Here is a 230,686-nt window from a genome sequence, read left to right as displayed (position 1 = left end):
CGAAGGCACGCCCGCGCAGATCCAGCAGGATCCGCATGTCATCGAGGCCTATCTGGGAGCCGACCATGTTGCAGCTTGAACGCGTCTCGCTGTCGTACGGCAGCTTCCGCGCGCTGGACAACATCACCCTGCACGCCGGCGCCGGCGAGCTGGTGGTGCTGCTGGGCGCCAACGGCGCCGGCAAGAGCTCGATCTTCCTGGCGATGAGCGCGATCCACCGCATCAGCGGCGGCAGCATGCGCTTCGACGGGCGCGAGCTGTCCGGCATGAAGCCGTCGCAGATCGTGCAGGCGGGGCTGGTGCATTGCCCGGAGGGACGCAAGCTGTTCCCGGCCATGAGCGTGGAGAAGAACCTGGTGCTGGGCGCGTATGTGCACCGGCGCGACGGCGCGGGCATCCGCAAGACGCTGGACGAGGTCTATGAACTGTTCCCGATCCTGCGGCAGAAAAAGGACGATGCGGCCGGCTCGCTGTCCGGCGGGCAGCAGCAGATGGTGGCGCTGGGACGCGCCCTGATGAGCCGCCCGCGCGCGCTGCTGCTCGACGAACCGTCGCTGGGCCTGGCGCCGCTGGTGGTCAAGCAGATGTTCGAGATCATCCAGCGCATCAACCGCGCGGGCACGACGGTGCTGCTGGCGGAGCAGAACGCCTACGCGGCGCTGGGGATTGCGCATCGCGCCTATGTGATCGAGAGCGGAAGGATCGTGATGGAGGGAGACCGGGATACGTTGCTGAAGGATGAGGGGATTCGCAAGGCGTATATCGGGGGCTGAATCCGAAAGGCCTCCACTACCGATTGCGTACTCGCTCTCCCGCAAGCGGGAGAGGGAGAAAACAAGCGGTCGAACAGAACGACAGCAGGCAAAACAAGCGCAGTACTTTCAGGAGACAACACCATGCAAAACAACCTCATGCGCCGCATCTTCCCGCTGGCCGCCACCGCCGTGGCCGCGATGCTGGCCTCGGGCGCCGCGCTGGCGCAGGAAGTGGTCAAGATCGGCTACACCGGCCCGCTTTCCGGCGGCGCCGCGCTGTATGGCAAGAACGTGCTGTCGGGCGTGCAGATGGCCGTCGACGAGATCAATGCCTCGGGCCTGGAGGTCAAGGGCAAGAAGGTCAAGCTGGAGGTGGTGGCCCTGGACGACAAGTACTCGCCCGCCGAGGCCGCCATCAACGGGCGCCGCCTGGTGCAGCAGCACAAGACCCCGGCGGTGTTCGTGCCGCATTCGGGCGGCATCTTCGCGCTGCAGGCCTTCAACGAGCAGGAGAAATTCCTGGTGATGTCCTACTCCAGCGTGCCGCGCATCACCGATGCCGGCAACAAGCTGACCATCCGCATCCCGCCGGCCTATACCGGTTATATCGAGCCGTTCATCAAGGCGCAGATGAAGCGCTACGGCAAGAACGTGGCGCTGGCGCCGGCCGACCACGACTACGCCAAGGCCTGGGTGCAGGCCTTCCAGCCGGCGTGGGAAGCCGCCGGCGGCAAGGTGGTGGCGAACAACCCGATGTCGTACACCAAGGCCACCGACTTCTACAGCGGCGTGTCGCGCGCCATCAGCGAGAAGCCGGACGTGATGTTCGTCGGCGGCCCGTCGGAGCCGACTGCGCTGGTGGTCAAGCAGGCGCGCGAACTGGGCTTCAAGGGCGGCTTTATCGTGATGGACCAGGCCAAGATGGACGAGATGGCCCGCGTCACCAACGGCCTGGGCATGCTGGAGGGCTCGATCGGCGTGCTGCCGCTGGTCAACGACAGCCGTCCCGCCGCGCAGGCCTTCAACGCCCGCTACAAGAAGCTGCACGACGGGCGCGATGCCACCACCGAGATGTCGCTGAACTACACCATGGTGTATGCGCTGGCCGGGGCGATGAAGCTGGCCGGCACCACCAGCGATGCGGCGGCGATCCGCGCGAAGATGCCGGATGCGGTCAAGGGCCTGGCCAAGGAAGTCAATCCCAACGAAGTCGACGGCATCGACGCCAAGGGCGGATCGATGGCCGACACCGTGGTTGGCTGGGTGCAGAACGGCAAGATCTCGCAGGTCCGCTTGTCGGAACTGGCGAAGTAAGGCGAGACACGCTGCCGGTTCGGCACCGCGCAACACAAACCCCGGCATGCCGCCAGGCATGCCGGGGTTTTTTCATTGCGGCGGCCGGGCGTGACTAGCGGCGATCGCCGTCGCGGCCCTGGCGCGCCTCCATCTGGCCACGCTCCTGCTGCGCGCGTTGCTGCTGTTGCATCTGCCGCTGCTGGTCCATTTGCTGGCGCTGGCGCTCCTGCATCTGCCGTTGCTGCTCGTGCATCTGCCGTTGCTGCTGTTCGGCCTGGCGCTGCATGGCCTGCTGGCGCTGCTGCTCATGCATCGCCCGCTGCTGTTCCTGCATCGCGCGTTGCTGTTCCTGCATATGGCGCTGCTGCTGTTCGGCCTGCCGCTGCATGGCCTGCTGCCGTTGCTGCTCCTGCATGGCCCGTTGCTGCTCCTGCATATGGCGCTGCTGCTCGGCCTGGCGCTGCATGGCCTGCTGCCGTTGCTGCTCCTGCGCCGCGCGCTGCTGGTCCTGCATCTGCCGCTGCTGGTCCGCTTGCCGCTGCATGGCTTGCTGGCGCTGCTGCTCCTGCACCGCGCGCTGCTGTTCCTGCATCTGCCGCTGCTGGTCCGCTTGCCGCTGCATGGCTTGCTGGCGCTGCTGCTCCTGCACCGCGCGCTGCTGATCCTGCATCTGCCGCTGCTGCTGTTCGGCCTGGCGCTGCTGCCCTTCCTCCCTCTGCCGCTGCTGCTCGAAGCGCTGCCGCTGCATTTCCTGCGATTGCCGCGCCGGATCGGGGCGCTCCTGACCATCGGCCCACTGGCGGGGCGGCATGCCGTGCTGGCGCTGCTCGTCCAGTTGCCGTTGCTGCTCGCGCAGGGCACGCTGCTGCTCGAAGCGCTGGCGCTGCATTTCCTGCGATTGCCGCGCCGGGTCAGGGCGCTCCTGACCATCGGCCCACTGGCGGGGCGGCATGCCCTGCTGGCGCTGCTCGTCCAGTTGCCGTTGCTGCTCGCGCAGGGCACGTTGCTGCTCGATCTGCTGGCGCTGCTGCTCACGCTGCATGGCCTGTTGCTGCCGCTGGGCATCCCCTGGCACGCCCGGCTGCCCGGCAAAGCCGCGCGCCTCGTCGGGCCGGGTGCTCTGGCCCCGCCCAGGGCCGCGCCAGGACTCACCCCGGGGCTGGGCATCGTTGCGATCCGCGCGGCCGTCGCCGTCGGCATCGATACGCCCGGGGCGCGGCGGGACTGGAGCGTGGTCGCGCGATGCGATCGCGGCCTGGCTCATGCGCACGTCCGGCACCGGCCGTGCGTCGCGGCCGGGCCGGCGCTCGTTGCCGCCGCGCCAGGCCGGGCCGGCACCGGGCACGACCCCGCCCTCGCGCGCAAAGCGCCGGGCCAGGTCGTCCGTGGCCGGGCGACCGGGCGCGCGCGCGGCGATGGCCTGGCGTTCGAAGCCGTGGCGGGCCTGCGGCGGCAGCGGCCGCGGCGGCGCCGCGCCTACCAGGCTGCCCTTGACCGGCGCCACCGGCGGCGCGCCGTGGGCCTCGCCCGCCGGCACGTTGCGCCATTCGGGGCGGTGCAGGCCGCGCGCGGGGCGTCCTTCGACAAAGTTGCGCGCCGGCATGCCGGTGATGGCGCCGGGCACGGTGCGGTTGACGTAAGGCGGCGGGCGGCGGTCGCCCATCACGAAGTTGTTGACCGTAACCCGGTTGATGCGGGCGACGTAAGTCGGGCTGGCGCGATAGACCGGCCGGTAGGCGTCGCGCGGACCCAGCGGATACCAGGCCACGCCCGGTCCGCTGCCGACGCGCACGCTCCAGTTGGGCCCGGCGGCGCCGACAAAGGCCACCAGCGCCGGGGCATAGCACGGGCGCACGCGCGGCCCGGGAACCCAGCCCCAGCGCGAGCCCACATAGGCCCAGCGGCCATAGTGCGACGGCGCGAAACCCCACGGCGCGTCGTCGATCCAGGTCCAGCCCCACGGCGCGATCCAGGCCCAGTGGCCGGTGCTGTACGGCACCCATCCCGCGCTGACCACGCGCGGGAACCAGATCGCGCCGTAGCCCGGGTCTTCCTGCCAGTCGCCATAGCCGTCCAGCGCGGCGTAGCCCGGCATCTCGCGCGGCACATAGCGCGCCGACTGCGAAGCGTCCTCGCGCGCGTCGCGCGCCGCGGTCCAGCGATCGAACCCGTCTTCCGCCACCGGGCCGCCGCCCGCATCGGCCAGGTCGGTGCCGGCAAAGCGCATGCGGTCGCCGCGCTGCAGCTCGATGGTGCGGCTGTCGCCGTAGACCACCGCGCTGCCATGGCGCAGCGTGACGGTGGTGGTGCTGCCGTCGGGCGCCACGTCCAGGCGGTAGTCGCCGGGCTCGCGCGGCACGAAGGCCAGGTTCGGGGTATCGACCTCGACCGTCTGGCCCGGCGGCAACGCGCGCACGCGCACCTGCAGCGTGCCCTGCGTCAGCTTGACCTGCGTGGTGCTGTCGTCCAGGTTCAGGATGCTGGCGGCGGTGGCGCCGCCCATGCGCAGCGCCACCGTGCCGGCGTGCAGCTCGGCACGTCCGCCCGGCTCCAGCCAGAGCCGGTCGCCGGTGGTGACCGGCCGGTTCAGCCCGGCCGCGGCCCAGGCGTCCGAGCCGGCGGGGGCAAAGCTGAGGTTGCCGTCGACCGCGGTCAGCGTGGCGATGCGCGAGGAAGGGTCGGCCTGCTGCTGCGCCGCGTCGGCCACCGGGGCATCGAGGTAGGGTTCGCCCGGCGCGCCGGGCACTTGCGCCAGTGCAGCAGCCGCCACTGCAAGGCCGGCTGCGGCCGCCAGCGCGGTCAGCACCATGCGGCCGCCAGGGCGGCCCGTATAGCGGCCAGCAGATTGGGAAGAATCAGACATGGAAGGGCAGGAGCGAGACCCGACACGGGTCGGCGGGCAGGCCGGCCCACGCCGGCGGCCACCCTATTGTCACCATACATGGCCCCGGATGCGGCGGCGCGTTCGGCGCGGCACAGTTTGTAAGCTCGTATTTCGCCTGGCGCCGGCGCCGGGCGGCCCGGCCGGTGCGCGCGGCAGGCTGCGGGCGGGCCGGCGAGCGGCGCCCCCGTGGCCACGGCGGACCGGCCGTCAAAGGTGGAAACAACTTCGGTGCGCCCGGACAGGCTGGCCCGGGCCGGATGCCGCTCAGCGGCCGGATTGCTGGCGCAGCATCTCGGTCAGCCGCTCGGCCGGCATCGGGCGCCCGTACAGGTAGCCCTGCGCCTCATGGCAGCCGTTGGCGAGCAGGAAGTCGCGCTGTTCGGGGGTTTCCACGCCTTCGGCCACCACGCCGATGTGCAGGCTGGCGCCCACATTGATCACCGAGCGCACGATGGCCGCGTCGACCGGGTCTGCGGTCACGTTGCGGATAAAGGACTGGTCGATCTTGAGCCGGTCCACCGGGAACGACTTCAGGAAACTGAGCGAGGCGTAGCCCGTGCCGAAGTCATCGCAGGTCAGCGTAATGCCGTCGCGGCGCAGCGCCTGCAGCTGGTCCGAGACTTCGTCGCCCTGCTGCAGGGCGATGGTCTCGGTGATCTCGATCTCAAGGCAGTCAGGCGCCAGCTCCAGCGCCCGCAGCACGTGGCGGACCTCGGTCAGCAGCCGGCTTTCGGACAGCTGGGCCGCGAACAGGTTGATCGCCACCCGCGGCGGCCGCGGAAACGCCAGCGCCCAGGCACGGGCCTGGGCGCACGCAGTCTGCAGCAGCCACATGCCGACATCGCTGGCGATGCTGCTGCCGGCCAGCGCGTCGATGAACGCAGCCGGCGACAGCAGCCCGCGGGTGGGATGGCGCCAGCGCATCAGCGCCTCGGCGCCATGGACCCGGCCGTCGCGCAGGTCGACCTGCGGCTGGTACAGCAGCTCGAACTGGCGCTGTGCATAGGCCTCGTGCAGGGCCTGCACCAGCGACAGCCGCGTGGTCACGTCCGAGCGCATCTGCGGCTTGAAGAAACGGATGGTGCGGCCGCCGTCGTGCTTGGCCCGTGCCAGCGCCAGGCTGGCCGCCGCCAGCATGTCCGAGGCCTGTTCGCCGGCCGCGGGCGCGACGCACGCGCCGATGCTGGCCAGCACGTGATGGCGGCGCCCGGCATGCTCGTGGGGAGAGGACAGCATTGACAGGATCGCGGCGCTGACATGGCGCACCAGCGTGGGATCGGCAATGGACGGCAGCAGCACGCCGAATTCGTCGCTGCCGATGCGGCCGATGATGGCGTCGCGGGGCGAGGCATCGCGCAGGCGCCGGGCCACGCGCTGCAGGATGATGTCGCCTTCGGCATGGCCATGCATGTCGTTGAAGGCGCGGAAGTCGTCAATGCCGATCAGCAGCAATGCGCAGCGTGGCACAGCCTCGCTATGCAGGCGTGCCTCCAGCCGTTCCAGAAAGCCCTGGCGATTGTCAACGCCGGTCAGCGGATCGAGATCCGAGCCTGGCGAGGCGCCAGCCGACTTCGCCCCCGACTTGGCCACCATCCCTGCCCCATCTGTGATTGTCGACATTGTTACCTGCTAGCAATTTAGCAAGTGTGACGAAAACTTGGAAAAAATCAAGCAGTTCCGATACACGCCAAAACCCCTAGGCGCCGGCGCAACGCCGGGCCCGCGCGGACCGTGCTGCGCGTTGAATCGGGCGGCCGCATACAGTACCCTACCGCGCATCGGCGCCCTGCCCCCCTTCAGTCTGGCCCCGGGCCGCGCCCTGAACAAGAACATCACCGGGATCTCACCGTGAATGAATGGACCATCCGCACGCGCATCCTGGCAAGCTTTTCGCTGATCCTGCTGGTCATGGCACTGATGGGCGTGGTCGCCTATACCCGCCTGGTCGCGATCGAGCGCGAAACCGAGCTGATGCGGCGCGACGCGCTGCCCGGCCTGAACTACAGCACCGGCATCCGCGGCATCTGGGGCGAGCGCTATGTGCTGGCCTGGCAGACCATCAACGCCACCGACCAGGCTGACCGCCAGCGCTTCCAGCAGCAAGCCAGCGAGGCGGTCGGCCGCCTCGACAAGCTGGAGCAGCAATACGAAACCACCATCACGCGCGCGGAAGACCGGACTGCGTTCGAGGCCTATCGCGACATGCGCGCCCGCTACGATCAGGCGGCCCAGGTCCTGTCGGGCCAGGCCGAGTGGAACGGCGCCGCCGCCGCGACAGCGCTGCGCGGCGAGGCGCATGACCGCTGGCTCGACGCGCGCAAGGCGACCCAGCGCGTGGTCGACGACAACGCCGCGGTCAGCGCGCGCGCCGCGCAGGGCATCGACGATGCCGTCAATGCCGCGAAGATCGGCATCGAAGCAGCGCTGATCGTGGCGGTGGCGGTGGCGCTGGTCTGCGGCTACCTGCTGCTGCGCGCGATCACGGTGCCGATGCACTCGATCGTCGGCCTGCTGGCCGGCATCCGCGGGGGGGACCTGCGCCTGCGCATGGCGCTGCGCCGCAAGGACGAGTTCCAGGAAGTGGAGGAAGGCTTCAACCAGATGACCGGCGAGCTGACGTCGCTGGTGGGCCAGGCCCAGCGCACCGCGATCCAGGTCACCACCTCGGTCAACGAGATCGCGGCCACGGCGCGCCAGCAGCAGGCCACCGCCACCGAAACCGCCGCCACCACCACGCAGATCGGCGCGACCTCGCGCGAGATCTCGGCCACCGCGCGCGACCTGGTGCGCACCATCCACGAAGTCTCCAGCGCCGCCGAGCAGGCCGCGGCGCTGGCCGGTACCGGTCAGGTCGGGCTGTCGCGCATGGAAGGCACCATGCAGCATGTGATGGATGCCGCCGGCTCGGTCAACGCCAAGCTGACCACGCTCAACGAGAAGGCCGGCAACATCAACCAGGTGGTGACCACCATCGCCAAGGTGGCCGACCAGACCAACCTGTTGTCGCTGAACGCCGCGATCGAAGCCGAGAAGGCCGGCGAATACGGCCGCGGCTTTGCCGTGGTGGCCACCGAGATCCGCCGCCTGGCCGACCAGACCGCGGTGGCCACCTATGACATCGAGCAGATGGTGCGCGAGATCCAGTCGGCGGTGTCGGCCGGCGTGATGGGCATGGACAAGTTCTCGGAGGAAGTACGCCGCGGCATGTCCGAAGTCACCCAGGTGGGCGACCAGCTGTCGCAGATCATCGCCCAGGTGCAGTCGCTCGCGCCGCGCGTGCTGATGGTCAATGAAGGCATGCAGGCCCAGGCCGGCGGTGCCGAGCAGATCAACCAGGCGCTGATGCAACTGTCCGAGGCCGCGCAGCAGACCGTGGAATCGCTGCGCCAGTCGAGCCAGGCGATCGACGAGCTGACGCTGGTCGCCAACGACCTGCGCAGCGGCGTGTCGCGCTTCAAGGTCTAGGCTGCCGGTTCCCGCACCGGGCCGTCGCGCGCCGCCGCCATGAAACTCTTCCTGCTGTTCCGCCTTGGCGCCGACCACTACGCGCTCGATGCCACCGAGATCGCGGAAGTGCTGCCGCTGACGCGGCTGAAGCAGATTCCCGGCGCGCCGGCCTGGGTGGCCGGCCTGATGGAGCGGCGCGGCCGGCCGGTGCCGGTGATCGACCTGCCCGCGCTCGCCACCGGCGTGCCCGCGGCGCCGCGCACCAGCACGCGCACGGTGCTGGTCCATTACCGCCGCGACGAAAGCGAACCGGCGCGGCTGCTCGGCCTGCGCCTGGAAGCGGCCACCCAGACCCTGCGCTGTCCGGCGGAATCTTTCGTCGACGCCGGCGTGGCCGGCGCCAGCCCGCGCTACCTTGGCCCGGTGCGGCATGACGCGCGCGGCCTGGTGCAATGGGTCAGGGTCGGCGCCCTGCTGCCGGACGAGGTCCATGCCATGCTGTTCGCCGACGCTGCCGGGGAGACCGCCGCGTGAGCACCGCCGCGCATATCGAAGCCTTGCTCAAGGCCCGCATCGGCCTGGACGCCGGCGCCATCGGCAGCGGCGCGGTGGCACGCGCCGTGCGCGAGCGCCAGCAGGCGCGGCACGCGCCCGATACCGAGGCCTACTGGCAGCTGCTGCAGGGCACCGCCGACGAATTCCAGGCGCTGATCGAGGCCGTGGTGGTGCCCGAGACCTGGTTCTTCCGGCACCGCGAAGCCTTGCTGGCACTGGGCCGTTTTGCCGCCGAACGCGCCTTTGCCGACGGCAGGCGCACGCTGCGGCTGCTGAGCCTGCCCTGCTCCACCGGCGAAGAGCCGTATTCGATCGCCATGGCGCTGCTCGATGCCGGCGTGCCGCCGGGGCGCTTCTATATCGACGCGGTCGACATCAGCGCGCGCGCGCTCGCCCGCGCGCGCCAGGCGCAATACGGCGCCAATGCCTTCCGCAGCGCGCCGCTCGACTTCCGCGACCGCTATTTCACCGCCACGCCCATGGGCTACGTGCTGGACGCGCGCGTGCGCGCGCAGGTGCGGCTGCTGCAGGGCAACCTGGTCGAGCCCGGCCTGCTGGCGGGCGAGGCGCCCTATGACTTTGTGTTCTGCCGCAACCTGCTGATCTACTTCGACGCCGCCGGACAGCGGCAGGCGGTACAGACGCTGGTGCGCCTGACCATGGCCGACGGCCTGCTCTTCGTCGGGCCGGCCGAGGCGAGCGTGCTGAGCGCGCAGGGACTGGAGCCGGTCGGTGTCCCGCTGACCTTTGCCTTCCGCAAGCCGGCGGCCGCAACGCAGCGTGCGCGGGCCCCGTCCCACCCGCCGGTCCACGCCACCCAGCCACCCCGCATGGCGGCGCCGCCGCGGCTGCCGCGCCCGCCCGCGACCATGCGTCCGCCGGCGCCGCGGGCACCCGCGCCGGCCATACCGCCGCCCGCACCGCCCGCTGCCGATGCGCGCGCCGCAGAGCTGGCCGCCATCGCGGCGATGGCCGACCGCGGCGAGCTGGACGCCGCCACGGCCGCATGCCTGGCGCTGCTCGAGCGCGCCGCGCCGGATGCCGATGGCGCCGCGCTGGCCGATGCCTATGGCATGCTCGGCGTGCTGCACGACGCCGCCGGCCGCGTGGCCCAGGCGCATGCGGCCTACCGCAAGGCGCTCTACCTGGATCCTTCGCACCAGGAAAGCCTGTATCACCTGGCCGCGTTGCTCGACACCGAAGGCGACCACGACGGCGCCACCCGCTTGCGCCAGCGCGCGCAGCGCCACACCCGCAAGCACCATGGCTGAAACCCGCGACCGTACCTTTGCCACCGTGGTGCGCACCGAAGGCGTGGACGACTGCTGGCGCCGCATCGGCGTGCGCGGCGACGGCAGCTGCCCGGCGCTGGCCGAGCACGCCCACTGCCGCAACTGCCCGACCTACGCGCAGGCCGCCGCCATGTTGCTGGACGCCCAGCAGCTGGAGCAGGATCTGCAGGGCTTGCCCGATGCCGCCAGCCTTGCCGGCGGCGGCGCGGGCCACGACGGCGACGATAGTGACGATAGCGACGACGCCGGCACCTCACTGGCCTGCCTGGTGTTCCGCATCGGCGATGAATGGCTGGCGCTGCCGACCGCCGCGCTGGGCGAAGTCACCGCGCCAGCCCCGGTCCATTCGCTGCCGCACCGGCGCGATGCCGCCGTGCTGGGGCTGGCCGCGGTGCGCGGCAACCTGCTGGCCTGCCTGTCGCTGGCGCATGTGTTCGACACGGGCGCAGCCCGCGCCGAGCTCGACGCCGCGGGCAGCCGCTTCCTGATCCTTGGGCAGGGCCGCGCCGCGATTGCACTGCCGGTGGCCGAGGTCGCCGGCATCGTGCGGGTGCGGCAGGCCGCCCTGCTGCCGCTGCCGGCCACGCTGGCGCGCGCCTCGGCCCGCTATACCCAGGCGCTCTTCGTCGACCAGGGTCGCAGCGTCGGCCTGCTCGATGCCGCGCAGGTACGCCAGGCCCTGGCACGGAGCCTGGCATGAATCCCGAACAATTGCGCGACGCCTCGCTGCTGGAACTGTTTGCGCTCGAAGCCGACGCCCAGGCCGAGATCCTCAACGCCGGCCTGCTGGCGCTGGAGCGCAACCCGGGCGCGCTCGAGCAGCTCGAGGCATGCATGCGCGCGGCCCATTCGCTCAAGGGCGCGGCCCGCATCGTCGGGCTCGACGGCGGTGTGCGGCTGGCGCATGCCATGGAAGACTGCCTGGTCGCCGCACAGGGCGGCATGCCGCTGGCAGCCGCGCACATCGATGCGCTGCTGCAGGGCACCGACCTTTTGCTGCGCATCGGCCATCCGCCTGGCGGCGATCCGGACTGGTCCGAGCATGCCGGCCGTGCCGAGATCGACGCGGTGGTGCAGCGGCTGAGTTCGCTCGATGGCGGCGGCGCGCCAGCGCAGCCCGCCGCCGCGCACGCGTCCGCCGCCGCGGCGACGCCGGCCGGTACACCCGCCCCCGCGCCCACGCCCGCCCTCGACCCCGAACCGGCACCGCCGGCACCGGTGGCCGCGCATGCCGCCGACGGCCACGAGCGCATGCTGCGCATCAATGCCGATGCGCTGGACCAGCTGCTGGCACTGTCGGGCGAGGCCATGGTCGAATCGCACTGGCTGCGGCCATTCGGCGAGTCGCTGCAAAAGACGCGGCGCCAGCAGGCGCGCGCGCTGCGCGCGGCCGACGCCCTGCAGCAGGTCTTGCGCGAAACGCAGGAGGGCGCCGGCGCGCATGCGTTATCCGTCGCCCAGGCGGCGCTGGCCGAACTGCGCCAGTTGCTCGACGATGGCCAGCAGCAACTGGCGGCGCGGCTGGACGAGTTCGAACAGTACGACCATCGCGCCACGCGGCTGGCACGCCGGCTCTATGACAGCGCGCTGGCGTCGCGCATGCGCCCGCTGTCCGACGGACTGGCCGGCTACGCGCGCATGGTGCGCGACCTTGGCCGCTCGCTGGGCAAGTCCGTGCACCTGGAACTGGCCGGGGCCGGCACGCAGGTGGACCGCGACATCCTCGAGGCGCTCGACGCGCCGCTGGCGCACCTGCTGCGCAATGCCGTGGACCATGGCATCGAGGCGCCGGCGGTGCGCCAGGCCCAGGGCAAGCCGGCGGAGGGCCGGGTGACGCTGCACGCGCGCCACAACGCCGGCCGGCTGCAGATCGAGATCACTGACGACGGCGCCGGGGTCGACCTGGATGCGCTGCGGCGCGCCATCGTGCGCCGGCGGCTGGCCTCCGAAGACACGGCGGCGCGGCTGTCGCAGGCGGAGCTGCTCGACTTCCTGCTGCTGCCCGGCTTCAGCATGCGCGACACCGTTTCCGAAGTGTCCGGGCGCGGCGTCGGCCTCGACGCGGTGCAGGAGATGGTGCGCCGCGTGCGCGGCAGCCTGCGCCTGACGCAGCAACCCGGCCACGGCCTGCACTTCAGCCTGGAGCTGCCGCTGACACTGTCGGTGGTGCGCACGCTGCTGGTGGACGTGGCCGGCGAAGCCTATGCCTTCCCGCTGGGCCGCGTGCTGCGCGCGACCTCGGTGGCGCGCGGCGAGATCGAACAGACCGAAGGCCACCAGCATTTCCGCCACGAGGGTCGCGCCATCGGGCTGGTCAGCGCGGCGCAGATGCTGCAGAGCGCCGACGCCGATGCCGCCCCGGCGCGCGAGCAGGTCCCGGTGGTGGTCATCGGCGAGGGCGAGCGCACCTATGGCATTGCCGTCGACCGCATGCTGGGCGAGCGCCTGCTGGTGGTGCAGCCGCTGCCCGCGGCACTGGGCAAGGTCCGCGACATTGCCGCCGGCAGCCTGACCGACGACGGCACGCCGGTGCTGATCTTCGATGTCGAGGACATGATCCGCTCGGTCGAGAAGCTGGTCTCCGAAGGCCGCATCGAAGGCGTGCGCCAGGCCGCGGCGGCGAGCCTGCAGGCACGCGCGCGCCGGGTGCTGGTGGTGGACGACTCGCTCACCGTGCGCGAGCTGCAGCGCAAGCTGCTGGCCGGTCGCGGCTACGACGTGACAGTGGCGGTCGACGGCATGGACGGCTGGAACGTGTTGCGCGCCGAGCCGTTCGACCTGGTCATCACCGACATCGACATGCCGCGCATGGACGGCATCGAGCTGGTGCGCCGGATCCGCCAGGACGCCGCGCTGCGCCAGCTGCCGGTAATGGTGGTGTCGTACAAGGACCGCGAACAGGACCGCCAGCGCGGCCTGGAGGCCGGCGCGGATTATTATCTGGCCAAGGGCAGTTTCCACGACGCCGCGTTGCTCGACGCGGTCCAGGACCTGATCGGCGAGGCACGTCCATGAACATCGGCATCGTCAATGATTCCGCGCTCGCCGTGGCCGCGCTGCGCCGCGCGCTGGCGCTGGATCCGTCGTTCGAGATCGCATGGATTGCCGGCGACGGCGCCCAGGCGGTGCAGATGGCCGCGCGCCAGACCCCGGACCTGATCCTGATGGACCTTCTGATGCCCGTCATGGACGGGGTCGAGGCCACGCGCCGGATCATGGCCGCCACGCCCTGCGCCATCGTGGTGGTGACCATGGACCTGGGCCGCAACGCCACGCAGGTGTTCGACGCCATGGGCCATGGCGCCATCGACGCGGTCGACACCCCCACGCTGGCCGAGGCCGACGCGCAGCTTGCCGCCGGGCCACTGCTGCGCAAGCTGCGCAATATCGCGCGCCTGCTGGCGGGCCGGGTTGCGCCGCAGCACGCGCTGGCGGTGGCGCCGCGCGCCGCCAGCGCGCCGCGGCTGGTGGCGATCGGCGCCTCGGCCGGCGGTCCGGCCGCGCTGGCCGCGCTGCTGGGCGCGCTGCCCGCGGACTTCGGCGCCGCGGTGGTCACGGTGCAGCATGTCGACGAGGCCTTTGCCGCCGGCATGGCCGACTGGCTCGACGGGCAGTGCGCGCTGCCGGTGCGCATTGCGCGCGCCGGCGAAACCCCGCAGGCCGGCACCGTGCTGCTGGCCGGCACCAACGACCACCTGCGCCTGGCCGGCCCGAACCGGCTGGCCTACACCGAACAACCCTGCGACTACCTCTATCGCCCCTCCATCGATGTGTTCTTCGAAAGCGTGGTGGAACACTGGCGCGGCGACGTGATCGGCGTGCTGCTGACCGGCATGGGCCGCGACGGCGCGCTGGGACTGAAAGCAATGCGCGACCGCGGTTTCCTGACCATCGCCCAGGACCGTGCCACCAGCGCCGTCTACGGCATGCCCAAGGCCGCCGCCGCGCTCGGCGCCGCCGCCGAGATCCTGCCGCTGCCGCGCATCGCGCCGCGGCTGGTGCAGGCCTGCGGCCCCGCGGCACTGCCATGGCCCGCGCCGCCCGCGTGAACGCATGCAGCGGTTCCCGGCCGCGCCGGGCCCGCGAGAACAGGAATTGAATATGCAACCCGAATCCTCCAACCCCTCCGCCGTCCCCGCGCCGGCGCCCGCCACCGACAAGCAGGAGTACCTGGCCATGGTGCTGCTGGTGGACGACCAGGCCATGGTCGGCGAAGCGGTGCGCCGCGCGCTCGCCAGCGAGCCGGATATCGACTTCCATTACTGCTCGCAGCCGGACGAAGCCGTGGCCGTGGCGCAGCGCACCAAGCCCACCGTGATCCTGCAAGACCTGGTGATGCCGGGCGTGGACGGCCTGACGCTGGTGCAGCGCTATCGCGACAACCCCGCCACGCGCGATATCCCGATCATCGTGCTGTCGACCAAGGAAGAGGCCGCGACCAAGGGCGCGGCGTTTGCCGCCGGCGCCAACGACTACCTGGTCAAGCTGCCGGACAGCATCGAGCTGATCGCGCGGATCCGCTATCACTCGCGCTCCTATGTGAACCAGCTGCAGCGCGACGAAGCCTATCGTGCACTGCGGCAAAGCCAGCAGCAACTGCTGGAGACCAACCTGGAGCTGCAGCGCCTGACCAACTCGGACGGCCTGACCGGCTTGTCCAACCGGCGCTATTTCGACGAATACCTGGGGGCGGAATGGCGCCGCGCGCTGCGCGAGCAGACCGAGCTGGCGCTGCTGATGATCGATGTCGATGCCTTCAAGGCCTACAACGACACCTATGGCCACGTTGCGGGCGACGAGGTGCTGCGCCGCGTCGCCACGGTGATCCGCGATAACTGCGCGCGTGCCACCGACCTGCCCGCGCGCTTCGGCGGCGAAGAGTTCGCCATGGTGCTGCCGGCGACGTCGCCGGGCGGCGCGCGGCTGCTGGCTGAAAAGGTGCGGCGCGCAGTGCAGGGGCTGGCCATCGCCCACAGCGGCTCGCCCACCCTGGATTGCGTCACGGTCAGCATCGGCGGCGCGGTACTGGTGCCACAGCCCGGCACGCAGCCAGGCCAGCTGGTGGAAGCGGCCGACGCGGGCCTCTACCAGGCCAAGCGCAATGGCCGCAACCAGGTCACGATGTCGCCGGGCTGAGCCGCGCTGGCACCCTCACGCGGGTGCCGGCCAACCCTCGCAACATCCGGTGGCAACAACCGGTTACACATCTGTGCAGGCGGCATCGCCGCCTGCGGCCGCGGCCCGTCGCGCCGCCGCGCTTGCGCTGCCAAGGCGCGCCGCCCCGCCCCCGCGCGCCGGCATCACCTCCTGTCGGAATCGTCCGACACTGAATTCGGAGCGTCGCGCCTGTCTGGCCTATCGCTTCAAACCTATCGTTGCATCACGGCAAGCGTGATCCCGCGCCTGCATACCAGATAGCAACTGGCCACGGGGCCGCCGCGACCCGCGCCGGCATGGGCCAGCTCGTCTCTGACTCTAACAGCAAGAGGTGACCCATGCTTCGATCCAAGACCCTTTTCCTCGGCCTCGCGCTGGCCGCGACCGCAGTGCTGACAGCGTGCGGCGGCGGCGATGACGGCATCGACGACCGCATCGGCCTGAGCAAGCCGAGCGTGCGCGTGATCCACGCCGTCACCGGTGGCCCCAACGTCGACGTGCTGCAGAACGGCACGCTCACCAGCATGGTCAACAAGCCCTACAAGTTTGTCTCGACCTACTTCAACGTTGAAACCGGCAACCAGCTGATCTCGTTCAACGCCGCCGGCACGCAGACCGAACTGGCCCGCTCCAGCCTGGTGGCGGCCACCGGCCACAAGTACACCGTGGTGGCGCTGCCGGGGGCGGCAACCGCGGAAACGGTGACGATCGATGATCCGTTCGGCAAGGGCCTGCTGTCGAACAAGGCGCGCGTGCGCGCGCTGAACGCATCGTTCAATGCGCAGAACGTCGACATCTACGTGACCATGCCCGCCATCGACCTGAACTCGGTCGGCCCGACCTTTGCCGCGGTGGGCTACAAGCAGGCCTCGCCGGCCTCGGGCCAGGACTCGATCGACCTGGACGGCAACACCACCTATCGCCTGCGCATCACCACTGCCGGCACCAAGACCGTGATCTTCGACTCGGGCGCGCTGACGCTGGCGAATAACGCCGACTGGCTGATCACCACGATCCCGTCGGATGGCATCGCCGGCCTGACGCCGAACAAGATCAAGGTACTGGTGGCGCGTGGCGACGACGAGTCGCAAGCCGGTCTGGAACTGGTGACGCAATAACCGCTGCCGCGGTTGCCCGTGGCAGGCGGGCAGCGTGCGGGAGGCCGGTCCGGAAGGACCGGCCTCTTTTTTTGGTTCATCGCCGGCACGTGACCACAGAACGCCATCCATTCCGCAGGTGGATCCTCAAGAGCCCCCGGATATCTCACTTTCCAGCCGTCGCATCCGCGCCTGTATCGCCGCCGCAAGGTCCATCAGTGGCTCAGCCAAAGCAGCCTCGACAGCCTCGGCATCTTCCTGGGTCGATACACTCACGTTCAAGGCATGGACTCCATAGCCGCCGATCTGTAATGGCGTCGCCATCGCCATGACCTGAGGCTGCCATGAAGCAACGCAGTAGCCCTTTTCTCGCACCGAAAGGACTGCGGACTCGATTTCCCGACGCAAGCTCCGCCAGCCGCGCCCCTGGTGTTTTTCGGCGAGAGCCAACAGCGTCGCGCTGAACGCCTCGGGTGCAAGCGTCGCAAGGTAGGCACGGCCCAGCGAAGTCAATGCCATCGGGATACGCTGCCCGCTCACCACCGTTCGTAACGACTGCCGCCGGTTGTAGCGAAACGACTCGAGATAGACCATCTCATCCCCGTCGGGCGCCGCCAGGCCGACGTTAATCTTGTGTCGCATCGCGACCTCGACCATCATTGGCGCCGCGACTTTGAGGACCTGCGAGCTGTCTCGCATGGCGTGTGCCATGCTGAGCACCGGCACTGCGAGACGATATGCCCGAAACTGCGGGATGTATTCGAGCATACCTGTCTCGATCAACGACTGCGTCAGCCGGCTGACGGTCGACCGGGACAAACCGGTGCGCTCCGCAATCTCACTGTTGCCCAGCATCGAGGAACCGGCACGGAAGGCGCGCAGCACGGCAATGCCACGTTCGAGCGAGCGATTCGGCGTTGCCTTGCCCTGACCTGGTTTTATCCGTTCAATGCTGAGCGTGCTGTTTGACATGAAAGCTTTCCAAGGCCCGTCAGGCCGTCCGGACGGTAGCTGGCGTGGCTCCAGGGAATGCTACTCGATGCGGATCTCCTTGTCCTTCACCACCTGCTTCCATCGGCCGGCCTCTCCGGTGTAGCCGGGAAGCAAGGCCGGAGCCCCTTCACCCAAAAAGTTCGCGGGTACTTTCGGATTCAACATGCCAAATCCGCGCTGCCAGCCGACGTGCGGCATCAACGCCCACAATCGGGGACGCCAGTTCCATCAGCTTGCCGTCGAGATCCGCGTCCGACAACGGATCCTCGGGATCGCCCTTCCGGTTTGGCTGAAGATAGTCGGCCCTGGCGCCGTCCAGGGTTTCGATCTCCACCCTGGCTGCGCGCTTGCCGGGAAACCACCCATCGATCTCGGCATCGATCTCGATTGTCATGCAATCCATTAGCCGGCGCGTCTCGACGTCCCGCAGCCGCTCCGGCGTGTAGGCCGACAGGCGCACGCTGCCGTGCACCAGTGCGGTAGCAACGATGTACTTGAGGCTGAACTTGGCTTCGTTCTCCGTCCTGGGATCGAGGTAACAGGCGATCTCCAGTGCAGGACGATAGGTAGCAACGTGAATGCGCCGGATCTGCGAGGTATCGATGCCCAGCTTCGCTTTCAGGGCGAGCGCGCCGTCAATGGCCGCAAACGTGTGGCCGCAGCCGATATGGTTCTTGAAGGTCAGTCGGCAGATATGGAAATCCTTGCCCAGGGTCGCGGCCAACTCGCCCCATTCCGGGCCGTCAGACATGGCACGGCCAAGTCCCGTCTCGCCGTCGAGCACATCCAGCGAACCCGTGACACCGGCAACGGCAGCACGGGCAGCCAGCACGCCTCCCTCTGCCGCGCGGCCCACGTGCAGGGGCTTGGACATCGAGTCCATGCGGAATGCCTGCTGCAGGCCGGCGGCGAAGGTTGCCGCGGTTGCCAGCGCGTGCGCAAGCTGCTCCTCGGTCGCGCCATAGATAAACGCGGCCGCTGCCGCCGCGCCGAAGGTGCCAACGGTGGCGGTGCTATGCCAGTAGCGATAATGCGCGCGGCCCAGTACCACGCCGATGCGGGTCGACACTTCATAGCCAACCACGATCCCCTTCAGCAGCAGCTCACCGGTGGCGCCTGCGTCCTGCGCGGCAGCGATAGCGGCGGCAATGGTGGGAGCACCGGGGTGATACATTGCGTCGCGAAAGCTGTCGTCGATTTCGGCAGCATGAGCGGCGGCGCCATTGAGCAACGCCGCAACGCGCGCCGTGACATGTTGCCCGCCAGGCAGCGTGGCGTTGCCGCGGCCGAACTCCTCTTCCAGTGCGCCGCGGAGTCGCTGTATCGCCTCCGTGTCGAGGCCCGGGAACAGTGCTGCATGCCAGTCGATCAGCGCGCGCTTCGCATGGTGAAGTACCTCGGCGGGTAGCGGTCCAGCTTTGACGGTGCTGAAGAATGGCCCGAAAGCCTCTGTTGCGTACATGGATGCTCCTCTCAGCCGGCCCTGGCCGGCTTATGTCATTGTCTGAGCGCGCTGCCGCAGCCACGCGTTCAGCATCGTGTTGACTTGCTGGTGGGCCTCGTATTGCACCCAATGCCCGGCGTGCGGGACTAGTTGGACGCTGACTGGCTGCGCTCCTGCTGGCGCCCCTGCGCGAGCGTTACGGGTGATTTCCACGAGCGATTCAGGTGACATGGTCACGTCCTTCTCGCCCCAGATCATCAGTGTTGGCCCGGCAAAACGGGCAAGGGCGTCCTGCAACCCGCCGGCACGCGAAATCGCCTTGCTGCGGAAGCGCGTCGCACGGCAAGCTTCGGTATGGATAGCCACGGCCTCGCTATCGATTCCGGCCGGATCTGCAATCATGAATGCCGCCAAGTTGTGACGCATCGCATTGGCCAGCGCCGCCGGGCTGTCACAGCGGCGCCAGTCGACCAGCGCCTGTGTCATGCGCCGTGGCCCGCCATGGCCAGCCGGCCCGATCAGCGCCAGACGATCGACGCTCACCTGAACCAGGCCCGCATGGGTTGCCAGGTGTGCAGCCACCAGCGCCCCAAAAGAGAAGCCCACAAGGTCAACGCAATCCAGCGGCAACTGCGCCAGCGAGCGGGCCAGGACATCGACGAAGCCAGGCAAATCCGAGCATGGTGCCGGCCCGGCCTCGCCAAAACCCGGCATGTCGGGCACCAGCAGCCGGCGTGTCCGGGAAAGCGGCTCGATATTGCGCGCCCAATGCTGCCAGTTTCCGTGACCGCCGTGGAGCATGACGGTAGTCGGTCCGGTGCCAAAGCTTCGCCAGGCGACCTCGCAGCCGTCGACAGAAGTCACCAGGTCACTCTCCCGCTCACCGCGCATGCCGTTGCCTCATTAGCGATTGCCGCCGTCGGCCAGTACCGCCACGCCGTCTGCGGCCACCACGCCCTGCCCTTCCGGTAGTACGAACACAGGATTGATCTCGGCCTCGATCAGCCTGTCGCCCAGCGTGGCCACCATCCGCGAGAAGGCGACAATGGCGTCGGCCAGCGCATCCACGTCCGCCCTGGGCCGGCCGCGGTAGCCCTGCAGCAGCGGAGCCGTCTTCAGCCGCTGGATCATTTCCAGTGCGGCCTGGCGCGTCAGGCCGTGGCCGGTAGGCAGCAGCCGCAGCGTGGTATCACTGAACAGTTCGGCGGCAACCCCACCCATGCCAAGGAGGATGGCGGTACCCAGCGCATCCCGATGCATGCCGAGAATCACCTCCACCCCGCCCTTGACCATCTCCTGCACCAGGTAACGCTGAGGCACGATTCCCGTGGCGGACTGTACGTCCGAAGCCATCTTCGCGAGCCGTCCTGCCACTTCGGCAGGCGAAACATTGACGGCCACGCCGCCGACATCGCTCTTGTGCGTGATCTCGGCCGATAGCACCTTCAGCACGACATTGCCGCCGAAGCCCTGCGCGGCCGCCCGCGCCTGGTCGCCGCTGGTAACCACAATCTCTTTCGCAACCGGCACATCAAAGCCGGCGAACAGCGTCTTTGCCGCGGCTTCGTCAAGCGGGCCGGTGCCAAAGGCGTGCAGATCCGGCAGCGGCAGCGAGGCAGTCCCCGCTTCTTCGTCCGCCCCGATTTCGTTCGCGCGGAGCATCGCATCGAATGCTACCGTGCATGCCTCTGGCGCCGAGAATGCCGGCACGCCGCGGCGACTGAGCAGCGATGCGACTTCCGGCGCATGCGGGCTGACATAGGCGATCACCGGCTTGTCGCTGTCGGGCAGGCAGTCACGGATCGCATTGGCCATCAGGTCCGGCATTGCCAGGCTTGACGAACCCACGATCACCGATACCGCGTCATAGCTCGGGCTTTCGAGCAGGATCCGGATTGCGGCACGCAGCAGGTCGGGCTGCAGCCCAGCCAAGGTCACATCGATCGGGTTGCGGTCCAGCGCTGCATGGTCACCCTTCTGCAATGCCCGCAGCTTCGCCGCGGTCTCTTCGTCCGGTGCCGGCGTCTCGAAGCCGGCCACGCCCAGGCTGTCGGAGACCAGCGTACCCGCGCCGCCGGTCGAGGTCAGGATGGCAATGCGCTTGCCGCGCAGCTTGCGGCCCGTTGCCAGTGCCGCAGGCATGTCGAGCAAGTCGGAGAAGGTTTGCGCGCGGATCACGCCGACTTGCTCGAACAGAGCGTCGTACATGCGGTCGGCGCCGGCCAGTGCGCCTGTGTGGGAGACCGCGGCGCGTGCCCCGCTTTCGGAGCGGCCGATCTTGAACGCCACCACCGGCTTGCCGGCGCGCGCCGCCTTCAGCGCGGCGCGGCGGAACGTGTCAGGGTTGCGCACGCTCTCGACATAGAGCGCGATCACGCGAGTGGCCTCGTCGTCGGCGAGGTAGTCGATAAAATCGGCCAGGTCCAGGTCGACTTCATTGCTGGTGGAGATCAGCTTGCTCAGGCCGATACCCCGCGCCGCGGCGCGTGACAGGAGGGCGCCGAGGATACCGCCGCTCTGCGAGACCACACCAATGCTGCCGGCCGGGAACTGGTCCATCTCCAGCGCGCCGCTGGCCGACAACGGAATATTGTCGGTCAGGTTGACCAGCCCGATGGTGTTGGGGCCCAGCAGGCGCATGCTGCCGGCTGCCTCGATCAGCTCGGCCTGGCGCCGGGCGCCCTCCGCGCCGGTCTCGGTATAGCCGCTGGCCAGCACGATGGCAGCTCCCGCACCGCGAGCCGCCAGGTCGCGCACCGCCAGGTGGGCGCGCTCCGCGCCCAGCAGCACGATGCCGACATCCGGCACTTCCGGCAGCGACGCGATGTCGGGATAGCAGCGCAGGCCATCGATCGATTCGACCTTGGGGTTGACCGGGTAGATCGCCCCGCTGAAACCGTGCTTGCGCAAGTAGGACACCGGACGGCCGGCGGTTTTGGCGGGATCGGCGGAAGCCCCGATCACGGCGACACTGCGCGGCGTGACAAGTCGTTGGATGGCGTTCATGGTGTCAGGCCTTGCCGGCGGCTTTATTGAGGAAAGCCAGCACGGACTCGCGATGCTCGGTGCTGGTGTAGCAGATGCCCTGCGCCTGGCTGCCTTGTGCAAATACCTGGTCGGCGGGAAGCTCGAACGACTGATTCATTATGCTCTTGCCCAGCGCGATGGCGGTGGCCGAGCCCTGGCTCAGCTCTGCCGCCCACGCCAGCGCATCGCCGATCAGCGTTTCGGGCTTGCTCAGGCGGTCTGCAATGCCCAACGCCTTGGCTTCCTCCGCCTCGACTTTTCGGCCGGTGAAGACCAGCTCCTTCGCAGTCGACAAGCCTACGCGGCGCGGCAGGAAATACATGCCGCCGCCATCCGGGATCAGCCCGCGGTTGATATACGACCACGAGAACGAGGCCGATTCGGAGGCCACGACGAAATCGCAGCATAGCGCCGTATCGGCTCCCAGGCCCGCCGCGGCGCCATTGACCGCCGCAATCGTGGGCTTGGGCATGGTATGCAGCAACTTGATGGTGTGGTGCACCCGCTGCTGGCGGCTCCACCCGTTAAAGCCAACTTCACCCTGCGGCGCTTCCATGCGGCGCTGCATCCCCGCCACGTCGCCGCCGGCGCAGAAGCCCTTGCCATTGCCGGTGAGCACCAGCGCGCGGATTGCCTTGTCGGCCGCGACGCGCTCCAGCGCATCGATGAATTCCGTACGCATGTCATCACTCATGGCATTGCGCTTGTCGGGGCGGTTGAAGGCGAGCAGCGCGATGCCCGCTTCGATCTTCAGTTCGATCAGGGAATAGTTGTCCATGAATTGATCCGGTCCGGTGTATCTGATGTGTTCTGTCGTTGGCGCCGCGCTCAGTCGGCGGTGATGTTGGCTTCCTTGATGATCTTGCTCCAGCGCTGGCTCTCGGCCTTGACGTAGCGGCCAAATTCGTCCGGCGTGCCGCCACTCACGGCGAGGCCCTCTTGCTCGGCGCGCTTGCGGAATGCCTCGGTATGCACGGCTTTCTTCGCCGCCGCGTTCAGGCGCGTGATCACCGCCGGCGGCGTACCCGCCGGCACAAACAGGCCATACCAGCTGTCGGCCACGTAGCTGGGCACGCCGCTCTCTGCGATCGTCGGCACCTTGCTCAGCGCGGGCGCCTGTGAACGCTGCGCGGTCGTGACCGCCACCGCGCGCAGCTTGCCGCTCTCCAGGTGCGGCGCCACCGCAGCCGCCGTGGCGAACATCACGTCGACCTGTCCGCCGAGCAGATCCGTAATGGCCGGGCCGGCGCCACGGTACGGGATGTGGTTGATCTCGACCTTCGCCAGCTTCTTGAACAGTTCGCCTGCCAGGTGCGCGGAGGTACCCGCGCCCTGCGATGCGTAGTTCAGCTTGCCCGGCTTGGCCCTGGCAGCGACGATCAGGTCCTGCACGGTCTTGATCGGGCTGTCCGGCTTCACTACCAGGACATTGGGTGAGCGCCCCACCAGCATGACGGGCGAAAAGGCCTTGTCGGTATCGAATGGCAGCTTCTTGTGCAGGCTGGGATTCACAGCGTGGGCCATGGTCGCCATGACCAGCGTATAGCCGTCGGGCGCGCTTTTGGCCACCGCGTCGGTCCCGATGATGGTGCTGCCGCCGGGCTTGTTCTCGACGATGACCGGTTGGCCCAGATCCTCGCCCATGGTGATGCCCATTGCCCGCGCCACCAGGTCGGTGCCGCCACCGGGGGCGAACGGCACCACCAGGCGAATCGGCTTGTCGGGGAACGCTGCCAGGGCAGGGAGCGGCACGGCGGCAACCATCATGAAGGGGATGGCAGCCTTGGCAAGCTGGCGGACGAATCCGGTACGGATCGAATGCATGGAGTGTCTCCTGGAAGGATTGGAACGCTGCCGGCTTACTCACCAAACTACGCCGCGTGCGTCTTATTTGTTGGAGACAGCTTAGGCCTTGTCACGTTGACATTCACCCCCGCAATTCCACTGTATGGAATTTGCATGTACCGGCAAAGCGCCGGAACGAAAAAAAGCCCGGCAGAGCGCACAAACTCTGCCGGGCCCACGCCCTCTCCAGACCGGTCCCAGAACGCCAGTCCGAAGCTTGAGGACCTCTAACCAGACGCCGGAGCAAGATCCGGCCAACACCTTACTCGGGCTTGACGTTCCGCTCCGCAATCAATCTGGACCACTTTCCCCCGTCCGCGCGGATGCGATCGGAGAACTCCGCCGCGGTGGACGGTGCCGGCGTCAATCCCATCTTCGCGAGACTGGCCCTGACGTCCTTGTTTTCGAGTGTTCTTCGGACAGCGCCATTCAGCGCCTGCACAATCCTGGGAGGTGTGCCAGCGGGGACCATCAGACCGTACCAGTTTTCGGCATACACGCCCTTGATGCCGCTTTCGTCCAGCGTCGGCACGTCCGGCAGGTACGGTAGCCGCCTGGCCGTGGTCACCCCGACAGGCTTCAGTTTTTTGCCCTCGATGAACGGCACAAGGCCCGACGCATCGCCAAAGAATGCGTCGACCTGCCCGCCAATCGTGTCGGTGATGGCCGGCGCTGCGCCCTTGTACGCCACATGCAAGAATTCAGCCGAGGTCGAGGCCTTGAGCAATTCGATTGCCATGTGCGGCATACTGCCAATCCCTGACGATGCCAGCGACACCGAACCGCCCGCGCGGCTCTGGGCCACGAGGTCCTTGGCGGAGTTCACCCTGGACTGGAGGGGCACCACCAGGACCTGGGGCGTCGTGACCACCATGGATACCGGCACCAGGTCACGCTCCGGACGGTAGGACAGGTTCTTATACAGCGCAGGGTTGATAACGATCGCTCCAGCGCTGGTCAGGAAGAACACCGAGCCATCTGCCGGGCCTTTTGTCACGGCACTGATCGCGATGGCGCCGTTGGCACCCGGCCGATTGTCGATGATCACGGTGCGTTTCAGTTCCGTCTCCAACTGCCTGGAGATGGCACGCGCCAGCGCATCGGCCGGCCCGCCGGCGGGGAACGCCACCACCATCCGCGCCACGTCGCCGGCGCTGGCTGCCTGGCCGAACGACATCGCCACCAGCGCTGCCAGCGACCCCTTCAGGAAAGCCCTGCTCATACTGCAACTCCTCGCTCGTGCGGATATCCGCCTTTAGCCGCCCTTACTCGCCCTCAGCCGCCCTCAGCCGCCCTCAGCCGCCTGGTGCGCCCTGCGTATTGACATACAGCGCATAGATCGATGTACACGACGCCATGAACAACCGGTTGCGGTGTCGCCCGCCGAAGCACAGGTTGGCGCATCGCTCGGGTAAGCTGATATGCCCGATCGGTTCGCCATCCGGCGCGAAGACTCGCACGCCATCCAGCTCGGGCGTACCCATGCCCCAGCCGCACCACAGGTTGCCGTCGACATCGACACGAAAGCCATCCGGGGTCCCTGGGCCGGCATCTGCCAGCACGCGACTTTCGCCCAGCGCCTTGCCACCGTTGCTAACCTGGAAGGCGCGAATCCGCCGCGGGCGGGTGCGTGACTCGATCACATAGAGCACTTCTTCGTCGGGCGAGAAGGCCAGGCCATTGGGACCGCTGACGTCGTCGGCAACCACATCCAGTCGACCCGTGTCGGGATCGATGCGATAGATCCGCTCGGGCAGTTCTGGCTGCGCCTTCTCGCCTTGGTAATAGCCGGCGATGCCGAATGGCGGGTCGGTGAACCAGATCGAGCCGTCTGACTTCACGACCACGTCGTTGGGAGAGTTCAACGGCTTGCCGCCAAAGCTGTCCGCCAACACCGTGATGCCGCCGTAGTACTCCGTGCGCGTGACCCGCCGGCCACCGTGCTCGCAGGAAATCAGCCGCCCTTGCCGGTCACGGGTATTGCCGTTGGCATGATTGGAGGGACTGCGGAACACCGTGGTGTGCCCGCTTTCTTCGTCCCACCGCAGTATCCGGTTGTTCGGGATATCGCTCCACAGCAGGTAGCGGCCGTCGCCGAACCAGACCGGCCCTTCGCTCCAGCGGCTGCCGGTGGCGATGCGGTCGATCGCAGCCAGAGGCAAGTGGTATTTGTCGAAGCGCGGACTCAGTGCCAGGACGCGCGCATCCGGATAACGCACCGGGTCGGCCGGTGCAAGAGTGGATTCCGTGATTCTCATCGTTTTGCCGGGAAGGTTATAGGTAAAGGCGCGACGGGTTCTCGGACAGCACGGCATGCAGCACCGAGTCATCCCCCGCGGCCGACTGCAGCCATCCCATCAGCGCGCGGTCGTCCGGCACCGGATAGGACAGGTTCGGGTGCGGCCAGTCCGTGCCCCAGATCGCGCGATCTGGCGCCACCGCAAGCAGGCGTTCAAGGACGGGCCGGGCTTGTTCGGCGTCCAGATTCCCGGCGGTAATGCGATCTACGCCGGATACCTTGATCCAGACTGACTCATTGCGCAGCAGCGCACAGACACGATCAAGCTGGAACGTCACCCCAGGGTCGTTCACGGCCACCCGCGCCATATGGTCGATGACAAGTATGGCGCCGAGATGGCCAACGGCTTCCACCGCCTGGACGACATCGCCGGCTGTGCCATGTACCAGTGCGTGCCAACCGTACGGCAGAATGCGCTCGATCGCCGCGCGTACCCTGCCCGCATCGAAGGCATTGCCAAGATGGCTCATCAGGCCAATACGTATCCCCCTTACGCCTTTGGCCGCCATGCCTGCCAGCAGTGCCTCGTCGATGTCGGGCTCGATCACGGCTATGCCGCGATAAGTCCCCTGGGCGGACTCGAGCGCATCCAACAACGCGCCATGGTCGCTGCCATAGCAGGCCGCCTGCACGATCACGCCATGCGTGATGCCAAGCGACCGGTGCATCGCGCGCAAGGCGTCGAATGGCGCCGGCTCGGGTGCATACACGGCGCCACGGCGCAACGGGTGCCGGCCGTAGGGTCCGTAAATATGCGTGTGGCAGTCCCACACAGCCTTTGTGGGCGACATGGCGCTCTCGTACCCGTTGCCCATCAGTTCGCGGTCGCGCCGGTGTCTTTGACCACCTTGGTCCAGCGCACATACTCGCCGTGGATCAGGTCACGATACTGAGCTGGTGTGCCACCGGTCGGCTCAGCCCCTTGTGCGTGCAGGGCCTTGATTACCTCGGGCGACTTCAGCGCAGCGTTCAAGTCGCGATTCAACCGCTCGACCACCGGTGCAGGCGTTCCCTTCGGCGCCACGATGCCTTGCCAAGTGCCTGAGTCGAAGCCGGGAAGCCCGGACTCGGCCAGCGTCGGAACATCTGGGAGCACCGACACACGCTTGGCTGTGGTCGCTGCGACCGCACGCAGCTTTCCTTCCTTGATGAAAGGCAGCATTGCGTTCAGGCTGCCCGACATCATAAAGTCGATGCGCCCCGCCAACAGGTCAGGCAACGCGGCAGCATTGCCCTTGTAGGGCACATGATTGAACCTGGTGCTGGTCTTTTCTGCGAACACCACGCTTGTCAGGTGATCGATCGTCCCATTGCCGGAGGAGCCGAAATTGAGCTGGCCCGGCTTTGCCTTCAGCAACTTGATGAAGTCTGCCGGCGTCTTCACCGGCGAATCGGCGTTGACGATCAGAACCAGTGGCACATTTGCCGCAAACGCAACAGGCGCGAAGATCTGATCGGGATTGAGCCTGGTGTTATTGAACAAGGCCGGCGAAATCGCGATCGACGAGCTGTTGTACAACAGTGTGTAGCCGTCCGCCGGGGCTTTTGCCACGAACTCGGCAGCAATATTGCCGCCTGCGCCAGGCCGGTTGTCAACGATGATCTGCTGCCCCAGCCGCGTGCCCATGTCCCTTGCGATCACGCGGGCAATGATGTCGGTCGGACCGCCGGCGGAGAAGGCGACAACCAGCCGGATTGGCTTGTCCGGGAATGCCCCGGCATGCGCGCCAGGCGCAAGCATGCCGAGCATCGCGCCGGCGATCATGGCCAGGGCCTGGCGGCGGCTGCTATGGAAAGACTTCATTTGAAACTCCGGATCTCTACCTGCTAGTGCGTGTGGCGATGTCAATCAATCGCAGCGCACGCTCATGCCGCCATCCACCACGATCTCCGCGCCCGTTACGAAGCGTGCTTCGTCGGACGCGAGAAACAGCGCCGCGTTGGCGGTATCGCGGCCGTCGCCCATGAAGCCAAGAGGAATGCGGGCCTGGCGCTGCGCCAGCAGCGCGTCCACGTCGCCGCCTGAACGTTGGCCGGCGAGGCGCACTTCCACCATTGGTGTGTGCATCTGGCCGGGAATGACCGTGTTGACGCGGATGTTCTTCCTGGCATACTCAACGGCAACCACGCGCGAGAGCTGGATGATCCCCGCCTTGGCCGACGCGTAGCCGACCTGCGCCGAGCCAGTCCAGCGGATGCCGGAGGTCGATGCCGTGTTGACAATGGCCCCTCCGCCTTGCTGCTCCATATAGGGGAGAACATGCTTGCAGGCGAGGAAAACGCTCTTCAGGTTGAAGTTGAGCTGGCGATCCCAGTCCTCTTCACTGAGTTGGACCGGACCGCCCTTGGCCGATCCACCCACGTTGTTGACCAATACATCCACCCGCCCGAAGCGCGCCACGCAGGCGTCGACCATGGCCTTGACCGCAGCCGAGTCCGTCACGTCGCACAGATGGGAGGCATGCTCGGCGCCGGTGGCCTCAAGCCGCTCCAGCGTTTCACGCATCGCGTCGCCGCTCTTGTCGACCGCGAAAATCCTGGCGCCTTCCTGCGCAAAGCGCACGGCAACCGCACGACCATTGCCCCAGCCTGGGCCAACGCATCCAGCGCCAGTGACAATGACGACCTTTCCTTCGAGACGGCGAGACATACGGAATCCTTCCTTGCTGCGGATAATGGGTGGTTTGTGGGGTTCAGGCTTGCGCGAGCTCGGGCGCGCTGCCATCGGGCGGCACAACGCCAAAGACATTGATGGTCATGGAAATCAGCGTGTAGTAGCCGGCCAGGCCGACGAGATCCACCACGCGGTCCTTGCCCAGCACCACCATTGCGCGCTGGTACAGCGCATCCGGCACGTTGCGGGTGGCATGCAATACCGTCAGGAATTCGTAGATCACCTGCTCGTCTTCGTTGCCAGACACCGGCTCCTGTCCCGTCCGGATCGCCTCCACCACCTCTTCGGCTACCCCGGCCTTCAGGGCGATGGGCTTGTGCGCCCACCATTCAAATTCCGACATCCAGGTGCGCGCCATCACCAGAATGGCGAGCTCCGACAGCCGGGGCGGCAACGATGAGTCATAACGGCAGTACTGGCCCAGCGCCTGGGCACGGTTGGCCAGTCCCGGACGGTGCAACCACATCGCAAGCGGACCGCGAACCTGCCCGCGTGGACCGGAAGCGATCGCAGCATGGACTTCCTGCTGCTCGAGTGTCAGTTCTTCGGGTTTCAGTGGCTTGAGACGTTCCATCTGTCGCTTGCGCTCCGTCTTGAGTTCGGAAACGGGGCGCGCGCCATGGCACCGCTCGAGCGCCGTCCGACGAGATCGGCTGCGCTGTCTCCGCTTCATTGTTGGTTTGATGAAGGGTATTCTGGTCGGCGTCCGCGATAGCGTCCAATACAGATTTCGGAAGAGACTGATTCCGTTCTAGAATAAGTCGCAACCTGCCCGAACGACCGCCACTGGCCGCCAATGCTCGAACTCCGCACCCTCCGCCTCTTCCTTGTGCTGTCCGAGGAGCTTCATTTCGGCCGCGCCGCACAGCGCCTGCTCATCTCACAGCCGCCCTTGACCAAACACATTCAGCAGCTTGAGGAGGATCTTGGCGTCCGACTGTTCGACCGCAACCGGCGCACCGTACGGCTGACGCCCGCAGGCGCGGCGCTGGTGCGGGAAGCGCGCCGCATGCTCAATCAGCTCGACGCGACGGTGGACGCCGTGCGCAAGGCGGAGCACGGCGAGATCGGTCACCTGCGCATCGGCTTCGTCGCGGCAGTGCTGTACATGAACGTCGAGCGCATCGTCCAGAAGTTCGAGCAGGACATAGGTGAAATCGACCTCACCTGGGAAGAGACCAGCACCGCTGAACAAGTCGATGCGCTGCAGCGAGACCGCATCGATCTGGGACTCGCGCAGATCGGCACGCCACCAGGCGAATTGCAATCACATGTCATCCACAAGGAGCGACTGGTGGTTGCCTTGCCCGCTTCGCATCCCTATGCCAAGCGCAAGCGCATCGACCTGGTGCGGCTGGCAGAGATGCCGTTCGTCACGATTCCCCGCGACAGCGCGCCGGCCTACTTCGACCTGGTCACGTCCACCTGCATCCAGGCAGGTTTCAGTCCGCATCTCCGCCACTACGCCAAGCACTTGCTGTCAGTGGTCAGCCTGGTGGGCCTGGGCCGCGGCATCGCTTTGGTACCGGCTACGCTGGCCAAGGCATCACTGCCCGGAGTGGCCCTGCGCGACATCAACGGGGAGCCCGCCATTGCTGAATACTCCGCGATCTGGCACCCCGGCAACAAGTCGCCGGTGCTTCAGCGTGCGCTGCGCTCGCTCGGCGTGCCACAGAGGTAAGCCAGGTCAGGCGACGGGTTCGGCGGTGTCCAGGATCCGGCATACGGGTGTTGTCGCCAGGTTGCCAAATGCGTGGATCAGCGCTTGCGCCCGATCGGCGACCAGCACATCCGCAGTCAGCGCACGGAACTTTTGCTGGATCGCGTGCGTGCGGAGCGGGTTCTCGGCCGAACCCGAAGGATTGGTCTGGTCCTCGCGACGTGGCACACCGCTCCTCGACTGCAGTTCCACCCAGCCACAGAAGCTGGCCGGGTAGAGGGCGTCGAGCGCCGGATCGCGGACGATCTCGATCGCGTTGGCGAGTGCGACGACCTCAGGATCCGACAAGCGGCCTGCAGCGAACTGCGCGGGCAGCACCTCCCCGTCCAGCAGGGCCACCGCCAGCGCGTAGCGGGCGCTCATCTGCGCGTTGAGCACGCTGCCCGGCACGTAGCGATAGCCGCATTGCACATCGACCACGGTGGGCATGCCGACGCGGATGGGTCCAGTACCCGCCCAGTCGCCGCGCAGCCGCAGCGCGCAATCGACATGGGCGTGCGCACTGCCGCAGCAGGCATAGGGCTTGAAGTTGGTCCTGGGCATATGCCACTCGCTACCCAACCCGTTCAGCAACTCCTCCGGCCGGGGAGACTCGGAGAAGGCCTTGAGCCAGCCGCCGTCCGCGGTTTCGAATAGTCGGGTCGGGCCGGAAAGGCCCCGCGCTGCGAGTTCCGCAGCCATGACACCTGCCTGCGCACCGCGTCCCGGATGAAAGCGCTTGGAATCGGTGCCATCACAGGCGAAAGCAAAGAGGCCGCCGGACTGGGTGCCGGCGAGGCCCAGGGCCCAGCCGGTACGCTCGGCATCGAGGCCGAGCATCACTGCCGAGGCCGCTGCCGCGCCGAGCGGCGCGCACACGGCCGTCATATGCCACCCCTTCATCCGCGCCCGCGCCGGCTGCAGCGCCAGCGAGCAGCGGATCATCGTTTCGTAGCCGACTGCGATGGCGGTCTCTACCCGCCCGGGCGGCGCGTCCAGCGTCTCCGCCAGCGCGAATACCGCAGGCAATACCACCGCACCCAGATGGACCTTGGCGTTATGGAAGTCGTCCAGTTCGTAGGCGTGTGCCGCGGCGCCGTTCACCAGTGCCGCGTCTGCGGCGCGGTATCGCCTCCCCCGCCTGCCCCATGCCCGGGCCCCGACGCCGCGCGGAGCGGCGTAGCCCTCGCTCGCCCAACCGCTGATTGCCTGCGACCAGGGCTCGTCATGCCCGGTCAGCCCGGCGCCGAACGTATCCAGCGAGAGTTCTCCAACCGCCTGGCGCACCGCGTCTGGCAGATCGGTATTGCGTATCCCTGCGACCCATCCGGCGATATCGTGCGTGATGGCCATCGATTTCGTTTGCTGATGCATGATTGCCCTCGACGCCTGCTCAGTCGATCCGGATATTGGCTGACTTGACGATGCCGGCAACCTTGTCGATCTCGTCCTTGATCACCACCTTGAATTGCTCCGGCGTGGACTGCGCCGTTTCGAACGCCAGGTCGTCGAACCGCGCTTTCATGCTGGTTTCCCGCACGGCCTTGTTGACCTCCTGCGACAGCTTGCGGGTGATCTCAGCCGGCAGGTTGGCGGGACCCCAGAGCCCGTACCAGGAGAGCAGTTCGAACCCTGGCAGGCCGCTTTCGGCGACCGTCGGCACGCCGGGGAGCTGCGGGATTCGCTTGCTGCTGGTGACCGCCAGAACCTTCAGGCGTCCGGCCTTGACGAACGGATAGGCGCCCGGCATCGGCGACACCGCCGCCGATACGTGCCCGCCCATCACGTCGTTCAACTGCGGCACGGCACCCTTGTAGGACACGATATCCATGTCCAGCTTGAATGCATGGCGAATCATCTCTTCCGCGAGATGGCTCGTGGTGCCGAGGCCCGAGGTGGCCCAGGTGTAGGTCCGCGGCTTGGCCTTCGCCAGCTTGACCAGGTCGCGCAGAGAACCAGCAGGAAGGTTGGTGTTGGCTACGACGATCAGCGGCACGTGGCCCACTTGCGCAATCGGCGTGAAGTCCTTGATCGCGTCGTACGGTGCGTTCTTCGCAACCAGCGGCAAGTAGACCTGGCTGGAGGCATTGAAGAGTAGCGTATAGCCATCGGCCGCTGCCTTTGCCACGGCTTCAGATCCGATCATTCCCGATGCGCCGGGCCGATTTTCGATCACAATCGCCTGCCCCATCTGCCGTTGCAGTTGCGCCGCGACCAGGCGACCCACCGTGTCGATCGACCCTCCCGGGGTGTAGGGAATGATCATCTTGATCGGGCGATTGGGATACGCGTCGGCAGCAAAAGCGGCCGGATTCCACCCGGCCATCATCGCCACCGCGCCAATTGCGCCAACTGCGCCAAGCGCCGCGCGGCGCCGCATACCAACCTTCCTTTCCATGCCTGTCTCCTTCGGTGGCTACGCGGTCATCGCGCCGCGCTATGCAGGGCACTGTAGGGACGGGCATGGATGCCGTCCAATACTGTTTCGCACCATGAGTTATAGGGCTCGCGTATGACGCGGCGCGGGACCTGTGCAAGCGCGTTGCGGCTATCCTAGTGGCCTGTCACGCATGAAATATCAACGGCATGGAACTCCGACAACTGCTTTACTTCGTCACCGTCGCGGATGAACTGAACTTCAGCAAGGCCGCCGTGCGCCTGCACATGTCGCAGCCGCCGCTCTCTCAGCAGATCAAGGCGCTGGAGGACGAGATGGGTGTCGAACTGCTCGTCCGGAACCGTCGGGAAGTACGCCTGACCGATGCGGGTCGCGCATTTCAGGCGGATTGCCGGGCCATGCTCGAACAGGTCCGCGTGGCCGTGACGAAAGCGCAGCGCACCGCGGCCGGAGAGATCGGCACGCTGCAGATCGGGATGGTGACATCGGGAATCTTCCATGTGCTGCCGACCATCTTGACGCGCATGGCGGAGCGCTTTCCCGGCTTGCACATTGCCGTGACCGACATGGGCTCGGCAGATCAGGCGCATGCCGTACTACAGGGCAAGCTCGATATCGGCATCGTGCATTCGGTCCCCACGCGAGGTGGACTGGGCAAGGCCCCCATTTTCACCGAGCATTTCACGGTCGTCGTGCCGGAAGGCCATGCGCTGGCAACGAAGACTGATCTGACGCTCAGGGATCTGGAAGGCATACCGTTAGTCGCGTTCTCGCGCGACCATGCGCCTGCACTGTTTGACGGCATGATTGCCTCATGCCTGCATGCGGGTTTCAGTCCCGTCATTGCCCATACGGCACGGAACCCGCTGACCACCTTCCAGATGGTGAAGCTCGGCTTGGGCGTGGCCCTGGTGCCTCGCTCCTACGCACGGGCTGGACTACCGGGTGTGGTGTTCCGCGAGATCGGACAGACCGCCGGCCATATCCAGCTCTATGCAATCTGGCGAGAACAGGCGCCCAGCGACCTGGTCCAGCGAGTCCTGGATGAGGTGATGAGCGAGCCGATCGCGGAATAGCGCGTCATGCGGCCACGCTTTCCCCAGGCGCAAGCGCGGTCAGGTAGCTGAGGATGGCACTCACCACCTCATCGGGCCGCTCCGGTAGCAAGGCATGCGCGGCACCGCGGATCGTGAGGTTGGTGACACGGTCGCCCAGGTACTCCCGGAGCACGCCGGCATAGCGTTGCGGCGCGATGACGTCGAACTCGGCCTGCACGTTCAGGATCGGTACGTTGCCACCCGCAAAGAAGTCATCGACTGGCGTGCGCTTCTGTGCAAGCGTCTGCATGGTCATCAACTCCGTGTTCCAGCCGTGCAGCCATGGCTCAGGGTCGTTACCGGGCGCGAAGAACACCGCTCGCAGGCTTTCCAGACGTACCGGATCCGGCAAGGCTGTATCCCCGCAACGCTCGATCTGGGCGCGCACTTCCGGTGGAATCGGCACGGCATCGACGCCCTTCGGCACCTTCCCTGCCGAGCCCGCCAGCAACACCAGCGCGCGCACCAGGTCCGGTCGATCGCTCGCCACGGTGCGCGCGATCCAGTTGCCATGTGCGTGCCCGACGATCACGACTGGGGCCTGGCCGGCGTGCTCGATCACCGCCGCGATATCTTCGGCCCAATCATGCAAGGTCTTGTCGGCCAGCGGGCCCGTGCTGCGGCCATTGCCGCGCGGCTCCGGGCAGAGAACCCGGTATCCGGCGGACGACAGCGGCTCAGCAAGTTCCAGCATGTCGGTAGCGCCGCGCCCGAGCGATGGCAACAACACAATAGTCGGACCGGTACCCAACTCATAGACCTCGATCGAAATCGATGCTGAGCGCGGCACGTCATATCTCCGTACTACGCTCGACTGGATGTCCGCATGGGATGTCGGGAGGGCTTGCTGTTCCGTATTGCTTGCCATGAGCTGGTCTCCTTAGTGTTCACGCAAGGACAGCGAACTGCTGTTCCTTGGCCAGTCCACTGTACCGAGGCCGTCGCACAAATTCCAATACGGAATCTGACTGACAGTTATAGGGCTGGCGTCGGATGCGCCCACCCCTGCTTGCGATTCGTCAGCCTTGATGCCGAGCCCGGCTACGGTCCCGCTCCGGGTCTTCACTTTCCGGCCGATCAGCGCGGCGAACTGCTGCGGCGTTCCACATGCCGGGGCTGCACCATCGGTTCAGACTTGGGCATCGCCCCGCCCCAGCGCTTCATCGGCAGGTTCCAGCTCCGCCTTCAGCACGGCCAGGTGCGAGAGATAAGACTCCAGTTCCGCCCGCCCCTGCGCGGTGATGCAATACACGCGGCCGCTGCCTTCGACCAGCTCCGCGGTAATGGCGCGGGCCATCATCAGGCTGCGCAGGATCGGCCGCAGCGAGCGGATGTTCTTGTCGATGCCGCGCTCGCGCAGCCGGTCGACCAGGCTGAGCACCGTCGACGGGCTCGACTGGACCAGCTTGAGCACATAAATTCTGGAGAAAAACCGGTCAAGGGTAGGCGGTTTCATGGGCGCTGTCGGCGCACCCGATGGTGCGGAATCCTGATCATCATGCGCAGCCCATGACTGCTGCCGCAGTCGGGCACTCTCTGGGGAATAAGGGCGCGGATGCGCGGCGCGTCCGCGAAAGAAAACGGGGTGCGCGAAGGCACCCCGAATGCTTGCATTGCGTACGCCGGTCGCGGTCAAGGCGCCGGCGCCATTCCGGGGCGCGCGCAGGCGCTAGTCTTCCTGGAACGCTTCCTCGCGCTTGGCCTTGATCGACGGCAGCGCCACCACTGCCACCAGCGCGGCGGCTGCGATCAGCAGGCCCACCGACAGCGGCCGGGTCACGAACACGCTGAAGTCGCCACGCGACAGCAGCAGCGTGCGGCGGAAGTTCTCTTCCATCATCGGCCCGAGCACGAAGCCGAGCAGCAGCGGCGCGGGTTCGCACTTCAGCTTCAGGAACAGGTAGCCGATCACGCCAAAGCCGGCGGCCATGAACACGTCGAAGGTCTGGTTGTTGACCGAGTACACGCCGATGCCGCAGAACACCAGGATCGCCGGGTACAGGAAGCGGTACGGCACGGTCAGCAGCTTCACCCAGATGCCGATCATCGGCAGGTTCAGGATGATCAGCATCAGGTTGCCGATCCACATCGAGGCGATCAGGCCCCAGAACAGCGACGGGTTGCTGGTCATCACCTGCGGGCCGGGCTGGATGTTGTGGATGGTCATCGCCCCCACCATCAGCGCCATCACCGCGTTGGGCGGGATGCCCAGCGTCAGCAGCGGGATGAACGAGGTCTGCGCCGCGGCGTTGTTGGCCGATTCCGGACCGGCCACGCCTTCGATCGCGCCCTTGCCGAATTCGTGCGCGTTCTTGGACGTCTTCTTCTCGAGCGAGTACGCCGCGAACGAAGCCAGCGAGGCGCCGCCGCCCGGCAGGATGCCCAGTGCCGAACCCAGCGCGGTGCCGCGCAGCACGGCCGGGATCATGCGCTTGAAGTCTTCGCGGGTCGGGAACAGGTTGGTGACCTTGTTGGTGAAGGTCTCGCGGGCTTCCTTCTGTTCCAGGTTGGCGATGATCTCGGCAAAGCCGAACATGCCCATCGCCAGCGCCACGAAGTCGATGCCGTCGGTCAGCTCCGGCACGTCGAACGAGAAGCGCGCGGCGCCGGAGTTCACGTCGGTGCCGATCAGGCCCAGCAGCAGGCCCAGCACGATCATCGCGATCGCCTTGGGCAGCGAGCCGGAAGCCAGCACCACGGCACCGATCAGCCCCAGCACCATCAGCGAGAAGTATTCGGCCGGGCCGAACTTGAAGGCGATTTCCGACAGCGGCGTGGCGAAGGCGGCCAGGATCAGCGTGGCCACGCAGCCGGCGAAGAACGAGCCCAGGCCCGCTGTCGCCAGCGCCACCCCCGCTCGTCCCCGGCGCGCCATCTGGTAGCCGTCGATGGTGGTCACCACCGACGACGATTCACCGGGCAGGTTCACCAGGATGGCGGTGGTCGAGCCACCATACTGCGCACCGTAGTAGATGCCGGCCAGCATGATCAGCGCGGCCACCGGCGGCAGCGTGTAGGTGATCGGCAGCAGCATGGCGATGGTGGCCAGCGGCCCCAGGCCCGGCAGTACGCCGATCAGTGTCCCCAGCACGCAGCCCAGGAAGGCATAGGCCAGGTTCTGCAGCGACAGGGCCGTGGAGAAGCCCAGCGCGAGGTGTTCAAACAATTCCATGATGCGGCGCTCCTTAACCGGTGATGAAGGCCGGCCACACCGGCATCTGCAGGTTGATGCCGTACACGAACGCGCCCAGGCTGATCAGCACCAGCACCACCGCGTTGAGCAGCGCGCCCTTCCAGCTGAACTCATGGCTCGCCATCGACGACACCAGCACCAGCACGAACACCGACAGCACCATGCCCAGCGGCTTGAGCAGCAGGCCGAACAGCACCACCGAGCCCAGGATCCACAGCAGCGTCTTCAGGTCCCAGCGCGCCAGATGGTCTTGCTCGCCTTTCGGCGACATCGAGGTCAGCAACACCACCGCGCCCAGCACGGCAAGCACCAGGCCCAGCAGGAATGGAAAATATCCGGGTCCCATCTTGGCGGCCGTCCCCATGGAATAGCCGCGAGCGACCCAGGAAAAGCCCAGCCCGACCAGAATGAACATCAGGCCGGAGGCAAAGTCCTTTTGGCTGCGTATGCGCAAAACGATTCTCCTCAAAGTTCACGAAATGCCGTGCCGGGGGCGCACTGGCTCAGGCGCGCCGCGCATGCAGGACGGCATGCTTCCCGACGGTTGACCCGAACCTTAGAGACGTGATCTTTCAGGTGCCTTTCATTTGTCCGGTTTTAGGGGTATTTACCAATAACCGCTTAAAACAAGGCAAAGCCGGCGATGGCGCACGCGCAAATGCATCACGTCGTGATGTATTTGGACGCAAGGAATCCGAACGGAAAGTCGACAGGAACGCCAGGCGGAACAAGACGGCGCGCACCCTTGCATCGACGCAAGGGTGCGGCCGCAAAGACGCGCGCCGCTGCCGGGTCGGCGGGCACGCGCGCGCTGGGAGGGAGTGCCAGCGATGACACGATGACACATCGATCTTTCGGAAGGCTTTCAATGCGGGCGCCGCAGAGCAATCAGCGCGCGGCTTCGGCAGCTGGCCTGGCACTGCTCGCCGCATCGACAACCTCGCCGGCGTCTTCGCAGGGCGTGCCCATGCTGGTATCGGGCGCCTGCCCCACCGCCTCCGCGGGATGCGCCACGGCGGGCAGGATCTGGCTGCCACGCCAGTTGCCGAAGCGGTAGTAGCCGAGCGCCAGCGCCAGCGACACCACCGAGCCGAGCGGGAAGCTCCACCAGATCGCGTCGGCGCCGATGCGCGGGCCCAGCGCCCAGGCGAACGGCAGCCGGATCACCCACATCGACAGGAACAGGATCACCAGCGGCGCCATCACCGCGCCGGTGGCGCGCACCGTGCCGAAAATGACGATGGTGAAGCCGAACAGGATGAACGACCACAGCACCACCACGTTGATATGCTGGGCGATGCCGATGGCGACGCCGTCGGTGCCGAGGAACAGCCCCAGCGAATGGCGGTTGAACAGGTAGATCAGCGCCACCAGCGCGCCGGTCATGGCCACGTTGAACAGCAGCCCCATGCGCGTGATGCGCGCCACGCGCTGCCACAGCCCGGCGCCGACGTTCTGCGCCACCATCGACGACACGCTCGCGCCCACCGCCAGCGCGGGCATCTGCACATAGGTCCACAGCTGCGACGCCACGCCATAGGCGGCAGTGGTCTGCGAGCCATAGGCGTTGACCAGCGCCATCATCACGATCGCCGACGACGAGATCACCACCATCTGCAGCCCCATCGGCAGGCCCTTGACCACCAGCGCGCGCAGGATCGCCGGGTCCGGCACCAGCAGCGCCAGCTGGCCGCGATGCAGCAGCAGGAAATGCCGGCGCCGGTACAGCAGCGCCATCATCGCCGCCAGGCTCGCCAGCTGGGCGATCAGCGTGGCCAGCGCCGAGCCGGCGATGCCCATGGCGGGGATCGGACCCACGCCGAAGATCAGCACCGGGTTGAGCACCACGTCCAGCACCACCGACAGCAGCATGAACCAGAACGGCGTGCGCGAGTCGCCGGCGCCGCGCAGCGTCATCATCACGAAGTTGTAGAAGTACATGAACGGCAGCGCCAGGAAAATGATGCGCAGATAGGCCACCGCCAGCGGCGCGGCATCGGGCGGGGTCCGCATCGCTGCCAGGATGTCGGGGGTGTAGAAGTAGCCGAACGCCGAGGCCAGCACCGACAGCGCGACGAAGAAGGTGGTGCTGGTGCCGACCACGCGGCGCGCCTCGTCGACGTCGCGCGCGCCGACGGCCTGGCCGATCATGATGGTGTTGGCCATGCTGATGCCAAACACCACGCCGAGCAGGAAGAACAGGATGATGTTGGCGTTGGAGGTGGCGGTCAGCGCGGCCTCGCCCAGGAAGCGCCCGACCCAGACCGAGTTGATCGAGGCGTTCAGCGACTGCAGGATGTTGCTGCCGAGCACCGGCAGCGAGAACAGCAGCAAGGTCCGGCCGATCGGGCCGGTGGTCAGTCTGGCATCGGGCTTCATGGGGCGTCGGCTGGCGGCAATCCGCCCAGTCTATGCCTGCCCACAGGGCGCTTCAAGCACGCCAGGCTGCGTCTCGCGCCGTTTTTTACCTGAATGAGTTATTTTCCGGCGATGGCCGGCGACCCCATACTCCGCAAGGGACCAGCGCGTCCCGGGCCGGCTGCCGGACGGTGATATCCGGGATTATCCGGGCTTATCCGGATGGATCCGACCGGCGCGAGCGCCTTCCGTCGCTGTCAAAACAAGGAGGTGGGGTCATGTTTGTCGGTTTCGAGCCTGTTGCCGGCGCCCTGGTGCCGTTTGCCTATGACTGGCCGATGGTGGGCCTGTCGTTCCTGATCTCGGTATGCGGCGCCTATGTCGGCCTGCGCTGGTCGCGCCGCGTGCGCCAGCCCGACGGGCGCCTGGACGTCGACCGGCTGCTGTGCGCCAGCGTGGCGCTGGGCGGCGGCGCGGTCTGGTCGATGCATTTCATCGGCATGGTGGCCTACCAGACCCCGACCCACCGCGAGTTCGGGCTGTTCACCACGCTGGCCTCGCTGCTGGTGGTGATGGTGCTGGCCGGGGCGGGCCTGGCGATCGCGTCGCGGCCGCGCGGCAGCCGTACCGGCAACGTGGTGCAGGGTGGCGTGCTGACCGGACTGGGCGTGGTGGCGATGCACTACACCGGCATGGCGGCGATCCGCTCCAATACCCGTTTCGACTGGGATCTCGCCATCATCGGGCTGTCGGTGGTGATCGCGGTGGTGGTATCGGTGGTGGCGCTGTGGCTGGCGGTCACGGTGAAGACCGGCGGCAAGCAGCTGGCGGCGGCCGTGGTGATGGGCGTGGCGGTCTGCGGCATGCACTACACCGGCATGTCGGCCGGCACCATGATCTGCACCAGCCCGACCTACGCGCCCAGCCTGTTTGCGATCGAGGGCGACAGCATCGGCTATGCGGTGTTCGGGCTGAGCCTGATCACGCTGCTGGTGATCCTGGTGGTGGAGGCCACGCGCACCGGCACCGTGGCCGGAACCCCCGCCATGGCACGCACCCGCGATCCCGCCTGACCGGACAAACGGGCCGGCGGCCAGCGCGCCCGTTCCCGCACATTCCTGGCGGACCGGCACCCGGCGCGCTGCATGAACGCGGCGGCCGGGTTAAGCTTGCGGTTTCACCGCCCACCAGGAGAACACGCATGTACCAGGATCTCGCCCTCTATATCGACGGGGAATTCATCAAGGGAGGCGACCGGCGCGAGCAGGAGGTCATCAACCCGGCCACGCAGGAAGTGCTGGGCCAGTTGCCGCACGCCACGCGCGCCGACCTGGACCGCGCCCTGGCCGCCGCGCAGCGCGCCTTCGAAACCTGGAAGAAGACCTCGCCGCTGGAGCGCGGCAAGATCCTGCGCCGCGTCGGCGAGCTCGCCCGTGAGCGCGCCCGCGACATCGGCCGCAATATCACGCTGGACCAGGGCAAGCCGCTGGCCGAGGCGGTCGGCGAGATCATGGTCTGCGCCGAGCACGCCGACTGGCACGCCGAGGAATGCCGCCGCATCTACGGCCGCGTGATCCCGCCGCGCCAGCCCAATGTGCGCCAGCTGGTAGTGCGCGAGCCGATCGGCGTCTGCGCCGCGTTCACGCCGTGGAACTTCCCCTTCAACCAGGCCATCCGCAAGATCGTCGCCGCGGTGGGCGCGGGCTGCACGCTGATCCTGAAGGGGCCGGAGGACTCGCCCAGCGCGGTGGTGGCGCTGGCGCAGCTGTTCCACGATGCCGGCCTGCCGCCGGGCGTGCTCAACATCGTCTGGGGCGTGCCGGCCGAGGTCTCGACCTACCTGATCGAATCGCCGATCGTGCGCAAGATCTCGTTCACCGGCTCGGTGCCGGTGGGCAAGCAGCTGGCGGCGCTGGCCGGCGCGCACATGAAGCGCGTGACCATGGAGCTGGGCGGGCATTCGCCGGTGCTGGTGTTCGACGATGCCGACATCGACCCGGCCGCCGAGATGCTGGCGCGCTTCAAGCTGCGCAACGCCGGCCAGGTGTGCGTGTCGCCCACGCGCTTCTACGTCCAGGAGAAGGCCTATGACCGCTTCCTGGCGCGCTTTACCGAGGTGATCGGCTCGATCAAGGTCGGCAACGGCCTGGAAGACGGCACCCAGATGGGCCCGCTGGCGCACGAGCGCCGCGTGCTGTCGATGGAACAGTTCCTCGACGATGCCAGCCAGCGTGGCGGCAAGGTGGTGGCAGGCGGCTCGCGCCTGGGTGACAAGGGATACTTCTTCGCCCCCACCGTGGTCACCGACCTGCCGGACGACTCGCGCCTGATGACCGACGAGCCCTTCGGCCCGGTGGCGCCGGTGACGCGCTTCAAGGACACCGCCGAGGTGCTGCGCCGCGCCAACAGCCTGCCCTACGGCCTGGCGTCGTATGTGTTCACCAACTCGCTGAAGACCGCGACCGAGGTGTCCAACGGCCTCGAAGCCGGCATGGTCAACATCAACCACTTCGGCATGGCGCTGGCCGAGACCCCGTTCGGCGGCATCAAGGATTCGGGCATCGGCAGCGAAGGCGGCCTGGAGACCTTCGACGGCTACCTGGTGACCAAGTTCATCACCCAGGCCTGAGCGCCCGGGCACCGTGCCAGGCGGCGTGCCGCCGGCTCCCTCCCCGGGGCCGGCGGCGCCTCCCCGTCAGCGGAAGAAGATGCCGCGCGTCAGGAACGTATGATTCGCTTCTTCCGCCATCAGCCAGACCAGCACCAGCAGGCACAGCGGCGGGATCAGGATGGCGCAGATCAGCGCCATGCGCTCCCAGGCCATGTGCATGAACACTGCCACGATCAGGCCCGCCTTCAGTCCCATGAACAGCAGGATCAGGGTCCAGCGCAGGTAGCCGCTGACATGGAAGTAATCGACCATGTACGACAGCGCGGACAGCACGAACAGCAGCAGCCAGATCTTCAGGTACAGCCCGATCGGATGCTGCTGGCCGTGGTGCGCGGCGTCCCCGCCAGCAGCATGCGCAGGCGTTGCTGGCGCCGCGGGGGTTGCAGGGTTCGATGCCATGGCCACCCTCACCAGAGATAGAACAGCGCAAAGATGAATACCCACACCAGGTCGACGAAGTGCCAGTACAGGCCGGCAATCTCGACGATCTGGTAGTTTCCGGTTGCTTCGTAGCGCCCGCGCAGCACGCGCGTGGCCACCACCAGCAGGTAGATCACGCCGCATGACACATGCAGGCCGTGGAAGCCCGTGATCATGAAGAAGGTGGAGCCGAACTGCGCCGCGCCCATCGGGTTGCCCCACGGCCGCACGCCCTCGTCGACGATCAGCTTGGTCCATTCGAAGGCCTGCATGCCGACGAACAGCGCGCCGAACGCCGCGGTGATGAACATCAGCGTCGCGCATTCGCGGCGCGCGCGGCGATAGGCAAAGTTGACCGCCATCGCCATGGTGCCGCTGCTGGTGATCAGCACGAAGGTCATGATGGCGATCAGCAGCAGCGGGATGTCGGCGCCGCCCACGTGCAGCGCGAACACCTCGCTCGGGTTGGGCCACGGCACCGTGGTCGACATGCGCACGGTCATGTAGCCGGTCAGGAAGCAGCTGAAGACGAAGGTGTCGGACAGCAGGAAGATCCACATCATCGCCTTGCCCCACGACACCTTGAAGGCCTGCTGGTCCGCCGACCAGTCGGCCAGCATGCCGCGCACGCCGCCGACCGGCGGCGCGGGCGGCGCGGGCGCCACCGCGGGGGCGGCCGATGGTGAAGACAGTTGCGTGGACATGCCGGTCCTCCTTGCCGCCGGCGCTAGGCCGTGCCGCAGATGTAGCGCACCAGTTCGGGCGTGAGCCAGCCCAGCGCCGCCAGCAGCACCGCCCACACCGCCAGCAGGAAATGCCAGTAGCGCGCGCACAGCCGCAGGCGCAGCACCGCGGCCTCGCCGCTGCCGCGCGCCGTCATGGCGAAGCCCCAGCCAGCCAGGCCGCCCAGCACGTGCAGCCCGTGCATCGCGGTCAGCAGGTAGAAGAAGCTGCCGGCCGGATTGCCGGCCGGCATCACCTGCATCGCGCCGAGCGCCTGCCATGCCCACAGCTGCGAGGCGACGAAAGCGGCCGCGCCCAGCCCGCCCAGGCGCAGCGCGCGCCTGGCCGCGGCCATCTCGCCCCGGCCCGCCGCGCGCGAGGCCACCGCCATCGCCACACTGCCCGCGGCCAGCAGCGCGGTCGACAGCCATACCTGCCACGGCAGCGCGATGCGGTGCCAGTCGGGGCTGTCCATGCGCAGCGCGTAGGCCGTCAGGAACAGCGCGAACAGCGACGTGACCACGCCCATGAACACCCACAGGCCGATGCTGGCGGGTGCGCGGCGCTGCGGGTGGCGGTTGGCGGCGTTCTCGCCGGACGGGTTGCCGCCGAAGTCGTCGCGGCTGACCTTGTAGACGGCGTCGGCGTTCATGCTACGGCTCCACGGCTGGCGTGCGGTTCAGGCTCCGGCCCGCCTTCCTCCGGCGGCGCGTTCTGGGCGATAAAGTCGTCGCGCGCGCCCGGCACGCTGTAGGCATAGGCCCAGCGGTACACCACCGGCAGGTGCGGGCCCCAGTTGCCGTGCGCGGGCGGGGTCTGCGGCGTCTGCCATTCCAGCGAGGCCGCGCGCCACGGATTGCCATCGGCCTTGCGCCCGTGCCGCAGGCTCCAGAACAGGTTGAAGACAAAGATCAGCTGCGCCGTGGCGACCACGAACGCGGCCACCGAGATATACATGTTCATCACATGCGCCGATTCCGGGATAAAGGCGTAGTTCTCCCAGGCGTAGTAGCGCCGCGGCATCCCGAGCACGCCCAGGTAGTGCATCGGGAAGAAGATGGCATAGGTGCCGACGAAGGTCACCCAGAAGTGGATGTTGCCCATCCTGTCGTCCAGCATCCGCCCCGTCACCTTGGGATACCAGTGGTAGAGCCCGCCGAACACCACCAGGATCGGAGACACGCCCATCACCATGTGGAAGTGCGCCACCACGAAGTAGGTGTTCGACAGCGGGATGTCGACGCTGACGTTGCCCAGGAACAGCCCGGTCAGCCCGCCGATGATGAAGGTGCTGATGAAGGCGATGGCGAACAGCATCGGCACGGTGAAATGGATATCGCCGCGCCATAGCGTGATGACCCAGTTGTAGACCTTGATCGCGGTCGGGATCGCGATGATCAGCGTGGTGGTGGCGAAGAAGAAGCCGAAATACGGGTTCATGCCGCTGACGAACATATGGTGCGCCCACACCACCACCGACAGCACGCCGATCGCCAGGATCGCCCAGACCATGGTGCGGTAGCCGAAGATGCTCTTGCGCGAATGCACGCTGATCAGGTCCGAGACGATGCCGAAGGCCGGCAGCGCGACGATATAGACCTCGGGGTGGCCGAAGAACCAGAACAGGTGCTGGAACAGCAGCGGGCTGCCGCCCTTGTACTGCAGCTGCTGCCCCATCGACACCATCGCGGGCATGAAGAAGCTGGTGCCCATGGTCTTGTCGAGCAGCATCATCACCGCCGACACGAACAGCGCCGGAAACGCCAGCAGCGCGAGGATGGTCGCCATGAAGATGCCCCACACCGACAGCGGCATGCGCAGCAGCGTCATGCCCTCGGTGCGCGCCTGCAGCACGGTGGTGACGTAGTTGAGCCCGCCCATCGTCGCCGCGACGATGAAGATCGCCAGCGATACCAGCATCAGGATGATGCCCCAGTCGTGCCCCGGCGTGCCGGGCAGGATGGCCTGCGGCGGATACAGCGTCCAGCCCGCGCCGGTGGGCCCGCCCGGCACGAAGAAGCTGGCCAGCAGCACGATCACCGACAGCAGGTAGACCCAGAAGCTGAGCATGTTGAGGAAGGGGAACACCATGTCGCGCGCCCCCACCATCAGCGGGATCAGGTAGTTGCCGAAACCGCCCAGGAACAGCGCGGTCAGCAGGTAGATCACCATGATCATGCCGTGCATGGTGACGAACTGGTAGTAGCGGTTGACGTCGATAAACTCGAAGCGGCCCGGGAAGCCCAGCTGCATGCGCATCAGGTTGGACAGCGCCACGCCCACCAGGCCCACCACGATCGCCACGATGGTGTATTGCACGGCGATGACCTTGTGGTCCTGGCTCCAGACATAGCGCGTCCAGAAGCTCTGCGGCGCGTGATGGGCGGCGTCATCGGCGTAGGCCATGCAGGTCTCCTCACTGGCGCGGCGGCGCGGGCGCGGCCGTGGGCGGCACCGCGACGGCCGTCGAAGTGGTATAGGTGCCGGACGCGGCGCCGGCCGTGGCCGCGGGTGCTGCCGAACCCGCCGCCGCGGTCGTGGCGGCGCTGGTGGCGGCGGCTGGCCCCGGCGGCACGTCCGCGGGAGCGACCGGCGCCACCGTGCCGGCGTCGGCCGCGCCGCTGCTGACCGACTTGATATACGCGGTCAGCGCCGCGACCTCGTCGTCGCTGATCGGCACCTTCGGCATCACCGGACCGTAGCCCTTGACCAGCCGCGCATGCGGGTCCGCAATCTCCTTGTGCAGGAAGGCATCGTCCACCTTGGCGCTGCTGCCGTCGGCAAAGCTTTCGGTCTTGCCGTACAGGCCCTTCCAGGTCGGCCCCACGCCCGGATTGCCATCGATGCTGTGGCAGCCGACGCAGCCCTTGCTCTGCGCCAGCGCGCGGCCCTTCTCGATGGTGCCGGCCGCACCCGCGGCACCTGGCGCTGCCGCGGCCATCGCAGCGGGCGGCGCCGCGGCCTTCGCCAGCGTCATGGCAAAGGTCTGCTGCTTCGCCAGCCACGCCTCGAACGCGGCCGGCTCTTCCACCACCACCGTGCCGCGCATGTTGTAATGCCCCACGCCGCACAGCTGCGCGCACAGGATGTCGAAGCGTCCCGTCTGCGTCGGCGTGAACCAGAATGACGTCACCATGCCGGGCACCATGTTCATGCGCGCGCGGAACGGCGGCACGTAGAAGTCATGCAGCACGTCCTTGGAGCGCAGCAGCACCTTGACCGGCTGGTTCAGCGGCAGGTGCACTTCCGGGCCGACGATAACGATGTTGTCGAGCCCGCGCGGATCGTCCGGATCCAGCCCGAGCGGATTGGCGCCGGTGACGAAGCGCGCGTCGGAAGCGCCCAGCTGCCCGCTCTTGCCGGGAAAGCGGAAGGCCCATGACCACTGCTGCCCGACCACTTCCATCACCATCGCCTCGCGCGGCGGGCGCACGTAGTCGGCGTAGACGAACAAACCCGGCGCCAGCAGCAGGATCACGCCCAGCGTGGTGCCGCCGATCAGCCAGAGTTCCAGCCTGCTGTTTTCAGGATGATAGGACGCTCGGTGGCCGCTGCCGCCGTTGGGGTGCGGCGCATCATGGCGGAAGCGCCAGACGATGTAGCCGACGAACAGGTTGATGCCGATAAAGAAGATGCCGGTGATGACGAGGGTAATGGTCAGCGTGTCGTCCATCTGTTTCCAGTTGGACGCCAGCGGCGTTGCCCACCACGGGCTCAGGAAATGGAAGAGCACCGATGCGGCAACCATGACGACGAGTGCGATGGCCATCGCCATATCCACCCTCCTCCTCGCGCGCGGCGAGGGATGCGCAAGTCACGCAGGTAGAGATAAGACTAGTGCATGCCGTCAGGTCACTGCAAGGCGACACGCCGGCGCATCGGTGTCGCACTGCACAAGCGCGCGCGCAAGGAAAAAGCGGCGGCGGGAACCCGTGATCCCCGCCGCCGCTGCAGCGCTATGTGCCCTGCCGTGTACTGGCCGCGTATCGGCCGCATACCGGCCGGCTTCGGCTCAGTGCGACACGTCCTTGCTTTCCAGCTTCCAGTAGCACGCCGCCGCCGCGATGCCGAAAATCAGGTGTCCGACAAAGGTATGCCAGCCGCGCACCTCGACAAACCACGGGAACGCCCGCGTCATCACATAGAAGTTGAAGACGTAGACCACCACCCCGAACACCGCGCCCGCCAGCATGGCCAGGCCCAGGCTGGAATCGAGCGTGAACGGCGCCAGGATTGCCGCCAGGATCATGCCCAGCACGGCGCCCAGCACGAAGTGGATCACCAGCGCCGCGGCCACGGTGCCGACGCTGAACAGCGAGGTCTGCAGCACCTCAGGCCCCATTACGATCGCCGCGATCATGCGCGTCGCCACCCAGGGGTTCACGCCCGACACCATCGACGACCAGAACAGCTCCAGCACCAGCAGCAACGCGCCCGCCGCCAGGCCCGAAACCGCTGCCGCGGTCCAGTCCGGCAGGCGCCGCACGTAGTGGTGCGATCGCATGTGAAGTTCCATAGCCACCTCCGTCTCTCGTCGGCGGGGCATCGCACGAAAGGGGAAACACGCCCCGCGTCTCTGCTCAGCATAGGACACGGGTTATGCGCTTCGAGAGCGGCAAGCCGAAAAAAGGCTCGGATTGCGTACGTCGCGCAACGGCCCGGCCCGGGCAAGTGCGGCCACCGATACCTGCCGGACAAGGACAAGCGCCGCATCGGGGACAATCCCGATGCGCACACCATCCATACGGCACACACTGCCTATACTGGAATCACAAAAGAGAGAGACAGGAGACCGCCATGCACTTCACCGCGCATGATCTTGTATTCCTGATTCCGATGGCGCTGGTAGGCGTGATCGCCATGGGCTCGATCCCGGTGACCGCCAAGTTCCTGCGCATCAGTTGCCGCACCATGGGCGCGCTGATCGGCGCACTGGTCGCGGTGCTGGTGCTGGAGGCATTACCGCTGCTGATCTGACTCCGCCGGGGTCTGCTCGACACCCAGCGGGAGGAGGGCCGCCATGTCGATCGGCCTGCTTGCCGTCATGATGGCGGCGTTGCTGTGCATTACCGTATTCTGGGCGCTGTGGCGCTGCAGCCATCCGCATACGATGCGGTATCGGCGCTGCCTGGCGCAGCGTCAGCGCGCGGGGTTGAGCCGGCACGCGCCGCGCAGGCACGGCTGAACGACCAGCGCCACCGCAGCGTCCGGGAGTCACGCGTTTTTCTTGCCCGCTTCAACTGTCGGCGCGCGCAGCGCCGCAAACGGCGCTTTCACGGTACCCCAACCTCTCCATCACCGAGTCCTGTCGTTCCGCCAGCTCGGCATCCCGCCGCGTCGCCGATGAGTTATTTCGCTGGGCAAACTAGGTATTCCCTGCGTCACTTATCCGCCTAAACTGCGCCACATTGGCACCCGCTTTGTGGCGCAGTTCAGAAAACTGCGCCACAATCGCGCCATCATCTTAAGCGAACTGCGCCACGGCCGATTATGTCAACCGCCCATGCCTTGCTAGAAAGCATCAGAAACGCCTCCGCCGGATTGATGCTCGCCGAGTTGCTGGCACAGCATCCCGACCTTGCGCGGCGGACTGCCCAACGCTGGATCAGCCAATGGATCGATGGCGGACAGGTCACGGCAATCGGCGAAGGGCGCGCACGTCGTTATTTCGGGGCGAACACGCCGGAGGTTGCCGCATCCTTACCTGAGCGAGACCGCTTCCCGGATTACATCCCGCTATCGGCCGACAGCCGCGACATCGCGGCGTATATCGATCGGCCTCCGGAGGCACGCAAGCCAGTGGGCTACCAACGCGACTTCCTTGACGCCTATCGGCCTAACGTCACACGATATCTTTCGGAATCGCTTCGGCGTCAGTTGCACAAGATGGGCAAGACAGCGCAACCTGACGCGCCCGCCGGAACCTACAGCAGGGCCATCCTCAACCGGCTGCTGATCGACCTGTCATGGGCGTCCAGTCATTTGGAGGGCAACACCTATTCCCGCCTCGACACCCGCGAGTTGATCGAGCACGGGAAGGCGGCGCAAGGCAAGGCGGCCATCGAAACACAGATGATCCTCAACCACAAGACAGCCATCGAACTGCTAGTGGAGAACATCGGTACGGTGGGTTTCGACCGCTATACGTTGATGAACCTGCATAGCGCGTTGTCGGAGAACCTGCTACCCAACCCCGCCGATGAAGGCCGGATTCGACAGCACGTCGTGGACATTGGCCAAAGTGTTTACCGCCCCCTGTCAGCACCACAGCAAATTGAGGAGGCACTGAATATCCTGCTCGGGAAAGTGGACCGGATCTCCGATCCCTTCGAACAGTCATTCTTCATGCTGGTGCACCTGCCATACCTGCAACCATTTGCGGACGTCAACAAACGCACCTCGCGCCTCTTGGCCAATCTGCCGCTGTTCCGTGCAAACCTTTGCCCCCTGACCTTCCTGGATGTACCGGAGCAAGCTTATAGTCGCGCCATCCTTGGCGTGTATGAGATGACCCGCGTCGAATTGCTGCGTGATGTCTTCGTTTGGGCCTACGAGCGTTCAACCCAAGAGTACGTGGCCATCAAGCAGGATCTGGCGGAACCCGATCCGCTCCGCCTTGCCTGGCGTGATGTGGTCAAACACGCAATACGGGACGTCGTGCTTCACCCTGACCAGGATGCGCTAGCTGTTATTCGGCAGGTCGTACTGGCAAAAGTGCCCGAGGTCGAACATGACAACGTGCAGGCGCTGATCATAGAAGAGCTCCGACGGCTGCATGAGGGCGTGCTGGCCCGCTACGGATTGCGCCCTTCGGAACTCGCAGCCTGGAAGGCAACCCAGGTGGCTGCGCCTTCCAACTGATGTCACGGCGCCGGCGGCGATGGCGTCAGCCACAACGAGATCGCGTGACGATGAACCCGCCAGAAAAAACCAACTAAGAAGTGCCTGCCGCGTTACAGCTCGATCATGGCGAATTCGCCCTTGCCGACGTCGCATTCCGGGCAACGCCAGTCATCGGGGATGTCCTCCCAGCGCGTGCCGGGGGCGATGCCGTCTTCCGGCCAGCCCTGCTCTTCGTCGTACACCCAGCCACAGATCACGCACACCCACGTCTTGTAGGCGACGGCGGCTTCCATTGGCTCCTGCTGCAAAATTCACTCCTGATTCGGCGATGGAACGGATTGTCCGGGCCGAATCATACCGGTTTTCGGCGCAGGGCCCGTGGCGGCGCCGCAGGTTGCGGCGCCGCCACCCGGACTAGCCGCGGACGGAAAAGTCCACGCGGTTGGGCGTGCCCTTGTCCTTGAGGCCCTCGGCGCTGAGCTTGGGTGCGGTCAGGAACAGCCGGCTTTCCGGCACCTTGCCTTCGCGTTCGAGCGCCTGCTTGACCACCAGCGCGCGCTGCTCGGCCAGGCGCTTCAGGTCGGCCTCGGTAACGGTGGCGTTGGCCATCAGCAGCTTTTCCATCTCCTCGGGCGGCAGGGTCTTGGCAAAGCCGACGAAGTTGCGCGGCTTCTTCATCGAAGTGCGCTTGTAGACCTGCTCCAGGTATTTGGGGTATTCGGCCTTCGATACCTTGACCTCGGCGCCCTGTTCGCCGGCTTCGTCGTCGCCGGCCTCGGCGCCGGCCTGCGCGTTGTCGCGCAGGTCGCGGCGCTTCTGCTCGGCCACGCGCGCATCCAGCCAGGCGCGGCGCGCGCCGGCCTCATCGGTGGCGGGATCGATGCGGCCGCTGATTTCCAGCCGCAGCGAGGGCCGGTCATTGAGCGCCTGGCCCAGCTTGGCGATCTTGTCCTTCGCCGCCGGGGTCAGGGTGGCGGTGCCGGGCGCGAACTCGACATAGCCCAGCTCCTCGCCGCTGCCGCCGAAGGCCGAGGCGATCAGCGAGAACGGCGACGTGATCGCCTTGGTCAGCAGGTTGACGATCACGCGCACGATCACGCCGCCGATGCTGAACTCCGGATCCGACAGCGAGCCCGACACCGGCAGGTTCACGTCGATCACACCATTCCGGTCCTTGAGCAGCGACACCGCCAGCAGCACCGGCAGCTTGGTCGCATCGGGACTGTCGACGCGCTCGCCGAAGGTCAGCTGATCGAGGAACAGGTGGTTGCGCGCATCGAGCTTGCCGTTCTCGATCTTGTAGGCCAGGTCGACGGTCAGCTTGCCCTTGGTAATGGGGTAGCCTGCGTACTTGGCGGCATAGGGGGTGAGCCGCGTCAGTTCGACGCCCGCGGCCTTGGCGGCAATATCGAGGAACAACTGCTCGCCCAGCGGATTGAGCTTGCCGCTGATATTGACCGGCGCGTCGTCGTCGATGCGGCCGTCCAGCACCAGGTCGGCCGGCGTGGGATCGCCCGACGACACCTTGGACACCGAGCCCTTCATGCCGGTCAGGTTGGCGGTGTAGTTGGGCTTGACGAAGAAGTCCGAGAAATTGATGTTGCCCTTGTCGACCGAGACCCCGCCAATGCGGATCTGCGGCTTGGGCCCGCCCGGCTTCTGCTCGACCTGGGCGGTACGCGTGTCACCGACCTGCACCGGCGGCGCGGCCGGCGCCGAGGCCGGGTTGGCCTGGGTCAGGCTGGTCGACGGTGCGGCCTCGCCCTTCTCCGCGCCACCGGCCAGCACGTCCTGCAGGTTCAGGCGGCCGTTGGCGTTCAGGATCACGCGGGCGTAGAAGTCGGACAGCGCGATATTGCCCAGGCTGACGCGCATCGGTCCCTTGCTTTCGTCCATCGCAAAGTCGATTCCCGACACCGCCAGCGAGCGCCAGCGCAGGAAGTCGTCGCCGCTGACGCGGTCCACCGTGCGCACATTGCCGGTCTGCACATTGCCATTGAAATGCGCGGCAAGCGGCTTGCCGGCGGGCGCATCGACATTGAGCCGGCCCTTGACCGTGAGCGTGCCGCTGCGCAGCGCGGCGTTGAAGCGGTCGGCCAGGTAAGGCTGCAACGGGCTCACGTCCACCTGGCGCAGGTCCAGCTGCAGCCGGCTGGCCGGCAGCGCCGGCAGCACGGTGCCATCGAGGCCGATCACGCCGCGGCGGCCGGATTCGGCATGCAGCTTGACCGGCACCGCCGCCGGCGTCAGCGGCCAGGCCACGGCGCCGGTGCTCAGCCCGATATTGCGGAACTGGTGGATCACCGGGCGGCCGCGGTTGGCCTGCGCCGGCTGGTAGTCCGCCAGGCGGGCGCTGCCGCCTTCCACCACGACCTTGCCGATATTGGCCTTCCAGCCGCCGCCGGCAGCAGCGCCGTTGGCACCATTGGCGCTGGCCGGGGCCGTGCGCCGCGGCGCGGCGCGTGCCTGCTGCGCGGATTCGCTCGCCCACAGCCGCGCCATCTCGAGCAGTTCGCCGCGATGGTCGCGCGTGGCGGCGACCTGCGGCTGCGCCAGCGTGACCTGGCTGGTGGCAAAGGTCTGTTTGGCGAGGTCGAACTGGATATCGTCCAGCACCAGCTTCTGCGCCTGCAGCAGCGGCAGCGCGGCACCATCCCGGCCACTGCTGCGGTCGCCGGCGCGGTCGCGCGTGCGGCGGCCGGCGCCCTGTGGCCTGTCTCCGGCATTCGCGTTGGCTTCGCTGCCGCGCGGCGCGGCGGCCGCCGGCATCACCACCGGGTCGCGCGTGGCGAGGTACAGCGGTGCCAGCTCCAGCCGCGATTTTTCCAGCACGAACTGGAACTGCGGCGTGCCCCACGCCATGCGGTAGTGCAGTTCCGCATTGACCGCGGTGGTGCCGAACTGGCTGCGCAGCTCGCGCGGCCACCAGGCGGCAAACCCCTGCGGGCGCAAGCCGGTGGTTTCCAGCGTGCCGGCCATCGAGCCGTCGCGCAGCAGCAGGTCGCCGGTGTGGTGCAGGGTCTGGCCGTCGGCCACGGTCAGCGTGGCCTCGACGCGCACGGGCTTGTCGCCGTCGGTGCCGGCAAAGCCCTTGACCTCGGCATCGAGCGGCCCGAGCGCGAGCTTGCCCGGGCCCGACGGCGCCAGCGCGTCCTCGAATCCCAGCCGGGCCTGCCTGACGACGATGCGGTCGACGGCGTAGCGCCACGGCACTTCCTTGGATGCGGCCGTCGCGGGGGCGGCCGGTGCGGCCGAAGCGGCAGCCGGGGCCGAGGCCGGCGCGGGTGCCGGCGCCACGCCATCGGTGGACCGGCTCACCGCCTGCGGCAGGAAAGCCGTGGCCAGGTTCAGCGAGCCGTCCGCGCGCCGCGCCGCCTCCACCGCCAGTCCTTCGATCTCGACGCTGCGCAGCTGCGCGCGATGCGCCAGCGGCTCCAGCCTGGCGATATCGACCGCCAGCTTGCCGCTGCGGACCAGCGGCTGGCCAGCGCGCGTGCGCACGTCGGCATCGCGCAGCGCGGCGGTGCCCAGCACCACCATCTCCTGCGTGTCCTTTTGCTGGCGGAACGCCACCGTCAGCCGCGTATCGAGTTTGCCGGACTTGACCTCGGCATCGCGCAAAGCCGGCGCGAACGCCATCATCCGCGCCACCTCGAGCCCGTCCAGGTTGACGTTGAGCCGGGTCTGGCGCGAATCGGCAAACGGCAGCACTTCGCCGTCCAGTGCCAGCGGCGTGCCGTTGACCCGGGCGCTCAGCGTGGGCCGGGTCACGATCTCGACGTCGTGCGGCAGGTTGGAAAGGAACGGCAGCGTCAGCGTCAGGTTGTCGACGCGCAGCGTGGTGTCCAGCAGCTTGTCGTCATAGCGCAGGCTGCTGCCCGTTACCGCGATGTTGTTCACCGAGAAGCGCGCCGGCTCGGCATCGGCCGGCTTGGGCGGCAGCGCCGCGAACTTCTCCTGCACATCGGCAAAGCTCATGCGCCCGTCGGCGCCGCGCACCACGTGCACGGCCAGGCGGTCGACATGCAGGTTGTCCACCACCGGCGCCAGATGCCAGATGGAGGCCAGCGAGGTATTGGCCTGCGCCTCGCCCAGCGTCAGCGCCGGCGTCTTGCCATCGCGCTCATAGATGGTCAGGTCGGTCAGCGTGGCCGCCAGTTCGAACGGCCGCACATGGGCCTGCCCCAGCGTGACCTTGCGCCCGAGCGCCTCGGTCGCGTTCTTTTCGACCAGGTACTTGATCAGCGGCGGGCCGCCGAAATACCCCGCCAGCCCGAACACTGCCAGCGCCGCCGCCACGCCGCCCGCAATGCGCACGGCCAGCCGGCCGCGCGGCGTGGCAGCCACCGTGGCTGCCGCCTGGATGGATTGCTTGAATGCCATGACGTTCCAGAAATTCCGACCCCGCGTACCGGCGCTGCACGCTGCTTTGTGCCCCGGATTTCGAATTTCTCGACATTATGGCAGCATCTGCGACATCTCCACCAAGGCAGGCCTCGACCAGATCGAAGTCAAGGCCGGTGACCGGGCGCGCAACGCCAGGGCGCGGCCACCATCGGCGGATGGCCACACGCATAGACTTCTACTCCACTCATATCGGGAAAGTCGCGCCCGCCCGCTTCCTGCACAACGCCTTCGCGCCCCGTCCATCCCTCTGCCGGCTGGAAAGGGACCGGCACAAAGCGAAACTGCGCCGCCAGCGTCTTCCATTCCCGCACCTCGTCGATCGCATCTGGGTCCTCTTGTCTGCGCCCACCCGAGTGGCTTCATCGCTTGACGTTCGGCGGCCGATTGGCAAGCGCGGCGCCGAACTCGGCTGCCGCCCAATGCAGCAGCCGTTCCCGCTCAGAACCTGCCGCAGTTGTAAGGCGCCGGCAGTCCGTCGAACCGGCTCTTTATATAGGCAAGGGCCAACGGTATCGCGGCGACAGCGGCGGGCACATGGCCGGGCACGTCCAATGCATCGAACTGCACGGTCGCGCCACGGTTGCACCACCTTACCGCGCCATCGTGCCCGGCCCGGTACGACACGATGTCGTCGAGCTGGGAGTGCACCACGTACACCGGCGCAGCCGGGGCGACAAGTCCCAACAACTGCTGGTTCACCGCTGGCGCGAGCGGTTGCTCGCCCAAGTGTGCCGGGACCGGACGACCGTCGTTGGTGAGTGTCGAGGTCTGCAGGAAACCGTGCTGCACGACAGACTGCGGCGCGCATTCCTTGATCACCTGGGACATAGTCTGCTGGCCAGCAGCGTTGAACATGTCAAGGAACCCCTGTTTCGGGTAAGCCGCGTTCAGCCCCTGGACCATATACAGCAGGAAGGCGACACTTTGCTTTCCATCCAGAAACTGCGCCACTTGCTGCAGGTCGGCCGGCGCCGAACCGACATAGGCACCCTTCAACTGCAGTTCCGGTGCATAGCTCGACTGCAACTCAGCGGCTGCACCCGATGCCAGGCCACCCTCCGAATAGCCCCAGAGGGCCACAGGGCCTGCGGCGGGCAGGAAGGCTGAGGTCAGGCGCTGCGCCGCACGGAGCGAATCCAGCACCGCGTGTCCCAGGGCGTTGCGATTGAGGTAGGTCGGCACTCCTGGCGTGCCCATACCCTGATAGTCGGAGACTGCGACACCGTAGCCGGCGTTCAGCAGTGCTGCAATGCCGGCGGTTTCATACTCCGTCGCGGTGGTGAACTGGTATGACGGCGCGCATTGGTCGCCCATGCCCTGCGTACCGACGGCAAAGCCGATGATCGGGCGCGGCCCCGATCCGAGCCATGGCAACGCAGGAGTGATTACGGTACCGGTGACCGCCATGCGCGCACCGCCGGTGTCCCGGCTGCAGTACATGATGCGGCGGGCCGAATACGGCGTCTGGGTCGGGAGCACGAAGCTGGACGGTTCGTCCTTGATAACGTCACCATTGTTGAAACAATAAGATGCCAATGGCGACGGCGGGGCGTAGAAACCTCCCACGTCACCGGCCTGTACCGGGCTGGTGCGCAGGCCGATGGAAAGCACGGCAATAGTCGCTGCAAAAGCCGCAATCCTGTTATGGCGACATGGCATATGCATGATCTCTCTACCCCAAAGTTGAAATAGAACTCCCGCCCCGCCTCTCGCATATCGCGGCAGCAGCACATGACGCAGTGGCATATCCCGCGCATCCTGGTCCGCTCTTATGGCCGGGAAGAACGTTTGCCACTGCCTGTCGACAACATAGGAAATGCGCTGCCGGCGGACTGTCATCCGAATTACAATCCGGCGCTAGGAATTTCCCTAAGGCCATGCCCTTGGCGCAGACGGTCGGCTACTCACGGCGCAGGCGCTACCGCCCTGCCGGCTCGCGGGTCACCAGATCCGCACAGGCAGGGAGATTCCAGTAGTACGCGCCGACCTGCATGTCCTTGTCGAAGACCGCTTTCAGCTGGCACCTCAGCACGTCGGACTTGTGCTTGCCGGTGCGGAAGTTGAACAGGTAATCCCATTCTTGCGTACCATTAACCTCGTTGAAGTGCGGGGGCCCGGCGAGCGCGTAAAGCTGGTCCTTCGTCAGGCCAACGTTGAGCGACCGAAGTTCGCTGACATTGGGGAAGGTCCCCCCAGCCGGCCAGGCGCTGTCGGCACGCGGGAAGTCTGGATTGGTGGCGTGGCCGTCGTCTGTTGCCTGGCTGGAAACCATGGTGCAGCCTTGCATCGCTGTGGCAAGCGCGAGCACGGCAAGCGTGGCCGCCCATTTCCGATTGATAGCCCTAGCAAGAGCGTTGCGTAGGATTCGATGCCCCCGTGGTGCCGGGCCACGGGGAGATGGCTGTCTTGCGGCGATCACCAGTGGAAGCCAGCGCCGACGGCTACGCCGACGTTTCCGCGGGTGTTGGTGGTCGCGTTCGCGCGATAGACCCAGCGGCCGCTGTCCGACATGGCCGAGAGGCCCAGCGCCATCGCTGATTGGCCACCGTAGGTGCCGCCGGCGATTGCTGCCATGCCCTTGCCCGGCAGGGTGGACTGCGGCAGTGCCGCCATGGCCATTGCTGACGCCGTGCCGCCATAGGCGTCCTTGCGGACGTTGCCGATCTGCTGGTCGGTATAGCTGTTGGCCATGCTTTGCGTCTGTTGGAGCTGGCTGACGTTCACGGCATCGGTGTCTGCGGTGCCGGCGGCAACGTTGGTGATCTGGCGCTCATTGCCCACCGCGCCAACCGACACCGAGTTATCGCGCGAGGCGGCGGACCCTGCGCCCAGCGCGACACTGTTGGCGCCGGTTGCCACCGCACCGCTGCCGAGCGCGACTGCGGCGTTGCCCGTAGCCTGCGCGTTGGCGCCCTGGGCTACTGAATTGCCACCCGAAGCCAATGCCCTGTAGCCCGTCGCAACATCGTTCTTGGCCGCGGCCACTGCTTCATAACCGACCGCAGTCGCGCCCTCGCCCTGGGCGTGGGCGTCTGCGGCAGGCAGCCCGGTGTCGTTGGTGCGGACATACTTGACGCCGGTGCCGTTCTCGGTGATGTACGTCGCGCTGGTGTCGCCCGTAATGTTGTACAGCTGCGCGCCGTTGACCGCGTCGGCGCTGGTGGCCGAGATGTCGCCCTGGGCCACGTTTCGGATCCGGGTGCCACCGGTCTTGCCGCCATCCTGCGAGGCCGTGGCGCCCATCGTCACGCTGTTGTAATTGACCGTGCCGTCGGCATTGGTGTCGTACTGCACCGCCTTGCCGGCCAGGCTTTCGATGGCCTGGTCGGTCGCGTAGAGTTGCGAGCCATTCACCGCGTCAGTACTGGTCGCGCTGACCCGCCCTGCCGCGACGTTGGTGATGGTGCGCTCGCTGCCAGCGTCGCCCACGCTGACGGTGCTGGTCGGGCTGGTTCCGGCATAGTTATAGCGCTGTCCGTTGATGGTGGTGCCGGTTGTCGCCACGGCTGCCGCGGTGACGGAATTCGCGCCCAGCGCCACATCGCCCGCGTTGTTGGCTACCGCGCCCGTGCCGACGGCAACCGAGTCGGCACCGCTGGCGACGGAGTCGACGCCGGTGGAGTTGGCGTGGAAGTACTTGGAGCCGGTGTTGTAGATGTTATTGACTTCGTTGGCGATGTTCGTCACGTACTGGTTGGTCTCATACAACTGGGCACCGTTCACCGCGTCCGTGCTCGTCGCGGACAGGTCGCCTTGAGACAGGTTGGTGATACGGGTACCACCGGTCTTGCCGCCATCGGACGACTTGGTGCCGGCAAGCGTGACCGTGCTGTAGTCAACGGTGCCGTCGCTGTTCACGCCGTACTGGACGGCGCGGTCGTTCAGCGTGTTGACGGTAGTGGAGATCGCGTTCACCGCCTGGTTGGTCGCAGCGAGCTGCGAGCCGTTCACCGCATCGGTGCTATTGCCGTCGAGTCGGCCGGCTGCCACGTTGGTGATGGTGCGTTCACTGCCCACGTCGCCAACGCTGACAGTACTGGTGGGGCTCGCGCCGGCAAAATTGTAGGGATTGCCACCGATGGTGGCGCTTGCCGTGCCCACCGCCGCTGCCGTTTTCGAGCCTGCGCCGAGCGCGACGTCACCGGCATTGCCGGCCTGCGCCCCGGCGCCGAGCGCCAGCGCATTGGTGCCGGCGGCATTGGCGTTGGCGCCGGCGGCCAAGGCGTTTGCGCCCAGCGAAATCGCGTTCATGCCGATCGCGATCGCGTTCATCCCCAGCGCTTGCGAGTCGAGGCCCGTCGAGTTGGCGTGGAAGTACCTGGTGCCCTTCTCGTAGATATTGTCGATGTCGTCACCCAGGTTGGTGATGTCGCCTTGCACGGCGTACAGCTGCGCGCCATTGACCGCATCGGCGCTGGTGGCCGAGACCTCGCCCTGGGCCACGTTGCGGATCCGGGTGCCGCCGGTCTTGCCGCCGTCGCTCGACACCGCGCCCGCCAGCGTCACGGCGTTGTAGTTCACCGTGCCATCGGCATTGGTGTCGTACTTCACCGACTGATCGCCCAGCGTCTCGACATGGGTCTGAATCTGGTTGACGGCCTGGTTGGTCGCGTACAGTTGCGAGCCGTTCACGCCGTCGGTACTGGTGGCGCTCAGGCGGCCGGCCGCCATGTTGGTGACGGTGCGTTCGGCACCCACGTCGCCCACGCTGACAGTGCTAGCCGGCGCCGTGCCGGCAAACGTGTAGGCCGTGCCGCCGATGGTGGCGCCGGTCGTTGCCACGGCGGCTGCCGTCTTCGCGTTGGCGCCCAGTGCCACGTCATCCGCGTTTGCCGACACTGCGCCCACGCCAATGGCCACCGAATTTGTACCCGTGGCCTGTGAATCGGCACCCGCTGAGTTGGCGTGGAAATACTTCGTGCCTGTATTAAACAGGCTCGACATGGCATCGCCGACATTGCTATAGGTACCGTTGCTGCCCAGGTTGAAGGTGGGAGCGCTGATGCTGCCGGACGTAGGATCATAGGCAGCGCCGCCCCCCAGTGCGGCCGCCGCCGAGCTTCCGGCATGGTCGATCTTGTCGGAGGCGGACATGAGCTGGCTGACGTTGACCGCATCCGTCGCCAGCTGGCCTGCTGCCACGTTGGTCAGCAAGCGTTCCTGGCCGGCCGTACCGAAGGACGCTTCGCTGAACGGCGCGGTGCCGGAGAGCGCGGTATTGCCTGGGTTGTATCCGCCGGTAGCCGGCAGGCTCGTAGCGGTCCTGCTGCCAGCGCCGATCGCAACCGAGTTGTTCGCGGTAGCGCTTGCTCCGTTGCCGAGTGCCGTGCTGTTGGTGCCAGAAGCCTTCGCGGCGGTTCCGATGGCGGTCGCGCTGGCCTCGGCCGAAGCGGCGTTGCCGACGGCCATGGCGTTTGCCCCATTGGCCCGCGCAGTCGTGCCTATCGCGGTGCCATTGGTTGCCGCGGTGGCCTGCTGGCCGATCGCCGTGGCGTTGGCGCCTAACGCCGTGGCAACCGCCCCCAGTGACGTTGCATTCGCCGCTGCCTGGGAGCCGTTGCCGATGGCCATCCCGTTCGTGCCTGTCACGACCGCGCTGCCGCCGATTGCTACGGAATTGTCCCCCGTGGCATTGCTTCCCTTGCCGAGTGCCACGACACCGCCATTGCCGGTGCCGGTGGCCTGGTAGCCAATGGCGATGTTTGTACTGTGGTTAACATTGGCACCTGCGCCCAGGACAACGGTATTCACTCCGTAACTGCTGGCACCGTCCCCGATCACCAGACTCCCGGCACCCGTGACGAGGGGATTGCCATAGTAGTTCAGGATCGTTGCATTGCGGCCAATGACGATGGCGCCACCGCCCCCGATCTGGTTCAGGTTCTTCGCATTTTCGCCGATCGCGATATTGCCGTCCGCGTTGCCGGCGCTGGACTGGGCGCCAGCGCCAATGGCGACACCACCGGTACTATTGCTGCCGCCCGTATTGGCGCCATTGCCGATGGCAATGGCATTGGTGCCATTGGCGGAACCGCCGTCCCCGACGAAGTTGGCTTGGGCAACGCCGCTGGCCAGGGCGACCGTGACCAGCGTCGCTGCCAGCCCGGCGCGGCACGCAAGGAGACGGATACGCCGCTTCCCGCCCGCACCCTTGCCCCGCCCCATAGCGGTCTCGCTGACTGCCACCCATCCACCAAGTGATTCATTCCAAATCAAGCGAAAAGCCTTGTTCATGATTATATTTTTCCAGACTGATTTGCGATTAATTAACCAGCGGGTCGACCTGGCCACGGCCATCAACCCGAATAAACCGAACCCCGGGAGAATAAAAAAACGCAAAAATGCGCTCGACCCTGAATGGGTAGGGCATTTTGGATACCGGCGTGACGGAGAATGAGAGCTAGACTCGCCTTAGGCGATGTGGGATTGCCAGGCTAAGTGGCGAGGGAGAGATACAACATAGAAATGGTGTTCACTGAAGCACCACTTCTATCGACGTGCAAGGCAGCGCAATGTGGGTTGGTGCCTGCCCTCAAAGCGACGCGTCGTGGTGCAGGACGGACCGCCTGTTGACACCTTCTAACGGTGTTCCGCAACGGCCTGCCGGCTGACATCGACAGAATGGAGGAAATGCACCAGAAATGTAATAGAAGAAATTCGAAAATCTACCGGCGTTTTCTTCCTGGCAGCACTTCGTCGCCCCAACGCGGGAACCTTTTGACGATTTGACTATTCACTCTGCCCATACCGCTGGGATCGCCGTGCGCGACAGCGGCGCACCGATGCCGAATAGGGCGATCACGATTTCAAGCCATGGGCCTGCGCATAGTCGAACAGTTCCGCATCGTTCGTCACGCCAAGCTTGCGCATGGCACTGTGCTTCTGCGTGCTGACGGTATTGGCGCTGCGGTGCAGGTGCCGCGCCACTTCCGTCGTGGTCATCCCGCTGACACAGAGCCGCACCACCTCTAATTCGCGCGGGCTGAGGTTGCGCGCGGTGCTGTCCGGCGAAATCCGGGATGCCCAGTTCTCCATCTCGGCCCGCAGCGATGTGCCCAGGCCCGTCCGGCCCTGGTAGGCGGCGCGGATGACCGCAGGCAATTCCGACAGGTCGTCACGCTTGTTGACAACGCCCAGCACGCCGGCGGCCTGCATGCTGGCGACCAGCCCGGCGTTCTCCAGCATGGTCAGCACGACCACCCGAAGCGCGGGAAACTTGATGCGGATGGCATTGAGCATCGCCAGTCCATCCGGCGCGTTCTCGCACGGCATGGAAAAATCCGTGACCAGGACATCGCAATGCGTGGTCCGAAGGATATCCATCAGCACGCGCGAATTGTCGGCATCCGCGACGACCGCTATGTCGCCGGCATCCGCCAGCTTTTGCCTGACCCCGACGATGATCAGCGGATGGTCGTCCGCCAGTACCACTCTGATTGTCATTCGTTCGTCTCGTTCTTATACCGATTCGTTTTTCCGTTGCGGCGCCTGGTTGCATTCGTCGGGCGCACGCCCACACTCGCGGCAACTTGGCGGCGGGCGGACCGCCTCGCCCACGCCGCCCCTTGCGCTATCCCCCCCGTCAAGCACGCCGAGCAGATAATCCAGCATGTCGAGCACCGCGCCAGCGCTGCCGCGAATGGAACCCATGGCACCCGACTTCACGATGTCGTGGAACGCATCGAGCAGCGCATCCACGTGGGGCTGGCGGAACAGCGCTAGCGCACCGCCGACACGATGGCACCACGCGCGAAGCCCGCTGACGTCGCCCCGGTCGAGCAGCGTGACGAGCGTCTCGCGATCCGGTACGAACGCCTCGCGGCAAGCGCGCAGCATAGCGTCGTTGTCGCCAAGATTGAGCGCGTTGCGCACGGCCTGGGGCTCGACGCAACTCGGGTCGAAGTGCAGGCTACCGGACCGGTTCGCGCCCGGTGCCGGCGATCCAGCCGGTATATGGCCGCGCGCGGTGCTGTCATCGGTGGTTGCTGGGCCCGCGCCGGCCTGGTGCGCTTGCACCGCGCTTGCCAGCCCGGATTGCAGCGACGCCAGCGTGGTTGGCTTCAGCACGCAAGCATCCATACCGACTTCGAAACACTGATCATGTTCTTCCCGGACCGTCGTAGCCGTAATCCCGACCACTGGCAGCGTCCTGACTGTCTTACGTTCGTGCGCACGTATCCGCCGGGTGAGTTCGAAGCCGTCCATGACCGGCATGTGGCAGTCTGTCAGCACCAGGTTGAACACCTCGGCGTTCAACGCCTCAAGCGCATCCCTGCCGTTCTCGACGATCGTCGGCGCATAGCCCAGCAGGATGAGTTGCTGCCGTATCACCTCCTGGTTGATACGGTGGTCCTCGGCGACGAGGATGCGCTGCCGTGCACCGAATTCAGCGGCCTTCTCCGACAACCAGTGCTGCGGCGCGATAGCCTTGTGCCGGACCGCGCTGGTCGCGCCAGCCGCGCCATCCGCCTGCAGTTCCAGCGCGCTTTCCGCTGCGCCGATAAAGGCTTCCCAGCGCAGAGGGTTGACGCTCAGGCGTACCCCAGCCTTGTCGGCCTGGAACCCGCGCTGCTTCCACTTGGTCGTCACGCCGATCACGCACGATGTCGCGGCGGGAGACGGCATTTGCCGGCTATCGGCAAAGACCAGTGCCGCCGCGTTGGTTTCCTGGACGCAGCGCATTCCGGCGGCCCGCGCATGCTCGCGCAGTGCATCGGCCACTTCGGTGTCGCTGACGTGCATCGCGACGCTGCGCCCTTTGAGCAGCGGCAGGTCATACTGCTGGCACAGCACCGAGCACGGCACCAGCAAGGCGGCAGTGGTGCCCACGCCCTCCTCGCTTTCCAGCGTCAGGCGCCCACCCATCATATCCGCCAGCCGTCGCGAGATCGCCAGGCCGAGGCCGGTGCCACCGAAGCGCCTGGTGGAACTGCGCTCGCTTTGCACGAATGGCGCGAACAGCCGCTGTACCTCTTCCCTGGGAATGCCGATGCCGGTGTCCTGCACTTCGACCAGCACCGTGGCGGTATCCGCTTCGCGCGCATGCACCATCGCCCGCAGCGTCACGCTGCCGCGATCGGTGAACTTGATGGCGTTGCCAAGAAGGTTGAACAGGATCTGGCGCATGCGGATGCCGTCGGCCGCCACGGTGGCCGGCACATCGGCGTCCACGCTGACGCGCAGCTGCAGCCCTTTTTGCTGTGCCTGGGCCTGCAGCAGCGCGCACACGCTGTCGAACAGCTCGCGCAAGTCCAGCGGCATGGGCGAGATGGTGAGGCGGCCGGCCTCGATCTTGGCGTAATCGAGAATATCGTCAAGGATTCGCGCCAGCGCCTCGCCCGATTCCCTGGCCAGCGCGAGCATGCGCCGCTGGTCCAGGTCGAGGGGCGTGTTCTGCAGCAGCTCGACCAGGCCGAGGACGCCGTTCATCGGCGTACGGATCTCATGGCTCATCATGGCCAGAAAACCTTCTTTTGCGTGCAATGCCGCTTCCGCGGCATCCTTGGCGTCGCGAAGCGCTTCGGCCTGGCGCATGCGGCCGGTCACATCGGACATCACGCCATTCCACACGGTCACGCCCCCTGCCAGGCGTGGCACCGCGCGCACGTGGACCCAATGCAGCCCCGTACCCACCATGATCCGGGCCTCGAATTCGAACGGTCGCCCCAGGCGCGCGCTTTCGCGGATGGCCGCGTGGATGCGCGGCAAGTCCTCGCGGCAAAAACAGCTGTTCTGCTCGGACCGTATTCCCACCAGCGATGCCGGATCCAGCCCCAACCCGATGCAGTCGCCCGCGGCATAGGTCACTTCCCAGCTGTCCTTCTGACCGTCGATGGGGAAGCGGGTCTGGAATACCGTTACCGGCAAGCTATCGATGACATCGGTCAGTCGGCGCTCCAGCATCTCGGCCCGCTCACGCGCCTCGTCGATATCCGTGACATCGAAGTGCACCGTGACGACGCCGCCGGGCGCCTTCTCCGGGGTGCGGAAAGGCACCACCCAGTACACCAGCCGCCGCACCTGTCCCGCCGCATTCTGGAACTGGAACTGCGTATGTTGCGGCACCATCGAAGCAATGGCGGCATCATGCAGCGCCAACACTTCGTCGGCAATATGGCGAGGCAGGCTGAGCACTTCGGACATCGGCTTGCCGATCGCGTCGGCCTTGCGTATGCCAAAGAAGTGCTCGAACGCCGGGTTCAGATCCATGTAGCAGTAGTCCGCGCTCTTGGCCGAAACGGGTTCCGGCAAGCAGGCCAGCAGCGCTTCCTTCAAGGCGAGTTCATGGGCAAGCCTGGCTTCGGTCTTCAGCCGCAGCGCCACCAGCCGGCGCATGCGCACGTAGCTGATCGCACCCGCAATACCGATGCCGGCGACAAGGAGAATGAAGGGCCAGGCGCGTCGCATCAGGTCCTGCCACGGCGTGCCGAACTGGTAGACCGCTGAAGTCCAGCGGCGCTCGATGCGGAACCGGTCCAGTTCCGGCATGCTCGCCAGCGTGCGTGCCATCACCTCATGCAGCGGCGCCAGCGAAGCGGCGGTTTGCAGCCCAAAATCTTCGTCCAGCCCGGTCGCCCCTGCAACCTTGAGCTTGTTCGAAAATCGATCGCGGACCATCGCATCCATGGTGTTAAGGTTACCGATCGCGGCGTCGGCACGGTTGGCGTCGACCAGCTCAAGGCCAGCTTCTATGCTGGCCACTTGGATGATGTGGGCTGGCGGCATGCGCGCCCGCAACACAGCCGACATCGGATCGTCGCGCACCAGCGCCACGCGCTGCCCCACCAGCCCGCCCAGCGACTTGACATAAGCAGTGTCCTTGCGCGTGACGATCACCAGGGGAACATGGCTGTACACACCAGCATCCAGCGCGCCATGCGGGGCATCCTTGCGCCGCATGGCGCCTGCGATCAGGTCGACGCGGCCGTCGCCCAGGGCTGCGTAGGCGGCCTCCGGGCCGGCTGTCCGCACGTACAAGAAGTCTACGTTCAGGATCCTGCCAACTTGGGTAAGGAAGTCAATGGTCAGGCCTTCAGGCTGCCCCCGCGGACCTTCCATGGAGAACGGGGGCAGCAGGCGCGGCACGGTATAGCGCAGGGTCTTGTGCGCGGACAAGGCCTCGCGCTCGACGGCCGACAGCTGCACCGTCGTGGGCCCGCCACCGTCCTCGCGCAACCATCTGTCGCGCAAGGTTTCCACGACGCTGTCGGGCAAGTCGGCAAGACGCCGGTCCAGTTCATGGATCAGCGCAGCGTGCCCCGCGGCCGCCGCGAAGCGAAAGGCCCCGACCCCGACGTCGATCCGCCGCACCGCCTGCAGCGCCGAGAAACGCGGGTCGCGCAACATCCGATGGGCGGTGAAGTTGAGCCCGACAAAGGCGTCTGCCTTGCCGTCCACCACTGCCTGCAGCGACGCCTGCAAGCCGTCCGCCTCGACGCGCTTCGCGGCAGGAAAGCGCTGCGCCACCTCTGCGCCCCACGCCGACGCGCGCTCTGTGACAATGGTGCCGTCGCCCGGAAACGCAGCCTCGCCGGAACCGGCGCGATCGTGGCGTGCCACCAGCAGCGCGGCGCGCTCCAGGTAAGGCGACGAGTAGACCAGGCAGTGCGTGAACTCGTTGCGCGGCACCGCGTCGAGCAGGATGTCGACCTTGCCTTCGCAGGTTGCGCGCAAGGCATCGTCGCGGCGATCGAAAATGCGGACTTCCAGCGTTGTGCCGCTGGCATCGATCAACCGGTGCAGCAGTTCGCCGCTGAAGCCGCCAAGCCTGCCATCGATTATGCTTTCGAGAGGCTCACGCTCGGAGGTGACACCCACTACCAGGTGCGTGGGCACACCGCGTGCGCCTGGGCGGGGGTGAACGTCCGCCGTGGCTGCCAAAAGGGAAAGCAGCATGAACCCCGCGGGCAGCGCCCGGGACAACCATGGCATCAACCGGTGCTCCTCCTTCTGCATGGCAGTTGTAACGCGGCAAAGCAATGCCGCGCTGCCATTTGCCAAATGCCGGCCGCCTTGCGCAAAGCGGTGGGTCGCTGGCTTCGGACTTCACTGTAGAAGGTCGAAACTGATTCGGCAACCCGGAGCTCATGCTGCAGCGCAGCCGTCAATCGATTGACCATCTCCGGCGGCTTGTTGCCTGGCCTCTCGCCGGCGAAGCTTCCTGCCAGAATTTGGGGCAAGCAACGGCCCGCCCTTATAGCGCCTGGCACCGGCGCGCGCGACCGCAACGCCACGGAAGGTACCGGAGACCTCGGTAAAGAGTCTGTTCCACATGACAGATGCTGCGCAGGAATGCAAGCCATGATTACTGCCGTGCCGATGGCGCAGTGGCTCCGACAACAAAAAGGCGGCTGTGCGCCAAGCGCTACGGAACCATTCGGAGCGTGGCACCGGGCATCGCACCTGGACGCCGATGTCAGCGCGAAGGAGTCTACATTCTAGTGTCCGGGCGACTCTATAGAAAAAGTTCGAATCTTCAGAATCTTCAGAATCGTCGCCGCATTTGATTTGCGACATCAAAGCCTTCTTTTCTCTTGCCTGACAGCCCCCATGACCGCCATGGCTGCTCACCAGGTGTACTTCACCCCCATCCGCAGTGCGTACTGGTGAAAGCTCTGCCTGCCCCAGGCACCCGCCACATTGGCCCAACTCGTCCACCGCTTGCGCATATCGACGTTGATGCCCAGCTTGACCTCGTAGCGATTGGACGGGTACATGCTTCCCAGCGGCAACTGATTGAAAGAGACGCTGCTGTCGGTGCTCGTATGCCACCAGTTCAGCGTGAGGTAGGGCTGCAGCTTGCGGCCGTCGTCGCGCACGCTGGTGCGATGCAGGCGCGCACCCAGGCGCGTGATCAGGCCGCTCGAATCGGCGCCACTGATGCGCGTGCCGTTCGGCTCGGTGAAGTCGTCGTCGCTGTAGTCCACGTAGATCAGCTGGGCCTGCGGCTCGATGACCCAGTTGCCGCGCAACGGCATCGCATACCCCACCTCGCCGGACATCGCCCAACCCTGCGCGTCGTACTTGACGGTGGGAAGCTGGTCGCCCTCGACCTTGTTGTCGAACCAGCCGTACTGGAACCAGGTATCGACGTAGGCACCGAGCTTGTTCTCGTCGTTCTGATACCAGGTGCCGTACGCGCCCAGACTGAATCCCTCTACCTTGCCCGTGGCACGCGCGGCGTTGCCGGCCGCCTCCGCATCGCTGCGGGCTGTGCCGTACGACGCCATCACCCCGCCGTGAAGCCGGTCGGTGTCGCTGGCGATGTTCCAGTCGGCCAACTCCAGGCCACCGTGCAGCAGGAAGGCGTCGGTGTCGACCTTGAAGTTGCCATCCCGGCTGTGGCTGCCTTCCCATTTGCCGACGGCGCGCAGCCAGCCCGAACGCGGTTCCTGTTGTTCCCGGTTGAAGTCCTGCCCTTCCACGTACTGCGGCTCGCCGAGGCGGTCATGCAGGCTGTGCACGAACATCTGGCCGGCGAGGCGCTGGTTGGCAAGGTAGGCCGCCACCTCGGGGCGAAACAGTGGGATCGGCACCGGATCGGGATCGGGCGGCACCGGCGGCGTGGGTATCCGTTCCGAGCGCAGATACCACGCATCTGGGTTACTGGCGTCCGTGCTGCCCCGGAAGAGCCGATACTCATAAGCGCCGGCCACTGCACGGCCGTCCAGCGCGAAGGCGGCTGGCGCGGTCGTGCCGCCATTGACGGCGTCCACGACCAGGATGCCATTGCCTTGCGTGACGGCGCCTGTGCCGCCGGCATTGGTAATACGCAAGCCGGTCTGTCCGGTGGCGGCCCCGCCGTCCACGATCAGCTTGTCCGAAGGGGCACTATCGCCCGCCAGTTCCGTATGCAGTCCGATCAGCGCCCCGTTTGTCCCCTCGTAGCCATTGACCGTCAGCGTCTTGAACGCGCCGCCGACCGGCGCGGAAAACAGGATCCGGCTTGCGTCGTTGGTCAGCAACGACAGGTTCGAACTCCCGGTCAGGTTCCACAGCGAGCCGGACTGCATCGTGACATTCGACACGGCGCCCGACAGCGTGGCAGCAGAGCCGGTCACGGTCGAGCCGGATAGCACGATATTGGCCGCGCCGGGGACGCTGGGATCGAGCATGGGCAGCTTTCGCACCGGCACGGCAGTCGTGGCATCCTGCACGGCGAGCAAGTCCGGTACCGGCTCGGCCGGCTCCACCGGATCGACGGTGCCGGGAGGCTCCGCGCCGGGGTTGGTCAGCGGCAGAAAATCCGTTGCCGCGCCCACCTTCAGCCATTGCCCGCTGCCTTGCACCGTGGTGCCGGTCAGCGCGATGTCGGCCGCGCCAGCCACGCCGATGGTCGGCCCGTCGACATTTGACAGCCTGCTGTTGCCGAAGGACGCTGACGATGGCGACGCCGCCTCGCCGATCGCGAAGAGCGCGGAACCTCCCACGCCGTTCGCGATAACGCTTGTGCCCGCTCCACTGATGCGCCCGCCCGCTTCCGCCACGGCCCCATGAGCGTTCGCGCCGCTAACGGCCACCGAACCGCCGTCGATACTGACGCTGCTGGGGCCGAACCGCGCCAGGGCCCCGTGCGCGGCGGTGCCGAGCGTCTGTACCTGCGTGCGGTTCGAGACGATGGAGCCGCCTGATATCGCCCGCAGGCCAATGGCGTCGGCGGCCTGGGTAGCGACAGAAGAATCGGTGAGCATGACCGTGGCAGCGCCCGGCAGGAAGCCCTGTTGCGCCAGCGCGCCGTAGGCCCGTGCGCCGTCGGTGCGGATGACGACCCCATTCGCCTGCAGCGTCGAAGCCTGCGTCGGCGCGGACGGCTCGACAATGGCATAGAGCCCGATCGCAAACGCTCCACTGGTGTCGATGCTGCCGCCGTTGACCGTTGCGGTGCCGCCATAGTCCGCGACGGCACCATAGGCATAGTCGCCGGTCGTCCGCACGATGGTATTCGTGGTGCTCAGCGCAGCGTTCGCCTTGCGTGCGGCGAGCGCAGCGCCACCGGTCGTGCTCACCGAGCCACCCGTCATGGTCACGGTAGAGTCCGCATCCACGACAATGCCCATCGCATTGCCGCCGCCGGTAGCACTGATGACTGTGCCGTCCACGGTCACAGTCGTGCCGGCCGTGGCCCATAGTGCTATCGACCCCGCCCCCGTGGTGGAGACGGCTCCACGGGTCAGCGTGACGGCGGTATTCACCCCTCTGACGCCATGCCCTCCATCCCTTGCCGTCGACACCGTGCTGTCGACCAGTTCCAGCAAGGACTCCGCGCCGTCGACATAGGCGCCATAGACGTTCCCGAACACCGTTGCGCGAGTCAGCGTCGCCATGCCGCCGGCTGCTACGCTGAGCCCTCTGGACGTGGCATTTTCAGCCGAAAGGGCCGTGTCCGTGATGTCCGCGCGGGAACCGGTGCCGGTCACAACCAGGGCGTGGCTGCCCTGGCCCGTGGTGCGAATGACCGGAATGGGCGACGTCGGGTCGCCGGACGCATTCGTTTTGATAGCGCCGCCCGCCGACGCAAGGAGTCCGTAGGCATTGCGTCCCTCGGTGGTGATGGAGCCTCCCGCTATGGTGACGGTGCTGGCCACGCTGCCGTCCATGCCGGTCGCCTGAACCCCATGATTGCTGCCGCCGGTGCCGCCCGCCATCTGCACCGTTGTATCGGTGAGCGTGATGGCGCCGCCGTTCTCGGCAGACGCGCCCACCATCAGAGACGGCGCTCCCGCGGTGGGGCGCAGATCGATCGTCGATCCGGTTGCCGACACCTCGCTCCCCGCTCCCGTTGCCCGCAACCCCACCTGCCGATTTGTCGCCGCCGCCGTTGCCGAGGTGGAATCTACCACGCTGCCGTCAAACAAGATGGACGCACCGCCCGCAGCGCTGGCCCCGACGGCGCTGGCCCCGCCGAGATTGATCGTAATGCCGTTGCCGACGATACTTCCCCCGGCGCCATTGGCCGACAGGCCGACGGTATTGGCAGCCACGGGGACCGTGGTCCCGGCGGGTACGGTGCAACCGGCGCCATTGACGATCACGGGCGAGGGACAGGTCTGCGCCAGCAACGATTCGACCTGGACCGACAAGGACGCGAACGCGACGATTCGCAATACCGAAGGCTTGTCCACGCTGTCTCCTGAATCGTGCTGATGGGCGATGCTGCCCAGGCCGCGCGGGCGGCTCAGCAGATCATTCTAGGAAGCGGGGCAAGCATGCGTATTGAAAGTTTTTTTTCGCCGCTTTACTAAGGACCCTTCGACACGGACCGCGACCCTGCAAGCCTCGGAGGCATGGCGTCCGAACATCATGTTTCTTAACTGTGAAATAAAAATTTTGCATCAGCCATCCAGGGGTTACGTGAACATCGAGCGGAGGCAGGCACTCCTGACCTTCGCTAGGCAATCCGGCACCGTGGCACGCATGCATTGCGTCCCCCGACGTACCAATACGCGAGCGGCACCGCATAGTGCGTCGTGGCGAAAACTCGACCATGGCCGGCGCAGCGATATCCGCGGCAGCCGCCCGGACCCGATCAGTGTTTGCACAGGCCATGCTTGCGGGCGGCGATGATGGCGTCATATCGACTGGTCACATTGAGCTTGACAAAGATCTTCTTCAGATTCCACTTCACTGTCTGCACACTGATATTTAGGGCCATCGCGATGCGCTTGTTGGACATGGACTGTTCCAGCAATGCCAAGACCTCTTGCTCGCGGTGCGTCAGCGCAAGCGACGCCTCGGCGGGGACGGGCGCTCGCGGCAGCTCGGGATTGGCTGAAGCGACCGGCTCGCCAAACAGCTTTGCGACGTAGGCCGCAAGTGGTACTGCTGCCTGCGCGGCTGCGCTGCGCAGCAGCTCGCGCAGGTCCGCGCCTTCGTCGATCAGAGTGCGATACAGGCCCATCCGGTAGCAGGCGGCCAATGCGGCCTGCGCACAGGCTTGGGCTTGCGTGTGCTGGCCAAGCGCCTGCAACGCACGCGCTTGCAGCAAGTCGCTCGCGACCAGAAGCCGACCGCACCCCAAGACTCCTGCAAACCGGCGCGCCGCCTCGATCGCGTCCATGGCCGCATGCGCATGCCCGTGAACCAGCGCCAGCCGCGCGCGCGAGATGGCGACCATGGCGCCGATCTCCGCAGCGCGCGAGGCTGTGCCCGACTGACGCGCGGCAAGGTCGTCAAGCACGATCTGCAAGGCCTGCGCATGGCGCCAGTCGCCGCAAGCCAGCGCGATACGTTGCTGCTCGGCCACCATGTGAACGACGCCGCGATCCACGCCGAGGGAGCGGAAATGCAATTCCGCGCTGGCGAGATAGGTCAGCGCGTCCTGTGGACCTTCACGCAGCGCCTTGATGCGCCCAAAGGTAAGGGCCGCATGCAGCTTCAGAGCGGGCGACGCAGCGCGCAATGCGGCCCTGCAATACAGCAATGCCTCGTGTGCCTCGTCGATCCGGTCAAGCTCATACCACGCCTGCGCCGTCACGGCGGCACAGACCGCCGCACAAAGCGAGCGGCCACCATGGATGGTTCTTGCCCGACGCAACGCCACCACACCGATACGCTCGGCTTCGACCGCGTTGCCTTCGCGCATCGCCACGCCTGCCGCGACCGCCGCGGCGACCAGCGCCAGTTCTCCGCGGCCGGTGCGCGTGCGCCGGGCCGCCGCCGAGTTGTACAGGCCGCGCGCCTGCGGGTGGTGGCCTTGCGCTGCCAGCCAGTGCATGCGCAGAGCTATCTCGAGGTGTTCATCGGCGCCCGGCACCGGCACCGGCCCAATGGTCTGCAGTGCATCCAGCGCGGCCAGTGCGGTGGCGCCATCGTCGCGCTGGGTGGCGATCAGAGCCTTGAGCAGCCAGACATGGCGTGCGTCCGCCGGCTCCGTACTGGCTGCCTCGAGCCTCGAGAGCCAGCGTTCGGACAGGTCCTGGCGTCCCGTCAACGCATAGGCCCACGCACCGATGCGAAGCAGGCCGGGATAGCTGGCCAGCCGCTCGCATCCAAGTCCCTCCAGCCACCGTGCCAGGACACCGAGCCCGGCAAGGCTGTCCCGTGCCGGAAATGCACGGCCGACCAGTTGCGCCACCATTTCGAGATCATCGCTCAGTGCGGCGCTGCGCATGGCATCGGCGAAGCGCCCGCGCTGCAGGAGCCAGTGCGCCGCCCGCCGGTGGAGAGCCGCGACATCCATGCCGCTTTGCTCGCGCCGCTTGTCGAGGTAGGCGTCAAACATGGGGTGAAAGCGGTACCACGATGGTCCATCGCGCCGCTCGAGCGGCAGCAGGAACATATGCCCGGCAAGGATCTGCGCGATCAGGTCCGCGGCATCGCCACGGCCGGTGATCCAGGCCGCCAGCTCCGCGTCGAAACAGCGCAGCGCCGAGACCTGCAGCATGAAGTCGAGCAACGCCACCGGCACCTCGCCGACCACTTCCTCCGACAGGTAGTCGTCGAGGCTGCCGCTGTCGCAGAGCCTGGTCCGCACAGTCTTGCCATCGGAACAGCTGAGGTCCGATAGCGCCCGGCTGGCCAGACGCACCCCGACTGGCCATCCATCGGTGATATCGTGGATCTGCCGTGCCGTTTCGATGCCGAACCGGCCGTCGGACCGGACCTTGAGGAAGGCAGCCGTTTCACCGAGGTCGAATGGCAACTCGGCGCAACCAATGGCCGTGAGTTCCTCCATTGCCCGCAGCCGGCCCAGCCGCAAGGCCGGCAAGGTCCGTGAGGCAATCACCAGATGCAGGCGCGGCAGTATGGCATCAGCCATCCCCTGCACCAGACGCACGGTAGCGGGATCGTGCACATGGTGGAAGTCATCGAGCAGAAGGTAGAGATTGCCGGGCGTGCGCGCCAAGGCATCCAGCAACACGTCAACGGCTTGCTCGCATCCGGTGCCATCATCGGGCGGGATCAGCGCGTCCGGGTCGACGGGCACGCCCCCTTGGCGCAACGCGCCAGCCAGGATTGCGCAGAACCGCGGGAGGGAGCCGTCCCCGGGGCCCAGGCTCAGCCAGACCACTTTTGCACCGGCGTTTTCCAGGTGCTGATGCCATTGGATCAACAGGGTGGTCTTGCCAAATCCTGCGCCGCCCGTCACGAGGACCAGCTTGCTGTCGCCGGCAGCCAGCAGCGGTGCTATCAGCCGCCGGCGCACGATCACGCCGCTGCCGGGGCGCGGCGGCACGGTCTTCGACAGGAAGGGCGGGGCCGAACGCATCGCTTCAGGGCTCCTTGCGGTCGTTGCGCATCGCTGCCGGACCGAGCCTGCGCGAGGGAGCACACCCCGCAACTCGTCGGCGGCGAAGGGTCAGGCTGGCCCCCAGCATCGGGCCGATGCCGACGCATCACCGCCTGATGTTCCGCTGTAGAGATCAGGGGAGCGGGGGAAAGACCCGTCGGAACTATGCCTTCCGATAACGGCGGCGAAGGTCGTTCTTGAGGACCTTGCCAACGCTGGACATCGGCAGTGCTTCCGCGAACTCGACGCTGCGCGGTATCTTGTAGCCGGCAATCCGTTCGCGGCAGTGGGCCTGGACCGATTCCAGCGTGGTGCTGGCCCCCGGCTTCAGCACGATCACCGCGTGCACCGACTCGCCCCACTTTTCGTGCGGTACGCCGATCACCGCTGACTGCGCCACCGCCGGATGGCTGGCCAGGGCCTTCTCCACCTCGGCGGAATAGACGTTTTCGCCGCCGCTGATGATCATGTCCTTGAGGCGGTCGACCAGGAACAAGAAACCGTCTTCATCCATGTAACCGCCATCACCGGTATGCATCCAGCCGTTGCGGATCGCCTCGGCGGTCGCTTCAGGCTGGTTCCAGTAGCCGAGCATGACGTTGGGGCCGCGCACGATAATCTCCCCCACGGTCCCGCGTGGCACCTCGCGTCCCTCCGGGTCGACCACCTTGACTTCCACGGTATGCGTCGGACGGCCCACAGAATGCATTTTGCCGCTCGCCTGCGCTGCCTCGTTGTGGTATTCCGGGCCCAGCAAGGTCGCCACCGGGGCCAGTTCGGTCATGCCATAGCCTTGCGCGAAGGTCACGCCCGGAAAGGTCTGCCGCGTGCGCGCCAGCAATGCGGGCGTCATCGGCGAAGCGCCGTAGCGCAGGCTCGTCAGCGACGACACATCCAGTTCGGCGGCACGCTGCGGGTTCGCTTCCAGCCAGTCCAGCCCCATCTGGATCATGGTGGGAGCCAGCAGCACGGAAGTCACCTGTTCCTGCGCGATGACCTCCATCATCCGTCCCGGCTCGTACGCGGACATCGGCACATGCGTGCCGCCCACCAGGAAGACACCATTGATGGATGCGAAGCAGGCGAGGTGGAACATCGGCATGACATGCAACATCACCACCGCCTCGTCCATCGTTCCGGACATGGGCTGGTTGCAGGCCGAAGAGATCAGGTTGGTGTGGCTGAGCATCACCCCCTTCGGGAAGCCCGTGGTGCCGCCGGTGTAGAAGATGCCGGCAAGATCGTCGCCATGCCGGTAGGCATCTTCCACGGGTTCGCTGTCGGCGATCAGGCTTTCATAGTTCAGCATGCCAGCGGGCGTTTCGCCATCGCCGGCATAGATCACATGGCGCAGCGTCGGGCAGTCTGCCGCCACCTGCCGTGCAACGGCGGTGAACGGGTCATCGACGATCAGCACGGAGCTGGCTGAATCGTTCAGTGAATACAGGATCTCGGCCGCGCTCCAGCGGAAATTGACCGGATTCAGCACGGCGCCGGCCCACGGCACCGCCATGTAATACTCGATATACCTCACCGAGTTGAGCGAGAGCATCGCCACGCGCTCGCCGTCGGCCACGCCCAGCTTGCGCAGTGCGCCAGCCAGTCTCGCCACGCGCGCCCCAAGTTCGGTGTAGCTCAGGCTGCGCCCGTTGCATCGCACAGCGGCCTTGGCCGGCCGCTGCTGGATCGAGCGGTGCAGTCCCTGTGTCATATACATGTCGATGTCTCCACGTTATCTCCGCAAGTGCGGAGGGACGGCCTCTTTCCGGGCCGCTTCGGTGAGCGAGAATGCCCTCCCCGCCAACGGCGGGCAAGGCACGGGCCGCACGCTACCTCAGAAGTTTGCGCCAGGACCGCCGCCACAGTACAGGACCTGGCCGGACAGGAAGTTGGACTCCGGCGTGCACAGCAGGTACACGGCGCCGGCGGCCTCTTCGGCCTTGCCGGGCCGGCCAAGCGCGATCATGCGGCTGGCACCGTCCAGCATGGCCTGTTGCACGCCCACCTTGATCTCGCGGCCTTCGATATTGACACTCTTGCTCTGGTCACCGGCCAGGGCCTGCGTCAGGCGCGTCTCGATCAGGCCGAACGCCACGGCATTGACGTTGACCTTCAGGCGTCCCCACTCTTTCGCCAGCGTCTTGGTCATGCCCAGGATGCCCGCCTTGGCAGCGGAATAGTTCGACTGACCGGCATTGCCGCCAGCTGCACCGGATGAGATGTTCACGATCTTGCGGAACACTTCGCGTCCTTCGGCTGCCTCTGCCTTCGCGGCGGCGCTGATGACCGGCTGGGCCGCACGCAGGATGCGGAACGGTGCCGTCAGGTGGCAGTCGATGATGGCGTACCACTGCTCGTCGGTCATCTTCTGGATGACATTGTCCCAGGTGTAGCCGGCATTGTTGACGATGATGTCGATGCCCTTGAAATTGTCGACGGTGGTCTTGACCAGGCGGTCGGCAAAGTCCGGTGCGGTCACGCTGCCGGTACAGGCTACGGCCTCGCCGCCCTGCGAGCGGATCAGCTCGACCACTTCCTGTGCCGGTTCGGCATCGAGATCATTGACGACCACACGTGCGCCTTCAGCGGCCAGCTTCAGGGCCACTTCACGGCCGATGCCACGGCCCGAGCCGGTGACGATGGCTGACTTGCCTGCGAGTTTGCTCATTTGTCTGCTCCTGTCTCTGTTCAATGCAGCGGCCGTCCAGGTACCGCCTGCGGATTTCATTCGATATGCGGGATGGCTTAGTCCAGCGCAACAATGGCTTCGCCGACGAGCTTGTCTTCGCCGTACTGATTCGCGCATCGGATCGCCACCTTCACGCGCTGCTCGCCGTTCTCTTCGAACTTCTCGGTCACCTCGCCGGTGCACGTCGGCTGGTTGCCCAGATGGGTGATGCCGGTGAAACGGATCGATACATTGCGCAGCTGCGCCTGTGGCACCCATCCGGTCAACAGGCGGCCCAGGTAGGCTGCCGACAACATGCCGTGCGCAAAAACGTCCGGCATGCGCGCCTTGCGGGCGAAGTCGATGTCGATGTGGATCGGGTTGTGGTCACCGGAAGCGCCGCAGTACAGTGCCAGCGTGGTGCGGTTGATGGCAGGAAGGACCAGCGCCGGCAGCTTGTCGCCGACCTTGATGTCATTGAAGCGGGGGGATTGCATCTCTGTTGTCTCCTTAGCCACGGCGTTCCACGAGCGTGCCGCGCATATCGGCCACATGCTCGCCATGCTGGTTGGTCACGCGCGTGGTGGTGACCACGAAATGCAGCGCGCCGCCCTTCTTGTCATACACGTCCGTCAGCGTTGTTTCGAAATGCAGCGTGTCGCCCTGATATGCCATGCGGTGGTAGTCAAAGGCCTGCTCCGCGTGCAGGATGCGGGCCAGGTCCAGCTTGAGCAGGCCCATGCGGTCCACCCCGGCCGACACATCGCTGTTCAGGCACATCAGGAACGTCGGCGGAACCGGCAGGGCGCGATGCCCGGCATCGCGCGCGGCCGCCTCGTCGAAGTAGATCGCGTTGGTCTCGCCGATCGCCTTGGCGAAGAAACGCAGGCGCCCCTTCTCAACTTCGATCGAGCCCTTACCCAGCCCGAGCCCGATCATGCTCTTGTCTGCCATGTCTGTGTCTCCTCGTTCAAATGGGTGCGGCGATGAGGCGCGCAGGCCCCGCCTCGCCGCTTCGGTGCAGCTTGTCAGCCGCGGCCGTACAGGGTCACCACGCAGGCGCCGCCCAGGCCCAGGTTGTGCTGCAAGGCAAGCTGAACGCCTTCGACCTGGCGCTTCTCGGCAGTGCCGCGCAGTTGATGCGTGAGTTCATAGCATTGCGCCAGACCGGTCGCTCCCAGCGGATGGCCCTTCGACAGCAGGCCGCCAGACGGGTTGATCACGACCTTGCCGCCGTAGGTGTTGTCGCCGTCCTCGACCATCTTCTCGGCTTCGCCCACCCTGGCGAACCCCAGCGATTCGTAGGTCAGCAATTCGTTGTGGGCGAAGCAATCGTGCAGTTCGCAGACCTGGATGTCGGATGGGCTGACGCCCGCCTGCTCATAGACGGCCCTTGCGCCCTTCTCGGCCATGTGGAAGCCAACCAGACGGATCATCGACGGCGGATCGAAGCTTTCCGGCACGTCGGTGGTCATCGACTGCGCCAGGATGCGCACATCGACGCGCAAGTTGTGCTTCTTCGCAAAGGCTTCGGTGCAGACGACCGCGGCAGCGGCACCACAGGTAGGCGGACAAGCCATCGAGCGCGTCATCACCCCGGGCCACATCACCTTTTCGTTCATCACGTCGTCCGGCGTGACCACGTCGCGGAAGACGGCCAGTGGATTGTTGGCGGCATGCCGGCTGGCCTTGGCGCGGATCTTGGCGAAGGTTTCGAGCTTGGTGCCGTACTTCTGCATGTGTTCGCGGCCCGCACCACCGAACAGCGTCAGCGCACGCGGCACGCCGGCTTCGACGGCATCGCTCACCATGGGATTGGCGATGCTGGTGAACTGATCCAGGGCGCCCTCGCGGTCGGTCCACTTGCTACCAAGCGCACCCGGCTGCATGAACTCGAAGCCCAGCGCCAGCGCGCATTCCACCGCGCCGCTTTCCACCGCCTGGCGAGCCAGGAACAGCGCGCTGGAGCCGGTCGAGCAATTGTTGTTGACGTTGACCACGGGAATGCCGGTCACGCCAATCTTGTACAGCGCGGCCTGGCCGCAGGTCGAGTCGCCGTAGACATAGCCGACGTAGGCCTGCTGGATCTGGTCGTACGGCAACCCCGCGTCTTCCAGCGCCAGCCTGGCCGCCGTGGCGCCCATCACTGCGTACGAGTCGCTCTGGCCCGGCTTCTTGAACGGGATCATGCCGACCCCGGCTACCACCACATGCTTGGACATTTGCTGTTGTCTCCTGGCTGAATTCTTCGGCACTACATCTTGCGCGTGATGATGTCGCGCATCACTTCATTGGAGCCCCCGTAGACGCGCGCAATGCGCATGTCGACAAAGGCGCGGGCAATCGGGTACTCCAGCATGTAGCCGTAACCGCCATGCAGCTGGACCATGTCGTCCAGGCATTTCCACAGCACCTCGGTGGCATGCAGCTTGGCAATGGCGGCTTCCTCGCCCGACAGGCCGCGGCTGATGTGTTTGCCCAGGTAGTAGTCCACCATGGTGCGCAGTGCGACCGCGTTGGCCTTGACGTCGGCCAGCTTGAACTTGCTGTTCTGGAAGTCCCATATCGTGCCGCCGAAGGCCTTTCGGTCCTTTACGTACTCGAGGGTCTGTTCCAGCAGGCGCTCAAGCTTGGCGGCTGCCATCACAGCGACGATGAAACGCTCCTGCGCCAGGTCGTGCATTAGGTAGCCAAAGCCTTTGTTGACCTCGCCCAGCAGGTTATCGGCCGGCACGCGCACGTTGTCGAAGAACAGCTCGGCGGTATCTTGCGAGTGCATGCCGACCTTCTGCAGCTTGCGGCCGCGGCGGAAGCCTGCGCGGTCGGTCTCGACCATGATCAGGCTTACGCCCTTGGCACCGGCCGCGGGGTCGGTTTTGCACACCACCATCACCATGTCGGAGATGAAGCCGTTGGAGATGAAGGTCTTGCTGCCATTGATGACCCATTCGTCGCCGTCGCGGACGGCCGTGGTGCGGCAAGCCTTGACGTCGGAGCCGCCGCCGGGTTCGGTGATGGCGACGGCCAGGATGGTCTCGCCGGCGCACACCCCGGGCAGCCAGCGCTGCTTCTGCGCCTCGGTGCCCAGACGGGCGATATAAGGAGCGACGATGTCCGAGTGCAGCCCGAACGAAACGCTGACGCCGGTATAGGCCATTTCCTCGGCGATCACGGCCGCGTGGCCGAAATCGCCGCCACCACCGCCGTACTCGGCCGGCAGTGCCGTGCACAGCAGGCCCTCGCGCCCGGCCTTGAGCCAGGTTTCGCGGTCAACGATGCCATCGGCCAGCCATTGTTCCTGGCGCGGCAAACATTCTCGCTCCAGAAAGCGGCGCACCGTGGCGCGAAACTGCTCGTGATCTTCACGATAGACACTGCGGACGACTTCCACGAAGGCTTCTCCTTGTTCGATGTTGGCCGGGCGAGCCGGGCGGCGCATGGCGGCCGGCCCATGACGAACAGATGATGCGTCGTGGCACCCCCCACCACCCCTCCCCGATATGGGTAGTCGTCGCGATGCGGCGCTCGCTACCCTCTGCGCACGCTGCCCGCCGCCATGGCATGGGGTCGGATGGAAAAAAGCCGGTGCGGTCGCCAGCGATGGCGATACGGCACCGGCCATGTGGTGGTCCAGGAACTCAGTGGTGAGAGCGCCGCACCGGGCACGGAGGCGGTCGTGGTCCGTCAACCGACGCGTGCTCGCGTCAGCCCGGTGTCAGGCAAGGCAAGGCGGGAATTTAAGGGTCTCAGCGGGGGCGGGTTGGCCTGGCCCCTGGCTCGTCCGCGGCCAGATCGCGCAGCAGGGCCACGGCTTCGTCCCGGCCGGTCACGCCCAGCTTGATGTAGATGTTCTTCAGATGCCACTTGACCGTCTCTGGCGAAACCGCCAGTGTGCGCGCCACCATCTTGTTCGACATCGCCTGCGAGATCAGCGTCAACACCTCGGCCTCGCGCTCGCTCAGGGCCTTGATCGGTGCCGTGCGGCGCGCAGTTTCGAGCGGCGCCGCCCGGGTACGCCATCGCTGCGACGCTTCCAGCAAGCGTTTCGCATAGAAGGCGAGCACCAGGTCAAGCGCCTGCTCGTCCAGCATGGCGCGCATCAGCCGCTGTCCACCCGCAGCGGCGTCCAGCAGGCTGCGCACCAGCCCGAGCCGCTGGCCGAGGCGCAGGGCTTCGCACAGGTGCTTGCGCGCGCCCGGCACATTGCCGCGCCCGTGCTCGGCCACGGCACATTGCATGTGCACAACGGCAATGTGCCGCCTTCGTGTAAGCAGCTCTGCGCTGGCCAGCATCGGCTGCAACCGTGTCATGGCGCCGTCATAGTCGTGGCGATGCAGGCATAACCCGATCCTGGAGAGCTGCGCGTACACACCGATTTCCCAGCCGGAACTGCGGACCGCATTGGCTTCGGCCAGCGCCAGCGCACGATCGATGGACGTCTCGGCCAGGTCGGTTTCGCCATCCCGCAACTGCCAGCGCGAGCGAACATGGAGCGCCATGACCAGCAGGCGGTCAAGGCGATGTCGCACGGCGTAGTCTTCGAGACGGTCAAGATAAGCCGCTGCCTCCAGGCGCCGCCCCGCGACCCGGTGCGACATGGCGAGCATCAACAACGCACGCAGCACGGCATCCGGCACCGAGACCGCTTCCAGCTGCACGATCCGCTTCTGCAGCAGCTCGCAGACCGCATCGATCTCGTTCAGCTCGTAGAATGTCTCGCTCAGCAGGACCGCCGCCATGTGCGCGACGCCCGCATACGCGCTGCCCAGTTGCTCGGCATCTTGCAGGACCTGGCGCAGCACCGGCTCGGCCAGCTGGATCTTGCCTTCGATGGACAGGCTGAGTCCGGACAGGCATCTTCCGATCAGGCCGCCCTGCGTGGCACCGCCCTGCAGGCTGCCATCCGCAAACACCCGGCGCGCCCGCTCGTACTCGCCGCGGTGCATATAGACCCAGCCCATCACGTTGCCGCGCCCGGAAATCATGAAATCGTCTGCACCGGCAGGCAGGACTTCCATCTGCGGCAGCAAGGCGGCCGCCGCGCCGATATCGTCCTGCATCAGCGCCAGACCACCCCGCAGCAGCAGCACCGCGTAGCGCTCACGCTCGCCCAGCGCGGCAGCCTTCGCCTCCAGCGGCGCAAGCGCCTGCACCACCGCATCGAGCTTGCGCGAGCGCAGATTGACGTGGGCCTGGATCAACTGCAGAAAGAAACGCGACGCGATCTGCCCGGCCGGGAAAGGGCGCAACAGGCCGGAAAGCAGGCTGTAGTCGCCGCGCGCCAGCAATTCCGGGGCGCAGCAGTCGATTGCATCTGCCGCCGCACTGTCCTCGCCCGCGAGCACCGCATGACGGACCGCCTCTTCGACCTGCCCGCGCTGATCGAACCAACGCCAGGCCGCGGCATGCAGCGCGCGCTGTTGCTCTGCCGGCATGGCCGACACGCGCGCCAGCAGCACTTCACGCAACAGCGGATGCAGGCGATACCAGATCTCACGGTCATTGCCACTGACCTGGATGATAAACAGGTTGCTGCTGTCGAGGCGCACGAGCCGCGTGGTCATGCGCGCCACTGCATGCGGCTCGCCCATCAGCGTTGCGCACAGCGGTGCGCAGAAACGGCTGCAGATCGATACGCTGCTGAGCAGCGCCTGGTCAGCCGCATCGAGCCGACGCAAGACCTCGCGCTCGAAATAGTCGGCAAAGGCGCCCGCTTCACGCAGCACCATGGGGAAAAAGCTGGCGCCGCGCTTGGCTTTGATGTCGAGCGCGAACAGCTGCAGGCCGGCGATCCACCCGTCGGTCAGTTGGTACAGACGCCGGGCATCGCGCGGATTGATTTCGCCGAGCTGCTCGTGCAGATATCGATCCGACTCCTCACGGCTGAAGCGCAAGTCACGCAGGTCGAAGGTGGTAACCAGGCCTTGCGAATGCAGGCGAGCGAGCGACAGCGCCAGCTGGCCACGCGAGCACAGCACCAGGTGCAAGTGAGGCGGGGCATAGTCAATCAGCCATTGCAAGGCTTGCCAGATGACCGCGTCTTGGATGTGGTGGAGGTCGTCGAGCACCAGCACCAGGTCCCGCGGCTGGCTGGCGATGGCCTCGATCAGGGTGACGACCCAATGCTCCACAGCCGAGGCATCGCTGCCATCGCCGATGACATCAGCGGCGTCGCGCACGATGTCGGCGTCGACCATGGCGATGCTGGCCAGCATGCAATCGAAGAAGCGCGCGGGTTCATTGTCCTCTTCGGCCAGCGACAGCCAGGCAACGCCGAAGCCCAGCGCAACCAACTCCTGTCGCCACGACACCAGGGATGACGTCTTGCCACAGCCGGCCGGTCCCTGGACGATCACGCAACGCTGATGCCGTGCCTCGAGCAACCGTGCGGCCAGCGCCTCGCGCGCCAAGGGCCTGCGAGCCGGGCGCGGCGGTACCAGCTTGGTGCCGGCGATGGGCTCGAAGTTTCGCGTCGAAGCATTGGACAACGGCATCGGATGATACGAAGACATGTTTCGGTTGCGACCGGTACGGCACCCTAGGCAACCGCACTGCTCGTTGGGAACAAGACATTATAGGGTCGTGGGTATACAACAGCACCCGCCGCTGCGCCCCCACACTTTTCGGGTGGGCCGGGCCACCGGGCACAACATGCATGATTAGTACATAAATGGCAACCACCGCGTCCTTCCGGCCGCGGGATTGCCGGATGTCTTGAGGCCCACCAAGGGCCATGGCCACACATGAAGCGGGCCGAGACCCGCTCCAACAAGGAGACCACAGTCATGCTTAAGCGATGGACTTGCCTGCTCGCGCTGACCCTGATAACCCAGGTGGCGTCGGCGCAATCGCCATATCCCAGCCGTCCCATCACCTTCATCCTGCCGTTCTCCGCAGGAGGCGCCACAGACATCGTGTCGCGGGCGCTCGCCGAAGACATGAGCAAGCGCCTGGGTCAGCCCATCATCGTCGAGAACCGCCCCGGCGCATCCGGCATGATCGGCACAAATGCAGGCGCCAAGGCCCCGGCCGACGGGTATACCGTGCTACTGACTCCAACACAGGCCATTCTCAATAACCAGTTCCTGTATGCCCGACTGCCCTATGACACCCGCAAGGACCTTGCCTTCGTTACTGAGGTCTGCAGCGCTTCGGTCCTGCTGGTGGTCAATCCGCGCGTGCCGGTGAACAGCGTGAGGGCACTGCTTGACTGGTCGGCGCGCAACAGGACGAACGTGGGCTCGTGGGGCATCGGTTCCTTTGGCCACCTGGCCAGCGCCCATCTTGCGCGAACCCGCAAGGCGGACTTTACCCATGTCGCCTATAAGGGCGAAGCCCCGATGATCCAGGATCTGGTGGGCGGTCAGCTCGACATGGCATTCATTTCAGCCTTCGGAGCCAAGCCCTTTATCGACTCAGGAAAATTGCGCGTGCTGGCGGTGACTTCCGAACACCGTCTGCCTGTCTTGCCCAACGTGCCGACCCTGGCCGAAGCCGGTCTGCCCGATCCGGAAATGCAGCCGACTGGCAAGCTGGTGATGATGGTGCCTGCGGCGACGCCTGCCCCGATCGTCGACCGGCTGGAGCAGGCAGCGCGTGCTGCGATCGGGACCGATGCCATGCGCAGCCGCATGCGCGGCATCGGCCTGGAGCCGATCGGCAACAGCGGCAAGCAGGCACTGGCGAGCTATGAGGCCATGTACCCGGTGCAGCAGCGGCTCGTCCAGCTGACCGGCGCCCGGCTCGACTGAGTCCTCCGTCCAGGCTGGCAGCACACCGCATTGGGGGCAGCACCCGCCATGCGGCGAGGCGCCGGTCCCCCGGCTTGCCCGCGCGGCAGCGCGAAGTGCTGCCGTCCACTGCTGCATCCCCCGAGACGACGCCTGCATCGCCCACCTACCCGATGCGGGTAGGCCGGCAGGCACATGCCCGCAGCTACGCTTGGCTGGTCTGTCGCCTTGCCGTCAAAGCCCGGTACACCAGCGTGCGAGCGGCCCAACCTTGGAGAAGTGAACCCATCATGCTGTCTGGTATCAAGATCGTGGAAATTTGCGGGATCGGGCCCGGTCCGTTTTGCGCCATGCACCTTGCGGACCTCGGTGCAGACGTCATTGCGGTGGAGCGCACTGTCCCGGACGAGGCCGCCGCGGCGCTGGCCGAGGGCAGCGTACTCAATCGCGGCAAGCGTTCGGTGGTTGCCGACCTGAAAACGGCCGAAGGCCGCGAACTGGTGCTGCGCCTGATCGAAGACGCCGACGCGCTGATCGAGGGCATGCGCCCGGGCGTGATGGAACGGCTGGGGCTGGGCCCCGATGTGTGCCACCGGCGCAATCCGCGACTGGTGTATGGGCGCATGACCGGCTGGGGCCAGTCCGGTCCGATGGCGCAAGCCGCCGGCCATGACAACAACTACATTGCGCTGTCTGGCGCACTCTTCTATAACGGCAGCCCGGCTGAACCGCCCTCTTCGGCCATCACGCTGGTTGGCGATATCGGCGGCGGCGCGCTTTACCTGGCGGTGGGCGTGCTGTCCGGCATCCTGAATGCACGCGCAACCGGCAAGGGCACCGTCGTGGATGCCGCCATCGTCGATGGCTCGGCGCATATGCTGCAACTGCTGCTCGCCACCGGCAAGAAGGGCTTCGTGACCGGCGCGCGCGGGCAGAATATCCACGACAGCTCGCACTTCTATGCGACCTACCGCTGCGCCGACGGGCACTTCGTCACGTTGGGATCGATCGAGCCTCAGTTCTATGCGTTGCTGCTACAGAAGCTGGGCGTGGCGGCGGACCCGCGTTTTGCCCGGCAATGGGACCGCAGGCACTGGCCGGAACTGCACCGCCACTTTACCGAGCTGTTTGCCAGCAAGACGCGCGCCGAATGGTGCGCGCTGCTGGAAAACACCGATGTCTGCTTCGGGCCGGTACTGAGTCCGCAGGAAGCGGCACAGCATCCGCACAACGTCGCACGCGGCGTGTACTTCGAGCGCGATGGCCAGTTGCAAGCCACCCCGGCACCGCGATTCGACGGCAAGGCCCGGTCGGCGGGCCGGATTCCGAAACGCGGCCAGCATACCGGCGAGATCACCGCCACCCTTGGCAGTGGCAATGCCAGCCAGGTCTGGCGAGCTGCGCGCGCAGACTGACACGCTACGCTGGCAAGGCATGGAAACGCGATCCGAAGCGGGTCCAGCGCGCGCCGGACGGCTGCAACCGAGGCTATCCGCCTTGATTGCCGAGGTCCGCGCCGTGCGCGCCGAAGTCGAACTCGCGCTGGAGCGCAATGCCATGCCCGGCCTGGGCGACGCAGCGGCACAGCGCGCGCACTTGCTGGATCAATGGATCCGGCAGGCAAGCGGACGCCGGCAACTGGTCTGCCTGGCGTGCGCGGCCGAGCACGGGATGATCCAGCAGCACCATCTCGAGCTGGTCCGCCAGACCGCCCTGAAAACGACGGACCGCGCCCTGCGCGCTCTGTACTGGGCAAGCGTCAAGCGCTGGACCCGCATGCCTGTCTTCGGCCGGGGAAGCGCCACCGGTCCGGTCCCGGCCCGCGGCGCGCCGGGCGCCACCTCGCGCCAACTGTGCGAGCGGTGCGACGAGCTGAGGCATGACGTCAGGCGATTCTCCCCGCATGCGAGATTGCAGGAGGATGGCTTCGATAGCGAGCCGACAAAGCGATCACGGACAGCGTCATGGTATCGGTGCGGCGCGTGCCATACCCGATGGGTGCGGCGGGTGCCGCCGTCCGAGCACTTTGCCGTCTGGTCCGTCGTGTCATGCGTGCCGCTTGATGCCGCACCGCCGACGCACCCGCTGGCGCCGTTGAAACGCTGACAACCAGAACGCCGGCACATCGCCCTTCCTTGGGGCGGGCCATTCCGGCGAGGCTGCGCTGCGCGCGCTCCCTATCTCAGGTCTTGGGCTCGGGCACAGAGTGCCTCGCTGCGCTCGCACCCGTTGTCGCGGCCCAGCCCCAAGGCTTTTCTCTCCCGCTGGTTTGCTCCCCTCTTCCGCTTGCGGGAGAGGGGCGGCGCTAACGCAGACTGACGTTCCCGGCTGCGCCGGAGAACGAGCATCGATCGCTGCCATTTTCGGCAACGTCAATGATCCGCAACGTGCAAGCCAGATCAAGCAAGGGTCAGTACGGATGGGTAGTGTGCAAATGCGACACGCTGGCCATTTGGAGTGGCCCGCTTCTCCACGCATCTGGGGTCTACTGAGCGTGCGCCATGGACTGCTGCCTGCATCCCCTTGCAAGCGCATAGCCGCCAGGACGCGCACCGAGCCCCGGCGGGGCAATGAGACCTCAGACCGGGCTGTCGGATACCTAAAACGATATGGAGACCCTCAAGCATGAAGCGGAAGTTCCTTACCCTGGCCGCATTCGCCCCCGTCGCGATAGCGGCCCATGCACAAACGAGCGTAACGCTGTATGGGGTGATTGACGGATCAGTGGAGTATGTCAATCGGGTGGCTGCGTCGGCCGCGACGCCAACGCAGGGAGGCAGCCGCTTTGGCATGCCCAGCGTAGGAGGCCTGTCCGCATCGCGCTGGGGCCTGCGCGGCGTAGAAGACCTCGGCTCGGGCAACCAGGCCTTGTTCGTGCTGGAAAGCGGCTTCCAGTGGGACACCGGAGCGCTGCAGAGCGTGCCCCTCTTCAACCGCCAGTCGTTCATCGGCGTGCAGAACAAGGACCTCGGCAAATTGACCTTTGGTCGCCAGTACACATCGTTCTTTGACGGCATGGCCAATTTCGCGCCCATGCGCTTCGCGGCCACGTATGAGCCGGGCATCTGGTGGATGGGCCTGAACTACCGTGAAGACAATATGGTCAAGTACACGGGCCAGTTCGGGCCGCTGCAGGCGACGACGCACTTCTCGTTCGGCACCGGGGTGGCCGTGCAGAATGCCAGCATCCTGCTGGCCAATGGAGGTGCCGGCGAGGTGCCCGGGCATTTCAGCGACAACATCGGCTACGGTGGTTCTCTGATGTACCTTGGCAGCAACGGCATTGGCGCGTCGATTGCCGCCGACGTATGGCGCCCCGCCGCCGTGACCGGCCAGCCCGGCACCATGACCAAGCTGGGCGCCGCGGCACTCTATCGCACCGGCCCGTTCAAGTTCACGCTGGGCTACCGCTACAACAAGGGCGAATTCTCCAACCGCAACACGCTGCTGCGCGATGACTACTGGTGGGCGGGCGTGAACTACCAGGCGACGCCCGCGCTGGGGATGTCGCTGGCCTACTACTACGCCGACGTCAAGGCAGCGCGTGCCAACGCCACCGGGCCCGAAGCCAATCCGGCCAATATGCAGCAGGTCAGCTTCATTGCCGATTACAACTTCAGCAAGCGCACCGACGTCTATCTGTCCGTCGGTTATGCGCACAACGGCGGCCTGAGCTTCGACAGCAGCGCCACGGCCTTTGCCTTCAGGTATCCGACGATGGCCGGACAGCAAAACATGGTGGGCGTCACGGTAGGCATCAGGCAGATCTTCTGAGGTCGCGCGGGTACCGGCAGGCCGACCGGCCCGCCGGTATCGGCAGCCACACGATGACATCGATCTGCCGACCCCAGGCACTTGCCACCCATTATCGGGGAATCAAGGCAACCTTCACGGGCTCCCCCGGTTGCCCACATCGGCCAGCCGCCCTGCCACTACCGGAACCACCCGCTTCGGGTAGGGGTCCCCGCCCTGATTCGCGCCAGACTTGTCCCCAGGCATTGGCATTGCCGTCACGCGAGCCGGGGGGATGACAACGTGCGAGAACACACGATTTCCGACAGCATGGTCGACTGGATCCTCAGTGGCGCGCGCGAGCGCGGCCATGAGGTGGCCGGCATCCTGCGCCGCGCGGACATTGCATCGCCCACCGGGCAAAGCAGGCGCGTCCCGCGGGCACGCTACGCCGCGCTGCTGAACACGCTCAAGCGCGTGATGCGCGACGAGCTCTGGGGCCTGTGCAGCCGTCCGGTGCCACCGGGCACCTTTGCCGCCACCTGCTGGGCCGTGATCCACTGCAGCAACCTGCGCGAAGCGCTGACGGTTGGACTGGCCTGCTACCGCCGCCTGGCTCCGGAGCTGCACGCCCGCTTGCATGCCGGCGGCACGCTGGCCACGGTCACGCTGAATCCGGTTGACGACGGCGCAGGGCCGCTGCCCCGCATCGCACAATCGGTATTCCTGTTCCATGTCATTCAGCAGGCGTGGTGGCTGACCGGGCGCCGCTTCCCGTTGCGCGAGCTGGCCTGCAGCCATGCGTCGGTGATCGGCAGCGATGAAACCCCGCGCCTGCTCAATACCTATTGCCGCTATGCGCAGCCGCGGGCCTCGCTCAGCTTCGATGCCCGCTGGCTCGACCTGCCGGTCATGCAGACGCGCGACAGCTTGCGCAGCCTGCTGCGCGACGCGCCTGACAGCCTGCTGATCCGCCACCGCGAAGCGGCGACGACCGCTGCCCAGGTTCGCACCCATCTTTCCCGTCAGCTCCCGCTCGGCGCAATCTCTCTGGCGGCGGTCGCCGATTGCCTGAACCTGACCGAGGCCACGCTGAACCGCAGGCTGCGCAGCGAGGGCACCAGCTTCCAGGACATCAAGGACACCTTGCGGCATGACGAGTCGGTGCGCTATCTCGAATGCACGGATCTTCCAGTGAGTGCCATTGCCCAGGCGCTGGGCTTCTCCGAGCCGGCCACGTTCTGCCGCGCTTTCAAGAAGTGGACCGGGCTCGCGCCAGGCCAGTATCGCCGCGGTGCGAGGCCTTGGCCTTAGGCCAGGCATGGCGGCAAGGCCGCAGGAATCGGCCAACAATTTTGCAGAAGTTGGCCATTCCCGCACTGCCTGCCCCTGCCGATACTGGTCCACATCGCATACGCCTGGCCAACGAAGCCTGGAGGAGAACAGCATGCCGACCAAACACCCAATTCTGCGTGCCTGGTTCATGGTGATCATCGTCGCCTGGGGATTCGCCGCGAGCGGCGTCCAGGCACAGGCATTTCCCTCGCGGCCATTGCGCATCGTCCTGCTGATCGGCCCCGGCAGCAGCGGTGACGCTGTCGCGCGCTTTGTCGCCGACAAGCTTGGCGCGGCGCTGGGACAGCCCGTGGTCATCGAGAACCGGCCGGGCGCCGAAGGCCTGGTGGCCGTGCAAAGTGTGCGCAACGCGCCGGCAGATGGCTACAGCATCCTGCTGGCAAGCCCGTCCATGCTGAGTGGGCCGTTGCTCAACAAGGCCGCTGACTATGACCTGCAGCGCGACTTCCGCATGGTGTCCTTCCTGTACCGCAACTCGGCCTTGCTGGTGACCGGTCGCAGCACGCCGTTCGTTTCCGTGGGCCAGGCCATGGCGCAGGCACGCCAGCAGCCCGGTACGGTCAGCCTGGCCGACTACGGCAACTCCTACCGCATAGGGGGCATGCTGCTGGCGCAGCAGGGCGGGCTGGCTTTCAATGCGGTGAGCTACAAGGGGTTTTCCCAGGCCTCGGCGGACGTGATCGGCGGCACTGCCGACCTGGGCCTGCTCGATGCAGGCGCTTCGATGCCGCTGGTGCGCGCCGGCAAGCTGCGCGCGCTGGCCAGCACGGCCAAGGAACGCCTGGCAGGGCTGCCCGAGGTCCCCACATTGCAGGAAAGCGGCTTCGCCGGCTATGAACTCTATGTCTGGGTGGCATTGGCCGTGCGGCGCCAGACCCCTGACCCGGTGGTACGGCGGCTGGAACAGGAAGTCGCTGCCATCACCCATTCACCGGCATTTCGGCAGTTCCTTTCCACCTTTTCCGGTACCGAGCCGATGCCCGTCAGCGGCGTCCAGGCCGACCAGGAGCTCGCGCGCGAATCCGCCCGCTATCGCGGGGCTGTCGATGCGATCCGGAACGCGCAGCGCTAAGCCCCACCTTTTCACTTTCCGTACAGGAGACATTGCTCATGAACCAGATTTGCAAGGATCGCGTAGTCGTCATCACCGGCGCTGGCCGCGGTATCGGGCGCGAGTATGCGCTGCAGTTCGCCCGCGCAGGTGCGCGCGTGGTGGTCAACGACCTGGGCGCGGCACCGGATGGCGCCGGTGCCCAAACGGGCCCCGCGCAGGCCGTGGTGGAGGAGATCCGCGCCTTTGGCGGACAGGCCGTCGCCAACACGGACGACATCTCCGACTGGGACGGCGCGCAGCGACTCATCCAGACCGCCATCGAGCGCTTCGGCGCGCTCGACGTGCTGGTCAACAACGCCGGCATCCTGCGCGACCGCACGCTTGTCAATATGACCGCAGAGGACTGGGACGCGGTGATCCGGGTCCACCTGCGCGGTACCTTCGCGCCGATGCGCCATGCCGCCGCCTACTGGCGCGATGAAGCCAAGGCGGGCCGCACGCGGGTCGCGCGCGTAATCAACACCAGCTCCTCGTCCGGTCTGTTCGGCATCGTCGGGCAGACCAACTATGGTGCGGCCAAGGCGGGCATCGCCAATATGTCGATCGTCGCCGCGCGCGAGCTGGAACGCTACGGCGCCACCGTCAACGTGATCTACCCGACCGCGATGAGCCGCCTGACCGAGGACCTGTTCCGCCAGAACGGCATGGCCGCACAGGCGGAACAAACCCAGGCCGGTGGCGGCTTCGACCCGCTCGACGCGGGCAACGTGGCGCCGCTGGTGGTATGGCTCGGCAGCACCCGTTCGAGCGGCGTGAGCGGCCGCGTGTTCGGTGTGCGCGGCGGCAGCATCACCGTGGCGCAGGGCTGGCACGCCGGCCCGCGCATCGAGAAGGACGGCCGCTGGCTGCCCGAGGAACTGTCCAGCCACATCCCGGCGCTGGTGGCGCGCGCCGCGCCCAATGCCCTGATCTCGGGCGAGATTCCTGCCCGCAAGGAGGCCGTCGCATGAGCCAGCCCATGGCAAGCGCTGGCGGCGCCGCGCCGCAGCCACTGCCCGGCACGCGCCCGTTCTGGGAAGGCACGCAGGCGGGCGAATTGCGGCTGCAGTTGTGCGACTGCTGCGACACGCACGTGCTGTATCCGCGCCCGCATTGCCCGGCCTGTGGTGCCGAAGCGCTATCGTGGGTGCGAGCCAGCGGACGCGCGCGGCTCTACTCCTATGTGATCAACCACATGCCGATGCCAGGCTGGACCGGTGCCATGCCCTACGTCATCGCAGTGGTCGAACTCGAAGAAGGTCCCCGCATGATGACCAACCTTGTCGGCGTGCCGCCAGACCCGAAGCACCTGGTGCTGGACATGCCGTTGCAGGTCGTGTTCGAGCCGCGCGGCGAGGTCATGCTGCCCCTGTTCAAGCCCGCTGCGGAGGCTGCCCGATGACCCGCCTGGACCAGATCATTGCCATTGCCGGCGCCGCTGAAACCGAGCTTGGCGCGCTGCCCCACATGTCGGAAATGGACCTGCGCGCGGACGCGGCACGGCGAGCACTGGCCGATGCCGGGCTCACCCTGGCCGACGTCGATGGCATCACCAGCGCCGTGGACAACCCCATCGACGTAGCCCACTACCTGGGCATCACCCCCGCCTGGTACGACGGCACTTCGGTTGGCGGTTGCTCGTTCATGGTTCACGTGCGGCATGCCGCCGCGGCCATCCGGGCCGGCCTGTGCCACACCGTGCTGGTGCTGCACGGGCAATCCGGGCGCTCGCGCGTCGGTTGGCCGCCGCGCTCGGTACCGCCGTTCTCGATGTTGGCGCAGTTCGAGCTACCGTACGGCAGCGGCGCGCCGCCGAACACCTTCACGCTGCCTGCGCTGCGCTTCATGCACGAGACCGGCACCACGCATGAGCACCTTGCCGAAGTCGTGGTGGCGCAAAGCCATTGGGCCCAGGGCAACCCGCGCGCCAGCCGCAACAAGCTGCTGACGGCAAGCGATGTCATGGCCTCGCCAGTGATTGCCTATCCGTTCCACAAGCTCGAATGCTGCGTGGTGACGGATGGCGGCGGTGCACTGGTGATCACCACCGCCGAACGTGCGCGCAACCTGCGCCGGGCCGACCGCCCGGTCTACCTGCTGGGCTCCGGCGAGGCCTGCGACAGTCCGCTGATCTCGATGATGGACGACACGACGAGCTCGAAGGCATTCCGCCTCTCGAGCCGGCAGGCGTTTGCCGAGTCAGGTCTCAGCCATGCGGATATCGACCACCTGATGATCTATGATGCCTTTGCCCACCTGCCGCTCTATGGCCTTGCCGATCTCGGCTTCGTCGAGCGTGGCGAAGCCGGGCCGTTCATCGCGGAAGGCCATACCCGGCCTGGCGGCAAGCTGCCGATGAATACCAATGGCGGCGGCATCCTGTACACCCACACCGGCATGTATGGCATGTTCGCCATCCTGGAGGCAGTGCGCCAGCTGCGCGGCGAAGCCTTCCGGCAGGTCGAGGACGTGCAGTGCAGCTTCGTGCAAGGCGTGGGCGGCATGTTCACGGCTGCCGCCGCGCTGGTGCTGGCCAACGCCTTGCCGTAGCCATCCGCAAGCCATGCCAGCGCAGAAGACGGGACGGTGCCAACGGTGCCGCCCCGCCTGGCGCACCCGCTGCCGCTGGCACCGTGCGCGCGCAAAAAAAACAGGAGACATCCGATGCACAGCGAAAACTGGACCCACCTGGGCGATCGCGCCCAACGGCATCCCGGGCGGACCGCCGTCATCCATGGCGGCAACGGGCTCACGCTCTCGTACGGCGACCTGGACCGGCGCGCCAACCAGCTGGCCCGCTACCTGCGTGCCCTGGGGCTGCGCCCCGGCGACCATATCGCCATGGTGCTCGAGAATAATATGCGGTGCTTCGAAATCGGCTGGGCAGCGCTGCGTTCCGGCCTGCTGCTCACGCCGGTGAACCGCTTTCTGACGCCGGCCGAAGCCGCCTACATCGTGACGGACAGCGAATCAAAGGTGGTCATCAGCTCGTACGCCATGCGCGAACTGGCTGAAGGCCTGACCACGCTGATGCCCGAGTGCCATGCGCGCCTGATGGTCGATGGCACCATCGATGGCTGGGACAGCTACGAGCGCGCCATCGACGCCATGCCGGGGGACCCCCTGGAAGCCGAAACGCTGGGCGCGCTGATGCTGTACAGCTCCGGTACCACGGGCCGCCCCAAGGGCATCGTCCGCGCTCAGTGGTCGCACGACATGGCTGACTACCTGGACCCGTTCCGGCGCCGGCAGCTGCAGGAATATGGGTTCTCCGGCGACATGGTGTACCTGTCCACCGCGCCGCTTTACCATTCGGCGCCGCTGGCATGGGCGCTGCAGATCCAGGCGGTCGGCGGCACGGTCGTGTTCATGGAGAAATTCGATGCGCTGGCATCGCTGGCCATGATCGAGCGTTACCAGGTCACGCATAGCCAGTGGGTTCCGACCATGTTCGTGCGGCTCCTGAAGCTGGCGGAACACGAGCGCAACGCCTTTGACCTGTCGAGCCTGCGCATGGCGGTGCATGCCGCCGCGCCGTGCCCGGCAGACGTCAAGCTGCGCATGATCGAATGGTGGGGCCCCATCATCCACGAGTACTACGGCGCGACCGAAGGCTGCGGGCTGACCATGATCGACAGCGCGGACTACCTGGCCCACCCTGGCTCGGTCGGCCGCGCCGCAGTCGGCGCGATCCATATCTGCGACGACGACGGCAACGAACTGCCGCCCGGCAAGCCGGGGCTGATTTACTTCGAACGGGACGCCATGCCGTTCCGCTACCACAACGATCCACAGAAGACCGATGCCACCCGCCACCCGCGGCATCCCAACTGGACCGCGGTGGGTGACATGGGCTACGTCGACGAGGCAGGCTATCTCTACCTGACCGACCGCAAGACCTTCATGATCATCTCGGGCGGGGTCAACATCTACCCGCAGGCGATCGAGGATGCGCTGGTCGCCCATGACAAGGTGGGCGATGCCGCGGTCATCGGCGTACCGGACGCGGAGATGGGCGAGCAGGTGAAGGCCATCATCGAGCCGGCGCCCGGGGTCGAGCCCGGCCCCGCGCTGGGCGAGGAACTCATTGCCTACCTGCGCGGCAAGGTGGCGCGCTACATGATCCCGCGCTCGGTCGATTTCATCGACCGCATGCCGCGCCTGCCGACCGGCAAGCTGTACAAGCAACAGCTGCGTGAGCGCTACGGCGCCGCCAACCCGGCCGCGGCGCAGCCGCGGGCGGATTAGCCGGCAAGGGCGCGCTGCGCCGCCCGCAGCAGGGGAACGCTGGGCGGCGCTTTCAGCCCTGCTGCCACGCGGCGATCTCGTCCGGTGCCAGCCAGCCGGCAAGGGCCTCGCCGAGATCGCCAGGTGCCTGCGGCGGCGTCGGTTCGGCCGCGGGCGTGCGGCTGAAGCGCGGCGCCGGCGCGGGCTGCACCACGCCATCGACCTCCACAAAGGTGCCGCGCGCCTTCAGGTGCGGATGCTCCGGGGCCTCGGCGAAGGAAAGCACCGGCGCGAAGCAGACGTCGGTGCCTTCCAGCAACGCGCACCAGTCCGCGCGCGAGCGGGTACGGAATGCAGCCGCCAGCACCGCCCGCGCGCGCGGCCAGCTGGCTTCGTCCATCTGCCCGCCGATAGCCTCGGCGCGCAGGCCCATGCGCTGCAGCAGTTCGGCGTGGAAACGCGCCTCGATCGGACCGATCGAGATCCATTTGCCGTCGGCGCACTGGTAGACGTCGTAGAACGGCGCGCCCGAATCCAGGATATTGCTGCCACGCTGCGCACGCCATTTGCCGGCGGCGGCCAGGCCGAAGAACGTCATCGCCATCGAGGCGGTGCCATCGACGATCGCGGCATCGACCACTTGCCCCTGCCCGGACGTGCGCGCTTCAAGAAGCGCCGCGAGCATGCCCATGGCCAGATACAGGGCGCCGCCGCTCATGTCCCCCAGCAGCGCGAGCGGGACCGCGGGCGGCTCCCCGTTGCGGCCGATGGCGTCAAGCGCGCCGGTCAGCGCAATGTAGTTGATGTCATGGCCGGCCACATGGGCCAGCGGCCCGTGCTGGCCCCAGCCGGTGATGCGGCCGTAAACCAGGCGGGAATTGCGAGCCAGGCATTGATCCGGCCCCAGTCCCAGCCGTTCGGTCACCCCGGGACGGAAGCCTTCGATCAGCCCGTCGGCCTCGGCGACCAGCCGCAGCACACGCTGCACGGCTTGCGGTTGCTTCAGGTCCAGCGCGATCACCCTGCGGTTGCGCAGCGTCAGGTTGTACCGCAGAGGCTTCGGCACGCCCAGGTCCACCGGGGTCTCGCGCTCGATGCGCAGGACGTCGGCGCCCATGTCGGCAAGCAACATGGCGGCCATGGGCCCGGGGCCGATGCCGGCCAGCTCTACGATCTTCACGCCCGCCAGGGGACCCTGCTTGCGTCGTGGCACGGTGGAGCCGGTCATATGGCCTCCACTGCCATCGACGGCCGCCCTGCCACCAGCCGCGTGCGCACGAAGTCGAACAGCGACGGCGCGGCATCGGCCAGCAACGCGCTGCCCAGGCGCGCGGCGCATCGGTTTTCCGCACCCGGCGCAGCGCGCCATTCGTGCAGGCGACGCGTGAACAGCCCCAGCACGTGCTCTTCCGTCATGCCGATGGCACCGTGCACGGCGTGCGCGATGGCGGCCACACGTGCCGCGGCGCCGGCGCACCGCATCTTCGCCGTGGCGGCGAGCAGCGGGTCGGGCAGATACCCGTTGCTGGCCGCACATCCCAGCCGTGCCGCCAGCGCTGCGGCGACGACCTGTTCGGCCAGCACGCTCAGTTCCTGCTGCACCGCCTGGAACTGGCCGATGGCGCGCCCGAACTGGCGACGGTCAACGGCGTACGCCACGCAGAGCGCCTGGATGCGTGCCATGGCACCGGCCATGCCGGCCGCGTGCAGCGCATTGCAGATCGTCTCGGCATCGGCGCCCGGCGCGGCGATGCGCGCCACTCCCGCGTCCGTGCCGGCCCAATGCAGCGATGCCGACAACTGCGGTCGATAAACCCCGGGCTCGCACCGGGCGCCTTCTCGCGGCATCAGCAGCCAGTGACCGTTGTGGCTGACCAGCACCGAGGTGGCCACCGCCGCGCCCGGCACGTCTCGACAGGTAATGCCGCCCGCTGCATCGGTCTGCGCCGGTGCGATGGCGATGCAACCGCGGCCCGCGTCAACGCCAGCGTCAGCAAGGACCGCGCGCGCCACCGCGGTCTCCGCGAATGGCAGCGGCAGTCCGGCGCGGCCCGCGGCAACGGCGAGCGGGAACAGGTCGGACAGCGCCAGCCCGGCGCCGCCGTGTGGTTCGGGCACCAGTGCATCGGTGTAGCCCAGCGCATCGATGCGCGCCCACAGTTCGGCCGCGCCCTCGCCCGCTTCGGCGCGGCGCAGTTGTTCGTCGTTGCAGAGCGTGAGCAGGGGCCGCTCGAACCCGTCCAGCAGGGAATCGTTCATGAAGAATCTGCCTATCAGCGAAGACCGAGGCTGCGGGCGATGATGCCTCGCAGGATCTGCCGCGTGCCGCCGCGCAGCGAATAGCTCGGGGCAATCTGGTTGACATAGGCCAGCGTGCGCGCCAGCCCCGGTGAAGCGGCGCGTCCGTCGCGCTCCAGTGCGGCCTGGATCCAGCCCGGCAGCGCTTGTTCGAACTCGGTGCCGAGATCCTTCACCAGCGCGGCATCGAACTCGGGGTTCAGGCCCTTGTCGAGCTGGTCCGCCACCGCGAGCGACATCGCGCGCAGCACCGCCAGGTTGCCGGCGATGCGTCCGGCTGCCTCGGTTGCGGCGGCCGAGACCGCGCCGGCTGCGCGCAACTCGCCCAGCCAGGCCTCGGCCAGCACCAGGCTGGAATAGATGCGCTCCGGCCCGCTGCGCTCGAAAGCCAGTTCCGCGGTCACCTGCTTCCAGCCGGAGCCTTCCTCGCCGATCAGCGCGTCAGCGGGCAACTGCACATCCTCGAACAAGACCTCGCAGAAATGCGCGTCGCCAGCCACATCCCGGATCGGGCGGACCGTGATGCCAGGCAGCGACAGGTCGACGATCACCTGCGACAGGCCCTGGTGGCGGTCCTCGGGCGTGCCGGAAGTCCGCACCAGCGCGCACATATAGTGCGAGCGGTGCGCGTTGGTGGTCCAGATCTTGCGCCCGTTGAGCAGCCAGCCGCCGGCGTTGCGCGTGGCGCGCGTGCGCACGCTGGCCAGGTCCGAGCCGGTGTCGGGTTCGCTCATACCGATGCAGAAGAAGGCCTCGCCGCGGATGATGCGGGGCACGTAGAAATCGCGCTGAGCCGGCGTGCCATAGCGCAGGATCAGCGGCGCGGTCTGCCGGTCCGCGATCCAGTGCGCCGACACCGGTGCGCCCGCCGTCAGCAACTCTTCCAGCAGCACGAAGCGCGCAAAGCCGCTGCGCCCGCCGCCGCCATACGCGCGCGGCAGCGTAAGCCCGATCCATCCCTGCTGCGCCAGGGCTCTGCTGAAGTCCGCGTCAAAGCCGAGCCACGCGCGCGCGCGGGCCTCGGGGCCGATGCCGCGCATGGCCGCTTGCAGGAACGCCCGCACGGGCGCGCGCAGGGCCTCGTCCTCGGGCGGGATCGCGGTGAGGCCGGGCGTGGGAAGCATGAAGGTCAAGGTAGCTCCGGAAAGTCAGCGGTTAATCCGACGGGCCGCGGCAACGCGCCGTCGGATGGCATAATTTATGGTTCCATCGCGGCGTCCGTCCAATACCGGATAGAGACCGCCCGATATGTCCTACGTATTGCGCCGGCGCGGCAGCCGGTGCCGACCCGTTGCCCAGGCGCGTTGCCGCCCTTGCCCCCATGGAGCTTCGTCAACTCAAGCAGGTCCTGGTCCTGGCTGAAACGCTGAACTTCCACCGTGCCGCCGAACGCCTGCACATGGCACAGCCGCCGCTTTCCACTTCCATCCGCAAGCTGGAGGAAGAACTCGGCGTGACCTTGTTCGACCGGCTACCCACCGGCCTGCGCCTGACCCCGGCGGGTGAAGTCGTGCTGCGCAATGCGCGCCGTGCGCTGTTCTATTCGGAAGAGCTGCGCCGCGCCGCGCGGGAAGGCGAAGCCGGCGAGCAGGGGCTGCTGCGACTTGGCTTTGTCGGCTCGGCAACGTACTCGATGATGCCGCAGCTGATCCGCAGCTATCGGCGGCAATATCCGGGCGTGGACCTGACGATCGAGGAATCCACCACCGCGGAGCTGCTGCGGCGGCTGGAACACCATTCGCTGGACGTGGCGCTGGTGCGCTACCCGGTATTGGAGCCCACGGACGCGCAGCTGACGCTGCTTCAGCACGACAACTTCATGCTGGCCGTCAGCGCCGACTCGCCGCTGGCCGCTCGAGCGGAGGTGGCGCTCGCCTCGCTGGCCGACGAGCCCTTCATCATGTATTCGCGCGCCATGGTGCCGTCAATGTACACGCTGATCACCCATGCGCTGCACGAGGTAGGCGTCAAACCCCGCATTGCCCAGCACGCGGTGCAGGTGCAGACCATCCTGAGCCTGGTGGAGAGCGGACTTGGCGTGGCGCTGGTGCCCGGCGCGGCGCTCAGGTACAGCGGCGACGGCGTGCGCCTGCTGCCGCTGACCGACTGGCCGGCACGCCAGGCCGTGGGCATCGCGCTGGCAACACTGCCCGACGCGGTGACCGCCACCGCCGCCAACTTCATCGCCTTGGCCCGCACGCTGGTGCCGGCCGCGCCGGACTGAAGGCCTACTCCTGGTGGATGCCCGCGGTCTTGACGATGCGCCGGGTACGATCGATCTCGCTCAGCTGGAAGTCGCGCAGTTGCTGCGGGCCGCCCGGGAACACGCTGCCGCCCAGGGTCTCGATGAAACGCGTGCTTTCCTGGGTCATCAGCAGTTCGCGCACGGCCTGCGACAACTTGTCCACCACGGCCTGCGGCGCCTTGGCGGGCAGGAACACGCCGGTCCACGCGAAGGTCTCGTAGCCCTTGCTGCCCGCCTCCGCGATGGTCGGCACGCCGGGCAGGTCCTTGAGCCGTTCCGGGCTGCTGACCGCCAGCGCGCGCACCTTGCCGCCGCGGACCAGCGGCATCACCGCGCTGACTTCGGCCATGGTGTAGTCCACGCTACCCGCGGCCAGGTCGGCCATGGCGAGCGAGGTGCCCTTGTACGGAATCGGCGTGGCGCGGATGCCGCGGCTTTCGTGGAACAGTTCCAGGGCCACCTGGTAGGTCGGCGTGCCGCTGGCGTAGTTAAGCTTGCCCGGCGCCTTGCGCGCGGCGTCAACGAGGCTGTCGAGCGTCTTGTACGGAGAATTGGCCGGCACCGCCAGCACCATCGGGAAGCGCGCGATGCGGGCTACCGGGGCGAAATCCTTGATCGGGTCATACGGCAGGCTCTTGAACACGGCCGCATTGGTGACCATCGGCGAATTGCTGGCGACAAACAATGTATAGCCATCCGGCACGGCCTCTGCAACCTGCTTGGCCGCAATGAAGCTGTTCGCCCCTGGCTTGTTCTCCACCACGAAGGGTTGGCCGAACTTCTGGCTCAGGTGCTGGCCGATATAGCGCGCCGTGGTGTCCGCCCCGCTACCCGGCGGCAGCGAGACAATGATCTTGACTGCCCGCTCCGGGTACTGGGCCGCGGCGGTACCGGCACCCAGCATCAACAGGATGGCAGCCAGGCAATGGCCAACGCGTAGTCGTTTCATGTTGTCTCCGTGCTTCGTGCTTTGGTGCACTGTAATGGGATTGCGGGCTACCGGCTGACGGCCGCGAGCCTGGCCGTGCGGGTGGCTCCTGTCATTCGGGTTCGATCCCTGCGGCGCGTGCGGCGCCGCTCCATCGCGCTGTTTCCGACCGCAAGTATGCGGCAAAGCGTTCTGGCGTCGAGTGGTGAAGCTCGACCCCTTGCGGCGCAAACTGGCTGCGCAGCCCGGCGTCGTCCACCGCGGCATTCGCCGCCTGGTTCAGCCGCTGGATCATCGCCACGGGCGTCTGCGCCGGCACCAGCATGCCGTGCCAGGTGGGCGCGGCAAAACCCGGCATCAGGCTCTCGGCGAGCGTCGGCACGTCGGGCAGCGCCGCAACCCGACGCTCGCTGGTGAGGGCAAGCGCCCGGGCCCGGCCATCACGGATGAACGGCAACGCTGAACTGACCGCATCCAGCATGAATTGCGTACGGCCGCCGATCAGGTCGGTCATGGCCGGCGCGGTGCCCTTGTAGGGAATGTGGTTGGCCTGCAGGCCACGGGCTTGCAGCAGCAGCGCCACGGCCAGATGCGTGATGTTGCCGACGCCCCCGGTGCCATAGGACAGCTTTCCGGGATTCGCCTTCAGATACTGCTCGAACTCGGCGATCGTCGTGACCGGCAGCGACGGATTGACCATCAGCACCGCTGGAATCGTCGCGGTCAGGGCAACCGGCCGGAAGTCACGCAGCGGATCATACGGCAGCCGCTGGTACAGCGCCGGGCTGATCGCAAAGCCGGACGAATGGTAAAGCACGGTATAACCATCGGCGGGCGCCTTCGCCACCAGCTCGCAGGCGATGTTGCCGCTGGCTCCGACCCGGTTTTCCACCAACACCGGCTGGCCCAGCTGCTGTGCCATCTTCAGCGCAAGCGCGCGCGCCACGACGTCAGTGGGCCCGCCGGCGGCATACGGCAGCACCAGCCGCACCGGCTTCGATGGCCACCCCTGCGGCAGTTGCGCGGCGCGCGCCAGTGGCAGCGCGGCCATGGCGCCCAGCATGGCGAGCGCCTGGCGGCGGTTCGTTGTCATGGTCTCCTCCTGTTCTGTTGTTCCACATCGGTTCCACATGGCTCCGGCGTCAGCGCCGGAGAAACCCGTCGAGCGCGGCCTCATGCTCCGCGGTGTGGTGCGCCAGCGCCTGGAAGCCGGCAGACATCTCGAGCAACGACGACAAACGGGTATGCTGCCCTTCACGCAACAGCCGCTTGGTCATGCGCAGTGCGTGGGCCGGGTTGGCGGCGATACGCTGCGCCAGCGCCAGCGCGGCCGGCATCAGTTCATCCGCCGGCACCACGCTGGATACCAGTCCCCACGCCAGGGCCTGCTGCGCATCGACAGGTTCGCCGGTAAACGACATCTCACAGGCGCGCGACATGCCCACCGCGCGCGGCAGCAGCCAGGCCCCGCCATCGCCGGGCAACAGGCCAAGCTTGACGAAGCTCTCGGCAAACACCGCTGTCTCCGAGGCGATGCGGATGTCGCACATGCAGGCCAGGTCATTGCCGGCGCCATAGGCGGGCCCGTTGACCGCGGCAATGGTCGGGACCTCGAGCTCGTACAGCGCCAGCGGCACCCGCTGGATGCCGTCGCGATAGGCGTAGCGGCTCTGCGCCGGCTCGCCGAGCCCGGTGCCGACCGAGTCGCGCAGCGTCTTCAGGTTGCCGCCCGACGAAAAGGCCGGCCCGGCGCCGGTCAGCACCAGCACGCGCACCGAGAGGTCGCGGTTGACTGCCTCGCACATGGCCACCAGCCCGGCGATCGCGTCCGCATCGGACAAGGCATTGCGCGTCTGGGGACGGTTCATGGTGGCCACGGCCACGTGCCCGATCTTTTCGAACTTCAGGAATTCACTCATGGCGGGATCCTTGTGCCGGTACGGCGTGTTTCATGCGCATCAGGCGCAGGGGTGAATAGGTCAGCACGGTCTGGCCATGCTGGTTGACCACGGCGTTGCGGGTACGCACCAGCCCCCGCCCCGGCCTGGAGGTGGCACGGTGCTCTACCACCTCGCATTCGACACGAATGGTGTCGCCGACGAAGGTCGGCGCGCTGACGTCCAGGCTGGCGTTCAGGAACGCGAGGCCCGTGCCCTGCATCGATGGCGTGACCAGGCCTTCGGCGCAGGCGTACAACAACGCCGCCGGCACGACGCGCCCCGGAATCGCCATGTCCGAGCGGTCGCCCGCGTTGGTGAACAGCTCTTCATTGAGCCAGCTCAGGTTGACGAAGCTGACCAGGTCGGCCTCGGTAATGGTGCGGCTGCGCGACCGGAATCGCGTACCGGCGGCAAGGTCGTCCCAGAACAAGCCCGTGTTGAGCACGATCATGGCGGCCTCCGTTCAGTAAGACTTGGGCAGGCCGAGCACCTTCTCGGCGATAAAGCACAGGATCAGCTGGGGGCTGATCGGGGCGATGCGCGGAATCAGGGATTCGCGCAGGTACCGCTCCACGTGGTACTCCTTGGCGTAGCCATAGCCGCCATGGGTCATCACCGCGGTCTGGCAGGCCTTGTAGCAGGCTTCGCCGGCCAGGTACTTGGCCGCATTGGCCTGGGCGCCGCAGTTCTCGCCGCCATCGAAGCGCCGCGCCGCTTCCAGCATCATCAGGTGCGCGGCCTCCAGCTCCATCCAGCATTCAGCCAGCGGATGCTGCACGCCCTGGTTCTTGCCGATGGCCCGACCGAAGACGACGCGTTCCCTGGCGTACTGCGCCGCGCGCGCCAGCGCCGCACGGCCCAGCCCGACCGCCTCGGCGGCCACCAGGATGCGCTCGGCGTTCATGCCGTGCAGGATGTAGTGAAAGCCCTTGCCCTCGTCGCCGATGCGGTCATCTGCCGCAACCCGGAGATCATCGATGAAGACCTGGTTGGTATCGACCGCCTTGCGCCCCATCTTGTCGATCTCGCGCGTTTCCACGCGATCCCGATCGATCATGGTGTAGAAAAGGCTCAGCCCATCGGTCTTGCCGCTCACCGCCTCCAACGGCGTGGTGCGTGCCAGGATCAGCATCTTCTCGGCGCAGCTGGCGGTCGAAATGAAGGTCTTGGTGCCGTTGAGCAGGTAGTGGTCGCCATGCCGCTGGGCGCGCAGTTTCAGCTGCGTAGTGTTCAGGCCGGTATCGGGCTCGGTGACGGCGAAGCACGCCCGTTCACGCCCGGCCACCAGCGGCGGCAGCATGCGCCGCTTCTGTGCCTCGGTGCCGAATGCCACCACCGGGTGGAGCCCGAAGATGTTCATGTGCACCGCGGAGGCTCCGCTCATGCCCGCACCGGACTCCGCAATGGCCTGCATCATCACCGCGGCCTCGCTGATGCCGAGGCCGGTGCCGCCGTATTCCTGCGGGATGCAGATGCCCAGCCACCCCGCCTCGGCGAGCGACTGGTGGAATTCGGACGGGAAGCCGCCAACGTGGTCCTTCTCGAGCCAGTAGTCGGCGTCAAAGCGCGCGCAGATCTTCAGGATGGCATCGCGGATCTCGCCGTGCCCTGGGGAAAGATTCAGTTCCATGGATAGCTGTGGGTAAGGGATCAAGGCTGTTCGGGCACATAGGTGGCAGACGCGGCCGCCATCGCTTCGATCTGCGCGGCGCTGTAGCCCGCCTCTGCCAGCACTTCGGCGCTGTGCTCGCCCAGGCGCGGCGCGTGCCGCTCGAGGCCAGGCTGGGAGCGCGACCAGCGGGTAGGAATCGCCATGGAACGGATGCGACCCTCGGTGGGATGCTCGACCAGCTCAAAGAAGCCCACTTCCTGCAGATGCGGGTCGCTCATCAGCGAATCGAGCGTGTGCATCGGCATCACGGGAATGTCGGCGGCTTCGAGCAACGCGGTCCACTCCGCCGAGCTACGCGTGGCCATCACGTCGCTGAGCATGCGATACAGCTCGTGGATATGCCGGGTGCGCTCGCCGATCGAAGCGAAACGCGGATCCGAGGCCATCACCTCGGGCTTGCCGATCAGCGCAAAGAACGCCTGCCACTGCTTGTCGTTGTAGACCATCACGCACAGGTAGCCGTCGCGGGTACGGTAGGGCCGGCGGTGGTCATTGAGCAGGCGCGTATAGCCGGCCGGCCCCTCCGGCGGCTCGAAGGTCTGGCCGTACATGTGGTCCCCCAGGACAAACTGCGCCATGGTTTCGAACATCGGCACTTCAACCGACTGGCCCGCGCCGGTACGCTCGCGATAAAGCAGCGCAGCCGTCACCGCATTGGCCGCGCTCATGCCGACGATCCGGTCGGCCATGGCGTTCGGTGCATAGCGCGGCACCTCCGATCCCGCCAGCATGCTGAGCGAGGGGATGCCCACCGCGCCCTGGATCAGGTCGTCATAAGCGGGCCTGGCCGCATAGGGGCCGCGCTGTCCGTAGCCGTACACGCCGACATAAATGATGCGGGGGTTGACCGCCGCCACTTCCTCATAGCCCAGCCGCAAGCGCGCCATCGCCTGCGGACGCACGTTGTAGATCAGCACGTCCGCGTCCGCGGCAAGGCGCAGCAGCGCCTCGCGCCCGGCGTCCTGCTTCAGGTCCAGTACCACACTGCGCTTGTTGCGGTTGGCATGCAGGAACACGCTGGCCATGCCCGGATTGCGCCCCGGCCCGATGGCCCGCACGTTGTCGCCCCCCGGCGGTTCGACCTTGATGATGTCGGCGCCGAGATCGCCAAGGATCTGGGTGGCGTACGGCCCCATCAGGACGGTGGTCAGGTCCACCACGCGCACGCCTGTCAAGGGTCCGCTCATATTGACCGCCCTCGCGGCGCCGTCGTTCGTGGCGATTGCTGCACCACCGCACACCCTGCCTTGCGCACTTGCATTGCTGTCTCCCCTTTATCGATGGGGCCATGCTACGAAACCCGGCATGCCGCGAAAAATACTTTGTTTGTGTCGCGCGATACCTGGTTCGTATCGGCTGCGCTATCGGCCCGGCTGCGCGGCCGCCCCGACATGCCGGCGCACTACGGCCAGCCGGCGCCCCCCCCTTTCCGGGGAGTCCTGCCTGCCTTGCCCGCCTCCCATCATGAATGCATGCGATGTCGCAGCACGCCCGAGGCGCGGCGGCATCATCCTGAAGCCCGATCCGTGAGGAGAAACCGGTGGACGTCATCCGTACCGTTTTCCGTGAAGACCATGAAATGCTGCGCGAGACCGCGCGGCGTTTTTTCGAGCGAGAGTGCGCGCCGCGCCAGGCCCAGTGGGACGAGGCCGGCCGCGTGGACCGCGAGACCTGGCTGCGTGCCGGACGCGAGGGGCTGCTTTGCGCCGCGATTCCGGCGGAGTACGGCGGCGGCGGCGGAGATTTCGGCCATTCCGCCGTGATCCTGGAAGAGATGCATCGTGCCGGTATCTCGGGCGCCGGCTTTTCCCTCCATTCGGACATCATCTCGCCCTATATCAACCGGCTCGGCACCGAGGAGCAAAAGCGCAAGTGGCTGCCGTCGGTCTGCGCGGGGGAAACCATCCTGGCAGTCGGCATCACCGAGCCCGGCGGCGGCTCCGACGTCAAAGCCGCCCGGACCACCGCGGTGCGCGACGGCGACGAGTACGTCATCAACGGCAGCAAGACCTTCATTTCCAACGGCATGTCGGCGGACATGATCATGCTGGTCTGCAAGACCGATCCCGCTGCGGGCGCGAGGGGCATCAGCCTGATCATGGTGGAAACGCATCGCGAGGGGTTCCGCCGCGGCCGCAAGCTGCAAAAGGTGGGCCAGCCCGCCGCCGATACCGCGGAGCTGTTCTTCGACAACGTGCGCGTGCCCGCCAGCAACCTGCTTGGCGAAGAAAACCAGGGTTTCAGCTACCTGATGCAGGAACTGGCGCAGGAACGGCTGATCATCGCGCTCTACGCCGCCGTCGCCCTGGAGCGCCTGCTCGGCATCACGCTGGACTACGTCAAAGAGCGGCGCGCGTTTGGCCAGACCGTATGGGACTTCCAGAACACGAAGTTCAAGCTGGCCGACGTCAAGGCCCATGCCGTGGCGTTGCGCACCATGACTGACTATTACCTGGCCGAACACCTCAGGCGCAAGCTGACGGTGCAGGAAGCCGCCATCGCCAAGCTGCATGCCACCGAGACCCTGTGGAAATGCCTGGACGACATGGTCCAGCTGCACGGTGGCTATGGCTACATGCTGGAGTACCCCATTGCCCGGGCATTCGCCGACTATCGCGTTTCGCGCGTGGTCGGCGGCGCCAACGAGGTCATGCGGGACCTGATCGCGCGCAAGCTCTGACCGGCGCTTCCATTACCACGACAAACATGGAGAACACATGAGCGAAAAAGCACTGGTGGGCGGGGTCGGCATGATTCCGTTCAGCAAGCCTGGCGCCAGCCCAAGCTATACCGACATGGGCGCCGACGCCACGCGCCGCGCGCTGGCCGATGCCGGCATCGATTACCGCTTGGTGCAGCAGGCTTACGTCGGCTATGTCTACGGTGATTCCACCTGCGGACAGACCGCACTGTACGAAGTCGGCCTGACCGGAATCCCGATCGTCAATGTCAACAACAACTGTTCGACCGGTTCCACGGCGCTGTACCTGGCGCGCCAGGCCGTTGCCACCGGCGACGCCGACTGCGTGCTGGCGCTCGGCTTTGAACAAATGCAGGCTGGCGCGCTGAAGTCGCACTGGGACGACCGTCCTCGCACCCGTGCGCGCTTCCAGCACATTATGCAGGCGCTGACCGCGGACGTGCCGGAACTGCCGCAGGCCTTGCGCACGTTCGGCGGCGCTGGCCGCGAGCATATGCAGAAGTACGGCACCACGATGGAGGCCTTTGCCGCCATCCGTGCCAAGGCCAGCCGTCACGCCGCCAACAACCCGCTGGCGTTGTTCCGCAATGTGGTCACCACCGAGGACGTGATGAACGACAAGGTGATGTGGCCCGGCGTGATGACCCGTCTGATGGCCTGCCCGCCCACGTGCGGGGCCGCGGCGGCGTTGATCGTGTCGGAGAAATTCGCGAAGCAACACGGCCTGCGCAGCGATGTGCAGATCCTCGCGCAGGCCATGACGACCGACCCGGTCGATTCCTTCGATCCGCCTTCGCTGATCAGTTACGCGGGTTTCCATATGGCGCGTGCGGCGGCGGCAAAGGTGTACGACCAGGCCGGCGTGGACCCGAAGGACATTCGCGTGTGCGAGCTGCACGACTGCTTCGCGCATAACGAGCTGCTGACCTATGAGGCGCTTGGACTGTGCGAGATCGGCGCGGGCGAGAAGTTCGTGATGGATGGCAACAACACCTATGGCGGCCAGGTTGTCACCAATCCGTCCGGCGGGCTGCTGTCCAAGGGACACCCGCTGGGCGCCACCGGCCTCGCCCAGTGCTATGAGCTGACCCACCAGCTGCGCGGCACCGCCGAGCATCGGCAGGTCGCCAACGCCAACGTGGCGCTGCAGCACAACCTTGGCCTGGGCGGTGCCTGTGTGGTGACGCTGTATGGCAAGAACGCCGCCTGAGCGCGACCTCAATCCGGTTTTGCAGGCCGGGTGTTCCCGCCTGCAGATCCCATGGAGCCGCCGCAGAGCGGCCCTCAAGGAGACACCCATGCCACGCAACACCTTGCTGGCGCGATGCCTGGCCGCCGCAGCGCTGCTAGGCGCGCTTCCTGGCGCCGCCCTCACATCCGCACGGGCGCAGGGCTACCCCGAGCGCCCGGTCCGCATTGTCTCGGTCACCAGCGCTGGCACCGGGGTGGACGACTACACCCGGCTGCTGGCGAAGTACCTGCACCAGAAAACCGGCCAGAGCTTCTTCGTCGAGAACCGGCCCGGCGCAAACACCATACTGGCGGCGGACTACGTAGCCAAGGCAGCGCCCGACGGCTATACCTTGCTGCTGGCGTCGGCATCGACGATGTCGGCCAACCCGTTCCTGTTCCGGTCCCTGCCCTACAACCCGCAGCGCGACTTCGTACCCGTGGCGCGCATGTCCGCCCTGCCGGTGGCGCTGGTCGTCGCCGCAAGTTCTCCCTACCGCAGCGTGGCCGACCTGACCAGTGCAGCGCGAGCCAGACCGGGCCAACTGAACTACGGCACAAGCAGCGCGGGCTACCGCGTCATGCTGGCCGCGTTCAACGATGTAGCCGGCATCCGTACGGTGGACGTGCCCTACAAGGCCATGAGCAATCTGCTGCCCGACCTGATTGGCGGCACGCTCGACTTTACCGCGCTGGAAATCTCGGCGGCGGTGCCACTGGTGGCATCGCGCAAGCTGCGGGCGCTGGCGGTGTTGGGCGACCAGCGCGTGCCGGCACTCGCGGACGTGCCCACCATCGCCGAGACCGGCATGGGCGGGGTCTCGGTGGTGAGCTGGATCGGGCTGTTCGCGCCCAAGGGTACGCCAGCCCCGGTGGTCGAGAAGCTGCAGGCCTGGGCATTGGAATTCGCCACTTCGCCAGAGGCGAAGCAGCACTACGTGCAGCGCGGTAGCACCGCCTACCCCGCTTCCGGCGCACAACTTGCCCGCATCATCGTCGAGGACCAGGGCAAATGGCAGCAGCTGATCAAAATGGCCGGCATCCAACCCGAATGAACGCCCGTGGCAGCGGCACGCTGCCACGCGTACGCTAAGCCGCGATCGGTCCATCGCAATCATGCGAGCGCGTGTGGTTGCCCCACATCGACGCAAGCCATCGGCCTGAAGCCGCCGCTCAAGCCACTCAAGCCGCTTCCGAACCCAGCTTGGATTCGATATTCCTGACCAGGCTTACCAGCCGCGGCCCCAGATTCTTCTCCAGGTGTTCTCGATCCGTGGCATACGCCGGCACGGTCAGGTTCAGCGCCATGGGCATGCCATGTACCGGCTGCCGCAGTGGCACGCCTACACCGGAGTAGGATGGGCTCCACTCCCCTTCGACCACGCAAAAGCCCTGCTCCGCAATCTGCCGCTGGGCAAGCTCCATCGGGACACGGTACTTCGCCCAGTCGTCGGGCTGCGCTTCACGCAGCCGTTCCAGCACCATCGTGCGTTCACGCGGATCCAGCGCATAAAGCAGCGCGCGGCCGATCGCTGAACGCAGGAAGGGGCGGGTCGAGCCGATGTCCGGTTTGTTGGAGCTCACCTCGCGGCCCTGCACCGTTTCGACGTAGACCACCTGAAGCCGATCGCGGGTTCCGATCGACACCGGACCCCGCGCGTACTGAGCCAGTTCCATCATCTCCGGCGCTGCCATCTGGCGAATGGTCATCTGCGACAGCAGTGGATAGCCCAGCGTCAGCACCGCCAGGCCCAGCGAGTACTTTCCGCTGCGGTCTCGCCTCAGGTAACCCAGTCCCATCAGCGTAAAGGTCAGGCGCGAGACCGTAGGCCGGGTCATGCCCAACCGTTCGGCAATGTCCTTGTTGCCAAGCGTCGTGCCGGCGCCGGCAAAGCAACCCAGCACGGCCAGGCCATGCGCGAGCGTGGAGGCGAACTGGGGGTGGTCGGACAGCGCCTCGGTGTCCAGAAATTCCGGGCTTGCGTCGTTGAATTCACTCACAAAGATGCTCCTTTTCCGGTGCCGCGCCCCAGATGCACGGCCAGTCGAATTAGACCTTGACATTGTACCCGCCGACGCCAAGACTGATTTCATCATACTGAAACACAACTGAGTTTTAATTCCACTATTCGGAATTCAAAGGGCCGCAACAACATACATATGAAAATTATCAAAAGCAGCCGCCAGGCGGAGACACCTCTGTTTTCTTTCGTGATCGTGGCGGACACGCATGTCAATGAGCACGATGAGGTGACGACGTCGCCATTTCTGACCAATGGTCTTGCCAATGGGCGTGCGCGTCACGTTTTCCAGCAGATCGCCGCCATGGACCCGCCACCGCGCTTCGTCATCCACCTTGGCGACATCGTCCACCCGGTGCCGGCGCTGCCGACCTTTCATGACGCCGTGGCTCGCTTCCGCGAAATTGCCGCGCCTGTACAGCCGCCACTGCACCTGGTGCCCGGCAACCACGACGTGGGCGACAAGTGCGTTGACTGGATGCCTGCGGATCAGGTATCGGACGATTATCTGGCGCTCTATCGCGACGTTTTCGGGGCCGATTTCTATGCCTTCGAAGAAGGCGGCCTACGGTGCCTCGTGCTTAACTCGTTGCTGCTGAATTCAGGGCTTGCCGACGAGCCGCGCCAGCAGGCATGGCTGGAAGCACAGATCACGGAGGCCGAGGCCGCCGGCCAGCGCGTCTTCCTCTTCATGCATTACCCACCATATCTCCATCGCCCCGATGAGCGCGGCAATTACGACAATATCGACGAGCCCGCACGCACATGGCTGCTGGCGCAGATGGCGCGGCCCGCCGTGGAGGCGGTGTTCGCCGGGCATGTCCACAACTTCTGGTATGACCGTGTCGGCACCGCCGACTTCTACATGCTGCCCTCCACTGCCTTCCTGCGGCATGATTTCTCCGAGTTCTATCGCGTCGCGCCACAAACCGAATTCGGTCGCGGCGACGCCGACAAGTTTGGCTATTTCGTGGTGGATGTTTTCGCCAACGGTCATGTTGCCTATGCGGTGCGTACGCAGGGCGTGGTGGCACAGCCCGACGAGCCATCCTCCCATCCGCAACTGCGCCTGCTGGCACACCCTCAGACCAGCGACTTTCACTGCGTTGGCGTAGAACTGCGCCATCCCTGGACCGAGGCCATGCAGATTACCGCGACCGGCGGCGTGCAGGAATTCGGCCGGAAGTGGGCGCGCAATGACTATCCGCTGCTGGCGCTTTGGGAAATGGGAGTGCGGTTGGCGAAAGTACCCGAGGTAGACCTCCTCGATGCGGACTGCCGCGCGCGCATGAAATTGATGGCCCCCAAGGGCCTCAACTATCTGGTCACCACCCTTGGCACGCCCAAGCCTGCCTTGCTCGACACGCCATTGCGTGACTGCGGCGTTTCCGGCTTTGAAGTCAACGCCACTTTCGCCAATTTCGAGAAGCAGCGCGACAGGTTGCGCACTCTTCGCGCGACCACCGGCGCGCAAATCTGGTACGCGAAAATCCTGAGCTACGAGCACGCCCAATATGATGGCAAGACCTTCAGTCACTACGTGAAATCCGGCTTTGGCACCGGTGAACTCGCCGAGTATGGTGAGCGACTCGCGGCCGCCCGCGAAGCCGGCGAAATCGACGGCGTCACGGTGCGCGTGGCCTCGCATGAATCGCTGTGCGAGGCGGCCGCCACCGCCGCCGCCTTTGCCAATCGATCCGGCTGTGGCGTACTACTCTCGCTGAAACTGGCCGGCGATAGCCTGGCCCGAGAGCGGGCAGATGATCGCGCGAACGTGGAACGGGTGGCACACGCGATGATCTTGTCCAAGGTGTTTCCGCGCCTTCGCTTTGTATTCGATACATTTATGGATGTGGATCGCGGCTATTTCCCTCGGCACGCCTTCATCGACCGCCGCTTCACACCGCGCGTCCCGGCGCAGGCCTACACCATGCTGTCAGCCCTGCTCTCGAACACCGGCGCCATCACGCTGGAGACTCCGCTGACCGATGCGCGCACATCGCTGCGCTTCAAGGCCGGCGGCACGCATTACTGGCTGGCCTGCGGCAACACCGATACCGTACGCGCCGTGCTCGCCGGCGTGCCGCACGACGCTGCCGTGTTCGATTTGTGCGGGGGGGACGGAGCCGCCCCCCAGGCTGCTGCGGCAGTACGCGCCACGCTTGACGCGCCAAGCCTGTGGCCGCGGCATGAAGTCATGCTCGTCCGACTCTAGGCATCGTTGGTACAGCGCCTTTTTCCCGGTCCAAATCATGATCCAACGTCATGTTCCGGCGGCCACCGCAGGCATGGCACACTTTCCGAAGACACCATGAAAGCCTCCGCCCCCTTCCGTTTCTCGAAAACCAGGCTGGCCGCAATGGCTGCCGCACTTGCCTGTGCCGCCCTTGCCGCTCCCGCGCAGGCGCAGTCGAAATACCCGTCGCGACCCATCTCGCTGGTGGTCGGCTACGCCGCCGGCGGTTCCACCGACAAGCTCGCGCGACTCGTCGCCCAGGCCATGCAGGACGATCTGGGCCAATCGGTGGTGGTGGAAAACCGACCTGGTGCCGCAGGCAACCTCGGCGCCAGCGCTGTAGCCCTCGCGAATCCGGACGGTTACACACTGTTCATGGCAACCGTCAGCAGCCACGCCATCAATCCCTGGCTCTACCCCAAGAGCGGTGTCGACCCCCTCAAGAGCTTCGAGCACGTGGCGCTGGTGGCACGCTATCCGCTGCTGATGGCGGCCACGCCAAACTCCGGCATCAAGACGCCAGAGGAAGCGTTGACGTTCCTTCGTAACAATCCTTCCGGGGCGTTCTATTCGTCAGCTGGCGTCGGCTCAGCCGGGCACCTGAGCGGCGAACTGTTCAAGCTGATGGGCAAGGTGTCAATGACCCATGTTGCCTACAAGGGCGGCGGCCCGGCCATGATGGGTGCCATGAGCGGCGAAGTCTCGGTGATGTTCGATCCGATCCCGGCGATGCTTCCGCAAGTCAAGGCAGGCAAGCTGACCGCGATAGCCGTCACGTCGAACCTTCGTTCGCCAGCCTTGCCCGATGTGCCGAGCCTGAACGAGCAAGCGCTCCCCGGCTTCGATGTCACCTCATGGGCAGGCATCGTGGCGCCGGCCAAGACGGCTCCCGAGATCCTGCAGCGGCTACGTGCCAGCGTGGCCCGGGCCCTGGACACCCCGCGCGTGAAAGCAACGCTGCAGGCCGATGGGGCGCAGGTTTCCTTCCTGCCAGGTGAGCAATTCCGCGTCTTCAACCAGGCCGAGATCAGCCGCTGGGGCGAGGTCATTCGGAACGCAAAAATCTCGGTTCAGTGAATGACGCAGGGGACTACGTCTCCAACACGGAAGGCCGCCCCATTCCATGGCGGCGGCCCGACAGTCGTTCGCCGGCGTTCCGCTAGAACTTGTGCCGCATGCCAAGCGCCACCCCGGTCTGGCTGCGCGCGCCGGGTGCAAGCGTCGCCAGTGCTGCGAAATTCAGGCCGGCATTGCGCACGTATGCCACGGCCCCGTACAGATCCGTGCGCTTCGAAGCGGCATAGACACCCTGCACGACATACTGCCTGGGATTGGACGGACTGGCGTGGCCAACCGTGGCTTTCGTATCGTCATAGTAAAAGGCTGCATTCACCTGGAACGCCGGCGTCAGCCGATATCCCACGCCCGCCCACCACATATCGTCGCGTTGCTTCCTGTCTCCGCTCGCTGTGGTTTCCTCCGCCCAGCGGTAGCCGGCCGTCAAGCGCCATGCGCCTGGCGCATAGGTAGCCGCGACCGCCACCTTGCGCATCCTGCCGTAGCCAGTCACCGTATCCAGGCCGTTGGCCTGGTCATACACCGCAGCGAGGCCGAGCTCGCCACTGATATAGCTGGCGCCGCCTCCCCACGAGGCATTGCCCTGCCAGGACCCGGCCTGCTCGCCGAATCCGTAGTGCGCCTGCGCAGCGAAGGGCCCGCGCGCAATGCGGTACTTGACGGCATTGTCCACGCGCAGCGGGCCCATCAGGAACGGCATCGGCTCATAGGCCCCGGCATAGGTAAGCGGCATGAACAGCGGCAGCAGATCGAACATGCTGGTGTACTGCCGCCCGAATGTCAGCCTGCCGAAGCCCTCGGTGTTCAAGCCCATAAACGCCTGCCGGTTGAACAGGCGGCCAGCCTCGCCCATGGTGCCGGCATCGATATTGAAGCCGCTCTCCAGCGCAAAGACCGCTTGCAAGCCCCCGCCGAGATTCTCGACGCCACGCAGGCCCCATCGGGATCCGGCCAGCCCGCCAGAGTTCACCCGCACCCGGGATCCGCCCTCCGCTGCAGCGTCCGCGGCCGTACGCAGATGATTGCTGTACTCGAGGAAGGTGTCCGCCACGCCATACAGCGTGACGCTTGACTGGGCATTCCCCGCTGGCACGACACCGGCTATCGCAAGCAGTCCGCAAAGATGGGTAAGGACGGTCACCCGTATGCTTTTCTTCATGAAGTCTCTCCTTGGTCGTTTGCCGCTTCGTGCGCCGGTGCCGGTTCTGCAAGGGCTGCAGGCAATAAGATCCCGTGCCGCGCGATTCCGGATCGCGCGGCAGCCGAATGGGTGGATGGTGAAATCGAAGGGTTTCCCGCTTGGAGCCCGTTCGCTGCGCTACCGTCGCCGGCGCCAGGCCGACGTCAATGGCACCGGGCTTTCGTTACCCGGGAAATCGCGTTGCCGGAAGCGGATCAGGCGGTGAAGGTGATGGTCGCCATTTGCCTGGCGAGGCGTTGCTGTGCGGCGGCCAGTTCCCGCTTCAGCTTGGGCCAGTCCACGCCGAGCATGGTCCCGTTGCGCTTGCGCGCCTTGCCTGCGATCCAGACACTGTCGACGTCCGCGAGCGAGGCAAAGTTCGCCACGCGGTCGGCAAGACTCCCCTGCATGGCGAAGCCGATCCGGTCGGTTCGCAGCAGTACCAGATCGGCACGCCTGCCGACGGCGACACTGCCGACCTCATCACCCAGCCGTACCGCCTTTGCACCGAGTGCCGTCGCAAAGTCCAGGCTGTCCTGCGACTTGTAGGCGCGCACGATGTCACGCCCCTCCGGTTCCAGGAAGAGACTGAGGAACGCGCCACGCACGTGCTCGAAGAAGTCCTGCTGCACGACCAGCGGCCCGTCGACGCCGATCCCTGCCGCAACGCCCGCATGCCGGGCGCGGCCGTGCGAAGATGCCATCATGTGTGGCGTCAGCATGTAGGGGAACTCGCCGACAACCGTTGAACAGAGCATGCCGCCGGTGTCGCGAAGCAGGCCGAGTTCTTCGGCGGTCAAGCGGTTGCCATGCGACGCGTGATAGTCCGGCCCGAGCAGGCCTGCATCATGGAGATCCCGGATGCCGGAATCGCGCTGGCCAATGGTTCCCGGCGCGGTGGGCGCGGCAGGCTTGTGCAAGTGCGCGGCGAGCATTCTGACTCCGGTGCCGCGCGCCCGCTCCCATTCCCTGCGGACCTCCGCCACGGGGCGTCCGATCGCGTTCGATGGCGCCAGGCCAAGCTGCAATGGCGACGCGCTATCCGAAAAAATCTCCCTCTGCAGCTGTTCGGCAATCTTCCAGCTGTGCTCGGTGGTGGTATTGAGGTCCGCGTGGACACGTGCCATCGAGACCGTCGATCCCGGTCCAAACGCCACGGCACGGCCCAGCTGGTATGCGAACCATCCCGACACGCCGGAATCCCGTACGCCACGGGCCGCGGCCAGCGCCGTCTCTGCACTGGGCTGGCCATGGGCAAAATCGAGCACCGTCGTCACGCCGGAATCGATCGCCTGGAGGCCACCGATCAGTTCCGCCAGATAGTTGTCTTCCGGCGTCATGCACGCCATCATGCGGCGCTGCCACCCCAGGTAGGCCCGCGAATAGCTCGACGGATCCATCTTGATCAGCCGGCCGGCATCCACGCATTGCCACAGATGCCGGTGGCCATCGACCATGCCGGGCATCAGGATCATTCCACCCGCGTCGATCGTTTCAGCGTCAGCCGCCGTGATGTTCTTCCCTATCGACGCAATCCGGCCATCGTCGATCAACACATCGACAGCATGCAGTTCACGGAACTGAGCGTCCATGGTGAGCACATCCGTGTTCCGGATCAAAGTTCGACGCGGAGCGTTGCTCGCCGCAATGGCTGCGCCCGTGGCCCGCGGCGCTGGCTGTGCTCCGGCCTTTGCCCCCATCGCCGCAGCAACGATGCCTGCTCCCGACAGGCGCAGGAACGCCTTGCGCGACATGGTCAGCGGCTCGCGCGCATCATCCGAAATCTCAGTCACTCTCTTGCTCACGTCTCGCTCCGTCGTTATTGTGTCGGCCATATTGACAGCGATGCCTCCGGGATTGAACATTCGTTCCCGAAAAAATGGGTTTCCGGGCGAGAAAGAGTATGGACCGTCTTACAGCGATGAACGTTTTCTGCAGGGTGGTCGAGCGCGGCAGTTTTACCGTCGCGGCGGAACGCCTGGACATGTCGACGGCGTCGGTCAGCAAGTATGTCTCTGCATTGGAAAGCCACATCGGGACGCCGCTGCTGGCCCGCACAACCCGGCGCATCGTGCTGACCGAGGCAGGCAAGAACTATTATGAGAAGTGCACGCGCATCCTCGATGAAATCGAGGATGCCGAACGCTCGGCTGGCGTGGTGCAGACTGTCCCGCGTGGCCTGCTGAAGGTGCGCGCCCCGGTATCGCTTGGCAACGCCAGCCTCGGGCGTACCGTGGCGGAGTTCACGGCGAGGTTCCCGGAGGTCAGTGTCGAGATGACGCTCAACGATCGTTTCGTCGATCCCGCCGAGGAAGGCGTCGACGTCGCCTTCTACATTGCCACCACGCCAAAGGGCTCGGCCGAAGGCGCCCATCCCATCGCCGCGATGCCGCGGCTGCTGGTCGCCGCACCCGGTTACGTCAGCCACCGCGGGTTGCCGCTCGATCTTGCCGACCTGGCACGACACAGCTGCCTGGTCTACACGCGCGGCATCGCACCCAACGAGTGGCGCTTCACCCGAGAAGGCGAAGAAAGCGCGGTGCATGTCACCGGCGCGTTCCGCTGCAATCACAGCCTGACCCTGCGAGAGGCCGTCCTCGACGGCGCAGGCATCTGCCTGCTGCCTGCGTTTCTCGTCATCGACGACCTGGCGGCGGGGCGATTGTGCACCATCCTACCGGACTGGTGTCCGCAGGCCAGGACGCTCTACGCCGCCTATCCGCAACCGCGGCGCGCCTCGCCGAAGGTCCGGGAATTCGTCAGCCTCGTATCCCGGCGGTTCGACTTCGGCTCGTCCTTGCCGGCCGAGAGGCAAGACGCCTGACATCATCCGCCCTGCGCCTTGCATCGAATCGTCTCGCCAGCGGCGGCGAGCGCTGCGCGATCGGCCGGCGATTCTTTTCCTGTGGGAAAGCCATTGTTTCGTGTACGCCGGTTTATCCGGCCACCAGGGAATGACAGCATCCAGGCTCCCCTATAGGAGCCAATGGAACCATGAACAGAACCCTGATCAAGAACGCCGACGTCCTGACGATGGATGCAGGTCTCGGCGAGTTGCGCGCAGACGTGCTGATCGAAGGCGATCGTATCGCTGCAATCGGCGTGGACCTGCCCGTGCGCGATGCAGAGACGATCGACGCCACCGGCATGATCCTGATGCCCGGGATGATCGACGGCCATCGGCATGTCTGGGAGATCATCGACATGGGGCGCTTGGTCAAGTCCCGGCCCGCCGATTACGCAAGGTACTACCAGCAATGGAAGATGCGGACCATCGTCTGCATGACCCCCGAGGACAATTACCTGGCAGAGCTGATCGGCGGCCTCCAGGCGATCGATTCCGGCGTCACCACCCTGTTCGACTTCGCCCACGGGCAGCCGACCGAGGCCTGCGCCATGGGCGCCGCACAGGGCTTGAAGGACTCCGGCATCGCCGGCTGGTTCGGCTTCCAGCTAGGCGTGTCTTCCTCATACAAGGCGGGGGACACCGTGCCGCTGGCAAAGGCGGACGCCGAACGCATTGCCCAGACGACCGAAAGCCACTGGGCAACGGCAGAGCGCCTGCAACGCGAGCTGTTCTCTGACAGCGAGGCGCCGCTGCAGCTGGCCCTGGCACCCAGCGGCAACACCGGATCCAGCCTGGCAGACATCCGCAGCGAATGGACCCGTGCGCGCGGCATGGGCGTCGGCATGCTCGCCGCACATATCCACAAACCCGAGAACCCGTACCCAGCCGGGTTCATGGGCCACCGCGACTCGGGCATCCGTGACCTCTATGAAGCCGGCCTGCTGGGCCCCGACTACCAGGCCACCCACGCCAATCGCCTGACGGCCGACGAACTTGCCATGCTGCGCGATACCGGCGGCATGATCTGCGCCACGGCGATGGGAGAATTTCCCTATGTCATGTCCGAAAGCAAGGGGCCGTCGGTGCATGGGCGTTCGCGGCGTGCAGGCGTGCCCACCAGCATGGGCATCGACATCTCGCTCGCGCTGCCGGGCGACTATTTCGAGCACATCCGGGCAACCTATTGGAACCTCTATCTCGACCCTGAATGCCGCGAAGTCATGCGCGCATGCAACTCTGAGTACATTCTCGACTTTGCCACGGCCCACGGTGCGCAAGCGCTTCGGCTCGGCGATACCACCGGCTCGATCCGGGTTGGCAAGCGTGCCGACCTCGTCCTGCTGAGCACGGAGCGAGTCGGTTTCGGCATGGCGGGAAGCTTGGCGGACCGCGTGGTCACCTTCGCCAGTACGGCTGACGTCGACAGCGTCTGGATCGCCGGCAAGGCGCGCAAGCGCCACGGCAAGATGATGGGTGTGGACTGGCGCGCGCTCAAGGCACAGCTCGTCGAAGCCCAACAGCGCATTGGCCGACAGGCAGCCACCATCCGCTTTACCTGAGCCGGACCACACCGCAGCAACACGCCGCCCGCCCCGGCCCCCGCCGCCGATCGGGCGCCAACAGATCGGCCCAAGCATCGACCTTCGACCACGCCAATGAAAAGACGCCACCTTATCCTTGCCTTCGCCGCATTGCACCTTGCCGCCCAAGCCGCCTTCGCCCAGGCGCCAGATGCCTGGCCAGGCAAGCCCGTGCGGATCATCCACGGCTTCGCCCCGGGCGGGCCCATCGACAGCTTCGCGCGGCTGCTCGCGGCCCAATTCCAGGAGCGCTTCGGCCAGCCTGCCATTGTCGAGGCCAAACCCGGCGCAGGCGGCACCATTGCGGCCCGGTACGTGGCGCGCAGCGCCCCCGACGGCTACACGCTCTACCTGATGGCTTCCGGGCATGCCACCGCTCCCGGACTCTACAAAGCGCTGGGCTATGACCCGGTGAAAGACTTTGCCGTGGTCTCCATGATCGCCCGCAGTCCTTACGCGATCGTCGCGAACCCGAAGGCGGGATTCGACACCATCGGTCAATTGGTCAACACGGCAAGGCAGCAGCCTGGCAAGGTGGACTACGGCAGCGGCGGCAATGGCACCGGCATGCATTTGGCGGCGGCGCTGCTGCAGGCGAGAACAGGAGTGCGCCTGAGCCACGTCGCTTACAAGGGAGGCAGTGCAACGGCGCTGGCCGTGGTCGGCGGAGAAGTCCCGGTGATCTTCACCTCGCTGGCTGGCATGAGCCCTTACATCGACAGCGGCAAGGTCAAGGTGCTGGCCGTCACCACCCGCGAGCGCTTCCGCCTGTACCCGAACGCCCCGACCATCTCCGAGACCGTGCTCCCCGGCTTCGATGTCACTGCCTGGTATGCCTTCGCCGGCCCGAAAGGCTTGCGTGCCGACATCATGGCGAAGCTGGGCGAGATGGTCCGCGTGACCCTGCAGCGCGCCGATGTCGCCGAATCGCTTCGGATGCAGGCGGCCGAACCGTGGCACACCAGCCACGACACCGCCCAGCGCTTCGTGGCCGAAGAAGTCAGCCAGTGGCGAAAGGTGATTCAGGACGAGAAGCTGTCCGAGTTGAACTGAACGGCTGGCGCCGGGTCCGGCGCCGCGCAGGGCCGGTCGCGGAAGCACTCCCGGCAGCACTCGAAGGTCACATATAGTTCATCGTGAATGTCGCCACCGCGTTGACGGCCCCGCCGGTCACCGGAGTTCCGGTCCGGTAGTAGTAGGCAGTCAGAGGTATGTTGAGGAGTTGGTTGTCATACGTTGTCGTGGCATAGGAAACCATGCTGCCCAGAGGTACCGGCGTGGTAGTCGAACGCTTCCGGATCTGGATGCCCACACCGGCCGCTTGGTTGGCTCCCCCTGCCGTTGCCAGGACCCCTGTTGCTGCGTCGGTTCCCGGCGCCACCGTACCGTCGATCCGGTAGGAAACCGCAACACCGGTGTCACATGACAGATCAATGGAGAAGTCCTTTCCGCCGGAGACGTCCCCAACGTTGTTCAGAGAACTGGCAGGCTGCGTGGGCAGCGTCACCGTGATGTCGCCTCCTCCCAGAACTCTGCAACCTATGCTTTGAATGTTCACCGTTGTCGTAGTAAAAGTGACAATGTTCGTGGCGAGACTTCCATAGCTCGTCCGGGCGGCCGGACTCGGGAGTTGCATGGTTCCGGACGCTAACGGACCGGTGATGATGTACTGCACGCGGAAAACTCCGGCGGGCGTATAGGTTGCGGCGGTCGGGGTAGTCGTCAATTGCCTCGGGGGCGAATCCAGCAGCCATGCCGCATAGTTGTCCACTGCATCGATATCGGCCGGGTGATAGCTGGCCGTAATCGTATTCGAGTATGCCGCCTTGATCCCGACCCCGCGCACTCCGGTCTCGTAGACATGCGGCATGCCCGGTACCGGCGTCAAGGATCCGGCGAAGCCAATCGTCACCGGCATGCCGACCGTGCAATAGATATGCGCGCTGCCACTGGCGACCCATTGCGAATCATAAATGATCGTCCCAACCGGCGTGTTCCGCTTGAATGACAGGTTACTTGGCAATGCCAGCACGGTATTGGTCTGCGGCGGCGATCCAGAAGGCGAACAGTCGGCAAACGCGCTCCCGGCGTGAATCAGAAGCATCGAAAGAGCCAGGTAAACAAGCTGTTTGAATTGGTTCACATCAGACTCCGGTAATACAAAGGAAAACGCAGGACAAGCAAGAGCTCTCTTTCAACAGCGATTCTTGCCGGCGCCGCATCCTGCCAAAGCAATTGCATTTCAATCTCATCGGCCCGTACTAGAAAGCACAGCGAGAATCAAGTACCACGTAGCCGGAGCCCATGTCGCTCTTCCCCTGCGGCACTTCGTATTTCAGTCGGCATGCGGAAGTCCCCTCCCCCCATTTCACGGTCAGTTCACCAGTGTCCTGATGTACGTTCGCGAGAATCTTGCTGCCTTGGCTGACGAAACCAACTTCCTTACCTGAGACATCGATCACCGAGGCACCGAACGGTAGCGGCTTGCCGTCCTTGCGCGTTGCGCGAATCAACACCGGCGTACCGAGGTTCTCCGTCTCAAACTTCACGACAGTCACGGCACCGGCGGTCGGACTGGTCCCGGTAGTCGTCGACTTCAGACCCACACTCATCGGCAGGCCCTTGGGATCGATCTCAATCTGGTTACGCGAGAACGGCATGACGTTGGCGGCAATCGCTCGTCCCCATGGGTCCAGGCGCAGCCCGGCAGCGTTGGTCACCCGGGCGCCCGCGGCTTCCTTCGCCTCGATAATGGTCATGGTCTCGCCCATGATCGGCGTGAAAGCCACACCGCCCGGGTAGGCCACGATGCCGCCGGAGATGCCCGCACTCGCCTGGGTGTAGTTGTTGCCCTTGCTGACGCTGCCGTTGAGTGTGGTCATGGGCGCCACGTAAATGGCTGTAGCGCCCACCGAAGCATCCGAGTTGTTGCCGCCACCGGAGGTGTGAGAGGCATTCACGCCGTAGCTGAATTGGTTGTCCGCGCCCAGCGTGCCACTCACGGATTCACGCACGCTGGTCGCGCCGGTCGAGTCGTGCTGGAGGCTTGTCACGGACATCGGCGCACGCGCGCCATTACCCAACGGGATGCCGAACGTCAGCATGACGCGATTGACCCATTCCCTCTGTGTCAGATTGAACTCGCGCGAAGCGGAGACACCGTAGCTGATGCGCTTGTAGAAATTGTTATAACCCAGGGTGAACTGCGTATCGCGGCCGCTCCGGTTCCAATAGTCCTGCGTGGAGCCGCTGAAATAGAAGTTGCCCCAACCTTGCGGCAAATTCTGGTTCAACGTCAGCTGCAAGCGACCGCGCTGGACGCCCACCATCCCCTGCGCGATGTGCCGGCGATCCAGATCCATCAGTGTCATGGCATCAGCCACGCCGAGATAGCCGCGGGTCGAATAGCGGTAGGCTGCCAGCGTCAGGTTGGTATTGGTCGGTGCGACCAGCTTGGTATAGCTGAGGCGGTAGCTCTGGCCATCGCGGTCCGGCTCGTTCTCGAGCCTGGTACGTGCGTAGGTAACGTCCGCGCCAAACGCGCCGTAGTCGGTGTTCAGGGCCGCGCCCATCATCACCGCGCCATAGTTTTCGCTCAGCGTGGCGCCGCCGTAGCCGGTCACCATGTTCGACAAGCCGTGCTGCACGGTGGCCTGAATCATGAACGGGCTGATGCGTGCGCCGGTATTACGGTATTGGCCAGCAGTGACCGAATAGCGTGTAATGCCCGGTCGCAGCGCATTCACCGCCGCGGCGTAAGGGACCTTCGAGACGTGGACGCTGCCGTCCGCTTCGGTGACAACCACTTCCAGATCACCACCGTAGCCCGTGGCGTACAGGTCGCTAATCTCGAACGCCCCAGGCTGGACGGTGGTCTCGTAAATGATGTTTCCATTCTGGCGCACCTGAACCCGGGCGGCGGACGAGGCAATGCCCCGCACCGTCGGCGCATAGCCGCGCAGCGACTCCGGATACATCCGGTCGTCACTGGCCATCTGCACGCCGCGAAAACCCACCGAATCGAACAGCGCGCCATCGGTAAAGCCATCACCGATCGTCAGCTGACTCTTGAGCGCGGCAATGGCACGCCTGGCGTTGGTCTGCAACGACTGATACTGATTGCCGGCCTGATCATTGTGGGTATAGGTTCCCATATGACTGAGCCGCCATGGCCCGACATTCAAGCCGGCGTTCACCCCAATGTAGCCCTGGGTGTAAGAAGTCCCATAGCTCTCCGACCGGTAGATGCTGGCGTTGTATTGGAGCTTGGCCGCGTTGACACCATCGTCCCAGAACTTCGGGTCGACATAGCCGCGGGCGTTGCGCGACATGAAGGCCTGAGGCACGCTGACGTCCAGCCGGAGTTCGCCGCTGTCGTAGCTGGCGGTAGCGTCTGCAATCAGCTCAGGCAGCGTGACGCAAGACGTCCCGGCAAGCAAATCAAGCGCCTTTTCTCCGAGCTTCGCAAGATCGACCCCGAGACGCTCGAGCGCGGCCCGATCGAAGCAGGCCTGTACATTGGTCTTGTCGTCGCCAATCTGCCGCAGTGTCACCTCGGAGCGGCCCAGCCAAACCTGGTTCACAAAAAGCTCAGCACGGTACTGGCCGGGCGCAGCAATGTTGCCCTTGCTGAACCGGCTGATATCGATATTACCGCCAGGTCCCTTTTGTAGAAACGCGTCGTTGAACTGAACCTCGGCAACCAGGCTGCCCTGCTCGGCAGGCGTAGCGGCAAACACCGGCACCCCACTCACCAGCATCAGGACAACGGCGCTGATCGGGCACAGATGCGAGGGGAAGGGGTTGCGCTTGGACTTTTGCATGATGGTGGACGCGGACTAAGGTCGAACGCATCCTTACCGCGCCTCGGCGGCATCGCACACATTCGTTGGATGACTGGATCTATGCGGGCTGCGATGTCAACACAGCCCGTTGCTTTCACTGCTTCTGCAAGGCAACTTCGTTGCGGTGCGGACCGCCGAAGTCGTTGATGGCCTGGTACCGGACCTTAGTGCCGGTCGCCATGTGCCAATCGCCCTTGAGCGGGAACACCTTGGCCTCGCCAGGGCGTACCATGCCGCCCTCTTCATACTTCGCCGACCGCTCACCGGCCACGATTTCTATTTCGGCAAAGGAGACGTGATAAGGCGTAGGGTTGCTGGCCTCGATGCCGCCCGACACCAGGCGCCATTGAATTTGATCCGGAGCTTCTTCCGGATTGCCCGGCAGGTTTGCGGGGCGGAAGAACAGCTTGATACGGGAGCGAATCGCAAGTTGCAGCAAGTTCAGCTTGCCACCTTCGTCTTTCGCCTTCGGCGGGATATCCAGCACATTCAACCAGAACACCGACTCCTTGTCGGCGGGCAACGCCTCGCCGGTATAGGCAATGCGCAACGTCTGGGCTTTGCCAGGATCAAGGCGCGCGACCGGCGGCGTGACAGTGAATGGCACATCCACGGAGGCTGGTTCTGCTTGCTCGTCGCCTTTGTCCACCCACACCTGCGTCAGACTTGGCGTCTTGCCTTCATTACTCAGCTTGATGGTGGTTTCCCGCTCTTTCGCGTTGTAGATCACGCGCGTCGCGGCAATCACGACAGAGGCGTGCGCCTGCATGGGACCAACAATGCCGCCCAACAACAGCGCCGAGCAAATCACGGTCCGGATGATTCGCCTCGTGTTCATGATCGTATCCTTAATACACTCTTTACTAAGCCAACGAAGATGGTGCACGAGGCACCATCTTCCCTCATCGCCTGCCGAATGCTTATTGGTAAGCGATCGAGTAGGTCACGTAGGAGTTGACGGTGCCCGCCGTGGTGGCACCGGTCGCGAAGTAGCGGCCGATGTACGGCAGCGTCGCGGCACCCGAAGCAATCGTCGTCGGCTTCGAACCTTGCGAAGCGACCGGGTCGCCAGCCTTGATGATGGAGCCATCGCCGTTCAGGAGCTGGATTTCCACGTTGGCGGCGGTACCGGTTTGCTGAACCAGGCGGCCGTTGGCGTTTACGGTCGAGCCGGCTTCGAACTGAGTACGAACCGGTCCGCTGTCCGGCGTGCAGTTGGTCAGTTGGATCGAGAAGGCGGAGTCACCAGCGGTCTGGCCTGCAGCGTTCAGCGTCGAGGTGGAGACCGTGGGCAGCACGACGGTGAAGTCCTTGCCCCCGATGCTGCTGGAGATGTCGCAGGTCTGCGCCGTCAGCGCGCCGTTGAAGGTGATGGTGCCGTCCGAAGCGAAGGCGCTTTGCGACGCGATGGCTGCACCAGCAACGATCGCTGCCGAGAGAAGCTTGGTCTTCATGATTTTTCTTTCCTTAAGGTTGAGGACTTAGAATTAGGCCGATCATGGTGCGGCCAAACACCGTTTTCCCGAATGTTGCCCACCAGATGGAGGAGCACTCAAAGCTTGAGCATTAGGCTCGCAACCATTCTGGATCGCATTTTCTTGTGGCTAGCAAAAACCAGCGTGACGCTATATGGCGTGGCCGACGCAGGCATCGAGTAACTCAGCAAGATGGCCAACGACCATAATGAGTCTGGAGTCCATGTAATCTGATTACTACAATGATTGCGACTGCGCGGCCGGGTAGCATGCTGGATCGCCACCCACGTTCCGCAAGCATTGGCTGCGGACAGGGTGAAGCGTAATACTCTTGCTAAATGCCAACAATGGAAGGAAATCGAAAAATAGCCAAAAGTGCGTCGGTCTCGTCAAGCTTCCGCTGGCTGCATTTATCCGATTATCAAAGCTTGGTTTGAATAGTGCGCGTGGAGCTTTGCGAGGCGAAGTCGGGGAAAGTCATGTGCGGAGCGCAATGGGCATTGCGGTTCCGTTTTTTGCCTGGGGCGGCAAGTAGCAAATAAGGATCGGACAGCTTTTTTTTACTTGTCCGAATGCTGCCGGTCCATCGGTGTGAGCAAGACCGTGCGTGGGCGGGCCAGGGCGGCGAAACGCTCAGCCATGTACAAACCGGCTGCGCAGCACCTTCCCCGCATTCGCCAGTTTCCCGTCCGCCACTTCCACCGTGCGCTGCACGGAATCCTCGCTCGCCGCCAGCAACGCGCCATACATCGCGCTGAACATCTCCCGCGCCGTCCTTCCCGGCCAGTCCTGCGGCAGCAGCGCCTCAGGCAGATTGGGTCGCGCAGCAGCACGCGCCGGTATTCATGCACCAGTGCAGATGGCGCAGGACGCGCTCAACCGCTGGTGGTGGCCCGGTGCTGGACCGCTCGGCGCAGGCAAGCGCCGAACGCCAGCGCTACGGTGCGCAGTTCGTGCGCGCCATGACTGGCATCGGCGCGGCCGGTGCCAGTCAGCACTGAGTCAGCACTGAGCCAGCCGCGCGCTCGGTCGGTGTCCCGCTGTACCTTGTGGCGGGACGCCATCTACTTCTGCTGCCCGCGGGCTCGCCTTAGCGCCGGTGCTGCCGGAAAAACTGCCACATCATGGTGCTGGCATCGGGCCCGATCTCGCTGTGGTAGTGGTAGCGGTGGTCGCCACCGCTCCAGGCGTGGCCCAGTCCCTCCACCTCGACCAGTGTCACTAGGTCGCGGTGCCAGCGGCCGAAGCGGTATTCATGCGACCGGCCCGGGACATTGCCTTCCGGCTCGAAGCGCGCGGGGCGGCCGGCGAGGCGGTCTTCCAGGCCGTTGTAGGCCAGGAACTGCCGCGCCAGCAGCCGTCCGTTGACCGGATGCACCGCGTCATCGGCCAGTCCATGGATCACCAGCGCGGGCATCTCCGGGCCGCCCGGCGTCACGCCGGCGGCATCGAGCAGCCAGGCGGGCTCGGCCTCGGAGCCCGCCTGCATCGCGCGCAAGCCGGCACGCGGGTTCCCGGCCGCGCCGATGACCACGCCCGAATGGAGCGCCACGGCCGCCGCCTTGTCCGGATAGCGCAACGCCACCACCGCGGCCATGGCCGCGCCCGCGGACATGCCTGCCAGGTAGATCTCCCGTTCGCGCACGTCATGGCGCGCCGCCAGTGCGTCGACCAGCGCGGCCACCGCCTGCGCCTCGCGTCCGCCGTCGGTCGCGCTCAGGTCGAACCACTGCCAGCAGCGCTGCACCTGGCGGCGCAATGGCTGCTGCGGGTAGGCGACGATAAAGCCCTCGCGTTCGGCCAGCGCATTCAGGCGCGTGCCCGCGGCCAGGTCATCCGGCGTCTGGCGACAGCCGTGCAGGACCACCACCACCGGCAGCGGACCGCGATGGGCCTTCGACGGGATGTAGAGGTGATACGACAGTTGCGGCACCAGTTCGCCCGGCATGGGTGCCAGGCGCAGGCGGTGGGCCTGCCAGGTGCCGGGCAGGATGCCGGGATCGGCGACCGGGCGCGCAGGCCGGACAGGCCGGGGCGGGTCGGGCAGGTGCGTCGGTGTAAGTGGATTCAGCGAATCCATGCGCCGGAGCCAGGATTTCACCTGGGCTTCCGTGCGGGTCTGCACGCGGCTCAAACGCCGCATGCGGGCATGCCAGTCTGCTGCAAGGCTCTTCGTCATGAGGACTCCTTTGTGACGGAATCTCCCCCTATGCCTTTATTGTTGCGTTGCAGCATACCACAGGCGTGAGTCGTCCATCCGCCATGGACGGCTATGCGTCGGAAAAACGAAACGAAACTTTGACGATGCCGTGGCCCGCCGGCGGCCCATCACCGCCGGGCGGCGCAAGCGAAAGATGTCAGCGATCGGCCACGCGCTTCCAGCCTTCGGGCGAGAAGCTGCGTATGGCCCGCGCGCGCGATGCCGTGCCGGGTCCGAAGTCCCGTTCGTAGAACACACGGTCGCTGCCGAGCATGAAGGTATTGACACCGGTATCGCCGTAGCGGGCCGGCCACGCGATCAGGCCGTACGAGGCCTCGCCGCCCTTGCCCACCGGCAGGATGCGGTAGTGATAGCCATAGAAGGCGTCGGCGGCGGGCGTTTCGGGACCCATTGCCAGCGCGTCGGGACCGAGCGGGCTGGCGTCCTGATCGCTGGCGGCGGGCCAGTAGAGTCCGTCGGTCTTGCCGGGCGTGCTGATCAGGCGCCGGGCGAAGCGGCCCTGGCCTACCTGATCGGCATAGCGCTGCTGGGCGTCTGCCAGCTGCAGCAAGGTTTCCATGGTGACCAGCTCATTGCGACCAAGGCGGCGGCGGCGCACTTCCTGCTTGCCGGCGGGCAGGTCGAACTGCCAGCCGCCATTCTGCCGGGCCAGCGGCACGGGGAAGGTCCAGCCGCTCTCTCCCACCGCAATGCGCGCACGGTTGTCGCCTTCGGGCTGCACGGCGTGGTGGCGCGCCCATGCGCCCAGGAAGTCATAGACGTCGTCCTGGTCGATCGAGCCCTGCGGCACCAGCGACTGGTATTGCCGCCCAAGCACGCGCTTCAGCGCGTCGCCATCGCTGCGCGCGATGGCATCGCCGAGCGCATCGGCCGCCGCTTCGGGGTTCGGATAGACCTGCTGAGCCGCGGCGGGGGCGGCCAGTGTCAATGCCAGGGCTGCAGCCACCGCAGGCAGCACGCGCGCACCGCGGACGAAGGCGACGGCGGAGATCAGGTTACCGGTCTTGCGCATCATGCTTTACCTCCGGCCATGGCCAAAATGTTCACCGCCGCCCCGCCGGCCCCCGCCCCCCAGCCCGCCGCCTTGATGCATGCCGCCAGCGTTGTGCGCGGCCGGACGCACCTGCTGCTGGGACAACCCGGCGCGCTGGGTCTGCTGGCGCATGCGTTCGCCGTTGCCGGCGTCGCGCAGCGCACTGTCACGATTGGCATTGCGGGCGCGGTCGCGCGCCGCGGCCTGGTCCGCGCGCTGGTGCTCGGCACCCGCGGGGCGCGGATTGCGCGCGCCGGCGTCGCCCGCGCCGGGCCGCGTACCTTCGGTGCGGCCGGCATGGCCGGGAATGGACTGGCCGGTATGCCCTTCGAACGAGCGCGCGGCGCGATCACGTGCCTGGTCGCGTGCGGACGGTTCGCGCTGCACCGCACCGGCGGCGCCGACGCGCTGGCCCGGCTGCGCCCCCGCCTGGCGATTGGCCAGGCCGGCCTGGCGCTGCTGGTCATAGCGGCCGCGCACGGCCGCATTGTTGTAGGGCACATTGCCGCGCTGGGCCGGATTGTGCTGCCAGTTCACGTTGGCGCGATTCACATCCAGGCGCTGGTTGACGTTGATGTTGTTGTAGCGGTTGACGTTGATATTGACATCGTGGTCGTGCCAGTCGAACCCGCCCCACATCGCGTCGACCGCTGCCACCCCCAGCCCGAAGCCGATGCCGGACACCAGCGCCGTGGCGAACACCGAGCCTGGCGGCGGCGGGTAATACGCCGGCGGATAGGCCGGATACGGCCAGGTGCCGTAGACCGTGGTCGGGTTATAGGCCGGCACGTAGACCACTTGCGGATTGGCCGGCTCGATCTGCACGATGGTGGTACCGCCCGAACTCTGGGTCACCACCTTCTGCTGTTCAGTGGTCTTGAGCGTGCCCGCTTTCTGCGCTTGCGAGCGCAGCCGCTGCACCGAGTCCATCACGTCGTTGGGCTGCGCCAGGAACGCATCGCCGATCGACTGCACCCACTGCGGCTGGCGCCCCATCATGTCGAGCACCGACGGGAAGGCTGCCAGCGACTGCACGCTGGGATCCCAGTTCTGGCCGGCCACCGCCTTGGTCGCGGCATCGCCCGACAGGCTGGGATTGGCCTTGGACCACTGCGCCGCCGCGGCCACGTCGGCCGGATACGTGGCGGCCATCAGCACCTGGGACAGAAGCGCATCCGGATACAGCGCCACCGGTGCGGTCAGCTGGTCCAGCTGCGCCTGGCTCAGCGTGGCTTGCGCCAGCGCGGGCTGCAGCGGCGCCATCAGCATCAGTGCCAGGCACCATGCGAAAAGCTGTTGAAGACGATGCATGTTGACGCTCCACAAGTCCGCAAGTGACAGCGGCCGCCCGCAGTGCGCCGCTCAGCGGCGCTCCTGCGCGCACTGCTGGCGATACGCTTCTTCCAGGCGCTTGCGATCCGCCTGGCGTTCCAGTGTCGGGTAGGTGCGCCCGTCAGCCGCGGTGACCGAACCTTTGCCGGTGGACCACTGCGGTCCGCCGGGCAGTGCGTTGATCTGGTCGAGCAAGCCCTGGCAGTGCTGCCGCTGCGACGCCGACAGCGTGCCGCCAGGCCCTTCCACCACCGCCGTGGCCTCATCCAGCATGCGCGGCGGTGGCGGCGCCACCATCGGCGTACCGGCCGCCGAAGCGGCCGCGGCCGCGCTGGCATTGCCAGCTGCCCACATCGGGGCAGCCACCATGGCGCCGCATGCCAGCATGCCCGCCTTGATCAGAAACTTCGTCAAACCCATCACTCCAGAGCCGTCCACGGCGTGTCGTCTGCCGTGGGCATGTTGCGGGAACCGTCCGCCGCTAGCGGTCCTTGCTGTTGCCGCCGCGGCGGCCGGTACGATTGCGCATCAACTCAAGCTTGAGCAGCGCATCCGCAAGCATACTCTTCAGCCGGGCATTCTCTTCCTGCAGCTCGCGCAGCTTGCGCCCGTCGCGCGCCTCGCCGTTGCCGGGCTGGCCATAGCGGGTGCGCCATCCGTAGAACGATGCATCGCTGAAGCCATAGCGCGCGCACAACTCGCGCACGGGCACGCCGCTGGCCGCCTCGGCCAGATATCCGCGGATCTGTTCTTCCGAATACCGTCTGTTCACGAATCTCTCCGCTTCGCAACGGCGGGGCCCAGGCGTCGCTCAGCCGCGACCCCAACCGTGCCGACTCTCGCCCTAAGTTAGCCCAGGGCCGCCGCAAAAGGCAATTCAGTGTCTTCGCAATGCGAGTTAAGAAAATTATCGCGGTGCACCGGCAGCAGCCATTGGCATGCGTCACCAAATTTCGTTATTCCAATTTGGAAATTGCATGGACTGATTGCATGCAAATATCACCCAAGCGGGGGATGAAATACCGTCGCCAGACCGGTATTTGGCGCCAGATCGGCCCTTAAACGCTGATGGCAAGCCATGTATTCGGAGCGATACAAAAGCATCAAAAAAGAATTGACAGGTCAGTCATCAATTCAAGTTTCTATGACTTTTGCTAAGCATGTATTAAGATTCCTCGGCATAACTAAATTTCACACGCCTTCGCACGGCGCCCCTGCGGCGCCGGCAGAAGTGCGGCCCGGCAGCGCACTACCCAGAAGTCGCCCCGCATGCCGGTACCCATCCCGGCCGTCGGCATGCGCCGGATTTGATGGATCAAAGAGTCGCTAAGCTGTGGCTCTGAGCTGCGTGGACACTGGCGTGTCACGCGTGTGGTGAAACATCTTGCCGACGCCTTGCGTGCGGGACTTCATGCCTGACCCCTTGGCTCGCGCGGCATGGTCAACGCGCCGCGGGGCGCCCTGGTTTCATGCGCGCCATGACTGGCGCATCGCTGTTTGGGTCGGACAGACAAAAAGAACAAGAAAGCGAAGCTGTGTATCAGGAGAAGTCGGAATGCGTCATGTCAGCACGAAGTTGTTGCATGTCTTTGTTCTCGTCATGGAGTACCGTGACCTGAGCGCGGTTGCCGCCTGCACTCAGGGACGCGTGCCCACCGTGGCCTATAGCCTGGCGCGCTTGCGCGAGATCACCGGCGACCCATTGTTCGTCAAGCGCAACGGCATGCTCGAGCCCACGCCGCATGCGCTGCGGCTGGAACAGACGGCGCGCCAGATCCTGGCGAAATGGAACCATCTGGTGCGGCCCGGCGAACCGGGCCTGAGCAAACGCCGCGACGGCGGCCGGCGTGTCTCCATCGGCTTTTCCTCATCGATCGGGGATCCCGTCATCACCGAAATTCTGACCGCGCTGTGCGAGCAGTTTCCGCAAGATACCTTCGTCACGCGCCCGGTAATTGCCGACGCTGCGCTTGCCGGCCAGCTGGGCGACGGCGAACTGGACTGCGCTTTCGTCGTCGACAGCGGACATGATCCGGAACACGTGCGCCAGCACAACATCATGGCGACGCCGCGCCGGCTGGTGAGCGCCACGCGCGGCGGCAGCCAGGAGAGCGAGAGCGCGTGGATCCTGTTGCAGGAAGACAGCGAGGCCGGCAGCCCGCTGCGTGCGTTCCTGAGCCGGCAAGCCAACACACCCGGCCATCGCGAGACGGTAGTGCCGTCCTGGCATACGCAGATCACGCTGCTGCATTCCGCAGGCGGCGTCTGCCCGGTGCTGGATTTCAACGTGCCGCTGGTCACGCGCGAGCGCAAGACCCGGCTGCTGGCGCCGCCAAGCACCTTCCCGGAATGGGCCGCCGTGCATTTCTGGGGGCCGGAGCGCAGCCGCGACCAGGGCGTGCTGCACGACGTGATGGAGGTCGGCAGCGCCGTGCTGCGCGACCCGCTCAAGGCCATTGACGGGCGCCGCAACGGCCGTCCGGCAGTCCCGGCCGAGGCCGCCACGACCTGACGCCAGGCGCGATAGCCAGGGTGCGAACGGGAGCTGTCCGCCGCAAGGCGGCTGCGCCCTTTCGTGTCACGGATCGTTGTCACCGATCGTTGTCACGGATCGGCGACACCCGCGCCGTTCATCCTCTTCCCGAGATGGATTTCCGAATTGCCGGCCCGCGCTGCGCTCGCACGCGCTGGAAGGCGCAAGGATCTTTTCGGGCCCTGATTTACGAATCCTCCTAGTTCCGCCGGGCGGGCTCGCCGCTATGCTGCCATGGCATTGCCGCAGTCCGGCCGTCTCCCGTCTGGCCCGGACCGGCGGCGATGCGAGCAGTTGTCCGGCGCCTCCTTGTCTGGCGTCATTTTTGCGCCGCACGTCCTCTTGGCGTGCGGCGTTTTCTTGACGTTCGCCGAAGGCTGCGCCGCCTGAACGAGAATCGAGGAGCAACCCGATGGCATTGAGGATCCTGCTTGCCGACGACCACCCGCTGGTCGCGGCGGCCGTCGCCGACCGCCTGCACACCCAGACCGGCTGGGAAGTCTGCGGCAGCGTCACCAGCGCGACGGCGCTGCTCAACAGTATCGACAGCCTGCGCCCCGATGTCGTCATCACGGACTACCACATGCCCACGCAGGGCGAACGCAACAGCGACGGCCTGCGGCTGCTGGCAAGCCTGCGGCGGCGCCATCCGTCGATGGCGGTGATCGTGCTGACCATGATCACCAACCCGCTGGTACTGCGTTCCATCCTCGACACCCAGGTGCATGGACTGGTGCTGAAGGACGCGCCGCTGACCGAACTGGTCACGGTGGTGTACCGCATCCAGCGCGGCTTTCACTACATCGGCAAGTCGGCCATGGAAGTCCTGTCGCAGGCTGACCCGGGCAGCCCGATAGGCGCGGGCCGGGCCGGCGCGGAACGCCTGTCGCGGCGGGAAATGGAAGTCTTGCGGCTATACCTGACCGGGCGCTCGGTCAGCGAAATCGCCATCCAGCTGTGCCGCAGCGTCAAGACCATCAGCCGGCAGAAGAACTGCGCCATGCAGAAGCTCGGCGTGACCAACGACCGCGAGCTGTTCGAATTTGCCGCGCTCAACGGCCTGCTGCTAAGCGGCTAAGCGACTGAGCGCAATGCCGCGCGCCGCCGGGGGCGCCGAGGCATCAGGCCGCGTCGGCCGGCTCCGCCGCGCGAGCCTGGGCATGGGCGATGCCCGCCTCCAGACGCGCCAGGCCGCGCGACAATTCGCGCATGGTCGTGGGCGACACCTCGGACAGCACGTCCTCGAGAAAGGCCGAGCGCAGCGGCATGGCGCGCGCCACCACCTCGCGCCCGGCCGGCGACAGCGTGACATGGGTCACGCGGTTGTCCCGTTCGGACGTGGTGCGCTCGACCCAGCCCAGTTCCTGCATGGCCTTGAGCTGGCGCGTCAGCGCGCCGGGGTCCATGACGACGAGGTCGGCCAGTGCCTTCTGGCCGATGGCGCCCTCCTGGTGATGCAGCGCATGCAGGATGCGCCAGCGCGGCAAGGGCAGTCCCATGCGCTGCTCGAACGCCCCCGCATAGGCGCGGTAGGTTCGGCCGAACTGCTGCAGTACGGCCACGCTCTGTCGCTCTAGTTCCATCCGTTCTCCTCAGGGTAAGTTGCCGCCGGGCTTCAGTCCGCCGCCATCGCCGGCGCGGCGGCGCGGGTCAGCTTGATCGACGGCACCTGGCGCGCGCACCACACGCCCAGCGCGGCCGCCGCACCCGCCACCACCAAGCCAAGGTGGATGGACCCCACCAGCGACACGCGCGCCTGCTCCAGCAGCAATGCGCCATTGTGCCCGGCGTGCTCCAGCTGGCCGAGCAGCGCCAGCTGCGACGCCTTGTCGATCAGCACCTGCGGGTCCGCCATGCGCGATGCCCACTGGGTGGCATTGGCGCCGGACAGCGCCTGTTCGACGCCGCCGGTATAGCTGCGCGTCACCAGCGTGCCCACGATCGCGGTGCCGACCATGCCGCCCACCATGCGCAGCGACTGCAGCATGGCCGTGGCGATGCCAAGGTGCTCGCGCCCCGCGGTCTGCTGCGCGAACACCGTCAGGTTCGGCATGATAAAGCCAAGGCCCAGGCCGCCGACCAGCATGATGGCCATCAGCACGCCGTGCGGCATGCCGCGCGTGGCCTGCGACAACCCCAGGCACGACAGCGCCAGCATGCCGAAGCCGGCGTAAAGCATGGTGTTGGGCCGGCGGATGCGCGTCACGATGCGGCCGTTCAGGATGCTGCCGACGGTGATGCAGACCACCAGCGGCGTGATCAATACCCCGGCCTCCTTCGGCGAGTAGCCGAAGCCGCCCTGGAACAGCAGCGGCGCATACAGCAGCAGCGCAAACATGGTGAAACCGGCAAACACCGAGAGCTTGAACAGCGGTGCCAGCCCCGGATCGCGGAACATCTCGACCGGCAGGATCGGATTGGCGCAGCGCCGCTCCCACTGCCACAGCGCCACCAGTGCCACCGCCGCCAGCACGAGCAGCCCCGCGGTATAGGCGTCGAGGCCACGCGCCGGCAACAATTCCACACTCATCTGCAAGCTGCCGAGCCCGGCCGCGATCAGCAGCGCCCCCAGCCAGTCGACGCGGATCGGTCCGCGATGCGCCTGCTGGCGCAGATGCGGCAGGTAGCGCCAGGCGAACCACAGTCCCAGCACGCCCACCGGCAGGTTGACGTAGAACACCGCGCGCCAGCCGTACCACTCCGTCAGCAGGCCACCCAGCGACGGACCTACCGCATTGGCAACGCCGAACGCCGCGCTCAGCATCACCTGCCAGCGCAGCCGCACGTGCGAATCCGGAAACAGGTCGGCGATGCAGGCGAAGGCCGTACCGACCAGCATGCCGCCGCCGATTCCCTGCAGCGCGCGCGCTGCCACCAGGAACGGCATGTTCGGCGCCATGCCGCACAGCGCCGAGGCCACCGAGAACACCACGATCGAGGCCAGCACGAAGGGCTTGCGTCCGTAATAGTCGCCCAGGCGGCCGAACACCGGCACGGTGATCACCGAGGTCAGCAGGTAGGCCGTGGCCACCCATGCGTAGTACTCGAACCCCTGCAGCTCCGCCACCACCGTGGGCAGCGCCGTCCCCACCACGGTCTGGTCCAGCGCCACCAGCATCACCACGAAGGCCACGCCCAGCATGGCCAGCAGCGACTCGCGAAACGGCAGGACCTGGCCGGCCGGCTGAGGACTATGTGGTTCGGGAGTCATTTTATTGCTCGATCAATCGTTGCATTGTCAAGAATTATAGGGCAACTTCCGCGGCCTTGCCTTGCCGTTTCAGAGACGGTTGCCATGCCGGCGCCCTCGCCATGCGCGGGCGGAAGCCTCACTCCACCAACAAGGTTGCGCCGGCCCAGACGATCAACAGGACACCCAGCACTCGGCCGGCACGCTCGCCGCCAGGCAGGATTTTTTCAACGAAGACCACCAGGGACAGCGCGGCGATCCAAACGATGTTCATGATGCCGCCGACAAACAGTAAGGCCATCAGCATCCAGCAGCAGCCCACGCAGTAGGCGCCGTGGCGCACGCCGAGCAGGAAACTGCCGGCGACGCCGGGACGCCAGTGCGCGACCAGGAACGCTGCCGGCGAGCGGCACTGTGCCAGGCAGGCACGCTTGAGCGGCAAAAACTGATAGACGCCCGCCGCGAGCAGCACGGTCGCCGAAAGGAGAGCGCTCTTCGACCACAGCATCATTGCCGAAATAAGGCCGCTCGGCTGCAGCGCCAGTTGCAGCGCTGCCGCTCCGATGGAGAACGCCAGCCATGCAGTGAGGTAGCCGGCCAGGAGAAACATCGACGTGGCAGCAGGCCTGCCACCGGAAGCGTCGTGATGCCGCAATACCCGCCGATACAGCAGGACGACCGGCGCCGCGCTGGGCGTCATCATGGCGACCATCATCACCCACCACATCAGGATGACGGTGGACAACGGCGTATCCATGCCGCCCATGCCGCCCGGCAGCCGATGCGGGAAAAGCGTGACTGCCGTCATGTCGAGCGCAGACATGCCGGTGCCGGCCCCCGTCCACAGATAAGCCCACGACAACGCGACAATGACGACGATGCCGAGCGACGTGATGGCGCGCTCGCGTCCGAGGACGTATTCGAGACCGCTCATGCGGCAGTGCGATGCCGGATCAGTCCCTTGTTGTTCATGTGCAATCGCGCGAATTGCGCGTAGGTGCCGTTGAGATCCAGGGCGATATTGCCTTGCGAGCGGCTGGTGCCGGACCCGATCTCGGCAAGCTCGTACTCGAAGCCGTGCGGCAGATCGATCCGGACCCGATGTTCATCCCCGGTCACCAGGTTGCGGATCGGTTCGGCGACGGTGTCGAACACGCCTTCGACATGGATGCGGCCGCGGCGGGCATCGACATCGGCTTCGAAGTCGATCTTCGTGAAGATCGGATCGAAGGCTTGCTCGAGCGTCGACGCGAATACCGCGAACATTGTTGCGAACGGCTCGGTGTCCTGCCCTGTCATGATCTTCAGGAGGGCTTCGCGCTGCTCCGGGGCTGCCCGTTCATCAACAATGGGCTGACACTTGCCCCTCCCTTCGTGGATAGGGCCGGGCCACTGGAACACCACCGCGATGTTGAGGCCGTCGAGTCGCACCTCGCCGTAATGGCCGTTGTTGATGGAGATCGCCCCCATGGCTTCGCAGAAGCCGTTGGTTGGCAAGGCGTTAAACTGGCACGGGCAACCGTATGAGCAATTGCAGTTGATCAACTCGGTGCCTTGGATTTCCCAGGGAGTCATGGCTGTTCTCCTTGCGCTCGACTTCTTACGCGCCTGCCTCTCATCCCCGCATGATGGGCATGCCTGGCTTGAATCTAGTGTGCTGTAAAGGGAAGTCAAGAGGGGAAGCTGCGAACGCCTACGCGCTCGCTGGCAACGCAGGCCGCCGCCGTGCATCAGGTCTTACGCGCCGCCGTGTGATGTACCATCGCCAAAAATTGAGATCTCCATGCCTGCACCGATGCGGAAGTGCCTGTGGTGGTACAAGTTGTGCTGGGTCCTGGTATTGCTGTGCGCCTGCGCCTTGCTCGCCGGTGCGCCGGGGCTGCTTGTGGCCTGCCTCTTTATAGCCGCCGCATCGGCGGGCGGCATTTCGGCGGCGTACCTGGAACAAATCCGGCCAACCATCGTTGCCGATTTCGTCTGGTTCGCTGCCACCGCGGCACTATTTCTGTTCCCGCTTGCGCTGGCGATCCACAGCGTGCGCGTCTATCGCCTGAGCCGGACGAACTTGGCGTAACGCCCGTCTCGAGCGCCGCTATCGTCGCAAGGGCCGGCAGGCCCCACGGATTATTCGGGCTGAATACCCGATTGCTTCACCAGGCTCCCCCAGCGGTCCACCTCCATGCGCAGCCGATCGCCCAGCTGGGCGGGAGTGGAAGCCTTGAGGTCGATGCCCTGGCTGTCGAGCCGGGCTTTGGTCTGCGGACTGGCCAACGCCGCGCGGACTTCGTCAGCAAGCTTGTTCACCACCGCCGTCGGTGTCCGCGCCGGCGCGACCAGGGCCCACCACTGGCTGACCTGCATGCCGGGCAGTCTGGCTTCGGCGGCGGTCGGCACGCCGGGAAGCGCGGCCACGCGCACCGGGCCGGTCACCATCAACGCCGAGATCTTGTTGCCGCCAAGCAGGCTGCTGCCGCTTGCCAGCGTAGCGAAATGTCCCTTGACCAGTTGCGCGGAGACATCGGTCAGCGCCGGGGCGGAACCGCGGTACGGCACCGGGTCGACTGGAATACCCGACTGGCTTTCCAACATCTTGGCGGCCAGATGGCTGATCGAGCCGTTGCCGCTGGTGGCCAGCTGCAGCGGCGTTCCCGCCTTGCGCGAGTCCGCCAGGAAGCGCTGGATCTCTCCGGCGCGGTACTGCGCGCTGTCCGCGAACAGGACCAGCGGGGCCTCGCCGAGTAGTGAAACCGGCGTGAAGTCGCGCAACACATCGTAGGGCATCTGGCGGAACACAGACGGCGCTACGGTGTGCGCCAACTCGATGATGCCCAACGTGTAGCCGTCCGGGGCGGACTTGGCCAGCGCGTCGGCGCCGATGCGGCCGGAGGCACCGGCACGGTTGTCGACCACCACGGGCTGGCCCATCGATTCGCTCATGCGCTGCGCGACGGCGCGGGCCAGCGCATCGGTGCTGCCGCCGGCGGCCCAGGGCACGATCAGCCGGATCGACTTTTCCGGATAGCCGGCCAGGGCCGGCGGGACGTGGACCGCGAGGCAGCAGGTGACTGCAGTCAACAGGTAACGCAACTTCATGAGTGTCTCCCCAAGGTGTTTGAAATCATGCCTGGCCAGGATCGCGGTCGCCGCGCGCGGTCAGCAGCAGCATGACGGCTTCGGTCCGGTCGATGCGCCCGTCGGCGCGTAGCGACTGCGCCGCGGCAAGGCCCGCGCCGGCGCACAGTTCGACCCACCATCCCGCGGCTGCGAGATGGCCGGTGCCGTCGCGTGCCGCCGCATCGTCGACGACCACGGCGCCGCCGCCCGAGCGCCTGACGGCAAGGACTTGCTGGGCGGTCACGGTAGAGCCGGCGGTGGAAAACTGAAGCGTCGCGCCGGCGAAGTCGGCCTGCTGCGACGCGCCCGCCAGCACCCGCGACAGCCGTGGAAACGGCTCGACCGCCCAGAGGCGCGGCAGCTTCGGCAGGTGCCCCAGCGCGACCAGGTCCCGCAGTGCGCTATAGATGCCCCACAGCAGGTCTCCGCGCGCAGTCGGCACGATGACATGGTCGGGCCGGCACCCTTGCGCCACCCACTCCAGCGCAACGGCCCGGTAGCCTTCCACCCCGAAAACGGGGCTGCCTACCGCCGGCACGCTGTAGTTGGTCAGCGCGAAGGCACCCTCTTCCCGGACGCGACGGCGCACATGCGCCCAGCGCGCATGACCGTTATCGCAGACGACACGCCGTGCGCCGTAATGACGCAACGCCGCGTCGAACACGGCGGGCAGCGCCTGGTAAGTCGCAACTTCGCAGTCCAGCCCCGCGGCGGCGCAATAGGCCGCGGCCGAGACGGCGGCATTGCCGCTTGACGCGAGCACCACCTCGCGCGCGCCGATATCGAGCGCCCGGCTGATGGCCTGCGCCGACATGCGGTCCTTGTGCGAGCCGGTCGGGTTCGCGCCTTCGTTCTTGATCCAGACCGACGCCACGTCGGCCAGCGATGCCAGCGCTGGCACCGGAATGCATGGCGTGGCGCCCTCTCCCAGCGACACGCCATCCAGGTAGGGCTGCCAATGGCCCCATGTATAACTTCCGCTTTTCGGTGCAAAATCCAGTGCCTGGGCGTCGTAGACCGCTTCAAGGCTGCTGGGATGACCCGCCGCCGCGCAGGCCGGGCAGCCTTCCGGCATGTCACCGAGCGGATAACGGGCGTGGCAGGTGACGCATCGCAGCACTTGCATTGCCGGGTTGATGAGCGGTTTGGTCTGAGGCGGATTGCCGCTGGCGCGCATGGTAAAGACCGGAGTGAAAGTGGCTCGAGTCTATGCCAGGCCACCACCCCGTTGCGCAGGCACGCCGATGATCGACTTAAGTAAAACTTATAGGTTAGAGATGGAGACGACCGCCGAAGCCGGCATCAGCGCCCGGCAGATCGAGGTGTTCCGCATGGTCATGCGCCTGGGATCGGCCCGCCGGGCCGCCGAAGCCCTGCATATCAGCCAGCCCGCCGTGACACAGATCGTGCTGCAGCTGGAAAAGGCGGCGCGGCTAAGGCTGTTCGATCGAAGCAAGGGTCGTATTGTGCCGACGCCCGAGGCGGCATCCCTGATGGATGAAGTCGAACGCGTCTATGTCGGCCTCGACGCCGTGCAACGCAGGATCGATCAATTGCGTGCCCATGAGGATACGGTCCTGCGCGTGGGGGTGTTGCACGCCATGGCGTCCAGCGTGATGCCGACGGCGGTGGCGGACTTCGTCCACCGCTATCCGCGCGTGCGTTGCCAGCTGGAGGTCGACAGCTCCAGGGGCCTGCGCGAACGCTTGCTGCAGCGCGAACTCGAGATCGCGTTCATGGGCGACGAAGCGGACACCAGCGGCCTGACCGCTTCCGAGTTCTACGCGGTGCACGCCGTTTGCGTCGCGCCGGCGACGCATCCGTTCGCAACGCGCACGAAAATCGGCATCGAGGATCTGGTCGACGTGCCGCTGATCGGCCTGGACGCCGCGGATCCCGCGCAACGCCGGCTGCAGGCGTGCTTTGCCGAACTCGGCATTGCCCCGCGTTTCGTGGCCACGACACCGTACAGCCATACGCAATGCTCGCTGGCCCTGGCCGGTGCCGGGCTGGCGATCACCAATCCCCTGGTCGCGCGCACCTACGTGGCGCTCGGGCTGCGCAGCGTACCCCTGACCGCTCCGGTGCGATTCCGCGCCATCCTGGCCTTCCATCCGACCCTGGGCCAGTCCACGGCGGCACAGCAGTTCGTCAGCCTGTGCCGTCAGCGTCTGGCCGATCTGCAGTGATGCACGCGCGACTGCGGCGCCTGCGTCAGACGGCGTAGAGACAGAGGCGAAAGGCGGGCGCCCATGCGCCCGCGATTGTCACGTGCCGCCAAGCAAGCCGCTGGTCCGGGCATACTCGTAGAGCTCATAATCGTTTGCCAGGCCCAGCTTCTTCATGGCAACGCTTTTTTGCGCGCTGATGGTCTTGCTGCTGCGATTGGCCTGGCGTGCAATCTGGATGACCGGCACGCCGGCCGCCCACTGCCGGATCACTTCGAGTTCCCGCCGCGTCAGGATCGGGCGGCGCGACCGTTCATCGAGACCGCCGGAGGCGAGAATGGCGCGCACCGATGCCGGCTGGTAGCTCAGCCCGCTGAACGCGGCGCGCACCGCGGGAATCAGTTCCTGTACCGGATCGGTCTTGTTGAGAATCACTGAAATCCCGACCTTCTGGACATTGCGGATCAGCACCGGATTATCCAGCATGGTCATGACCACGATGCGCGTGGTGGGATACCGGCGCCGCAGCATCTGCAGCATCGGCAGTCCGTCGCCGAACTGCCCGCCGGGCATGGAATAATCGGTCACGATGACGTCGCAATCGGTGCTTTCGAGCAACGCGACCAGCTCCGTCGAATTCGCGGCGCCGCCCACGACCTGCATGCCCGCTTCAAGCGCCAGCACACGACTCATCCCGCCCAGGACGACGGGGTGGTCATCCGCGATGATTATCTTGATCATGCTTGCCTTCTGATTTTCGGTTCCGTGGCCACACACCGGTGCGCCTGGGAACCGAGCCGGTATTCAATACCGGTCATTTTCGCGGATTTGCATATTAGGAGTTTTTCGAACCACCCGAACTAAGGTATTCCTTAAATGGTACTCCGCCAGTCGCCACGATGGCTGTTGTGGCTGCCGTTCTGGCTGCTTACCGGCCCCTCGGGATCGTCAAAGTACGCTGCGAGATACAAAGCCAGGTTATCGACATGGGCCTGCACGGCCTCCTGCGCCCGCGCCACGTCCAGTTCCAGTTCCCGGCACAAGGCGACGATTTCGTCGCCGTCTTCGGCGAGCGCCATGGCGCCGCGCATGCGATGGGCGTGGTGGCGAAGCGCCTTCAGCTCCCCACTGGCCGCGGCGGCGGACAGCGCCGCAAAATCGTCGCGCATGGTATGCGCCAGCAAGGCCAGGCTGTCGGCGCTGTCGGCTATCGGGGGCAAGGCGCTGTGGTTCGCCTCATGGTTTGCCTCATGGTCTGCCTTATGTCCGGCCTCACGGTCAACCGACTGCGCCGGGGAGGCGGCATGCCGCGGCAGCACCGCGCGCAGGCACTCGGCCAGGGGGCCCAGCAAGACGGGCTTGGACAGGTAACGATCCATGCCGGCTTCCAGGCAGCGCTCCGCCTCGCCCTGCGCGACGCTCGCGGTCAGCCCCACGATCGGTACCGTAGCTCCTTGCGCGCGCAGCCTGCGGCTCAGTTCGTTGCCGTCCATGCCGGGCATGTGGACATCGGTAAGCACCAGGTCGAACTTGCGCTGCTGCCACAGCCCCAGCGCTTCTTCGCCACCGGCCGCCAGCGTGGCGCGGCAGCCAAGGCGGTCGAGTTGCTGCTGCATCAGCAGACGGTTGTAGGGATGGTCGTCGACCACCAGGATCTCCAGGCCCAGTCGCGGGACGGGATCGGCTGCGGTCGGCGCTGGCTGCGCACTCGCCGGCGTCATGCCGGCGGCGAGGCAAAGCGCGCGCAGGATGCCGGCCTGGTGATAGGCATTGACCAGCCAGCTGCCGCCAACGAGCTGCGGTTCGGCCGGACCATCGGCGCGTGCGAACACCACGCCGGCATAGCCCTCCGGAATGGCCGCGATACGGCGGGTGGCAACGAGCAGCACCATGCCGGCCGCAGGCGCCGGCCCGCTGCAGGCGATCGCTTTGCACCCCATCGCACGCAGCGTATCGATGGCATGGTTGCGGATATCGTCGTCCTCGGTCAGCACCGCCACCGGCGGCAGCACCGGCTCCAGCGCCGCGCGCGGCCCCGCCTGCGGCAGCCTCAACAAGACCCGGAACACGCTGCCCTTGCCGGGCTCGCTGTGCACCGAAACGCTGCCCGCCATCAGCGCGGCCAGCCGCCGGCAGATCGACAAGCCCAGGCCCGTCCCGCCATAGCGCCTGGCGGTGGACGGGTCAGCCTGCACGAACGGCTCGAACAGTTTTTCTTGTATCTCGGGTGCGATGCCCGGCCCGGTATCCGCCACCTCGAGCTGGATCGCGATCCTGCCTGCCGCGTCGGGAGCCTCCGGCACATCGGACACATCAGCCCGCGGCGCGCGCCCCAAGCGCACGATGACATGGCCTGTGGCGGTGAACTTCAGCGCATTGCCGAGGAGGTTGCCGATGATCTGGCGCACCCGCACCGGATCGCCGGCCAGGCAGGGCAGGCCTGGCTCCGGATAGCACGACAGCGCCAGGCCCTTTTGCAGCGCGATCGGCGCGTGCGCCCGCACCGTCGACTCGAGCAAATCGACCGGATCGAACGGCACGCTGTCCAGCTGCATCTGCCCCGCTTCCGCGCGCGAGTCATCCAGCAGGTCGTCCAGGATCTGCAGCAGGACCTGCGACGAAGCGCGGATGGTCGACAGCATCTCGCGCTGGCTTGGCGCCAGTCTGGTCAGCGACAGCAGTTCCAGCGTGCCCAGCATGCCGTACAACGGCGTCCTGATTTCATGGCTCATGGTGGCCAGGAAGCGCAATTTGGCGGCGCTGGCCTCCTCTGCGAGCTGGCGTGCGCGTGCCAGCCTGCGGTGCGCCTCGCGTTCGTCCGTGACGTCATGAATCGCGCACAGCAACACGTCCTCGCCTTCGAAGCGGGTGCGGCGGCCGACCACCAGCACGTCGCGCGCGGCACCGGCACCCGCCGGCACCCGCACCTCCAGCCGCACGGGCGCCTCGCCGCGCCGCGCCAGGATCGCGTCCAGCCATGGCCGGCCTTGCGTGCGTGCATCCAGCGGCAGCCATTGCGCGGCCAGCGCGTTCTCGACCCGCACATGCGCATCGGCGGTGCGCACCACCCGCAGGCCCACCGGCGCGGCCTGCATCACGGCCCGGTTGAAGCGCTCACTGTCCTCGATGCGTTCGGCGTTGCGCTGCATCGGCACCAGGATCCGGCGCCGGACCATGCGCGCACCTTGCAGCACCGCTGCGACGCCGAGCCCGTAGAGCAGCAGTGCCACCGCCAGCGCCACGCCGTGGTCCGCCAGCCCTTGCGACAGCGGATAAGCGTAGGCCGCGCGCCAGCTCTGGTCGCGCGCCGTGCTGCCGATCATCAGGCTGCCTTGCTCGAACCAGTAGGCCACGCCCGGCTCGCTGGCTGACAGCTCACGGGCGACCCGCTCGCTCAGGGCGTGTGGACGCAACCAGCCGGCATCGCGGCCCTGGAACAGCAGCTTGCCGCGTTCATCGAAGAATACGGCGCGCTTGCCGGATACCGGCTGGCCCGCCCGGGTGCCCCCCGGCATGCCGACATCGGCCATCAGCGCGCGCACGGGAATGGCCGTCGCGACATAGCCGAGCAGCGTTCCCGCGGCATTGTGAACGGGCAGGAAGCAGCTCAGCATCGTGTCCTGCCCGATCATGCCAGGATAGGGCCCGGCCCACAGCGGCGTGCCTGCCGGCGTTGGCCCCCGCGCCTCACCTGAGCGGCGCGCCAGCGCCTTGGCCCAGTTGCTGACGGCATCGGCCACCTGCGGCCCGCTCAGAGGCAGCGCTGCCGGCAGCGCGGGGGTCACCAGTGCCTCGCTGCCGTCCGCCAGCAAAAACACCGAGCGCACGCCTTGCGGCGCCGTGCCCCAGTACGCGCGCTCGAAGATGGCAAAGCGGATGACATGCGACACCGCCACGGACCGCTCCGCGCCAGGTACCGGCGCGCCGCGCATCAGGGTCGCGGGGTTGATCAGTCCGGGCACCTCGACGGCACGCGCGCTGCCGGCCGGCACGGCCATCAGCAAGGCTTCGAGCCGGGTCGCGGGCCGGTCGCTGCGCACCAGCGGATATTCAGGCCCGGTAATCTGTGCCATGCGCCGGATAAAGTACTCATGGGTGGCCTTGGCCGCCAGCACGGCGTCAAAATGCTGGCGCGAAGCCCAAGCCTGCTCCCAGACGATCCTCTGGAACCGGCTATGCAGAAACAAGGCGAGACAGCCGCTGATCACCACGATCAGCAGGGCGGCAACAACGGCGAGAAGGCGACCGGGAAACTGCTTGTTTGCGCGAGACAGCCAATTGGCCATTGGCGAAGCTCCTTCTCAGCAACCTGCCTGACGCCCGCTTGGAAACCGGGCGTCGCCCGGCGCGCACTGGCTAGGGAATTGCCTATGGATTATGCATCAACATCCCGGCCCATCCTGGCTCATCCCGGCCTGCCCAACCCCGTCGTACTGCAGCCGCGCCGCGGTGACGCCGTCGTCCCAATACCTGGGATCGAATGGCTTCGCCCTACTGCAGGGCCGTCCAGGCGCGCATCATGCCGGGCGCGGCAGGCAAACCGACACCGCCAGCCCGCGCGGCGCGGCATTGCGGGCGCACACCGTGCCGCCATGCGCGGCAATACCCGCGTGCGCAATGCTGAGCCCGAGCCCCGCGCCGGCCGGATGGCCCTGGCCGCTGCGCACGCGATAGAAGGGTTCGAACAGGCTTGCCAGAGCCTCCGCCGGCACGCCGGGGCCGCCGTCGACGATGTCGAGCCGGATCCCGGCCGCGTCGGCCTGCAGGGTCACGGTAACGGGCGTGGCCGGGTCGGTGTACCGGATGGCGTTGCGCAGGATGTTCTCGATGGCGCTGCCCAGCGCCGCGCCGTCGGCGTCGAAGATCAGTTCGCCTGGTGGGGTCCAGCGGATCGCCACGCCGCGGGCCGCGGCCTCGAAACGGGCATCGGCCACGATCACGTCGACCAGTTCGCCGAGATCGATGGGATGGCGCACCGGCGCCGTCGCATGCAGGCGCGCCAGCTGCAGCGTGCGCTCGACCAGGGCATCGAGCCGCCCGGTCTCGCGCTCGATGCGCTCGAACTGCAGCCCGAGCGTGGCGTCGCGGCGGCGCGCCAGCTCCAGCGACAAGCGCAGCCGTCCCAGCGGCGAGCGCAACTCATGCGCAATATTGCGCAGCAGTTGCTCGCGCCAGTCCACCAGGCGCTGCAGCCGGTCGGCCATGGCGTCGAAATCGCGCGCCAGCTGGCCCAGCTCGTCGGCGCGGCGCGCCAGTACCGGCGGCGTGCGCGTGGCCAGTTCGCCTCCGGCCAGCGCCTGCGTGGCTTCGCGCAGGCGCCGCACCGGGCCGGTGACGTGCCGCGTCAGGGCCCAGCACAGCGGCGCCGAGACCGCCAGCGCGAACAGGCCGAGCGCCAGCGCCACCGGCGACAGGCGCAGCACCTCCCAGCGCGACGAGTCGAACGGCAGGAACAGCATCAGCACCTCGCTGCCGTCCGGCAGCGCGATCGGCTGCGGATCCCACCATGACACGCGCGCGCCGGGGCGCGGCACCTGCGCGACCGCATGGCCGATCATGGCCGCGCGCCACATCGGCACGATCCGGTCGACGAGATGGTCGTGCAGCCGCGCCGGCAGTTGCCGGCCGAGCATGTCCTGCAGTGAGGGATCGACGATATAGACGTCCAGCGCCGAGGCATGCGAGTCCATCGTCCGCAGCCAGCGCCTGAGCCCGGGGCGCCCCTCCCTCCGCGCCACCTCGACCGCATCTGCGGTCAGCGCGGCCGGGCTGAGGCCGTCGAGCGCCTGAAAGCGGTACCAGGCCACCGCGGCCGTGAGCGCCATGCCGATGCCGACGATCGCGGCCATGCCCAGCCAGAAGGCCAGGAAGTTGCGCCAGAACAGCGGCAGCGGAAACAGCGCACGCACGCTGCGCCAGCCGTTCACGGGGCCTGCACCAGCAGGTAACCCTGGCCGCGCAGGTTGCGGATGCGCAGCGGCGCAGACGTGCCGTCGAGCGCCAGCTTGCGGCGCAGCGCGCTGACATGGGTATCGAGGCTGCGGTCGTAGCGCTCCGGCGCGCGTCCCAGCGCGAACCGCCCGATCTCCTCCCGCGCGACCACCCGGCCCGCCGAACGCATCAGGATTTCCAGCACGCGTTGCTCGGCGCCGGTCAGCGCGGCCCGCGCCGGTCCGTGCATGGCTTCGCCGGAAGCCAGGTTCAGGCGCAGCGCGCCGGCTTCCAGCCACGGGCTCGCGGCGGTGGCCGGCAGCGCGCACTGGAACCGGCGCAGCACCGCGTGCATGCGCGCCCGCAGTTCGCGCGGGCTGAAAGGCTTGCTCAGGTAGTCGTCGGCACCGAGTTCCAGTCCGAGCACGCGGTCGGTCTCGTCGCCATGCGCGGTAAACATGATCACCGGGCGCTGCGAACGCGCGCGATGCAGCCGCAGCAGGTCCAGCCCGTTGCCATCGGGCAGCATCAGGTCCAGCAGCGCGACATCGTAGTCATGGCGGGCCAGCAGGGCCTCGCCCTGCTCGCGGGTGTGCGCCAGCGTGACGGTGCAGTGGTCGGGCTCCAGGTATTCGCGCAGCATCTGCGCCAGTTCCAGGTCGTCGTCGATCAACAGCACGCGCGCGGGCGGCGGGTGAGAACACATCAGCATGCAGCTTGCCGGGGCCCTGGCGGGCGAGGAGCGGGCCGCCGGCCCCCGGTTCCATCAAGAAACGTCAAGAAAACAAAAGCTTTCCAAAGTGACTGGTTAGCAATTTGCATCCCCGATTCTAATATGAGAATGATTGTTATTTGCATACAGCGGGGAAAATAATGACGGACAGGCAGGCCGCCGGAAGCGGATGGGCATTGAGGGCGGCAGCACGGGCAGCGGTCGGGACGGCATTGCCGCAGGGCATGCTGCGAGCGCAGTGGGTGAAGAGGCTGGCAGCGGTATGCGCGGCCTCGGGCATCACGGGGGCCTGGGCTCAGGCGCAGGAAGCCAAGGCGGAAGCCACCCTGGCCACCGTGGTGGTGACCGCGGCCGGCAGCGCGCAGGATATCCGCGATGCGCCCGCGTCGATCAGCGTGGTCACGCGCGCGGATCTGGAAAACAAGGCTTACCGCGACATCAACGACGCGCTGGTCGAAGTGCCGGGCGTGATCGTCAGCGGCGGCGGTGACCGCACTGATATCAGCCTGCGCGGCATGGGCGCCAAGTACACCCAGGTGCTGATCGACGGCAAGCGGCAGAGTTCGCGCGAGACCCGCACCAACTCCGATTCGTCCGGTGTCGAGAGCAGCTGGACGCCGCCGCTGGCCGCGATCGAGCGGATCGAAGTGGTGCGCGGCCCGATGTCGTCGCTGTATGGCTCCGATGCCATGGGCGGCGTGGTCAACATCATCACGCGCAAGGTGCCGAAACAATGGACCGGCGAACTGCGCGGCGATGCCACGCTGCAGCAGCACAGCGACTCCGGCAATCTCTACCAGGGCAATTTCTATCTGGCCGGCCCGCTCAAGAGCGACCTGCTCGGGCTGCAGCTGTACGGCCAGAGCACGCACCGGGTCGAAGACGACATCGACCACGGCTTCCGCGGCCGCCGCGCGGAAAGCCTCACGGCCAAGCTGGCACTGACGCCCACGCGCCAGCACGACATCGTGTTCGAAGCCACCGGCATGCGCCAGCAGCGCAGCGAGACCGTCGGCAAGACCGTGCCGCCGCTGCCGCCCGGCACGCCCTGCCCGCGCACCGGCTGCCCGGCCTCGTCCGAGACCGACTACCGCAGCGAGAAATACGCGCTGTCGCATACCGGCCGCTGGGGCTTCGGCGTCTCCGACAGCTATATCCAGCAGGAGGAGTTCGACAACCGCAGCCGCCAGATGAAGATCAAGAACCTGGATGCGCGCACCAGCTGGGCCATGCCGCTGGGCAGCCACATGCTGTCGGTCGGCGCCGAATACCTGAACCAGCGCCTGAACGACCAGACCGGCAACCAGATCGCCGGCGGGCCGAACCGGGTCGAGCGCTACCAGTGGGCCCTGTTTGCCGAAGACGAGTGGCGCCTGGCGCAAAGCTTTGCGCTGACCGGCGGCGTGCGCATGGACCACGACCAGAACTTCGGCCAGCATTACAGCCCGCGCTTGTATGGCGTCTGGCACGCGGCCGAGCGATGGACCGTCAAGGGTGGCGTGTCCACCGGTTTCCGCGCGCCGGACCTGCGCCAGACCGTGGCCGGCTGGGGCCAGACCAGCCGCGGCGGCAACATGTATGGCAACCCGGACCTGAAGCCCGAGACCATGGTGTCGCAGGAACTCGGCCTGCTCTATGACAAGGGCAATGGCCTGCAGGCCGGCGTGACGCTGTTCAACAATGACTTCAAGGACAAGATCACGCGCGTGGCCTGCCCGCTCACGCAATGCACGGACGGGCCCAACCAGTTCGGCGCCGCCCCGACCACGTACATGAACGTTGACCGGGCCTATTCGCGCGGGGTGGAAGCCAGCCTGCGCTGGCCCATCGCGCAGGCGTGGTCGCTGACCGGCAGCTATACCTACACCCGGTCGGAACAGAAGACCGGCCAGTACCAGGGCCAGCCGCTGAACCAGTTGCCGATGCATCTGCTGGTGGCCACGCTGAACTGGCGCCCGTCGGAAAAGCTCAACGCCTGGGCCCGCGTCAACTATCGCGGCAAGGAAAGCCAGCCGATCACCGGGCCGTCTTCCAGCACGGTGGTGGCGCCCTCGTACACCTTTGTCGACCTGGGCGCGACCTACGCGCTCACCAGGAACGTGTCGCTGTTCGCTGGCATCTACAACCTCTTCGACAAGCAGGTGAACTACACCGACTACGGCTATGTCGAGGATGGCCGGCGCTACTGGATGAGCGTGGCGGTCAAGTTCTGAGCCCGCCCTGTTGTCGTGCGTCCCCGCGCCCGTGCGCGCCGGCCGGGCGCATTCATCTCCAAGAGGAATCCCGATGACGAAGTACCAACCCACCCGGCGGCGCCTGCTGGCCGCCTGCGCGGCGGCAATGCTTGCACCCGCCCTTCCCGCGCAGGCGCTGCCGGTCAGGCATGCGCAGGGCATCACCGAAGTGCCCCGGCATCCCGCCCGGATCGCGGTGTTCGACCTGGCCACGCTCGACACCCTGCGCGTGCTGGACGCCCCGGTGGCCGGCGTGCCCGACGGCAAGCTGCCCGGCATGCTCGGCATCTACCAGGATGCGCGCTACACCCGGCTCGGCTCTGCCAGCGAGCCCAACGTCGACGCCCTGCGCGCGCTGGCGCCGCAGTTGATCGTGGTCGGCGGGCGCTCGGCATCGAAGTATGAAGCGATGGCGAAGCTGGCCCCCACGCTGGACCTGAGCCCGTCCCGCGATGACCTGGTCGGCAGCGTCGCCGCGCAAGCGGAACTGCTGGGCCAGCTGACCGGCCGCCAGGCCCGGGCCGCGCAGCAGGTTGCGGCGCTGCGCGCCGCGGTGGCGCGCCTGCAGGCGCAGGCGGCGGGCGCCGGTACCGCGCTGGTGGTGCTGACCACCGGCGGCAAGATCAGCGCACAGCCACCCGGCACGCGCTTTGGCGTGATCCATGCGGCGTTCGGCCTGCGTCCGGCGCTGGCCACCGCGCCGGACGCAGGCGCGCGCGGCATGCCGATGACGCCGGCGGAGATCCGCCAGGCCGATCCAGACTGGCTGCTGGTGATCGACCGGGATGCCGCCATCGGCCGCGCCGGTCCCTCGGCACAGGAACTGCTCGACGTGGCGCCGTTGCAGGGCGGGCGCGCCTGGCAGCGCGGCCAGGTGCTGTACCTCGATCCCGCCAACTGGTACCTGCTCGGCGGCGCCGGGCTGGGCGCGATGCAAGACAACGTGAAGCAGATCGCCGACGCGCTCGCGCGGCAACACTGACCGCAAGGCACGCGCGGCTCAGCTCGCCGCCCCATCCGCGCGGCAAGTAGCCGGCACCTCGCCGTAGCGTGCCATCAGCGCACCGGCGATCGCATTGGTCCAGCCAAAGCCGTCCTGCAACGGATACTCGCCGCCGCCCCCGCCCTGGGCGGCCCCTTCGATCCGCCGGATGCGGTATTTCTCGACCAGCTTGCATTCGTGGGTGTACAGGCTGGCCACGGTGGCCAGCCAGCGCCGCGCAATCTCGCGCGCGAGGGCCGCGTGGCCATAGCGCTCCAGGCCGCATACCGCCAGCCACTGCAGCGGCGCCCAGCCGTTGGGATGGTCCCATTGCTGGCCCGAGGTGCACTCCGTGGTGGCCAGGCCGCCGTCGACCAGCAGCCGCTCCTGCACCGCCTGCGCCACCGCTTGCGCCTGCGCCGGACTGGCCAGGCCGAGATAGAGCGGCATCACGGTGGCGGCGGTGAGAAACCGGCGCGGCGCGCCGCGGCACCAGTCGTAGTCGATGAAGACGCCCGCGGCCTCGTCCCACAGGTACTGCAGGATGGCGGCCTCGCGCCGCTGCGCCGCGGCGCGGTAAGCCTCTGCCGCGGCATCGCCGGCGCGCTCGCACAGCGCGGCAAGCCGTGTTTCCAGGTGCCACAGCAGCGCATTGAGATCGACCGGCAGCATCGCCGTGGTGCGGATGGTGGCCAGGTCAGCGGGCTGGCCGGCGGCCGGGTCGGGCGCATCCAGCCAGCGCGAGCTGAAGTCCCAGCCCGACTCCGCCGCGGCGCGCAGGTCGCGGAACACCATATGGTGCGGGCGGCCGCTGCGCAGCGCGGTCTCCATGTCCTCGAGGAAAGCCTCTTCGCGCGGACATGGGCGGTCGTCCCAATAGCGGTTGAGCAGCGCGCCGCCGGGCAGGCAGACCACGCGGCGGTGCGCATGGCCGGGACACAGGCCGTCGGCGCCGTCCATCCAGAACGCATATTCGCGGCGCAGCTGCGGCAGGAAGTCCTGCGCGCTGGCCAGTTGCTCGCGTTCGAGCAAGTCCACCATCAACGCAAACACCGGCGGCTGCGAGCGGCTCAGGTAGTAGTTGCGGGTGCCATTGGGCACCAGGCCGTAGTGATCGATCAGGTAAGCAAAATTCCGCGTCATCTCCACCATCAGGTCGCCGTGCCCGCTGCGAGCCAGCCCTTCCATGGTGAAGTAGGAGTCCCAGTAATAGAGTTCACCGAAGCGCCCGCCCGGCACCACGTAGCGGTGCGGCAGCGGCAACAGCGACGACAGCGGCGGATGGGCCATTGGCTCGCGCGTCAGCACCGGCCACAGGCCGTCGATGTGCTCGCGCAAGGTGCTGGCCGGGTCAGACACGTAGTGGCTTTCCGGCACGGTGGCGCGGGTGAAATACGCCTGCACGAAATCCGGCAGCGAAAAGCCGGGCGTGTCGCGGGTCGCGCGATAGCGCGCCACGATCAGGTCGGGGTCGCAGTTGGGAATGCAGTCCGGGAAGGTCTTGCTGTCGGCGAACAGGCCGCTGTGCTGGACGTCGACGAACAGTTCGCAATAGCGTGCCGCGGGCGACAGCATGTCGGCGCACGCGCAGCCTGGCAGCGCGTGCGGCGGCGGGCAGTCGCGGTGCGTGATCAGATCCGGCTGCGCCGCCGCATGGATCTGGCCGGGCGCCGCGGCGGGCCCGGCCACGGCGCCGGCCCCATCGGGCGTGGCCGGGGCGCTGCTCGGCACCGTGCTGCCGCTGGTGGCGGTGCCGGGCGGCGGTGGCACCGCGGGTTCGGAATCGGGCTTACCGGTCGGCCGCATGGACGCCTCCTTGTACCGGCAACGGCCGGCTCCAATGGGATAGAAATGGGAGCCGCAAAGCGCACGGTAAGTTCGCCGCCGCGGCGCAAAGCGCCGCATGTGCCACGCCCAGGCCGAAACGCTGCGCGCGCTACACCTCCTTCTCGCCATGCTGCACCGGGATCGCCGGCGCGGCCTCGCGCACGCCCAGCTGCATGAAGATCCAGGCCGACGCGCAGGTGATCAGCCCCATGCAGATAAAGGTGGCATGGAAGGCCGGCAGCACCGCGGCGGGATCCCCGCCGAAGCGGTGCTGGAAGGTCGCCAGCAACGCCCCTGCCGCCGTCACGGCCAGGCTCATCGACAGCATCTGCACCATCGACAGCATGCTGTTGCCGCTGCTGGCACCGGCGCCGCTGAGGTCCTTCAGCGTGACCGTGTTCATCGCCGTGAACTGGATCGAATTGACCATGCCGAACACGGCGAGCAGCGGCACCAGCAGCCACAGCGGCAGCTGCGGCGTGATCAGCGCGAAGGCCGCCATCACCAACCCTACCACGAAGGTGTTCGACACCAGCACGCGCCGGTAGCCATGGCGCTGGATCAGCCGCGTGGCGAGCCGCTTGGACGCCATGCCGGCCGCTGTGACCGGCAGCATCATCAGGCCGGCGTCCAGCGGCGCATAGCCCAGGCTGACCTGCAGCGTCAGCGGGATCAGGAACGGCATCGAGCCATTGCCGATACGCGCGAACAGGTTGCCCAGCAGCCCGACGCTGAAGCTGTGGATGCGGAACAGCCGCAAGGGGAAGAGCGGTTGCTTGCGCCGGTTGGCGTGCAACCCGTAGGCCGTCAGCGCGGCCATGCTGCCGATCAGCAGCATCAGCACGGTGGCGTGCTGGAAGCCCAGCCCGGCCAGGCCGTCGAGCGAGAACGACAGTGCCAGCATGGCGGTCGCCAGCAGCAGGTAGCCCGCGAGATCGAAGCGGCCGACGCCGGCCAGCCGCGCATTGGGCATGTAGCGCACGGTGGCCAGCGCGCCCAGCACGCCGACCGGCACGTTGATCAGGAAGATCCAGTGCCAGGACAGCGCCTGGGTCAGCCAGCCCCCAAGCGTGGGCCCGATCAGCGGGCCGATCATGCCGGGGATGGCGACAAAGCTCAGCGCCTGCAGGTACTGCTCGCGCGGGAAGGTGCGCAGCACCGAGAGCCGCCCCACCGGCAGCAGCATCGCGCCGCCCACGCCCTGCACCACGCGCGCGCCGATCAGGAAGTTCAGCGTCGGCGCGTAGGCGCACAGCAGCGAGCCGGCCACGAACAGCGCGATCGCGGCCTGGAAGATGGTGCGGGTGCCGAAGCGGTCGGCCAGCCAGCCCGAGGCCGGGATGATCACCGCCATGGTCAGCGAGTAGGCGATCACCACCGACTGCATCCGCAGCGGGCTCTCGCCCAGGCTATGCGCCATCGACGGCAGCGCGGTGTTGACGATGGTCGAGTCCAGCGTCTGCATGAAGAAGCCGACCGCCACCACCCACAGCATGATGCGGCGGGTGCGGTCGTCGGGCGCGGGCGAGGTCATGGTACGGCTCCGGGTCCGGCCGCCGCCGCCGTGACACGGTGCGCGCCGGCCAAAGCCAACACCTTAAAGGGCAACGACGGCCGAGGCAATCGGCGCGGCGCTTACAGCGCGGCCCGCAGCCCGATGAAGAAGCGCCGGCCCGGTGCCGGCTCGAAGTAGCGGCCGTTGGCCTCGTTGACGATCACCGAGCCGATGTAGCGCCGGTCGGCCAGGTTGTCGATACGGCCGAACAGGTAGAAACGCGTCGGCCCGATACGGAAGGCATAGCCCGCGCGCAGGTTGAACACGGCATAGCCCGGCGCCGCCTGGGTGTTGAGGTCGTCGGCATAGACGCGGCTGTCGACGCGCAGCTCGGCACCCAGTGTCAGCGGCGCGACGGGTCGCCACGACAGGTCTGCTGCCAGGCTGTGGCGCGCGGTGCCGGGCAGGCGGTTGCCGGCCGCCACCGCCTGGCCCTGCGCATTGATAAAGCCATCACCAAAGTACGCATTGAGCCAGGTATAGGCCAGCCCCGCTTCGATCCGGCTGCCGCCGCCCTGGCCCGGCGTGCCGACCTGCCCGAGAAAGCCGCCGCGCCAGCCCAGCTCCAGCCCGCGCCCGCGCACGCCGCTGACATTCTGGTAGACGGTGCGCCCCGCATTGTTCGATTGCGGCACCACCTCGTCATGGCTGTCGGCATCGAACAGCGCAGCCTCCAGGCGCTGCCCCGACCCTTGCCACTTGATGCCGATCTCGCCCTGGCGGCTGGTCGATGCCTGCAAACCGAGGTTGCTGCCGACGCCGCCGGGGCCGTAGGCGACCTCGGTCAGCGTCGGGGTCTCGAAGCCGCGGCCGAGGTTGGCGTAGACGTTGAGGGAATCCAGCGCGTGCCAGACCACGCCGAGCACCGGACTGACATTGCTGTAGCTGGCGTGGCCACTGTCGTCGGGGCTGGCCGCGGTGATGAAATGGTCGTCGATGCCCAGCCGCACCCGGCTGGCGCGCGCCCCGCCCACCAGTTGCCAGGCCGGATGGAAGGTCCAGTCGAACTGCGCGAAGGCGCCGATGTCGGTCGCGGTATTGGTTTCATCGCGGCGCAACGCCCCCTGGGTGCCGTTCTGGTTGACGTAGCCGTTGCGGCCGTCGCGCATGCCGTTGGCTTCGAGCCCGGCGCTCCACAGCAAGGGCAGACCTGCGGCAGTGGTGGTGCGCCGGTTCCAGGACAGCGCGGCACCGCCGAACGTGCGGTCGAGGTCGACGATGCCGCCGGACGACGTCGGCGCGGCGCCGCTGAAGCCCAGCCGCTGGTACAGGTTGCGCGTGCCGCCGTACAGCCGTGCCGACAGGCTGTCGGTGCCGCTGACCTGATGGTCCACCACCACCCCGGCCTGCGCCTGCTCGACGGTCTTGCCGGTATCGAACTGGGTGGCCGCGGCCACTGCCTGGCGCGGGTCGGCATCGGCCTGCGCGCGGGTCAGGCCGAGCGGGTCCTGCGCCAGCGGCTGGTTGAAGTAATTGAACTGCCCGGTCACGCGCGTGCCGCTGGCCGGCTGCGCCACCACTTTGGCATTGAGCTGGTAGCGGCGCGCCGCGCTGTGCTCGCGATAGCCGTCGGTCTGGTAGGTCCACGCATCGAGCGAGCCGCCGAGCCGGTCATTGCCGCCGGCCAGCGCCACCCCGGCCTGCCACTGGCCGTCGGCGCCTAAGCCGGTCGAGACGCGCCCGGTGAACCCATCCGTGGGCGGATCCGGCGTGAACACCTGCACCACTCCGCCGGAGGCATTGCCATACAGCTGCGCGAACGGGCCGCGCAGCACTTCGACCCGGCTGGCGTTGGCCAGGTCCGCCGTCGATGCCTGCCCCTGCCCGTCCGGCATGGTGGCGGGAATGCCGTCGACATACAGCCGCACGCCGCGCACGCCGAAGGTGGAACGCGTGCCGAAGCCGCGCACCGACAGTTGCAGGTCCTGCGAATAGTTCTGCCGGTCGCGCACCGCCACGCCGGGCACGCCGGCGAGCACCTCCGACAGGTTCACCAGCGGCGTGGCGCTGCGCAGCGGATCGACCGGCACGCTGTCGATCGCGGCGGGCGCGTCGAAGCGGCGCTGCTCGCTGCGGGTGGCGCTGACTACCACGTCGGGCAAGGTCTCGCCGGTGGCCGCGGCAACGGCCGTGCCGGGCGCATCCGCGGCCCGCGCCGCGCCGGCCAGCGCCAGCGCCGCGCACGCCAGCGTGCGCACGGCAAGGAAACGAGAAGGGGGACGGCGCTGTGGCCTCACCGCCGGGATCTGCCTGCCGCCTGGGTTCATGGGAATCGGGAGCGGTTGCGGGTTGGGGCGCGAAGCCGGGCAGCGCCGGGCGTGAGCGGATATAGCGCAACTTTATCCCGGCCGCGCCATGCTGGCTACGCGCGGCGCCGCCGGGAAAACCCGTGGATCGGCTGGCGGGACCGCCCCTCGGACAGATATTCAGAAAATTTCAACAACTTATTGCAGAACCGCCCCTGCCAGCGGCGTTTCACCCCCCTACACTTTCCTCACCAGCCGCCGCATTGCCCGCCACGATAAGGAGGCGATGCAGCACAAGCATATTCAGATTTTCGAAATTAAAGGGACCCGATATCATGACCACCACCTCCACCCGCGTTGCCATCGTCTACCACAGCGGCTACGGCCACACCGCCAGGCAGGCCCAGGCCGTCGCCCGCGGCGCCGGCAGTGTGGCGGGCGCCGAAAGCCTGCTGATCCCGGTCGAAGACATCGACCAGCACTGGGATACCCTGGAACAGGTCGATGCCATCGTCTTCGGCGCGCCGACCTACATGGGCAGTGCCTCGGCCCAGTTCAAGGGCTTTATGGACGCGACCTCGCGCAACGTGTTCGCCAAGGGCGGCAAGTGGGCCAACAAGGTAGCCGCCGGCTTTACCAACGCGGCCTCGCGCTCCGGCGACAAGCTGGCCACGCTGCAGCAGATCGCCATCTTCGCGGCGCAGCACGGCATGCACTGGGTCAACCTGGGCCTGCCTTCGGGCCACAACAATTCGAAGTCGACCGAGGATGTGCTGAATCGCCATGGTTTCTTCCTGGGTGCGGCCGCGCAGTCGGATGCGGATGCCAGCGCCGAGGTGGCGCCGCCGCCGGCGGACCTGCGTACCGCCGAACACCTGGGCGCGCGCGTGGCCGAAGTGGCGCAGCAGCTGGTCGCGGGCCGGCAGGCGCTGGCGGCACTGAAGGAAGCTGCCTGAGAGAAGTGAGCGCGTCGCACGCTGGCCGGTCCGGGTGTTGTCCTAGCGCGGCAGGCAAGAACAGCACCGGCCTGGAGGTCCCAGGCCTGGTCCTGGCGCCAGTCGTGACGCTCAGTAAAGCACCTCCAGTGCATCGAACAATTCGATGTCCTTCTGCGCCGCCGAACGCGCGCGGCGCCGGATTTCCTGCAGCAGGCAGTCGATAAAGCATTGCGCCGCTCGACTGCTCACGGCGTTATGGCGTGTAATGATGCCAAGCCGGCTGGTCTCGAACCGCTCGGCTAGTGGCAGGGCTTGGACCCAGCCCCGCATCGGCTCGGCCAAAAGCAGCGGACGCGGGCAATAGCTGATCATGCCGGCATTGCGGACCAACTCGAGCAGCAATGCGGTCGAGTGCGCGCAATGCAGGCGCGCGGGATCGATACGGGCTTCATGCTGCCAGAACAGGTTGCGCATGAACGGCTCGTAGCTGGCCGCGGTGTAGTTGACGACCCAGTCCTGCTCCAGCAGTTCGTGCAGCGAGCGCGCCTCCGCGCACGGGTGGCCGCGCCGCGCGATCACGCACGCGGTGTATCCAAGCAGCGGCTCGCATTCGAACTCCTGCGTGGACATGGCCGCGGTGAATGGCCCCACCGCGAAGTCCAGGGTACCTTCGCGCAAGCGGGGCAAGGCTACCGCGGTCAGGCCTTCGAAGATCTCCACCTGCACGCCCGGCATGCGTTCGCGAAAGCGCAGCAGCACGCGGGGCAGGAACGTCAGCATGACCCACGGCGTGACGCTCAGGCTCACCCGGCCCACCCCTTCGCCGCGTAGCGTAGCCAGTTCCTCACTGGCGCGGGCGAGTTGCCCCACCACCAGCCTGGCATGGCCCAGCATGCGCTGCCCCGCTTCAGTCAGCGCCACGCCGCTGGCGGTGCGCGACAGCAACGGCAGGCCCGCTTCGCTTTCCAGCTCGCGCAGCGCCTTGGTCAATGCCGCCTGTGACAGCCCGACCAGCCGCGCAGCGGCGCGGATGCTGCCGGCATCGGCCACCGCGACAAGGGCCTGGATCTGGTGCAGTTTCATCGGCATGGCGGCTCGGGGAGGGTGACAACCAATGGTTGTCAGGATAACAGTATTGCGGCTGGCGGCACCTGCGGGCACTGCATAAGATCGGTCCACACCGTTCCCCGCCAACGCCTCCACGGAGACTCCATTGCATCCCGATCCTGTCCTGCCCGGCATTCGCGCCATCGAAGCGGAGATGGTGGACCTGCGCCGCCGCATCCACGCCCATCCCGAACTGGGCTTCGAGGAATTCGCCACCAGCGAGCTGGTGGCGGAATGCCTGCAGGCCTGGGGCTATGCGGTACATCGCGGACTCGGCGGCACCGGCGTGGTCGGCACGCTGCGCCATGGCGAGGGCCGCGCCATCGGCCTGCGCGCCGACATGGATGCCTTGCCGATCCAGGAAACCACGGGCCTGCCGTATGCCAGCAAGCTCGACGGCAAGATGCATGCTTGCGGCCATGATGGCCATACCGCCACGCTGCTGGCCGCCGCCCGCTACCTGGCGGAATACAAGCCCTTCCACGGCACCCTGCATGTCATCTTCCAGCCGGCCGAGGAAGGCATGGGCGGCGCCCGCGAGATGATCCGCGACGGCCTGTTCCGCCTGTTCCCGTGCGATGCGGTCTTCGCGCTGCACAACATGCCCGGCCACCCCACCGGCAAGTTCGGCTTCCTGGGCGGTCCGTTCATGGCCTCGTCCGATACCGTCACGATCCGCGTCGACGGGCGCGGCGGCCACGGTGCGGTGCCGCACCGGGCGGTCGATCCGGTGGTGGCGTGCGCGTCGATGGTGATGGCCTTGCAGTCCGTGGTCGCGCGCAACGTGAACCCGCTCGACATGGCCATCGTGACCGTTGGCGCGATCGAAGCCGGCCAGGCGCCCAACGTGATTCCCGAAAGCGCCGAGCTGCGCCTGTCGGTGCGCGCGCTGAAGGCCGAGGTGCGCGACCTGCTGCAGGCACGCATCACTGCGCTGGCGCAGGCGCAGGCCGAGAGCTTTGGCGCCAGTGCGGAGGTGCGTTACGACCGCCGCTACCCCGTGCTGGTCAACGATCCGGCCACCACCGCGATGGCACGCGAGGTCGCCCGCGACTGGCTGGGCGAGGATGGGCTGATCGACGACATGGTGCCGCTGACGGGCAGCGAGGATTTCTCTTTCATGCTGCAAGAGTGCCCGGGCTGCTACCTGATCGTCGGCAACGGCGACGGCGAGGGCGGCTGCATGGTCCACAACCCGGGCTATGACTTCAACGACGCCTGCCTGCCGCTCGCGGCCACCTACTGGGTAAAACTGGTCGAACGCTACCTGGGCTGACCAGCGCCCGCCATCTGCCAAGACCGGCCCGGAGGCCGGCGCCACCTTCTACGGAGACACCATGTCGACACCACTTCCCGCGCAGCCGCTGGACGGCGCCTTCGTCGCGCCGGTCCCGCGCGCCGCGCCCCGCCGCCGCGTGATTGCCGCCATCACCATCGGCAATGGCCTCGAGTTCTACGATTTCACCGTCTACAGCTTCTTCGCCGTTCTGATCGGCAAGCTGTTCTTTCCGGTTTCCGGCAGTATTGGCCAGCTGATGCTGTCGCTGGCGACCTTTGGCGTGGGCTTTGTCGCGCGCCCGCTCGGCGGCCTGCTGATCGGACTCTATGCCGACCGGGTCGGGCGCAAGCCGGCGATGGCGCTGACGCTGTGGCTGATGGGGCTGGGCTCGCTGCTGTTCGTGGTGGCGCCCACCTATGCGCAGGCGGGCATGGCCGCGCCGCTGCTGATCGTGCTGGCGCGGCTGCTGCAGGGCTTCGCGCTGGGCGGGGAAGTGGGCGCCTCCACGGCGCTGCTGATGGAGTATGCCGATGACCATTCACGCGGCTACTACGGCAGCTGGCAGCTGTTCAGCCAGGGCGTCAGCGTGCTGCTCGGCGCGGTGGTCGGCCTGTCGCTGACCAACGGGCTGTCGGCCGACGCGCTGCAAAGCTGGGGCTGGCGCGTGCCGTTCGCCATCGGCATCCTGGTCATCCCGCTGGGCCTCTATATCCGCCGCCATCTGGAGGAAACCGCCGCAGCGCCGGCTGCGGACGGCAGGGGCCATGAATGCGCCGGCCTGAGCGAAATCTTCCGCGCCCACGGCCGCGTCGTGGCGGCCGGCGTACTGGTGACGATCGGCGGCACCTCGGCGACCTATATCGTGCTGCACTACATGACCAGCTACGCGGTGACGGTGCTGAAGATCCCGCTCGGGCTCAGCATGTCCGCCGGCTGCGTCGCCGCGCTGGTACAGGTGGCGCTGTCCGCGTATGCCGGCCGTCTCTCCGACCGGATCGGGCGCAAGCCTGCCATCCTCTGGTCGCGCGTGGCCATGCTGGCACTGGTCTATCCCGCCTTCATGCTGCTCAACGCGCGGCCGTCGCTGGCGATGCTGCTGGCGGTGGTTGCGACGCTGGCCCTGCTGCTGGTGCTGAACACGGTGCCGTCGGTGGTCCTGATCACCGAACTGTTCCCGCGGCGCATCCGCGCGACCGGGCTGTCGGTGGTCTATTGCATCGGCGTGCTGGTATTCGGTGGCTTTGCCCAGCTGATCGCTACCTGGCTCATCGGGCTGACCGGCAACGCCAGCGCGCCGGCGCTGTATGTGATCGGCTGCGGCCTGCTTTCACTGGTCGGGCTGGCGATGGTGCCGGAGACCGCCGGCAAGCGGCTGGATTGAGTCACGGACAGCCCGGGATGCATCGGCCGCATTCCCTGGCATGGGCGGCCCATCCGGACGCTGCCCCCGCAGGTCGCCTTCGCTCCCAGGAATCTGCTAAAGCCCTCGCCCCTCCCGACCGTTAAGCAATAGGGTCGCATTAGGATGGACACGGGAGACTGACATGCAGAACCTGGGGATTCGCTTACGCCTGGGCGCGGCGTTTGGCGCCATGTGGTCGCTGATGGCGATCGGGATCGCGGTGGCCTTGCCGCGCATGCAGGAAGCCGCCGATGCCCGGCGCTTGCTGATCGCGCTGGCCGCCGCAGGCCTGTGCGTGGCGGTGGGCGGGGTCTGGGCGCTGGCGCGCGGCATCGAGGCGCCGCTGTCCGAAGCCGTCCACATCGCCGAAACCGTGGCCGCGGGGGACCTCAGCCAGGAGTTCAACACCGAACGCGGCGGCGAGTTCGGCCGGCTGCTGGGCGGCCTGGGCGAGATGGAAGACATGCTGACCGACCTGGTGACACGCATCCGCACCGCCACCGATTCCATTACCGACGCTTCGCACCAGATTGCCGCCGGCAATACCGACCTGTCGCAACGCACCGAAGAGCAGGCCGCGGCGCTGCAGCAAACGGCGTCGAGCATGGGCGAGCTCACCGCGATGGTGCAGCAGAACACCGAACGCGCCCGCGCCGCCAACGGCATGGCAGCCAGCGCCTCGGGCATCGCCGCGCGCGGCGGCGAGGTGGTGGGCAACGTGGTGCAGACCATGTCGGCGATCAGCGCCAGTTCGCGCAAGGTCACCGACATCATCGAAGTGATAGAAGGCATCGCCTTCCAGACCAATATCCTGGCACTGAACGCCGCGGTGGAAGCCGCGCGCGCGGGCGAACAGGGCCGCGGCTTCGCCGTGGTCGCGGGCGAGGTGCGCACGCTGGCGCAGCGCAGCGCCGCCGCGGCGCGCGAGATCAAGCAGTTGATCGACGATTCGGTGCAGCAGGTGGACAGCGGCTCGGCGCTGGTGGGCCAGGCCGGCGCAACCATGCAGGAGATCGTCCAGGCGGTGGCCAGCGTCACCGGGCTGCTGGGCGAGATCACCGCGGCGTCGGAACAGCAAAGCGCCGGCATCGCGCAGGTCAACCAGGCGGTGGCGCAGATGGACACCGTGACGCAGCAGAATGCGGCGCTGGTGGAGCAGGCGGCCAGTGCGTCGCAGGAACTGGCTGGGCGGGCGACGGAGTTGCAGCAGGTGGTGGGAGAATTCAGGCTGTAGGATTGAGGGCCGGCACTGGCTTTATAGCTGGGGCTCAAACAAGTTGAATTGCCGGAGCCAGCCCTCAACGGCAGGATCGTCGCAGCGTCCAGATCAGCATCGCGCAGGTCAGGGGAGCCGTGGCGCAGATGCCGCCCAGGCATCACGACCGACTGTGTACTCCCTCTCCCGCAAGGTGGCCCTTTCAGTGAATCAAGCCGCAACGCTCGCCGGCAGCACCGCCTGCACCGCCGCGGCAAAGCGCTCGACGATGTTGTCGATATCCCGCGGCGTGCAAATGAACGGCGGTGCGAACAGCACGTGGTCGCCATGCACGCCATCGACGGTACCGCCCATCGGATAGACCAGCAGCCCGTTCTGCATCGCGGCGGCTTTCAGCCGCGCATGCGTCTTCAGGGCCGGATCGAGCGTGGCCCGGCTGTCGCGATCGGCGACGAACTCCACGCCGACGAACAGGCCGCGTCCGCGCACGTCGCCCAGGTTGGGGTGCTCGCCCAGCGCCTCGCGCAGCCGGCTGCGCAGCTGCTCGCCGCGGGCCAGCACGTTGGCCAGCAGCTTGTCCTCGACGATGGTGCGCTGCACTGCCAGGGCCGCCGCGCAGGCCGTGGCATGGCCGATATAGGTGTGACCGTGCTGGAAGAAGCCGCTGCCGCCGACAATGGCGTCATAGATCCGGCGCGTCGACAGCATTGCGCCGATGGGCTGGTAGCCGGCGCCCAGGCCCTTGGCGATGGTGACGATGTCCGGCACCACGCCGTCCTCTTCGCACGCGAACAGGTAGCCGGTGCGGCCCATGCCTGACATCACTTCATCGAGGATCAGCAATACACCGTACTTGTCGCATACGGCGCGGATGCGCTTGAGGTAGTCGCCTACCGGCGGCACCGCGCCGGCGGTGGCGCCCACCACGGTTTCGGCGACGAATGCCGCCACGGTTTCCGGGCCCAGGTCCAAGATCTTCGCTTCCAGTTCGTCGGCCAGGCGCTGGGCGTATTGCGCGTCGGTCTCGCCCGCGAGCCGGTCCCGGTACGCATAGCACGGCGACACGTGGTGCGCCGGCACCAGCAGCGGCAGGAACGGCTCGCGCCGCCAGGCGTTGCCGCCGATCGCCAGCGCGCCCAGCGTATTGCCGTGGTAGCTCTGGCGGCGCGCGATAAAGTGGCGGCGTGCCGGCTGCCCCATCTCGACGAAATACTGGCGCGCCAGCTTCAGCGCCGATTCCACCGCCTCGGAGCCGCCCGAGACAAAGTAGACATGATCGAGATCGCCGGGTGCGGCCTGCGCCAGGGTTTCGGCGAGCGTCTCCGACACCTCGGTGGTGAAGAACGAGGTATGCGCGTAGGCGATGGTGTCGAGCTGCGCCTTGATCGCCTCGATCACGCGCGGATGGCCGTGCCCCAGGCACGACACGGCGGCGCCGCCGGAGGCGTCCAGGTAGCGCCGGCCGGTGCTGTCGATCAGTTCGATGCCCTGCCCGGCAACGGCAACGGGCAACTGCTGGCGCGGATTGCGATGGAATACGTGGGTCATGATGAGAGGGTGGTGGCAGTGCCCGGCCGCGCGTCAGCGGCGCGCGGCGAAAGGATTGTGGGTGGCAACGCGCCGCAGCACGCGACCGGAGAAAGCGGGGCGCGCACTGCCGGTGCTGTCTTCGCCCCCGGCGGACTGTTGCCAGACCTGCGCGCCGTTGACCCAGACCCCGTCGATGCCGGTGCTGAGCTGCAGCGGGTCTTCAAAGGTGGCGCGGTCCTGCACGCGCTGCGCATCGAACAGGACCAGGTCGGCAAACGCGCCAACGGCGATACGGCCGCGGTCTTGCAGGCCGTATTGCTGCGCGGCCAGCCCGGACATCTTGTGGATCGCGGCCTCGAGCGTCATCAGCTGGTCTTCGCGCACCATGCGCGCCAGGATGCGCGGGAAGGTGCCCCACTGGCGCGGATGCGGGCGCGGATCGAACGGCAGGCCATCGGAGCCGAAGATGGTCAGCGGGAACTGCGCGATGCGCGCGACGTCGCGCTCGTCCATGATGAAGTAGATCGCCGCCGCGGGACGCAGCCTGGCGAGCAGCGCCTCCTCATCCAGCCCAAGCTCCTGCATCAGCTCGTGGAAGTCACGACCGCCCGCCGCGGGATAGCCGGTTGACCACGTGATCAGCGTGCGCGTGGACTGGCGTACGCGGTCCAGCCGCAGCATGGTCGAGGTCGCGGGATAGGGATGGCAGTCCAGGCACAACGGCTGCAGGCGCGCGGCCTCGGCCAGAAGGCCCAGCGTTTCGGCCGAGCGGCCATGGTTGCGCTTGCCCGCCACCTTGTGGTGCGAGAACACCACCGGACAGTCCAGCGCGCGGCCGATGCGCAGCGCCTCCTCGATCGACGGCACGATGGCATCGGTTTCGTCACGCAGATGGGTGGAGTAGAGGCCGCCATGGGTGCGGACCGGCTCGCACACGGCGATGATTTCCGCTCCGGTGGCCGCAGCTGCCGGCGGATAGAAAGTGCCGGTCGACACCCCGAAGGCGCCCGCCTCCATCGCCAGCCCGACCTCCTCGCGCATCGCGGCGATCTCCGCGTCATTGGCAGGACGGTCCAGTTCCGGCATCGCGCGCACGCGCAGCGTGGAGTGCCCCAGCAGCGGCACCACGTTGACGTTGGCGGGCGCCGCGCGCAGCGCGTCGAGCCACTGCGCAAAGGTATCGAAGCGGAACAGCGCGGGCGGGCCCAGCAGGTCCAGCGGCTGCGGCGGCGCGCCGCTGAGCAGCGGCGCCACGCTGATGCCGCAGTTGCCGGTCACCACCGTGGTGATGCCCTGCGACACCTTGGGCGTCATGTCCCGGTGCACCAGCAGGTAGCCGTCATCATGCGTATGCGCGTCGATAAAGCCCGGCGCCAGCACGCGGCCGGTGGCGTCGACGGTATGGTCCGCGGCGATGCCGCCGCAGTCGCCCACGGCAACGATGCGGTCGCCCGCGACGGCGACATCGGCCAGGCGGCGTTCGGTCCCGGTGCCGTCCACGACCGTGGCGTTGCGGAAGATCAGGTCGGCACGCCGGGGCGCGGCGGGTTGTGATGCCATGGTCAATCCTTGTCTTGCTGGCGGGCTCATTGCGGCGCGATGCCGGCCTGTTTGACCACCGCAGCCCACTTGTCGGTTTCTTGCGCGGCATAGCCAGCCAGCGCCTGCGGCGTGCCGCCGACCGGCTCGGCGCCCAGTGCGGCGAACTTTTCGCGAATTGCCGGATCCGCCAGCGCGCGGTTGAAGGCGCCGTTGAGCCTGGCCACCACGCCGGCGGGGGTGCCTTGCGGCGCCACCAGGCCGCCCCACGCCACGCCCTCGAAGCCGGGCACGCCGGACTCGGCGATGGTGGGCAGCGCCGGCAGCAGCGGCGCACGTGCCAGGCTGGTCACGGCCAGCGGCCTGAGCTTGCCGGCCTTGATCAGCGGCAGGATGGTCGGCATGTTGTCGATCAGCACGTTGACCTGTCCGCCCACCACATCGGTGGCGGCCTGCGGGCTGCCCTTGTAGCCGACATGGGTCCAGGCAAGCCCCGCCTTGTCGGCCAGCAGCTGCCCGGTGAGATGGCCGGACGTGCCCTGCCCGGGCGAGGCGTAGGTGACCTTGTCCGGGTTGGCCTTGATGTGGGCCACCAGCTCGGCAAAGGTCTTCACCGGCATGTCCGGACGGACGGCGATCACGTTCGGCACCTTGAACAACAGCACTACCGGCACAAAGGCATCGGGCCGGTACGGCAGCTTGCGGAAGGTGCTCTTGTTGATCGACAGCGTGACGTTGTTGGCGTAGCCGAGCGTGTAGCCGTCGGGCGTGGCGCGCTCCAGCTCCGAGATGCCGATCACGCCCGAAGCGCCGGGCTTGTTGTCGATCACGAACGACTGGCCGAGCGATTTGGCGGCCTCGGCGCCTAGCGCGCGCATCAGCACGTCCGGACTGCCGCCCGCCGCCGACGGCACCACCAGACGGATCGGACGCGCCGGATAGGTGTCTGCCGCAGCGGGGCCAGCCAGGACTGCCGCGCCCAGCCACAACAGGGTAGCCAGCGACCGCCTCCGTTGCTGTCTTTGTTTTTGCATGTCGGTATCCCGTTCAGTAGCTGGGTTCGCGCGGTGATGCGCTTGCAGTATAGGTGCACGACCGCGATCAATGCAACATTTGTTTCTTTCATCATAGAAACGAAACAAACCGGATACGCGTTCGCGGCCAGAGTGCTTCCCGTAACGGTCATTCGTCATGAAACAAACGTTACAGCGATCGAGGCACAGCCCTGCTGCACAGGCCTTGTGCCTCGAGGAAATGCCCTGCCGCCAGCGCCAGGCCTTCCCGCCACGGCGGTGCCACGATCTGGATGCCCACTGGCAAGCCTTCGCCCGCGCAAGGCGCGGCCACCACCGGCAGGCCCGCCAGCGACAACGGCCGCGTCATGTGGCCGGCATCGGCACGAGGCCGGTAGATGCGCCCAACACCTTCGACAACATCAGCGCCGATCGGCGTTGCCGCATAGGGTGTCGAAGGCGCCAGCAGCAGGTCGACGTCATCGAACAGCGCCAGCAACCGCTGTCGCCACGACGACTGGTACCGGCACGCGATGTCATACCAGTCCCGCGGCATGGCCAGCCCGGCCAGGATGCGCTGGCGCACGAAGGCGCCATAGCCGCCATGGCGCGTCGAAAAATCCATGGCCTGGTGGTTGCGTCCGACTTCATAGGCGGAGATCACCGACGCTGCGTTGCGCGCGGCGTCCGCGTCGGGCAGGTCGATGGTGCGCACCGCGCCGAAGGCTGAGGCCACGCGCAGCACGGCGGACTGCGCCGCGGGCTCGGCAAAATCGGCAAAGCCTCGGCCGAGCACGCCGACGCGCAACGTCGTCGGGCGGCCATGGCGCTGCGCAGCCTCCGGCGCATCAACGCCGAGCATGGCCGCGTAGGCCAGCGCGAGGTCAGCGGCGCTACCCGCCATCGGTCCGACCGTATCCAGGCTCTGCGCATACGGCACGCATCCCCGCAGCGATAGCCGGCCCGTGGTGGGGCGCAGCCCCCAGATGCCGCAGAACGCGGCCGGCGCGCGGATCGAGCCATTGGTGTCCGAGCCCAGCCCGAACGGCACCACGCCGGCCGCCACCAGCGCCGCGGTGCCCGCCGACGAACCGCCGGTGATGCGCAAGGGGTCGAGCGGGTTGCGCACCGGGCCGCCGATCACGTTCTCGCCGGTGGCGCCGCACGCGTATTCGTCCATCGCCGCCAGCGCGACCGGCACCGCGCCCGCCGCCACCAGTGCCTCGACGGCATCCGCATGGCGCGTGGCCGGCGGATCCTGCGCGCGTGGCTCGGCCCCGGCCAGGGTGGCATGGCCACGCACGTCCAGCAGGTTCTTCACCACGAACGGCACGCCGGCAAGCGGCGGCATCGGCTGGCCCCCGGCGCGCCGGCGGTCCAGCGCCGCCGCTTGCGCCAGCGCGCTGTGCGCGAGCAGCGCCGAGCAGGCGTTGAGCGGCGCGGCGGCTTCGGCGCGCTGCAAGGCGTCGCGCACCAGAGCGGTGGCAGGCCGTTCGCCGCTGCGCACTTGCGCCGCCATGGCCGCCGCGCTCAGGATGTCAGCCGCCATGCTGCCCCGCCTCGCGCGCCAGCGCGTCGCGCAGGCCCGCCACCATCGCCGCCATGCCGGCCAGCAGCGCCGCGGCCTGCTCGCAATCGTGCGGCGCGACCGGCCCCTTCAGGTTGGCCGCGGCTTGCGCGGCCAGGCCGGCGGGATCGCTGTCGTAGGCATTCACCATGATTCAGCTCCGCGATTGCATCAGCTGGCGCGGGATCGCCAGAATCAGCACCGCCGCGGCCAGCATCAGCCCGGCCAGCGCCAGCACGCCCAGCGAAATGCTGCCGGTGCTCTGCTTGATGCCGCCCATCAGCACCGGGCCGATCAGGCCGGCCAGGCTGGCGGCGCTGTTGATCATGGCGATGCCGCCGGCCGCGGCGGTGCCGGCCAGCACGCGGCCAGGCAGGCCCCAGAACATCGACAGGGTGGCCATCAGGCCGGAGATGCCGATGGTCAGGAACACCATCGCCAGCACCGTGTCGTGCGGGAACAGCGTGCTGGCCCACATGCCGACGGCAGCCACCAGCAGCGGCAGCGCGGAATGCAGGCGCCGCTCGCCGGTGCGCTCGGCATGCGCGGCATTGAGATTCATGACGACGCAGGCCACCGCGTAAGGGATCGCGGTCAGCATGGCGATCTCCAGCGGCGACGACATGCCCGTGGACTGGATGATGGTCGGCAGCCAGAACACCAGGCCGTAGTTGCCGATATTGAACAGCAGGCAGATCGCCATCAGCACCCACAGGATCGGCGACTTCAGCGCGGCGATAAAGCGGGTGTTCTTCTTCGCGTTCTCGGTGCTGAGCGTGCTCGTGATGGTGGCGGCCTCGGCCGGCGTGAGCCAGGGCGCGGTCTCCGGCGCTTCGGGCAGCATGCGCAACAGCAGCAGGCCCAGCAGGATGGCCGGCAGCGCCTCGATCAGGAACATCCACTGCCAGCCGTCGAGCCCGTGCAGGTCATGCGTGGCCGACATCAGCGCGCCGGACAACGGCCCGCCCAGCACCATGCCCAGCGGCATTGCCAGGAACAGGATCGACATGATGCGCGACTGGCGGTCGGCCGGGTACCACTTGTTCAGGTACATCACCGCGGCCGGGAAGAAGCCGGCTTCGGTCACGCCCAGCAGGAAGCGCGCGGCGTAGAACTCCACCGGCGTGGTCACGAACATGGTCGCGGCCGAGACCAGCCCCCACAGGATCATGATGGCCGCCATGCAGCGGCGCATGCCGAAGCGGTAGATCAGCAGGCTGCAGGGCACCTGGCACAGCATGTAGCCCCAGAAAAAGATGCCTGCGCCCAGGCCGTATACCACATCGCTGAGCCCCAGCGCCTGCTGCATCTGCAGCTTGGCAAACCCCACGTTGACGCGGTCAAGGTAGCTGAAGAAATAGCACAGCACGATGAACGGCACGATGCGGCGCGTGACCTTGGCGAACGCCGTGTCGGCGGCGTCTGGCAGCGCGCCGGCGTGGCCCGGCGCCTGGGGCATGGCTGGCTTGGCCAGGGACATGATGGATTCTCCTCCGTGTACAGGCGCGCGGGGGGCCGGCGCCAGGAGATGCCATCATAGCCGGCAATGAAACAAACGTTCCAGCATGGTTTACACTGAAACAAACGATATTTTCGTGGTGCCGGATGACGGGAACGGCCCCACAACGAAACAGGGCGGCAATACCTGCCGCCCAAGACCTGCGTGCGTATCGCGCTGCAGGGGGCAAAGGCTGGTGCTCGACCTGTAAGCACCGCTGTCCGGGACGAAAAGCAACCATTTGGTTGCGCTTTCCGCGCCGATCTCCTAACCTGCAACCACAGCGTTGCACGCAACGCCTTGCACAGGAGACCGGACATGCCCACAGAAACCGACCGCATCGAACGCAGCATCCTGATCGAAGCCCCCGTTGCGCGCGTCTGGCACGCGCTGACCGATGCCGATACCTTCGGCAGCTGGTTCGGCGTCCGCTTCGACGGCGCCACCTTCGCCCCGGGCGAGCGCGTGGTGGGCAGCATCACCTATCCGGGTTACGAATACCTGAAGTTCGACGTCCACGTCGAACGCATGGAGCCGGAACGGCTGCTGTCGTGGCGCTGGCATCCGGCGCCGCTGGAACGCGGGCGCGATTACTCGGACGAGCCGGCCACGCTGGTGGAATTCACGCTGCGCGAGGTGGAAGGCGGGACCATGCTGACCGTGGTCGAGTCCGGCTTTGACCGGATCCCGCCCGAACGCCGCCAGGAAGCCTTCCGCATCAACAGCGGCGGCTGGGACGCGCAGGTCAACAATATCCGCGAGCATGTTGCCGGCACTGCCTGAGGCGCTGCCGGACGCGCCGGCGCTGCGGCAGTCGGCCACGGTGTTTGCCGCGCTTGGCGACGAAACCCGCCTGCGGCTGGTGGCGGCGCTGTGCGCCGGCGGCGCGATGTCGATCGCGCAACTGACGGCGGGCAGCGCGATGACGCGGCAGGCGGTGACCAAGCACCTGCAGGTACTGGCGCAGGCCGGGCTGGTGCACGACAGCCGCGCCGGACGCGAGCGCCTGTGGCAGTTCGAGCCCGGCCAGCTCGATGCCGCGCGCCGGTCGCTGGAGGCGATCGGGCGGCAGTGGGAGTTTGCGCTGGGCAAGCTGAAGCTGGCGGTGGAGGGCGAGCATTAGCTGGTTGGCTCCCCTCGCCCGCTTGCTCCCCTCTCCCGCTTGTGGATGCTCCCGCCCTCTCCCCAACCCTCTCCCGCAAGCGGGAGAGGGAGCAAACAAGCGTCGTTTGGCTGCCTCGACGGTCACGTGGTCCCGCGGCATCACCGCTATACTGACAGCCCCCCGCCCATTCCAGCGAAAGGAAGCGCGCAGTGGCTGACCACGACCTGTCCAGGCTCAAGATCGACCGGCAAGCCGCCGCGTCCGGCGTCCATATCCGCCCGCGGCGCCGATGGGTGCGCTACGCGGCCGTCGCGGTGGTGCTGCTGGCGCTGGCCGGCATTGCCATCCGGCTGGCCGGCCCGCGGCCGGTGCAGACCGCCACCGTTACCTCCGCCTACCCCACGCAGAACTTCACGCTGCTGAACGCCACCGGCTATGTCGTGCCGCAGCGCAAGGCGGCGGTCGCGTCGAAAGCGCAGGGCCGGCTGGAATGGCTGGGCGTGCTCGAAGGCTCGCGCGTGAAGAAGGACGAGGTGATCGCGCGGCTGGAAAGCAAGGACGTGGCCGCGTCGTTCGCGCAGGCGCAGGCGCAGGTCCAGGTGGCACAGGCCAACCTGGCGCTGCAGCAGGCCGAGCTGAAGGACGCCGAGGTGAACTTGCGCCGCTCCAGGGTGCTGATCGTGCCGAACGCGATCTCGCGCACCCAGTACGACGCCGACGTGGCGCGCTTCGACAAGGCACGGGCGTCGGTGAACAGTTCGCGCGCCTCGGTGGCGTCGGCGCGGGCCAATGCGCGCGCGGCCGAGGTCGCGGTCGAGCAGACCGTGGTGCGCGCGCCGTTCGACGGCGTGGTGCTGGTCAAGCATGCCAACGTGGGCGACAACATCACGCCCTTCTCGGCCGCGGCCGACACCAAGGGCGCCATCGTCACCATCGCCGACATGGAAACGCTGGAGGTCGAAGCCGATGTTGCCGAAGCCAATATCGCCAGGATCCGCGTCGACCAGCCCTGCGAGCTGCTGCTCGACGCCCTGCCCGGCCTGCGCCTGGCCGGGCAGGTCTCGCGCATCGTGCCGACGGTAGACCGCTCCAAGGCCACCGTGCTGGTCAAGGTGCGCTTCGTCGACCGCGATGCGCGCGTGCTGCCGGACATGAGCGCCAAGATTGCCTTCCTGTCGCGCGCGGCCACCGCGCAGGACCGCCAGCCGGTGGTTGCGGTGCAGCCGGCCGCGATCGCCACGCGCGACGGCCGCCAGGTGGTCTACGTGGTCAGGGACGGCAAGGCGCACGAGATGACGGTCAAGACCGGCGACAAGCTGGGCGAGCTGGTCGCCGTGCAGGGCGTCAAGCCTGGCGACGTGGTGGTGCTGTCGCCAGGCGACCAGATCGGCGACGGCAGCCGCGTCAGCACCGCCAAGCCATGAGGAGGGCCGCATGAGCGCCGCCCCGCTGGTGCAGATCGACCACGTTGCCAAGTCGTACCGGCGCGGCGTGCAGACCGTGCCGGTGCTGACCGATATCTCGCTGGAAATCGACGAAGGCGACTTTGTCGCGCTGATGGGGCCGTCCGGCTCCGGCAAGAGCACGCTGCTGAACCTGATTGCCGGCATCGACCGGCCGGACCGCGGCACGCTGCGCGTCGCCGGGCTGGATATTACGCAACTGCCCGAAGCGGCATTGGCCGACTGGCGCGCCGCCAATGTCGGCTTTATCTTCCAGTTCTACAACCTGATGCCGGTGCTGACCGCATTCGAGAACGTCGAGCTGCCGCTGATGCTGACGCGCCTGCCGCGCGCGGAGCGGCGTGCGCGCGTGGAACTGGTGCTGGACATGGTCAACCTGGCCGACCGCATGAGCCACTATCCGTCGGAGCTGTCGGGCGGCCAGCAGCAGCGCGTGGCGATCGCGCGCGCGCTGATCACCGACCCCGCGCTGATCGTCGCCGACGAGCCCACCGGCGACCTCGACCGCACCTCGGCGGCCGAGATCCTGGCGATGATGCAGCGGCTCAACGCCGATGCCGGCAAGACCATCATCATGGTCACGCACGACGCGCACGCCGCCGCCGCGGCCGGCTCGCTGGTGCACCTGGAGAAAGGGGAGCTGATCCGTGGCGAGCCGGCGTAGCCTCCATTCACCATGTACGCGCTCAAGCTGATCGCCCGCAATGCGCTGCGGCACAAGCTGCGCACCACGCTGACGGTGTTCGGGCTGGTGATCGCGGTGCTGGCGTTCGGGCTGCTGCAGACCGTGATCGACGCCTGGTACGCCGGGGCCTCGGCCGCCTCCAGCGCGCGGCTGGTCACGCGCAATGCCATCTCGCTGGTGTTTCCGCTGCCGCTCAGCTACGAAAGCCGCATCAAAGGGATCGACGGCGTGACGATGGTGGCGCGCTCGAACTGGTTCGGCGGGATCTATCGCGATCCCAAGAATTTTTTCGCGCAGTTCGCGGTCTCCGACAACTACCTCGACCTCTACCCTGAATTCATCGTCCCGGACGCGCAGCGCGCCGACTACCAGCGCGACCGCAAGGGCGCGCTGGTGGGACGCCAGCTCGCCGACCAGTTCGGCTTCAAGGTCGGCGACGTGATCCCCATCAAGGGCACCATCTACCCCGGCACCTGGGAATTCGTGGTGCGCGGCATCATGGACGGGCGCGACGAGAGCACCATCACACGCCAGATGGTGTTCCACTGGGAATACCTGAACGAGACCGTGCGCAAGCGCACCCCGCGCCAGGCCGACCAGGTCGGCGTCTATATATTGGGCGTCGGCAACCCCGACAACACCGCGGCGATCTCGCGCCAGGTCGACGGCGTGTTCCGCAATTCGCTGGCCGAAACCCTGACCGAAACCGAGCAGGCCTTCCAGCTCGGCTTTGTCGCGATGTCCAACCAGATCATCGCGGCGATCCGCGTGGTGTCGTACGTAGTGATCGTGATCATCATGGCGGTGATGGCCAATGCCATGGCGATGAGCGCGCGCGAGCGCACCGTGGAATACGCCACGCTCAAGGCGCTGGGCTTCGGCCCCGGCTTCCTGGCGCTGCTGGTATTTGGCGAATCGCTGGCCCTGTGCGTGGCCGGCGGCGCGCTCGGCATGCTGGCCACGCCGCCGATGGCCGCCGCCTTCAAGCAGGCGGTGGGCGGCGTGTTCCCGGTGTTCACGGTATCGCCCCAGACCATGCAGTTGCAGGCGGCGTGCGCGCTGGCGGTGGGCATCTTTGCCGGCATCGTGCCGGCGGTGCAGGCGGCGCGCGTGCGCATCGTCGAGGGCCTGCGGGCCATCGGCTAGCGCGAGGGGACCGCCATGGCCATCCCGCTGACCTATATCGCGCGCAACCTGTGGGCCCGCCGCCTGACCACCGCGCTGACCGCGGCCGGCCTGGCGCTGGTGGTGTTCGTCTTCGCCACCATGCTGATGCTCGACGCCGGCCTGAAGAAGACCCTGGTCACCACTGGCGAACACGACAACGTGGTGGTGATCCGCAAGGGCGCCGAGACCGAGATCCAGAGCGCGGTCAACCGCGACCAGGCGAGCATCATCGAGATGCACCCCGCCGTGGCCATGAGCGGCGCCGGCCGGCCGCTGGCGTCGCGCGAGGCCGTGGTGCTGATCTCGCTGACCAAGGCCAGCACCGGCCAGCCGTCCAACGTGGTGATCCGCGGCATCTCGCCGCCCGGCATGGACCTGCGTCCGCAGGTGCGGCTGGTGGCCGGGCGCATGTTCCGGCCGGGCTCGTCCGAGATCATCGTCGGCAGCAGCATCGCCGGCGGCTTTGCCGGCGTGCAGCTCGGCGAGCACCTGCGCTTTGCGCAACGCGACTGGACCGTGGTCGGCCACTTCGATGCCGGCGGCAGCGGCTTTGACTCCGAGATCTGGGGCGACGTGGACCAGCTGATGCAATCGTTCCGGCGCAATTCGTATTCGTCGATGGTGGTCAGGCTGGCCGATTCCGCGCTGTTCGAGCGCTTTCGCGCCGATCTCGACGTCGATCCGCGCCTTGCCGACGAGGCCAAGCGCGAGCAGGCGTTTTACAGCGACCAGTCCAAGGCCCTGTCCGGCTTTATCAATATCCTGGGCTTCACGCTCTCTACCATCTTCTCGGTCGCGGCAATGATCGGCGCCATGATCACCATGTACGCCTCGGTGGCCAACCGCGTGGCGGAGATCGGCACGCTGCGCGCGCTCGGATTCCAGCGCGCCAGCGTGCTGGCCGCGTTCCTGGCCGAAGCGGCGCTGCTGGGCCTGGTCGGCGGCGCCGCGGGCCTGGCGTGCGCGGCGCTGATGCAGTTTGCCTCGTTCTCGACCACCAACTTCCAGACCTTCGCCGACCTGTCGTTCCGCTTTATCCTGACCCCGGCCATTGCGCTGCAGACCCTGGCGTTCTCGATGGCGATGGGGCTGGTGGGGGGATTCCTGCCGGCGGTGCGGGCGGCGCGGATGAATATCGTGGACGCGCTGCGGGCGCGTTGAGGCTGATGCTTCCCTGCCAGTTTGCTCCCCTCTCGCGCTTGCGGAAGAGGGAGTACCGCGTCGGCATTCCAGAGCCTTCAGCGCTGTGCGCGGCCCCATCCTTTCCTTGCCTTCTCCCCGGTGTCCGACTACAACCCGTAGTGATGCATGCTACGCGTCAGGACGCCCCCCGATGAACCTTGACCTGCTGGCCTCATTGCTGACAGCCGTGGTGGTGCTGTTGATCGGTACGCTGGTCAACCGCAGCGTCGGCGTGCTGTCGCGCTACAACATCCCCGATCCCGTCACCGGTGGCCTGCTGTTTGCGATCGTGGCGTCGACGGCGATGGCCGCGGTGAACTTCCGCGTGGTGATCGATCCCGGCATGAAGCCGGTGCTGCTGCTGATGTTCTTCGGCGGCGTCGGCCTCTGCGCCGACCTGCGCATGCTCAAGCGCGGCGGCAAGGCGCTGGTGATCTTCCTGGTTATCCTGCTGCCATATATCGTGGTGCAGAACGTGGTGGGCGTGGCCATGGCGCGGGTGCTGGACCTGCATCCGATCTTCGGCCTGGTGAGCGGCTCCATCACGCTGGTGGGCGGGCACGGCACCGGCGCCGCCTATGCCGAGCGCTTTGCCGAGGTCAACAACCTGCAGGCGGTGATGGATTTGTCGATGACGGTGGCCACCGTCGGCCTGGTCGTCGGCGGCATCATCGGCGGACCGGTGGCGCAATACCTGATCTCGCGCTACCGGCTGCGCTCGACCGCGCGCGAAGCCGGCGACACCGAGGACGAAGCGGCGGCGGTCTCGCCCATCACCACCGTGGGGGCGCTGGCGTCGCTGGCCGGCATCCTGGCCGCGGTGATCGGCGGACGCTGGATCGCCGCGCAGATGCCGACCGGCGCCATCACCATCCCGGGCTTCCTCTGGTGCATGATGCTCGGCATCGCCATCCGCAACCTGCTGCCCTTTGCCGGCATGCGCTTCGACGACCGCGCCACCGACCTGATCACCAATGTCTGCCTGTCGCTGTTCCTGGTGATGACGATGATGGCGCTGGACCTGGCCGACGTGGCGATGTCCGCGGGTCCGTTCCTGCTGATCATCGCCATGCAGGTGGTGTTCATCATCCTCTACGTGGTGCTGGTGTGCTTCCGCTTCATGGGGCGCGACTACGAAGCCGCGGTCAGCTCGGCCGCGTTCATCGGCTTCAACATGGGCTCGACCGCCACCGCCATGGCCAATATGCGCGCCATCACCGCGCGCTACGGGCCGGCGCCCACCAGCTACCTGATCACGCCGCTGGCCGGCGCGTTCTTCGTCGACCTGATGAACGCGTTCGTGCTGACCATGATGCTGGCGCTGCCGCTGATCGGGGGCTGAGATGGGGGCTAAGATGCGGCGCCGCGCCCTGCTGACCCTGCTGTTCGCCGTGCTGGCCAGCGCCTGGCTGGCGGGATGCGGCGGCGGCCCGGCCGCCGACGGCATCCGCGCCGGCGTCGAAGAGCGGCTGGCGCTGGCGCTGCCGCCGGGCACGGTGCAGGTGGTGGAACTGGAGCGCCGCGGCTCGCAGGCCGATACCAAGGCCCCGGCGGGCGAGACGCGCCGCATCGTCTATTTCGACGCCCGACTGAAGCTGCTGCGCGACTATGACTTCGGCGCCTGGGATTCGCCCGGCGTGGCCGGCCTGGTGTCGGCGCTGGGCGCGGGCCCGCGCGGCATCACCGGCATCACCAGCGGCGGCAACAAGGCCGGCGACATCATCCGCGCCCACGGCACCGCGCTGTACCGGCGCGACGGCGAGCGCTGGGTCGGCGTGCTGCCGGCCGGCTACCGCCCCGCCGAGGCCCCGACCGTCGCCACCAATGCCCAGACCGGTCCGGCGGCGATCCTCGACGCGATGCGCAAGGTGATCGACTCGGTGCAGAAGGATGCCTCGCCGGCGCAGCGCGCGGTGATCGAGCAGGAGCTGACCACCGCGCACGCCAATATCCGCGCGCGGCTGGCGCGGGTCAACGAAGGCTATGCCATTGCCGCCGGCGCCGAGCACGGCCAGTACCTGCGCTTTGCGCAAGCGCTGGTGGCCGGCACGCGCGTGCGCGCGATCCCGTTGGTCACGCACGGCGGCGAAGAGAACCTGCGCCTGCTGCGCGCTGGCAAGGTCTCGGTGGCGCTGGCGCAGGGCGATGCCGCACTCGACGCCTACGAGGGCAAGGACGCCTTTGCCGACGACGGCCCGCAGGCCTCGCTGCGCGCCATCGGCAGCCTCTATCCGGAACCCGTGCATGTGCTGGTGCGCGACGCCGATCCGGCGCGCTCGGTGTCGGACCTGCGCGGCAAGCGCATCGCGGTGGGCGAGCGCGGTTCGGCCTCGCGCGGCACCGCGCTGCGCGTGCTGGCTGCGCACGGGCTGGCAGACAAGGACTTCAAGGCCGAGGAAGTGGGGCTGGGCACCGGCCTGGTGGCGCTGCGCCAGAACCAGGTCGACGCCGTGATCCAGGTGATCGGCGTGCCCGCCGACAGCATCCGCGATGCGCTCGCGGAAATGCCGCTGCGGCTGCTGCCGCTCGACGAAAAGGCCATCGCCGCGCTGGTGGGCCGCAAGGCGGGCTATTTCCGCGCATCGATTGCGCCGGGCACCTATCCCGGCCTGAGCGCGCCGGTGCGCACGATCGCCACCGCGGCCGTGCTGGTGACCGGCCCGGACCTGTCCGACGCCGAAGTGGCCGACCTGACGCGGCTGGTCTACCGCAACGGGCGCGACCTGGTCGCGCGCGGCAGCGCCCAGGGCGGCCAGATTGCGGTGGCTACGGCGCGCCAGGGCCTGATGATTCCGCAGCATCTGGCAGCGGCCAAGGCGCTGGACGCCATGGGCCCGGCCGGCGCCGCGCCGGGCGCGGCAAGGCCCGCTCGGCCGCCGGCAGCGTCCGGGACGCCGGTCAGATAGGGATGCGGGGGATGCGCTGGCCGGCTTCAGCGCCGGCCCGATACGCCGTAGAACGTTCCTGCGCGTGGATTAGACACCACATAAGCGTGGCGCTGCGCCCAGAACTGTGCGGTACGGAAGGCTTCGGCCTCGCGCTCGCTCCAATCCGTTGCCAGCAACGGCAGGGCCTCGGCATCGGTGGTCAGGTAGACGCGCGCCTGGTAGCGCGCGGATTGCATCGTGCCGGTACGGATGGTGCGGATCGTGACGTGGAGGGTCATAGGCAGCTTCTCGACAGGGCAACTACCAGATCATAACCACTTCCATGTGTTGGATTGGTGAAACCGTTGCGAATGTGCCAATGCCGCCGACATGCCGCGGCGCTGTCAGGTTCCGGCACCAGCGCCGACATACCGGCATCATCGTGCCTACTGGAGCCAGACATGCCTGCCCGGCCCGCCATTCTCGTCGTGACCCACCTCGCCATGCTGGCGGTCGGCTTCGCCGCCGGCATCTATGTGCTGCCGATCCTGACGGCGCAGCCGGGCGCCAGCGCCGGCCAGGTGCAGGCGGTATCGCAGCAGGCGCGCTATACCGGCACCTTCCGCAAGGATCTGGCCGGCAGTGATGCGCTGCACTGGGCCAGCGGCCGGCTCCATGTCTCGGCCAGCGCGCTCGCCTTCGAAGGCAGCGTGGCACCGGGTCCGGATTACCGGATCTACCTGGCGCCGGCGTTCGTCGACAACAAGGAAGCCTTCCTGCGGATCAAGGACCAGTCCCTGCAGGTGGCTGAACTGAAGACCTTCGGCAATTTCACCGTGGACTTGCCGGCCGGGGTAGACCCGTCCCGGTATGCGGCGGTGGTGATCTGGTGCGAGCGGTTCGGGCAGTTTATTGGCGCTGCGGGGTATCGGTAGGGACCGCGGGCAGGCCGCGGAGCAATGGCGCGGACCGAGCAGCGAAGCACCCGGCCAAAGGGAAAAAAGGGCCGATCAAGGCAACCGGCCCAACGAACCCCGCAAGACCAGCCGCAGGTGTCGATATGAGAGTTAAGCACCCGCCCGTGCAGGCATGGGCGCCTGCCGGGCGGGCATCGGATGGCAATGCTCAGAAGCGGTGACGCAGGCCGATGGTGGCGCCGGTCTGGTTCTCGCCCGCGACCACGGTACCCACGCCGTTCAGGCCCAGCGCCGAGCCCGACTTGTTCTTCGAGTAGCCCACGTTCAGGTACACGTCGGTGCGCTTGGACAGCGAGTAGTCCGCCGACAGCACGAACATCCACGGATCCGCATCGCTATTGCGGGTGTCGTTGTAGTACGCGGCGCCGGTCAGCTGGAACGCCGGCGTGAAGCGGTACTGGGCGCCGGCCCAGTAGACGTTGCTGCGAGTCGCGGCCGCGGTGGCGCTGGACACGCCGTCGTCGCGCAGCCAGCGGTAGCCCGCGAACACCTTGGCACCGCCGAAGGCGTAGGCCGCGCCCACGGCCGCGCGCTTGGCGGCGCGGTCCTGCAGCGCCACCGTGCCGCCCTGGAACTGGTCGTAGGCCGCGCCGACCGAGAAGCCGCCCGCCGCATACGACAGGCCGCCGCCGAAGTTGCGCCCGACCTTGGTCTCGCCCGGGATTTCGTTGTTGTCGCGGCCGAAGCTGTAGAAGCCGGTGGCGGTCAGGCCGCCGAACTTGCCGGTGTACTTGACGGCGTTGTCGGCGCGGCCGTTGAAGGCCGAGTCGACGCTGTTGAGCGAGTAGCGCGGGCCCACGCCCATCGGGTCGAAGGCGCCGAACAGGTCGTACAGCGCGTTCTGCTGGCGGCCCAGCGTGACCGCGCCCCAGCCGCCCTGCAGGCCGACGTAGGCCTGGCGGCCGAACAGGCGGTTGCCCTGGCCCGAGGTGCCGGTGTCGACATCGAAGCCGCTTTCCAGCACGAAGATGCCCTTCAGGCCGCCGCCCAGGTCTTCGGTGCCACGCAGGCCCCAGCGCGAACCGGACAGGTTGCCCGAGTTCAGGCGCGCGGCCGTGCCTTCGGCGCCGCCGCTGCCCGGCACGTTGCTGATCACTTCGACGCCGGCGTCGACGATGCCGTAGAGCGTCACGTTGGACGTGGATTGGGCCGACGCCACCCCGGATGCGGCCGACGCGGCCGCTGCTGCCGTCATTGCAAGGAGAGCTTTCTTCACTGTAGTTTCTCTGTGTTCTGTTTGAGGCACGACACCGCACCGGACCCAGGGCCCGATCGTCATGGAGCGTCATGGCGACCTGGCCCAGCCGGGCAACCCGGCAACGGCGCATCGTCCGCACGAGTGGCGGCCCCGGCATTGTGGCGGCGCAATATGAAAGCTTTGTGACCCATGATACGCAGCAGGAAGTGGCGCATCCCGCCCGGCTGGGGGTTTTCCCTGTAACGGGTGGGAACGTTTTGGTAGGATGCAGGCTTTTCCGACGACGGTAATGCCAGTGTTCCGTGCCGCCCCGCGCCTGTGCCTCGACCGCTTCGCCTCATGAAGCTGGCTGAGATCAAGACCCGGCTTGCCCCGCTGCTTGCCTCGTTTCCGGCTTCACTGCCTGCCCCCCTCCGGCGAGGCCTGTCCCGCCTGGCGGCGCGCGCCGCGCGCGCCGGCCTGACGCACCCCGGCACGCTGCGCCCCACCCGGCGCGGCGTGCTGCTTGGCCTGGCCGCGATTCCGGCGGCGCTGCTGCTCTATGTGCTGGTGCTGATCCCGTTCACGCCGGGCATCAGCGATATCCGCAAGGCCAAGTCCGAGCAACCGGCCCAGGTACTGTCCGCCGACGGCAAGGAGCTGGCCGTGTTCAAGTGGGCCAACCGCGACTGGGTGCCGCTCAAGCAGATCTCGCCCAACGTGGTGGCGGCGCTGATCTCCACCGAGGACCACCGCTTCTACCAGCACCACGGCCTGGACTGGCGCCGCATCGCCTCGGCCGCGCTGCATACCTTCTCCGGCGACCGCCAGGGCGGATCCACCATCACCCAGCAGCTGGCGCGCAACCTCTATCCCGACGAGATCGGCCGCGCCCCCACGCTGACGCGCAAGCTCAAGGAAGCGATCACCGCACTGAAGATCGAGGCGCTCTACACCAAGGACGAGATCCTCGAGACCTATCTCAACACGGTGCCGTTCCTGTACAACGCCTTCGGCATCGAGATGGCGGCGCGCACCTACTTCGACCGCCCCGCCCGCTCGCTCGACGTGCTGCAGAGCGCCACGCTGATCGGCATGCTCAAGGGCAACAGCTACTACAACCCGGTGCTCAACCCCGAGCGCGCGCTGGACCGGCGCAATACCGTGCTGGGGCAGATGGTCAAGCGCGGCAAGCTCGACGCGGCGCGCTACGAGCAGCTGAAGAAGCGCCCGCTGCGCATCGACTTCGAGCGGCAGACCGAGCCGCCCGGCCCCGCGCCGCACTTTGCGCAGCAACTGCGCAAGTGGCTGATCGGCTGGGCCGACCGCAACGGCTACGACATCTACGCCGACGGCCTGGTGGTCCACACCACCATCGACGCGCGCCTGCAGGCCATGGCCACGCAGGCCGTGGCGCAGCAGGGCAACCGGCTCCAGGCAGTCGCCAACGCCGCCTGGGCGCCGCGCGCGGGCTGGGCCGCCAACAAGCCGCTGGTGCAGGCCTTCGTGCGCGAGACCCCGGAGTACCGCGCCGCCGTCGCCGCCGGCACGGCACCCGACGAGGCGCTGCGCCACCTGATGGCCGACAGCGCCTTCCTGCGCGCGCTGCACCAGAGCAAGACCCGGATCCAGGCCGGCTTCCTGGCCATCGACCCGCGCAACGGCGAGATCCGCGCCTGGGTCGGCAGCCGCGACTACACCCAGGACGCGTTCGACCACGTGCAGCAGGCGCGCCGCCAGCCGGGTTCGACCTTCAAGCCCTTCGTGTACGGCGCGGCCTTCGACGAGGGCAAGACCCCCGACGATACGCTGGTGGACCAGCCGGTGGAAATCGAGCTGGCCGGCGGCGAGGTCTGGCGCCCCAGCGACGAAGGCCGCCCCACCGGCCGCGCCATGACGCTGCGCGACGGCCTGGTCTATTCGCGCAACACCATCACCGCACAGCTGATGCAGGAAGTGGGCCCCGCGCGCGTGGCGCGGCTGGCGCGCAACATGGGCGTGCGCGACAGCCAGCTCGACGTGGTGCCGTCGCTGGCGCTGGGCACCAGCCCGGTCACGCTGAAGGAAATGGTGGCCGCCTACGGCACCATCGCCAATGCCGGCGACTACATCGCGCCGACCATGGTGACCCGCATCGAAGACCGCCGGGGCAACGTGCTGCAGGTGTTCCGCCCCGCGCGCGCCGAGCACGCGCTGCCCGCCGCCGCCACGCAAACCCTGCTCGACGTGATGCGCGACGTGATCGACCGCGGCACCGGCGCCGGCATCCGCTCGCGCTTCGGCATCCGCGCCGACGTCGCCGGCAAGACCGGCACCACCCAGGACAATGCCGACGGCTGGTTCATCCTGATGCATCCGGAGCTGGTGGCGGGCGCCTGGGTGGGCTTCAACGACAGCCGCATCACGCTGCGCAGCGACTACTGGGGCCAGGGCGCGCACAGCGCGCTGCCGATGGTGGGCGACTTTTACCAGCGCGCCCTGCGCGCGCGCATCATCGATGGCCGCGCGCGCTTTGCCGAGCATGAGGAAACGCACGTGTTCGCCTCGCTGGGCACGCAGCTGCGCGGCTGGTTCAGCCAGCTGTTCACGCGCGACAAGGCCAGCGAGACCACGACCCCGCGCCCGGCGCCGCGCCGGCCGGCGTTGCCGGCGCAGGAAGCCGAACTGCCGCCGCCGGCGGGCGCGGCCTCGGCCGTGGCGGCGGACGGTGACCACGATGAGTCCAGCCTGGCGCTGGACCGGGGGGAAACGGTGATAGCCGTGCCGCCGCCGGACCTCAACGCGGGCAGCGCGCCGGTTGCGCCGCCCCCGGCGCATGAACCGGCCCCGCCAGCCATCCTGCCCCCGGCCTCCCCCACGCCAGCGACCCCGCCGGCTCCGGCTCCGGCGCCAACTCCTACTCCGACGCCAACGCCAACGCCCGCGGCACCGATCACGCCGCTCGCACCCACCATCATCACCCCCGCCGGCCAACGATAGTCGCTGAACCAGGCGCTCCGTCCGCCGGGACGCGGCTCATGCCAATCCGATATCCCGCCCCGCGACGCCCGGAAACACCTGCGCCAGCCGCGCCGGATCCAGCCCGTACAGCCTGCGGAACAGCCCGCCCAGCAGCGCCCGGTACTCGTTGCGCACCGGCCAGTCGCGATCCTGGTTGAGCGTGGCCGCTTCCACCGCGACCTGTTCGCCCGCGATGCGGCCACCGCGCACGCTGCCGCCCAGCACCCAGTAGACCGTGCCGTGACCGTGGTCGGTGCCGCGCGTGCCGTTCTCGCGGAAGGTGCGGCCGAACTCGGACAGCACCACCACGGTGGTCTTGCTCCAGGCGGGACCCATCTCCGCGGCAAAGGCCGACAAGCCGCGGCCCAGGTTGTCGAGCAGCCCGGCCAGCTGGCCCTGCGCGGCGCCCTGGTTGACGTGGGTGTCCCAGCCGCCCACGTCGATAAAGCCCAGGTTGAAGCGCTCGCGCATCAGCCCCGCCATGCGCCGGGCCTCGACCTCGAAGCCGCGCGCGCTGAGCGCGCGGCGGCTGGCAGCCTGCATCTCCTGCTGGCGCGACGCCATCGTGGCCGGGCCGGCGCCAGCCATGCCGCCCTTCGGCGGCTCCGCCTGCGCCTGGCGCGCGACGGTCTCGCGCAGCTCGAAGCCCTCGTCGATCAGTGACTCGAAGCGCGTGCCGCGATACATCTGCGCCAGCAGCTTCGCCTGGCGCGCATCGAACGGGGCGCGGCCACTGCCCTTGAGCGAGACGTTGGGCACGTCACGCGGGCCGGACAGCACCAGCGGCAGCCCGTCGGTGAACGCCACTGGCGCAGCCTGGCCGCCCATGGCCTGGGCCAGCCGATTGAGGAAGCCGCTGCCGCGCGGCGCAGCCGCGGCCTGGCGGCTTTCGTCATGGCCGGGCAGGCCGGCCTCGATACCGTCCTGGGTCTCGAAGTGGCTGCGCGACAGGTCGTGCGTGCCGGCGAACGGCACAAAGGCCAGCTGGCCCTGTTGCCACAACGGCAGCAGGGTCGGGGACAGGGCCGGGTGCAGGGCCCAGTCGCCGATGCCGCGCGCGGCGCTGTCGGCGTTAAAGGCGGATGCCAGCGCCACCGCGGCGTTGGGATCCGCGTCGGCACCCGGCGCGGGCGGACGGCGGATGGCGATATTGGGCCGCGCCGCGTAGTAGAAATCGCTGCCAGCCGGCACCAGCACGCTGGCGGCGTCATAGCCGCCGCGCAGGAATACCAGCAGGAAGCGCGCGTCGGCCTGCGCGGGCAGCGCGTAGACGCGCGAGGCGATGGCGGGCAGCGCCAGGCCTAATGCGGCGCCACCCATCGTCTTGAGCCATTGTCGGCGTTGCATGGTGCTCTCCGTTGCCTTCAGCGCTGCATCCATTCGGGCGAAGCCAGCAGCAAGGTGTTCCATTCCGCCTGCGACTCGGCCTGACTCAGCGCGGTGCGCGTGGCGGGGCCAAGGGTGGCTTCGATCGCGTCGTAGTAGAGCTTGTTGCCGATGGTCGGGAAGCGCGCCCCGCGCGGCGTGGCGCCATCGCCCGCGAACAATCCCGCCGGCCCCGAGCCGATCGCGCGCGCGATCTCGAAGCGCCGCACCATCTGCCCCGAACTGGCCCAAGCGCTTTCCGCCGACGGATAGCCGTCGGGCGCCACGTGGCCGTACAGCGGCTCACCCAGCTGGTTCAGCCAGTTCATCACCGGGCGCAGGTTGGCTACCTGCCGGCCTTCATACGCCAGCCGCAGCGACGACACCACATAGACCATCGGGTCCTTGAACTTGCGCGGCGACGCGTCCGCCTGCCAGTCCAGTCCGGGCGCCAGCAGCATGGTGCGCAGCACCGCGGCGATATCGCCGTCGGTGCGCGTGAAGGTCTGCGCCATGCGCTCGACCAGCGCGGCAGGCGGGTCGTCGGCGATGAAGTGAGCCGCCATCCTGGCACTGACAAAGCGCGCCGTGGCCGGCTCGCGCGCCAGCATCGACACCGCGCGCGCCACTTCGTCCAAACCGGACGGCTCGATGCGCTGGCCCAGCAGCAGCTTGGCGCCGAAGTCGTGGCGCGCGGGGTTGAACTCGAACAAGCCGTCGCTGCGGTACAGGCTTGCGCGCGCGGGGGGCAGCTTCGGCGGCGGTGTGCCGCGCAGGTTCACGCCCACGCCGGTCAGCACGCGCGCCAACTCCTGCACGTCCTGCTGCGTATAGCGCGAGCCGCTGGGCCCACCAGACACGCCCAGCGTATGCAGCTCCATCAGCTCGCGCGCGTAGTTCTCGTTGACGCGGTTGGCGCTGCTCTGGGCATTGTCGAGATAGACCAGCATCGCCGGCGCGGTCACCGTCGCCATCAGCAGGTCGCGGAAACGGCCGAGCGCATGCGGCCGGATGGCGCGCTCTTCGTAATCGGCCAGCAGCAGCCCGACCTGGCCCTTGCCCGCGTACACGTTGAAATGGTTCATCCAGAACCATGTCATCTGCTCGCGCAGCTGCGCCGGCGAATACAGCGCGCGCAGCAAGTGGCGCCGCGCCACATCGGCCACGATCTCGCGGCCCTGCATGTTGAGCGCCTGGCGCGCCTGCTGCCGGCTGGCGTCGTCCGGCAGGGCGTCGATACGCTGGCGCGCCTCGCGCGCGGCCTGGACCTGCGCGGCGGCGCCGTCGCGCAGGTTGGGCAAGGCGGCAATGGCGGCCGCCAGCTCGGGCGGATCGGCCAGCGGCATCGCCAGCTGCTGCGCGAGAAAGTCCTTGCGGCCCAGCCGGCGCAGCGCGTCCAGCGAGGCCTGGTCGGCGCCGTAGGTGACGGTGTTGAGCCAGCGCAGGTCGGCGGCCGCCGTGGCCACATGGCCGTCACCGTTGCCCGGCCCCGCCTGCAGGCCGGCACAGCCCGCCAGGCACGCGGCCAGCGCCAGCGCGGCGGCGGCGCGCCAGGCGGCAACTCGTCCACGGCCATGTGGTCTTGCATGCTGCGCTGGATCCATGTGTTTCACCTCTTCCGGTTCGATCCCCATCACCATGTTACGTGGCAAGCCCAGAGCGGTTGACGCGGCGACGCCACGCGAGTGTTACCAATGCTTTCAGTGCGAGATTGCCGGATTTGCCAAGACAGCGGCGCCGCGCCTCGCTAGCCTTGCCGTTTTCTGCCCTTTCCGCTCCCGCAGCGGAACCGCCTGACCGCATGTCGCGACCCCTGTCCACTGCCGCCTGGCTGCCCGCCATGGCCTTCGTCCTGATCTGGTCCACCGGCTTTATCGTCGGCAAGGCCATCGTGCCGCTGGCCGACACCAGCCTGTTCCTGCTGGGCCGCTTTGCCGTCGCCGGGCTGATGTTCGCGGCGTGGTCGCTGGCCGCGCGCGCGGCATGGCCGCCGCTGCGCGAAGCGCCGCGCCACCTGCTGGCCGGGGCGCTGATGCAGGGCTTCTACCTGTGCGCCGGCTACGGCGCCGTCGCCAGGGGCCTGCCGCCGGCGATCATGGCCCTGCTGGGCGCGCTGCAGCCGCTGCTGACCGCGCTGCTTGCCATCCCCCTGCTGAAAGAGCTACCTTCCAGGCGGACCTGGCACGGCCTGGCGCTGGGTGCGCTCGGCGTTGCACTGGTGGTCGCCCCTGCGTTGCACGCTGGCCCGCACGGCGCGGCCAGTGCGGTATCGCCGGCGACGGTGTTGCTGGGAGTGCTGGCCATTGTCTCCATCACCATGGGAACCCTGTTGCAGAAAACCGCCATCGCCGCCTGTGACCTGCGCGCCAGCTCGGCGTGGCAGAACCTGGGCGCCATGCTGGTCGCCGCCGCGATGGTGGTGATCCAGGCAGCCAGCGCGCCGCTGCACTGGCACGGCGGCCCGGCTCTGTGGGCCGGGCTGGCCTGGGCCGCCATCGGCCTGTCCGGCGCCGGCACCTGGCTGCTGGTGAGCCTGGTGCGGCGCGGCCAGGCTGCCAATGCCGCGGCGCTGATGTTCCTGGCGCCGCCGCTGGCCGCGCTGCAGGCCTGGCTGCTGTTCGGCGAGCGCCTCGGTGCAGTGCAGATACTTGGCATGGCGGTGGCAGGGGCCGGCGTCTGGCTGTGCCAGACCCGTGGCAGGATGCGGCATGCCGAAGCCCGCTGAAGCGCGCGCCGCGCCGCTGGTCGAGCACCGGCGCTACCGGCCGCAGCCGGACGGCCACCAGCACGGCTACCACCAGCTGCTGTTCGGCCTGGCCGGCGCCTCCGAACTGGAGCTCGACGGCCATCTCTACCGCGTCGACGACCGCACCGGCCTGATCGTGCCGGCCGGCAGCCATCATGACTACATGGGCTACCAGGGGAACCTGCAGCTGGTCGCGGACTTCCCCGCGCAATCGGTGGCGCTGCCCGCGCGGCTGATGGCGCGTCCGCGCGCGTTCGCGCTGGAGGGCGCCTTTGGCAACCGGGTGCGGGCCCTGGCGGCGGGGCGCACGGCGTGCGCGGCACGCGCGCCGCAGGCGGACTGGCAGCTTGCGGCAACCCTGGCCGCGACGCTGGCCGACAGCCTCGGCATGCCCGCGGACCGCGATGTCTTTCCGCTGATGGCCGTCGACGGCTACCTGCGCGCCAACCTGGCCGCGCCGCTGCGCGTGCCGGAACTGGCCGCGCATTTCGGCTGGAGCGTGCGGCGCTTCCAGACCCTGTTCGCCGAGGCTTTCGGCGATACCCCGCACCGCTACCAGACCCGCCTCCGGCTGGATCGTGCACTGCAGTGGCTGTCGAACTCCCGGCTGCCGCTGGCCGAGATCGCGCTGATGTCAGGCTACCCGGACCAGACCACGTTCACGCGCAGCTTCACGCGGCGCTTCGGGCTGCCGCCGGGGGCATGGCGGGCGGCCGCGCGCAGGTAAAAACGCGGGTGCTGGCCGCCTTGCGCGACCGGGTTACCGCGAGACAATATCCTTGCGCATCGGCCCCAGAATACCCAGCAACTCCTTCTGCTCGCGCGCCGGCACCTTGAACTTGTTGAGCGATTTCACCAGGTCGTCGACCAGCGCATCGAACTCGTCGTTGCTGATGGCCATGCCGGCATGGGCGGTTCTCATATCGCGTCCTGAATAGGTGCAGGGCCCGCCGGAACCCGCGCAGATCTGTTCGACCAGCCTGGTCTTCAGCCGCGGAATATTGGCATTGGCGAACCTGGCATTGATGCGCGTGTCGGTCGCCACGTTGCCGACAAAGTCGTCGACCACCGCGGTAATGGCCTGCATGCCGCCAAGCCGGTCATATAACGACGAAGTCGTGGCAGGCTTGGCACGATCCGGCGTTGCGCAACCGGCAAGCCCCAGCACCGCCGCCACAACAAAACCGCACAGAACAGGCGAGATACGCATGGCTGCCTCCTTCCTTAACCCGGTAGCTGCGGGATCGGAGCCAGTGCCGCGGCGCAAATTGCATTGACCGCATGCTGGGATAGCGCAGACAGCGCCGGCTTCGGCTGTTTCAGCATAGCAGGTTGGTTCCGCTTTGCTTTCAAGCCGATGACGGCATGGCGCTTTCGATACCAAACGGCTAGAGTCGGAGACGACAAGACACGGACGCGGCCATGCCCAAGCCCCAGATTCTTACCTATGTCGACGCCGGCGCGTCGGACTGGACCGCATGCCTGATGCGAACCATCGGCCATCAGCTGCCTGCAGGGGCCTATGAAATCCGCGCGGTGATGGCAAGCGAGATCCGGCACGACGCCACGCTGTTCGACGATGCGGTGATGTTCGTCATGCCGGGCGGCGCCGACCTGCCCTATTGCGCCTTGCTGAATGGCGCGCCGAACGCGCGCATCCGGCAATTTATCGAACAGGGCGGCGCCTACCTGGGGATATGCGCGGGCGCCTACTACGCATGCCGCGAACTGGCATTCCATGCCGGCACCCGCGGTGCAATCTGCGGCCCGCGCGAACTGCGGCTGGTGGATGCGGTGGCCGTCGGCTCGCTGCCAGAACTGACCGGCGGCAAGCTCTATGACGGCACCCCGCGCACCACGGCCGCGGTGGAACTGCGGACCACCGACAAGCTGACCGAAGTCCCGCTGTCGGTCTACACGCATTACCACGGCGGCTGCCGCTTCGACTTCGCCGACACCCCCGGCCCCGGGACCGAGGTCCTGGCCGTCTACGCGGGCATCCCCGGCACGCCGCCCGCCATCGTCAGCGCACAGGTCGGCAAGGGCCGCGCGCTGCTGAGCGGGGTCCACCTGGAGATTTCGGAGCGGGAGTGCAAGGATGCGTTGCGCGGACACAGCGATATGTCCGAATACCTCCACGTGTGCGACCGGCTGGCGCAAACGGGCGATGCGCGCCTGGCGGTGTTTCGGCGGTTGCTGGCGCAGGGTGGGCTGTCGCTTGGCTGAAAGGGCCGCATCCTAGCGCGTCATCTTCCCCGCCGCATCCCCGGTAAAGTGATAAAGGTGCGTATTGTCCGGCGCCTCGCTGATCCCCTCGCCGCTCGGACGGAATTCAATATGGCGCTGGAATTTTTCGCTGTCGGCCCGGGCGTCGCGCTCGGCGGCCCGCAGCGCCTCGGCATAGGGCATGGGGTCCTTCGATGTCTCGATTTCCAGCAGCAAGGTCTGTTCGTTGACCCGCACGCTGTACTTGCCGAGATTGAACAGCAGGTACATCGCCAGCAGGTTGTCATAGTCCTGGTAAGCCCCGGCTTCGCGGCGAAAGTCGAGCGACAGCACCGAGGGAAAGCGGTCAGGCAGGTCCTTGAAGGCGATTTTTTCTTCCTCTTGCGGATCGACATAAGTCGAGCCGCGGTACTTCTTGTACAGCACCACGTCCATGCCGTAGCTGCGCTGGCCCCATTCCCGGATCAGCTTCATCGCCATCTCGGTCGGGATATTGGCGGTGGCTGCCGCGACCATGCGCTGCCCTGAAAACAGCGTCGCGCCGGTCACTGCCAGGTCGCGGTAGCCGGCGCCATACTTGAAAGCGGCGCCGATGGTCTTGGCGCAGTTCAGGCGCAGGTAGTCGTAGCGGATCGGCCCGTGGTGATATTCGGTGTTGCTGCGTTGCTGGTGATAGTCGTCGTTGATGCGGCGGAAATAAGCGGCCAGCGCCGCCTTGTCCGCCGCCGGCACGCCATAGACCCGCACCCCGATGACCGAACGCTTGTAGATTTCGCCGAAGTCGAGCCCGAACGATGCGGTATCGGCGACCGTGGATACGGTCTTGAACAGATATTCCTGCTTGGGGATGGCGATCATCAGATCGGTGGTGTAGCGGCCGCCAGCGTGGGCGGGGTCGCGGTCCGCGTAGAAGTTGGCCGAGTACACCCGCTCTTCGCCCGCCGCATCATCGCGCAGTGCCAGCGCGATATGGCCGGCGGATCCGCCCTTGGAGGTGCCGAAGCTGATCAGCAGCTCCAGGTCATATGGGTCTTCGCGCAGCCGTGACGCGATCTGCCCGAGGTTGGCGGGCTCCGGCCCGCCCTTGCTGCCGAATTCGCTGGCCAGCGCCAACCGCGGCAAGAGCAACACCATCGCGACAAACCACAGCACCGACCTCATTCTCATTATTTCCCCCGATTCTGGACGTCCCAGGGCATGACCATGACATGCCGACGATACCATGCTGCCCATCGCCACGGCACACCCCTGCCCCCGCGATCCGGTACAATGCCCTGCTTTCGAGGACGACCTCGCCCGCACCGGGTATGAATGTCCGGGACGGCCCGGCTCTTGATCAAGGAGCCATCATGGCTTGGATATATCTCGTCATCGCCGGAGTGCTCGAGGTGCTTTGGGCGTACTCCATGAAGCTGTCCGAAGGCTTTTCGCGCCCGGGCTACTCGGCCATCACCATCGTGGCCATGATTGCCAGCTTCGCCCTGCTATCCCTGTCAATGAAAACCCTGCCGCTCGGCACGGCCTACACCATCTGGACCGGCATCGGCGCCGTGGGCGCGTTCCTGGTGGGGCTTTTCGTGCTGGGCGAACCGGCCAGCGCAGTCAGAATCCTGGCGGCGGGGCTGATCGTCAGCGGACTCGTCATGATGAAGATGGCTTCCTGACGGTCCGGCATGCGTTGGCTTGCGCCGGCCGCTGAATCCCGCGCCGCGGCCGCCCTGGCCGCTCGTTTAGAATGCCTCGCACGCGCCGCGATTCGGACGGGTCCGGCGCGTTGCCTTGTCATTCACACCGTGCGCAATGAATGCTCCCCTGGAACTCGTCGGAAACCATCCGTCGGTCGCCGCCCTGCGCGACCTGGTCGCGCGCGTGGCAAGAAGCCAGGCGCGTACCGTGCTGCTTTACGGTGAAACCGGCACCGGCAAGAGCCTGGTGGCGCGCCTGCTGCACCAGCAGTCCAGCCGCGCGGACGCGGAGTTCATCGACATCAATTGCGCGGCCATCCCCGGGCAGTTGCTGGAGTCCGAGTTATTCGGCCACGAGCGCGGTGCATTCACCGGCGCGGTGGGCAAGAAGGAAGGGTTGATCGAGGCCGGCAATGGCGGCACGGTGTTCCTGGATGAGGTGCGCGAGCTGGACCTGGTGATGCAGTCCAAGCTGCTGACACTGCTGGATACCCGGCGCTTCCGCCGCGTCGGTGCGATCAGGCCGATCAGTGTCGACGTGCGCTTTATCGCCGCCACCAACAAGATCCTGCTCAGCGAAGTGAAGGCCGGCAAGTTCCGCGAGGACCTGTACTACCGGCTGCAGGTCATCTCGATCAATATCCCGCCCTTGCGCGAACGCGGCGACGACATCCTGCTGCTCGCCCACAATGCGCTGCAGCGCTACAACCGCCAGTACGGCAGCCGCATGGAGCGACTCGACCCGGAAGTCGAGCGCATCTTCCGCGCATACCGCTGGCCCGGCAATGTGCGGGAACTGGAGAACCTGCTGGAGCGCATCTGCCTGCTCGAGCCAGGCCACTGCGTGTTGCCGGCCCACCTGCCGGCGCGGATCCTGCGCGAGATGAACCTCGCCGCCGCGACGCCGGCCGACCTGATGCCCATGCCTGCTGCGCCAGCCGGCCCGCTGGATTACCACGCCGCCACGGCACAGTTCCAGGCAGGGTTGATCGAACAGGCCTTGTCGGCCTGTGGCGGCAATCTCGCCGAGGCCGCACGCCTGCTTGGGCTGAGCCGCCATGCGTTGCGGCACCAGATGAGCAAGCTCGGATTACCCGCCGGCTGACGCGGCGCGCATTCCGCGCAAACGCGTGGACTTCACGCCAACCAGGCGCGTGAAGATCGCGCACCATTCCTTCCCATCGTCACAACCCTTTGATCTTCAAAGGAAATTTCGTCATCGCCCGGCTGGCACAGCTTCTGCGTATTGGGTGTCGCGTGACTCGCTCTAACGAAGCGACACCTAACCGGAGAATGTTGAATGCAGTCGCTGAAGATCATTTGCCCCAATGGCCATCTCGGCTTTGCCCCGCTGCGCACGGGCAGTTTCGAGATCGGCGTGGCCGCCGGTCCGCACTACATCGCGGCCGATTCGGGCAGCGATGATGTCGGTCCGGTGCCGCTCGGCTCCGATACCTCGACCAGTCCCGAAGCGTGGCAGCGCCACGACCTCGAACACATGCTGCTGGCCTCGCGGCGGCTGGGCGTGCCGATGATCATCGGTTCGGCCGGCGATACCGGCACCAACAGCCGCGTCGACCTCTACGTGGATATCCTGCGCGACATCGCGCAACGGCACCGCCTGCCGCGCTTGCGCATCGGGTATTTTTATTCCGAAGTGCCGAAGTCGCTGGTGCGGGAGCAAATGGGCGCGGGGGAAACCATCCGTGGCCTCGACGGCTTTGCCGACCTGACGCTGGCGGAACTGGACGCCACCGACCGCATCGTCGCCATGGCCGGCGTGCACCCGTACCTGGAACTGCTGCGCCAGGGCGTCGACGTGATCATCGGCGGCCGCAGCTCCGATGCCGCGGTATTCGCCGCGCCGGCGCTGCACCATGGCTTTGCTGCCGACCATGCGTACTACCTGGGCAAGGTGCTGGAGTGCGCATCGTTCTGCGCGGAGCCGTACGGCGGCAAGGAGACCGTGCTGGGCGAAATCACCCGCGACGACGTCCGCGTCACGGCGATGCATCCCGAGCAGCGCTGCACCGTTGCCTCGGTGGCCGGACATGCGATGTACGAGCGCTCCAATCCGTTCGAGGAATTCGTCGCCGGCGGCAGGCTCGACATGAGCCAGTGCCGCTACGAGCAGCTCGATCCGCGCACCACCCGCATCACCGGCGCCCGCTTCGAACCCGCGCCACAGGTGCGCGTCAAGCTGGAGGGCTCGGGCAAGGTCGGCGAGCGCTACGTGGGCCTGTGCGGCATCCGCGACCCGTACACCATCGCCAACGTCGACCGCGTCATTGCCTGGGCGCGCGAACAGGTGCGCGCGCGCTTCGGTGACAGCGGCTATTCGCTGCACTACAACGTTTATGGGCGCGACGGGGTGATGGGCGAACTGGAACCGCTGCGCGACCGCCCCGGCCACGAGCTTTGCGTGATGGTGCAGGGCGTTGCGCCCACGCGCGAGATGGCGGAGGAAGTCGCGATGATCGGCCTGCGCCAGATGTTCTACGCGCGGCTGCCGGACGTGAAGGGCACCGCCGGCTCGGTGTCGTTCCCGCTGGACGAGGTGCTGCACGCCAGCCCAGCCTACCGCTGGACGCTGAACCACACCATGGCCGTGCGCGACCCGCTCGCGCTGTTTCCCACCCATATCGTCGAAGCCGGCGTTTGACGCGCCCCGTTGCCAAGGAAGCCACCATGACCATTGCCGAATCCTCCTCCCCCGCCGCGGCGCCGACGCAGCCGCTGCACGCGCTCGCCAAGACCATCCGCAGCAAGAACGCCGGCGTCAACAAGATTACCTTCGACATCATCTTCCGCGAGCAGGCGGCGTATGAACGGGTCAAGCGATCGCGCGTGCTGACCCGCGAAAGCATGGCCGCGCTGTTCGGCGTCCCGGTGGCGCGTATCTCCGATTTCGTCGAATACGAGCCGGCCTTCGCCATCAAGTTCACCATGTACCGCGCGCAGCCCAGCGGCAGCGCGGGCGATGGCGACATCTTCGGGGCGCAGCAGTATGCGCCGCTGCTGACGCTGGAGATTCCGGCCTGATGCCTCCGCGCGGCCTGGCGTGGCCCGGACCGGTCCGGGCCGCGCCGGCCGCTTCCGCAGCGTTGCCCGCTGCCTTGCTGCAACACGACGAGTTCGGGAAAACGTATGGACAAGACCCTTTTCAAGCGCATCTGGCACCGGCTGGCGCGCCGCCTGCCCGTGGCGATGACCGCGGCCGTGCTGGCCACCTCTCCACTGTCCGCCACCGCTGCGCCGGCGGAGCCCGGAGCCGCCGTACCGCCGCTGATGCGGATCGTTGTGCCGTTCTCGGCGGGCGCCAGCAACGACGTGATCGCCCGCGCCCTCGCGCCGGCGCTGGCCAAGCGCCTGGGCAACACCGTCATCGTGGAGAACCGTCCCGGTGTCGCGGGCGTGCTGGGCGCGGACTACGTGGCCAAGGGGCCGCGCGACGGCTCCGTGCTGCTGCTGACGTCGTCGACCTTCCTGACCGCCGCCGCCACGCAGGCGCGCTCGCCGTATGACCCGCTGACCGCGTTCGCGCCGGTGGCGCTGGTGGCCGACGGTCCGCTGCTGCTCGCGGTATCGTCCACCATCGCGGCATCGCGGTCGATCCGCACGCCGGCCGATCTCATCGCCGCGGCCCGGGCCCGGCCGGGAGCGATCAGCTACGGCTCGGCCGGGGTAGGTTCGCTCGGCCAGCTCGCCACGGAACTGCTGTGCGACACCTCGAAGGTCCAGATGATGCACGTGCCGTACAAGGGCGCGGCCAACGCGCTGATCGACCTGGCCGCCGGGCAGATCGACGTGATGATGTCGAACTACAGCTCGATCGCCACGCAGATCAAGTCCGGCAAGGTCAGGCCGCTGGCGGTGACTTCCGCGGCGCCGAATCCCGCATTTCCGGACTTGCCGCCACTGGCTGCGTCGGTGCCGGGCTATGGCATCGAGATCTGGGTCGGCGTGCTGGCGCCGGCCGGCGCGCCCGCCGCGCTGGTACAGCGGCTCAACCGCGAGATCGCGGAGATTGCCGCATCCGCGGAAGTGCGCACGATCCTGGAGCCGGACGGGTCGCGCCCGCTGGCCGCTACCCCCGCGGAGTTCGGCGCGCGCATGAAGCAGGACCTTGCGCAATGGAAGCGCATTGCCATCGAACGCAAGATCGTCGCGGAATAGGCGCTGCCCGCGAGCGGGGCCCTGCACCGCCGCGCTTCCGGGGGTAGAATCTGCGGCTCACACCGAAGAGGGCCGTCCAATCCGCATGCCGGCTGAATGGCGGGCCTTCTGTCGTTTCGGAGGTCCCCTTGCTGCGCGCGTTCGAACGTCTGCTTGATCCATTCCCGCCCGACGAGGCACCGCCGCCGCCCAAGGGCCTGGCGGCTTTCCTGTGGGCCTGCACCCGCGGCACCCGCCGCTATTTCGTCGCGCTGGCGCTGCTGAGTGCCGGCGTGTCGATCTACGAGGCGTGGCTGTTCTCCTTCCTCGGCCAAGTGGTGGATCTGCTGGCGGCGTGGCAGGGCAACCGGGAAGCTTCGGCACAGGAGCAACGCGTGCTGTGGGGGATCGGCATCGTGCTGGTCACCAGCATCGGCCTGGTGGCGCTGCGCACCATGGTGCAGCACCAGGTGCTGGCGATCAACCTGCCGCTGCGGCTGCGCTGGGACTTCCATCGGCTGATGCTCAGGCAGAGCCTGTCGTTTTTCTCCGACGAGTTCGCCGGACGGGTCACCACCAAGGTCATGCAGACCGCGCTGGCCGTGCGCGAGGTGCTGTTCACCTTCATCGAGATCGTGCTCGCCATCGGCGTGTACTTCATCACCATCATCGCGCTGGCGGGCGGCTTCGATTTCCGGCTGATGCTGCCCTTCATCGGCTGGATCGTGCTGTTCGGCCTGGCCATGCTGTACTTCGTGCCGCGCCTGGGCAAGGTCGGGCAGGAGCAGGCGCACGCCCGCTCGTCCATGACCGGCCGCGTCACCGACGCCTACACCAACATCACCACCGTCAAGCTGTTCTCGCACACCCGGCGCGAGGCCCACTTCGCGCGCGCGGCGATGGAGGATTTCAAGGAAACCGGGTTCCGGCAGATGCGCCTCGTCAGCCAGTTCGAGGTCGTCAACCAGGCCCTGGTGGTGGGATTGATCCTGGGGGCGGGCGGCTATGCGCTGTGGCTGTGGCACGGGGCCGAGATCGGCACCGGCGCGGTGGCGGCGGTTACCGCCATGGCGCTGCGCATCAACGGCATGTCGCACTGGATCATGTGGCAGATGGCCTCGTTGTTCGAGAACATCGGCACGGTGCAGGACGGTATTGCCACGCTCACGCACGTGGCCAAGGTGCAGGACGCGCCCGGCGCGCCCGCGCTGCAGATCCGGCGCGGCGAAGTGGAATTCGACCAGGTCCGCTTCAACTACAACGGCGAACGCCAGGTGCTCGACGGCCTCAGCCTGACCGTGCGTCCGGGCGAGAAGATCGGGCTGGTGGGCCGCTCCGGCGCGGGCAAGTCCACGCTGATCAACCTGCTGCTGCGTTTCTACGACGTGGACAGCGGCCGCATCCGCATCGACGGGCAGGACATCGCCAGGGTGACGCAGGACAGCCTGCGCGGCGCCATCGGCATGGTCACGCAGGACACCTCGCTGCTGCATCGCTCGATCCGCGACAACATCGCCTATGGCCGTCCCAACGCCACCGATGCCGAGATCCGCAACGCCGCCGTGCACGCCCAGGCCGATGACTTCATCCGCCAGCTGAGCGACCAGCACGGCCACACCGGCTACGACACGCTGGTCGGCGAACGCGGCGTCAAGCTCTCGGGTGGCCAGCGCCAGCGCGTCGCGATTGCCCGCGTGATGCTCAAGAACGCGCCGATCCTGCTGCTGGACGAAGCCACCAGCGCGCTGGACTCCGAAGTCGAGGCCGCCATCCAGGAAAGCCTGGACGAAATGATGGAAGGCAAGACCGTGATCGCGATCGCCCACCGCCTCTCCACCATCGCCGCCATGGACCGCCTGATCGTGATGGACCAGGGGCGCATCATCGAGCAGGGCACGCACGCCGAATTGCTGGCGAAGAACGGCACCTATGCGCGGCTGTGGCGGCACCAGAGCGGCGGCTTCCTGGGTGAAGAGCAGGACGAGGTGTCCGAATCGGTTCAGTAGGCGGCGGGCGACTGGCGGGAGCGTATCCCGGCCAGGCGGCGATCGCCCGGCGCTCTTCTTCGTCGAGCACGGGCCCGTCGAGCGTCACGCGCGAAGGGTCGGTGCGGAATTTCCGGATGACGCCGGGCCGTTTGCAGTCAGCCATGTCAGGTCAGGTCAGCGCGATCCCGCCATCGACGCGCAGGTTCACGCCGGTGATGAAGCTGCCTTCCCCGCTGGCCAGCATCAGTGCGGCAGATGCAATCTCGTCGGCACGCCCAAGGCGACCAAGCGGAATGGCACTTGCCACGCCGGCCTCGAAAGCTGGCCTGTCAGCCTCGGCAACGCCGAGCTTGGACAGGATCGGCGTATCGATGGGACCTGGGCTGATGACGTTCACCCGGATGCCACGCGCCTTGAACTCGAGCGCCCAGCTCTGCGCAAACGCTTCAATCGCCGCTTTGGTACCTGCATAGACGGCGTGTCCATCGAGCACCTTGGCGCTGGCAATCGAGCTGACAAGGAGGATGGAGCCGCCGTCGCGTAACACCGGCACGATCTTCTGCACGCCAAAGAACACACCTCGCGTGTTGGTGGCGAACTGTGCGTCGTATTCGTCGATGCCGACCTGGCCGGACGGCCTGATCTGGTTCATGCCCGCGTTGGCCACGTAGATGTCGGCCCCGCCAAACCGCGTGGTGACCGCCGCCGCCACACGATCATGCGTGGACAGATCGGCGATATCGCCTGCCAGGCCCATCGCCCGCGGCCCCAGTTCGGCTACCGTCGCGTCAACGGCGTCACTACGCCGGCCAACGATGACCACCTGGGCCCCCTCGTTGACGAACCGCCTTGCCATCGCCAATCCTATGCCGCTGTTGCCACCCGTAATGACCGCGACCTTTCCTTCAAGCTTGCTCATCGTGTACCTCGACATTCCTGTTGGATGAGGTTAAGAATCTAAAGGATCCGTCGCAACCGGGGCAGCCCTACAATGGACGCATGACTTGTGCCAAATTGTCTTCTATGTCGATAGAACGCCTCCATGGCCTTTCAGCCTTTGTCCGTGCGGTGGAAGCGGGTTCGTTCACCGGTGCCGCCAGGCTCCTCGGCACTACGCCTTCGGCCATTTCGAAGAGCGTGTCGCGACTTGAAGCCAGGTTAGGCGTGAAGCTCTTTCACCGATCCACCCGCGCCTTCGCATTGACCGACGAAGGGACCGTCTTCTACCGACGCGTCGCGCCGCTGGTACGGGGACTCGAAGAAGCAAGCGAGGGGCTGGTCGCGCCGTCGGAGATGGCGGTGGCAGGTCATCTTCGCATCAGCATGCCGGGCGATCTGGGCACTACATTGCTGGCCGCGATCGCGGCGAAACTGATGCCGCGCCATCCGCGTCTGTCGCTGGACGTCAGCTTCAGCGACCAGCACGCCGATCTGATCCGCGAGGGGTTCGACGTGGCCTTTCGCGCCGGTCACGCAACGGACAGCGGCCTGCATGCACGGCACCTGACAAACCTTCCTCTGGTGCTGGTGGCGTCGCCTGCGTACCTGGAAAGTTACGGGGAGCCTCGCACGGCGGCGGACCTGCTGCACCATCGCCATGTGCGTTATCGGCTGGCCGGACAAGTCATGCCAGTCACGCTTGCCGACGGCACGCGGCTGCAGACAAAGGGATCGTTCGATGCCGACAATGGCGCTGCGATGCGCACGGCAGCGCTCAACGGCCTCGGTATCGCGCAACTGCTGCAGCTCGCCGTGCAGGCTGACCTCGATGCCGGCCGGCTGCAGCGCGTAATGCCCGCCCTGGCGCTACTCGCGGTACCGCTGCAGGTGCTGCACGGATTCGGTCGACGTATCCCAGCGCGCGTACGCGTACTGGTGGACTTTGTCGCAACGGAGCTTGCCGGCCAGTCCGAACGCTGGACAAACTCTACCCGTCAATAGGCAGCTATCAATTGGAGGATGCCGGCTGGGAAGACCTGGTTGCGCTGGCCAGGGCTGCCAGGGCGTAGTGCAGTCAGTCGATCACGCTCACGATGCTGTGAATGCCCCCGCGAGCCATCTTGGCGTAAGGACAAAGACGCTCGGTGTTGCGTACCAGTTCCTCGGCCTGGCGGCGCTCCACGCCCGGCATGCGGACGCGAATCTCGGCAATCAGCGCGTAGCCGCCATCAACGGGATCGCGGCCGAAGGACACCTCGACCGCCACCGTAGCCCGGGTCGTGTCGACCTGCGCGCGCTGGGCAAGAAGACTCAGTGCCCCGTGAAAGCAGGCGGCATAGCCTGCCGCGAAAAGCTGCTCCGGATTGGTGCCGCTGCCGGGCCCGCCCATCGCCGCAGGCAGGCGCAGCTCGACGATGAGATTGCCATCGTCGGACCTTGCCACGCCGGACGCCCGGCCATGCGCGGCCTCGCCTCCGGACACCGTGACGGTCGTGGTGTACAGCGCCAAGAATCCCTGTCCCCGATATCTGTCGAGCAAGGTCAATGGCGGAGGCTGCAACCGCTCGCTATCCATCATCGTCTCCGCCTATTTTGTCTGACGAATCCCTTCCCGCAGTGGATGTGTCCAAGCCGTGCCTCGCCTTCCGCCGCCGGATCTGCAACGATGGCGCGCTTGTCGCCGGTCGCCTGCAGGTAGCGCTGCACGAGGTCGCTCAGGCGAAAGCGTTCGGGGACGGCGATGTGACCATGCCATGATCGGGGCCACCAGTGCGGCATCGGCTACAGCTAGCGCCTTGCCACAGTACGTGCATGCTACGTGTGGCCGTGGGCCGGCACCAGACCGGTGCGGGGCCCACGGTGTTTCCTTTTTCGCATCAATCGGATCCGGGAGCGGAGCGAGCGATCCTAGCGGTTGACCTTCAGCCGGTACTCACTTGGAGACATTCCAAAGTGGCGCTGGAACACCACGCGCATCCGCTCTTCGCTGCCGAAGCCGCACTCGCGCGCGATGACGTCGATGGGCCGGCCCGGATCCTGCAGCTGCCGCCGCGCCGCTTCGAGCCTGAAATGCTCCACGCCCTTGGCCGGCGTGCGCCCCGTCTTTTCCTTGTATATGCGCGCGAAATTACGCGGACTCATGCCGACGTAGTCGGCAAGCTGTTCGACGGACAACTCCTGCGTGGAGAGGTTCTGCAGGATCCACAAATGCAGCGACTCAAACACTGGCACCTGCCGGCTCTGGGAGATCAGGATCTCGCTCAACTGCGGCTGGGCCCCGGGGCGTTTCATGTAGACCGCCAGTTCCTTGGCGGAATTGAGCGCGACCTCGTGTCCGTAGTCGGCTTCCACCATCGCCAGGGCCAGGTCGATGCCGGTGGTCACCCCGGCCGACGTCCAGAGGTTCTGCTGCTGCACGAAGATCGCGTCGGGATCGAGGTCCACTGTGGGGAACAATTCGCGGAACCGGTCCAGCATGGCCCAGTGCGTGGTGGCGCGCTTGCCGTCCAGCAAGCCGGCGAATGCCAGCAGGAATGCGCCGCTGCACACAGAGGCCATGCGCCGGATCTTGCCCGACGCTGTGGCCAGCCAGTCGATCAGCGCCGTCTCGTTCTTCGCCACCTCAAGGATCGTGGGTGACCCCGGTACGATCACCGTGTCGACGACCCGCAGGTCGAACGACGCCAGGGACACCGAACTCATTGCGGTGCCCTCCACCGTGGCAACCATTCCACCGGAGAAGCTGGTGGTGTGGCACCGGTAACCCGCCATCCCGCGCGCCCGCGCGTAGTTGGAGGCGGCCCAGAACACGGTCTGGGGTCCGGCGAGATCGAGCAGGCTGACATCGGGATACGCCACGAACAGGATGTTGCGCGGCATGTCTTCAATGTTCTCTGAGGCGGGGAGTGACTGATGTTGAACCATAAGAGGAATCGCGGGCATCGAGCGATGCTATGTCAATAGGGCAATCCCGCGCAAGCCTGTGCCCCGACCGTAACAGGACGGCCAGCGGGCGCTGCTGCACGACGGCAATCTCCCCGGTACATGCCTGTCGCCCGACGGTCTCGGGTATCGATAGTGCTGTCATCATCGGCTTCCGTATGTCACATCCAGTGGCATCGCACGACTCTCAGGCATAGGCCAGGCGTCCCGCGTCGGTCAGTCCGGCGGGTGTCGTCGCGACAGGGCAATGTGGCCGCGAGTCTAGTGCGCGCGTGGGTGCGTCACAAGAGGGTCCGGAGCGCGGCGCCGTTTCCCGGAATGCACCAATGCCGGATGACATTCTCATGACGTGGTCCGGAGGGCTGGCAGTCTGGCAGAAAAACTGGGAGCGCTGTCATTTACGGTCTATTAAGCGCTCATTACCATGGCGGTCACACCATGGCAGACAAGCCATGGCAGACACGCCAAATGTTCATACATCTGGCCGCCGGCATGCACGACGCCGTCGTGGCGGTCGGCGACCGTAGCTGCGGCTTTGCCGGCGACGCCGTGCTACGCCTGTTCGATGCGTTCTATACGACCAGGGATGAAGGGATGGGGATGAGACTGGCAATCTGCCAGTGCATCGTGAACGGCCACGGCGGCAGCATTCCGTGCGGAATGGGCGCCCCGGTGGCGGCGCACGCTTTGCCGTGCGCCTGCCCCGCCAGGCTCCGGCGGCCGTTGAGCGCCCCTCGCAAGAAAGCCGACACCAGGCAGCGCAATGCATTGGGGGAAGAACACATGGAATCGACGCAACAGGCGGACGTATTGGACCGCAATTTCCGGATCGGCCAGCCGAATCGCGCTGACGCGCTGTCGACAAGCTTTGCCGCGAGCTACGCGGGGATCATGGCATTCATGGCCGTCGCCAGCGAAGGCAGCTTCGCCAAAGCCGGCGAGCGCCTGGGCATCGGACGGTCAGCCGTGAGCCGCAACGTGCAAAAGCTGGAAACACAGTTGAGCACCCGACTCTTCCTGCGCACCACACGTGCGACACAGCTCACGCGCGAAGGTCAGCGCTTCTTCGAGAACTGCCACAAGGGCGTCACGCATATCGTAGAAGCCATGAACGACATGCTCGAGTTGCGCGAGGGCCCCCCGCGTGGCCAGCTGCGCATCAGCGCCACCGTGGGTTTTGGCCGAAAGGTCGTGGCACCGTTGCTCGACAGCTTCGTCAAAACCTATCCGGACATTGCCATCGACCTGGTGCTGGACGACCGGCCGACGGACTTCGCATCGGCGCAGATCGATGTCGCATTTCGCAATGGGCGGATCGAGGATTCCAGCATCATCGCCAAGCAACTGATCCCGATGCAGATGGCACTGTGCGCGGCGCCGTCGTATGTAGCCCGGCACGGACTGCCGGAGACACTGGACGACCTCGCACACCACGAATGCATCAACTTCCGTTTCTCCAGCGGACGCATCTTCGAATGGGAGTTCAAGGTCGACGGCATCGTACGCAAGGTCCTGCCCAAGGCGCGTATGACATTCAACGATGCGGACCTCGTGCTGCACGCAGTGCTGCAAGGATGGGGGATCGCACAAATGGCCGGCTACCAGATCCGGGATCATGTCGCAAACCATGAACTCGGAATCGCCTTGGCACGGCACGCGCCAGACGATCGCGGCCACTACATCTGCTACCTGAGCCGCCAGCACCTTCCCACGCGTATACGCGTGTTTATCGACTTCATGACTGACCACATCCGCGCTCTCGGTATCGACTTCATGACGAATTTCAACGGGGAAACCTTCGAACCGCTTTCAGCGCCCTCACCGACAATTCGCATGACGGGAGCAGCGGCATGAGCATGATGGCCTGGATCTGCGCGACCGGCGCGATTCTGCTCTGGGCGTCGTTCGCCACGCTGGTGTCGTACGCGCCAGACTTGCCGCCGCTGTTGCTCACCGGGCTGGCACTTTCGGCGGGAAGCCTCACCTGCCTGCATCGCGTGCGCGCCTGGCGCGTGCCGTTTCGCACGCTCGCATTCGGCGTGGGGTGCCTGTTCATCTATAACGCCGGCCTCGTCATGGCCTTCCGGTTGGCACCGATCGTCGAGGCGAACCTCATCAACTATCTGTGGCCACTGATCCTGGTACTGCTGGGCACAACGGCCTGGCGCGGAACAGAATGCGCGGCCAGGCTGCTTGGCGCCCTGCTGGCCTTTGCCGGGTGCGTCATTGCCATCACCTCCGGCTCGGGCGCAGTGGCGTTCAGCAGCGACCACGCCACCGGCTATGCCCTCGCATTGCTCGCAGCCTTCGTATGGGCCGTTTATTCGCTGGGCACGCGCTGGTTGCCTCCGTTTTCATCGTGGGCGACGGGCGGCTTCTGCCTGGGCGCCGGCTTGCTGGCCCTCGCCAGCCACCTTGCATTCGAACCACGCACCGCAATCTCCGCCGCCGACATGGGCTGGATATTGGCGATCGGCCTGGGACCGCTCGGTGTCTCCTTCGTGCTTTGGGACGTTGCCATGCGCAGCGGCAACGCCGCGCAAGTCGGCATTCTCGGCTACGCCACGCCCGTACTATCGATGCTCTGCCTGGCTTTGGCCGCCCGGGTGACGGAGCGAGACTGGTCGACAGTCTTCCTGGCCAGCATACTTATCGCGGCAGGAATCGCCATAGCGGCCAAGGGACCTGAGGCATTGCGGTGCAGGACGAGCGCGAGTCGATGCGAGCTCTGATTTGGGTGACAATGGATTGATGCCATCGATCACCCCCCCCCGGCATGAGCCGAGGGGCAACTATTCCTGGTCCGCTTCGAAGCAGACCAGGCAGTTGTCTCCGGCTTCGGCCGATCAGGCCTTGAGGAAGGCCGCGAGATCGGCGTTGATGACCTCCGCCTGCGTCGTCGGCATTCCATGCGGGAAGCCTTTGTACGTCTTCAGGATGCCCTTCTTCAAGAGCTTGGCCGACAAGGGTCCGGATTCTGAGTAGGGCACGATCTGATCGTCATCGCCGTGCATCACCAGCACGGGTAGATTGATCTTCTTCAGATCCTCGGTAAAGTCGGTCTGCGAGAACGCCACGATGCCGTCGTAATGCGCCTTCGCGCCACCCATCATGGCTTGCCGCCACCAGTTCTGGATAACGCCTTCCTGAGGCTTTGCGCCCGGCCGGTTGAAACCATAGAACGGCCCCGCGGGAAGGTCCCGGAAAAACTGTGCCCGATTGGTGGCCGTCTGCAGTTGCAGGCCGTCAAACACCTCCCTCGGCAGACCGCCCGGATGGGATGACGTCTTGACCATGAGCGGCGGAACCGCCGCAATCAGGCAGGCTTTCGAGGCCCGCTTCTCGCCGTGTCGCGCCAGGTAGCGCACAACTTCGCCACCGCCAGTGGAGTGGCCCACATGGATGGCGCCCTTGAGGTCAAGATGCGTTATCACTGCTGCCAGGTCGTCGGCGTAGTGGTCCATATCGTGGCCTTCCCAAACCTGCGACGAGCGGCCATGGCCGCGCCGATCATGGGCAATGACGCGATAGCCCTTGGCTAGAAAGAACATCATCTGGGCATCCCAATCGTCGGAACTCAGCGGCCATCCGTGAGAGAAGACGATCGGCGTCGCATCGGCAGGGCCCCAGTCCTTAAAGAATATCTGGACACCGTCCTTGGTCGTGACATAGTTCATGGCGAGATTCCTCTGTGAGGTTGCCGCGCTGTTCGGCGCGGTGGACGTCTTCGAAGCGGCCATAGCCGCGATGGGCAAGGACGCAGCGACTGCGGCACTCGTTCCGAGCGAGAGCACTTGGCGGCGGGTGATTCCCCCGGGGACAGACAGCGAGGTAGATGCAGGTTTCATGGCATTAAGACCTTTCTTGGTTCGTGCAAACGAAATGAACGGATAAAGCAGCGCCCTCGTCTTCCATTGGATGAATGAATGGCGACGTGATTGGGTCAAGAAAATGGGCTGGCATTGCACCCACCGCCATCGCAATGGACCGATGAATCGATACTTGGCGGGTTGCGTTGAATCCTAGCCGTCGTTTTTAGTCGGCACTAGGCAAGCGCGGAGAAACAGCATGTTGTTCGCGCAGCGCCAATCCCCTCGCCTGATTGTGAGACTCGTGGAATTGCAAAATCTGGCTCGCCTTTGTGGGCGTGGCAGTAGCTGCGGAATTTCGCGAAGACGGCAAGCGACGGAGCGAGGGGTCGGACAAGGGTCCAGGGCAGCAGGCGTTTGCAGGTTCCCTGGCCATGCGGGGAAGATTTCAGCGGGCGGCCCGGGAGCAGCTTTCCCGGAGGACTTGTCGTGTGGTACCGGTTCCACGCAGGCCGCCCTGCGTGCTTACGAGCGCAGTATCGAGCTGGCGCCGGGGGACGCCGATGCGCACTACGACGCCGCGTGCTTGCATCAGGGAACTCGGCCAGGTGCAGAAGGTGATTCGGTACTTCAATCAGTATGGGAAGGTCGACGCAGCGAAATAAAAGGAACAAGCACAGAAGTTAATCACTGTTCCCTACGCCGCGGTGATGCCGGTCCTGAAGGCATTCGAAGCCGAATTCCCATTTGTCCATGACCGGGCCTGGCCAAGGAAACGGTACGCCGGATCATGATCGACGCCGGCTTCTGGGTCCCTAGGAAGCTGCGCTCGTCCAAGGCGCGCCTGTCTGGTCGGATCGAGCTATTCCACCGCACCTGCATGTGCGCGACAATGCCTTCCTGAAATCAAAATTTCATCCATCCAGTTTATTGACATCAAAGTTTCAGTCACCTATATTTCTGAAACCGAAGTTTCATTCGGACCAAAACATGACCTCATCGTTGCAAGACAAGATCCTAGCCCTGAACGACCAGCTCACCGAAAGCGAGCGCCGCCTGGCCGCTGTGACCCTGGAGTGCATCAGCAATCTGGCGGCCTACTCGGCCACCGAGCTGGCGCAGAAGGCCAGCGTGTCCAAGGCGACCGCCGGTCGATTTTTCCGCCGCCTCGGCTATGAGAACTTCAACGAAGTCCGCGCCCTGCTGCGCGACGAGGCCGACCGCGGTTCGCCGCTGTACGAGCTGGCCGGCGTGCAAGCCCCTGTCGATGACCAGGCGCCGCTGGCGCGCCATCTCGCCAACGACCTGCAGAACCTCGCCCAGACCTTCGACCGCCTGCACCCAGCCGATGTCGAGCGGGCCGTCGCGCTGTTCGCTGGCGCCGGGCGCGTCTTTATCGCCGGTTTCCGCAACGGCCGCGTGCTGGCGCAGTACGCATGGGCGCTGCTGACCCAGTTGCGGCCGGGCGTCACGCTGGCGCCGGGCGCCGGCCTGAACCTTGCCGAAGACCTTGCCGATCTGGGCGCGGACGATGTGCTGCTGGTGATGGACTTCCGCCGCCGCGTCACGCTGCTGTGGCCGATGGTGGCGCACGCCAACCGCGTCGGCGCCAAGGTCGTGATCCTGACCGACCCCAGCGCGACCGACCTGCCGGCACGCTCCGACGTGGTGCTTCGCTGCGTCAACCACGGCGCGGCGGTGTTCGACTCCTATGTCGCGGCCGTCAGCCTGATCAACCACCTTTGCACAAGCCTCGCGCTGATCCTCGGCGACGCGGCGCGCGAGCGGCTCGAGGAAATCGAGTCGCTCCATGACCACTACGGCGATTTACATCGCTAGATCCCAACCCAGGAGACTGTCTTGAACCACCCGCTCCCCAACTTGAAGCTGCAGTGCGCGCTGAACCCGGCCGCCACGCCCGGTGCCCCTTATGGCGCCCGTCAGCAAGCCGTGCTCGGCGGCGCAGCCTTTGTCCGCGCCGCTGAGCAGATCCGCCGCTGGCCGGGCTACGCGCCGACGCCGCTGGTCGCACTCGATGGCCTTGCACAAGCCGCCGGTGTCGCACAGATCCTCTACAAGGACGAAGGCGACCGCTTCGGGCTGGGCAGCTTCAAGGCGCTCGGCGGTGCCTACGCGGTCAGCCGCCTGCTGGTGCGCGAGATCGGCAGCCGGCTGGGCGTGAGCGACGTGTCGATCGATGACCTGCTGTCGGGCCGCTATGCCAACGTGGTGCGCGACATCACGGTCACCTGCGCCACCGACGGCAACCACGGCCGCTCCGTGGCCTGGGGCGCGCAGCGCTTCGGCTGCCAGTGCGTGATCTATATTCACGCCACCGTCAGCGAGGGCCGCAAGGCCGCTATCGAGCTGTACGGCGCGCAGGTGGTCCGCACCGCCGGCAACTACGACGACTCGGTGCGCCAGGCGGCCGAGGACGCGGCACGGCTAGGGCGCTTCGTGGTCTCCGACACTTCCTATGAAGGCTATATGGAGGTACCCAAGGACGTGATGCAGGGCTACGCGGTGATGGCCGACGAAGCGCTGCGCCAGTTGCCAGACGGCAAGTTGCCAACTCACGTGTTCCTGCAGGGCGGCGTGGGCGGGCTTGCCGCCGCGGTGTGCGCGCATTTCTGGGAAGCGCTCGGCGACAAGCGCCCGCGCTTTATCGTGGTCGAGCCGGACAAGGCCGCCTGCCTGTATGAAAGCGCGCGCGCCGGCAAGCCGGTGGCGGTCCATGGCGACCTTGACACGGTGATGGCCGGGCTCGCCTGTGGCGAAGTCTCGCTGCTGGCGTGGGAAGTGCTGCATCCCGGGGCGCATGCCTTCCTGACCATCGACGATGCCTCGGCGCTGGAAAGCGTGCGCCTGCTGGCCGACGGCCGCTATGGCGATGCCCCCATCGTCGCCGGCGAATCGGCGGTGGCGGGGCTGGCCGGCTGCCTTGGCGCCATGGCCGATTCCGCCACGCGTGAACAACTCGGCTTGACCGCGGCCAGCCGGGTGCTGGTGTTCGGCAGCGAAGGCGCGACCGATGTGGCGCTGTACCAGCGCATCGTCGGCCGCCTGCCCGAAGACGTGAGGAAAGCAGCGTGACCGCGACCCTCGACCTTGAACGAACCGCGAGGATCGACCTGGCTCGGCTGCTGCACCGGATCGCCATGCTCGGCGAAGTCGGCGCCATCGAAGGCGGCGGGGTCTGCCGGCTTGCGCTGACCGACGAAGACCGCGCCGGACGCGACCTGGTAGTGTCGTGGATGCGCGAGCTTCGGCTGGCGGTCAGCATCGACGGGATCGGCAACGTGGTCGGCGTGCGTGCCGGCCGCGAAGACTTGCCGCCGGTGATGACCGGCTCGCACATCGACACCGTGCGCACAGGCGGGCGCTATGACGGCAACCTCGGCGTGCTTGCCGGCCTGGAAGTGATGGCCGCACTGGACGATGCCGGCATCGTCACGCGCCGTCCACTGGCCGTTGCGTTCTTCACCAACGAGGAAGGAGCGCGCTTTGCCCCGGACATGATGGGTAGCCTAGTGTTCCAGGGCGACCTGCCGTTGCAGCAGGCGCTGGATACACGCGGCATAGACGGCACCACGGTTGGCGATAACCTCGCGCGGATCGGCTATGCCGGCCCTGCGCCAGTGGGTCGCAATCGCGTGCATGCCTTCGTCGAACTGCATGTCGAGCAGGGCCCGGTGCTGGAGCACGAGGACATCGCCATCGGCGCGGTCACCGGCGTGCAGGGCATCCACTGGACCGAGTTCACCGTGGAGGGCACGTCCAACCATGCCGGCACGACACCGATGCGGCTGCGCCACGACGCCGGCCTCGTCGCCGCGCGCATTGCCTGCTTCGTGCGCGACCTGTCGCGCGAGCTGGGCGGCGCGCAGCTTGCGACCGTCGGCCAGGTACAGTGCTTCCCGAACCTCGTCAACGTGATCCCGAACCGCGCGGTGTTCACGGTCGACCTGCGCAATACCGATGGCGCTGTGCTGGTGGAAGCGGTGCAACGCACACTGGCCTATGCGCAGGAGATAGCGAAGGCCGAGGGTGTTCGGCTCAGCCAACGCACCCTCGCCGACTTCGCGCCGGTGGCGTTCGATGCCGGCATGGTCGACCGCGTCGAGGCCATCGCGCGCCGGCATGGGCACAGCGTGCAGCGCATGCCCAGCGGCGCTGGGCACGACGCCCAGATACTCGCCCGCATGTGCCCGGCTGGCATGATCTTCGTGCCCAGCGTGGCCGGCCTGTCGCACAACGTCGCCGAACTGACCCTCGACCGCGACATCCAGGCCGGCGCAGACGTGCTGCTCGACCTGATGCTCGAACTTTCCGCCTGACATTCCCTGCATAACCGGAGACTTCCCGATCATGTCCCGCTTTGTTCATGTCGCCGCAGCCCAGCTCGGCCCGATCCAGCGCAGCGACTCGCGCCGCGACGTTGTCGCCCGCCTGCTGGCCCACCTGCACCATGCCCACGAGATGGGCTGCCACCTCGTGGTGTTCCCAGAACTTGCGCTGACCACTTTCTTCCCGCGCTGGTACATGGAAGACCCCGAAGCGCTCAACGCCTTCTACGAGAGCGAAATGCCCGGCCCCGAGACGCGCGTGCTGTTCGACACCGCCGCGCGGCTCGGCATCGGCTTTTACCTCGGCTATGCGGAACTGGCGCTCGAAGGCGGCGCGGAGCGGCGCTACAACACTGCCATCCTCGTCGGCCGAGACGGCAAGATCATCGGCAAATACCGCAAGGTGCACCTGCCCGGCCACGACCAACATGAGCCGTGGCGCGCCTTCCAGCATCTGGAAAAGCGCTATTTCGAGCCAGGCGACGAATTTGGCGTCTGGCAAGGCTTCGGCGGCGTCATGGGCATGGCGCTGTGCAACGACCGCCGCTGGTCGGAGACCTATCGCGTGATGGGCCTGCAAGGCGCCGAGATGATCCTGCTGGGCTACAACACGCCCGTGCACAACCCGCCCGCGCCGGAGCACGACGACCTGTCGATGTTTCACAACCACCTTGTGATGCAGGCCGGCGCCTACCAGAACGGCACCTGGGTGGTCGGCGTAGCCAAGGCCGGCAAGGAAGAAGGCTGCGAGATGATCGGCGGCACCTGCATCATCGCACCCTCGGGCGAGATCGTCGCGGCCTGCTCGACCAAAGGCGACGAACTGGCCATCGCGCGCTGCGACCTCGACCTGTGCCAGTCGTACAAGTCCACGACCTTCAACTTCGAGCGGCACCGCCGCCCCGAGGCCTACGGCCGCATCACCAGCCAGCGCGGCGCGATACCGCCGCAGGCCCTGGCCGCGTAGCCGGCGGCCTTTTCCGCCCCCTTCCCTAGTCGAAATAAAAAAATACATGCAGGCGCCTGCGGGCGCCCGCAGGGGCGTTGTTGTCTCATCAAAATCCAAAGGAGGAACATAGTGAGCGATTCCCTGCATTCCGCGCCGGCGCTGCGCGCGCCGGCCGCGACCCCGAACACATCGGACATGACGGCAGCGCACGACAACGCGCTCTACCGCAAGGTGGCCTGGCGACTGCTACCTTTCCTGATGGCCTGCTACGTGGCAGCCTTCCTGGACCGCGTCAACGTCGGCTTTGCCAAGCTGCAGATGCTGGACCAGCTGAAGTTCAGTGACACAGTGTACGGTCTCGGTGCCGGCATCTTCTTCATCGGCTACTTCTTGTTCGAAGTGCCGAGCAACGTGCTGATGCACCGCATCGGCGCCAAGAAGACGCTGGCACGCATCATGGTCCTGTGGGCCTGCATCTCGGCCTGCATGGCACTGACCAAAACACCGACGCAGTTCTACATCCTGCGCTTCCTGCTGGGCGCAGCCGAGGCGGGCTTCTATCCCGGCATCATCCTGTACCTCACCTACTGGTTCCCGTCGCACCGCCGCGGCCAGGTGATCGCGGTCTTCATGACCGCGGTGCCGGTGGCAGGCATCCTCGGCGGACCGCTGTCGGGCTGGATCATGGAAAGCATGCACCAGCACTACGGCTTTGCCGGCTGGCAATGGATGTTCCTGCTCGAGGCGATTCCGTCGGTGGTACTGGGCCTTGCCGTGCTCTGGTACCTGGACGACAGCATCGCCGAGGCACGCTGGCTCAGCGCGGCCGAGAAACACCGCCTCGCGCACAACATCGCGGCGGAGAAGGCAAGCAAGACCGAGCATGTGTCGCTGCTGAAGCTGTTCCGCGACCGCCGCGTAATCCATATGGCGCTGATCTGCTACTGCACGGTCTCCAGCCTGTCTGGCCTCGCGTTCTGGATTCCGTCGGTGATCCGCTCGACGGGCGTGGTCTCGCTGCTCGACGTCGGCCTGCTGACGGCGATCCCGAACGCGTTCGCGGTGGTGTCGATGATCCTGGTATGCCGACATTCCGACAAGACGCGCGAGCGGCGCTGGCATATGGTCATCCCATTTCTCGTCGGCGGCACCGGCCTCGCGCTCAGCACGATGTTCAGCCATAACCCGGCGTTCGCGGTAGCGATGCTGTCGGTGGCTGCGGCCGGGTGCATGGTCTGCTCGCCGCTGTTCTGGAGCCTGCCGACCGCCTTCCTCGAAGGGCGCAGCGCGGCGGCGGGCATTGCGGCAATCAATTCCTTCGCCGGCCTCGCCGCCTTTGCCAGCCCCTATGCGATCGGCTGGATCAAGGACCTGACCGGCTCGACCGATTGGGGCATGTACTTCCTCGCTTCCTTCACCGTGATCGGTGCGCTGCTGGTGCTGCGCGTGCCCGCTGCGCTGGTTAACCGCTGATAAAAAGGAAATACCGTGATGATCGATCCGGCAAGCAATCTCAGTGATGTCGCATCGCTGGCGCGCGAGATGGTGCGCATCCCCAGCCTTTCCGGGCAGGAGGGCGACCTGGCCGCGCTGCTGTCACGCCGCATGGCCGAAGCCGGGTTCACGTCGGTGACAATGGACCGCAACGGCAGCGTGCTCGGGCTGATCGGCCCCGAGGACGCAGATGTGGCGCTGTTGTTCGACGGTCATATGGACGTGGTGCCGGTCACCGGCACGTGGCGCTTCGAGCCATTCGGCGGCACCATCCACGACGGCCGGCTGTACGGACGCGGCAGCACCGACATGAAGGGTGGCATCGCTGCCGCCATCTGCGGCGTCGCCGCTGCGGCGCGGGAGCGGCCGCTGCGCAAGCGCATCGCAGTGTCCGCCAGCGTGCTGGAGGAAGTCATCGAAGGGCATGCGCTGGCATCAGTGCTCGGCCGGTGCGAGCCCGCGGCGGTGGTCATTTGCGAGCCGTCGAAGCTGCAGGTCAGGACAGGACAGAAGGGGCGGCTGGAAATCCAGCTCACCTTCCACGGCAAACCCGCGCACGCGGCAACGCCGCACCTCGGCGTCAATCCGCTGCACGCCGCCGCTCGTGCGCTGACGGCGCTGGAAGGCCTGCAACTGCCGGTCGACCCGGTCCTTGGCGCCGCGCTGCTGGTGCCGACGGACATCGTCTCGTCGCCGTATCCGTCAATCTCGATGATCCCGACGTCGACGACCATCCGGTTCGACCGTCGGACGCTGGACGGCGAGACGCGCGAGGACATCCTCGGCCAGATCGACACCTGCCTGCGCGCCGCCGGGCTGCAGGCCTACGAACTGGCTGTCTCCGACGATGAGGTACGGACCTTCACCGGTGAATCGGCGCGCCCGACACGCTGGCTGCCGGCATGGCAACAGCCGGCAGGCACGCCGCTGGTGCAAGCTGCGGTGCGCGCTATCGCGCAAACCGGGCGCCCGCCGCAGGTCGGAAGCTGGGCCTTCTGCACCAACGGCTCCGAATCGGCCGGCCGCCGCCGCATCCCCACCATCGGGCTGGGGCCGGGATGCGAGGAGGACGCGCATACCATCGATGAATCGATCGCGCTGGAACAACTGGATGGTGCGCGCGAGATCTATCGCAACTTGGTTTTGGAGATGGCCTGACACTACAGCTGAACCAGGCATTTGCGCGCTGCTTCACAGCACGCGCGCCGCCTCGTCGACTCCGGCAAAGCCGGCCAGCGCGAAGGTGCGTCCGATGAAGAAGCTGAAGGACGCTCCCCTGTAGGCAGGCATCGCGTAGAGGAAAAAGGCCCCGGATCGCGAAGATCTCGGGGCTTTTTCCATTCTGCTGAAGAGCACTCCAGACGGAGGGTGGCGTTCGGCGTCAAGAGTTATCGCCGCCGGTGGCCGCTGGAACGCTTCCACTGGAATCTGGAGACGTTGTCGTGGCGCGGCGTACGCCTAGGTGATTGCGCCTTCGCGCTGCCGCCCGGCGCTATCAATCAACGACCGCCAAGGTGCACATTCCCCGCAGAGTTCGCGACTCTCGCCGCTGCCGGCTCAATCGAGCGTGATGGCTTCGCGCTGGATCACCGCCGTCCAATTGCTCTCCTCCCTGGCCACGCGCTTCGCGAAGTTGGCCGGATCGATCATCACGACATCGCCTTGCTGCCCCAGCGCTGTCTTCGCCTTGCTGTCCTCGAGAAGCCCTTGCGCGACCGAATGAAGCTTCTGGACGATCTGCGGGGGCGTGCCGGCCGGTACCAGCATGCCGATCCAGAAAGTCACGTCGAAGGGCGAGATGCCAAGCTCCTCCAGCGTTGGCACATCCGGCAACTGCGCCATGCGCTTCGGTGCGCTAACGGCGAGAGGCTTCAGCTTGCCCGCTTTTATCTGCGGCAGCGCCGTCCACGTGTCGAAGGCGGTATCCAGCTCACCGCTGATCACGGCCAGTTGCGCCTGTGCCGCGGACTTGTACGGAATGTGCGTGGTCTTGATTTTGGTCCGGTTGTTCAGCATGGCGAAACTGAGATGCGCGATATTGCCCGGCCCGGCTGATCCATAGCTGACCTTGCCGGGATGCTGCGTCGCGTAGCGCACCAACTCCGGCACCGAACCGATCGCGTTCTTCTGCGACCAGTCAGGATTGGTGACGAGGATGAAAGGGGCCTCCAGGACCAGGGTGACCGGCGTGAAGTCTTTTGGCGAGTAGGTGCCCTTCTTGTAGATCTGCGGGTTGATGGTGATGCTGCTGGAGTTGGTGACCAGCAAGGTATACCCGTCGGACGCGGACCTGGCGGCCTCGCCGACGCCGATCAGTCCGTTCGCGCCGGCCTTGTTTTCCACCACCACAGGCTGGCCGAGAGACTTGGTCAGGCGCTCGGAAAGCACCCGGGCCACAGTATCCGTGAATGATCCTGCAGGAAAGGGAACAATCATCCGGATCGGCTTGCTGGGCCAGCCGGTATTCTGGGCCGCGGCCGGCGCGGCCATGGTCGCGGCCACGATGCCAAGCGCGGCTGCCGCCATGCTGAGTTTGCCGGCCTTTGCGCCTGCCAGGCAGCGCTGGATCCATGTCGGTTGGTTCATGTCGTCTCCGAATCTTAATAGTGGTGTTGCTGAATACCTGCAGGGCTCATGGCAATTGCTTCGCCTGCTTTGGCTTCGCGACGGTGCCGGTGATGCCCCGTTGTTCCAGGCTTGCGATCTGGTCTGCGCTGAGCCCAAGCACGCGGCGCAGCACCGCATCGGTGTGTTCGCCCAACGTCGGCGCGACACGGCGGATGGGCACGGGGTCCGGCCCGGTCCTGAACCATGCGGTGCTGGATGTGTAGGTGCCGACGTGGGCGCGCTCGACCTGGCGCCAGAATCCGCGCGCACATAGATGGGGGTCCTGCAGCACCTGCGACATGGGCCGCGCCACGCCGGCGGCGATGCCGGCCCGTTGCAGCTGCTGCATTGCCGCTTCGGCGTCGCGGACCACGCACCAGGACTCGATCGCCCGTTCGATCCTGTCCTCCTCGGCGCGCCGCCCGGAGGCCTGCGCCAGCCTGGGATCGGCCGCGAGGTCCGTCCGGCCGATCACCCGGCACAGCGCGGGCCAGTCCGCGTCGGTCACTGTCAGCACGATCCACGCATCGTCGCCTGCGCAACGGAAGCACCCATGCGGGGCATGCATCGGATGGCGATTGCCCTGCCGCGGCGACACGGCGCCGGCAACGGATTGCTCCAGCATGAACGGTGCGGCCATCGGCAACATGGCCTCTACCTGCGACAGGTTGATGTGCCGCCCCTGCCCCGTCGCCTGCTGGGCAAACAGCGCAAGCAGGATCGCCGCGCCGCCGTTCAGGCCGCCGATGGGATCGCCATAGGCGTACGAGGTCATGGCAGGCGGACCATCGGGGTGCCCCGTGTATAGCGGCAGCCCGCTGGCCTGCTCGAGCGTGCCGCCGTACGCGCGGGTATTGCTCCACGCGTTGCCGAGCCCGAAGGCCGGCATCGACAGCATCACCAGCCGTTCATTGCTGGCACGCAGGGCTTCGTAGTCCAGGCCGAGCTTTGGCAGGACCTCGGCGGAGTAGTTCTCGATGACCGCGTCGGCACCTTCGACCAGCTGCAGCAGCAACTGCCTGCCTTCGGCCCGCGTCAGGTCCAGCGTGATCCCCAGCTTGTTGCGGTTCATCAGGTTAAAGTTCGCGTTCTTCTCGTACAGCCTGTCCCGATAGAATGCCTCGGTGAAATTGGCACCGCGCCACCAGTCGGGATAGCCGGTGCTCTCGACCTTGATGATCTCCGCGCCAAAGTCGGCCAGCGTCCGCGCCGCCAGCGGCCCCGCCCAGCCCATCGTCAGGTCGACGACGCGAATGCCCTCGAGCGGCAGGCGCTCGCCGGCCGTTCGCTTCAGCGTCAGTCGCGGGCGATGATCCAGTCCCGCGGTGCGGTAGTGCAGGTCATGCGCGCCCTTTGCCGGCGCAATGCCCCCGGGCAGCGGCCCCGCCGCATCGAGGCGCAGCGGCACCACCGGGCCTTCGAACGAAGCGCCGCCCAAGCCGACCGGCACGAAGGCGCCGCGCTGCCGGTGCACCGCCTGGGCAAGCAGGGTCTCCATGGTCGGCACGATCACGGCCGGATGCTTCTTGTCGCCCAGGATCTCGAACCACTGGCTGGCCGTGCGCGCCAGGAAGGCAGGCGACAGCAGCGCGTCGATCTCGTCCGCCCGTTCCATCCGTTCCGGGCCGCTTGCGTAGCGTGGATCGCTGCCAAGGTCCGGACGGCCGATGGCCTCGCACAGGCCCTTCCACTGCGGCAGGGTGTGCGTAAAGATGCCGATCCACCCTTCGGCGGTCTGGTAGATCCCGGCCGGATGCGTGCCGCAGAACCGGTTGACGCCAAGGCGCTGCAGCGGATGGCGCTGGTCCTGCACCATGCCCGCTTCCATCTCGACCACGCCGAAGACCGCTTCGTGGGCGCTCAGCACATAGCGGCGGCTGCCCTGCGCGCTTCCGATCAGCGCCGCGACGGCGGCCGAGAATGCGCTCAGCCCGACCACGATCGCCGACTGCACGTCGTGCGGCATGTGCGGCGGCCCATCCGCGGGGCCGCTGCCGTGCACGGCGCCGGCAAGCCCGCGGCACACGGCTTCGGCGCCGGCGTAATGGCTGTACGGCCCGCTCTCGCCGAACCAGGTGAGTGCCACCTCGATCGGCTCGTGCCGTGGCGCGTCATCGGCCGCCCGCTGCCAGACCGGGGCGCCGAGAATGTCCGGGCCTGCATCCAGCGCACGGGCGTCCAGCACCACGTCGCACGTCAGCGCCAGCTGTGCCAGCCAGGCGCCGTCCTCGGCCTTCCGGTCATCGGCGGTAACGCTGCGCTTGTTGGTGTTCAGCCACGCAAACAGCGCGCTTTCCGGATGCGCGGCGCCCGGTGCGCTGACCAGCGGCGGCATCCGCCGCCACGCGTCGCCCGCCGGGCTCTCGACCTTGATGACTTCGGCGCCGAAGTCGGAGAACAGCTTGCCCGCGTACGCCAGCGCCGCGCCGCTGCCGACCTCGAGCACGCGCAAGCCGCCCAGCGCCAGCTGCGCCGGGTCAAACCCATGCTTGATCATGGAAACCTCTTGGCTCTGTGTAGGGATTCGACGGGCACGGCGCTTACCACGCATCGATGAATCCGCGGCGCTCCCGGCGTCCGCGCAACTCGGCCGAGGCAATGCCCTGTGCGATCCACTTCCGTGTCTGCGAGGGATCGATCACCGCATCGATCTCGACCGCGGCCGCGGTGTTGATCGCATGGCCGCGCTCGTAGGACTGGGCCACCAGCCTGTCGAACAGCGCCTTGCGCTCGGGGCCATCCGGCACGGCCTCGAGCTCCTTCTTGAAGCCCAGCCTGACCGCGCCCTCGAGACCCATCGGCCCGAATTCGCCGGTCGGCCACGACACGGTAAAGCTTGCCGAGCGGAAGCCACCGCCCGCCATGGCCATCGCGCCCAGGCCGTAGCCCTTGCGCAGCGTCACCGCCAGCAGCGCGACACGCAACTTGGCCGCCGTCAGGAACATGCGCGACACGTGCCGCACCTGGGCCCGGGCCTCGCATTCCGGACCCACCATGAAACCCGGGGTGTCGATCAGCGAGATGATCGGCAGCCCGTGCGCATCGCACAGCTGCATGAAGCGCGATGCCTTGTCCGCGGCGTCCGCATCGATGGCGCCGCCAAGGTGATACGGGTTATTGGCCATGATGCCGACGGGCTGGCCTTCCACGCGGGCCAGCGCGGTGTGGATGCCCGCGCCGAAGCCGGCGCGCAGCATCAGCACGCTGCCGGCGTCGGCGAGGCCCTCGATGGCCTTGCGGGTGTCGTACACGCGCAGCCGGTTCTCGGGCACGACATGACGCAACGCCAGCGCTTCCGGCGCGCTCCAGTGCGTCACGCGCCCCTGGAACATGGACAGGTAGTGCTTCGCCGCCTGCACGGCTTGGGCCTCGTTGTCGACCAGGATATCGACCACGCCGTTGGCAACCTGCACCGATGCGGGACCGACTTCCTCCGGGCGGAAGATGCCGAGGCCGCCGCCTTCGATCATGGCCGGTCCCGCCATACCGATATTGGCTGACTTGTCGGCAATGATGACGTCGCAGCAGCCGAGGAAGGCCGCGTTGCCGGCAAAGCAGCGCCCCGAGACGATGCCCACCACCGGCACATTGCCGCTCAGCTCGGCAAAGGCAGCGAACGACGGCTGGTACAGCCCGGACACCGAAGGGAAATCCACGTCCCCGGGCCGGCCGCCACCGCCTTCGCCGAACAGCACCAGGGGCAGCTCGTCGCGCAGCGCCACCTCGACGATGCGGTCGGTCTTGATGTGGTTGCGCTTGCCCTGCGTGCCGGCCATCACCGTGGCGTCGTAGGCCATCACCGCGCTGCGTGCCCGCTCCTTGCCGACCAGTTCGCCGTTGATGTTGCCGATGCCGGTGATCAGGCCATCGGCGGGAGTGTTGACGATCAGGTCCTGCTGGCTGCGGCGCGACGCCTGCGCGGCGAGCGCGAGCGCGCCGTACTCGACGAAGGAATCCGGATCGCACAGGTCGGCGACGTTTTCGCGTGCGGTGCGCTGACCGCGCGTGCGGCGCCGGGCGACGGCATCGGGGCGCGCGGCGTCATCCAGGTAGGCATGCCGGTCCAGCACGCGCTGCAGGTCCGCGCGGATCGCATCGGGGTCGGCCTGCTGCGCGGCGGCCACGGCGATGCCATCGGCCTGGAGCTGCTCCAGCACGATCAGCACCTGGTTTTCCGAGGCCAACGCGCCCGGCTCCAGGCGCAGGTCGACCACGCGCCCGCCGCATTCGGCGACGATGGCGTGCTCCATCTTCATGGCGTCGAGCACCGCAACCGTCTGGCCGGGCTTGACGACTTCGTCCAGCGCGACGCCAAGCTCCACCACCCTGCCCGTCAGCGGCGCACGGACAGCCACCAGGCCCTCGCCGATTTCCGCTTCCGGATCGGCGGGGCGCGGCGCCAGCGCCTGCGAAGGAAGGGTCGCGCCGCCCAGCAAGGCTTCGTGCGCGCGTCCGGCCTGCGCAATGGCCTCCGCCGCTGCGGTCAGCTCCTGCGCGATCGCCTCGAAGTGCCGGGTATGGACGTCCTGCGCGAGGAAATCGGCACGCTGCACCAGCGCGCGCAGGAGGTTGAGGTTGGTCGGCACGCCGGCGATGCGGAACTCCGCCAGGCTGCGCTGCAGGCGCCGCACAGCCGCGTCGAACTTCGGCGCTGCGCTGGTGACGATCAGCTTGGCCAGCAGGGTGTCGAAATTGGGCGACGGTTCATAGCCGGTGTAGCCATGGGAATCGACTCGAACGTCCGGGCCCGAAGGCGGGTCGAAGCGCTCCAGGCGGCCGTGTGCGGGACGCGCCAGGCCTTGCGCATCGGTCATTTCGGCGTTGATGCGCACCTGGATGGCATATCCGCGGGCTTGCGGCGGCGCAGCGGGATCCAGGCCGAGATCGGACAGCGTCTGCCCCGCGGCGATCCCGATCTGCAGCGCGACCAGGTCGACGCCGGTGACCTGCTCGGTGATGGTGTGCTCGACCTGCAAGCGCGGATTGGCTTCAATGAAGACAAAGTCCTTCTGCTCACCGGATTCGGTTTCCTCGACCAGGAACTCGAACGTGCCCAGGCTCTGGTAGTTGACGCGGCGCGCCAGCCTGAGCGCCGCCTTGATGATCTGCTCGCGCAGCTGCGGCTTCAGTACCGGGCTGGGCGCGATCTCGACCAGTTTCTGAAAGCGGCGCTGCAGGGTGCAGTCGCGTTCGCCGAGGGCAATCACGTGTGTGCCGTCGCCGGCGATCTGCACTTCGATATGGCGCGCACGCGCAACCAGCCGCTCGGCGTAGACGGCATCGATGCCAAAAGCCGAGCTGGCCTCGGAACGGCAGCGCGCATACGCTTCGGCCAGGTCTTCGCGCCGTCGTACCACGCGCATGCCGCGGCCGCCGCCACCGCCGACCGCCTTGATCACCACGCCCGCGCCGGCTTGCTGGTCGAAGAAGCTGGCGATTTCCTCCAGCGACGCCGCGCCGCGCGTCGCTGGCATGACCGGCACGTCGCTGTCGGCCGCCAGTTCAAGCGCCCGCCCCTTGTCGCCGAACAGCGCGAGCTGCTCGACGGTGGGGCCGATAAAACGGATGCCGGCGTCGTGGCACGCTTGGGCAAAGTCTGCCCGTTCGCTGAGGAAGCCATAGCCCGGATGGATCGCATCGCAGCCGGCTGCTTTCGCCGCGGCGACGATGCCTGCCATCTCGAGGTACGCCGCCGGCCCGGCGCCGTCGAGGGCAACGGCCTCGTCCGCCAGGATCCGGTGCAGCGCGCCCTGGTCGTCGTGCGAATAGACCGAGACGGTCCCGATCTCGAGATCGCGTGCGGCGCGCAGCACGCGTAGTGCGATCTCCCCTCGATTGGCGATCAACAGCTTCTTCAATGCAGTCTCCTCTCTGTAATTCGATGTCGGCGGCGTGCCCGTGATGCCTGGCCTCGCCGTTCAGGGCCGGATGCCAAAGCGGCTGATTCCCGCCTCACGCAGCGGCGCCGCCAGGTTGGCGAACTCGCACAGCAGCGTGCGGGTGTCGCGCGGGTCGATGATGTCCTCGATGACGAAGGCTTCCGCGCTGCGGAACGGCGACGTCAGGCTGCGCACGCGCAGCTCGATCTCGGCGCGCTTCTGCACCGGATCGTCGGCGCCTTCGATCTCGGCCTTGTAGGCGACGTCCAGGCCGCCTTCGAGCGGCAATGCACCCCAGTTGGCGGAGGGCCAGGCATAGCGGAAACTGAAGCGACCCATGTGCTGGTGGGCGGCCGCCGACACGCCATAGGCGCGGCGCAGGATCACCGAGCACCACGGCACGGTGGCCTGGTAGAGCGCTGACAGCGCGCGCACGCCATAGCGCATGATCCCGGCTCTTTCGGCCTCCAGGCCGACCTGGAACCCGGCCGTATCGACCAGGTTGACCAGCGGCAGATGGAAGGCCTGGGCCATGTCGACGAAGCGCGTGAATTTCTCGGCGCTGTCGCTGTCCCAGCTGCCGCCATGGAAGGACGGGTCGCTTGCGATCACCGCCACCGGCCAGCCATCCAGGCGTGCCAGCGCGGTGATGACGGCGCAGCCCCAGTGCCTGCCGATCTCAAAGCAGGAATCGGCATCCACCAGGGCCTGCAAGATCGGACGGATCTTGTAATCCACTCGGCTGTCGCGTGGAATCGCCGACAGCAGCCATTCATCGCGGCGCGCGGCATCGTCCTCGGGCGCGCTGCGCGGCGGCAGTTCAAAGACGGAGGGCGGCAGATAGGACAGGAACCGGCGCGCGCGCGCGAAGGCCTCCTGCTCGGTGCCGACCTCATCGTCGACCACGCCGTTGCGGGTGTGGATCTGGCTGCCGCCCAGCTCGTTTTTGCTCAGGGCCTCGCCCACGCGGGCCACGACCGACGGCGGTCCCTCGCTGAACAGTTGCGAGGTTTCCTTGACCATCACCGAATAGTGGCTGGCGGCCACGCGCGCCGCGCCCATGCCCGCCACCGAGCCCAACGCCAGCGACACCACCGGCACCACCGACATGTTCTCCACCACGTGTTGCCAGACCTTCATGGTCGGGATCAGGGTATGGCCCTTGATCTCGATATTGCGCACCGATCCGCCGCCGCCGGTACCGTCGACCAGCCGGATCATCGGCAGCCGCAGGTCATGCGCCATCTTCTCGGCGTGAACCAGCTTGTCCCCCACGGCGCCCTCGTTGGCACCGCCGCGCACGGTGAAATCGTCGCCCACCAGGACCGCCGGCCGGCCGCCGACCTGCGCACGGCCCATCACCAGGTTCGATGGAACCAGGTCCACCAGCCGCCCGTTGCTGTCGTAGCGGCCGCTACCGGTCAGGCCCCCGACCTCCTGGAACGAGCCGGGGTCCGCCAGGGCGTCGATCCGCTCACGCACCGTCAGCTTGCCGGCTGCCTTATGGCGCTCCACCTTGCCTTCGCCCCCCATCCGGGCGGCGAGCCGACGACGGTGGGCCAGTTCATCGATTTCAGGCTGCCAGCTCACGGCCTTCTCCTGTGTCTTTGTGCGATACATGTATTGCCAACATCTCGCAGGAGCCGTGCCAGCCTGCCACAACGTAGTTATGCATTGATTTCATTGAATAATTTCTTGGTCGCCATTACGATGTCTCCAATGACTACACGATGTGTCCACAGAGAAGGCACGCACGGAGACACGAAATGTCCTCAGTGACGACATACGACGCAGACAAATTCGCGCTTGGCGTGCTCGTCTGTGCGCGCAACGGGGCCCGCGAAGCGGCACTCGGCGCCTGTACCGACCCCGCCATCGCCGACGCGGCGTTCGCTGCATCCGCGCGCGCCGGCGCACCCGGTTCGGCACGCAGGCTGTTTCCCGTCGACGCAGCCGACCGGCGATTCATCGGCCTGTCCCTGGACGACGGCGACCGCCAGCTGATCGTTCTGCATCGCGCCGATACCCAGGCCGTGCTGCTCGACTTCCTCGTCGCGGTGCCCTTCGCCGGCGCGATCCTGGATTACTTCCTGAACGACCCGTACCAGGCGATCACCGTGGTCGACAAGGTGGGACGGGTGCGCTTCATCAGTCCCGTCCATGAGAAATTCCTGGGACTCGACACCGGCGCCGGCATCGGCCGTCCGGCGGCCGAAGTCATCCCCAATTCGCGGCTGCCGCAGGTGGTGGCCAGCGGGAAGGCCGAGATCGGCCAATTGCAGCAGCTTGATGGTGCCACCCGTGTGGTCAACCGCATGCCGATCCGCCAGGACGGCGAGGTGGTGGGCGCCATCGGGCAGGTCATGTTCAAGGGGCCAGAGGCGCTTGTTCGCATGCACAAGGAACTGGTTGACTTGCGCTCCGAGGTGGCGCGCTACCAGCGCGAGGTCGATGGTCTTCGCCACGGCCTGCACGAACGGCAACCGACGTTCGGCCTGATCGGCGAAAGCGCGCCGATGCAGCGCCTGCGCCGGGAAATCCAGACCGTGGCCCGCCTTGACGTGCCGGTGCTGATCCTGGGCGAAAGCGGCACGGGCAAGGAGCTGGTAGCCCGAGCGATCCACAGCGCCGGCGCCGAGCCGGCCAGCGCGCGCCCGCTGGTCAGCCTGAACCTCGCGGCCCTGCCCGCCACACTGATCGAGTCGGAGTTGTTCGGCCACGCGCCCGGCGCCTTCACCGGGAGCCAGCGCCAGGGACAGGCGGGCAAGCTCGAACTGGCGGCGGGCGGCACGGTCTTTCTCGACGAGGTCGCCGACATCCCGCTGGAAATGCAGGTCAAGCTGTTGCGCGTGCTGGAAGACCACATGGTCGAGCGCCTTGGCAGCCGCCGCGCGCAGCGGGTCGACTTTCGCCTGGTCACCGCCACCAACCGCGACATTCCGGAACTGATCGACGCCGGGCGTTTTCGCCTTGACCTGTACTACCGGCTCAGCGGCGTGGTGCTGCGCATCCCCGCGCTCAGCCAGCGGCGCGAGGACATTCCAGCGCTGCTGCAGCATTTCGTCGACGCCTTCTGCACGCGCAACGCCATGCCGGCGCCAGGCATCGACCACGAGGTAGCGCGTTACCTCGCCGGCCAGCCATGGCCCGGCAATGTGCGCCAGCTGCGCCAGCGCATCGAGGAGGCACTGGTGTTCTGCGATGGCAGGACGCTGCGCGTGGCGGATTTTGCGCGCGGCGAGTCGGCGCGCGGGCTATCGGGACTGCAAAGCCAGCCCGCAATGCATGCGCCCGAAGATGCGTATCCATACGAGACAGCCGCGACGGAAGACATACAATCCCCCACTCCCGCACACCGCTCACCTGCCGAGCCCGCCGCGGACATGCGGGAGCTGGCCCATGCCGCGGTGATGGATGCCGTTGCGCGCCACGGTGGCAACAAGAAACGCGCGGCCGAGCAACTGGGGATCTCCCGCTCGCATCTGTACAAAATCCTGGAGCGCGGGCCGCACGGGTTGCGATTGAAATAGGGACGCCGCTCCGCTCAGGTCAGCTTGGCAGCGCTACATACTCGCCGAGGTAAGCCCCCGCTTCGCATATTTGGATTCCAAAGAAAATGTCCTGACAAGGCCACGGGTGGCGCAAGGCGTAAGATGCGCGGGACCACAAATTTCATAAGTCTTCACACGTAGCAAGCAATCCTGGTTTCTCATTCCAGACTCCGTGGCGCAATTCGAGACCTATCCCGCGGACCCAGAGATGCTGATTTCTCTGTGGCGGCAAGCAAGCAGTAGTGGCGCGGGCGACTAGAGCCTGCTTCTACGACCAGATGCTCTCCGCAAGCACGCCAGGAACCACTGCGCCAGTGCCGGCACTGGCCGCTGCGGATTGAACAGGATGTGGCTCTCGAAGGCGATGACCGGCTCGAACGGAATTGCCTTGACACCCGCCGGCTTTAGGCTGCGCACCACCAGCGGGTTGACCACGCTGACCCCCAACCCCATGCCCACCATCGTGCAAATGGTGGCCGCGTATGGGGTCTCAAGCGTCAGCACGCGCCGGTCTGCCGGCTCGAACGCGGCGTCGACCGTGGTGCGGGTGCCGTCGCCATGGGTCAGCGAGATAAAGCGCTCGCCATCGAGGTCGCTGGCGTGGAGGCGGCGCTTGCGCGCCAGCCGGTGCGTTGCCGGCACGATGCATACGCCGTCCTCGCGGCGCAGCAACTCGCTGCGGATGCCGGTGGTCTCGGCCATGTAAGACACCAGCCCGATATCGCAGAAGCGCGCCGCGGTCCATTTGGCCACCGTGGGCGAATCATTGGTATGGACGGCGATCGGCACGTCCGGATAGCGCTCCCGGAAGGCCAGGATTGCCTGCGGCATCACGCTCATCGCGATCGACGGCACGGTGCCGATGCGCAGCGTGCCCACGCCGGATTCACGGATCGACCGGGCCGATGCGCGCAGGCTGTCGAGGCCGACGAAGGATCGCTCCACGTCGAGAAACAAGGCTTCGGCCTCGTCCGTCGGCGCGAGCCGGTTGCCAACGCGCTCGAACAGCCGGAAGCCCGCCTCTTGTTCCAGTTGCCCGATCACGCGGCTGATGTTGGGCTGCGAGGTATGTAGCTGTGCGGCGGCTTCGGTCATCGAGCGCGTCAGCATGACGGCCCGGAATGCTTCGATCTGCTTGTAGTTCATGGCTGGCGACGGTTGGGGTCAGCGGGCTTGCGCCCAGCATATCAAATCCGTATAGGCAAAGCCAAATTACTGATTTGACGATATATGCAGCGGATTTCCATACTGGCTCCATCGTTTCGGAGATCACACAGCATGGAATCCAAAGTCAGCCGACGCCTGACCCAGCCCACCGCCGCCGAGGTATGCGAGCACATCTACCTGCCGCGCCTGATGCGCGAATTCGGCAGCGGCTTTCGCTACCTGACCGATATCAACCAGGCCCACCTGCTGATGCTGCATGGCACCGGGCTGATCCCGGCGGACGTGGCCGCGGTGCTGGCGCTGTCACTGCTGCGCATCGAAGCCGAGGGTCCTGGCGCGGTGCAGCTGGATCCTGCGCGCGAGGACGCCTACTTCAACTACGAAGCGCACCTGATGCAGATGGCCGGTGCCGACGCTGGCGGCAGGTTGCATGTCGCGCGCAGCCGCAACGACATCCTGGCCACCCATGACCGGCTGCGTGCACGCGACCTGGCGCTGGATATCCTGGAAGCGATGCTGGCGGTGCGCACGGTGGCACTGGAGCAGGCCGACGCACATGCCGCGGTGGTGATGCCCGGCTATACGCACTTGCAGGCCGCTCAGCCGATCACCTATGGCTACTACCTCGCCGGCTTTGCCGAGTCGCTCGGCCGCGATATCGCGCGCATGGAGCAGGCGCTGGCGCGCCTGGATGCCTGCCCGCTCGGCGCCGGCGCGCTGGCCGGCACCGCGTTTGCGATCGACCGCGCGGCGACGGCGCAGTGGCTGGGATTCTCCACCCATGCGCCGAATTCGCTCGACGCCGTGGCTTCGCGCGACTTTGCCTGGGAAATGCTGGCGGCGATCACCGTGGCTGCGGTGAGCTGGGGCCGCGTGGCGCAGGACCTGTACGTCTGGGCCACGCCCGAGTTCGGCCTGATCGACTTCCCGGACAGCATCGCGGGCACTTCCAGCATCATGCCGCAGAAGAAGAACCCGGTCGTGCTGGAATACCTGAAGGGCAAGGGCGGCCACATGATCGGCCTGCTGACCGGTGCGCTGGCGGCGCTCAAGACCAGCCATTTCACGCACTCGGGCGACGGCAACCGCGAGAGCATGCGCGGCTTCTGGGAGGCCGGCGAGGAATGCCTGCGCTGCCTGGCGCTGCTGCGGCTGGTGATCGCCAACGCCACGCCACAGCGCGCCGGCATGCTGGCGCGCGCGCGCCGCGATTTCTCCACCGCGACCGACCTCGCCGATACGCTGGTGCGCGAGGCCGGCATGTCGTTTCGCCAGGCGCATCACATCGTTGGTGCCGTGGTGCGCGACGCGCTGGATCAGCATTTGCCCGCCGACGAGATCAGCGCCGACATGATCGATGCCGCCGCGATGCGCGTCGCCGGCCGCGCGGCCGGACTGGATGCCGCGGCGGTCGCCCGCTGCCTTGATCCCGAACAAGGCGTCGCCGCGCGCATGGCCGCCGGCGGGCCGGCGCCGGTGCTGGTCCGCGACAACGTCGCCGTCCAGAGCGGCGCCACCCACCACGCGCGGGCCTGCCTTGACGCCACCCGGGCCCGCCTTGACGCCGCGCGCGCGGCGCTGAAGCGCTCGGTCAACCACCTCGCATCACAAAGCTGAGCCGCGCCGCACATCGCAGCCGGCATTGCCCTTATCCTTGTCCCACGGAGACCCTGCCCCCATGAAAACCATCGCACATGCCCTGGCTGCCACATGTCTGACGCTGGCGACGAGCCTCGCCATGGCCGGCCCCTACCCCGACAAACCCATCCGCATGGTGGTGCCCTTCCCGCCGGGCGGCACCACCGACCTGCTCGGCCGCGTCCTGGCCACCCGCTTGTCCGAAACCCTCGGCCAGCAGGTGGTGGTGGACAACCGGCCGGGCGCCGGCGGCACCATCGGCTCCGACCTCGTGGCCAAGTCGCCGGCCGATGGCTACACGCTGATGTTCGGCACGGTGGGCACGCAATCCATCAACGCGACCCTCTACAAGAAGCTGCCCTTCGATCCGCAGAAGGATTTCTCTCCGGTGGCATTATTCGCCGGCGTGCCCAACATCCTGGTGGTCAATCCGAACGTCCAGGCGAAGAACGTGCGCGAGCTTGTCGGCTACGCCCGGGCCAATCCCGGCAAGCTCAATATGGGCTCGGCCGGAAACGGCACCACCAACCATCTGTCGGGCGAGTTGTTCAAGTCGATGGCGGGCGTCGAGATCGTGCACGTGCCTTACAAGGGCAGCGGCCCGGCGATGGCCGACCTGCTAGCCAACCAGGTACAACTGATGTTCGACAACCTGCCGGGCTCGCTGCCGCATGTGAAGGCCGGCCGGCTGCGCGCACTGGCCGTGACCAGCGCCACGCGCTCGCCGGCACTGCCCGACGTGCCGACCATGGCCGAGGCCGGCATTGCGGGCTATGAGGCCGATGTCTGGTTCGGCGTGGTGGGTCCCCGCGGATTGCCGCCTGAGGTCTCCAGCCGCTTGTCGCAGGAAATCACCCGTATCGCGCAGGACAAGGCGATGCGGGACAAACTGGTGCAGGCCGGGGCCGCGCCGCTGACATCGACCCCGGAGCAGTTCTCGGTGCTGATCCGCCGCGATACGGACAAGTGGGCGAAGCTGGTGCGGGCGTCGGGGGCGAGTATTGACTGAGGGGGTGTCGGTGGCGGTACCGTGGCAGCGCTGGGACCCCTCCTGGTCTTCCGCCCCCGGGTAGCGCCATGCCGTATCGCGGTAGTCGAAGAACTTCGGCGCTGGCGCGCACCAGCGGCAGTGCCGCCGGCCATGGGGTTCGCCGCGATCGTCGTGCCCACGGGGCGCGTCTCCATGCGCTGACGGAGACCGGCTCAGTCGATCAGGAAATCCAGTCGGCCATCGGTCTTCGATGGCGACACCTCGACGATCTCGGCCCGCACTACATCCTCGATCACGAAGGGGTCGCGGCTCACCCGTTCCTCGAGTTCGCCTTGCGAGACGCCATGCGCCAGAATCGCGCCACCCGCTTGCGGCTGGATAGTGCCAGCCAGCAGGAACACACCGTCGTCGAAGCCACGTTGCAGCCAGTCCTTGTGTGCCTGCATCAGCCGGCCGGCCTGACCCCGTTCGGCGGAAAACCTGAGAAACACAATAAACATCAGATACCTCCCGTGAAATGATGGGTAAAGGTCAATCGCCCGACACCCGCGCCGCATCGGCCGCGATGCCATCGAGCCAGGCACACATGCGCTCGACTTCCTGCTGGACGAATCGTTTGTCGTGGAAGGCGTGGGCCAACACCGCAACGCCCTGGCTGAAAGCCAGCACGTGCATGGCCAGCGCGTCGGCGTCGGCCTTGCGCCCCAGCAGCGTGAACTGCCGGCGAAGCCAGGTTCGGAACAAGGTAAAGAGCTGGCTGGCTTGCGGCTGCGCGGGATGTCCGACCTTGGCCAGCTCGGTGCAAAGCGTGCCGACCGGACAACCGTGGCGCATGATGCTGGCCTGATTCGTGACCACGATGCGGATGAAGCTGCGGATACGCCCGAGCGGGCTGCTGCTTGCGGCGTCCCACGTTTCAAGCATCTGCCGGGTGCGGGCCGCGCGCGCGCCGATGACCGCATCCAGGATCGCGTCCTTGCTCTTGAAGTGATGGTAAAAATTGCCGCGCGAGATGCCGACGGCATCGGCAATGTCGGCAAACGAGGTGTGCTCGAAGCCCCGCTCGTAGAACAGCTTGTCGGCCTCCGCAACGATTCGGTCGCGTGTAGTTACATCAGTCATTGCTGCATTCCGGTCGGGCTTACTGCGGACGGTTAATACCTCCCTTGATTAGGACAGTCATCCTAATCCCGAATGATACTAGGACAATCGTCCTCGGCGGTCAATACAGAGGCGACCAACCGGCCGCGGTCTCAGTCGGCCAGTACCGCCATGTTTTACAATCTCGCCGGCTGCGCCTGAAACCCGCCCAGCGGCCGGTACGAAACCTGCTTGCGCGGACCAACGACATCGAGGAGCATGACCGAATGACAATCTGGCTGCATCAGCGGCAGCTTTGCCGCGCGCGGAGGCCCTGACATGGCGGGTTCAAGCTTGCTGGTATTGATCGACGACATCGCCACCATCCTGGACGATGTCGCCGTCATGAGCAAAATGGCGGCCAAGAAGACCGCTGGCGTGCTGGGCGATGACCTGGCGTTGAATGCGCAACAGGTCAGCGGCGTGAAGGCGGAGCGCGAGCTGCCCGTGGTATGGGCCGTCGCCATGGGGTCGATCCGCAACAAGGTGATCCTGGTGCCGGCGGCACTGGCGATCAGCGCCTGGGCCCCCTGGGCCGTGGTGCCGTTGCTGATGATCGGCGGTGCGTTTCTTTGCTACGAAGGCTTTGAAAAACTGGCACACCGGTTCCTGCACAGCAAGGCCGAGGATGCCGCACACCACGCGCGCGAAGTCCAGGCGGTGGCGGACCCGGCTGTCGACATGGTTGCCTTCGAGAAAGAGAAGATCAAGGGCGCGGTCCGCACCGACTTCATACTTTCGGCGGAAATCATTGTGATCTCGCTGGGCACCGTCGCCAACGCTCCCTTTGGCCAGCGACTCGCTGTCCTGTGCGCGATCGCGGTCATCATGACGGTCGGCGTCTATGGCCTCGTGGCCGGCATCGTCAAGCTCGATGATGCGGGCCTGTACCTGAGCAAGCAAGCATCGGCGGGACTCCGCTGGCTGGGGCAGGGCCTGCTCCGGCTGGCACCGCTGCTGATGAAGACCTTGTCGTTTGCCGGGACGGCGGCCATGTTCCTGGTGGGCGGCGGCATCCTGATGCACGGCATCCCGGCGATGCACCACGTGACCGAAGCCGCGGCGCTGGCGGCGGCAGGGGTGCCGGCAATCGGCGGTGTGCTCGCTGTGCTGGCGCCGGTGTTGCTGGACGGCATTGCCGGCATCGTCGCCGGCGGGCTGGTGCTGGCGGCGGTAAGCGTGGTGAAGGCCGGGATGCGGGCGTTGCGGCCTTCGGCACGCTAGGCGCGCCAAGGCACAGGAGGCCTGGCCCGCCCGGCGATATGGCCATGGCAACGGAGAGCACCGGGATGTTGCCCGACACTATCGCTGCAGAGCTCGACCCATGCCTGCGCCAATAATGGCTTGGAGCGAAAACGCCGTGGTGATGGAGCACGTGGCTTCAGCTGGCTCGCAAGGTGCCCGGCAGCGCCCTCGCAAGCGCTCTGCCGGCACCGAACGTCCAGTCGGATCGCGCCTTACGGGCAATTGCCCACTACGTAATATCCCGACGCGGTCTCTGCCAGCGTGGTGGTGTAGAACAGATTGTTCAGGCCCATACTCTGGTTCGAGCCATTCTATTTCCAGTTGAATCCGCCGCCACTGGCGCCGTTGATCACGTCGCCGGAGGCGGTCTGCTGGCAGCCGTGCAGCACCAGCACGAGTGCTCGCTTGCCGTTGGGCGTGGTCGGCTGGCTCGCCGGCCAGTAGAAGTAGCCGGTCAGGTTGCCGCCGTTGACGGTATCGGCCGCCCACGTCTGCTGGCTGCTCCAGGTTCCGGGGCCCGCGGTGGCCGCATGCAGCGAGAACGTCGCCAGCAGCGTGGTACACATGGCCAGCAGGGCCGCGCGACGGCGGCCCTGCGCAGATTGCATAGCAGGACACTGCATGGAAACGTCTCCTCGTCTTATAGTTCATTGGAAGCAAGGCGCGTCTGTCCATGAGTGCGGCGCACCCTGCGATATGGCACGAAACACGATGACAGCGATGGAACCCGGGTGCCCGGAGGGGGGGGAAGCCCGCCCCGCTACGGGCAACACCTTCGGGCGGGACCGGCTTTGAAATGCCGCTGCGGCGATTACTCCCGCTTGCGTTCGAAGCGCGCGGACAGCTCGCCCATCACGCCACGGCGGAAGCTCAGCACGCAGACAACGAAGATCGCTCCGATCACCATGGTGACGGACTCGCCGAGCGTATCGAACCAGCCCACCCCCGTCGCCGAGGCGAGGAAGGCGCCGATGTCGCCCAGCTTGTTCTCGAGCGCGACGATCACGATCGCACCGACGATCGGGCCCGACAACGTACCGAGGCCACCGACCAGCGTCATCAGGATCACCGAGCCCGACATCGACCAGTGCACATCGGTCAGGGTCTCGAAGCCCAGCACCAGCGCCTT

At 66.9% G+C, this 230,686-nt stretch carries 181 protein-coding genes and 3 pseudogenes (1 of these 184 cut by a window edge); 79 read left to right on the top strand and 105 right to left on the bottom strand.

What is annotated here, in order from left to right; all coding sequences use genetic code 11:
• From FHX60_RS22325 to FHX60_RS22315, 3 genes are all read left to right on the top strand, one after another.
• A protein-coding gene (locus FHX60_RS22325) for an ABC transporter ATP-binding protein (RefSeq protein WP_092310761.1) crosses the window boundary here: on the top strand, positions 1-79 show its 3' end. It extends 686 nt beyond the left edge of the window; 79 of the gene's 765 nt are visible here — the last part of the coding sequence; the start codon falls outside the window, past its left edge; it ends in the stop codon at positions 77-79.
• Positions 66-773, top strand: a complete 708-nt coding sequence (locus FHX60_RS22320) for an ABC transporter ATP-binding protein (protein WP_112776469.1) — start codon at positions 66-68, stop codon at positions 771-773. The genes FHX60_RS22325 and FHX60_RS22320 overlap by 14 nt, the downstream gene beginning before the upstream one ends.
• 123 nt (positions 774-896) lie before the next feature.
• Positions 897-2,069: an ABC transporter substrate-binding protein gene (locus FHX60_RS22315; RefSeq protein ID WP_183284660.1), complete on the top strand. Its 1,173-nt coding sequence runs from the start codon at positions 897-899 to the stop codon at positions 2,067-2,069.
• Positions 2,070-2,163: 94 nt separating this feature from the next.
• Here the strand turns inward: FHX60_RS22315 and FHX60_RS22310 are convergent, their stop codons facing one another.
• Positions 2,164-4,914, bottom strand: a complete 2,751-nt coding sequence (locus FHX60_RS22310; RefSeq protein WP_183284659.1) for a DUF6600 domain-containing protein — start codon at positions 4,912-4,914, stop codon at positions 2,164-2,166.
• A gap of 285 nt (positions 4,915-5,199) precedes the next feature.
• A complete protein-coding gene (locus FHX60_RS22305; RefSeq protein ID WP_183284698.1) occupies positions 5,200-6,528 on the bottom strand; it encodes a putative bifunctional diguanylate cyclase/phosphodiesterase in 1,329 nt (442 codons plus the stop codon).
• A gap of 255 nt (positions 6,529-6,783) precedes the next feature.
• Here FHX60_RS22305 and FHX60_RS22300 point away from each other — a divergent pair, with 255 nt between their 5' ends.
• The 8 genes from FHX60_RS22300 (at position 6,784) to FHX60_RS22265 (ending at position 16,504) form a co-directional block, all read left to right on the top strand.
• Positions 6,784-8,400: a methyl-accepting chemotaxis protein gene (locus FHX60_RS22300; protein WP_183284658.1), complete on the top strand. Its 1,617-nt coding sequence runs from the start codon at positions 6,784-6,786 to the stop codon at positions 8,398-8,400.
• A gap of 39 nt (positions 8,401-8,439) precedes the next feature.
• Entirely contained in the window at positions 8,440-8,916 is a 477-nt protein-coding gene (locus FHX60_RS22295; RefSeq protein ID WP_183284657.1) for a chemotaxis protein CheW, read from the top strand.
• Positions 8,913-10,208: a CheR family methyltransferase gene (locus FHX60_RS22290; RefSeq protein ID WP_183284656.1), complete on the top strand. Its 1,296-nt coding sequence runs from the start codon at positions 8,913-8,915 to the stop codon at positions 10,206-10,208. The genes FHX60_RS22295 and FHX60_RS22290 overlap by 4 nt, the downstream gene beginning before the upstream one ends.
• A complete protein-coding gene (locus tag FHX60_RS22285) occupies positions 10,201-10,929 on the top strand; it encodes a chemotaxis protein CheW (protein WP_183284655.1) in 729 nt (242 codons plus the stop codon). Before FHX60_RS22290 ends, FHX60_RS22285 begins: the two co-directional genes overlap by 8 nt.
• Positions 10,926-13,244, top strand: a complete 2,319-nt coding sequence (locus tag FHX60_RS22280) for a hybrid sensor histidine kinase/response regulator (RefSeq protein WP_183284654.1) — start codon at positions 10,926-10,928, stop codon at positions 13,242-13,244. The genes FHX60_RS22285 and FHX60_RS22280 overlap by 4 nt, the downstream gene beginning before the upstream one ends.
• The gene (locus FHX60_RS22275; RefSeq protein WP_112776461.1) at positions 13,241-14,278 is read left to right on the top strand and encodes a chemotaxis response regulator protein-glutamate methylesterase; all 1,038 of its coding nucleotides are present in this window, start codon (positions 13,241-13,243) and stop codon (positions 14,276-14,278) included. Before FHX60_RS22280 ends, FHX60_RS22275 begins: the two co-directional genes overlap by 4 nt.
• Before the next feature lie 52 nt (positions 14,279-14,330).
• Positions 14,331-15,365, top strand: coding sequence for a diguanylate cyclase (locus tag FHX60_RS22270; RefSeq protein WP_181487065.1), 1,035 nt, complete (start codon positions 14,331-14,333; stop codon positions 15,363-15,365).
• Between the two features lie 359 nt (positions 15,366-15,724).
• Entirely contained in the window at positions 15,725-16,504 is a 780-nt protein-coding gene (locus FHX60_RS22265; protein WP_112776460.1) for a DUF4397 domain-containing protein, read from the top strand.
• Between the two features lie 126 nt (positions 16,505-16,630).
• Here FHX60_RS22265 and FHX60_RS22260 read toward each other — a convergent pair whose 3' ends face one another.
• From FHX60_RS22260 to FHX60_RS22205, 12 genes are all read right to left on the bottom strand, one after another.
• Positions 16,631-17,455: an IclR family transcriptional regulator gene (locus tag FHX60_RS22260; RefSeq protein ID WP_112776459.1), complete on the bottom strand. Its 825-nt coding sequence runs from the start codon at positions 17,453-17,455 to the stop codon at positions 16,631-16,633.
• 148 nt (positions 17,456-17,603) lie between these two features.
• Positions 17,604-18,938: an MmgE/PrpD family protein gene (locus FHX60_RS22255; RefSeq protein WP_183284653.1), complete on the bottom strand. Its 1,335-nt coding sequence runs from the start codon at positions 18,936-18,938 to the stop codon at positions 17,604-17,606.
• A 30-nt stretch (positions 18,939-18,968) separates the two neighbouring features.
• On the bottom strand, positions 18,969-19,784 hold the full coding sequence (locus FHX60_RS22250) for an alpha/beta fold hydrolase (RefSeq protein ID WP_311730346.1): 816 nt from the start codon (positions 19,782-19,784) through the stop codon (positions 18,969-18,971).
• Positions 19,785-19,823: 39 nt separating this feature from the next.
• Entirely contained in the window at positions 19,824-21,926 is a 2,103-nt protein-coding gene (locus FHX60_RS22245) for an acetate--CoA ligase family protein (protein ID WP_183284651.1), read from the bottom strand.
• A gap of 4 nt (positions 21,927-21,930) precedes the next feature.
• Entirely contained in the window at positions 21,931-22,725 is a 795-nt protein-coding gene (locus FHX60_RS22240) for an enoyl-CoA hydratase/isomerase family protein (protein WP_183284650.1), read from the bottom strand.
• 50 nt (positions 22,726-22,775) lie between these two features.
• Positions 22,776-23,771 (bottom strand): tripartite tricarboxylate transporter substrate binding protein, encoded by a 996-nt coding sequence (locus FHX60_RS22235; protein ID WP_112776455.1) that lies wholly within the window; start codon positions 23,769-23,771, stop codon positions 22,776-22,778.
• Positions 23,772-24,054: 283 nt separating this feature from the next.
• A complete protein-coding gene (locus tag FHX60_RS22230; RefSeq protein ID WP_260164425.1) occupies positions 24,055-25,014 on the bottom strand; it encodes a Bug family tripartite tricarboxylate transporter substrate binding protein in 960 nt (319 codons plus the stop codon).
• A gap of 73 nt (positions 25,015-25,087) precedes the next feature.
• Positions 25,088-26,050 (bottom strand): SMP-30/gluconolactonase/LRE family protein, encoded by a 963-nt coding sequence (locus FHX60_RS22225; RefSeq protein ID WP_183284649.1) that lies wholly within the window; start codon positions 26,048-26,050, stop codon positions 25,088-25,090.
• A 16-nt stretch (positions 26,051-26,066) separates the two neighbouring features.
• Positions 26,067-26,882 (bottom strand): amidohydrolase family protein, encoded by an 816-nt coding sequence (locus tag FHX60_RS22220; RefSeq protein ID WP_183284648.1) that lies wholly within the window; start codon positions 26,880-26,882, stop codon positions 26,067-26,069.
• A gap of 23 nt (positions 26,883-26,905) precedes the next feature.
• Complete coding sequence (locus FHX60_RS22215; protein ID WP_183284647.1) at positions 26,906-27,895, bottom strand: Bug family tripartite tricarboxylate transporter substrate binding protein; 990 nt, start codon at positions 27,893-27,895, stop codon at positions 26,906-26,908.
• A gap of 45 nt (positions 27,896-27,940) precedes the next feature.
• Positions 27,941-28,741 carry an SDR family NAD(P)-dependent oxidoreductase gene (locus tag FHX60_RS22210; RefSeq protein ID WP_183284646.1) on the bottom strand — a complete coding sequence of 267 codons (801 nt, stop codon included), beginning with the start codon at positions 28,739-28,741 and terminating at the stop codon, positions 27,941-27,943.
• 43 nt (positions 28,742-28,784) lie between these two features.
• The gene (locus tag FHX60_RS22205) at positions 28,785-29,339 is read right to left on the bottom strand and encodes a carboxymuconolactone decarboxylase family protein (protein WP_183284645.1); all 555 of its coding nucleotides are present in this window, start codon (positions 29,337-29,339) and stop codon (positions 28,785-28,787) included.
• A gap of 222 nt (positions 29,340-29,561) precedes the next feature.
• On the opposite strand from FHX60_RS22205, the gene FHX60_RS22200 reads away from it, so the two are divergent.
• Positions 29,562-30,446 carry a LysR substrate-binding domain-containing protein gene (locus FHX60_RS22200; RefSeq protein ID WP_183284644.1) on the top strand — a complete coding sequence of 295 codons (885 nt, stop codon included), beginning with the start codon at positions 29,562-29,564 and terminating at the stop codon, positions 30,444-30,446.
• A 6-nt stretch (positions 30,447-30,452) separates the two neighbouring features.
• Here the strand turns inward: FHX60_RS22200 and FHX60_RS22195 are convergent, their stop codons facing one another.
• Positions 30,453-31,838, bottom strand: a complete 1,386-nt coding sequence (locus FHX60_RS22195) for an MmgE/PrpD family protein (RefSeq protein WP_183284643.1) — start codon at positions 31,836-31,838, stop codon at positions 30,453-30,455.
• A gap of 19 nt (positions 31,839-31,857) precedes the next feature.
• Positions 31,858-32,862, bottom strand: coding sequence for a Bug family tripartite tricarboxylate transporter substrate binding protein (locus FHX60_RS22190; protein ID WP_183284642.1), 1,005 nt, complete (start codon positions 32,860-32,862; stop codon positions 31,858-31,860).
• 188 nt (positions 32,863-33,050) lie between these two features.
• On the opposite strand from FHX60_RS22190, the gene FHX60_RS22185 reads away from it, so the two are divergent.
• The gene (locus FHX60_RS22185; protein WP_112776447.1) at positions 33,051-33,938 is read left to right on the top strand and encodes a LysR family transcriptional regulator; all 888 of its coding nucleotides are present in this window, start codon (positions 33,051-33,053) and stop codon (positions 33,936-33,938) included.
• Between the two features lie 4 nt (positions 33,939-33,942).
• On the opposite strand, the gene FHX60_RS22180 is transcribed toward FHX60_RS22185, so the two are convergent.
• The 5 genes from FHX60_RS22180 to FHX60_RS22160 all read right to left on the bottom strand — a co-directional run bounded on the left by FHX60_RS22180 (position 33,943) and on the right by FHX60_RS22160 (position 39,531).
• Entirely contained in the window at positions 33,943-34,827 is an 885-nt protein-coding gene (locus FHX60_RS22180) for an alpha/beta fold hydrolase (RefSeq protein WP_116601934.1), read from the bottom strand.
• 261 nt (positions 34,828-35,088) lie between these two features.
• A complete protein-coding gene (locus FHX60_RS22175; RefSeq protein ID WP_183284641.1) occupies positions 35,089-35,415 on the bottom strand; it encodes a helix-turn-helix transcriptional regulator in 327 nt (108 codons plus the stop codon).
• A 213-nt stretch (positions 35,416-35,628) separates the two neighbouring features.
• On the bottom strand, positions 35,629-37,131 hold the full coding sequence (locus FHX60_RS22170; RefSeq protein ID WP_092310851.1) for a tripartite tricarboxylate transporter permease: 1,503 nt from the start codon (positions 37,129-37,131) through the stop codon (positions 35,629-35,631).
• 13 nt (positions 37,132-37,144) lie between these two features.
• Positions 37,145-37,606, bottom strand: coding sequence for a tripartite tricarboxylate transporter TctB family protein (locus FHX60_RS22165; RefSeq protein WP_092310854.1), 462 nt, complete (start codon positions 37,604-37,606; stop codon positions 37,145-37,147).
• 434 nt (positions 37,607-38,040) lie between these two features.
• Positions 38,041-39,531 carry an MATE family efflux transporter gene (locus tag FHX60_RS22160; protein ID WP_116385518.1) on the bottom strand — a complete coding sequence of 497 codons (1,491 nt, stop codon included), beginning with the start codon at positions 39,529-39,531 and terminating at the stop codon, positions 38,041-38,043.
• A gap of 257 nt (positions 39,532-39,788) precedes the next feature.
• Here FHX60_RS22160 and FHX60_RS22155 point away from each other — a divergent pair, with 257 nt between their 5' ends.
• Together FHX60_RS22155 and FHX60_RS22150 are read left to right on the top strand one after the other, a co-directional pair.
• Positions 39,789-40,583, top strand: coding sequence for an MHYT domain-containing protein (locus FHX60_RS22155; protein ID WP_183284640.1), 795 nt, complete (start codon positions 39,789-39,791; stop codon positions 40,581-40,583).
• Positions 40,584-40,711: 128 nt separating this feature from the next.
• Positions 40,712-42,139, top strand: a complete 1,428-nt coding sequence (locus FHX60_RS22150) for an NAD-dependent succinate-semialdehyde dehydrogenase (protein ID WP_112776442.1) — start codon at positions 40,712-40,714, stop codon at positions 42,137-42,139.
• 66 nt (positions 42,140-42,205) lie between these two features.
• Here the strand turns inward: FHX60_RS22150 and FHX60_RS22145 are convergent, their stop codons facing one another.
• The 6 genes from FHX60_RS22145 to FHX60_RS22120 all read right to left on the bottom strand — a co-directional run bounded on the left by FHX60_RS22145 (position 42,206) and on the right by FHX60_RS22120 (position 47,840).
• The gene (locus FHX60_RS22145; RefSeq protein ID WP_112776441.1) at positions 42,206-42,580 is read right to left on the bottom strand and encodes a cytochrome C oxidase subunit IV family protein; all 375 of its coding nucleotides are present in this window, start codon (positions 42,578-42,580) and stop codon (positions 42,206-42,208) included.
• 8 nt (positions 42,581-42,588) lie between these two features.
• Positions 42,589-43,305 (bottom strand): heme-copper oxidase subunit III family protein, encoded by a 717-nt coding sequence (locus FHX60_RS22140; RefSeq protein WP_183284639.1) that lies wholly within the window; start codon positions 43,303-43,305, stop codon positions 42,589-42,591.
• A gap of 23 nt (positions 43,306-43,328) precedes the next feature.
• Complete coding sequence (locus tag FHX60_RS22135) at positions 43,329-43,976, bottom strand: cytochrome c oxidase subunit 3 family protein (RefSeq protein WP_092310872.1); 648 nt, start codon at positions 43,974-43,976, stop codon at positions 43,329-43,331.
• On the bottom strand, positions 43,973-45,730 hold the full coding sequence (ctaD, locus tag FHX60_RS22130) for a cytochrome c oxidase subunit I (protein ID WP_092310875.1): 1,758 nt from the start codon (positions 45,728-45,730) through the stop codon (positions 43,973-43,975). The genes FHX60_RS22135 and ctaD overlap by 4 nt, the downstream gene beginning before the upstream one ends.
• Before the next feature lie 10 nt (positions 45,731-45,740).
• Positions 45,741-47,099: a cytochrome c oxidase subunit II gene (locus FHX60_RS22125; RefSeq protein ID WP_112776440.1), complete on the bottom strand. Its 1,359-nt coding sequence runs from the start codon at positions 47,097-47,099 to the stop codon at positions 45,741-45,743.
• A gap of 237 nt (positions 47,100-47,336) precedes the next feature.
• The gene (locus FHX60_RS22120) at positions 47,337-47,840 is read right to left on the bottom strand and encodes a hypothetical protein (RefSeq protein WP_112776439.1); all 504 of its coding nucleotides are present in this window, start codon (positions 47,838-47,840) and stop codon (positions 47,337-47,339) included.
• A gap of 281 nt (positions 47,841-48,121) precedes the next feature.
• Here FHX60_RS22120 and FHX60_RS22115 point away from each other — a divergent pair, with 281 nt between their 5' ends.
• The 3 genes from FHX60_RS22115 (at position 48,122) to FHX60_RS22105 (ending at position 50,185) form a co-directional block, all read left to right on the top strand.
• Positions 48,122-48,301: a hypothetical protein gene (locus tag FHX60_RS22115; RefSeq protein WP_041228702.1), complete on the top strand. Its 180-nt coding sequence runs from the start codon at positions 48,122-48,124 to the stop codon at positions 48,299-48,301.
• A gap of 43 nt (positions 48,302-48,344) precedes the next feature.
• Positions 48,345-48,509 (top strand): hypothetical protein, encoded by a 165-nt coding sequence (locus FHX60_RS22110; protein WP_181487063.1) that lies wholly within the window; start codon positions 48,345-48,347, stop codon positions 48,507-48,509.
• A gap of 305 nt (positions 48,510-48,814) precedes the next feature.
• A complete protein-coding gene (locus tag FHX60_RS22105; RefSeq protein WP_183284638.1) occupies positions 48,815-50,185 on the top strand; it encodes a Fic family protein in 1,371 nt (456 codons plus the stop codon).
• Between the two features lie 92 nt (positions 50,186-50,277).
• Here the strand turns inward: FHX60_RS22105 and FHX60_RS22100 are convergent, their stop codons facing one another.
• The 17 genes and pseudogenes from FHX60_RS22100 to FHX60_RS22020 all read right to left on the bottom strand — a co-directional run bounded on the left by FHX60_RS22100 (position 50,278) and on the right by FHX60_RS22020 (position 82,982).
• Positions 50,278-50,475 carry a rubredoxin gene (locus FHX60_RS22100; RefSeq protein ID WP_018008339.1) on the bottom strand — a complete coding sequence of 66 codons (198 nt, stop codon included), beginning with the start codon at positions 50,473-50,475 and terminating at the stop codon, positions 50,278-50,280.
• Between the two features lie 106 nt (positions 50,476-50,581).
• Positions 50,582-54,550: a DUF748 domain-containing protein gene (locus FHX60_RS22095; protein ID WP_183284637.1), complete on the bottom strand. Its 3,969-nt coding sequence runs from the start codon at positions 54,548-54,550 to the stop codon at positions 50,582-50,584.
• A gap of 128 nt (positions 54,551-54,678) precedes the next feature.
• Positions 54,679-54,912 (bottom strand): annotated as a pseudogene (locus FHX60_RS22090) (CDP-6-deoxy-delta-3,4-glucoseen reductase); the annotation flags it as partial.
• A gap of 100 nt (positions 54,913-55,012) precedes the next feature.
• On the bottom strand, positions 55,013-56,239 hold the full coding sequence (locus tag FHX60_RS22085; RefSeq protein ID WP_221210099.1) for a lipase family protein: 1,227 nt from the start codon (positions 56,237-56,239) through the stop codon (positions 55,013-55,015).
• A 253-nt stretch (positions 56,240-56,492) separates the two neighbouring features.
• Complete coding sequence (locus FHX60_RS22080; RefSeq protein ID WP_183284636.1) at positions 56,493-56,846, bottom strand: outer membrane protein assembly factor BamE; 354 nt, start codon at positions 56,844-56,846, stop codon at positions 56,493-56,495.
• Between the two features lie 143 nt (positions 56,847-56,989).
• Positions 56,990-60,808: a YadA-like family protein gene (locus FHX60_RS22075; protein ID WP_183284635.1), complete on the bottom strand. Its 3,819-nt coding sequence runs from the start codon at positions 60,806-60,808 to the stop codon at positions 56,990-56,992.
• A 564-nt stretch (positions 60,809-61,372) separates the two neighbouring features.
• Positions 61,373-62,005, bottom strand: coding sequence for a LuxR C-terminal-related transcriptional regulator (locus tag FHX60_RS22070; RefSeq protein WP_258397024.1), 633 nt, complete (start codon positions 62,003-62,005; stop codon positions 61,373-61,375).
• A 27-nt stretch (positions 62,006-62,032) separates the two neighbouring features.
• Entirely contained in the window at positions 62,033-66,529 is a 4,497-nt protein-coding gene (locus tag FHX60_RS22065) for an ATP-binding protein (protein WP_183284634.1), read from the bottom strand.
• Between the two features lie 611 nt (positions 66,530-67,140).
• Positions 67,141-70,695 (bottom strand): autotransporter outer membrane beta-barrel domain-containing protein, encoded by a 3,555-nt coding sequence (locus FHX60_RS27930; RefSeq protein ID WP_311730319.1) that lies wholly within the window; start codon positions 70,693-70,695, stop codon positions 67,141-67,143.
• Positions 70,696-71,099: 404 nt separating this feature from the next.
• Positions 71,100-73,781, bottom strand: coding sequence for a winged helix-turn-helix domain-containing protein (locus tag FHX60_RS22055; protein ID WP_183284633.1), 2,682 nt, complete (start codon positions 73,779-73,781; stop codon positions 71,100-71,102).
• Positions 73,782-73,965: 184 nt separating this feature from the next.
• Positions 73,966-75,519 carry a long-chain-fatty-acid--CoA ligase gene (locus FHX60_RS22050; RefSeq protein WP_183284632.1) on the bottom strand — a complete coding sequence of 518 codons (1,554 nt, stop codon included), beginning with the start codon at positions 75,517-75,519 and terminating at the stop codon, positions 73,966-73,968.
• Positions 75,520-75,636: 117 nt separating this feature from the next.
• A complete protein-coding gene (locus FHX60_RS22045) occupies positions 75,637-76,470 on the bottom strand; it encodes an SDR family NAD(P)-dependent oxidoreductase (RefSeq protein WP_183284631.1) in 834 nt (277 codons plus the stop codon).
• Positions 76,471-76,547: 77 nt separating this feature from the next.
• Positions 76,548-76,967, bottom strand: coding sequence for a MaoC family dehydratase (locus FHX60_RS22040; protein WP_183284630.1), 420 nt, complete (start codon positions 76,965-76,967; stop codon positions 76,548-76,550).
• 13 nt (positions 76,968-76,980) lie between these two features.
• Positions 76,981-77,424, bottom strand: a complete 444-nt coding sequence (locus tag FHX60_RS22035; RefSeq protein WP_112776426.1) for a MaoC family dehydratase N-terminal domain-containing protein — start codon at positions 77,422-77,424, stop codon at positions 76,981-76,983.
• A gap of 74 nt (positions 77,425-77,498) precedes the next feature.
• Positions 77,499-78,692, bottom strand: coding sequence for a lipid-transfer protein (locus FHX60_RS22030; RefSeq protein WP_183284629.1), 1,194 nt, complete (start codon positions 78,690-78,692; stop codon positions 77,499-77,501).
• A 32-nt stretch (positions 78,693-78,724) separates the two neighbouring features.
• Positions 78,725-79,861 (bottom strand): acyl-CoA dehydrogenase family protein, encoded by a 1,137-nt coding sequence (locus tag FHX60_RS22025; protein WP_183284628.1) that lies wholly within the window; start codon positions 79,859-79,861, stop codon positions 78,725-78,727.
• A 355-nt stretch (positions 79,862-80,216) separates the two neighbouring features.
• Positions 80,217-82,982, bottom strand: a complete 2,766-nt coding sequence (locus FHX60_RS22020; protein ID WP_183284627.1) for a winged helix-turn-helix domain-containing protein — start codon at positions 82,980-82,982, stop codon at positions 80,217-80,219.
• 273 nt (positions 82,983-83,255) lie between these two features.
• Here FHX60_RS22020 and FHX60_RS22015 point away from each other — a divergent pair, with 273 nt between their 5' ends.
• The 10 genes from FHX60_RS22015 to FHX60_RS21970 all read left to right on the top strand — a co-directional run bounded on the left by FHX60_RS22015 (position 83,256) and on the right by FHX60_RS21970 (position 94,629).
• Positions 83,256-84,221 carry a tripartite tricarboxylate transporter substrate binding protein gene (locus FHX60_RS22015; protein WP_183284626.1) on the top strand — a complete coding sequence of 322 codons (966 nt, stop codon included), beginning with the start codon at positions 83,256-83,258 and terminating at the stop codon, positions 84,219-84,221.
• Between the two features lie 269 nt (positions 84,222-84,490).
• The gene (locus tag FHX60_RS22010; RefSeq protein ID WP_183284693.1) at positions 84,491-85,615 is read left to right on the top strand and encodes a CaiB/BaiF CoA transferase family protein; all 1,125 of its coding nucleotides are present in this window, start codon (positions 84,491-84,493) and stop codon (positions 85,613-85,615) included.
• Positions 85,616-85,697: 82 nt separating this feature from the next.
• A complete protein-coding gene (locus FHX60_RS22005; protein WP_183284625.1) occupies positions 85,698-86,306 on the top strand; it encodes a hypothetical protein in 609 nt (202 codons plus the stop codon).
• Positions 86,307-86,825: 519 nt separating this feature from the next.
• Complete coding sequence (locus tag FHX60_RS22000; protein WP_183284624.1) at positions 86,826-87,974, top strand: porin; 1,149 nt, start codon at positions 86,826-86,828, stop codon at positions 87,972-87,974.
• Positions 87,975-88,307: 333 nt separating this feature from the next.
• Positions 88,308-89,246, top strand: a complete 939-nt coding sequence (locus FHX60_RS21995) for a helix-turn-helix domain-containing protein (protein WP_183284623.1) — start codon at positions 88,308-88,310, stop codon at positions 89,244-89,246.
• Positions 89,247-89,379: 133 nt separating this feature from the next.
• Positions 89,380-90,360 (top strand): Bug family tripartite tricarboxylate transporter substrate binding protein, encoded by a 981-nt coding sequence (locus FHX60_RS21990; RefSeq protein ID WP_183284622.1) that lies wholly within the window; start codon positions 89,380-89,382, stop codon positions 90,358-90,360.
• A gap of 38 nt (positions 90,361-90,398) precedes the next feature.
• Entirely contained in the window at positions 90,399-91,352 is a 954-nt protein-coding gene (locus tag FHX60_RS21985; protein WP_112776418.1) for an SDR family oxidoreductase, read from the top strand.
• A complete protein-coding gene (locus FHX60_RS21980) occupies positions 91,349-91,783 on the top strand; it encodes a Zn-ribbon domain-containing OB-fold protein (RefSeq protein ID WP_260164412.1) in 435 nt (144 codons plus the stop codon). Before FHX60_RS21985 ends, FHX60_RS21980 begins: the two co-directional genes overlap by 4 nt.
• Positions 91,780-92,931 (top strand): thiolase C-terminal domain-containing protein, encoded by a 1,152-nt coding sequence (locus FHX60_RS21975; RefSeq protein WP_183284621.1) that lies wholly within the window; start codon positions 91,780-91,782, stop codon positions 92,929-92,931. Before FHX60_RS21980 ends, FHX60_RS21975 begins: the two co-directional genes overlap by 4 nt.
• Positions 92,932-93,045: 114 nt before the next feature.
• Positions 93,046-94,629 (top strand): acyl-CoA synthetase, encoded by a 1,584-nt coding sequence (locus tag FHX60_RS21970; protein WP_183284620.1) that lies wholly within the window; start codon positions 93,046-93,048, stop codon positions 94,627-94,629.
• A 52-nt stretch (positions 94,630-94,681) separates the two neighbouring features.
• Here FHX60_RS21970 and FHX60_RS21965 read toward each other — a convergent pair whose 3' ends face one another.
• Genes FHX60_RS21965 through FHX60_RS21955 form a run of 3 tightly spaced genes read right to left on the bottom strand, consistent with a single transcriptional unit; the run spans position 94,682 to position 98,030 of the window.
• Entirely contained in the window at positions 94,682-95,836 is a 1,155-nt protein-coding gene (locus FHX60_RS21965; protein ID WP_183284619.1) for a CaiB/BaiF CoA transferase family protein, read from the bottom strand.
• Positions 95,833-96,867 carry an acyl-CoA dehydrogenase family protein gene (locus FHX60_RS21960; RefSeq protein WP_183284618.1) on the bottom strand — a complete coding sequence of 345 codons (1,035 nt, stop codon included), beginning with the start codon at positions 96,865-96,867 and terminating at the stop codon, positions 95,833-95,835. Before FHX60_RS21960 ends, FHX60_RS21965 begins: the two co-directional genes overlap by 4 nt.
• A 14-nt stretch (positions 96,868-96,881) precedes the next feature.
• A complete protein-coding gene (locus tag FHX60_RS21955) occupies positions 96,882-98,030 on the bottom strand; it encodes an acyl-CoA dehydrogenase family protein (protein ID WP_183284691.1) in 1,149 nt (382 codons plus the stop codon).
• A 197-nt stretch (positions 98,031-98,227) separates the two neighbouring features.
• Here FHX60_RS21955 and FHX60_RS21950 point away from each other — a divergent pair, with 197 nt between their 5' ends.
• On the top strand, positions 98,228-99,130 hold the full coding sequence (locus FHX60_RS21950) for a LysR family transcriptional regulator (RefSeq protein WP_183284617.1): 903 nt from the start codon (positions 98,228-98,230) through the stop codon (positions 99,128-99,130).
• A gap of 4 nt (positions 99,131-99,134) precedes the next feature.
• Here the strand turns inward: FHX60_RS21950 and FHX60_RS21945 are convergent, their stop codons facing one another.
• The 6 genes from FHX60_RS21945 to FHX60_RS21920 form a co-directional block, all read right to left on the bottom strand.
• Positions 99,135-100,100 carry a Bug family tripartite tricarboxylate transporter substrate binding protein gene (locus FHX60_RS21945; protein ID WP_112776413.1) on the bottom strand — a complete coding sequence of 322 codons (966 nt, stop codon included), beginning with the start codon at positions 100,098-100,100 and terminating at the stop codon, positions 99,135-99,137.
• 91 nt (positions 100,101-100,191) lie between these two features.
• Positions 100,192-101,172: a tripartite tricarboxylate transporter substrate binding protein gene (locus tag FHX60_RS21940; protein WP_183284616.1), complete on the bottom strand. Its 981-nt coding sequence runs from the start codon at positions 101,170-101,172 to the stop codon at positions 100,192-100,194.
• Positions 101,173-101,221: 49 nt separating this feature from the next.
• On the bottom strand, positions 101,222-101,998 hold the full coding sequence (locus FHX60_RS21935) for a crotonase/enoyl-CoA hydratase family protein (protein WP_112776411.1): 777 nt from the start codon (positions 101,996-101,998) through the stop codon (positions 101,222-101,224).
• Complete coding sequence (locus tag FHX60_RS21930; RefSeq protein ID WP_183284615.1) at positions 101,991-102,470, bottom strand: hotdog family protein; 480 nt, start codon at positions 102,468-102,470, stop codon at positions 101,991-101,993. The genes FHX60_RS21935 and FHX60_RS21930 overlap by 8 nt, the downstream gene beginning before the upstream one ends.
• Positions 102,471-102,482: 12 nt before the next feature.
• Positions 102,483-103,649 carry an acyl-CoA dehydrogenase family protein gene (locus tag FHX60_RS21925; RefSeq protein ID WP_183284614.1) on the bottom strand — a complete coding sequence of 389 codons (1,167 nt, stop codon included), beginning with the start codon at positions 103,647-103,649 and terminating at the stop codon, positions 102,483-102,485.
• A gap of 20 nt (positions 103,650-103,669) precedes the next feature.
• Complete coding sequence (locus FHX60_RS21920) at positions 103,670-104,878, bottom strand: CaiB/BaiF CoA transferase family protein (protein ID WP_183284613.1); 1,209 nt, start codon at positions 104,876-104,878, stop codon at positions 103,670-103,672.
• A gap of 353 nt (positions 104,879-105,231) precedes the next feature.
• Between FHX60_RS21920 and FHX60_RS21915 the strand changes: the two genes are divergently transcribed.
• The 3 genes from FHX60_RS21915 (at position 105,232) to FHX60_RS21905 (ending at position 108,677) form a co-directional block, all read left to right on the top strand.
• On the top strand, positions 105,232-106,371 hold the full coding sequence (locus FHX60_RS21915; RefSeq protein ID WP_183284612.1) for an acyl-CoA dehydrogenase family protein: 1,140 nt from the start codon (positions 105,232-105,234) through the stop codon (positions 106,369-106,371).
• A 37-nt stretch (positions 106,372-106,408) separates the two neighbouring features.
• Positions 106,409-107,602, top strand: coding sequence for a lipid-transfer protein (locus tag FHX60_RS21910; RefSeq protein WP_183284611.1), 1,194 nt, complete (start codon positions 106,409-106,411; stop codon positions 107,600-107,602).
• Positions 107,603-107,690: 88 nt separating this feature from the next.
• Positions 107,691-108,677: a Bug family tripartite tricarboxylate transporter substrate binding protein gene (locus FHX60_RS21905; RefSeq protein WP_183284610.1), complete on the top strand. Its 987-nt coding sequence runs from the start codon at positions 107,691-107,693 to the stop codon at positions 108,675-108,677.
• 127 nt (positions 108,678-108,804) lie between these two features.
• Here the strand turns inward: FHX60_RS21905 and FHX60_RS21900 are convergent, their stop codons facing one another.
• Entirely contained in the window at positions 108,805-109,623 is an 819-nt protein-coding gene (locus FHX60_RS21900; protein ID WP_258397019.1) for an IclR family transcriptional regulator, read from the bottom strand.
• 159 nt (positions 109,624-109,782) lie between these two features.
• On the opposite strand from FHX60_RS21900, the gene FHX60_RS21895 reads away from it, so the two are divergent.
• Together FHX60_RS21895 and FHX60_RS21890 are read left to right on the top strand one after the other, a co-directional pair.
• On the top strand, positions 109,783-111,858 hold the full coding sequence (locus tag FHX60_RS21895; protein ID WP_183284609.1) for a metallophosphoesterase: 2,076 nt from the start codon (positions 109,783-109,785) through the stop codon (positions 111,856-111,858).
• 96 nt (positions 111,859-111,954) lie between these two features.
• Positions 111,955-112,956, top strand: a complete 1,002-nt coding sequence (locus tag FHX60_RS21890) for a Bug family tripartite tricarboxylate transporter substrate binding protein (RefSeq protein ID WP_183284608.1) — start codon at positions 111,955-111,957, stop codon at positions 112,954-112,956.
• Positions 112,957-113,038: 82 nt separating this feature from the next.
• Here FHX60_RS21890 and FHX60_RS21885 read toward each other — a convergent pair whose 3' ends face one another.
• Positions 113,039-114,115, bottom strand: coding sequence for a porin (locus tag FHX60_RS21885; protein ID WP_183284607.1), 1,077 nt, complete (start codon positions 114,113-114,115; stop codon positions 113,039-113,041).
• A 236-nt stretch (positions 114,116-114,351) separates the two neighbouring features.
• The gene (locus tag FHX60_RS21880) at positions 114,352-115,941 is read right to left on the bottom strand and encodes an amidohydrolase family protein (RefSeq protein ID WP_311730299.1); all 1,590 of its coding nucleotides are present in this window, start codon (positions 115,939-115,941) and stop codon (positions 114,352-114,354) included.
• Positions 115,942-116,039: 98 nt separating this feature from the next.
• Here FHX60_RS21880 and FHX60_RS21875 point away from each other — a divergent pair, with 98 nt between their 5' ends.
• The 3 genes from FHX60_RS21875 (at position 116,040) to FHX60_RS21865 (ending at position 119,617) form a co-directional block, all read left to right on the top strand.
• Positions 116,040-116,960: a LysR family transcriptional regulator gene (locus FHX60_RS21875; RefSeq protein WP_183284606.1), complete on the top strand. Its 921-nt coding sequence runs from the start codon at positions 116,040-116,042 to the stop codon at positions 116,958-116,960.
• 170 nt (positions 116,961-117,130) lie between these two features.
• On the top strand, positions 117,131-118,543 hold the full coding sequence (locus tag FHX60_RS21870) for an amidohydrolase family protein (RefSeq protein ID WP_112776399.1): 1,413 nt from the start codon (positions 117,131-117,133) through the stop codon (positions 118,541-118,543).
• A gap of 96 nt (positions 118,544-118,639) precedes the next feature.
• Entirely contained in the window at positions 118,640-119,617 is a 978-nt protein-coding gene (locus tag FHX60_RS21865) for a tripartite tricarboxylate transporter substrate binding protein (protein WP_112776398.1), read from the top strand.
• 67 nt (positions 119,618-119,684) lie between these two features.
• Here FHX60_RS21865 and FHX60_RS27925 read toward each other — a convergent pair whose 3' ends face one another.
• From FHX60_RS27925 to FHX60_RS21815, 10 genes are all read right to left on the bottom strand, one after another.
• Positions 119,685-120,707, bottom strand: coding sequence for a fimbrial protein (locus FHX60_RS27925; RefSeq protein WP_183284605.1), 1,023 nt, complete (start codon positions 120,705-120,707; stop codon positions 119,685-119,687).
• 118 nt (positions 120,708-120,825) lie between these two features.
• On the bottom strand, positions 120,826-123,387 hold the full coding sequence (locus FHX60_RS21855) for a fimbria/pilus outer membrane usher protein (RefSeq protein ID WP_183284604.1): 2,562 nt from the start codon (positions 123,385-123,387) through the stop codon (positions 120,826-120,828).
• 115 nt (positions 123,388-123,502) lie between these two features.
• Entirely contained in the window at positions 123,503-124,246 is a 744-nt protein-coding gene (locus tag FHX60_RS21850; RefSeq protein WP_112776395.1) for a fimbrial biogenesis chaperone, read from the bottom strand.
• 82 nt (positions 124,247-124,328) lie between these two features.
• Complete coding sequence (locus tag FHX60_RS21845) at positions 124,329-124,862, bottom strand: fimbrial protein (RefSeq protein ID WP_112776394.1); 534 nt, start codon at positions 124,860-124,862, stop codon at positions 124,329-124,331.
• A gap of 654 nt (positions 124,863-125,516) precedes the next feature.
• Positions 125,517-125,645, bottom strand: a complete 129-nt coding sequence (locus FHX60_RS27840) for a hypothetical protein (RefSeq protein WP_260164402.1) — start codon at positions 125,643-125,645, stop codon at positions 125,517-125,519.
• Positions 125,646-125,973: 328 nt separating this feature from the next.
• On the bottom strand, positions 125,974-127,062 hold the full coding sequence (locus tag FHX60_RS21835; RefSeq protein ID WP_183284603.1) for an extracellular catalytic domain type 1 short-chain-length polyhydroxyalkanoate depolymerase: 1,089 nt from the start codon (positions 127,060-127,062) through the stop codon (positions 125,974-125,976).
• A 178-nt stretch (positions 127,063-127,240) separates the two neighbouring features.
• Positions 127,241-128,119: a DUF2950 domain-containing protein gene (locus FHX60_RS21830; protein WP_183284602.1), complete on the bottom strand. Its 879-nt coding sequence runs from the start codon at positions 128,117-128,119 to the stop codon at positions 127,241-127,243.
• 3 nt (positions 128,120-128,122) lie between these two features.
• Positions 128,123-129,448 (bottom strand): DUF3300 domain-containing protein, encoded by a 1,326-nt coding sequence (locus tag FHX60_RS21825; protein ID WP_183284601.1) that lies wholly within the window; start codon positions 129,446-129,448, stop codon positions 128,123-128,125.
• Between the two features lie 51 nt (positions 129,449-129,499).
• The gene (locus tag FHX60_RS21820) at positions 129,500-129,883 is read right to left on the bottom strand and encodes a hypothetical protein (RefSeq protein WP_181487060.1); all 384 of its coding nucleotides are present in this window, start codon (positions 129,881-129,883) and stop codon (positions 129,500-129,502) included.
• Between the two features lie 67 nt (positions 129,884-129,950).
• Positions 129,951-130,241, bottom strand: coding sequence for a transposase (locus tag FHX60_RS21815; protein WP_092310926.1), 291 nt, complete (start codon positions 130,239-130,241; stop codon positions 129,951-129,953).
• A 783-nt stretch (positions 130,242-131,024) separates the two neighbouring features.
• Here FHX60_RS21815 and FHX60_RS21810 point away from each other — a divergent pair.
• Positions 131,025-131,981 carry a LysR substrate-binding domain-containing protein gene (locus FHX60_RS21810; protein ID WP_112776390.1) on the top strand — a complete coding sequence of 319 codons (957 nt, stop codon included), beginning with the start codon at positions 131,025-131,027 and terminating at the stop codon, positions 131,979-131,981.
• A gap of 433 nt (positions 131,982-132,414) precedes the next feature.
• A complete protein-coding gene (locus tag FHX60_RS21805) occupies positions 132,415-133,080 on the top strand; it encodes a response regulator (RefSeq protein WP_183284600.1) in 666 nt (221 codons plus the stop codon).
• A gap of 43 nt (positions 133,081-133,123) precedes the next feature.
• On the opposite strand, the gene FHX60_RS21800 is transcribed toward FHX60_RS21805, so the two are convergent.
• The 4 genes from FHX60_RS21800 to FHX60_RS21785 form a co-directional block, all read right to left on the bottom strand.
• The gene (locus FHX60_RS21800; protein WP_092310935.1) at positions 133,124-133,585 is read right to left on the bottom strand and encodes a MarR family winged helix-turn-helix transcriptional regulator; all 462 of its coding nucleotides are present in this window, start codon (positions 133,583-133,585) and stop codon (positions 133,124-133,126) included.
• Positions 133,586-133,617: 32 nt separating this feature from the next.
• Positions 133,618-135,213, bottom strand: coding sequence for an MDR family MFS transporter (locus FHX60_RS21795; protein WP_183284599.1), 1,596 nt, complete (start codon positions 135,211-135,213; stop codon positions 133,618-133,620).
• Positions 135,214-135,331: 118 nt separating this feature from the next.
• Positions 135,332-136,126: a DUF2182 domain-containing protein gene (locus FHX60_RS21790; RefSeq protein WP_183284598.1), complete on the bottom strand. Its 795-nt coding sequence runs from the start codon at positions 136,124-136,126 to the stop codon at positions 135,332-135,334.
• A complete protein-coding gene (locus tag FHX60_RS21785) occupies positions 136,123-136,767 on the bottom strand; it encodes a DUF1326 domain-containing protein (RefSeq protein WP_183284597.1) in 645 nt (214 codons plus the stop codon). The genes FHX60_RS21790 and FHX60_RS21785 overlap by 4 nt, the downstream gene beginning before the upstream one ends.
• Positions 136,768-136,975: 208 nt before the next feature.
• Here FHX60_RS21785 and FHX60_RS21780 point away from each other — a divergent pair, with 208 nt between their 5' ends.
• Complete coding sequence (locus tag FHX60_RS21780) at positions 136,976-137,266, top strand: hypothetical protein (RefSeq protein ID WP_183284596.1); 291 nt, start codon at positions 136,976-136,978, stop codon at positions 137,264-137,266.
• A 50-nt stretch (positions 137,267-137,316) separates the two neighbouring features.
• On the opposite strand, the gene FHX60_RS21775 is transcribed toward FHX60_RS21780, so the two are convergent.
• Together FHX60_RS21775 and FHX60_RS21770 are read right to left on the bottom strand one after the other, a co-directional pair.
• Positions 137,317-138,285 carry a tripartite tricarboxylate transporter substrate binding protein gene (locus tag FHX60_RS21775; RefSeq protein WP_183284595.1) on the bottom strand — a complete coding sequence of 323 codons (969 nt, stop codon included), beginning with the start codon at positions 138,283-138,285 and terminating at the stop codon, positions 137,317-137,319.
• A 25-nt stretch (positions 138,286-138,310) separates the two neighbouring features.
• Positions 138,311-139,483 (bottom strand): pyridoxal-phosphate dependent enzyme, encoded by a 1,173-nt coding sequence (locus FHX60_RS21770; RefSeq protein WP_183284594.1) that lies wholly within the window; start codon positions 139,481-139,483, stop codon positions 138,311-138,313.
• Positions 139,484-139,583: 100 nt separating this feature from the next.
• Here FHX60_RS21770 and FHX60_RS21765 point away from each other — a divergent pair, with 100 nt between their 5' ends.
• Positions 139,584-140,495 (top strand): LysR family transcriptional regulator, encoded by a 912-nt coding sequence (locus FHX60_RS21765; RefSeq protein WP_183284593.1) that lies wholly within the window; start codon positions 139,584-139,586, stop codon positions 140,493-140,495.
• A gap of 78 nt (positions 140,496-140,573) precedes the next feature.
• On the opposite strand, the gene FHX60_RS21760 is transcribed toward FHX60_RS21765, so the two are convergent.
• The 4 genes from FHX60_RS21760 to FHX60_RS21745 all read right to left on the bottom strand — a co-directional run bounded on the left by FHX60_RS21760 (position 140,574) and on the right by FHX60_RS21745 (position 147,117).
• The gene (locus tag FHX60_RS21760) at positions 140,574-141,215 is read right to left on the bottom strand and encodes a response regulator (RefSeq protein ID WP_112776383.1); all 642 of its coding nucleotides are present in this window, start codon (positions 141,213-141,215) and stop codon (positions 140,574-140,576) included.
• Between the two features lie 131 nt (positions 141,216-141,346).
• Entirely contained in the window at positions 141,347-144,760 is a 3,414-nt protein-coding gene (locus FHX60_RS27920) for an ATP-binding protein (protein ID WP_183284592.1), read from the bottom strand.
• Positions 144,761-144,991: 231 nt separating this feature from the next.
• Positions 144,992-146,401 carry an ATP-binding protein gene (locus FHX60_RS21750; protein WP_183284591.1) on the bottom strand — a complete coding sequence of 470 codons (1,410 nt, stop codon included), beginning with the start codon at positions 146,399-146,401 and terminating at the stop codon, positions 144,992-144,994.
• Positions 146,398-147,117, bottom strand: a complete 720-nt coding sequence (locus FHX60_RS21745) for a response regulator transcription factor (RefSeq protein ID WP_112776380.1) — start codon at positions 147,115-147,117, stop codon at positions 146,398-146,400. Before FHX60_RS21745 ends, FHX60_RS21750 begins: the two co-directional genes overlap by 4 nt.
• A 245-nt stretch (positions 147,118-147,362) precedes the next feature.
• On the opposite strand from FHX60_RS21745, the gene FHX60_RS21740 reads away from it, so the two are divergent.
• Both FHX60_RS21740 and FHX60_RS21735 read left to right on the top strand, forming a co-directional pair.
• Entirely contained in the window at positions 147,363-149,351 is a 1,989-nt protein-coding gene (locus tag FHX60_RS21740) for a ligand-gated channel protein (protein ID WP_183284590.1), read from the top strand.
• Between the two features lie 73 nt (positions 149,352-149,424).
• A complete protein-coding gene (locus FHX60_RS21735) occupies positions 149,425-150,354 on the top strand; it encodes a siderophore ABC transporter substrate-binding protein (protein ID WP_183284589.1) in 930 nt (309 codons plus the stop codon).
• Positions 150,355-150,372: 18 nt separating this feature from the next.
• On the opposite strand, the gene treF is transcribed toward FHX60_RS21735, so the two are convergent.
• The 3 genes from treF to FHX60_RS21720 form a co-directional block, all read right to left on the bottom strand.
• Positions 150,373-152,160, bottom strand: coding sequence for an alpha,alpha-trehalase TreF (gene treF, locus FHX60_RS21730; protein WP_183284588.1), 1,788 nt, complete (start codon positions 152,158-152,160; stop codon positions 150,373-150,375).
• Positions 152,161-152,290: 130 nt separating this feature from the next.
• Positions 152,291-153,715 (bottom strand): multidrug transporter subunit MdtD, encoded by a 1,425-nt coding sequence (mdtD, locus tag FHX60_RS21725; RefSeq protein WP_112776376.1) that lies wholly within the window; start codon positions 153,713-153,715, stop codon positions 152,291-152,293.
• A 101-nt stretch (positions 153,716-153,816) separates the two neighbouring features.
• The gene (locus FHX60_RS21720) at positions 153,817-156,003 is read right to left on the bottom strand and encodes a TonB-dependent receptor family protein (RefSeq protein WP_183284587.1); all 2,187 of its coding nucleotides are present in this window, start codon (positions 156,001-156,003) and stop codon (positions 153,817-153,819) included.
• A gap of 314 nt (positions 156,004-156,317) precedes the next feature.
• Here FHX60_RS21720 and FHX60_RS21715 point away from each other — a divergent pair, with 314 nt between their 5' ends.
• On the top strand, positions 156,318-156,938 hold the full coding sequence (locus FHX60_RS21715) for a flavodoxin family protein (RefSeq protein ID WP_183284586.1): 621 nt from the start codon (positions 156,318-156,320) through the stop codon (positions 156,936-156,938).
• A gap of 111 nt (positions 156,939-157,049) precedes the next feature.
• On the opposite strand, the gene FHX60_RS21710 is transcribed toward FHX60_RS21715, so the two are convergent.
• Complete coding sequence (locus tag FHX60_RS21710; RefSeq protein WP_183284585.1) at positions 157,050-158,009, bottom strand: LysR family transcriptional regulator; 960 nt, start codon at positions 158,007-158,009, stop codon at positions 157,050-157,052.
• Positions 158,010-158,181: 172 nt separating this feature from the next.
• Between FHX60_RS21710 and FHX60_RS21705 the strand changes: the two genes are divergently transcribed.
• The 3 genes from FHX60_RS21705 (at position 158,182) to FHX60_RS21695 (ending at position 161,942) form a co-directional block, all read left to right on the top strand.
• On the top strand, positions 158,182-159,303 hold the full coding sequence (locus FHX60_RS21705; RefSeq protein WP_221210104.1) for a M20 aminoacylase family protein: 1,122 nt from the start codon (positions 158,182-158,184) through the stop codon (positions 159,301-159,303).
• Between the two features lie 61 nt (positions 159,304-159,364).
• Positions 159,365-160,687 (top strand): MFS transporter, encoded by a 1,323-nt coding sequence (locus tag FHX60_RS21700; RefSeq protein ID WP_183284583.1) that lies wholly within the window; start codon positions 159,365-159,367, stop codon positions 160,685-160,687.
• A gap of 163 nt (positions 160,688-160,850) precedes the next feature.
• Positions 160,851-161,942 carry a methyl-accepting chemotaxis protein gene (locus FHX60_RS21695; RefSeq protein WP_183284582.1) on the top strand — a complete coding sequence of 364 codons (1,092 nt, stop codon included), beginning with the start codon at positions 160,851-160,853 and terminating at the stop codon, positions 161,940-161,942.
• 192 nt (positions 161,943-162,134) lie between these two features.
• On the opposite strand, the gene FHX60_RS21690 is transcribed toward FHX60_RS21695, so the two are convergent.
• The 6 genes from FHX60_RS21690 to FHX60_RS21665 form a co-directional block, all read right to left on the bottom strand.
• Complete coding sequence (locus FHX60_RS21690) at positions 162,135-163,472, bottom strand: aspartate aminotransferase family protein (protein WP_183284581.1); 1,338 nt, start codon at positions 163,470-163,472, stop codon at positions 162,135-162,137.
• A gap of 33 nt (positions 163,473-163,505) precedes the next feature.
• A complete protein-coding gene (locus tag FHX60_RS21685) occupies positions 163,506-165,014 on the bottom strand; it encodes an N-acyl-D-amino-acid deacylase family protein (RefSeq protein ID WP_183284580.1) in 1,509 nt (502 codons plus the stop codon).
• A 26-nt stretch (positions 165,015-165,040) separates the two neighbouring features.
• Complete coding sequence (locus FHX60_RS21680; RefSeq protein WP_183284579.1) at positions 165,041-166,027, bottom strand: Bug family tripartite tricarboxylate transporter substrate binding protein; 987 nt, start codon at positions 166,025-166,027, stop codon at positions 165,041-165,043.
• 169 nt (positions 166,028-166,196) lie between these two features.
• The gene (locus FHX60_RS21675) at positions 166,197-167,555 is read right to left on the bottom strand and encodes an AtzE family amidohydrolase (RefSeq protein WP_183284578.1); all 1,359 of its coding nucleotides are present in this window, start codon (positions 167,553-167,555) and stop codon (positions 166,197-166,199) included.
• Positions 167,545-167,724, bottom strand: a complete 180-nt coding sequence (locus FHX60_RS21670) for a hypothetical protein (protein WP_183284577.1) — start codon at positions 167,722-167,724, stop codon at positions 167,545-167,547. Before FHX60_RS21670 ends, FHX60_RS21675 begins: the two co-directional genes overlap by 11 nt.
• Positions 167,725-167,727: 3 nt before the next feature.
• Positions 167,728-169,053, bottom strand: a complete 1,326-nt coding sequence (locus tag FHX60_RS21665; protein ID WP_183284576.1) for an MFS transporter — start codon at positions 169,051-169,053, stop codon at positions 167,728-167,730.
• A 336-nt stretch (positions 169,054-169,389) separates the two neighbouring features.
• Here FHX60_RS21665 and FHX60_RS21660 point away from each other — a divergent pair, with 336 nt between their 5' ends.
• The 8 genes from FHX60_RS21660 to FHX60_RS21625 all read left to right on the top strand — a co-directional run bounded on the left by FHX60_RS21660 (position 169,390) and on the right by FHX60_RS21625 (position 177,579).
• Positions 169,390-169,854, top strand: a complete 465-nt coding sequence (locus FHX60_RS21660; RefSeq protein WP_112776365.1) for an SRPBCC family protein — start codon at positions 169,390-169,392, stop codon at positions 169,852-169,854.
• Positions 169,835-170,194 carry an ArsR/SmtB family transcription factor gene (locus tag FHX60_RS21655; protein ID WP_112776364.1) on the top strand — a complete coding sequence of 120 codons (360 nt, stop codon included), beginning with the start codon at positions 169,835-169,837 and terminating at the stop codon, positions 170,192-170,194. Before FHX60_RS21660 ends, FHX60_RS21655 begins: the two co-directional genes overlap by 20 nt.
• 191 nt (positions 170,195-170,385) lie before the next feature.
• Positions 170,386-171,600, top strand: a complete 1,215-nt coding sequence (locus tag FHX60_RS21650; RefSeq protein ID WP_183284575.1) for an efflux RND transporter periplasmic adaptor subunit — start codon at positions 170,386-170,388, stop codon at positions 171,598-171,600.
• 10 nt (positions 171,601-171,610) lie between these two features.
• Entirely contained in the window at positions 171,611-172,303 is a 693-nt protein-coding gene (locus tag FHX60_RS21645; RefSeq protein WP_183284574.1) for an ABC transporter ATP-binding protein, read from the top strand.
• A gap of 12 nt (positions 172,304-172,315) precedes the next feature.
• Positions 172,316-173,470 carry an ABC transporter permease gene (locus tag FHX60_RS21640; RefSeq protein WP_183284573.1) on the top strand — a complete coding sequence of 385 codons (1,155 nt, stop codon included), beginning with the start codon at positions 172,316-172,318 and terminating at the stop codon, positions 173,468-173,470.
• A gap of 15 nt (positions 173,471-173,485) precedes the next feature.
• Entirely contained in the window at positions 173,486-174,652 is a 1,167-nt protein-coding gene (locus FHX60_RS21635; RefSeq protein ID WP_092311047.1) for an ABC transporter permease, read from the top strand.
• Between the two features lie 172 nt (positions 174,653-174,824).
• On the top strand, positions 174,825-176,015 hold the full coding sequence (gltS, locus tag FHX60_RS21630) for a sodium/glutamate symporter (RefSeq protein ID WP_183284572.1): 1,191 nt from the start codon (positions 174,825-174,827) through the stop codon (positions 176,013-176,015).
• A 13-nt stretch (positions 176,016-176,028) separates the two neighbouring features.
• On the top strand, positions 176,029-177,579 hold the full coding sequence (locus FHX60_RS21625) for a TAXI family TRAP transporter solute-binding subunit (RefSeq protein ID WP_112776360.1): 1,551 nt from the start codon (positions 176,029-176,031) through the stop codon (positions 177,577-177,579).
• Positions 177,580-177,605: 26 nt separating this feature from the next.
• On the opposite strand, the gene FHX60_RS21620 is transcribed toward FHX60_RS21625, so the two are convergent.
• Entirely contained in the window at positions 177,606-177,839 is a 234-nt protein-coding gene (locus FHX60_RS21620; RefSeq protein WP_062803537.1) for a hypothetical protein, read from the bottom strand.
• A gap of 162 nt (positions 177,840-178,001) precedes the next feature.
• On the opposite strand from FHX60_RS21620, the gene FHX60_RS21615 reads away from it, so the two are divergent.
• A complete protein-coding gene (locus tag FHX60_RS21615; protein ID WP_092311056.1) occupies positions 178,002-178,475 on the top strand; it encodes a DM13 domain-containing protein in 474 nt (157 codons plus the stop codon).
• Between the two features lie 190 nt (positions 178,476-178,665).
• Here FHX60_RS21615 and FHX60_RS21610 read toward each other — a convergent pair whose 3' ends face one another.
• Positions 178,666-179,733 (bottom strand): porin, encoded by a 1,068-nt coding sequence (locus tag FHX60_RS21610; protein WP_092311059.1) that lies wholly within the window; start codon positions 179,731-179,733, stop codon positions 178,666-178,668.
• A gap of 321 nt (positions 179,734-180,054) precedes the next feature.
• Between FHX60_RS21610 and FHX60_RS21605 the strand changes: the two genes are divergently transcribed.
• Complete coding sequence (locus FHX60_RS21605) at positions 180,055-182,673, top strand: penicillin-binding protein 1A (protein ID WP_183284571.1); 2,619 nt, start codon at positions 180,055-180,057, stop codon at positions 182,671-182,673.
• A 36-nt stretch (positions 182,674-182,709) separates the two neighbouring features.
• Here the strand turns inward: FHX60_RS21605 and FHX60_RS21600 are convergent, their stop codons facing one another.
• Entirely contained in the window at positions 182,710-184,041 is a 1,332-nt protein-coding gene (locus tag FHX60_RS21600) for a DUF1501 domain-containing protein (protein WP_183284570.1), read from the bottom strand.
• A gap of 17 nt (positions 184,042-184,058) precedes the next feature.
• A complete protein-coding gene (locus FHX60_RS21595) occupies positions 184,059-185,663 on the bottom strand; it encodes a DUF1800 domain-containing protein (RefSeq protein WP_183284569.1) in 1,605 nt (534 codons plus the stop codon).
• A 197-nt stretch (positions 185,664-185,860) separates the two neighbouring features.
• On the opposite strand from FHX60_RS21595, the gene FHX60_RS21590 reads away from it, so the two are divergent.
• The gene (locus FHX60_RS21590; RefSeq protein WP_183284568.1) at positions 185,861-186,784 is read left to right on the top strand and encodes a DMT family transporter; all 924 of its coding nucleotides are present in this window, start codon (positions 185,861-185,863) and stop codon (positions 186,782-186,784) included.
• Positions 186,768-187,532, top strand: a complete 765-nt coding sequence (locus FHX60_RS21585; protein ID WP_183284567.1) for a helix-turn-helix transcriptional regulator — start codon at positions 186,768-186,770, stop codon at positions 187,530-187,532. Before FHX60_RS21590 ends, FHX60_RS21585 begins: the two co-directional genes overlap by 17 nt.
• A 33-nt stretch (positions 187,533-187,565) precedes the next feature.
• Here FHX60_RS21585 and FHX60_RS21580 read toward each other — a convergent pair whose 3' ends face one another.
• The gene (locus tag FHX60_RS21580) at positions 187,566-188,015 is read right to left on the bottom strand and encodes a group I truncated hemoglobin (protein ID WP_112776355.1); all 450 of its coding nucleotides are present in this window, start codon (positions 188,013-188,015) and stop codon (positions 187,566-187,568) included.
• Between the two features lie 212 nt (positions 188,016-188,227).
• On the opposite strand from FHX60_RS21580, the gene FHX60_RS21575 reads away from it, so the two are divergent.
• On the top strand, positions 188,228-189,031 hold the full coding sequence (locus tag FHX60_RS21575; RefSeq protein WP_092311073.1) for a BPL-N domain-containing protein: 804 nt from the start codon (positions 188,228-188,230) through the stop codon (positions 189,029-189,031).
• Between the two features lie 12 nt (positions 189,032-189,043).
• Here FHX60_RS21575 and FHX60_RS21570 read toward each other — a convergent pair whose 3' ends face one another.
• Positions 189,044-190,264 carry a hypothetical protein gene (locus FHX60_RS21570; RefSeq protein ID WP_260164451.1) on the bottom strand — a complete coding sequence of 407 codons (1,221 nt, stop codon included), beginning with the start codon at positions 190,262-190,264 and terminating at the stop codon, positions 189,044-189,046.
• A gap of 116 nt (positions 190,265-190,380) precedes the next feature.
• Between FHX60_RS21570 and FHX60_RS21565 the strand changes: the two genes are divergently transcribed.
• The 6 genes from FHX60_RS21565 to FHX60_RS21540 all read left to right on the top strand — a co-directional run bounded on the left by FHX60_RS21565 (position 190,381) and on the right by FHX60_RS21540 (position 196,877).
• Positions 190,381-190,695: a DMT family transporter gene (locus tag FHX60_RS21565; protein WP_112776353.1), complete on the top strand. Its 315-nt coding sequence runs from the start codon at positions 190,381-190,383 to the stop codon at positions 190,693-190,695.
• Between the two features lie 136 nt (positions 190,696-190,831).
• Positions 190,832-191,821 (top strand): sigma-54 interaction domain-containing protein, encoded by a 990-nt coding sequence (locus tag FHX60_RS21560; RefSeq protein WP_183284566.1) that lies wholly within the window; start codon positions 190,832-190,834, stop codon positions 191,819-191,821.
• A gap of 195 nt (positions 191,822-192,016) precedes the next feature.
• Complete coding sequence (locus tag FHX60_RS21555; protein ID WP_112776351.1) at positions 192,017-193,378, top strand: acyclic terpene utilization AtuA family protein; 1,362 nt, start codon at positions 192,017-192,019, stop codon at positions 193,376-193,378.
• A 26-nt stretch (positions 193,379-193,404) separates the two neighbouring features.
• Positions 193,405-193,758, top strand: coding sequence for a DUF4387 domain-containing protein (locus tag FHX60_RS21550; RefSeq protein WP_112776350.1), 354 nt, complete (start codon positions 193,405-193,407; stop codon positions 193,756-193,758).
• Between the two features lie 105 nt (positions 193,759-193,863).
• The gene (locus FHX60_RS21545; protein WP_260164382.1) at positions 193,864-194,892 is read left to right on the top strand and encodes a tripartite tricarboxylate transporter substrate-binding protein; all 1,029 of its coding nucleotides are present in this window, start codon (positions 193,864-193,866) and stop codon (positions 194,890-194,892) included.
• A gap of 128 nt (positions 194,893-195,020) precedes the next feature.
• On the top strand, positions 195,021-196,877 hold the full coding sequence (locus FHX60_RS21540) for an ABC transporter ATP-binding protein (protein WP_183284565.1): 1,857 nt from the start codon (positions 195,021-195,023) through the stop codon (positions 196,875-196,877).
• 151 nt (positions 196,878-197,028) lie between these two features.
• Here FHX60_RS21540 and FHX60_RS21535 read toward each other — a convergent pair whose 3' ends face one another.
• Positions 197,029-197,778, bottom strand: coding sequence for an SDR family NAD(P)-dependent oxidoreductase (locus FHX60_RS21535; protein WP_183284564.1), 750 nt, complete (start codon positions 197,776-197,778; stop codon positions 197,029-197,031).
• 80 nt (positions 197,779-197,858) lie between these two features.
• On the opposite strand from FHX60_RS21535, the gene FHX60_RS21530 reads away from it, so the two are divergent.
• Entirely contained in the window at positions 197,859-198,800 is a 942-nt protein-coding gene (locus FHX60_RS21530) for a LysR family transcriptional regulator (protein WP_311730255.1), read from the top strand.
• Between the two features lie 73 nt (positions 198,801-198,873).
• Here FHX60_RS21530 and FHX60_RS21525 read toward each other — a convergent pair whose 3' ends face one another.
• Positions 198,874-199,374: an Ohr family peroxiredoxin gene (locus FHX60_RS21525; protein WP_112776347.1), complete on the bottom strand. Its 501-nt coding sequence runs from the start codon at positions 199,372-199,374 to the stop codon at positions 198,874-198,876.
• A gap of 332 nt (positions 199,375-199,706) precedes the next feature.
• Positions 199,707-200,678 carry a GlxA family transcriptional regulator gene (locus tag FHX60_RS21520; protein ID WP_244981258.1) on the bottom strand — a complete coding sequence of 324 codons (972 nt, stop codon included), beginning with the start codon at positions 200,676-200,678 and terminating at the stop codon, positions 199,707-199,709.
• An 846-nt stretch (positions 200,679-201,524) separates the two neighbouring features.
• Between FHX60_RS21520 and FHX60_RS21515 the strand changes: the two genes are divergently transcribed.
• Positions 201,525-202,595 carry a LysR family transcriptional regulator gene (locus FHX60_RS21515; RefSeq protein ID WP_112776503.1) on the top strand — a complete coding sequence of 357 codons (1,071 nt, stop codon included), beginning with the start codon at positions 201,525-201,527 and terminating at the stop codon, positions 202,593-202,595.
• A complete protein-coding gene (locus tag FHX60_RS21510) occupies positions 202,592-203,473 on the top strand; it encodes a DMT family transporter (protein WP_183284563.1) in 882 nt (293 codons plus the stop codon). The genes FHX60_RS21515 and FHX60_RS21510 overlap by 4 nt, the downstream gene beginning before the upstream one ends.
• Before the next feature lie 114 nt (positions 203,474-203,587).
• On the opposite strand, the gene FHX60_RS21505 is transcribed toward FHX60_RS21510, so the two are convergent.
• A complete protein-coding gene (locus FHX60_RS21505) occupies positions 203,588-204,418 on the bottom strand; it encodes an alpha/beta fold hydrolase (RefSeq protein ID WP_183284562.1) in 831 nt (276 codons plus the stop codon).
• Between the two features lie 1,122 nt (positions 204,419-205,540).
• Between FHX60_RS21505 and FHX60_RS21500 the strand changes: the two genes are divergently transcribed.
• The 6 genes from FHX60_RS21500 to FHX60_RS21475 all read left to right on the top strand — a co-directional run bounded on the left by FHX60_RS21500 (position 205,541) and on the right by FHX60_RS21475 (position 212,497).
• Complete coding sequence (locus tag FHX60_RS21500) at positions 205,541-206,389, top strand: MurR/RpiR family transcriptional regulator (protein ID WP_260164379.1); 849 nt, start codon at positions 205,541-205,543, stop codon at positions 206,387-206,389.
• A gap of 21 nt (positions 206,390-206,410) precedes the next feature.
• Entirely contained in the window at positions 206,411-207,643 is a 1,233-nt protein-coding gene (locus FHX60_RS21495; RefSeq protein WP_183284561.1) for a diaminopropionate ammonia-lyase, read from the top strand.
• Positions 207,644-207,708: 65 nt separating this feature from the next.
• Positions 207,709-208,887: a M20 family metallo-hydrolase gene (locus FHX60_RS21490; protein WP_375790548.1), complete on the top strand. Its 1,179-nt coding sequence runs from the start codon at positions 207,709-207,711 to the stop codon at positions 208,885-208,887.
• 31 nt (positions 208,888-208,918) lie between these two features.
• Positions 208,919-209,863, top strand: a complete 945-nt coding sequence (locus FHX60_RS21485; RefSeq protein ID WP_183284559.1) for an N-carbamoyl-D-amino-acid hydrolase — start codon at positions 208,919-208,921, stop codon at positions 209,861-209,863.
• Between the two features lie 123 nt (positions 209,864-209,986).
• Positions 209,987-211,318 (top strand): MFS transporter, encoded by a 1,332-nt coding sequence (locus FHX60_RS21480; RefSeq protein ID WP_375790547.1) that lies wholly within the window; start codon positions 209,987-209,989, stop codon positions 211,316-211,318.
• Between the two features lie 18 nt (positions 211,319-211,336).
• Positions 211,337-212,497, top strand: a complete 1,161-nt coding sequence (locus tag FHX60_RS21475; protein ID WP_183284685.1) for a YgeY family selenium metabolism-linked hydrolase — start codon at positions 211,337-211,339, stop codon at positions 212,495-212,497.
• Between the two features lie 399 nt (positions 212,498-212,896).
• Here the strand turns inward: FHX60_RS21475 and FHX60_RS21470 are convergent, their stop codons facing one another.
• From FHX60_RS21470 to FHX60_RS21455, 4 genes are read right to left on the bottom strand one after another with little or no spacing between them, the layout of a single operon-like run.
• Positions 212,897-213,925: a tripartite tricarboxylate transporter substrate binding protein gene (locus FHX60_RS21470; protein ID WP_183284557.1), complete on the bottom strand. Its 1,029-nt coding sequence runs from the start codon at positions 213,923-213,925 to the stop codon at positions 212,897-212,899.
• Positions 213,926-213,971: 46 nt separating this feature from the next.
• Complete coding sequence (locus FHX60_RS21465; RefSeq protein ID WP_183284556.1) at positions 213,972-216,443, bottom strand: CaiB/BaiF CoA-transferase family protein; 2,472 nt, start codon at positions 216,441-216,443, stop codon at positions 213,972-213,974.
• A gap of 43 nt (positions 216,444-216,486) precedes the next feature.
• Positions 216,487-219,804: an acetyl-CoA carboxylase family protein gene (locus tag FHX60_RS21460; protein WP_183284555.1), complete on the bottom strand. Its 3,318-nt coding sequence runs from the start codon at positions 219,802-219,804 to the stop codon at positions 216,487-216,489.
• Between the two features lie 60 nt (positions 219,805-219,864).
• Complete coding sequence (locus tag FHX60_RS21455) at positions 219,865-221,415, bottom strand: acyl-CoA carboxylase subunit beta (protein ID WP_183284554.1); 1,551 nt, start codon at positions 221,413-221,415, stop codon at positions 219,865-219,867.
• Positions 221,416-221,591: 176 nt separating this feature from the next.
• Here FHX60_RS21455 and FHX60_RS21450 point away from each other — a divergent pair, with 176 nt between their 5' ends.
• Positions 221,592-223,355, top strand: a complete 1,764-nt coding sequence (locus FHX60_RS21450) for a sigma-54 interaction domain-containing protein (RefSeq protein WP_183284553.1) — start codon at positions 221,592-221,594, stop codon at positions 223,353-223,355.
• A gap of 276 nt (positions 223,356-223,631) precedes the next feature.
• Here the strand turns inward: FHX60_RS21450 and FHX60_RS21445 are convergent, their stop codons facing one another.
• Positions 223,632-224,522, bottom strand: a complete 891-nt coding sequence (locus FHX60_RS21445) for a LysR substrate-binding domain-containing protein (protein ID WP_112776338.1) — start codon at positions 224,520-224,522, stop codon at positions 223,632-223,634.
• A gap of 132 nt (positions 224,523-224,654) precedes the next feature.
• Between FHX60_RS21445 and argH the strand changes: the two genes are divergently transcribed.
• Together argH and FHX60_RS21435 are read left to right on the top strand one after the other, a co-directional pair.
• The gene (argH, locus tag FHX60_RS21440; RefSeq protein ID WP_183284552.1) at positions 224,655-226,160 is read left to right on the top strand and encodes an argininosuccinate lyase; all 1,506 of its coding nucleotides are present in this window, start codon (positions 224,655-224,657) and stop codon (positions 226,158-226,160) included.
• Between the two features lie 61 nt (positions 226,161-226,221).
• Positions 226,222-227,190, top strand: a complete 969-nt coding sequence (locus tag FHX60_RS21435) for a Bug family tripartite tricarboxylate transporter substrate binding protein (protein WP_112776336.1) — start codon at positions 226,222-226,224, stop codon at positions 227,188-227,190.
• Between the two features lie 194 nt (positions 227,191-227,384).
• On the opposite strand, the gene FHX60_RS21430 is transcribed toward FHX60_RS21435, so the two are convergent.
• Both FHX60_RS21430 and FHX60_RS21425 read right to left on the bottom strand, forming a co-directional pair.
• Positions 227,385-227,672, bottom strand: coding sequence for a YciI family protein (locus tag FHX60_RS21430; protein ID WP_092311147.1), 288 nt, complete (start codon positions 227,670-227,672; stop codon positions 227,385-227,387).
• A 31-nt stretch (positions 227,673-227,703) separates the two neighbouring features.
• Positions 227,704-228,294 carry a TetR/AcrR family transcriptional regulator gene (locus FHX60_RS21425; RefSeq protein WP_183284551.1) on the bottom strand — a complete coding sequence of 197 codons (591 nt, stop codon included), beginning with the start codon at positions 228,292-228,294 and terminating at the stop codon, positions 227,704-227,706.
• A 297-nt stretch (positions 228,295-228,591) separates the two neighbouring features.
• Here FHX60_RS21425 and FHX60_RS21420 point away from each other — a divergent pair, with 297 nt between their 5' ends.
• On the top strand, positions 228,592-229,536 hold the full coding sequence (locus FHX60_RS21420) for a DUF808 domain-containing protein (RefSeq protein WP_112776333.1): 945 nt from the start codon (positions 228,592-228,594) through the stop codon (positions 229,534-229,536).
• Positions 229,537-229,871: 335 nt separating this feature from the next.
• On the opposite strand, the pseudogene FHX60_RS21415 reads toward FHX60_RS21420, so the two are convergent.
• A pseudogene (locus tag FHX60_RS21415) lies at positions 229,872-230,165 on the bottom strand (extracellular catalytic domain type 1 short-chain-length polyhydroxyalkanoate depolymerase); the annotation flags it as partial.
• Between the two features lie 203 nt (positions 230,166-230,368).
• Positions 230,369-230,686: pseudogene (locus FHX60_RS21410) on the bottom strand (branched-chain amino acid ABC transporter permease); the annotation flags it as partial.

The organism is Cupriavidus alkaliphilus, assembly GCF_014191175.1.
GTDB lineage: Bacteria > Pseudomonadota > Gammaproteobacteria > Burkholderiales > Burkholderiaceae > Cupriavidus > Cupriavidus alkaliphilus.
This window is presented reverse-complemented; position numbering and strand designations above follow the sequence as displayed.

Coding starts and splice junctions, on each gene's coding strand:
- FHX60_RS21925 (WP_183284614.1), bottom strand. CDS start 103,649: ATGGAACTGAATCTTTCCCCAGGGCACGGCGAGATCCGCGATGCCATC.
- FHX60_RS21580 (WP_112776355.1), bottom strand. CDS start 188,015: ATGCGTATCTCGCCTGTTCTGTGCGGTTTTGTTGTGGCGGCGGTGCTG.
- FHX60_RS21445 (WP_112776338.1), bottom strand. CDS start 224,522: ATGAACTACAAGCAGATCGAAGCATTCCGGGCCGTCATGCTGACGCGC.
- FHX60_RS21955 (WP_183284691.1), bottom strand. CDS start 98,030: ATGCTTCCCACGCCCGGCCTCACCGCGATCCCGCCCGAGGACGAGGCC.
- FHX60_RS22080 (WP_183284636.1), bottom strand. CDS start 56,846: ATGGTTTCCAGCCAGGCAACAGACGACGGCCACGCCACCAATCCAGAC.
- FHX60_RS21590 (WP_183284568.1), top strand. CDS start 185,861: ATGTCGCGACCCCTGTCCACTGCCGCCTGGCTGCCCGCCATGGCCTTC.
- FHX60_RS21535 (WP_183284564.1), bottom strand. CDS start 197,778: ATGAGCAAGCTTGAAGGAAAGGTCGCGGTCATTACGGGTGGCAACAGC.
- FHX60_RS21705 (WP_221210104.1), top strand. CDS start 158,182: ATGGTGGACCTGCGCCGCCGCATCCACGCCCATCCCGAACTGGGCTTC.
- FHX60_RS22170 (WP_092310851.1), bottom strand. CDS start 37,131: ATGGAATTGTTTGAACACCTCGCGCTGGGCTTCTCCACGGCCCTGTCG.
- FHX60_RS21990 (WP_183284622.1), top strand. CDS start 89,380: ATGCCGACCAAACACCCAATTCTGCGTGCCTGGTTCATGGTGATCATC.
- FHX60_RS21780 (WP_183284596.1), top strand. CDS start 136,976: ATGCCTGCACCGATGCGGAAGTGCCTGTGGTGGTACAAGTTGTGCTGG.
- FHX60_RS21950 (WP_183284617.1), top strand. CDS start 98,228: ATGGAGCTTCGTCAACTCAAGCAGGTCCTGGTCCTGGCTGAAACGCTG.
- FHX60_RS22135 (WP_092310872.1), bottom strand. CDS start 43,976: ATGAACGCCGACGCCGTCTACAAGGTCAGCCGCGACGACTTCGGCGGC.
- FHX60_RS21645 (WP_183284574.1), top strand. CDS start 171,611: ATGAGCGCCGCCCCGCTGGTGCAGATCGACCACGTTGCCAAGTCGTAC.
- FHX60_RS22045 (WP_183284631.1), bottom strand. CDS start 76,470: ATGAGCAAACTCGCAGGCAAGTCAGCCATCGTCACCGGCTCGGGCCGT.
- FHX60_RS21500 (WP_260164379.1), top strand. CDS start 205,541: ATGACCTCATCGTTGCAAGACAAGATCCTAGCCCTGAACGACCAGCTC.
- FHX60_RS21545 (WP_260164382.1), top strand. CDS start 193,864: ATGGACAAGACCCTTTTCAAGCGCATCTGGCACCGGCTGGCGCGCCGC.
- FHX60_RS21810 (WP_112776390.1), top strand. CDS start 131,025: ATGCGTCATGTCAGCACGAAGTTGTTGCATGTCTTTGTTCTCGTCATG.
- FHX60_RS21895 (WP_183284609.1), top strand. CDS start 109,783: ATGAAAATTATCAAAAGCAGCCGCCAGGCGGAGACACCTCTGTTTTCT.
- FHX60_RS21825 (WP_183284601.1), bottom strand. CDS start 129,448: ATGCATCGTCTTCAACAGCTTTTCGCATGGTGCCTGGCACTGATGCTG.
- FHX60_RS21850 (WP_112776395.1), bottom strand. CDS start 124,246: ATGAACACGAGGCGAATCATCCGGACCGTGATTTGCTCGGCGCTGTTG.
- FHX60_RS21675 (WP_183284578.1), bottom strand. CDS start 167,555: ATGGCGGCTGACATCCTGAGCGCGGCGGCCATGGCGGCGCAAGTGCGC.
- FHX60_RS21735 (WP_183284589.1), top strand. CDS start 149,425: ATGACGAAGTACCAACCCACCCGGCGGCGCCTGCTGGCCGCCTGCGCG.
- FHX60_RS21595 (WP_183284569.1), bottom strand. CDS start 185,663: ATGGATCCAGCGCAGCATGCAAGACCACATGGCCGTGGACGAGTTGCC.
- FHX60_RS21715 (WP_183284586.1), top strand. CDS start 156,318: ATGACCACCACCTCCACCCGCGTTGCCATCGTCTACCACAGCGGCTAC.
- FHX60_RS27920 (WP_183284592.1), bottom strand. CDS start 144,760: ATGGCCAATTGGCTGTCTCGCGCAAACAAGCAGTTTCCCGGTCGCCTT.
- FHX60_RS21980 (WP_260164412.1), top strand. CDS start 91,349: ATGAGCCAGCCCATGGCAAGCGCTGGCGGCGCCGCGCCGCAGCCACTG.
- FHX60_RS22180 (WP_116601934.1), bottom strand. CDS start 34,827: ATGGCAAGCAATACGGAACAGCAAGCCCTCCCGACATCCCATGCGGAC.
- FHX60_RS22085 (WP_221210099.1), bottom strand. CDS start 56,239: ATGCATATGCCATGTCGCCATAACAGGATTGCGGCTTTTGCAGCGACT.
- FHX60_RS21965 (WP_183284619.1), bottom strand. CDS start 95,836: ATGACCGGCTCCACCGTGCCACGACGCAAGCAGGGTCCCCTGGCGGGC.
- FHX60_RS21485 (WP_183284559.1), top strand. CDS start 208,919: ATGTCCCGCTTTGTTCATGTCGCCGCAGCCCAGCTCGGCCCGATCCAG.
- FHX60_RS21930 (WP_183284615.1), bottom strand. CDS start 102,470: ATGATCGTGCTCAACACGGGCTTGTTCTGGGACGACCTTGCCGCCGGT.
- FHX60_RS22190 (WP_183284642.1), bottom strand. CDS start 32,862: ATGGAAAGGAAGGTTGGTATGCGGCGCCGCGCGGCGCTTGGCGCAGTT.
- FHX60_RS21555 (WP_112776351.1), top strand. CDS start 192,017: ATGCAGTCGCTGAAGATCATTTGCCCCAATGGCCATCTCGGCTTTGCC.
- FHX60_RS21505 (WP_183284562.1), bottom strand. CDS start 204,418: ATGAACTATGTCACGACCAAGGACGGTGTCCAGATATTCTTTAAGGAC.
- FHX60_RS22215 (WP_183284647.1), bottom strand. CDS start 27,895: ATGAAGTCTTTCCATAGCAGCCGCCGCCAGGCCCTGGCCATGATCGCC.
- FHX60_RS22305 (WP_183284698.1), bottom strand. CDS start 6,528: ATGGTGGCCAAGTCGGGGGCGAAGTCGGCTGGCGCCTCGCCAGGCTCG.
- FHX60_RS21830 (WP_183284602.1), bottom strand. CDS start 128,119: ATGATGCGCAAGACCGGTAACCTGATCTCCGCCGTCGCCTTCGTCCGC.
- FHX60_RS22065 (WP_183284634.1), bottom strand. CDS start 66,529: ATGCAGAAGGAGGAGCACCGGTTGATGCCATGGTTGTCCCGGGCGCTG.
- FHX60_RS21425 (WP_183284551.1), bottom strand. CDS start 228,294: ATGACTGATGTAACTACACGCGACCGAATCGTTGCGGAGGCCGACAAG.
- FHX60_RS22225 (WP_183284649.1), bottom strand. CDS start 26,050: ATGAGAATCACGGAATCCACTCTTGCACCGGCCGACCCGGTGCGTTAT.
- FHX60_RS22235 (WP_112776455.1), bottom strand. CDS start 23,771: ATGCATTCGATCCGTACCGGATTCGTCCGCCAGCTTGCCAAGGCTGCC.
- FHX60_RS21885 (WP_183284607.1), bottom strand. CDS start 114,115: ATGAAGAAAAGCATACGGGTGACCGTCCTTACCCATCTTTGCGGACTG.
- FHX60_RS22020 (WP_183284627.1), bottom strand. CDS start 82,982: ATGTCTTCGTATCATCCGATGCCGTTGTCCAATGCTTCGACGCGAAAC.
- FHX60_RS22265 (WP_112776460.1), top strand. CDS start 15,725: ATGCTTCGATCCAAGACCCTTTTCCTCGGCCTCGCGCTGGCCGCGACC.
- FHX60_RS22260 (WP_112776459.1), bottom strand. CDS start 17,455: ATGTCAAACAGCACGCTCAGCATTGAACGGATAAAACCAGGTCAGGGC.
- FHX60_RS21570 (WP_260164451.1), bottom strand. CDS start 190,264: ATGGGCAGCATGGTATCGTCGGCATGTCATGGTCATGCCCTGGGACGT.
- FHX60_RS21745 (WP_112776380.1), bottom strand. CDS start 147,117: ATGCTGATGTGTTCTCACCCGCCGCCCGCGCGCGTGCTGTTGATCGAC.
- FHX60_RS21490 (WP_375790548.1), top strand. CDS start 207,709: ATGCTCGGCGAAGTCGGCGCCATCGAAGGCGGCGGGGTCTGCCGGCTT.
- FHX60_RS21870 (WP_112776399.1), top strand. CDS start 117,131: ATGAACAGAACCCTGATCAAGAACGCCGACGTCCTGACGATGGATGCA.
- FHX60_RS21740 (WP_183284590.1), top strand. CDS start 147,363: ATGCTGCGAGCGCAGTGGGTGAAGAGGCTGGCAGCGGTATGCGCGGCC.
- FHX60_RS21805 (WP_183284600.1), top strand. CDS start 132,415: ATGGCATTGAGGATCCTGCTTGCCGACGACCACCCGCTGGTCGCGGCG.
- FHX60_RS22285 (WP_183284655.1), top strand. CDS start 10,201: ATGGCTGAAACCCGCGACCGTACCTTTGCCACCGTGGTGCGCACCGAA.
- FHX60_RS22310 (WP_183284659.1), bottom strand. CDS start 4,914: ATGTCTGATTCTTCCCAATCTGCTGGCCGCTATACGGGCCGCCCTGGC.
- FHX60_RS21565 (WP_112776353.1), top strand. CDS start 190,381: ATGGCTTGGATATATCTCGTCATCGCCGGAGTGCTCGAGGTGCTTTGG.
- FHX60_RS22175 (WP_183284641.1), bottom strand. CDS start 35,415: ATGAAACCGCCTACCCTTGACCGGTTTTTCTCCAGAATTTATGTGCTC.
- FHX60_RS22055 (WP_183284633.1), bottom strand. CDS start 73,781: ATGCGTTCGGCCCCGCCCTTCCTGTCGAAGACCGTGCCGCCGCGCCCC.
- FHX60_RS21835 (WP_183284603.1), bottom strand. CDS start 127,062: ATGACGAAGAGCCTTGCAGCAGACTGGCATGCCCGCATGCGGCGTTTG.
- FHX60_RS22105 (WP_183284638.1), top strand. CDS start 48,815: ATGTCAACCGCCCATGCCTTGCTAGAAAGCATCAGAAACGCCTCCGCC.
- FHX60_RS21695 (WP_183284582.1), top strand. CDS start 160,851: ATGCAGAACCTGGGGATTCGCTTACGCCTGGGCGCGGCGTTTGGCGCC.
- FHX60_RS21635 (WP_092311047.1), top strand. CDS start 173,486: ATGGCCATCCCGCTGACCTATATCGCGCGCAACCTGTGGGCCCGCCGC.
- ctaD (WP_092310875.1), bottom strand. CDS start 45,730: ATGGCCTACGCCGATGACGCCGCCCATCACGCGCCGCAGAGCTTCTGG.
- FHX60_RS22125 (WP_112776440.1), bottom strand. CDS start 47,099: ATGGCGATGGCCATCGCACTCGTCGTCATGGTTGCCGCATCGGTGCTC.
- FHX60_RS21615 (WP_092311056.1), top strand. CDS start 178,002: ATGCCTGCCCGGCCCGCCATTCTCGTCGTGACCCACCTCGCCATGCTG.
- FHX60_RS21960 (WP_183284618.1), bottom strand. CDS start 96,867: ATGAACGATTCCCTGCTGGACGGGTTCGAGCGGCCCCTGCTCACGCTC.
- FHX60_RS22040 (WP_183284630.1), bottom strand. CDS start 76,967: ATGCAATCCCCCCGCTTCAATGACATCAAGGTCGGCGACAAGCTGCCG.
- FHX60_RS22185 (WP_112776447.1), top strand. CDS start 33,051: ATGGAACTCCGACAACTGCTTTACTTCGTCACCGTCGCGGATGAACTG.
- FHX60_RS22205 (WP_183284645.1), bottom strand. CDS start 29,339: ATGGAACGTCTCAAGCCACTGAAACCCGAAGAACTGACACTCGAGCAG.
- FHX60_RS22015 (WP_183284626.1), top strand. CDS start 83,256: ATGCTTAAGCGATGGACTTGCCTGCTCGCGCTGACCCTGATAACCCAG.
- FHX60_RS22245 (WP_183284651.1), bottom strand. CDS start 21,926: ATGAACGCCATCCAACGACTTGTCACGCCGCGCAGTGTCGCCGTGATC.
- FHX60_RS21905 (WP_183284610.1), top strand. CDS start 107,691: ATGCCACGCAACACCTTGCTGGCGCGATGCCTGGCCGCCGCAGCGCTG.
- FHX60_RS22255 (WP_183284653.1), bottom strand. CDS start 18,938: ATGTACGCAACAGAGGCTTTCGGGCCATTCTTCAGCACCGTCAAAGCT.
- FHX60_RS22000 (WP_183284624.1), top strand. CDS start 86,826: ATGAAGCGGAAGTTCCTTACCCTGGCCGCATTCGCCCCCGTCGCGATA.
- FHX60_RS21790 (WP_183284598.1), bottom strand. CDS start 136,126: ATGAGCGGTCTCGAATACGTCCTCGGACGCGAGCGCGCCATCACGTCG.
- FHX60_RS21975 (WP_183284621.1), top strand. CDS start 91,780: ATGACCCGCCTGGACCAGATCATTGCCATTGCCGGCGCCGCTGAAACC.
- FHX60_RS22010 (WP_183284693.1), top strand. CDS start 84,491: ATGCTGTCTGGTATCAAGATCGTGGAAATTTGCGGGATCGGGCCCGGT.
- FHX60_RS21620 (WP_062803537.1), bottom strand. CDS start 177,839: ATGACCCTCCACGTCACGATCCGCACCATCCGTACCGGCACGATGCAA.
- FHX60_RS21875 (WP_183284606.1), top strand. CDS start 116,040: ATGGACCGTCTTACAGCGATGAACGTTTTCTGCAGGGTGGTCGAGCGC.
- FHX60_RS21585 (WP_183284567.1), top strand. CDS start 186,768: ATGCCGAAGCCCGCTGAAGCGCGCGCCGCGCCGCTGGTCGAGCACCGG.
- FHX60_RS21970 (WP_183284620.1), top strand. CDS start 93,046: ATGCACAGCGAAAACTGGACCCACCTGGGCGATCGCGCCCAACGGCAT.
- FHX60_RS22270 (WP_181487065.1), top strand. CDS start 14,331: ATGCAACCCGAATCCTCCAACCCCTCCGCCGTCCCCGCGCCGGCGCCC.
- FHX60_RS21525 (WP_112776347.1), bottom strand. CDS start 199,374: ATGGATAGCGAGCGGTTGCAGCCTCCGCCATTGACCTTGCTCGACAGA.
- FHX60_RS21775 (WP_183284595.1), bottom strand. CDS start 138,285: ATGAAGTTGCGTTACCTGTTGACTGCAGTCACCTGCTGCCTCGCGGTC.
- FHX60_RS21945 (WP_112776413.1), bottom strand. CDS start 100,100: ATGAAACGACTACGCGTTGGCCATTGCCTGGCTGCCATCCTGTTGATG.
- FHX60_RS22200 (WP_183284644.1), top strand. CDS start 29,562: ATGCTCGAACTCCGCACCCTCCGCCTCTTCCTTGTGCTGTCCGAGGAG.
- FHX60_RS21855 (WP_183284604.1), bottom strand. CDS start 123,387: ATGCAAAAGTCCAAGCGCAACCCCTTCCCCTCGCATCTGTGCCCGATC.
- FHX60_RS21420 (WP_112776333.1), top strand. CDS start 228,592: ATGGCGGGTTCAAGCTTGCTGGTATTGATCGACGACATCGCCACCATC.
- FHX60_RS21795 (WP_183284599.1), bottom strand. CDS start 135,213: ATGACTCCCGAACCACATAGTCCTCAGCCGGCCGGCCAGGTCCTGCCG.
- FHX60_RS22050 (WP_183284632.1), bottom strand. CDS start 75,519: ATGTATATGACACAGGGACTGCACCGCTCGATCCAGCAGCGGCCGGCC.
- FHX60_RS22195 (WP_183284643.1), bottom strand. CDS start 31,838: ATGCATCAGCAAACGAAATCGATGGCCATCACGCACGATATCGCCGGA.
- FHX60_RS21560 (WP_183284566.1), top strand. CDS start 190,832: ATGAATGCTCCCCTGGAACTCGTCGGAAACCATCCGTCGGTCGCCGCC.
- FHX60_RS21640 (WP_183284573.1), top strand. CDS start 172,316: ATGTACGCGCTCAAGCTGATCGCCCGCAATGCGCTGCGGCACAAGCTG.
- FHX60_RS21430 (WP_092311147.1), bottom strand. CDS start 227,672: ATGTTTATTGTGTTTCTCAGGTTTTCCGCCGAACGGGGTCAGGCCGGC.
- FHX60_RS21800 (WP_092310935.1), bottom strand. CDS start 133,585: ATGGAACTAGAGCGACAGAGCGTGGCCGTACTGCAGCAGTTCGGCCGA.
- FHX60_RS21550 (WP_112776350.1), top strand. CDS start 193,405: ATGACCATTGCCGAATCCTCCTCCCCCGCCGCGGCGCCGACGCAGCCG.
- FHX60_RS22220 (WP_183284648.1), bottom strand. CDS start 26,882: ATGTCGCCCACAAAGGCTGTGTGGGACTGCCACACGCATATTTACGGA.
- FHX60_RS22115 (WP_041228702.1), top strand. CDS start 48,122: ATGCACTTCACCGCGCATGATCTTGTATTCCTGATTCCGATGGCGCTG.
- FHX60_RS21465 (WP_183284556.1), bottom strand. CDS start 216,443: ATGATCAAGCATGGGTTTGACCCGGCGCAGCTGGCGCTGGGCGGCTTG.
- FHX60_RS21690 (WP_183284581.1), bottom strand. CDS start 163,472: ATGACCCACGTATTCCATCGCAATCCGCGCCAGCAGTTGCCCGTTGCC.
- FHX60_RS21890 (WP_183284608.1), top strand. CDS start 111,955: ATGAAAGCCTCCGCCCCCTTCCGTTTCTCGAAAACCAGGCTGGCCGCA.
- FHX60_RS22030 (WP_183284629.1), bottom strand. CDS start 78,692: ATGTCCAAGCATGTGGTGGTAGCCGGGGTCGGCATGATCCCGTTCAAG.
- mdtD (WP_112776376.1), bottom strand. CDS start 153,715: ATGACCTCGCCCGCGCCCGACGACCGCACCCGCCGCATCATGCTGTGG.
- FHX60_RS21510 (WP_183284563.1), top strand. CDS start 202,592: ATGAGCATGATGGCCTGGATCTGCGCGACCGGCGCGATTCTGCTCTGG.
- FHX60_RS21575 (WP_092311073.1), top strand. CDS start 188,228: ATGCCCAAGCCCCAGATTCTTACCTATGTCGACGCCGGCGCGTCGGAC.
- FHX60_RS21785 (WP_183284597.1), bottom strand. CDS start 136,767: ATGACTCCCTGGGAAATCCAAGGCACCGAGTTGATCAACTGCAATTGC.
- FHX60_RS22280 (WP_183284654.1), top strand. CDS start 10,926: ATGAATCCCGAACAATTGCGCGACGCCTCGCTGCTGGAACTGTTTGCG.
- FHX60_RS21760 (WP_112776383.1), bottom strand. CDS start 141,215: ATGATCAAGATAATCATCGCGGATGACCACCCCGTCGTCCTGGGCGGG.
- FHX60_RS22295 (WP_183284657.1), top strand. CDS start 8,440: ATGAAACTCTTCCTGCTGTTCCGCCTTGGCGCCGACCACTACGCGCTC.
- FHX60_RS21665 (WP_183284576.1), bottom strand. CDS start 169,053: ATGTCCCTGGCCAAGCCAGCCATGCCCCAGGCGCCGGGCCACGCCGGC.
- FHX60_RS21685 (WP_183284580.1), bottom strand. CDS start 165,014: ATGGCATCACAACCCGCCGCGCCCCGGCGTGCCGACCTGATCTTCCGC.
- FHX60_RS21470 (WP_183284557.1), bottom strand. CDS start 213,925: ATGAACCAACCGACATGGATCCAGCGCTGCCTGGCAGGCGCAAAGGCC.
- FHX60_RS21935 (WP_112776411.1), bottom strand. CDS start 101,998: ATGAGTGAATTCCTGAAGTTCGAAAAGATCGGGCACGTGGCCGTGGCC.
- FHX60_RS21985 (WP_112776418.1), top strand. CDS start 90,399: ATGAACCAGATTTGCAAGGATCGCGTAGTCGTCATCACCGGCGCTGGC.
- FHX60_RS22150 (WP_112776442.1), top strand. CDS start 40,712: ATGTACCAGGATCTCGCCCTCTATATCGACGGGGAATTCATCAAGGGA.
- FHX60_RS22230 (WP_260164425.1), bottom strand. CDS start 25,014: ATGAGCAGGGCTTTCCTGAAGGGGTCGCTGGCAGCGCTGGTGGCGATG.
- FHX60_RS21700 (WP_183284583.1), top strand. CDS start 159,365: ATGTCGACACCACTTCCCGCGCAGCCGCTGGACGGCGCCTTCGTCGCG.
- argH (WP_183284552.1), top strand. CDS start 224,655: ATGGAATCCAAAGTCAGCCGACGCCTGACCCAGCCCACCGCCGCCGAG.
- FHX60_RS22145 (WP_112776441.1), bottom strand. CDS start 42,580: ATGGCATCGAACCCTGCAACCCCCGCGGCGCCAGCAACGCCTGCGCAT.
- FHX60_RS22075 (WP_183284635.1), bottom strand. CDS start 60,808: ATGAACAAGGCTTTTCGCTTGATTTGGAATGAATCACTTGGTGGATGG.
- gltS (WP_183284572.1), top strand. CDS start 174,825: ATGAACCTTGACCTGCTGGCCTCATTGCTGACAGCCGTGGTGGTGCTG.
- FHX60_RS21520 (WP_244981258.1), bottom strand. CDS start 200,678: ATGCCGCGCAACATCCTGTTCGTGGCGTATCCCGATGTCAGCCTGCTC.
- FHX60_RS21435 (WP_112776336.1), top strand. CDS start 226,222: ATGAAAACCATCGCACATGCCCTGGCTGCCACATGTCTGACGCTGGCG.
- FHX60_RS22140 (WP_183284639.1), bottom strand. CDS start 43,305: ATGTCCACGCAACTGTCTTCACCATCGGCCGCCCCCGCGGTGGCGCCC.
- FHX60_RS21655 (WP_112776364.1), top strand. CDS start 169,835: ATGTTGCCGGCACTGCCTGAGGCGCTGCCGGACGCGCCGGCGCTGCGG.
- FHX60_RS21670 (WP_183284577.1), bottom strand. CDS start 167,724: ATGGTGAATGCCTACGACAGCGATCCCGCCGGCCTGGCCGCGCAAGCC.
- FHX60_RS21475 (WP_183284685.1), top strand. CDS start 211,337: ATGATCGATCCGGCAAGCAATCTCAGTGATGTCGCATCGCTGGCGCGC.
- FHX60_RS22110 (WP_181487063.1), top strand. CDS start 48,345: ATGTCGATCGGCCTGCTTGCCGTCATGATGGCGGCGTTGCTGTGCATT.
- FHX60_RS21720 (WP_183284587.1), bottom strand. CDS start 156,003: ATGAACCCAGGCGGCAGGCAGATCCCGGCGGTGAGGCCACAGCGCCGT.
- FHX60_RS22120 (WP_112776439.1), bottom strand. CDS start 47,840: ATGGAACTTCACATGCGATCGCACCACTACGTGCGGCGCCTGCCGGAC.
- FHX60_RS22210 (WP_183284646.1), bottom strand. CDS start 28,741: ATGTCTCGCCGTCTCGAAGGAAAGGTCGTCATTGTCACTGGCGCTGGA.
- FHX60_RS22035 (WP_112776426.1), bottom strand. CDS start 77,424: ATGGCAGACAAGAGCATGATCGGGCTCGGGCTGGGTAAGGGCTCGATC.
- FHX60_RS22160 (WP_116385518.1), bottom strand. CDS start 39,531: ATGAAGCCCGATGCCAGACTGACCACCGGCCCGATCGGCCGGACCTTG.
- FHX60_RS21920 (WP_183284613.1), bottom strand. CDS start 104,878: ATGAGCGGACCCTTGACAGGCGTGCGCGTGGTGGACCTGACCACCGTC.
- FHX60_RS22275 (WP_112776461.1), top strand. CDS start 13,241: ATGAACATCGGCATCGTCAATGATTCCGCGCTCGCCGTGGCCGCGCTG.
- FHX60_RS21680 (WP_183284579.1), bottom strand. CDS start 166,027: ATGCAAAAACAAAGACAGCAACGGAGGCGGTCGCTGGCTACCCTGTTG.
- FHX60_RS21515 (WP_112776503.1), top strand. CDS start 201,525: ATGGAATCGACGCAACAGGCGGACGTATTGGACCGCAATTTCCGGATC.
- FHX60_RS21845 (WP_112776394.1), bottom strand. CDS start 124,862: ATGAAGACCAAGCTTCTCTCGGCAGCGATCGTTGCTGGTGCAGCCATC.
- FHX60_RS21660 (WP_112776365.1), top strand. CDS start 169,390: ATGCCCACAGAAACCGACCGCATCGAACGCAGCATCCTGATCGAAGCC.
- FHX60_RS27840 (WP_260164402.1), bottom strand. CDS start 125,645: ATGTTCAGCGCGATGTATGGCGCGTTGCTGGCGGCGAGCGAGGATTCC.
- FHX60_RS21625 (WP_112776360.1), top strand. CDS start 176,029: ATGCGGCGCCGCGCCCTGCTGACCCTGCTGTTCGCCGTGCTGGCCAGC.
- FHX60_RS21910 (WP_183284611.1), top strand. CDS start 106,409: ATGAGCGAAAAAGCACTGGTGGGCGGGGTCGGCATGATTCCGTTCAGC.
- FHX60_RS21770 (WP_183284594.1), bottom strand. CDS start 139,483: ATGCGCGCCAGCGGCAATCCGCCTCAGACCAAACCGCTCATCAACCCG.
- FHX60_RS22240 (WP_183284650.1), bottom strand. CDS start 22,725: ATGGACAACTATTCCCTGATCGAACTGAAGATCGAAGCGGGCATCGCG.
- FHX60_RS21865 (WP_112776398.1), top strand. CDS start 118,640: ATGAAAAGACGCCACCTTATCCTTGCCTTCGCCGCATTGCACCTTGCC.
- FHX60_RS21600 (WP_183284570.1), bottom strand. CDS start 184,041: ATGCAACGCCGACAATGGCTCAAGACGATGGGTGGCGCCGCATTAGGC.
- FHX60_RS22155 (WP_183284640.1), top strand. CDS start 39,789: ATGTTTGTCGGTTTCGAGCCTGTTGCCGGCGCCCTGGTGCCGTTTGCC.
- FHX60_RS22320 (WP_112776469.1), top strand. CDS start 66: ATGTTGCAGCTTGAACGCGTCTCGCTGTCGTACGGCAGCTTCCGCGCG.
- FHX60_RS21530 (WP_311730255.1), top strand. CDS start 197,859: ATGACTTGTGCCAAATTGTCTTCTATGTCGATAGAACGCCTCCATGGC.
- FHX60_RS21710 (WP_183284585.1), bottom strand. CDS start 158,009: ATGCCGATGAAACTGCACCAGATCCAGGCCCTTGTCGCGGTGGCCGAT.
- FHX60_RS21605 (WP_183284571.1), top strand. CDS start 180,055: ATGAAGCTGGCTGAGATCAAGACCCGGCTTGCCCCGCTGCTTGCCTCG.
- FHX60_RS21450 (WP_183284553.1), top strand. CDS start 221,592: ATGTCCTCAGTGACGACATACGACGCAGACAAATTCGCGCTTGGCGTG.
- FHX60_RS22095 (WP_183284637.1), bottom strand. CDS start 54,550: ATGGCATTCAAGCAATCCATCCAGGCGGCAGCCACGGTGGCTGCCACG.
- FHX60_RS22315 (WP_183284660.1), top strand. CDS start 897: ATGCAAAACAACCTCATGCGCCGCATCTTCCCGCTGGCCGCCACCGCC.
- FHX60_RS21940 (WP_183284616.1), bottom strand. CDS start 101,172: ATGACAACGAACCGCCGCCAGGCGCTCGCCATGCTGGGCGCCATGGCC.
- FHX60_RS21765 (WP_183284593.1), top strand. CDS start 139,584: ATGGAGACGACCGCCGAAGCCGGCATCAGCGCCCGGCAGATCGAGGTG.
- treF (WP_183284588.1), bottom strand. CDS start 152,160: ATGCGGCCGACCGGTAAGCCCGATTCCGAACCCGCGGTGCCACCGCCG.